The organism is Paenibacillus sp. FSL R5-0744 (genome assembly GCF_037972555.1).
Taxonomy (GTDB): Bacteria; Bacillota; Bacilli; order Paenibacillales; family Paenibacillaceae; genus Paenibacillus_AQ.
In genome coordinates this window covers 3,633,301-3,863,986 of record NZ_CP150228.1, presented here as the reverse complement: position 1 = coordinate 3,863,986, position 230,686 = coordinate 3,633,301, and the positions used below count along the sequence as shown (strand labels likewise).

Below are 230,686 nucleotides of genomic sequence, written 5' to 3'. Positions count from 1 at the left end.
ATTGTCAGGAATGTATTGATGCCTGCCGTAGATGTGCTGAGGCATGCCGTTTGATTAGCGATGCGGTTGAAGTATACGCGTAAGGTTGTATACCCAACCTAACTATATAATAAGCAAATGACCAGACCATTGCTGTGGATGTACAGCATGGTCTGTTTTTCTTTTTAGCACAAGGCTAGATTAAATTTCGTTTCTAGAAGAGGAAATATGTAGGGAACTGGAGAATTAACAGTAGATATGAAGCGAACATAAACTTCTCCGAATCACCTGGATGATATCAGTTTATTATAGCTCTGGCAGGCCGAACAGAAGTGGAGGGGAAAGATGAAGCATACACAAGTACCAGAGAGTGAACAATCCAAGGAGTTATTTGCGTATTTTGGACTAGCAGTTTATTATGGTCAAGCTCTAGAACAGCAGTTGACCAATTTGTTATTGCTCACCAAATTATCACAAGGGAAGACGCCCACTGAAGCAGATCTGACTGATTTGTATCAGCGAAAACTCAGCAATTCACTCGGTCAACTCATCAAAGAAATCCAGCATCACTTTCCTTTCTCAGAGCAAGAAACCGCTCAGCTAGAAGAAGTGTGGAAGCAGCGTAACCATATCGTTCATGATTATTTCAAGGAACGGATACAAGAAACGTTCACCCCCGCTGGAAGGGCGAAAATGATTGAGGAGTTAAAACGATTCAAAAATAAAGCAAGAAGGCTAGAGATCAAATTACAAGGCTATTGTACAGAAATGTTCACGAAACTGGGGTTAGAAGAGGAGACTTTACACTAATAACCCTTCTAATCCACACTCCTCAACAACCTCGGGTCTAAAATGAATCTTAGAAGCTCTAACGCTGCGTGACAGTGCAGATAGAGCTTCGCCTAATGCCGGAAGCATCTCTGGCGTTAGGTGTTCACCCGGTTCCCACCACCAATTCATAATGTTCAATGTTTGGCTCTTTTTATCCATCACCGGTTCAAATCTCGCAATAAAACGATCATTATATAATAAAGGCAGTACATAATAACCATACTCCCGTTCCAAGGCTGGCTTATAGACTTCCCAGCGGTAATGAAATCCAAATAATTGTCGGATCAGCTCTCGATCCCATATCAAGTTATCGAGTGGAGCCAAGACAGCCGCAAACGAATAACTTGAATGACTCTCAGCATCTTCAGACTCCTGCTGTATTACAGCTTCTAAAGTTAGAGCGTCCATGCTACGGATGTAAAGTGGAAGCTTAATACCCTCCACTAGAACTTCTCTGAGACTGTCCGCCATTAACAGTCTTTGAATCGCTTCACTACGTTCCTTGCTCTTTAGACCAGAAATTCCAAGCCATCCGTCGCCAGATTTATTCCATAACAGTCCGATGCTACCTATTCTACGCAGCACATACCAATCATTAAATTGTTCATCAGTGGGGTTAGGGTCTTCAGTGTTTAAAAGATTATGAGGAAGCAGGCGTTCAGTGAAATCGTAATACCGACGGGTATGAACACGATGATGAACGACTACTTCCCCCAAAAAGTACATACTTTCCAAAGCGGCCCGGGTTAATCTGGCCGGTGCCCAAGCCCAATCCACCTTATCCTTACCATCTAGATCCAGAGAGGAGAGGGGGCCGCGCTTTAATAGCTCTCCACGAACCTGTTCTACTGTAGCCATTACTGGCTCATTGGCCCGATGGCGTGTGGCTGATGCCTCTCTTCTGCGTTTGAAATAAGGCCAGTCCTCTGTACAATAAATGGACATGTTCTTGTCCCAGCCATCTATTAGAAGTCGGTCTTGATACAGTAGCTCTTGGGCTTGCTCAGGTGTGAAACCGGGAACTCGTGCTTGGAGGACAAGCTCATGGTTATGGCCTGCGATGTTAAGTGGATCATATTGGATACAGCCTACGTGACGAACGTAATCATAAACACTAAGTTTACCGGCAGGAAGAGCGCCCCTAGTTAACTTTTGGTGAGCCAGGAGAAAAAGTCGAGCTTGCTTCTTAGTTATAGTGTATGTACGCATTAAAAGCCTCCTTCATCTATATGTATTATTTTTCATTTTACAGAACAAACGTTCTAATATCAAGTATAGAAAAACCCTGAATCACAGGATGTGACTCAGGGGATCGATTACATCTTCTCTAACGATGGTTGCAAGCTGCCTAACGAAGGTCGGGAGGGTGCACCATTGTTATTGTCTATGCTGTTAGAACCAGCACCTACTTGTAGCTGGTACATCCGGAAGTATCTACCGCCGAGTGCCATCAGCTCATCGTGGCTACCGCGCTCTACAATCTCACCATGATGCAGAACAAGAATCTGATCTGCACTGCGTATCGTGGAAAGACGGTGTGCGATGATGAATGTGGTGCGTCCTTTTTTGAGGACTTCTAATGCATCTTGAATGACGCTTTCTGTCTCCGTGTCGATATTGGAGGTAGCTTCATCAAGAATCAGAATAGCTGGGTCGAAGGAGAGCGCTCTGGCAAACGAAATCAATTGCCGCTGACCTGCAGAAAGGGTGCTCCCTTTTTCAATAACCGGTTCATCAAAACCTTGAGGAAGGTGGGCCAGCAATTTATCTGCTCCGACTTCCCGTAAAGCCCGTTCAACCCGTTCGCGTGAGATTCGTTCATCCCCCAGGCTGACATTGGAAGCAATAGTACCAGTGAAGAGGTAAGGGTCTTGAAGAACAATCCCCATGTGATTGCGTAGCCATTGCTTCGGAATATCTGTAACCTTCTGGCCATCAATCGTGATTTCACCTTTCTGTGGATCATAGAACCGGAATAATAAGTTGATGATCGAGCTTTTTCCGGAACCGGTGTGACCTACTAGAGCAACAGTTTCGCCTGGACGTGCTTCAAAGGAAATATCGCGAAGGACGAAGTCTTTTTTATAAGCAAAAGATACGTTCTTAAACTCCACTTTTCCTTTATAGCGCGGCATGGAACCATCGGTAACATTCTCCCCAGGCTCATCCATAAGAGTAAACACACGACCCGCAGACACCATAGAAGTGTCGAGATTTGCAAGCTGATTCACCATACCTGTAATCGGTTGGAACAAACGTCCAAGCACATCGACGAAGGCGTATAGAACACCTAAAGATACAAATGTAGAACCCGTAATACTGCCATGTCCGAAATACCAAAGCACCATCACAAAAGAGAGACTGCGTAGAGAGTTCACCAGGTTGTGGGAGGTGAAGGCATTCAGATTCAGCATTTTATTCTGATATTTCAAGTAGTCATCGTTCAGATGCTCAAATTCTTCACCAAGCTGCTTCTGACGGCGGAATATACGAACAATGGACATTCCTTGAATCGATTCATTAATGATAGCGTTGATCTCACTCAGACGTGAGCGGATGATCGTATTGTATTTTGTAGCGATTTTTCGATAGAGCACGATCCAAAGAATAAGAATCGGGATGATGAACAAGCTGATCAGACCTAGCCGAACATCGAGCAAGAACAAGGCGATGTATACACCAGTAATATTAATAATACCAGTACTGAAATTAGAGAGAACGGCAATAAATAGATCCTTAATCGCCTCGGTATCATTAGTTACACGTGAAACTACCTTACCTGCTGGCAAGTTGTCAAAAAAGTAAACCGGAAGTCGCTGGATATGCGCATACACATCTGTTCGTAGTTTTCGGATTACCTGATTCGCCGAAGATTGCAGCCAATAGGTTTTACCGAATTCGGCAAAGATCGAGATGACCAGGAAGATAGCGTACAAACCGACCAGCTGATAAATACCAGGGAGCTCAGGTTTGTAAAAATCAAACAGTTCATCCGCTGAAAGTTTAACCGCAGGATAGATGACTTCATCCTGGCCGCGCGTGATATGCATTTCACCATTACTGAACTTTCTCTCACCATCGGACTGTGTTACGGCTTCATTGATAAAGTAGAAACTTCGTCCCGATTGAAGAATGCGAATTTCTTGACCCTTAGCTTCCCCGGGTTCAAAACGGTCTCCGCGTTTGTAATAAGCGTTGTTATACTGAACCGCCTCATCTGGTGATGCAGTACTAAAATAAGGCTTTTCGATGGCCAACATATGATTGTCAATCATACTTTTGGCAATAAATGGACCTGCCAGTTCAGCCGCTACTCCGATGGAGAGGAGTAGAAGGGCTGCGATAAAGGTTTTTTTTGCGGTCAATGCGTATTCAAGCAGGCGTTTGCCTGTACTCTTTGTCAACGGTGACACCTCCTAAAAGTTTTGCATAGTCATAGCTAGTATGTCTTTTAATCATTCGATAAATTATTCTCTACTTGCTGCCGGTCATACTGCTCGCGGTACCAGCCATTCATATCCAGCAGCTCTTGATGCGTACCACGTTCCACGATATGTCCGTTATCAAGTACGACGATCATGTCGGCATGTTGAACAGCAGAGAGGCGGTGCGTAGAGATCAATGTAGTCTTTCCCGCACGCTCTTGGCGAATATTCTCAATGATCTGAGCTTCAGTACGAGCGTCAACAGCGGATAAGGCATCGTCCAGAATGAGTACATCTGGATTTGCGATAAAGGCTCTGGATAAGGATACACGTTGTTTTTGTCCACCGGATAAGGATACTCCACGTTCACCAACCAACGTATCTAAACCATCGGATAATGTTCCTAAGTCATTTTGGAAGGCGGCAGCTGTGATAGCTTTCATGATCGTATCGTCATCCGCGTTGTCTAGACCAAATTGAATATTCTGACGTACTGATTTGGAGAAAAGGATCTGCTCTTGAGGAACATAACCCATCCAGCTGTGTAGCTGATCCAATGAAATTTGTTGAATCGGAACTCCAGAGATGAGAATTTCACCATTACCTGTCGGATATTCACGAAGCAGCTGTTTGAGGAGCGTTGATTTACCGCTTCCCGTACGACCGACTACACCTAGTGTTTGCCCTTGGTTTAAGGTCAGACTGACATTGCTTAGATTGTCAATCGTCGATGAGGGATAACGGAAGGTCACATCGTTAAGTTCAATTCGGGTAGGATTAGCAACTTGAACCGGATTGTCAGCACTTTGAACATCCGCTTTGGAGTTTAGCGTCTCATCAATACGTTCGAGAGAAGCGCCACCACGTTGCATGATGTTAATAAGCTCTCCAATAGCGAACATCGGCCAAACGATCATTCCGAGGTACATATTAAAGGAGACAAGATCCCCTAGGGTGATCTGATTACGGAACACAAGATAAATCCCATAGGTAAGACCGATAATGTAGCTGAGCCCTACGCAGAACCGAATCGTCGGTTCGAAGAAGGCATCGACACGGGCGACGGCCATGTTCTTGTTGTATACATCTTCTGTAATATCTGAGAATCGCTTCTCATCAAGTCTTTCTTGTACATAAGCACGGATAACTCGCACACCTGAGACAGACTCGAGAACCTGATCATTCATATCTCCGAACGCATCTTGTGCTAAGCTGTAACGATCATGAATCGCTTTACCATAAAAAATCATAGCTATTGCAATTAGTGGTAATGGTAAGACTGCTGCAAGTGTCAGCTTCCAGCTGACAAGAAAACCCATTGCGAATAGTACGACAGTGAGGTAAATTGTAGAATCCACCAGGGTGAGCATCCCGAATCCAACGGTAGCTGAGACAGCTCTGATATCATTGGTTGCCCGAGCCATCAGGTCGCCGGTTCTATTGCGTTCGAAAAACGACGGGGTCATGGTCATCAAATGATTCATAAATCTCGAGCGCAGCAGGCGCTCTACGAGGTTGGAGCCTCCGAATAATTTGTGCATCCATATGTAGGTAATCCAATAAATGACTAGCAGCAAAATGAGGATCATACCGATGTACTTGGCTAACGATGCTGTAGTAATAGAACCGCGTACTATGTCGTCAATGGCATTGCCTAGCAGACGTGGGGGGAATAATTCAAGAACACCTACACCAATAAGTAAGATAAGGCCAATCAGGTAACGCCTTTTTTCTCGGCGAAAGAACCAGCCGAGATTACGGAGAACGGAGAACAAGTAAATCCCTTCCTTTCGAGTTAAAGTACTAGCTGTGATGTTGGAAAAAAGCGCAAGTGGTTATCTCAACAGCAACGAAAAAACGACGTTGTCGTCCTTCAAAGATGACAACCGACAAAAAAGGCATATCATCCGAAAACGGACGATATGCCTGTAATTTACAGCTATCATGCGCACGGTGCTATACAGCACCAGGCATGTGAGAGACCTTCAAGAACTAAAGTTATACGATCAATTACACTCGCAGGGAACTTCAGGATGGTTTCACCACTTGGGCTGCTTCGGTATTCGGTTGATTGGAAATTCCAACAATAGTTATTTGATATGGCTGTAACTTCGTAAACACCGCGCTCACCCCTTTCATTGATTTAATAATAACTTTTGGTAATAACTAGTAGACCGTTAGTTATGATCAGAGTTTATCACTCGGTTCGCAAAGTTGTCAAATTAATTTTTGAAGAGCTTGGGAAAACATTAATTGTATAAAGGTGTTTGAATATCGATTCATTTTCAGTATGATTAGACTATACAAAGGAGCTGAGAGAGATGAACATGGAAATTAGTCAAGCAGCGGCAGCTTGGTTTAAAAGAGAACTGGATCTTAAGAATGGAGACTATATTCGTTTATTTCCCCGCTATAGCTCGGGAGGTGGACTTCACCCTGGTTTCTCACTAGGGATCGGAACGGAGGCACCAGGACGTCCGGCAATACAAGTTGAACAAGACGGTATTGTGTTCTACATGGAAGAGCAGGACTTATGGTATATGGAAGGTTACGGCTTAACTATTGTGTATTCTGAGGCAGACGATGACATTGAATATAAGTATGAAGCCAAATCGGTGCCTGGCGGAGTACAGGTTTAAATGTCTTAATTTTGTTTTTTTTACTAATGTGAAAAGCCCTTGCCAAAAGGCAGGGCTTTTTCTAGTGTTGATATAATCAGTGCGAATTGCGAAACGTTTCTTCCTCCATAGCAAAATCGAAATCGTCAATGTCGTATACTTGAACAGGGACTCCACCTTCAATAATGCGTTGAATCAGCTCGAATTGATCTGTAAGAATAGGCACCTTCTCACGTTGTGAGGACAATAGAAGCTCCGTTTCGATAGGATCGAACGTTTCGCCGTAGACAGCGGTATCCATGCTGTTAATGATGGTAATCTTTGATTGTCCGCCTAGTAGAATACCAGAGCTTTTTGCCCAAGGAACGGCCAGACAGCGGTTGATTTTTTTAGCATTAAGTGGCTCTTCAAAATAGGCAATGAGCTCACCAATCTTGAGTTTGACATGCTTGTCATCATCTGGACGGTTCATTAACGGATCATCACTGTCCCGCAGTTCGTATAATTCCATCACGGTCGTATAAGGCACTATATATTCTACAGGGCTGCTCGATATGAGAAGCTGGCCGTAAATCGCCATCATGACGGCTTCCGTCACAAATTGTCTAGACATCTTTATCCTCCTGAAGTTCGGGTACTGCTATCGTACTTATGGACTTAAAAATATAAAAACACTGTAGAGCGCAAAAGTCAACTGTACTTAGCAACTCAGTAAAGAGAAAGGACAGAATATCCCTGTGAAGCAATGGAAATCATATTTTACTTTTGTACGGCCTTACATGAAATGGATTGTGTTTACGCTCTTTATAGGTATGATCAAGTTCAGCATCCCGTTGACACTGCCTATGATTCTGAAATACGTAGTCGATGATCTGCTGATGAACCCTGCCATGAGTGCTCAGGAGCGGGTATCGCAATTGATGCTCATCCTCGGAGGCGCTTTTGTTTTATTCGTAATTGTAAGGGGACCGGTGGAGTATTACCGGCAGTATTTTGCACAGCTGATCACAAGTAAGATATTGTTCGATATGCGGAATAAGCTATACAGTCACTTACAGCGGTTGTCGCTGCGGTATTATCAGAATACAAAAGTGGGCGAAGCGATTTCGAGATTTATAAATGATGTGGAACAGACTAAAAATTTAGTAGAAGTCGGAATGATGAATGTATGGCTGGATTTATTTACGCTAGTGTTTGCGCTTGGTTTTATGTTTTATTTGAATCCAGTGCTGGCGCTAGTATCTATCGCTGTACTTCCGTTCTACGCCTTTGCGGTAAGTAAACTATATAAACGACTTAAAGTGTTAACGAAAGACCGTTCACAGGCTCTGGCTGGCATTCAAGGTTATCTTCATGAACGGATTCAAGGCATTTCGATCATCCGCAGCTTCACCATGGAAAAAGTGGATCAGAAGCAGTTCGAAGATATCAACGGTAACTTTCTCAAAAAAGCGATGGCTCAAACTCGTTGGAATGCGATTACCTTCGCGATTATTAACACACTAACGGATATTGCACCACTGCTAGTCATCGGATACGGTGGTTATCAAGTGATTCATGGCAATTTGACTGTGGGAACCTTTGTTGCTTTCTTCGGCTATCTGGACCGGATGTATGCGCCTCTGCGTCGATTGATTAATTCCTCGACAGTGCTCACGCAAGCCTCGGCTTCCCTTGAACGGGTGCTTGAGCTGCTGGACGAGCCTTATGATATCGTGGATAAACCGGGAGCAAGACCTCTGACGAATGCACGTGGTGAAATTGATTTTCATAATGTTTGGTTCAAATACAACGAAGAGAATGATCGGGTACTGAAGGATATTAATTTAAGTATCAAACCTGGTCAGACGGTCGCTTTTGTTGGAATGAGTGGTGGCGGGAAGTCCTCTCTCATAAGCTTGATCCCGCGATTCTATGACATAAGCAAAGGTAGTCTCCAGATGGATGGTCAGGATATACAGGGTTTGACGCAGGAGAGTTTGCGAAGAGCCGTTGGGATGGTGCTTCAAGATAATTTCTTATTTAGTGGGTCTGTACGAGATAATATCTTGTTCGGCAATCCTAATGCTACAGAGGAGCAAGTCCTCTCGGCGGCGAGAGCTGCCAATGCGCATGATTTTATTGAGCAGCTGCCGCTAGGCTATGATACAGAAGTGGGAGAACGTGGAGTGAAGCTGTCCGGTGGGCAAAAGCAACGGGTAGCCATAGCAAGGGTGTTTCTTAAAGACCCAAAAGTTCTTATATTAGACGAAGCTACGTCAGCACTGGATCTGGAATCAGAGCATTTAATTCAACAAGCGCTGCAATCCCTCTCGTCGGAACGTACTACACTCATTGTTGCGCATAGACTGTCTACCATTACACATGCTGATCAGATCGTGGTGCTTGAGAATGGTGAAATCACAGAACGTGGTACACATGAGGAACTAATGGGACTGGACGGAAGTTATGCGAGATTGTTTAACGTACAGCATTTGGATACATGATAAGATCTAACATTATAATAAATTACTTAGGTGGTCTTCTCGGGAGAGAGGGCCATTTTTTTAAATCCATTTGAGTCTTTTTGAATATCACGTGCGTCTAAAAAATATAAGCAACATGAAAGGTAGTGAGAACTTGAATACAACAGAGCTGGAGGAAAAGGCGATAGCGGGTGATGAAGACAGCTTTACTGCATTGATAGACGGGATGCAAGAGCGTCTTTACCGTATGGCGTACTCCTATGTGAGGAATAAGGATGATGCGCTGGAGATTGTACAGGAGACCGTTTATAAAGCGTTCATCTCAATTCATAAACTGCAGCAACCTCAATATTTTAAAACTTGGCTCACAAAAATAGCCGTCAATTGTGCCTTGGACTTTATCAGAAAATCTAAAAAAATCGTGTATATGGAGAAAGATCCCGAAGGCAGCTACGCTTCAGAACCCATAGAGGATGTCATTGATCTTCAGGAGGCGCTAAGAGTCCTTGATAAAAGATCAAGAATGATCATTGTGATGAGGTATTTTGAAGACTTGCCCATAAAGGAAATTGCCGGGGTATTGGACATGCCAGAGAGTACAGTGAAAACCGTCATCTATCGGGGATTAGGGAAATTAAAAATTAATATGAAGGGGAGTGAGTACTTTGGATAATCAACTTGAACGTTTACAGAAAGCATACAACGATATTGAAATCCCCGAAGAACTATCACAAGCTTCTCGAAAAGGTATTGAAAGAGGAAAACGCTATAAACAACAGAAAAGAGGAATAAAAATGAGCAGATTAAAATGGACAGGATCAGTTGCAGCAGCAGTTATCATTTCTTTTACAGTGGGTGTAAATACGGTACCCGCCTTCGCGGATAGTATGAATCAAGTGCCCGTTCTAGGTAAGCTGGTAAGTGTATTGAAATTTACGGATGGAAGTGCAGGCGGCGGCACGATTCAGGATGGAGTAGATGTCAATTTCATTTCGTTGAAACATCAGAAGAACAGTGATCAAATGATTTTTAACTTTGCAAATTCGGACAATACACAAGACCTTGCAAGCTCTTATAACGTAAAATTCACTGACAATCCTTATACAATGACCGTAACCGTGAGTGGGGCAAGGAACTTCTCAGCTGTTAAAGATCTTGAGACATTAAAAGAAAGCAAGTATGTTCAAGATGCTTATCCTTTAATTACATTGGATGACTCGATGATACGTTTCAATGTAACCTTCAAAGAGCCAGTTGCTTATGAGGTAAAGGAATATAAGGATCCGGCACAGGTGGCGATTACATTGAAGGATAAGAAGGGTGACGTGGAAGAAGGAACTTCTATCTATTCACTTAGAACAAACTCAGAGCCTTCCGGCGAGAGTCAAGGTATGGCTGAAGAGATGTTATACGGGTTAGAGAACGTGCGCGTATTAAAGGATCAGGAGGGATTATTCCTAGTGGAAGCTGGGTATTTTAATACAGAAGCAGAAGCTTTGGCCCAACTGAAAAAAATTCAAACAGAGCATGGGGTTGGTGATCTATTGTTTGTAGAAAAACGATCGTCTCAGGAGATTCCACAATCCATTTCTCAGGCTGAATAAAAATAAAATAGAGCAGCGATTCTCTCGATAGTGGAGAATTGCTGCTCTATTTTTGTGTTGAATGGTTGCTCCACCTTTTACATTTTGCCAATCAAGAGCGACAAAATACCGGCTGCGATAAGCGGTCCTACAGGGACACCCTTGAACAATGCAACGCCAATCACTGTTCCGATCAGGAGACCCGCAACAACTGTGGGCTGGTTGGTCATAAGGATGGCTCCGCGTCCACCAAGATAAGCGACGAGAATGCCGATCGCAATCGCAAGAAGAGACTTCCAGTGGAGGAAGGACTGACCGACCATCTGCAGCGATATTTTTCCGCTGGCCAAAGGCGTCATGACCCCGATCGTAAGAATGATTATCCCGATGGTTAAACCATATTTCTCAAGCCAAGGGAAGGTCTGCTGCAGGCCAAGAACTCTTAGCAGTAGTAGGACGACCATTGCTATTGTTACAGGGGAATTACTGCTTATAATACCAAGCGCAGCAAGACCAAGCAAAAGCAAAGAGGTCATGTCCATCTTAAACGTTCAACTCCTTATTGTGAGAACTGCGCTTTGCAAGAATGTGATCTGCGATAAGTTTACCATGCCCACGTCCTGTCTCAATAAATACTTCATTCGCATTGCGGCCTGAAGCGATTACTCCTGCAACATAAAGACCTGGAACATTACTTTCCATAGTTGAAGGATTAAAAGCTGGCTTATCCATATCGTCATCCATAACTACGCCGGCAGAAGTGAGAAGCACCCGGCTAGGCCGGAAGCCAGTTAAAGCAAGGACGAAATCATTATCTATGGATTTCTTATCTCCATTGTGACTGGTAACGATGACCGAATTAGCCGTAATTTCAGTAACACGTGATTCCAAATGAAGGGTGATCCTTCCCTTTTGTACCATCCCTTCAAAGATTGGCCGAACCCAAGGTTTAATATTCGAGGAAATGCTCTCACCACGATAGACCATATCGACTGTAGCTCCAACGCGCATAAGCTCCAGTGCTGCATCTACCGCGGAATTACTGCCACCAATGACTGTAACTTTCATCCCTGTATATGGATGGGCTTCGCCGAAATAGTGGGTAACCTTAGGAAGTTCTTCACCTGGAATACCGATCATATTCGGTTGATCAAAATAACCTGTAGCTATTACTACATTCGCGGTAATCCGTGTTTGATGCTCACCCCGCATATTGGACGTATGTACAGCAAAGGTTCCATCCTCCAAAGGCTCAATGGACGTCGCTTCTTCGTAAGCGGCGATATCTAGACCATACTGCTTCGCAGCCCGGCGGTAATAGACAAGAGCTTCATGGCGGTATGGTTTATCATTGGTCGAGGTGAAAGGAACGTCTCCGATTTCTAATAACTCAGCGGTACTGAAGAATTGCATATTTGTTGGATACAAATAAATGGAGTGTACGATAAAGCTTTTTTCAATAATGAGACTGGACAGTCCTTGGCGCTGGCATTCGATAGCTGCCGAGAGGCCGCAAGGACCTGCACCGATAATAATTACATCTTTCATACAGTGGGTTACCTCCTGATTGTTACTATCTTTTCTTTAAATCCTACCCTAAATTCATTCATTTTGCCATAAGCATAAGGTTAAACATAATAACCATTGCAAGAATAATGTTGATTGTTATATAATTAGATATATATCTAATGTGTATCTAGCTTTTGAAAGTTGAAGGAGTGTGGTTCCAATGCAGTTAGAAAAAATAGTGAACTATCATAAAGCTTTGGCTGACCCAACACGTCTTCGTTTATTGTTGCTTCTGTCACAAGGAGAAATGCACGGACAAGCGCTGGCTGAGAAATTGAATTTATCACAACCAACGGTAACTCATCATGCAGCGAAATTGCGTGAAGTAGCTCTAATAAAGGAACGACGTGACAAAAATACAGTTTATTTTAAGTTGAATCCAGATTTCATTAGTAGTGGCGCTGAGGCTTCACTTCAGTTTATTTTTTCGAAAGGAGCGAGAAATATGGAAGAGAAATCACCTGAAAATAGTCTAAAGGAGTCTGTGCTGCGTAACTTTTTTTCGAAGGATGGGCGGCTTCGGCAAATCCCGGCACAATATAAGAAGAAACTGATCGCACTTCAGTACATGGTTGAGAAGCTAGAGCCAGGGGTAGTTTATAGTGAGAAGGAAATTAACGAGTTTATTAAGCAGTTCCATGAAGATTTTGCTACCATTCGGCGTGAATTTATTATGCATCAGTTTATGTATCGTGAGAATGATAAATATGAACTTAATCCCCAAGAAATTTGGACACGTTGGGAAGATGTCAAATAATGATCATAAAGTTGTTAACAATTTGTGTCTGTTGGAAATATGCTGATTAAGAGGGAGGAATTCGAATATAATAGAATTGTAAGCGTTAACAAAGATAGTTTTTCGAAAGGAGACTTGTCTTATGTTTTTCAAACGCGCAAAAAAACAATCACAATCCGATCACGTCACCGTTACCTTAAATCAAGTCAAGCAGGCGATCAGACAGTTTGAAGAAGATATGCCTGCGCTAATTAATAGAACAGCCTTAATCCTTGAAGACAAAAGAATAGATTTGAGCCGACTACAACGATATTTAGGTGGAGTTCCAGACCAGAATTTCTATATGTCACGTGAGACGTATGAAGTTTTCGAGGAACAAGATAAGCTAGTTCCGTATTACCTTGATATGGTTCAGTCCGCTGTCGACAATTACATCAGTGATACAGGTCAGCTGCCACTTGTTGAAGATGCTTGGTTACCTGAAGTCCATTATCGATTGCTAGCCACAGAAAGCTATCTCAAAGAGACCCCTCCTTTCCCACTGTATATCACGGAAGAGGAAATGATGCTGACACATCGAGCGGAGCATTTTGAGTAAATGAATAAATCAAATAAAAAGCCTATAAAGACTGTTCGGTAAAAGGGGAGACAGCTGTTCCTTTTTACAGAATGGTCTTTTCATTGTCTCCAAAGGCATAGTACAATAGATTACTGAAAGTTCAATTCTGAAAATCAACAGCATATAAGGGGAATCGCTTGATGAAAGAAGTACAAGCCGTATTATTTGATTTGGATAATACTTTAATGGATCGTGACCATACATTTCGCAGTTTTAGTACTCAGTTTGTTCAGGATTTTCTAGGACATTTGGAAGCTGAAGATGCGCAGAAGGTAGTAGAAGATATGATTCACAGAGATGCTGATGGTTACCGTGATAAGGACGGATTCTTTGTAGAGCTAAGCGAGGTGCTGCCTTGGGAAACACCAGTTACGGCCGAACATATTCGTGCGTATTATGATGCAAGCTATATCAATCATGGTGCTACGATGAAGGATGCTGTGGACGTTCTAAAGTACTGCAAAGAACGCGGTTATATACTTGGTCTGGTTACCAACGGCAAAGTAGATATCCAGAACACCAAAATTGATACCCTTGCTCTGCGAGAGTACTTCAAGGCTATTGTCATTTCTGGAGAAGTAGAAATCGCTAAGCCTGATCCTAAGATTTATCAACTTGCATTAGACAGATTGGGAGTTACTGCGGATCAGACATTGTTTATTGGAGATCACCCGGTGAATGATATCTGGGGTGCAGGGAAAGCAGGGCTACAAGGCATTTGGCTGCAAAGAAAACATGCCTGGGACGAGCAAGTGGACATACAACCATGGAAGATAATCTACGAGTTGAATGAGCTTAAGTCCATTTTGTAATTTTATCAAAATTTATAGTTGACATTATACGGCAGCGCCGTTTATGATAACAGCATCTTATTTCGGAAGGAGACGATGTTTTATGACAGTTTTAAATGTAATGAACTCAACTGTTGTGGATACGTGTCTTCCGGGAACAGCGGCTGCCGAATAAGTTATTCGTGCAGTTTAGCAGGTAAGCTCTATTACGCTTATTAGAGCCGCGGGAACCGTATTGGGTCCGGCGGCTTTTTTGCGTATATAGAATCGATAGGAATTGTAGTTAATTGTCTATTTCTCTATATATCGCACGGGAAAATGAACTTATCCTTGTTTTTAGGATGAGACATTTTCCTGATTCTGTGTACACTTTTTGTCCTTTTCGTCCTAGAGGAGTTCATGAAGTGTGACCGCCGCCGGAGTCTTAAATTCCGACGGCTTTTTGTGTTCTCGGAAAATGCTAGCAGTACATGGTAAATAAAAACAAAAACTTAAACAGATCTTTAGGAGGATTCAAATGACTAACATACAGCAATATGGTTGGAATGAAAATTGGAGTTCAAAATGGGATGAACAGTGGAAGGAGACGGAGGATAAACGGCTTGTTCCCGGAAGAATTGTAGGCGATTTTGGCAGTAAGTATAGGGTGATGACTGATTTGGGAGAAACATGGGGGGAGCTATCAGGCAAGCTGAGACATACGTTTGTCGCTTCTGGTGATTTTCCTGCGATCGGCGACTGGGTGGCTCTTTCAATGCAGGATGGTGGCGAACATGCGATTTTACATGGGATATTGCCTCGGCATAGTGTCATCTCACGCAAGGTAGCTGGTAACACACAAGAGGAGCAGATTGTTGCCTCGAATGTAGACACTTTATTTCTGGTCAGTGCTTTGAATGATGACTTTAATGTTCGGCGGATGGAGAGATACTTAATCATGGCTTGGAACAGCGGGGCTAATCCAGTCATTCTACTGACCAAAGCAGATCTTTGCCTAGATGCAGAGAGTAAAATTGCCGAAATGGAAAGCGCCGCTCCAGGTGTGCCTGTTCATGCGGTTAGTGCACTGCAAGATAATGGCCGTGAGAAGTTGCTGCCTTACATTGGGAGTGGACAGACAGTAGCTCTAACGGGCTCATCAGGCTGCGGCAAATCTACGATGGTCAACTGGTTATGTGGAAAGAATCTTCAGCTTACACAGGATGTAAGAGAAGGAGATAGCCGTGGACGTCATACCACTACCCACCGTGAACTGTTTATTATGCCGGACGGAGGAATCATAGTAGACACACCAGGGATGCGTGAGCTGCAGCTGTGGGAAGATGAGGGTGGATTAGATCTGGCGTTCAGTGATATTAGCAGCTTAGCTGCTGCATGTCGGTTTAGTAACTGTAGACATGAACGTGAGGAGGGCTGTGCGGTACTTGGAGCGGTTCATAACGGTGAGCTCGAAGAGAAGAGACTGCTGAACTACCGAAAGACACAGCGGGAGCTGTTGTACCAGAGCACCAAAGAGGTGAAGCTCAAGAGAAAAACTGCAGCTTCTTCTAAAGTTCATTCGACAAGGACTAGAGGGTACGGTTGGCGTAAAGAACTTGATGAGTATTAGAAGAACTTTATAGACAGCGACGGAGCCAAGAGTAGTGTTCCAATAGGCTAGATAGTCAAAAAAAGGGTGACCCTGAGCTCAGGGTCACCCTTTTTTATTAAATTCTCTTATAGATTATATTAGAACGATGCTGCAGTTTCCTTAGCCAATTGCAATCCGTTCTCAATAATTTCAGCGGATTGTGCAGGAAGTTGGTTGTGACCTTCGATGATTACTTGAGTAATATCTTTGATACCCCAAAGGTTAAGGTTACCAACGATGAAGTTTACAGCCATTTCAGCACTTGCTGCAGGACCTTCGGAATAAATGCCACCTCTAGCGTTCAGTACGATTGCTTTTTTACCAGTCAAAAGACCAACTGGACCTTCAGCAGTGTAAGAGAATGTTTTGCCAGCTTGGCAAAGGTAATCGACATAAGTATGCAATACAGCTGGTACAGTCATGTTCCACAGTGGGAAACCGAATACTACTTTATCAGCAGCGATAAACTGTTCCAGATATTTATTAACTACAGCAGCACCTGCTGCTTCTTCAGCTGTTAGTTCGTAACCTTGAGCAGCTTTGTACATACCAGTGATCAGGGTATTGTCGTAGTAAGGAAGTTGCTCTGCGAACAAATCAAGTTCAGTGATTTCATCTTCTGGATTGTTAAGTTTGTAGTTCTCCAAAAATTCATTGTAAAGCTTAACACTTACGGATTGTTCTGCTGGACGGTTGTTTGCTTTGATAAATAAAACATTAGACATTATGATTGCTCCCTTGGATGTGTGTATTTAATATTAACTATAAATAATATAGCATGTATTTTTTTGTTTGTAAATTATTTTTTTGTGATTTTTTTTGGTGGGGAAAGAGTATTTTATAAAGGAACAAGAGTTTGAAAAATAGAAATCCCGGTTAATAAACTTACAAGGAAACAGGAAAATATTCCCTATATTCATAAGGATCTGAATGAATTAAAAGGAGCGATGGACATGTCCATTGATCGGTTTATCATTAAGAAATTGGATAGCTGTCACGAAGAGCATACACGCCAAAATTTAGTGAGACTCTTTAAACTTCGAATACAGAAAGCTGAAAAAGCAGAGAATAAGAACTATAAGATTAGCTGATATTGTCCCATACTGGTGTAATCATTCATTACTAAAGCTGCAAAACTTAAAAACAGCAAGTCTCTTTCAGAGACTTGCTGTTTTGTCTGCCAAAGGATAAAAGAAACTTTACAAAAAAACTACCCCTCTATTAATAGAGGGATAGCGCCAATGAATCATTCTCACTATAACTGTGCAATATAGCCTCAGAGCCTTTAATTTCGATACTAATTAATGAATTCAGGCATTTCTGGATAGCATTCTTGCCCTTTTGAATTTTGAGCTCCAACGTACTGTTAAGTAATCTAAGTACTTTTTGAGTGGGCTGTTTATTTTCTGTTGTGAAATACACAGGTACAAGTTTGTTCTGAAATGTGATGAGCATTCTCATTTTGAAGACACCTCGCTAAAAGTATTTCATGTTAATGATAATACCCTTTGTTTCTTAATTTTACCTTAAAATTAGCTTATGATAACATAAAGATTGTTAGATTAATATACATATATATGAAATACAGGAAGGATACAATGATGTGAATGACAATGGATTGGCCGATTTAACGCATTTTTTATTTCCAGATGAAGTAATGGGGCAAGCAGTTCTGGATCAGTTACATACAGGTTTAAACGCAGAACGGATCTGTAGATTGAAATATAAAGAGAAGGAGGAAATGAAGGATCTGTGTCTGCAAATACATAAAGACCGGATACTAGTAATCTGCAATAGTAACCCGGAAACCCTGCCCTATGAATTAAAGGATGAAAGTGAAACGGAGAGCTTTTGTCTTCAGCTGTTCGAATGTGAGAACATGAAGGAGCTCTTTAATCACGGGATTCCGGCATTACTAATGTCAAAAAGAAAATTTGAGGAGCTGAAAAAAAGCTCATGCTCATCCACGCTGCAAATGCTCTCAGATTGTTTAGCAGCAGAGACAGGGGATGATGTACATTCCATCCAACTAGCACGGGTAATGAAGTGCTTCATGGCGGAAGGAGAATTACGACTCTGTACGTCCAGTGACAGTGGATGGAGCTTCCAGAAAGCACGCTTCTTAGGCGATCATTCCAGTGGCTGGTTGTTACGAATGAGCAGTGATCCATCCAAAGACTGGCTTATAGCCCTCCCGATTACAAAAGCTCAATTATGTGGGTCAGTAACAAAGTGGGTGTTACATTCTTCCGCATTTCTCACTCCACAATAGCAGTTGAATAAGGAGGGAGGGTAAGTTGATCTGAATTCAAGATCGATTTGACAGCAATCGTCTTTAGGATCTTGGAGTAAGAGAAACCCTCGACATTGGGTTGTAGTACAATAGTTTGTTCTTCTCCAGTAAGGTTATGAACGACGAGCACCTGATCCTGTGTTGTTAGTCGTTCGTAAGCCATAACCCCGGGATTGCCAGAAGCAAAGTCACGGATTCCGCCATCCCGGAGCGCAGGAATCTCATTTCTTAGCGAAATAAGCTCGCGATATCTTTCTAGCATTGAACCACTGTCATTCAGCTGGCTCTCAACATCAACGTTTATCGCACCCGCATTATTACTTCCGGCCTCCCAAGTAGTCTGCCCCTCTCCTTGATCAGCTGCACTCCATCTCATAGGCTCTCGAAGTCCTTCATCTGGCTTCACACCGCGCATTCCAATTTCTTCACCATAATAGATAAAAGGATTCCCAGGCAAAGTTAATAGTAGGGCTGCTGCCATTTTTGCATGATTCGGGTTATTGTCTAATTGACTCATGACTCTGTTTTGATCATGATTCGTCAAGAAAGTAGCATCGGTAAATTGGTTAGCGGATATTTTGGAATACAATTTATAGGTTCGTTCCAGCGTAAAGGCCGTTCCGCTGTCTTTTTCAGTTTTTACAGAGTTCACCAGTGTTTCTGCTAAGCCAAAGTTAAAGCTTGAATTAAAAGCTTGATCTAAATAAGCTCCGACAGTGACAGCAGAATTCTCCCAGACCTCGCCAACTATATATGCCTCTGGATTTACTTCATTCATAGCCTTGCGGAACTCCTGCCACCAGGATACATTTTTAGCGGTAGTAGCCTCACTTTTATCACTCAAAAGATCTTCGTAGATATGCTTCGCAGCATCTAGTCGGAAGCCATCCACACCTTGCTCCAGCCAAAATTTTCCGATGTCCTTCATTTCAGTACGAACTTCTGTATTATCGAAATTCAGATCAGGCATGCCTTCCCAAAATCCGCCTAGATAATGACTGCCAAGTATAGAATGCCACGCACTGCCACCGCCAGCAGCGCTGGCTCCATTTGCGGGACGACCTTGATCTTCAGCCCAGACGTACCAATCGCGATATTTGCTGTCACTGTTTTTAGCCGAGTCTACGAACCATGGGTGTTCTTTGGAGGTATGATTCACAACCAAATCCATAATTATTTTTATTCCTCGTTTATGTGCTTCTTTAATTAGCTCCTGCATATCCTCAATCGTCCCATAATCAGGATTAATTGCACGATAATCGGTTACATCATATCCATGATAGCTTGGTGATGGGTTGATGGGCATGAGCCAAATCCCGCCAATCCCCAAATCAGTCGTGGTTTCAGGATTCCCATCATTTAAGTAATCCAGCTTTTGGGTGATCCCTTTTAGATCTCCAATGCCATCGCCGTCTGAATCATAGAAGGAACGAACAAATAATTCATAATAAACAGCGGAAGGTTGTTCATCCGTCTTATTTATCAATGCTTGAGGTGTAGCGGTGCTCTGAATGGAGTCTGCTTTAGGGGAGGGCGTGGCAATGGATGTTTTGTTGCTTTGATTACCAGAACAACCGGACAGCAGTAATGTCGTTAGACTGATGCCCACCAGAGAGCATATTGTGATTTTTTTGGTTTTGAATGTAACACCTTTATACATATGTAATAACTCCTTCTATTGCAAATTTTCTAATTCTAGAAATGGAAAGCGCTTTATTTCCTATAGTACTCGAATGCATCCCCATGGGTAAAACGTTTGCACAGATACAAAAACAGCAAATTAAACGATATTTATCCATTCATTCAATAAAAGTCGCTAGTATCATGGTTATTCTTGGATTTCCCTAGGTTATTGGAGGTTTTAACCTTTTCATAGGCATCTGCATATGCTTTAAGCAAGGGCGAAGGACCCGGTAAGAAAGGAGAATGAAGAATGAAGATTAGGAAAAAGCTGTCATTGTCGCTCATGATCATTACTTTATGCTTTTCAGTGCTTGCCGGTTGCGGCGGAAAGTCAGAGTTGGTAAAGGTGAAGATTGGTGAAGTCACCCGTTCTGTCTTTTATGCACCCGAATATGTTGCCTTATCACAAAATTTCTTTAAAGACGAAGGACTTGACGTAGAGCTACAGACGATCCCCGGTGGAGATAAAACCATGACTGCACTCCTCTCAGGTGCCATCGATGTTGCATTGGTAGGTTCTGAAACCTCCATTTATGTGTATCAACAGGGTTCGGATGATCCGGTCATTAATTTTGCACAGCTGACTCAGAGGGATGGAACGTTCCTGTTTGCCCGTAAAGCTGACGGAGCGTTTAACTGGGATAAAGTGAAGGGTTCTACCTTCCTGGGGCAAAGAAAAGGCGGAATGCCACAAATGGCAGGTGCGTTTACTTTATCTAAAAAAGGAATAGATCCTACCAAAGACATTACCTTGATCCAAAATATTGACTTTGCTAATATTGCCGGTGCTTTTGCTTCAGGTACAGGCGATTATGTGCAGCTGTTTGAACCACAGGCTTCAATCTTTGAACGTGAGAACCGAGGGGCAGTAGTGGCTTCGTTTGGTGTGGAAAGCGGCTATTTACCGTACACCGTGTTTATGTCTAAGAACAGCTATATTAGTAAAAATGGAGACACGGTACAGAAGTTCACAAATGCGATCCAGCGTGCTCAGCTTTGGGTGAAGGAACATAGCCCTGAAGAAATTGCGGATGCGATAATGACTTATTTTGATAAGACAGATAAAGATATCGTGGTTTCTGCAGTCAAACGTTATAAGGAACAGGATACCTATGCGGTTAATCCAATTATAGATCAAGAAGAATGGAACAATTTGCTTGATGTGATTGATAATGCTGGTGAGCTTAAAGAACGCGTTCCCGCTGACAAAATAGTGAATAACAGTTTTGCTGAGAAAGCTGAGAAGAGCATAACGAGCAGCACTTCAAAATAAGAGAGAACCAAAGATCCTAAATAAGATGTGTAAATTGAAGGAGGGGCTGACAATGCTTCCAGTAGTGCAATTAAAGGGAGTAACGCATGCCTATCTTGGCGACCGTGAAGCTTCACTGGCCGTTGAGGACCTGAACCTTAATGTCGAGCAAGGAGAGTTCGTTAGCTTAGTCGGACCAAGTGGTTGCGGTAAGACGACTCTTCTATCGATTATTGCAGGACTGCTGCAGCCATCTCAAGGCGAAGTGTTCGTAAATGGAGAGCCCATTATGGGACCCTCACCAGAGGTTGGGTATATGCTGCAGCAGGATTATCTTTTTCCTTGGCGGAGTATTCTGGATAATGCCATTCTAGGACTAGAGCTGACTGGAAACTTGAACGAGGAGAGCAGAAAGCGGACGTTGGAGCTGCTTCGAGAGATGGGCTTAGAGGGCAAAGAGCACGCCCTTCCTACTCAGTTATCAGGTGGGATGCGGCAGAGAGTGGCTCTGGTACGCACCTTGGCAACGAATCCTGGACTCCTTCTACTAGACGAGCCGTTCTCGGCACTTGATTACCAGATCAAATTACAGCTGGAAGATTTGGTCTCTGAGACCTTACGCAGCAGGGGGACAACTGCAATATTAGTTACTCATGATCTATCTGAGGCCATTGCGGTAAGCAGCAGTGTTATTCTTCTACAACGAAATCCAGGGAAGATCCGAAAAGTATTTTCAGTGCCAGAGCAAATCCGGTCAGCACCTCCGCTATTTGCACGTGATCAGCCAGGCTTTTCGGAGCTTTTTCATGAAATATGGAAAGAGATGGAGATTGCAGGGAGGGAAAGCTAATGAAGCATACGGAGCAATCGGGGTTATTAGCTTCCCGTGAACAGTGGCTACAACAATTGCATGGCGATTATAAAAAAACGAAGCACCGCTGGCGCAATCAGGTGATTGTTGTAAGGAGCAGCCTGTTACTGCTGTTTTTTGTTCTCTGGGAAGCTGGCGCAAGAATGGGCTGGATTGATGAGTTATTATTCAGCTATCCCACAAAAATCTTCCGGCAGATCTGGGGAGATATGGTCAGTGGAAGCTTGTGGCCGCATCTGGGGATGACGGTAGGTGAGACTGCGGTAGGCTTTGTACTAGGAACGCTATTAGGGACACTTCTTGCTGTGATCATTTGGTGGTCTCCTTTTTTATCAGCAGTGCTTGATCCGTATATGGTCGTATTTAACAGTATGCCGAAGGTGGCGCTGGGGCCGATTTTTATCGTCATGTTCGGAGCCGGATTCACTGCTATCGTTGTTACTACTTTATCTATAACGGTGATTATAACGACGCTTGTTGTGTACAATAGTTTTTGCAGTGTGGATCCGAATCTGGTCAAGGTGGTTCGTTCCTTCGGAGCTTCTAGAGTTCAGGTGTTCTTTAAAGTAATTCTTCCAGCCTCGTTCCCGACGGTGGTCTCCACCTTAAAGGTGAATGTGGGGATGTCATGGGTAGGAGTTATCGTAGGGGAGTTCCTGGTCGCTAAATCGGGTCTGGGTTATCTGATTATTTATGGTTTCCAGGTCTTTAATTTCACGCTAGTGATGTCCAGTCTTTTGATTATCGCGGCCGTGGCTACAGCAATGTATCAATTAGTGGTATATCTTGAGAAGCGGCTGTTATCCCGGCGATGAACCTTATGTAATATTGTGTCCGTACACAAAATCTTGTAACATGTCTATATCTTTACCTATTTATTGGGTTAGTGCTTGTAAGGAGAGATAAGGCTTATGGGATTTCGTGTGATAAAAACAGCAGCAGCTACGTTATTATCCGTACTAGTTGCGTCTGCAGTGGGTATACCTAATGCGCAGAGTGCAGGCTTGCTGGCAATTTTGGGTGTAGAGGTTACTTTGAAAAGGAGTTTCCGAACGATAACGGCTCGTTTTTTAGCCTCGCTCGTGGGACTCTTTTTTGGCTGCATCCTATTCTGGCTTCTAGGGTTCCATTACTGGGTGCTCGGGCTGTATGTACTCGTGGGCTTTCCGATGATTGTAAAGTCTGGCTACAAAGAAGGAATTGTCACCAGCTCGGTTATCGTGTTTCGCGTGTTTGGACAAGCTGAACTATCGCTCCATGTCCTGTTGCAGCAAATAGAGCTTCTGGCTATTGGGCTCGGTTCAGCAGGGCTGGTAAACTTGATTTACATGCCTCAGACTGGTGGGGTCATTTATGGAATCCGTAAGGAAGTGGATCGCTATTTTTCGGTTATTTTTACCCAAATGGCCCGAACGCTTCGAGATCCTGCGTATATTTGGGACGGCAAAGAATTAATTGACGCAGATAATACAGTGCAGCGGGGATTAACGGCAGCTACCCGTGAGATGGAGAATCATGTTATTCATCCTGATGAAGCATGGAATGTTTATTTCTACATGCGGAAGGAGCAACTGGAATCGATTCAAAGTATGATGCAGCTGCTTTCTCAAGTGTATCGCCATTTACCGCATGGGGAGATGGTTGCTGAGTTATTTGACCAGCTTAGCGGGGATGTGCTTGCGGAAGAATATACTGGACGAACTGAACATTTACTGGACGAACTAACAAGAGAATTTGAAGAAATGGATCTGCCAGAGACACGTGAGGAATTTGAAGTGCGCTCAGCTATTCTTCAGTTATGCAGGGAACTGGCACTTTATTTAAAGATCGCTAAGCGGCATAAAATCCCGGTCAGTTACAAGCCGGAGAAACGTTTGAAGATTCGAAATAAGGCTTAAATTGAGGCTTTAATAAACTGAAGTATTAACTATCTCTGTCAAAATCACGATAAGATATGTATGAGCTAAAAGTTGATCACAGGATATGATTAACGATTTTATGGTGAGTTCAAATAATAGCAGGAAGTTCGGTAGTCGAATTTTCCGCATTGGCAGGTGAGGCGTATGGACAAAGTTATGGAATCATTTATAGGAAAACAGCTTATAGCTAACCTTTTTAATGACAAAGGAGTATTTGTTTTACCCGCATTGACTTTATTAAGTGCTGAGCATATACGATTAATCAATCAACATAAGATCACCCTAGAGTCTCATGACGTCGTACAGCTGGATAGCGCGGAATTTTTCCAACTTGCAATCGATGATTGCACAGCTGCGATAGAAAATATTTTTGAACAGCTTCGTCATAACAAAAACAAACGAATTCCTATGCTTGAAGTTAGAAATGAAGTCATTCCGTTTATTCAGCAGGTAAGCGAAAAGAATGACTTCTACGGCGTATTGGCTGCACTGCAGTCCAAGGATGATTATACATACAGACATAATGTAGCGGTTGGTATTTTATCTACGTTGCTAGGTAAATGGCTAAAATTAAAGCCTGAGGATTTGAGTATGCTGACGATCGCAGCGACCCTTCATGATATCGGAAAAATGAGGATTCCGGATGAATTATTAACCCGGCCGGGCCCGTTGACCGCTGAGGAGTATCAGCTTATGAAAAAGCATACGACCTATGGATACGAGATGATCCGGGACACTATTGGAACCAATCATTTGCAAGCGCTCGTCGCCCTGCAGCATCATGAAAGAATGGACGGCAGTGGTTATCCATTCGGCGTACTTGGGAATCGGATCACTGATTTCAGTAAAATTGTTGCAGTAGCAGACGTGTTCCATGCGATGACATCCGACCGGTTTTATCGTAAAGCTTCACCTCTTTATGAAGTGTTGCTGCAGATGGAGGAAAACGTATTTGGCAAGCTTGACCCTTATATTTGTAGAGTCTTTATTAATAAGTTAATGCAGTCAATGATAGGGAATGAAGTGGAATTGACAGATGGACGGACAGGAAAAATCATTATGATTCTTGCTACTGATCCACTGCGTCCCCTCGTGAATATTGATGACGATTTTATTGACCTGAGCAAACATAGATCTATTGGAATTGTGCGCGTAATCCCGCAATAGCGGGCTTTATAAGGTTTTTTTAACGTTCAGAATGGATATGTATCAGGCTGGACCATTTTTATAATCTACTCATATCTGTACAAATTTTGAAATAAAATGAACTATAAGTCTTCTGATAAGACCCTCTGGAGGGCTTACTCAAATTTATTTATAGACTAACAATCAACAAATGCCTAGAACCTGCATACACTTGATAGTGAATGATTGTATGGAGGAGGTTTAAAGATGTCATTAAGCCATAAACGTCAAACAAGGGAGATCATTACGAAGGCAATTTGCGGCAAAGGTCGTAAGTTCTCTACAGCAACCCATACCGTGACTCCGCCACATCACCCGACTAGTATTCTGGGGGCTTGGATTATCAACCACCAGTACGAAGCGGTTGCCGCCGGGAACGGAATCGAAGTAATTGGTACTTACGATGTAAACATCTGGTACTCGTACGACAAGAACAAGCAGACCGAGGTAGCTAAAGAAACGGTCTCCTATGTGGAGCTCATTCCGCTCTCCTACCTGGACACGAGACACCGCACTTCTACCGTTGAGGTCTCTGCGGAGGCAACGCAGGAACCCAACTGTGTAGAAGCGGGCGTATCGCCAGGCGGAGGCAGTGTGACACTTCGCGTAGAGCGCGAATTCGAAGTGGAGTTGGTGGCTGAGACCAAAGTCCGTGTGTATGTCACTGAGCAAAGCGATGATCCAGAAGACAAGGATTATGATTTTGAAGGTGATAGCTTCGATTACGATGATCTAGACCCTGACAATCTGGATGATGAACTGTAAGGAAGGATACGCCGCCGTTAACTGAGTACTGATGGGTTATGGTCCATTATATGTAGGGAGGGCGGCGGCGTAGAGGGCGAATGCCCTCCTTTTTTTTATTTATTTTTAGAATTAAAAATGGAACCTGAGTGGATTAAGAACAACCTGGTTCGTATGAATGGGCAAGAAGTGCTACTGCAGGGCTTTCAATCTTGGGCTGCGATGGATGGAGGGGCAGGAGAATGAATGAGGGGTTTAAGGTGTATTCGGGATTGTCATCAGCACAGAGAGAGTCCAGATTATTTCGGAGCGGGATTGAAGCGATGCTCACTTCGTCTAGTAAGCAGGAACTGTTGCGAATGAAGGGCTCAGAAGCATCTCTGCGGAGAAACCAGACCTCTGGTGAAAGAAATCGCTTAGAAGATACATATGATACTCTGCCTTCCGATAAGGCCCATAAACAGTGCTATAACATACTCGTGTATAATTTGAGCGTTCTGCAGATCACTCCACAAGGAGCAGGCCCAGGTATGCGCGCAGCCTCCGATTTGCTAGCCGGGGCTGTGCGAATGGATAGTGTCGATAGCAGCGTATCAATGGGGGCTGCACCAGGAGTATGGCGTGGAGTAATGAAATTACTTCAGCGTATTGCTGTTCGGACTTTGTACAGCTTGGGGCTGGATAGCGGTGAGGTCATGCTGAGGGCAATGGGGAACCGGAGGTATGTCGTGGAGGGAGTCACTCCACTACTACAGAGTTCCGGCAAATCATTGCCAGAGCCTTATCGTTCCGCAGCATTAGCGCTGGAACGGAGCCTTGCTCTGGAGCAGCCAGGCCGCAGCGGCCTGCTCATGGGCATGGACCCGGAGTTTATCATCCTCCGGGAGTCCACGGGCCGCGTTGTGCCTGCGTCGCGGTACCTGCCCACGGACGGCGTCGCAGGCTGCGACGCCGGACCTCCGGGAACGCGCGGCGCGTTCCCGGTCGCCGAGCTGCGCCCCCAGCCGCGCGGGGAACCACGCGCGCTGCTGGCGCAGCTGATGTCCGCCGCGGCTACGGCGGACCGGCTCATCGCCGACCGCACGCTGCGCTGGCGGGCGGGAGGCATGCCGCTGACGGGCTGGGCCCTCGGCGGCCATTTGCACTTCAGCGGCGTGACGCTGACGGCGCCGCTCTTGCGCGCGCTCGACAACTATCTCGCGCTGCCGATGCTTTTGCTTGAGGACGTCCGCGCGGGAGCGCGTCGTCCTCGTTACGGCGTGCTCGGCGATTTCCGGATTCAGCCGCATGGCGGCTTTGAGTACCGGACTTTGCCGAGCTTCCTGGTATCCCCGGTCATCGCTAAAGGCGCGGTCTATCTGGCTCACCTTATCGTGAGCCATTATGAAGACCTGACGCTGCGCCCGCTCGACCTAGAAGACCTGCATATCGCCTACTATGACGGCGATAAATCCCCGCTGCGCGACGCAGTACCCCCTCTGCTGGCGCAGCTACGCTCTCTTGGCGGCTACGAGAAGGCCACCCAATACATAGAGCCTTTATTTCAGTATATCGCCTCTAAACGAACGTGGGATGAATCTCGCGATATCCGTGAGCTGTGGTGCAGCAAAGTTAAAGCTTGAGCTTATATTTCAAAATATTAGAAAGTATTTAGTTTTTCACATATCCCTTATATCTAATATTTCTCGCATAAACGCTTACTTTCCTAATAAGGACGCCGAAGGCGTTTATGCTTGTCTACATGTACATGATGCTCCAAGAGCCGATATCTTGAAATCCAAGTCGTTTGTAAATGACCCCAGCATGAGGGTTGTCATAAAAGAGGCATAAAGATTTCCCTTCAGAGAGTAAGTCTGTGCATAGCTGTGCAACTACGCTTGTAGCTAATCCTTGCTCTCTGAATGCTTGATGAGTGGCGACCCCTACGATCATAGCTGACATGGAATTTTCCGCTGATGTTGAGGCCGTTGTAATCACCTGATCTTCACGTTTCATATAATACGTACGGCCAGTGCCAGTCGCCAATGTTTTACGTAGGCTAGTTCTCGATCCATCCCGACTGCTTTCAAACTCTTCTATTGTATCCGTAAGCGAACAAATCGCTTCCACATCCTGGATGGTTGCTTTATTAATGTTATCAACGGAAGAAGAGTACTGTTTAATTTTGGTATTCATTTCCTTAAGCTCAGCAAAGTACAATTGCTTTTCTTGTTTAAAGTTAATTACTCCGTCAAAGGCTTTTACCACTTCGGTTACACCAGAAATCATATGAATATCGTTATCTTGTCGCATGATAGTAGCGAATCCTTCCACATCAAACGGCCCATCCGCGTAAGGAAGATAGCTTCTATAAAAACGTAATAGAACGGCTTTTATAAGGCCATCAGATGGATCTATCTCTCCCCACAATGCCATAAAATCCTGTTCAAACCCGAAATTCTCTACATCTCCAATGATGAACAAATTAAGAGCAGGCTCTTTTTGTAGCAACGCCATTAGAAGTTCCCGATCATCCTCCGTAAGTCTTCTTATCATTTGATATTCTCCTTTTATTTTCTTATGATCTAACGCTCTGTGTTAAGATTTTACAATATTAAAAAGCAGAAGAATACACCTCTTTCTAATGAACGATGGATGCTTGAAATATATACAGAAGGTACTACCCATTGAGCTTCAGTAATAGTGTCGGATTTCGTGATTTTTTGTCTGAGGATCGAGAAGAATGAACTTCTATGCGGTTGCAGGGTGACTTTGTACGCAAATTTTCTGTTATAATGGGGGACAGCAATAAATAGGCATGGAGGTTGACCATGGCACAATATACGCCGATGATTGAGCAATATTTAAAAGTGAAGGAAGGGGCAAAGGATGCCTTCCTATTTTTTAGACTGGGCGATTTCTATGAAATGTTCTTTGAAGATGCCATTTTGGCTTCCAAGGAGCTTGAAATTACGTTGACAGGTCGCGAAGGCGGGGGCGCAGAGAAGATCCCGATGTGTGGAGTACCTTATCACGCCGCCGAGGGTTATATTCAACGCCTGATTGAAAAAGGTTATAAAGTCGCTATTTGTGAGCAATTAGAGGATGCTTCTGTCACAAAGGGAATGGTGAAACGGGATATCGTACGTGTCGTGACACCTGGAACAGTTATGGATGGAAAAATCATTGCCGACAAAAGCAACAATTATCTTGTTTGTGTAACCGAAAGTGATGGGATGATGGCATTAGCTGCATGTGATTTAACTACAGGTGAATTGTATGTTACTTCAGTGTTATCTGGTGCAGAGTGGCTGCGCGATGAGATTGGCATTTATGAACCGGCTGAGATCATCGGAGACCCGACGTTATTGGAGCTTTTACGTAGTGAAACGCCTCTGTTGGCGAAACCTGTTGTGTACACACCTTGGGAGAAACGTGAGGAGGAGCTGGCACGTCGACAATTCGGTGAAGCCGCATGGGTTCGTCTGGAGAAAGAACGTGGACAATGTCTAGCGCTGCTAATCTCCTATCTAAACGAGACGCAACGGCGTTCAATGGGACAACTTAGTCAAATTTCTCCTTATGAACCAGGTAATTATATGATTCTTGATCCGTTCACACGCCGAAATCTGGAGCTAACAGAGACGGTCCGAGAACGTTCTAAAAAAGGATCTCTTCTATGGCTACTAGACCGTACCGAAACATCCATGGGTGCGCGATTGTTACGTCGTAGAATAGATAAGCCGCTGTTGCAGCGCGCTCCGATCGAACGTCGCCTAGAAGCAGTTGATTATTTGTACAACCAGTTTATTGTTCGAGAGGACCTGCGTTTAGCGTTGAAGGAAATTTATGACTTAGAGCGGCTGGTAGGTCGTATTGCCTTTGGTAATGCGAATGGTCGTGACATGAATGCCTTAAAGCTATCACTGGCACAAATCCCTGCTTTGAAGGAATTATGCATGACTTCGGGATCTGCAACCCTACGCGAGATCGGTGCTAGCATGGATGAATGTGCCGAGATACGGGAGGATATAGATCGAGCAATTGTTGAAGATGCGCCGGTGTCCGTGCGAGACGGAGGGATTATCCGTTCTGGTTATCATGCCAGGTTGGACGAGCTGCGGGAAGCTAGTAGTAATGGTAAACGTTGGATCGCCGAACTGGAAGCGAAAGAACGGCAAGCCACAGGCATCAAATCACTGAAGATCGGATATAACAAAATCTTCGGTTATTTCATAGAGATCACCAAATCCAATCTGGCTTCGTTGCCGGAAGGGCGTTATGAACGTAAGCAGACGCTTGCAAATGCAGAGCGATTTGTTACACCTGAGCTTAAAGAGAAAGAGGCACTGATTCTTGAAGCGCAAGATAAAATGACAGATTTGGAATATAGCCTATTTACTGAACTGCGTGAACGAATCAGCGGCCAAATTCCGCGACTGCAGAATCTTGCGGAAAAGGTAGCTGAGATTGATGTGTATCAATGTCTGGCAGCCGTCAGTGCCGAGCATCGCTTCGTAAAACCTGTTCTATCGGATGGGTACGATCTTCGACTTGAAGGTGGTCGTCATCCTGTCGTGGAGGCTGTGTTAAAGGACTCGGCTTTTATAGCAAACGGAAGTACGCTAAGTAAGGAAGACGGAAATATTCTTTTGATCACTGGTCCTAATATGGCTGGGAAAAGTACCTATATGCGGCAGGTTGCACTCATTTGTATTATGGCTCAAATTGGCTGTTTCGTTCCGGCCACCAGTGCAGAAGTTCCGCTAATTGATCGAATCTTTACTCGTATTGGGGCAGCTGATGATTTGATCGGAGGTCAGAGTACATTTATGGTAGAAATGGCCGACATACAGGTCATGACAGAAAAAGCAACAGCCCGGAGTTTAATTATCATTGATGAGCTTGGTAGAGGAACATCGACGAGTGAGGGCATGGCGATTGCACAAGCGGTAATTGAGTATGTGCACGATACCATTTCTTGCAAAGCTTTAGTTTCGACGCATTTTCATGAATTGGCTCACTTAGAAGAAAGTCTTAAAGGGCTTAAGAATTACTCTATGGCCGTACAGGAGAGCGGGGATAAAGTTAACTTCCTGCGTAAGCTTGTTCCGGGAGCGGCAGACAGTAGCTATGGGATTTATTGTGCACGCCTAGCTGGGCTGCCTGAAGGGATCATTGATCGTGCTTACGGTCTGCTTCTGAGTATCGAGCAGGCGGCTCATCCAGGTGGTTCCTCTATTCATTATGGGGGTGGACTAGAAATTCAGGCCGCTGCAAAAGAGGTCGCAACTACATCTATCCAACAACCCGATAGTGTCATCGCAGAAACTTCGGGGATTCCTGCAGACTCCTATTCATCAATAGCAGATGAAGTAGTTCAACTGTCTATCTTTGGCGAGGAAGAACCACGTAAGCATCGGAAAGGTAGTGCAAATCAGTCGGCTGTAGTAACTGAAGTACAAGAGAATCCTGCGATAAAAGAATTCATCACTTCTGTGCGTAACGCAGATCTTATGAATATGACTCCGCTTCAGGCTATGAGTCTGCTGAACGACCTGAAGATGAAAGCAAAGGATCTTTAATTATTGATTGCCTAAATAAGAGGTGAATGAAATTGGCCAAAATTCATATATTGGACGAGCATATTGCCAACCAGATTGCTGCGGGTGAAGTTGTAGAGCGACCAGCTTCTGTTGTGAAGGAGCTAGTTGAGAATGCTATTGACGCAGGAAGCACAAGGATTGAGGTTTCGGTGGAGGAAGGCGGTTTACAGAGCATCCGAGTAAAAGATAACGGCTCGGGGATCGAGCCTGAAGATTGCGAGACCGCCTTTTATCGTCATGCCACAAGTAAAATCGCTAATGGGCGTGATCTATTCCAGATCACTAGCCTAGGGTTCCGTGGTGAGGCGCTCCCCAGTATTGCTGCGGTATCCAAAGTCTCTCTTCTAACGGCTACTGCCGATGACGGCAAAGGACGCCTGATTGACATTGAGGGTGGTAATTTAATTCGGAATGAAGATTCCCCTTCGGGCCGTGGGAGCGATCTAGCGGTGCGTGAATTATTTTTTAACACACCGGCACGGCTGAAATACATGAAGAGTATCCAGACGGAGCTTGGTCATATATCGGATGCCATGTATCGAATGGCGTTAGCCCATCCGGGAATCTCTTTTACCTTACATCATAATGGCAATCAGCTGCTGCACACGCTTGGTAATGGTGATCTGCTGCAAGTGATCGCAGCGGTGTACGGAACCTCCGCGGCTAAGGCTATGTTGCCGATTGCGGCAGAGGACTTGGATTATCGTATTTCTGGTTATATTAGTCGTCCAGAATGGACACGCTCAAATCGAAACGCAGTGACTACCATTGTGGGAGGACGATATATTCGCAGCAATGGTCTGAACGCAGCGATCATGCGTGCTTATCATACTTTACTTCCGATTAACCGCTATCCACTGCTGGTGCTCGAACTGGACATGCATCCTTCACTTGTGGATGTCAATGTTCATCCAGCTAAGCTGGAGGTTCGGTTTAGTAAGGAGAATGAGCTTTACACGTTTGTTGAACAAGAAATTCGTAAAGTGTTGTTAGGGCAAAGTTTGATACCGCGTCCCGGTAAAGAAACCATTGGGCCAAAGGGCAGCAGTTCATTTATACAGGAGCAGTTTGCTTTTTCTAAAGGGTCAGTTCCGGCACCCCCACCGTCTGAGGTGGGCAAGGATCCAGTTCCTCAGGGATCTGGTAGTTCCTTTAGTAGACAACAACCATCAAATGTTGAACAGAGCGCCAGGGAGATCAGAAAAGAGGGGCAGATTGATACTCCGATGACCCGTGAAACGGCTCCATCCTACGGGTCAGGATACCAGTCTTCCTCTTCACAAGGACGTCAAAATAATGTGAACAACAACTATGCTAATGGGTATCGCCCGCAAGAAGCTTCATCCCTGCAGAAGCAGATTCCTTCTGCCCAAGCGTTATGGGCACCGCCAGTCGATGAAGAACCTGGGCTTCCTGCATTCCCGGAACTAAATTATATCGGACAGCATCATGGGACTTATATTATCGCTCAGAATGACGGCGGGCTGTATCTCATTGATCAACATGCGGCTCACGAACGCATAAATTACGAGTTTTTTTATGAGAAGTTCGGTCGTCCTGAAGACGCTTCTCAGGATCTGCTTTTGCCAATTACGCTTGAGTTCACGCCTTCGGAAAGTCGTCAACTTAGTGAACGGTTACATTGGTTTCAGCAGGCTGGAGTGTACCTTGAACATTTTGGAGGACAGACTTTTCTGATTCGATCTTTGCCGTATTGGTTTCCTGAAGGCGAGGAGAAGGCGATCGTTGAAGAAATGGCGGAGTGGGTCTTGAGTGAACGATTGATTGATCTAGCAAAGCTACGAGAGAAATCGTCTATTCTATGCTCGTGTAAAGCCTCCATCAAAGCCAACCAGAAACTAACAGAACAGGAAGTCGAGGCCTTGTTGTCTCGTCTGGCAGCCTGCAGACAGCCGTATACTTGTCCGCATGGGCGTCCGATTGTGATTTCTTTTTCATCCTATGATTTAGAGAAATTGTTCAAACGGGTGATGTAATTGTACGATTAGAAATTTGTTGTAAGTATGACTGGAGGCAACATGATTATAACTACGGGTTATAGCCCGATAATGGATATTGTAGAGCGAGCTCAGAATCTCGCAGAAAGAACGGGCTGTAAATACGCTCCACGCGATAAATTCTCTATACCCAAGATGGTGGAACACTATGGAGATGAGGATATACTAATTCTTTCTCAAGAAGCCGTTCGTTTACACCGATTAGGGATGGAGCCTATGGAGTTTCACCCAAGCATGGGTTTCGTTCGTGCGAAACGGATTCTAAAGGGTGATATAGAACCGATGCTTGTCGCTGCTCGAATGCTTCCCGGAGATAGCGTACTAGATTGCACAGCGGGTCTAGGTGCTGATTCGTTGCTATTTGCTGTGCATGGTGGTGAGTCCTCAGAGATTACCGCTCTGGAGAGCTCATTGCCGCTGTATGCACTGCTCTATGAAGGGATGCGGCATTATACCTCTGGGCAAGTAAGGGTTAATGAGGCCTTGCGTAGAATTAATGTCGTTCATAGTGAACATTTGGACTACTTACGTGCTCTACCGGATCGAAGTGTAGATATTGTGTACTTTGATCCTATGTTCCGAGTGCCGCTGACCGGTTCTGCTTCGATTTCCCCGCTGCGGCAGTTTGCTAATCGTGCAGCATTATCACTAGAGAGTGTAGCTGAGGCGGTAAGAGTGGCCCGTAAAACTGTTCTTTTGAAAGAAAAGGCTCTGAGCGGCGAATTTGAAAGGCTTGGCTTTACAGAGCTGCTCCGGAGCAACTCCAAAACATCGTATGGGGTGATACACATTGACAACTAAAGAGAGACATAAGGTTCTAGTCTTACTAGGACCAACAGCTGTAGGTAAAACCAGGTTAAGTCTGGAGCTTGCGGCTGCATATAACGCAGAGATTATTTCTGGCGATTCGATGCAGGTTTATCGTGGTATGGATATTGGTACAGCTAAGATCACTCCAGCTGAGATGATGGGAATTCCTCACCACCTAATCGACATTCATGATCCACAGGACCCATATTCTGCTGCTGAATTTCAGGAACAAGGTAGCAGACTTATCGAAGAGATAAGCAGTCGTGGGAAACTTCCATTTATTGTTGGGGGAACGGGTCTCTATATTGAGTCCTTATGTTACGGTTTTCAATTCTCTGAAGCTGTGGCTGACGAAGCTTTCCGTAAAGAACAGGATCAATTTGCAGAAGAACATGGAGCGCTTGCACTGCATGCCAGACTTGAAGCCGTTGATCCGGTCAGTGCAGCGAAATTGCATCCCAATGACCGTCGTAGAATTATACGGGCACTGGAAATTCATCACCAGACAAACACCACACTTTCCGCTTCTCATGCAGCTCAAAAGAAGGAGTCGCCCTATGACTTATGCCTTATCGGTTTGACAATGGACCGGAAAATACTATATAAACGTATTGAGGACCGAATTGATAGCATGCTTGCGGATGGTCTTGTTGCTGAGGTGAACGGACTGCTGGAAAACGGCTACAGCAGAAGCCTTGTGTCCATGCAGGGACTGGGCTACAAGGAAATTGCCGCTTACCTTGCAGGGGAACTGACGCTTGAGGAAGCTGTGATACTGCTTAAACGCGATACTCGCCGATTCGCCAAAAGACAGTTGTCATGGTTTCGCCACATGAAGGAAATCGAGTGGATCGATGTCGAAGGTGAGCAAAACTTTTCTGAGAATTTCTCGAAAATACGTGCTATAATAGCAGGAAAGTTTCTCTCAGGTCTTGAATATACTTCTGAACAATATAATTGAACCATTGGGGGTACGTCATATGAACAAGTCCATTAACATCCAAGATACATTCTTGAACCAACTACGCAAAGAAAATATCCCTGCTACAGTATATTTGACCAACGGCTTTCAAATCCGGGGAATTATTAAAGCATTCGACAATTTTACAATCGTTATTGACAGTGATGGACGCCAGCAAATGGTGTATAAGCACGCGATTTCCACTTTTACACCACAGCGCAGTGTGTCACTTATGCAGGACAATAGTAACGAAGAATAACATTAACAAAATTGAAGTGAAACCTTTCTTGTTAATAAATCGTTTGAATAGAGTGTGAGAGAGCAACCTGAGAAGGTTGTTCTTTTCATTCAGAGAAGTCCATACATGATTTATTCAAGGAAGGGAGTCAGGAGGCATCATGTCTAGAGATGATACATCAAGGACGAACAACAATAGAAATAGAGGATCGTCCAGTTCCAATTCAAAACCAAAACCGAAAAGTAAGAAGAAAAAGAAGTTTTTGACTAAAAAGCGTGTGCTGTGGAGCTTGTTCTTTGCTACAGCGTTGGCCATTTTCTGTGCGCTTGGCGGTTATCTGTTCATTATGCTGAATGGGCAAAAACTTCTCCTAGAGAACCAAGACAAACTGACCGTAAATGAAACTACAAAAGTATATGACCGCAATGCTAATTTAATCGGCGAATTATCGCTTGAGAAAAGCGATCCTGTAGAGTATGAGAAGATTCCACCGTTATTGATCAATGCCTTTGTGGCCACAGAAGATAAACGCTTCTTTGAGCATTCTGGTGTGGATTTATGGTCAATCGGCCGGGCAGCGGTAAAAGATATTGCTGCACGCAGCATGGTAGAAGGTGGTAGTACCATTACTCAGCAGCTGGCCAAAAACATCTTTTTGACACGGGATAAAACATTTTTCCGTAAAGCGACTGAGGTATCCATTGCTGTTGCATTGGAGAACCAGAAATCTAAAGAAGAGATCATTACGATGTACCTGAACCGAATAAACTTTGGGGGTACGATCTACGGAATTAAAGCAGCATCTGAAAGATATTTTGGTAAGAGTGATCTGAATGATCTGAAAGTTTGGGAAATTGCGACACTGGCTGCGATGCCTAAGGGACCGTCTCGTTACAACCCTCTGCGTAACCCGGATCTTTCAAAGGAACGTCGCGCAGTAGTGCTTCAGCTCATGTACGAACAAGGTTATATTACGGAGCAAGAGAGAGACGAAGCACAAGCCGTGGATTATAATTATAAGCCACCTGAAAAGAAACAGCGTTATCAAGCTTTTATTGACTTCGCAGTGGAAGAAGCAGAAGAAAAGTTTGGACTATCCGAAGATGATCTGAATATTGGTGGTTACAAGATATACACCACGATGGATAAGCATGCTCAAGAAACCGTAGAAGATGCTTTTGCAGACAGTGATAACTTCGAGAAGAGTGTAGACGACGAACTGGTACAAGGTTCTATGACCATCGTGAATCAAGAGAATGGCGGCATTGTCGCACTTCTAGGTGGACGGAATTATGAGAAAAAAGGCTATAGCCGTGTAAATGGCAGCCGACGTTCTCCTGGTTCAGCCTTTAAACCAATCGTTGCTTATGCTCCAGCACTGGAAACTGGAAAGTACGACAAGTATTCTACGTTAAGCAACGAGAAGCAGTGTTTTTCCAACTATTGCCCAACTAACCTTCACGGATATTCCAAGAGTATTAGTATGAGTGATGCTATACAGAAATCAGAGAATATTCCTTCGGTCTGGTTGCTTAATGAAATTGGAGTGAATACCGGATTTAAGTTTGCCAAGAAATTGGGGATTGGACTGGAAGACGAGGACAAGAACCTCTCACTGGCTCTCGGAGGTATGAGCAAAGGAACGAATACACTGGAAATGGCACAAGCTTACAGTGCTTTTGCAAATGGCGGTGAACTTCGAGAATCATATTCCATTAAATCGATCACTGATAGTAGTGGAGAGACCGTCTTCAAGGCTAATACAACGCCTGAGCGTGTTATGAGTAAGCAAACGGCTTATCAAATGACCGAGATGATGCAAAAGGTTGTAGAGAGTGGTACGGGTAGAAAAGCAAGGATTGATCGTCCAGTTGCTGGTAAGACCGGTACGACTCAAAGTGGATATTCTGGAATCAGCTCGAACCGTGATGTTTGGTTTGTGGGATATACACCTGAATGGACAGCTGCTGTGTGGATGGGTTATGACAAGCCAAGCAAGAAACATCTGCTTAAGAATAGCAGTGGGCTTGCCGCAGCATTCTGGGGTAAAGTGATGGAGGAAGCGTTAAGGGATGTTCCTAAGAAGTCCTTCCCACAGCTAGATAATGAAATCGCTCCTGCACCTACAGAAACACCTGAACCAGCTAAGAATGTTAGTGGACTTACTGCAGCTTATGATCCATCTACGATGACAGTAAATCTGGGCTGGCAGGCAGTTCCTGTTGCGGGTGTAGAATATCGTATTTATCGTAGAGAGACATCCGAGGCTGATTTCGGTTTACTGTTAAATACGGTCACTACTAGTGCAGGAGACTTTAGTGCAATGCCTGGTCTGGTTTACGAGTATTATGTTACTTCCTACGATCCTGCAACCCAAGTAGAAAGTGAACCATCGAATGTGGTTACTGTCTCTGTGCAGGATGAGATGCCAACACCTGAGCCGACCATTGATCCTAATCTCCCGACACCAACCCCTGAGAATGGTGGAGACAATGGCTGGGATAATGGCAACGGTGGTAATAATGGTGGTGGCAACGATGGAAGCGGGAATAATGGTGGAACAGGAACCTTGCCTGAATTCACTACGCCTCCACCGTCAGCAACACCGATACCTACTGCTCCGCCAGATGTACCTTCTGGAGGCGGAAGTTCGGGGAATGACAGTGGTAATGCAACACTAAGCCCTGATCAAGAGGCTAGTAATATGAATGGTGATTCTTCTGTCCAATAGTCATGCTTTGAATTTATGAAGTTAGCTTTTCTTTTCCTGAGGCTGTCTCAAAAGTAGTGAATGCTACTTATGGGACAGCTTCTTTCTTTTATAACTCCATATTTTTCTAATCGAATCTGTGATAAAAATTTGCTGTATTTTGCGGGATGTTTTGAGTGTATCCTCTAAATGTGGTAAGCTGAAGAAACCATACTGGAGAGGGTAATTTCTATGAAACGTAAATTCGGAGACCGGGCCAACTGGCGCCGGATTACGCGTCGCCATTTTGCCTGCCGCTATGTGGAGAGCCGGGAATTCAGCGGATATATTACGCTTTATACCATCTACGGGCTGAAAGAACCACTGTGGAAGAGCTATGGACGGCATACATATCGTATTGCGGATAAAGGTTATTCCTGGCTGCAATATTTCCCAAAAGACAGTCACTATATTGTGACGGCTATGTTCGACGAACGGCAAAATATCATTCAATGGTACATAGACACCTGCAAGGTGCAGGGCGTCACAGACCAAGGCGTTCCATGGTTTGATGATTTGTATCTGGATGTGGTCGTGCTTTGGAATGGCGAGGTTTTCTTGCTTGATGAGGATGAATTAGAGGAAGCGCTGGAGAGGGAAGATATTTCCGAGAGTGATTATAAACTCGCCTGGGAGACAGCCAATACTATTTTACGCGGCATCGATGCTCATGCTTTCCCTTATTTCTCACTATCTTTGAAGCATCGTGCCGAATTATTTCATCATGGAGAATTCAGGAGGAAATAAAGAAATGGAATGGTACGTCTACGGAAGAGGGTCTTCCCCGATTCGGATTGTTTCCAAAAAACGCAGATTCTGGACTAAACGAACGTTGCTTATCGCTTTATCGATTATTGTGATTGCTGGATTGTTGTGGTGTGCTTATGCGTTAAACAATATTAATAAAGCTGCCACGACAGATCCTATGCAAAAGGCTGATGTTGGCATCATTCTTGGCATGTCGATGTGGGGGGATGAGCCTAGCCCAGGACTTAAGGAACGGCTGGATTACGGACTGAAGCTTTATCAAGAAGGGATGTTCCCACATCTTATTGTATCTGGTGGTTTAGATAAACCTGATTTACAATACACAGAAGCTCAAGGAATGCGTAATTATTTGGTTGCTAAAGGAGTGCCAGATAGCGCCATTTACGTAGAGAATGAAGCTACCAGCACTTACGAGAATCTTTTGTTTAGTAAAGAGATTATGGCGCGTGAAGGTTTGTCTTCAGCAATAATCATTACGCATACTTACCATGGGTGGCGGGCTCATGAAATTGCTGACGAGCTTGCATATGTGAATCCTGAGCTGGGACTTACAGAATCCACCGTTCTATCGATGACAAGACATAAAACACGTGAGATTCTAGCCTATACGAAATGGAAGCTTCAGCAGCTATTCCTGTGATTTGTCCAAAAAATCCCGAATCTTCTAATAACACTTCATTTACTGGAATAGACTTGATTAGAGAAGTCAGCCCTGGATAATGAGGTGATACCGATGAGCGGACGCGTAGCAGCGGCCAGTGGACGGGAGGAAGAAAGACCGTCTCGACAAATCAATATTGTATTGCGGAGTCAAGAGCCTCCGGCTATAACTAACCCTTCTGGAGAGAGTCGGCCGGTACCTCCAAAAAATCACGGCCACACTAGCCTGTTCCAAGAGTTAACGCAAGAATTGGAAGGTTTAGTGGGTCTGGACAATATCAAAGAGCTAGTCTTTGAAATCTACGCCTTGTTACAGATTGCTCAAATGCGAACTGAGGCAGGACTTGCAAGCGGTGGGCAAGCTTATCACATGGTTTTTAAAGGGAATCCCGGAACTGGCAAGACAACCGTGGCTAGAATCGTAGCTAAGCTGTTCCAGCGTATGGGTGTACTGACCAAAGGACATCTCATTGAGGTGGAGAGAGCCGACCTTGTAGGAGAATACATCGGTCATACTGCACAGAAGACTCGCGATCTGGTAAAAAAGGCTTTGGGCGGTATTTTGTTTATCGATGAGGCTTATAGCCTTGCTCGGGGTGGAGAAAAGGATTTTGGGAAAGAAGCGATTGATACGCTCGTCAAGGCCATGGAGGATCATCGCAGTCAATTTATACTTATCTTAGCGGGGTACTCTGGAGAGATGGAGTATTTTTTGATGAGCAATCCCGGATTGCCTTCACGGTTTCCGATACAGGTGGAATTTCCTGATTATACGATCGATCAACTGCTGCAAATTGCTGAACTCATGGCAAAAGATCGTGACTATATTTTGATGCCACAGGCGATACTCAAGTTAAAGCAGCATTTGTTAGTAGAGAAGACGGAGAGTCTTCATGCTTTCAGTAATGCGCGGTATGTTCGCAACGCCATTGAGAAAGCTGTTCGGGGTCAGGCTGTAAGACTGTTAAACCAGTATGAAAGTACCAGCCCAGGTAAGCAGGAATTAATGACGCTTCGAACTGAGGATTTCAAATTATGAATTACAGGATACTATCACCGTCATAAGGAGCATGACATACATGGCAATAACAACGCATGATACGGAAACAGATGTACAAGATCGAGCGATATTGGTAAGTCTCGTCACAGATAAAATTAAAAGAACCGGAATTGATCCAGAGCTTTCACTACAGGAATTAGTGCAATTAGCCGAAACCGCTGGTGTTGAAGTTCTGGATGTGCTGCGTCAAAACAAGGAAACGCCTGATTCTAGATGGTTTATTGGTAAAGGTAAAGTAGAAGAGCTACGGATGGCTGCTGATGCTCTCGGGGCTAATACAGCTATCTTTGATCAAGAATTGTCCGGAGCCCAAGTACGGAATCTTGAAGAAGCTCTGGATCTTAAGATTATTGACCGGACGCAGCTTATTCTGGATATTTTTGCGGGACGTGCGAAGACGCGAGAAGGAATTATTCAGGTAGAGCTGGCACAATTGTCCTATCTGTTACCCCGGCTTTCTGGCCAAGGGAAGAACTTATCCAGACTAGGTGGAGGAATTGGTACCAGAGGTCCGGGTGAAAGTAAGCTGGAAACCGATCGCCGACATATTCGTGATCGGATTACGGAGCTGAAACGCCAACTGGATGAGGTTGTTAAGACTCGTGAGCTACATCGGGAGCGTCGCCGCAAGGCGGGAGCGGTGCAAGTCGCACTTGTTGGGTATACGAATGCAGGGAAATCAACGCTGCTTAAGCAACTAACCGATGCGGATGTCTATATTGAAAACCAGTTGTTTGCCACACTGGACCCTACTTCACGTGTGCTTGAGCTAGCAGGTGGAAAAGAGGTCGTGCTTACGGATACTGTAGGCTTCATTCAGAATCTTCCGCATGATCTTGTCGCATCTTTCCGTGCAACGCTGGAGGAAGTGAATGAGGCTAATTTGGTGCTACATGTGGTGGATGCCTCTTCACCAATGCGTGAGGAGCAGATGGAGATTGTCCAATCCATCCTGCAGGATCTTGGTGCATCTGGTACACCGCAAATCGTACTTTTTAATAAAATTGATCTATGTCAGCCTGTGCAACTGGAAATGTTGCCTACAGGTACAGGGTACTTGAAGATCAGTGCATTTAATCCTGAAGATTTAACACGGATTACCGAAATGATCGCCGATGAACTGGCTGGCGACACACTCAACTTCCGCATTCCCGGAGACCGAGGTGACATTTCTTCCTTGCTCTACAGGGTGGGAGAGGTTCTGGAAACGACATATGATGAGAACGATGTGCTCTATAACGTTCGTCTTAATAAAGAGGATTATGACAAATGGGGTTACATGCTTGCTGATTTTGTGGACCAGCAGTAATCTTATCAGTCATTCCTAAGGTGGAAATGCTTCGTTTATAGGTATAAAATAATAGCTAATCTAGAAAGCGTCAGTTTACTGCCGCTTTCTGTCATTATGATGGCAAGTAAATGTAAGGAGCGAATAAGAACGAATGGTAGTTTTTGCAGAGGATATTTTGAGCGCGGCAGAGGCCGCAGAAGTTGAAATAGAAGGCGCTATCAAAGCCCTTGATCGTATTGTAGATAAGAATCAGTGGAAGGTTATAGAAGCGTTCCAGCGTCATCAAGTCAGTGATTTTCACTTTGCTGGTTCAACGGGGTATGCGTATAATGACCGTGGCCGTGAAGTGTTGGATCTTGTCTATGCTGACGTTTTTGGTGCGGAATCTGCACTGGTACGCCCGCATTTCGCTTCAGGAACACACACCATATCAACAGCCCTATTTGGTGTACTGCGTCCAGGAGATGAGCTGCTATACATCACAGGACGTCCGTACGATACCTTACATAAGGTAATTGGTCACACAGGGGATGGGACAGGTTCTCTAGCGGATTTCGGAATTACTTACCGGGAGGTTGCTCTTACTGCAGATGGCAAGATCGATTGGGATGAGGTAGCTCTCGCTATTAACGAAAATACTAAAGTGATTGGAATCCAAAGGTCACGCGGATATGATTGGCGTGCTTCTTTCACAGTGGCTGAAATTGGTGAAATGACTTCGAGGGTAAAGGTGTTGAAACCGGAAGTGATTGTCTTCGTAGACAATTGTTATGGTGAGTTTACCGAAGAGCTTGAGCCTCCACAGGTTGGTGTGGATCTAGTAGCAGGATCGTTAATTAAGAATCCGGGTGGGGGTATTGCTGAGACAGGCGGTTATATTTGTGGCCGACAGGATCTTGTAGAATTGGCAGCTTATCGATTAACCGCTCCTGGCATAGGTGGTGAAGTAGGGGCTATGTTAGGAACAACACGTGGGCTTTATCAAGGGTTGTTCATGGCTCCACACACGGTCGGACAAGCTTTAAAAGGGAGTATTTTTGCTGCATCTGTATTTCAGCGTTGCGGGTTTGAGACAAAGCCAGCGTGGAACGAGCCTCGTACAGATTTGATTCAGGCGGTTTCTTTTGATGGACCAGAACACTTAATTGCCTTTGTTCAGGGCATACAACGCGCTGCGGCTGTGGACAGCCATGTGGTACCAGAGCCTTGGGATATGCCAGGTTATGAACATCCTGTTATTATGGCTGCAGGTACGTTTATACAAGGTGGAAGCTTGGAGTTATCTGCAGATGCGCCTATACGGGCTCCTTATATTGGCTATATGCAAGGCGGGTTAACCTATTCACATGTTAAATATGGCGTTTTGATGGCACTTCAAAGTATGCGTGAAAGAAAATTGCTGTAAGAATATCTCACATACCATTGACACGCTGTATTAGGAAATGTACAATGAGATCAGAAAAAGATCATTGGAAGGTTGGATGAGTCATGGGTGATGAAATCCGCAGAAATATGGCATTATTTCCTATTGGAATTGTAATGAAGCTGACTGATTTGTCCGCGAGACAAATTCGTTATTATGAGCAGCACAGTCTGATCGTACCAGCACGTACGTCGGGGAATCAGCGTTTGTTCTCTTTTAATGATGTTGAGCGCCTATTAGAAATTAAAGCTCTGATCGAGAAGGGTGTTAATATTGCTGGCATTAAGCAAGTAATGAATCCTGTCTCTAAGGAATCTGAGGAAGCTACTGTTATTACCCCTGATACAGAGGTAAGACGTAGAGAGTTATCCGATTCCCAGCTTCACCGAATGCTGAAGCAAGAACTAGTTTCCGGTAAAAGACCGGGACAAGTGTCTCTGATTCAAGGTGAGTTATCCCGGTTTTTTAATAAATAATAATATATAGAAGTTCGAAAGGGAGAGGATCACATGAGCTTTTCTAAAGAGGATATTTTACGCATTGCCAAGGAAGAGAATGTTCGTTTTATTCGTCTGCAATTTACGGATCTATTAGGTACTATCAAGAATGTAGAGATTCCAGTTAGCCAATTGGAAAAAGCGCTTGATAATAAAATGATGTTTGATGGTTCTTCCATCGAAGGTTATGTACGGATTGAAGAATCTGATATGTATCTCTTCCCTGACCTAGATACATGGGTAATCTTCCCTTGGGTGACTGATAGTCGTGTAGCTCGTCTGATTTGTGACGTCTACATGCCAGATGGTACACCTTTTGCTGGAGACCCGCGTGGTATCCTCAAACGTTGTCTGAAGGAAGCAGAAGAAATGGGTTTCACAGCTATGAACGTTGGACCAGAACCTGAATTCTTCCTATTCAAGACAGACGAAAGAGGCAATCCTACTACGGAATTGAACGACCAAGGCGGATACTTTGACTTAGCGCCAACGGATTTAGGGGAAAACTGTCGTCGTGAAATCGTACTGACCCTTGAAGAAATGGGCTTTGAAATCGAAGCTTCCCACCATGAAGTAGCTTCGGGCCAGCATGAAATTGACTTTAAATATGCTGACGCGATTACTGCTGCTGACCAAATTCAAACCTTTAAGCTCGTCGTGAAAACGGTAGCCCGTCAACACGGCCTGCATGCAACTTTTATGCCTAAACCATTGTTCGGTATCAACGGATCTGGTATGCACGCTCACCAATCCTTGTTTAAAGGCAAAGAAAACATGTTCTACGACGAAAGCGACAAACTGGGTCTGAGCAAAACTGCACGTTACTACATGGCTGGTATTTTGAAGCACGCTCGTGCTTTTGCAGCGATTACTAACCCAACAGTGAACTCATACAAACGCCTTGTTCCTGGTTATGAAGCACCTTGCTACGTAGCTTGGTCTGCAAGTAACCGTAGCCCAATGATTCGTATTCCGGCTTCTAGAGGTCTTAGCACACGTGTTGAGGTTCGTAACCCGGACCCAGCAGCTAACCCTTACCTCGCACTTGCTGTTATGTTGAAAGCAGGTCTTGACGGAATTAAACGTAAGCTTGATCTTCCGGCTCCGATTGACCGTAACATCTATGTGATGTCTGAAGAAGAGCGCATCGAAGAAGGCATTCCAAGCTTGCCATCCGATTTGAAAGAAGCACTTAGCGAAATGATCCGTAGTCATGTTATAACCGAAGCTCTCGGCGAACATGCTTTGGCTCACTTCTACGAGCTAAAAGAAATCGAATGGGATATCTACCGCACACAAGTTCACGAGTGGGAAAGAGCGCAATATATGACTCTTTACTAGAACTGTTAAACCCTTGACACCATTGGTGTTAAGGGTTTTTTTCTGTGTGGGTAAGGTTTGGAGGTTTTGTGGAAGGTTAATGAGCGCCCCCGTAATGCCCCCTAAAAATGTAGTTTCATTAAAGGATACTTCTCATATGAGCTTCAAATTTCTCCATACTGCTTTCATTTATTTTCTTTGAAATATGTGTGTATGTGTCCGCTGTGATTCTCATACTACCGTGACCTAAACGTTCTTGTACGTACTTCATATCGTTACCAGCCTCAAGTAAAAGGACAGCATGAGTGTGACGAAGAGAATGGATCGGCATCGCTGGGAGACCAATACGTTTCAAAATTCGCAAAAAAGAATTGAATAGAAAGGATTTCGGCTAACCCGTGACGAAGCCGCGGCATGTATTAAGCCACTTTATATCACAGGTGGACCCGGATGGCGTCCGGAACGTCCGAAAGACTGGGCAATTCCACCGAAATATCGATGTGCGGAACTTAAAGTTCATGTGGAAGCTACAGAACAACCTATTGCTTATCTTCATGTGCGAAACGCAATACCACCCGTAAGAAGGTGAAGAAGGAAATATCTCCTTTGAAGCAAAAGATATTCGCTGAACACAAACCAGGAAAGGGTACGGCAGATAGAGGGGAATTTCCGCGATTAGATTGCTTGAGTCGTTTGGACTAATGATCTAAAGAACTTCACTGCAATGTTTACTGGTGCTCTTAATGGCTATGCTGCACAGGGGTCTTATCATCCGAATGATCGATTTGAAGATTATAAGATTCGTATAACAACAAAGTTATTGCATTATTGGTTATCAGGAATGCTGAACAGTTAGCTACAAGAGGCAAAAAGATATGAAAAAAAGAGCTGTTTTCACAGCCCCTCTGGAATAGAAAATTACTCAGGCATGATCCAAACAATCTCACATATCCGGACAAAGAACTTTCTACCTCTAGTATCTAACACAACATGGTCTGGTTTGACATCAACTACACATCCGCTGACTCCACCACGAGTAGTTTCTAACACAACTTGTTTTCCAATAACAGATTTTAAGGTTTCTACAACATATGGATCAACAGGGTATACCACGATGGGTTGTGGCATTTGGTGCATTTGATGCATTGAATTCATTTGGTTCATTGGATAGTTCAACATATTACCTCCCAATTGGTTATACGTCATCCTATGCTGATGCCTAGCCAATGTACTGGGCAGTAACCCATTTTCAAAATAAGGGTAAGCCATTAATCGGGATAGCCCCAGTAGCGGAACCTCATTTATCTTTAGGAGTTTTGGGTTTACCTGTCTGAGGCAAGGCAACACCAAAAACAATTCCTAAACCAATACCTAATGCATGTTGTGGAATGCAAATCCAAAAGCAACAGCAAAGCAAGTTTCGTTAGTCCCAGGGAGGGAAAAGACATGGAAACATGGGATAAATACCGTTGTGAGTGCGGCAGGAAATACGCTAACGGATGAATAAGCTGCAGATTCTGTTCCCTATCGACTACAACCTTGAAATTATCGCTGATTTTGAACGGGATATACAAGGGAGCTGAAAAGCAACTGCTTCAATGGAGGAGAGATTACAATACTCGGAGCACAGATCCGGGCTGGTGAAATGATTGAGTGGCTTGAGAAATCCGGAATTCCTTGGTTAAGGTAGACGAAAGGGATGATTCAGGAACATGTTGAAATCCTACGCCTGCAGCTTACTGGGATGAGTTATGAAGAAGCAGTGAACCAGCTGCAGGCCGATGTACAACAAGGAACTTTATTCTGAGGGCATAGCCCATAAGGAGAGATAAACGAAATGGCAAAACAAACAACTCTCAAGAAATCAGGACTGATACCGGAAGACAAAGTAATCATGCATTCATGCTACGAAGCTCGGAAGGGAAAATACAAGGATAAGGTTTGGACGGTGAAGTCGGAACCGTGTGACTTGTGCGGATCAGAGGTAGTGCTGCTGGAAGGTTTTAATGGCGGGTTTGCCACTGAATATCTAAAGAAGGTAGAGGGTTAACCACCCTCTCCCATATAAAGGAGAGGACAAATAACCAGTATGTATTGAAAGAACAATTATGCAAACAAGTTGCTCAGCGCAGGGGTTGGACAAATGCGGAGACTATAATCGGGGGATGCTTGGTGACCTTAAACGATCGATGACGAGATAAATTAAACCCAACCAAGGTATGAAAATTGTCAGTATGACAGCAATAACAATCTTCCATATTTCGGATTTCTTTTTCCACATAACTCTAGCAACTAAAATTGGAACAAGTATACGTAGTGCATATATTCCAATACCAATGAGTATATATTCCATTTCATATTCTCCTTATGTATTATTTATTCTCTTTTTACTATCGGTTGGAAAATAAATCATTATTAACATTGCTTCAATTTATTCGAAAATACGACGAAGAAATGAGGCAAAGCCATGAAGTCCATAACCATCATTCAGCCGTGGGCAACACTGATAGCTCTCAATGAGAAGAAGTTTGAAACGCGCAGCTGTCCCACAAAGCACAGAGGACCACTCGCTATCCATGCAGGGAAGAAGATTGATAAAGAAGCCTGCGAGGTGCCAGAGATTAAAGCAGCGTTGGCTCGGAACGGTTATACAGTGGACAACTTACCGACTGGGGCTGTGGTAGCTGTTTCAGAGTTAAAAGATTGCTTCAGAATCCGGCGAGATGTGCTGGGCGGAGTGATGGCCTTAGAATCAGACACTCGAAAAACTCACTTCAATACTCTTGATAAAGAGTATTCCTTCGGATGGTTTGATCAAGGACGCTATGCTTGGGAATTGGCAGACATTAAGCAACTGCTGGCTCCGATTCCAGCCAAAGGGCAACAACAGATTTGGAACTGGGAAGGAGTGCAGTTATGAGTGAATCGGGAAAAATTCCCTTATCCAGCATGACACCAGAATGGATAGAAGAGATAAAGAGAAATTTTAAAGCAGGTTTTCCATGGTGGTTCATGATTGAAAAGGCAGAAATTGCGTATTTAATTCACTCACTAGAAGAGTCACAACAACAGAACGCGCGTTGGAAAGAAGCTATAAATGGGTTGATGATGGCTGACACAGATGTTCAGAGGGATTTAGCAGAGGCACAGCAGACCATAACCCGGCAACAGGCGGAGTTGGATGAACATCAAGGGCAAATGAAAATCCTGACCGAGTGGGCGAACGCAGAGGAAATGAATGTTTCTGATTTGATTTCTGAGCGAAATGATCTACAGGAAGCACTTGAAAAGATTAAATCCGCGGCGCCAAATCCTTTTTATCATATGGCTTCGGATGCTCTGAAGTGAAATATGGAAGGGAGCAACAAGTCATGACACAGGTAAAGGATAAGACAAACATTTGCACCTGAGAGAGGGCAGAGGCGGCATTTATCACGCTTAGTATTGTTAAGTAGACACATAAGGCGTAACAAATGTTATTCGTTTTTCTTCTGTATCAGCTTCTCTATATAAATCCAAACATAGTAAGTAATCCAAAATGCCATCATGGTTGCTAATAATGCATAAGACCTTTTATCGTATGGAAGAGTGAAAGCCAAGATGATCCCTAGAATGAGGAACGGTGGTGAAAGGGTGAAATATTTCTTTTTATGCAATTTAACTATCTCCTTATTATTAATTAGTTATAAGTACATTATCACTATTAACAAATTATGGGAAGTGTGGACATGATCCTATGCGATCTACCATATGCACAACGCAGAGCCCTTGGGATTCTATCCTGCGGTTTGATCAGCTATGGAAGGCATATGAACGGATCATTAAGGATAACGGGGCAATCGTCTTATTTGCTAAAGTCCCATTTGATAAGGCACTTGCAGCCAGCAATATGAAATTATTCAAATATGAATGGATATGGGAAAAGAACAAGGCTACAGGACACTTAAACAAAGGTCTGATGCCGCTGCAAGCTCATGAAAACATACTAGTCTTATATAAATGGCTGCCGACCTATAATGCTCAAATGAGTTAGGGACATAAACCAATGAATGCTGCGACTAACAACCATAAATCATCTGTTTAGGGTGATGGAATTCCGTGGTCAAACGAGGCTGGAAAGACTGAGAAAGTGCCGCGCAGTGTCTTGTACTATCCGGTAGTTACCAACGATGATCCTGAACTAATCCATCCAAATCAAAACCAGTGGAGTTGTGCGAATACCTCATACGCACCTACACCAACCCTGGGGAAACCGTCCTAGACAATTGTGCTGGAAGTTGTACAACGGCTGTGGCTGCATCAAGGACTGGAAGAAAATATATCGCTATAGGGCGTGATGAACGACATGCTGCAGACGGAATGGAACGGTTGAAGAATATGCAATTAACGTTGTTCTAAGGGGCGAAGGCCATCGTCCGACAGCATAAACCCAGCAACGCGGGGGCCGCACCAGATCATTAAGGGAGTAGGAGTATCCCTCCTCTCCCAAAGGCACAGTAGACGCATACTGCGACATAAAAAAAGATAAAAGTGATTATGCACCCTTATCTTTTTCAAGCAATTCTATTATTCTGTCTAATTTTTTCTCTATGCTAGCATTTTTATCTGAAACCTTGTTTTTAGTTAGATAATCTCTTTTTAACAGTAAAACCAAGGGAATCGCCCAAACAAATGCCAATGGTATTAAAAAAATATATTGCAAGATAACACCTCATTAATAGTTGTTGTTTTATTATAACAAACTAAAACTAAAAAAAAGAACTTATTTGAAGTTATTTACTGCGCAGTACGAAGATACATGACATTAAGGGATAGAGGAGGTTGCAGCACTCCTCTCCAAAAGCTTATGACGCAGTAGACGCATACTGTGAAGCAAAAGTATTTACAACTTAGATTTCTCTTTATACTTTGACCAATTTATCCAAGATAAACTAATAAAACCTAACACCATAAGCAGAATTTGTATTGGATCTCGATAAAGATCGAATACAATTCCGATGCCAACAGAGAGAGGTATTAATATAAGACAAATAATAGAAAGCCATTTATTAATATTTTGATTTTCCTTCTTTATGTTATTCATGTTTATCCCCTTTCAAAAAAATGATAATTATTAACAAATGTATTATATCATGCCAACTTAGGTTGATGTCCACATGCTGCACAGTACGAAAATACTGGGACAGAGATGGGTTAATAGCCCTCCTCTCCCACAAGGAGGATATAAATGATGGAGTTGGCTGTACTGAACTTATAAAGGGGCTGAGACACATGGATAAGCATGACATTGTATACGTTTTGATTAACATGCTGCATGGAAAGGTAGAAATGGCAACACAAAACGATTCTGAGGCATGGGCATTTAATTGGGATATGAAGGGAATTCGAATACAAGTGTTCATGAACATGAATCTGATTGCAGGTATAGAGCGTACAGTATCAGCGCTGGATTAATTTAGGGGGCTGAGACCCCAATCAAAGGAGACGATACACGATGAATACTTATGAAGTATGGGTCCAGTGGAGCGAATGGGATGATCCTTGGTGCAGACGAACAGTACAAGGTGAAACTGCTGGGAAGGCTAAGTATTCATTTTGGGAATACCTTCAGGATGGATTGTGGGAAGAGAAGTTCGGTACAGTAGTCAAGAAATTGCGCTGCCGGAAGATCGGCGGTTTCAAGGTCAGTGACTTGTTCACCAATCCAGCTACCTTCCGGGAGATTTGCGAGCGCCGTGCAAATGACTTCGCATATCAAGGAATGAAGATCGAGGTTGACGGGCAATGTGGCGTGATGGTGGGTGGCATGAAAGTCACGATGTTTGAGAGAACAATCTGCATTGACTTGAATGACATCATAGAAGGGCAAGCACATAGCTTGAGTAGTTACAAAAAATGCTTGGATGAAGACACTTGGGACAGGTACAAAGTGCAGATCGAAGAGATGGAACTTGACTATTAGGCCGAAGGCCATCGAGTCAGACCGAATAATTCCAGTAAAATGGGGCCCGGGTAATCATTGATCTTACCCATTAAAGATATACCAAAGTAATCCATAAGCTATTCCGAAGTAAGCAATCACACCCAGTAAAGAGATGGACAAAAGAATAATGATAACTTTCTTACCGTTCATAAAATTCACCTCATATTTAATATAGCACGGGTTGAGAGAGGAACAAGAGACTTTGATAATCCGAAAGCGAGGAAATCATAATAAGCGATTGGTACTCAGGAATCAAAAGCAAGGAGATTGAATATCTACAGGCGGTGGCAAGGAAAGATTAAGAGATCACAACTCACGGAGGAAGAGAGAGTAAACGTCATACATCATTTTAACTTTTCCAGTTAGTAGTGGAGAATAATGTTAGAATATCTTATATATAGATATACAATACTTTCCTGGGAGGAGCACTAATATGCGCATATTCATATATATAGGACTGGCTTTTTTTGTGATCTCTGGTATATGTATTGGCGGATTTACGACAGGTACTCAGCAAAGAGGGAATTTTTATTCGGAATCTAAAGAAGACCGTAAAATTAAAAACAAAGTAGCGAAATGGTCTGCTTTAGGAGGAGTTCTTTCTTTGGCTATAGCTGGAGTAGTATATTTGTTGTGATATTTACCTCACTCAAGTTCAAGAGTGGTAAAGAGTGCAATGCAAGACTTTTTACAAGAACCTTTAGACCCTTGATGTCTTTGCCGTTGAGGTTTTTTGTATTTATAATTCTAGTAAAATGGAATTTAATATAACAGTCACAATTATTCTTATCATCTGACATTATTTTATATTTTTCTTGCAAAGGTATATCTTTCATAGGATAATATGGGTATATTTCCCTAGCAAAAGTTGGAAGTGGATATTATCTGAGAGGAAGTAGAATATTGAAAACAAAGAAACCTTTTTTTAAAAAATGGTGGTTTTGGCTTATTATTGTTTTTGTTGTAATAGGGGTGATTGGATCACAGGGGAATGATAGTGAACCTACAGTATCAAAATCAGAACCAGCAGTGGCAAAGGTAGATGATACTGCAGCAACAGAGAAACCGGTCGAAAAGGAAAAGCCTACCAGCAAGCCTACTGAAGAGCCAAAGGAAACGATGATAACTGAAGTTGGACAAACCATCACAACTAAGAATTTTAAGCTTACAGTTGAATCTCTGGAAAAGCCTAAGGGAAATGATTATGTACAACCATCAGAGGGTAATGAGTTTGTAGAAATCGGAATTATACTTGAGAATATTTCCAGTAAAGATTATATGGTAAGCTCTATGCTAATGTTCAATGCATACCAAGACAGCTTCTCCATAAATGAAGATCTCTTGGCTCATACTTTGGATAGTCAAGTAGGAACAATGGACGGCGCTTTAGCTGCAGGAAAGAAAATTCGTGGCAAACTAGCTTACCAGCTTCCTAAGGATTGGAAAGAACTTGAAATCAATACTGATTTTACGGTTTTAAGTTTTAGTTCTGATGGAGAAATCAAAATCGTTCTTCAAAATAAATAGGATATTTCACATACAAGAGTCTCGCCAAAGCTGGCGGGGCTTTTTTTATTATTAAATCTGATAATCTGCATTTACATAAAGTACCAAACCGATTATATTGAAAGAAAAGCGTAATGGATGAGGGGTGTTATATTTGGCGAAGATTTTTAATGAAAATACAGTTTCATTTAAACAAAAGTTATCTCCGATCCCTGAGTTTGCTTGGCATACGAGTGAGAGGTTAGCTGAGATCGCTAATTCTAAACATCTTGTCTTCGACATAAGATCGCTTGATCCAGATAAGTATTCCTTTCCTTATCATTTTCATAGAAACGCTGAAGAAGTATTTGTGATTTTGACGGGAAAAGCGATGTTAAGAACTCCCGAGGGTTTTAGTGAGGTTTCTGAAGGGGATGTACTATTTTTTGAAATGGGACCTGAAGGAGCACATCAGCTTTATAATCATACGGATGCCCCTTGCAAGTATCTTGATCTCCGAACGAACCAGGGCATAGATGTTTGCGAATATCCGGACTCAGGTAAAATCAACATTCTCCCTTATCAAGAAATCTATCAGGCGGATCAACAAGCGGACTATTATAAAGGAGAAGAGCAGGTAAGGGAGAAATGGAACGGAATGGAGGATCACACTTGATTCAAGATCGATGGTTCACAGTCACGAAAATTGATCCAATTACTTATGCAATCAGTGAATATGGACATTGGGAAAAGGTGCACTCTTTTTTGTTGTTAGGGAAAGAACAAGCGGTGTTGATTGATACGGGATTAGGCATCGATAATATAAAAAGAATAACGGATCAGTTAACGGATTTACCTATCGCTGTCATCACTACGCATGTGCATGCAGACCACATAGGCAGTCATGGACAATTTGAGACGATCTATGTTCATAAAGAGGATGAGGATTGGCTGATTAATGGAATACGAGGTTTGTCCCTTGCCCAGATCAGAAAAGATATGAGCCGAGATATTACTCTTCCTGTTCCTGAGACGTTTGATCCTAATACGTATACACCTTATCAAGGGAAACCAACAGCTCTATTGCGAGAGGGAGAAGTGCTTGATTTAGGCGGGCGTAGATTAGAAATTTACCACACGCCGGGTCATTCGCCAGGTCATATTAGCATCTTTGATCATACCAACGGGTATCTGTTTACAGGGGATTTGTTGTATGATGTTACGCCAATTTATGCTTTTTATCCCTCTACTAGTCCGGCAGATTTAGTGGCTTCTTTAGAAAAGATTGCGCAAATTCCAAATGTATCTCAAGTATTCGGCTCTCATAATACGTTGGGTCTAGATCCAGCTATTTTGCAAGAGGTTATGAAGGCAGTTCGTGAATTACGTGAACGGGATCTTGTTGCTCATGGTACGGGCATTCATCAATTTAACGGATTTAGTGTGCAATTTTAAAATGAATGTTGGATGCAGCGAAAACGGCCCCCCAAAAGGACCGTTTTTTTGTCTTTCCTTAAGGTTTTCAAAATTTCTAATTGGGAAAGGTAAAGTGAAGTAATAATAGGCGGAAGGGGGGCATTCATTCGGATACGATCGACCTGAAGAACGCATGTAATTGTTGGACTTGGGAGTAAGCTTCTTTGTACTGATTATCGGATTGTTGAATGGGTAGTAAGCCTGGCAAGAAGGAAATACTATACACAGGTATTTCATTGCTGTTCATGTATATTTTAAGCGTAAGTTCCTCGATAACATCAGCCTCTTCGTCACCGCTATTAACCACATTAATATCCGCACTTGAAGCAGTTGATTTGCTGTTTTGTTGTCGTTTAGATACTTTTGAAAGGGTTAGTGCGTTAACAACAATCTCTGATCCCATTATATTGTCGAACGAGTATAGCTTTGCTATTGCCTTTTTGCTTGTTTTCGGATTGCTGGTACCTATTGCTATTTTTTTATAAGGTTCATTAAGGGCGATCAAGTGCGATTGATTGGGCGGAATGAATGTTTTGGTGAATATAATATTAAAAGATGAGGTTGCGTTTAACAGCTTAGAAAGTTCAGAAGAAGTAGATAGTTTTTTTAATTCTATAATAACGGCACTTAGAATTAAGATTCCTCCTACAATGGCAAACATATACATCAAGAAAATCAGCATGTAATCACACCTCCAAAGATCTCAGTAGAGCAAGATTTATTGCTTATTGAAAGATATGCCTGAATTCTCTCTACTAGTATCTGTTAAGAGCGAAAATCGTGGGAATTTAGGAAACGACTACTGATTAGAAAAAGAGAAAGCACCCAGAGATCTGCCGATTTTGCGAGCTGAGTGCAAAATTGGGGCAACTGCTGGAGTGCTTTGTTGAGAGCTTTTTAAAATAAATATGTCAAAATCATAAGAAATTGAAGGCTGTGATTTGATCGGTATAAACAATTAGCTGTTTGTATTCGATCGGAGATTCATAGTGAGTATAGGGTCTTACAGAAACATCATTAAGGACTACAAAGTTATAGCTGAAATTTTTATCGGGATGTTCCGCACCTAAATAAGATATGTATTCATCTACAATGACATCATCCATTAGAGATTTTAAGTCAAAAACATCCTCTTTATTGGAGGTGGAAGGGGAGATGGTCCCTTGAATACTGCCGAATGAGGTGAGTAAATTTACTTTTTTTCCACTCGCTTGATCGTTATTTAACAATAAGCCAGAGAGTTTAACAAGTGCATCGACTTTAAAATCGACGAGGGTTCTAATTTTTGAGTTGTTCAAAACGAGACACTTCCTTTCAATTTGAAATCCTGTTAACATTATTCGACATATAACCACATAATTCCTATTAGGTCATCAAAAATACATAAATACAAACACGCCCCCTCCATTGAACCATGAGTGAGGCGTGTTTATCTATAGAGCTAGATTTAATTCCTGATCGTTACTCGTGTTCCAATAGGAACAATCGCAGCTAGTGCTAACACATCTTTATTGTACATACGAATACAACCGTGGGATACTTCGTGCCCTATGGATGAGGGATCATTATTTCCATGTATCCCATAGTGAGGCTTAGATAGACCCATCCAAAAGACCCCAAATGGACCACCTGGATCGGGTTGTTTGTTAATGATTGTGAATTCACCGAGTGGTGATTGAGTTAACATTTTACCGATTCCGACTGGGAAGCCCCTGATCACAATGTCGTTATCAAGAAGATAAAGCATACGCTGCGTCAGATCAACTATAATCCGGTAATTTGGCATTGTGCAACACTCCTTTCTAATTAAGATATGAGGAGGATGCCTAAACGGTTATTCATTAAAAATGGTCATTTTAGCCTATGAGAACAAATGTTCTGCAATTGATGAATGGAGTTTGATAACAATAAAAAAGCTGTTCTGCATTTGCAGAACAGCTTTTTTTAAAAAATAAAAGAAAGTATATATTATACGATATACCCTATCCTTATACTTCTCGTAGAAACGGATACCGTCCTAAAGGACGGTATCCGTTTTCGCTTGGTAGGAGTGCATACTTAGTGGATATCTCGAAATAATCCGATAACTCTGCCGAGAATGGTCACGCGATTAAGGCGAAGAGGCTCGTACGCCGGATTCTCCGGCTGAAGACGTATATGATCACGTTCTTTATAAAAAGTCTTAACGGTTGCTTCATCTTCTTCGGTCATAGCTACAACGATATCTCCGTTATCAGCCGTTTGTTGTTGACGAACAATAACATAGTCGCCATTCATAATCCCAGCTTCGACCATACTGTCACCTTGAACCGATAACATAAATACTTTGTTATCTCCAACATAGTGAGTTGGAAGCGGGAAGTAGTCTTCAATATTCTCAGTAGCAGTGATAGGAACCCCGGCGGTAACCTTACCTACGACAGGAATGCGAGCGACGGTTTGCGCGAAATGATGGACATTCTCGGAATCCTCTTGGCCAAGCAATTCTATCGCACGAGGCTTCGTTGGATCTCGACGGATAAGTCCCTTCTTCTCTAGCCGATCTAAATGACCGTGAACTGTGGAGCTGGAAGCAAGACCAACAGCTTCTCCAATCTCCCGGACGGAAGGAGGATAACCCTTGCTGCGGACTTCGCTACGTATAAATTCCAGGATCGCCAGCTGGCGACTTGAAATCTTTGACATTGGAATCAACCCCATATAGTAATGTTTGGGAAAATTATAACATAGAACTACCGTTCGCACAAACATAAGTTCTAACTATTATAAATATTAATTCGAAAGAGTTAATAAATGGTAGTCTTGTATTGATTGCGTTTCCTTCATCTAAACGATAAGAGTGATTCTTTATATGAAGAATATGGTAAATAGTAACCTCTGAAAAAAAGAGAACAATTGTTCTAAAATAGTATTGAACAAAACACATGTTCGTGTTATTATAATTTCAAAAGTAAGAACAAGTGTTTGGAGGATGATATTCATGTTAAAATACAGTACATACCGCAGCATCTACGATAAAGCCCCAGTGGTTGAATCTTTAGGACATAATCCTATTACCCGTTATTCAGCTCAGATTAAAGAAATTACAGAGCTTTTGCTTGAAGGCTTGATGCGTTTGTTCCGAAGAGATTTTGTTATTAAACTGACATTGATCATTGTGCTCGTACTATCAGGACTTACAGTAGTAGGTAATGTATTTGCAGGATCTACTACTTTAATGAAGGATGAGAAGCGCGTAGTGGTTGAACGTGGAGATACACTTTGGAGTATTGCTCTTGAGAATAAACCTTCTGATATGAAAACGGCTGTATATATAGAAGGAATTAAAAAATCCAATGGCATTAAAGGTAGTCAGATTAATGCTGGAGATATTCTCACTTTACCTATTTATTAATATTCTAAGAACATAATAAGAGGACATGAAGAGCTTGCAGGGAGTAAACCTTGACAAGCTCTTTTTCTCATGGCAGAGTTAGAATTAATTTATAAGGGGAGGGAAAGTTTTGAATATTGATGAGTTGGTCGCGCGTATTAACGAATTGGCACGCAAACAGAAGAGCGTAGGCCTTAATCAAGAGGAAACGGCGGAACGCGCCAAGCTTCGTGAAATTTATTTGGGGAATATTCGCAATAACTTCCGAGCACAATTGAATACGATTGAATTGGTCGATAATGATGAGCATGAACAAGGTAACAAGGGGCGTAAGCATTAACACCCTGTTCCTTTTCATAGATATTACTGGATGACTAGGGGGAACGCATATGGCCCGTTCTTGGGAAAGAATGGTTCAACGCAACACGCAGCAAATTAATAAGCAAAGAAAGAAACAGGGGAAGGAAACGATTTACGCATCTAAATCTAAATCTCCTGGTAAGAACAGCGAAACCTTTAAAGGCCGTAACATTGCATTTCCAGTAGTGTTATTAGTGCTTGGTACTATGTTTTGGATGATTGGTTCAGTGGACCAAGCCAAAGGTAATGGTATGCTTATGAACTGGCTAGGAGTCGTTTTGTACTACTTACTAGCGGCACTTCTGTTCTTCCGACGTCCGTACTTGAAGGTAGAGAATGCTAGACTATCTACTATAAAATTCAACCGCGAACGTTATCTGCCAGCTTCTGATATTGAGAAAATCATCCTTTCGCGTGGAGCTGTTGTAATTAAGCATAAAGGCAAACGCACGAAATGGATTTTTACCAGACTTATGAATCGTTATGATACCAATGCAATGGGGACTCGACTGGAAGCATTCGCAAAAGCTCACCAGATTGAAGTAGTTCACGAATAGAAATTAACCAGCCATGGGAGAGGGAGACCTGTAATGCCAATTTCCGCCGTACTATTTGACCTTGATGATACACTGCTCTGGGATGATCGGAGCGTTAATGAAGCATTTCGTTCTGCATGTGAAGCCGCTGGGGATACGATTGATCCACAAGAACTGGAACTTGCGGTGCGTAAAGAAGCCATTGGACTATATGAATCCTACGAAACGAACCCGTTTACAAAGATGATTGGGATTAATCCGTTTGAAGCACTTTGGGGGAACTTTACTGCAGGTGAACAGCCGGAATTCCGTCAATTGGAGCAGCTTGCACCGGGATATCGTAAAGAGGCATGGCGTCGTGGTCTTGCAGCACTTGGTGTAGAGGACGAAGCTCTTGCTGAGACATTAGCTGCCAAATTCGCAGTAGAGCGTAGAAATCGACCTTACATCTATGAAGAAACGATTCAGGTGCTTGAAGAACTGAAGGGAAAAGTGAAGCTATTGCTTCTGACTAATGGATGCCCTGCATTGCAACAAGAGAAACTAGATGGCGTACCTGAAATCGTTCCTTTCTTTGATCACATCGTGATTTCTGGAAGCTTCGGAAAAGGAAAGCCGGATAAGGAAATTTTTCTGCATGCCCTAGAACTTTTAGATATTGCACCTGAGCAAGGAGTTATGGTCGGAGATAAGCTTACAACGGATATTCGTGGTGGGCTGGCAACAGGTTTGACTACAGTTTGGATTAATAGAAAAGGCAAACAGCCAGATCCGGAAATTCAGCCGGATTATGAAATCAAACATCTTGGAGAGCTTCTTTCATTAGTCCAATCTTTATAAAATTTCATTCATTTAAGCTTTAAGAAGGCAGTGAGTTCCTAGGTATCTAGGCGACTTGCTGTCTTTTTTATATCTACATCATATTTAATATGATAGATGAGAATTATTAGTATATGATTTAAGTCACAAGAGTTTAACTGAATTGATGCGAAATACTGAAAAACCAATAATAATGTGTATAATAGATGGAGAATGTATAACATGAATTGGTAGATTCTTAGTAATCAATTCGACTGGGAGGAATCTAAATGAAGATTTCAAGAACAATAGTTCCTTTATTATTAGGTGCAACACTTTTAGTATTGGGAGGATGTTCATCAGACCAAACTAAACATTCTGGCGTACATAATATGAATATGAACATGGACATGTCTATGGAACCTATCAAGGTCGAGTTACATTGGAATCCTGAAGAGGTTGTTGTAAATCAGAAGGTGACCTTTGAAGCAGTGGTGACGCAAGACAACTTGGCAGTAGATGATGCGAAAGAGGTTCTGTTCGAAATTGTGAGTAAAGATGATAGTGAACAGAAAATTGAATTTAAAGGGAAGCTAGTCAGTGATGGAATCTATCAAGCAGAGGGAACACTAACGAAAGAAGGACAATATATCGTTACATCACACGTAACTGCTAGAACTCAGCATTCTATGCCTAATAAAGAACTCTCTGTAAAACCATAATTAAAAGAATTGCAATTCCTATGATTACAGATAATGCAGAGTGGAAAGGAAGGCTTTTCGAAATTCCTTTATTCTGCTAAACTTACTCTAATGTTTTACTGGGGGGACTATACGTTGGCTAAATATACACTTGAGGAAAGCTTACAACAAAGAATATTAATTTTAGATGGTGCAATGGGCACAATGATCCAACAGGTGCCTCTGACAGGTGAGGATTTTGGTGGGGAAGAATTGGACGGCTGTAATGAAATGCTAGTATTAACTCGTCCAGAAGTAATTCAGACGATTCATGAGCAGTATCTTGAAGCAGGTGCTGATCTCATTGAAACGAATACATTTGGTGCAACGTCTGTTGTACTTGCTGAATATGATATTCCGCAGCGGGCTCGAGAAATTAATCTGGTTGCAGCAAAGCTAGCCCGTAATGCCGTTGATAAATATGATACACCAGATCGTCCCCGCTATGTTGTAGGTGCGATGGGTCCTACAACAAAGACACTCTCTGTTACGGGAGGCGTGACTTTCCAAGAGCTCGTTGATAGCTACGAGGAACAGGCAGTGGCATTGATTGATGGTCAAGTAGATGCGTTATTGCTAGAGACCTCTCAGGATACGCTGAACGTGAAAGCTGGAAGTATAGGTATTCGAAATGCATTTGAGAAGACGGGTATCAAATTGCCAGTGATGATTTCGGGAACAATAGAGCCGATGGGTACCACACTTGCTGGTCAGAACATTGAAGCATTCTATATTTCTTTAGAACATCTGAAGCCTATCTCAATAGGTCTGAACTGTGCGACGGGTCCAGAGTTCATGCGTGATCATATTCGTTCACTTTCTGCAATCTCTTCAGCGGCTGTGAGTTGTTATCCGAACGCTGGGCTGCCAGATGAGAATGGGCATTATCATGAATCTCCTGATTCTCTTGCGCGTAAAATTGCTGCGTTTGCAGAAAAGGGATGGCTTAACATTGCGGGAGGTTGTTGCGGAACGACACCGGAACATATCCGTGCTATGTCGGAGGCACTTTCACAATTCCCTCCACGTCCGCTTGCAGGAAATCATCCACCGGCACTTTCTGGGATTGAACCTATATATATTGAGAACGACAACCGTCCATACATGGTTGGTGAACGTACGAATGTATTAGGGTCGCGTAAGTTTAAACGTCTTATCGTCGAAGGTAAATATGAGGAAGCCTCAGAAATTGCCCGTGCACAGGTGAAGAGTGGTGCTCAAGTTATCGACGTCTGCGTGCAAGATCCGGACCGTGATGAGATTGAAGATATTAAGCTGTTTCTAGAATTAGTTGTAAAAAAGGTTAAAGTTCCTTTGATGATCGATACTACCGATCCGAAGGTTATTGACCTGGCGTTACAGTACTGTCAAGGTAAGGCGATAATTAACTCAATTAACCTTGAAGATGGTGAAGAAAAATTTGAGCTGGTCACTCCATTGATTCATAAGTATGGCGCAGCTATCGTAGTGGGTACGATTGATGAGACAGGACAAGCAATTAAGGCTACGGACAAACTGGAAGTTGCCAAACGCTCCTACGACTTACTAGTGAACAAATACGGATTAGCTGGAGAAGACCTTATTTTCGACACGCTTGTGTTCCCTGTAGGAACCGGAGATGAACAATATATTGGCTCTGCTAAAGAAACTATTGATGGGATTCGTTTAATCAAAGAAGCACTTCCAGGTGTTCATACGATCTTGGGGATCAGCAACGTTTCCTTTGGATTACCGGAAGCAGGACGTGAAGTGCTGAATTCAGTATTCCTCTATGAGTGCACTAAAGCTGGATTGGATTATGCGATCGTAAATACCGAGAAGGTAGAACGTTATGCGTCTATTCCTGCTGAAGACCGTCGTCTTGCGGAGGAATTAATTTATAATACGAATGACGACACGCTTGCTGCTTTTGTAGCCGCCTTCCGAGGGAAAAAGGTTGAGAAAAAAGAGAAAATTTCTAACCTGTCACTAGAAGAGCGTCTGGCTTCATATGTTGTTGAAGGCACCAAAGAAGGACTTATTCCAGACCTTAATGAGGCGCTTACCAAATCAGGACCTTTGGAGATTATCAATGGCCCGCTAATGGCCGGGATGTCAGAGGTTGGACGGCTGTTTAATAACAATGAGTTGATTGTTGCTGAGGTGCTGCAAAGCGCTGAAGTAATGAAGGCTTCTGTTGGTCATTTAGAGCAGTTTATGAAGAAGGATGAGACATCGGTAAAAGGTAAGATCATGCTGGCAACTGTAAAAGGCGACGTGCATGATATAGGTAAGAATCTGGTGGAGATCATCTTATCCAATAATGGTTATCAGATCATTAATTTGGGTATAAAAGTACCACCTGAGACCATTATCGAAGCGTTTCGTCGTGAAAAAGCCGATGCGATCGGATTGTCTGGACTACTCGTAAAATCGGCACAGCAGATGGTGCTGACTGCGCAAGACCTACGCACGGCTGGGATTGATGTGCCTATTATGGTAGGTGGTGCTGCCTTGACTCGCAAGTTCACCAAAACACGTATCCGGCCGGAATATGATGGGCTGGTATTATATGCTAAGGATGCTATGGATGGACTCGATATTGCTAATCGGCTTATGAATCCTGTTGAACGGGAGAAAATTGCCGAGGAAATTCGAGTGGAAGCAGAATCCGCAGTGGCAGTTGCTCCTAAGCAAGAGCTTCCTACGCTGACTAGAGCTGTACGCTCCAAAATTTCTCCAGATGCACCTGTATTTGTTCCACCCGATTTAGAGCGCCATGTCATTCGTAATTATCCATTGGGGCATATTATCCCTTATGTGAACATGCAAATGCTGCTCGGTCACCATCTGGGGCTACGAGGTTCTGTAGAGGCGCAATTAGCTGCTGGTGATGAGCGGACTGTGGAGTTGAAAGGTACTGTCGATGACATTCTACATCAAGCGATGCTGGAAGGTACGATTACTCCTCATGCGATGTATCAATTCTTTCCGGCACAATCAAGTGGTAACGATATTATCGTGTATAATCCACAGAATACAGCCGAGATTCTGCATACCTTTACTTTTCCAAGACAAGGTGTTGAGCCTTATCTCTGTCTAGCGGACTTTTTGAAGTCGGTCGACAGTGGAATGATGGACTATGTTGGATTCCTCGTGGTAACTGCGGGACACGGTGTTCGTGAGCTCTCTACAGCCCTTAAGGATAATGGAGATTATTTACGCTCACATGCGTTACAATCTGTAGCGCTGGAAGTAGCAGAAGGATTAGCGGAGCGTGTTCATCACATGATGCGTGATACATGGGGCTTCCCAGATCCTGCAGATATGACCATGAAACAAAGACATGGGGCAAGATATCAAGGGATTCGTGTATCCTTTGGTTATCCTGCATGCCCAGATCTGGAAGATCAAGGACCACTATTTAAACTGTTATCCCCAGAGGATATCGGTGTTCACCTTACAGAAGGCTTTATGATGGAACCTGAGGCTTCCGTTTCGGCGATGGTATTCGCTCATCCAGAAGCGCAGTATTTTAATGTAGAGAAGCTGTAATTCTTTCATTTATACACCCGGTCTGTAGGGGGATTGTATCCCTTTCAGCGGAACCTCCCGTAACTGGGGGGTTTTTTGCTGGAAGAAGGACGTTTAGAATAGACAAGAGATAGTTCAGCCAATAAGAAGAAGGGAGGAAGAGGGATGGAATTATATTTTTTAGGTACGAATGCAGGGGTACCAACTATACAACGCAATGTAACTTCGATTGCATTAAGACTTCTGGAAGAACGCCGTAGCATTTGGATGTTCGATTGCGGGGAAGGTACTCAGCATCAGGTTCTTCGCTCACCGATTCGCCTAGGGAAGCTGGAAAAGCTATTTATTACACACTTACACGGAGATCATCTATTTGGTCTTCCAGGTTTATTATCTAGTCGTGGTTATCAGGGAGGGACTTCTCCTTTAACGGTTTATGGTCCACCTGGATTGAAGGCATACTTAGATATATCCTTAGCTGTGAGCCAATCCCGAATTCCATACAAGATTGAGATTGTCGAGCATACAGGAGGAACGGTATTTGAGGATGATGGTTTTAAAGTGGAGGCAGCATTATTAGAGCATCGTATTGATAGCTATGGTTACCGGGTAACGGAAAAGGATAGTCCTGGGAGCCTCAATACGGAATTACTAAAGAGTTATGGCTTAAAGCCTGGACCGTTATATGGAAAATTAAAAAAAGGTGAAGATGTTATAACGGATGACGGTGTTCGTATCTGCGCTGCTGATGTCGTTAGAGAACCTAAAAGAGGGCGTATTGTTACGATCTTGGGAGACACAAGACCTTGTTCAGGAGCTTTAGAACTCTCCCTTCATGCAGACCTTATCGTTCATGAAGCAACCTTTGCTCATGATCTGGCAGAAATGGCGTATCAATACCATCACAGTACCGCACGTCAAGCTGCAGAGCTAGCAAAGGAAGCCAATGCAGGCCAACTATTGTTGACTCATTTCAGCTCTCGTTACAGTTCGTCTGAAGAGTTGATTCCTTTGCTGGAAGAAGCTGAACTCATTTTTCCAGAGACATTATTAGCGGAGGAATTCGGCACATATCCAATATATCGAAGACAAAACGGGCAATTGGGGAAATGATTATTTTCCGGGAAAGCGCAGGAAATGACAGTGCTATGCTAAAAAATGCTGGATGAGTCTCTCGTTCGATTTCATTCGACGAAGTGTGTTAGATTTAAAGTAATTACAGCGTGAAAGAGGTACGAATGGCTGGAAATCTTGCCGAAAACAATCGGGCAATACCGCCAACAAAAAGTATTATTAAACATTCTAAATCCAAGCTGGGCTTAGGTTAAATGTTTATTAATACTATTATTCATTTATGACATTAATTAAATTTCTTATGGAAATAGAGGGATTTATAATGGAACAGATTAAAGGATTATTGATTGACTTAGATGGTACGTTATACCATGGGCATAAAATGATTCCTGGTGCTGATTTACTGATTAAAGGTCTGCGTGAAGCGGGCATTCCTTTTTTATTTGTTACCAACAATTCATCGCGTACAGCGGCTAATGTGGCTGCACATTTATGTGGAATGGGAATAGATGCGAAAGCTGAGGAGGTATGTACCTCATCAATGGCGGCCGCACGTTACATAGCTGAGGAATCACCTGGGGCTGCAGTGGCGATACTTGGAGAAGAGGGTTTGCATGTGGCTTGTACCGAAGCTGGGCTCCGCATCGTCACAGACTCTCCCGATTATGTACTGCAAGGCATCGATCGCTCCTTCAACTATACGTCGCTCTCGCAAGCTTCGCGCTGGATTCTGGGAGGAGCAAAGTTTGTACTCACTAACCCAGACTTAATGCTGCCATCAGATGATGGCATTATGCCAGGCGCAGGTACGATCGGAGCAGCCATCGAGGCTGCTAGTGGAGTGAGTCCGGTAGTGATTGGCAAGCCGGAATCCCATTTAATCAAATTTGCGACAGATCTTCTTGGTATCGAGCCTGAACATGCAGTGGTTGTCGGTGATAATATGCGTACAGATATAGCAGCTGGAGTAAATGCGGGCTGTCGTACAGTTCTTGTATTTACCGGATTAACCAATGCAGAAAATCTTGACCACTATAAAAACCTTACCGGAATCTCACCGGATGAAATTTGTGCCGATTTAACTGAACTTAAAACGTTTCTCGGTGTATAATAGCTAGGATCTTATTACTTCACCAACCTAGAAGGGACGATGAGCTATGCCGGAATTGCCGGAAATGGAGAATTATAGAAAGCTGCTTAGTCAGCATATTATAAATGTGCCAATATCTGATGTAATCGTGAACAGAGAAAAATCAATTAATATGGAAACAGAAGCTTTTAGAAATGCATTGATCGGTGCGCGTGTTGTTTTTGTTGAGCGGCGTGCCAAGTATATTTTGTTTCACCTACATGATGGAAGAAGACTACTTCTACATTTGATGCTTGGTGGAATACTTTTTTATGGCACGGAGGAAGAACGGCCGGATCGTAACACACAAGTCGAAATCGCATTTGGAGATCATATCCTTTACTTCATTGGACTTCGCTTAGGCTATATACATTTGCTGTCGGTGAAGGAAAGCGAAGCCACAATGGGTAAACTTGGACCTGAGCTGCTGGATCGTCGGATGACGCTGGAAAGATTCACTGCATTATTAAAGGGACGGAGAGGTGCGCTCAAAAGCCTGTTAGTAAATCAGCATGTGATGGCTGGAGTCGGGAATTGCTATGCTGATGAGATTGCCTTTGAAGCTAGGCTTTTACCTTCTGCACTAGTACAAAATTTAACAACTGAATCTATAGCCCGTCTTTATGAGAGCATCCAAAAAGTACTGACTGAGGCGACTGAAATTGGTGGGTACATGGAAAAGCCGTTTATGACTGGGGATACTATTACAGGTTCATATAATAATCAATGCAAAGTGTATGATCGTGAAGGCGAGTCTTGTCTTCGTGATGGGGGAACGATTATTAAAACTGAGCAGTCTGGACGCAAAGTGTTTTATTGCCCAAACTGCCAGCATGACGAATAGCCCCAAAATAGGGGCACATGTTAGCATTCGCGGTGGTTATGGGAGAGCTGCCCGGTTCGCTTGGGAGAGCGGTGCAACATGTTTTCAATATTTTCCTAAAAATCCGCGTAGTTTGAAACTTAAACAGGTAGATGTAAGAGATACGAGGGATTGTGCGCTCTTTTGCCAAGACAAAGGGATTGCTTCGATTGCTCACACACCCTATGGGATTAACATGGCGGCTAGTGTAGATGATGTTACTCCACGAAAGGTTTATGTAGCCTCTCTCTTAAATGATCTAGAGATTGCAGAAGCTTGTGGTTCATTAGGCATCGTTGTTCATTTTGGACATTTTGGTGGAATGGAGCCGTTACAAGGCTATCAAAATATTATACAATGTATGAATGATGTGCTTCAGTCCTGGGATGGACGTACTAAGCTGCTTATAGAGAATCAAGCGGGCAACCATGGAAATGAAGGGATTACACTTGAAGAACTCGTGAAAGTTCGAGAGCTTAGCCAATTTCCGGAGAAAATAGGATTTTGTTTGGACACCTGTCACGCTTACGCAGCTGGTATCTGGAACCCTGAGCGAACGGAAGCCTTCCTTGAACGAGGAGAGCGACTTGGATTTTGGCGACATCTTGTTGCTGTTCATTTAAATGATTCTAAGTTTCCTTTCGACTCAAGACGCGACAGACATGCTGGAATCGGACAAGGACATATTGGAGCGCAGGGGCTGAAAAGCTTATTGTCCTCCAAGCTTTTACGAAGCTCAGCTGTTGTCATGGAAACGGAGAAGGGTGCGGATGGCAGTCACCGAAAAGAAATTGCTACTGTGCGTGGTTGGTTTGAAGCGGAGGCGTAATTGTGATTCACATCTATATGGATGATCTTCGAAAGGTACCTAAAGGGTTCGCTCTGGCTCGTTCGACGGAAGAATGTCTTCTAATGCTGCGTGAGTGGGAGGTGGATATTTTATCACTGGATTACGATATGGGGCCGGGTGATTATTCGGGTGGAGAAGTTGCCAGACGGATCGTACTGGAAGGACTGTTCCCCCGAGAAATCTATTTGCACACATCCAGTCTGTGGGGGCGAAAAGAAATGTATGAGATCTTATATACTGCTAAACCTGAGGGGATGCTTTTGGTAAATGGTCCCCTAAGTTCTGATAAGCTTCGCGATATCGCCGAGGAGACGAACTTGAAATGAAGGTAATGAATGAAGTGGAATTACTGGAGGCGCTCAAGAGTTCAGGAGAACCGCTTGTAGTATTCTTACACACTCCACTGTGCGGTACTTGTAAGGCTGCTGAACGGTTGTTAGAGGTGGCGGCTCATCTATTGCCTGCTGATCTTCAAATGGTTGCAGGCAATGTGAACATGCTGCCGAATTTGGTACAACAATATCGTATTACGAGCGTTCCTGCACTACTTGTAGCTTCTGCAGAACGGGAGGATGATCCGAAAGTTTATTATTCCATGGTTTCAGTTGAGCGAGTACTGGAATACATAAGGAGTGTTATATCATAATCATTTCATTACAACATTTATCTCTCCGCAGGGAAGAAAACTTAATCTTGGACGATGTGTCACTAGAAGTTAAAGAAGGTGAGAACTGGGTCATTTTGGGACGGAATGGCTCTGGTAAAACCACAATTTTAGAGATGATGACGGGTTATTTGTTTCCTAGCAAAGGGACTGTAGAAGTGCTGGGTTATAAATATGGACAATGTGATATACGTGAGGTTCGTAAAGAAATTGGCTATATCGGGCCTTCCTTGATGGAAAAGATGTCATTAAATGATCCGGTGTGGGAAGTCGTAGCAACAGGTGCTTACTCTTATTTACGTTTCTACGAGACGATCCCCACCGAAGTAAAAGAGAAAGCAATCAGCATGCTGGAAGATATGAATCTTGGCAATATGGCATTTCATCCTTTTGGGACCTTGTCACAAGGGGAACGTAAAAAAGCTATGCTGGCAAGATGTCTTATGGCTGACCCTAAGCTATTAATTATGGACGAGCCATGTGCGGGCCTTGATCTATATGAAAGGGAAAAAATGCTGGCTGAAATAGACAAGCTGAGACAGCGTAATGTTTCTGTAGTATACGTAACTCACCATGTGGAAGAAATTGTCCCGCTTTTCACGCATGTTGCATTAATTCGTGAGGGTAAGCTAGCTGGATCTGGACCGAAAGAAGAAGTATTAACGAAAGAAATGATCTTGGCCACTTATGATATTCCTGTTGATGTTGAATGGGATAGCGGTCGTCCCTGGATTAAAATTAGACCTGGAGGCAAAACGATTTGAACGATTTAAGACAAGATACCGAAGAGCAGAACATTGCTCCGGAAGAAGAAGTGTATTCCCGATATATTTGTACAGCTAATCACGGCTTTGCACCTTATGCGCAAGAAGAGCTTCGCCGTTTATTTGGTGCTGTGAAGAGTACCTTGTTATTACCAGGAGAAATCTTTCTGGCTACATTGCAATGTGAACCAGAGGAAGTAACGCGCTTACTCACACAGAATCTTCCCATTTTCCTGCGTCATATACAGCCTGTTCAGTTTCAGGATGAAGGAACCATGGAAGCTCTACAGCGTTTGGCGGTGTATTTAAGTCGCCACACTGAGCTTGAGGGTGAAAAGATATCCCTAAATGTTCGTAAAGGTGATCCTTCCTTTTGGCAGGACAGTCCAGGAGAACTTCGTGAATGGCTCCAAGAGCAATTGCAGAACTTAGGCGCAGAATTTACTGTGCAAGATCCAGCCTGGGTTATTTCAGTCTACGCAGACGGGAATGCCTTATATGCAGGTGTGTCCAGACCAGAAGCGAATTTATCTAGCTGGAATGGCGGTGCCATCCGTTTCCGAAAGGAGGATGGACAAATCTCACGTGCCAAGTTTAAACTAATGGAAGCCGAGAAGGAGTTTGATATTCCTTTTTACAGTTTCCGTAATGCGTTAGATATTGGTGCTTCTCCAGGTGGGTGGACTTCTTTCTTACTGGAACGTGGAATGAAGGTTACAGCTGTTGACCCTGCGTTAATGCATGAGTCCCTTCGTAATTATCCGGGCTTGAAAATCCTTCGTAAAAACGCAGGAGAAGTAAAATTCCGGGACAATGAATTTGATCTTATCGTGTGCGATATGAGCTGGAGTCCTAAGCTGATGGCGAAGCTAGTAACCGGGTTACTCCACAGTCTGTCACCGGGTGGGACGGCCATTGTGACCGTAAAACTGATGCATAAGAAACCACTTGCGATGATCAAAGAAATTATTGCGATGTTTGAAGGGGAGCGCATGCAGATTCAGCGTGCAAAGCAGCTATTCCATAATCGTGATGAAATTACACTTTATATGATTAAATACTAATCAAACAAATCTTAATTTTCTAAGGGAAAGCATCCCGTTATTAACGTGACCGTATTTTGCGGTAAGAACGTTAATGGCGGAAGCTTTCTCTTTTTTTGCGAAAAGGGGGAGTAAGTTTGTATTTTGAGACGAAACTTAAGATTGGACAGGTTATTGATGACAGATACAGAATTACGGGCCATATTGGTTCAGGTGGGATGAGTAATGTTTATCTTGCGGAAGATTTGCGTCTAAAGGGTAAACGATGGGCTGTAAAAGAAAGCTTATGCTTAGATGAGCTGCATTCTGACATCCAAGCGGAAGCCGATATGTTAATTACACTAGACCACCCACGATTGCCGCGTATTGTCGATTTCTATCTTCCAGATCGAGAAGGGTATTCCTATTTAATCATGGACTATATTGAAGGTGTGAGCTTGAGTCAGCTAATGAAGGATAATCCCGGACCTTTGCCAAGTGACTTCATCATTCAGGCGGCTAAACAGCTTTTAGAAGTCCTTCAATATTTGCATAGTCATCAACCACCGATTATCTATCGTGATCTAAAGCCTTCAAATATCATGTTGACACTGCAAAAAGAGCTGATGTTAATTGACTTTGGGATCGCACGAAGCTACAAACACGGTCTCTCTGAAGATACGGTTAAGCTTGGTACGGTTGGCTTCGCGGCACCTGAGCAATATGGAAGTGGGCAGAGTCAGCCGGTATCCGATTTATATGGACTAGGAGCATTAATTCTCTATATGGCAACTGGAGGGCAATGTAGTCAATGGGAGTTTGGGATGGAGAATAGGCTTTATAACCATATGCCATCTGGCATTATTCCAATCATAAGACGCTTATTACGACATCACGCTGAGGAGCGTTATCAGAATGCAGAAGCAGTTCTACATGCACTAATTCGTATGGAATCTGAAATGGATAGAGGAAATGATTTTACTATTTTAGTCCCACATTCTCTAGAAAAGCGTAAAGCAATCGTTATCGCCTTACTCGGAGTTGCCTCAGGTCTTGGAACAACACATACTTCATTCGCAGTGAGCAGCTTACTTGCGCAGAAGGGGGCAACTGCATGGGTTGATTTTTCTCCTGATTCATCGGTTTATGAACGCATTCGCAGCATGTTACAGACACAGATTACAACTGTTGCATCCAAGGATGAGATATCTGCTTTTTCATGGAAAGGGGTGCATTATTGGAAACGTCCTATTCACGGAAAAATGGCTGATTTGCTGAGAGGGGATTATCAATTTGTAGTGTTGGATCTTGGCGTTGGGGAATATGAAGGGGCGCTTGATGAGTTCAAATATAGCGATATGCCGATTCTAATTACTTCTGGTGCAGATTGGCGACTCGAAGATTTACTAGTGTGGCTTAGGCGTAAAAGGTTACAGCCTGAAACGAATTGGAGGGTGGGGTTACCACTCGCAGAACCCTCAACTGTACATCTGTTGCAAACCGCTATAGGTACAGATAAGATTTATGGACTACCTTTTCAGCAAGATCCATTCAAGCCTAAGGGGAAGTTGGTAGAAGTGATCAATGAAATGTTTGAGGGAGTATTAGATGTACCCAGTAAGGGGAAAAGCCGTAGTTTTTTTCAAAAGAAAGGCTGAATAAAGCGGTTCTCTATGCTTCCTCTTTTTACTCAACTAACTTTTAGTTCAGTGTTGCATTAAAGTGTGTTAAAATATATATTTATACGTGTTTTGAAAAATATAAGAAAGTATAAGTTTTACACTATACTTTACCTTTATATTTCTTGCATGAACGCTTACCGTCCTACAGGGACGCTGAAGACGTTTCTGCTTGAAATATAAGAAAGTATAAGCTTCACACTATACTTTATCCTTATATTTTTACGAGAAACGGTTGTCGTCTTTAAAAGATGACAACGTCGTTTCTTCTTATTACGCATTATTTAAGTATAGACAGGAGCTTGCGGAGAATTTATGAGTTTACTTAGTGTAGAAGACGTTTCCCACAATTTTGGGGATCGGACGTTGTTTAAAAATGTTTCTTTCCGGTTGCTACCGGGTGAGCATGTAGGAATCGTAGGAGCAAATGGCGTAGGAAAATCGACGCTTATGAATATTTTGACTGGAAAACTGTTGAAGGATAGTGGAAAAGTAGAGTGGACGCCTCGCGTCCGTTACGGTTACTTGGATCAGCATACGATCTTAACGCCAGGGAAAACCATCCGTGATGTATTGAAGGACGCTTTCTTGCCACTTTTAGAGCTGGAACAGGAAATGCTAACTATAACTGAAAAGATGGGCGACGCTTCTCCTGAAGAGTTAGAGATGTTACTCGAGCAAATGGGGGACATTCAGGAACAGCTGGACATCGGAGATTTTTATCTTATTGATGTAAAAGTGGAGGAAATGGCGAATGGTCTTGGCCTATCCGTTATTGGACTTGACCGTGATGTCGCTTCACTAAGTGGGGGTCAACGCACAAAGGTTCTGCTCGCGAAGCTTCTGCTTGAGAAACCGAATGTACTATTGCTGGATGAGCCTACTAACTATTTGGATGTTGAGCATATTGACTGGTTAACTAACTATTTGAAGCAATATCCATATGCATTTATATTGATCTCTCATGATACGGAATTCATGAATAAAGTCGTAAATGTGGTCTATCACCTGGAGTTCGGTAAACTTACTCGATACACTGCGAACTACGAGAAATTCCTGAATATGGCCGAGATGAATAAGATCCAACACATAGATGCTTATGAGAAACAACAGGATTTTATTAAGAAACAAGAGGATTTCATTCAGCGTAACAAAGCTCGTGCCTCCACATCTGGACGGGCGAAGAGCCGTGAGAAACAGCTGGATCGTATGGATCGAATTGATCGACCAGAAGAAGCTGCAAAACCTACCTTTAAGTTTAAAGAAAGTCGGGCCAGCGGGAAAACAGTCTTCGAAGGCATTGATTTCGAGATTGGTTACGACCGTCCGTTGCTTCCTATGCTGAACATGACCATTGAACGTGGAGAGAAGATCGCTATAACTGGTTGCAATGGTGTCGGTAAATCGACGCTACTGAAGACTATTCTTGGCGTGATTCCTACGTATAGCGGTAAAACCTATCTAGGAGATTATCTGAACTCAGCGTATTTCCAACAAGAAGTGAAAGCAGCTAATCTTACACCTATTGAGGATGTCTGGAATGAATTTTCTAGTCTAACTCAGAATGAAGTGCGTGGACATCTAGCTCGCTGTGGTCTGAAAAATGAGCATATTACCCGACCGCTTAGCATGCTGAGTGGTGGCGAACAAGCTAAGGTCCGTCTCTGTAAGCTGTTGATGCGTGAGAGTAACTGGGTTCTGTTCGATGAACCTACCAATCACCTTGATGTTATTGCCAAGGCAGAGCTGAAGCGGGCATTGCAAGAATATAAGGGAACAGTCCTGCTCGTCTCCCATGAACCTGATTTCTATGAAGATTGGGTTACGAAAATTTGGGATGTTGAACAGTGGTCAGCAGTACAAGTATAGAATCATCATACTCCCGGGGAATAGCAGACGATCTGCTGTTCTCCGGTTTTTGGATACGGGGAGGGAAACCGAATGATTCATACAGATGGTCGTGAAGATCGTTATTCTCGTCAGGTGCGATTTGCGCCATTTGGAGCAGAGGGACAAGAAGGGCTCGCGCAGTCTAGTGTTTTAGTAGTGGGCGCAGGTGCGCTTGGTACAGGGATTGCAGAGACGCTGGTACGCTGCGGGGTAGGCAAAATTATTTTAGCTGACCGTGATTATGTAGAGTGGAGTAACCTTCAGAGGCAACAGCTCTATACAGAGGTAGATGCTATTGAACGTATGCCTAAGGCTGCTGCTGCGCAGCGCAGACTTCAACAGATTAATTCTGAGGTCGTTATTGAAGCCTATGTTATAGATGTTCGTGCCGAAGAGTTGGAAGGGCTTGTTTCAGGGGTTGATCTGATCATGGATGGTACAGATAATTTTGATACTCGGCTTATTATTAATGATATGGCGCAAAAGCACGGTATTCCTTGGGTCTATGGTGCATGTGTAGGCAGTTATGGAATAACCTATACGATTTTGCCAGGAGAAACTCCATGTCTCCATTGTCTTCTAGGTACAGTACCGCTAGGAGGTGATACCTGTGATACCGCAGGTATACTTCCGCAAGCAGTACAACTAGTTACGGCAAATGCAACGGCAGAGGCGTTGAAACTGCTAGGTCAGCGTAAAGATCAATTAAGAAACAAACTGTTAACGTTTGATGTGTGGCGGAATGAATACCATGAAATTGGAGTGAAAGCTGCCAAAAAGAAAAACTGCCCTTCTTGTGGGAGTCATCCGATCTACCCCTATCTAATGGCAGCGAATACCGAACGAGGCGATGTTCTTTGTGGAAGGGATACAGTACAAATTCGACCTGCGAGACCACAGAAGCTTAACTTGCAGGAAACTGCGGATCGTTTGTCTCGTTTAGGAAGCGGAAGCGTGGACAGCAACGCTTATCTGGTTTCTTTTATAGAAGGGCCTTATCGGTTAGTAATTTTTGCGGATGGTAGAGCGTTGATTCATGGAACAAAAGATATTGCTGCTGCTCGGAGCTTTTATCATCGATATTTTGGATAAAGAAGCTGTAAATAGGTGTTCAGGCCATTTCTTAGGAATGGTCTTTTTGTTTTCCGGGAATTCTATACGTACCGCAGTGATGCTGGTGCAAGTCATATGGATATGGGGGAACTTTGTGATTGAGCAAATAATATGGTATATGGTTGATAGCAGTAGTAGAGAAGAAGATCGAACCGTTATAGAAAGTGTGCTACAAGATATTGGACTTGAAGCAACAAAAAGCGAAGATCCCGAGGATCTCCGCTTATCCATATCAAAAGTAGAACCGGTACTGCTGCTTGCTGAGTTATGCGAGGTGGGGACTTGGGAAGGGTGGGACATAATTTCCGCTGTAAGAGCTGAGGGGATGATACTACCGGTAATGGTGATTTCCGGTGAACAATCTGAATCTGGAACTGGGGCAGTTTCGGCGTTCTCAGCCGGGGGTAATGAATATATGACAAAGCCTTTACATACCGGTGAATTCAAACACAGAATTCTAAATTTGTTAACCCTTACTGGACGGCGTCGAAATTTAAATCAAATACTGAGAGTCGATGGTTTAATGCTCGATCCCAGCCGCAGGTTTGTAAGTCGCGACGGGATCGAGTTAAAAATGACACCCAAAGAATTTGATCTATTGTATTATCTCGCTGCGAACCAAGGAATGATATGCTCTCGCATCGAGATACTTAAGGAAGTATGGGGTTACCAATTTCACGCAGATACCAATGTTGTAGATGTTTACATCAGACATATCCGTTTGAAAATGGATAAAGGTCACCGGAACAAGTTGATTCACACCGTTCGCGGAACAGGATATGTAATGAGGGCGCCCGAAGGCGGCACCACATCCTGAGACTATTTCTCTATTATAGTTAGAACTCTACAGAGTCGTTGTTTACAGTACGCGGCGAGCCTTTAAATATGTTTTTTTCCAATTACCGGAGTTAAGATCGGAAATCGTAACACCTGGTTTACCGTAAGTGTGCAGAATTTTGCCATTGCCAGCATAAACAGCAACGTGAGTTACATTTTTACCGTTTGCTCTGCTACCGCTGGAGAAAAATACTAGATCACCTACACGAAGGTCAGCTTTCGATACTGCTTTCCCTACTTTAGATTGATCTACGGATGTACGAGGTAATGTTACATTATATTGTTTAAAGATGTATTTTGTAAAAGAAGAGCAGTCAAAAACTTTAGTAGTAGAAGTGGATGCACCGAATTTGTAAGGCACTCCCATATATTTTTTCCCGAGATTCACTACGCTTTGACCTTTAGATACGGAAGCTGCTTCAACTTTCGTTGCGCCTACGCCTGTTGCCATCATTGTACCCAAGCCCATTGTAGTAACCATTCCTATAACAATCGCTTTTTTAATCCATTGTTGTTTATTCATGTTGTATTACCTCCAAGGTGTTAGTCTTTGTTGTTGTGTTTGTCTGTCTTGCTTGCCTGATTCGTAGTATAGCAGGTTATCTATGACATAAAAATTGGAAGAGGTGCAATAAAGTGAGGCTGGGTATGGGTTGTAAGCGTTTTATTAAAAATTCATTAAAAGTTACAAAAAATTAATAATTTAATGTAATATTATCTTAAAAAAGCCGGAAAACCCTTGGTACAAAAGAGTTTTCACGGCTTTTTCGAATTTGAGATAAAAGTTACAATGATGTTTCTAAACTATAAAATAGTAGCATTTTTAAGTTGAAAATGATCCGTATGTATCTAGTCTTTACTCTGAATGATCAGCAACAATCCACTTCGAATGGTAACCGTCCCTAAGGATGAAACCAGTTTGTTACTCACACCAAGTGATTGTCCAAGCTTTAGTGTAGCGTCCGTCAATGGATATTGAAATCCGTCTAAGGTAATACCCGATACTTCTGGAGTTAAAGGCAGTAAAGAAACGTAGGTATAGCCTAAATCGTTGATAACAGCCTGGGATCCAGTAAGGGTTATATAGTTATGAGTGTCCATGACGTAGCAGTTGATTTGACGTTGTAGGGCTCTTGTCATCATTTGAATGCTAGCCAGGGAGTGGTCAATTCGAGTACCCGTAACACCTAATAGTAGAATAGAATCGGGTTGCTGATCCATCGCAATATCTAGCGCCATCTCACTATCTGTCAAATCTTTGTTCACGGCATCACAGGTGATAGTCTTCTTACTTTTGGATTCAATGTCTTGAAGCGCTTCAGGCGAAACGGAATCAAAATCACCTACTGCTATATCTGGTGTATATCCGTGTGAAATGAGAAATAGCGCTCCCTGATCCGCACCGATAATAAAATCATCTTCATCTAATAGGTTGAAATATTCTGGAGACAGTTCTCCACCTGCAAATATTACGACTCGTTTGGATGACATAACATCCATTCCTCCTCTTAAACCTCTTGTTGAGTATCCTGTCCAGTATAATGCAGATCGAAAGGTTGCACAATTGACCTCGAGAACGCTAAAATGAGAGTGTGCGATCTTTTGAGTATAAATTCACATATAATTAGGTTTAACAACGGGAGGTGAACAAAATCGTAAGAGTACTGTTTGTATGTCTGGGTAATATTTGTCGATCACCAATGGCGGAGGCTATTCTGCGGCATAAGATTAATGAACGAGAACTATCTGATAAGATTCTTGTAGACTCAGCGGGAACTGGAGATTGGCATATAGGAAAAGAGCCGCATGAAGGAACAAGACGTATCCTTGATCAGAACGACATTAGCTATGAGAACATGTTAGCGCGGCTAGTCGACAGTGAAGATTTTCAAAAATTTGACTATATCGTCTGCATGGACAAGTCTAATGGAGAGAATGTTCGGAAGATTCCAGGCGGGAAAGACGCCGAGCTAATGTTCTTCATGGATTTATTGCCTGAGGAGGAGCTGCGCGAAGTGCCGGATCCGTATTTTACAGGTAATTTTGAACAGGTATATGATTTGATCAACGCGGGCTGTGACATATTGCTGGAAAGAATGATAAGAGAAAAGCTGTAACCCATTCGGATTACAGCTCTCTCTGTATGATTCATATGGTAAATCGAGGGAAATTGCTGGATTTAACTGTAAGCGCAATCAAGTAATCTACATACTGTTCTTTAGATGTTCACTATTTACTACTATCAATAGGTCATTATGCGTTTAAGAAATAGAGTAGAGATTCTGGTAGCTCTTTCTGCCAGAAGCCCCAGAGATGAAGTCCGTCTTTCTCTCGGTAGGATACGGTTGCCCCGCGTGATTCAAGCAATGTTTTTGTTTCTCGATTCATCTGAACAAAATCATAAATGCCAGTATCCGTTTTGTATTCTGTTTCCTGCAGACCAACGACCATATTAATGTTGAGCCAGGAGAGATCCTCTTCTTTAGCCAGCATGTCGCGGGATTCAGGATAGAATGCACCGGAAAGGCTGATGATACGTGTGAAGATCGCAGGATAAGCAAGTGCAAGGTGGAGCGATACACTGCCCCCAAGGGAGTCGCCTGCTAAGATTCGTTCGTCCGGAGTACGGCGCACAGGATATTTTTGTTCAATGAAGGGAATAATCTCTTCGGAAAAGCAAGATAAGTACTGCTTGAATCTGCTTCCAAAAGGAGCGTATTCTTGAGTTCGAACAGCGACGTCTACTTCGACACCAACAATGATGAAGGGCTCCACGTCTTCTTCTATAATAAGACGTCCAGCGAGTGTAGCGATACGGCCAAAGTTAAAGAACTCTTCGCCGTCTTGGCAGTACACCACTGGGTAGCTCAAGACTTCGTTGTAGCCGGGAGGAAGATAGATGCGTAATTTACGTTCCTCCTGCAGATGTTTACTCCAAAGCGTTTCTTTTACAATTGTGCGTTTCAGAAAAACAGAATCGCTCATAGTTGCCACGTCACCTTTCTTGTCGAATTTTGCAATACACAACGGTTTGCTCTAAAATGAATAGCTGAGTAACTGTGTGATTAATCATTTACTTGTTCCAAAAGCTTTAAACTGTTATATAAAAATAAATCACCTGTTATACATACAAAATTTAAAGGAATATAAATTTTATAAGTATTTCTTTGACGAAAGTAACCAAACAGGTGTATAATAATATTATAACAGAGGCAGCTGATATTCAAATTTTTTTATTGAGGTGAAGATAATGAGTAAAGTTCCTTATGAAGTGTATACAGAGGACGTCGAGGCTCTAACGGTACTTTCCCCGGATGGAGAAATTATCAACAAGGATAAAATGCCTGATTTAACCGACGATCAACTGAAAGAAATTATGTATCGTATGGTATTTACCCGTACTTGGGATGATCGTGCAGTAAATCTTGGTCGTCAAGGCCGTCTTGGTTTCTACGCACCGGTATCCGGTCAAGAAGCTACTATGATTGGTAGCGAGTACGCTTTGGAGAAAGAAGACTTCTTATGCCCAGGCTACCGTGATATTCCGCAGCTAGTATGGCACGGACTTCCATTGTACCAAGCATTCTTATATTCCCGTGGACACCAACATGGTGGAGCTATTCCTGATGGCGTTAATGTATTGATGCCACAAATTATCATCGGCGCGCAAATCCTGCACGCTACAGGAATTGCAATGGGCTTTAAATTGAAGAAACAAAAGAGTGTTGCAATTACTTACACTGGTGATGGCGGTTCTTCTGAAGGCGACTTCTATGAAGGCTTGAACTTTGCTGGTCGCTTTAAACTGCCTGTTATCTTCTTTGTTCAAAACAACGGTTACGCGATTACGACTCCATTCGCAAAACAAACAGCTTCCAAATCGATCGCTCACAAAGCGGTTGCAGCTGGTATCCCGGGAATTAAAGTTGACGGCATGGACATCTTTGCAGTAATCAGTGCTGTTCGTGACGCTGCTGAGCGTGCACGTAATGGCGAAGGTGCTACATTGATCGAAGCTGTAACTTACCGTTTCCGTCCACACTCCCTTTCTGACGATGCAAGTAAATATCGTTCGAAAGAAGAAGAAGGACAATGGAGCGAAAAGGATCCAATCAACCGTCTTGCCAAGTATTTGGAGAAGAAAGGTCTTTGGACTGAAGAAGATACGCTGCGCGTGAAAGACGAAGCGAAAGCTACTGTTAACGAGCAGATTAAAAAAGCTGAACAAACCGAAAAAATGACTATACCTGGCTTGATCGACAGTATGTTCGAAGTAACACCTAAACATCTGGAAGAGCAAAAAGCCGATTTTGAATAAGGGGGATATCAGGCAATGGCACAAATGAATATGAAAGAAGCGATCCGCGACGCGATGCGCGTTGAACTGAATCGTGACCCTAACGTTCTTATCTTCGGAGAGGATGTTGGTAATGTAGGTGGCGTTTTCCGTGTAACGGAAGGGCTGCAAAAGGAATTTGGCGAAGATCGTATTTTTGATACTCCACTAGCTGAGTCCGCTATCGGTGGTCTGGCATTTGGTCTTGGTGTACAAGGCTTCCGCCCAATTGCAGAAATTCAATTCGTTGGTTTTATCTTTGAAGCACTTGATCAGATCGTTGTTCAAGCGGCACGTCTGCGCTGGCGTTCTGGCGGTAAATATAATGCTCCAATCGTATTCCGTACTCCTTTTGGTGGCGGAGTTAAGGCTGCTGAGCTTCATACAGATTCACTCGAAGGTTTGATTGCACAAAGCCCGGGTATTAAAGTAGTAATTCCTTCAAACCCATATGATGCTAAGGGACTTCTTATCGCGTCTATCCGCGACAATGACCCTGTATTCTTCATGGAGCATTTGAACCTTTACCATGCATTCCGTGCTGAAGTGCCAGAAGGTGAATACACTGTTGAACTTGGCAAAGCTAACGTAGTACGTGAAGGTGCTGATGTATCTATCATTACTTACGGGCTGATGGTACATACAGCTACCAAAGCAGCCGAGCAACTCGAAAAAGAAGGCATTAACGTTGAAATTATTGACCTTCGTACTGTAAGTCCAATCGACATCGACACTATTGTAGCGTCTGTGAAGAAGACTAACCGTGCTATCGTAGTACAAGAAGCTCAAAAGAGCTCCGGTGTTGCTGCTGAGGTTATTGCGCAAATTAACGAAAAAGCATTGCTGCACTTGGAAGCACCTGTTCTTCGGATCGCAGGTCCGGACACAGTATATCCATTCGCACAAATTGAAGATACATGGCTTCCAAACCCTGCGCGTATTATTGCAGGCGTGAAGAAAGTTTTGGATTTCTAAAATATTTTTTCTATGAGAAACGGTTGTCATCCATAAAGGATGACAACGTCGTTTCTTCTTCTGAATTCTAACCATAAGATCAGTCCCAATTTCACAAGGAGGTTTTCAAAGTGGCAAAGTTTGAATACCGATTCCCTGAACTAGGTGAAGGTTTGCATGAAGGTGAAATCATCAAAATGCATATCAAAGCCGGTGACAAGGTAACGGATGATGATATCGTAATGGAAGTTCAAAATGATAAGGCGGTAGTTGAGGTGCCTTGTCCAGTGAACGGTACCGTGTTGGAAGTTTTGACTAAAGATGGCCAAGTTTGCCGTGTTGGCGAAGTTGTAGCTATTATCGAAGCTGAGGGCGACGTGCCTGAGCAAGAAGGCCATGCTGCTGAAGAAGCTCCAGCTGCACCTGCACCTGCTGCACCAGCTCCTGCGAATGCTAAATCAGCGAACTTTGAATATCGGTTCCCAGAACTGGGTGAAGGTCTGCATGAAGGTGAAATCATCAAAATGCATATCAAAGCCGGTGACAAAGTAACCGATGATGATATCATCATGGAAGTTCAAAATGACAAGGCAGTAGTTGAAGTTCCTTGTCCAGTGAACGGTACTGTGTTGGAAGTTCTGACTAAAGATGGTCAAGTATGCCGTGTTGGCGATGTTGTAGCTATCATTGCTGCAGAAGGTGACGTTCCTGAACAAGCGGGTCATGCTTCCGCAGAAGCAGATGCAGCAAAAGGAAGTGCAAATACCACTTCTTCCCCTGCAGCAACTAGCCCATCTGATGCTAAACAAGGTGGATCTGTTAGTGCAGCACCAGCACCTGACCGTGATGTGTTGGCTACACCTAGCGTTCGTAAATTTGCTCGTGAGCAAAAAGTGGATATCTCTAAAGTGAACGGAACTGGAAAAGGCGGCAAAATCACTCGTGAAGACGTTGAAGCATTCTTGAAAGGTGGTTCAGCACCTGCGGCAGCGGCAACTCCTGCAGCGGCAGCTTCTGAAGCTCCTAAGGCTGCTAAAACTGAAGCTAAAGCAACATCTGCAGCAGCGAGCGGTAATGTTAGTCTTGAAGAAGAACGTGTACCATACAAGGGCATTCGTAAAGCGATCGCCAATGCAATGGTAAAATCGGCTTACACTGCACCGCACGTTACAATTATGGACGAAGTAGATGTTACTGAACTGGTAGCATTCCGTACACGGATGAAACCAATCGCTGAGAAAAAAGGCGTTAAGGTTACTTACCTTCCATTCATTGTTAAAGCATTGGTTGCAGCTTCCCGTCAATTCCCAGCGCTTAACGCTATGATTGATGAAGAAGCAGGCGAGATTGTTTACAAGAAATACTACAACATCGGTATCGCTACTGATACACCAAACGGCTTGATCGTTCCAGTTATCAAAGATGCTGACCGTAAGAGCATCTGGATGATCGCTAGCAGCATCACTGACCTTGCAGTTCGTGGTCGTGACGGTAAATTGTCTGCTAACGAAATGAAGGGCAGCACGATCTCCATCAGTAACATTGGTTCTGCTGGCGGTATGTTCTTTACTCCAATCATTAACTTCCCTGAAGTGGCTATCCTCGGAACTGGCCGTATCAGTGAAAAAGCAGTAGTTAAGAATGGTGAAATCGTAGTTGCTCCTGTAATGGCGTTGTCACTCAGCTTTGACCACCGTATTATCGATGGTGCGACTGCTCAAAACTTTATGAACTACATTAAATCGCTGCTCAATAATCCTGAGCTGCTGGTTATGGAGGTATAATTATGGTAGTAGGAGACGCTTCTCTAGATATTGACACATTGGTCATTGGTGCAGGTCCTGGTGGGTATGTGGCGGCAATTCGTGCCGCCCAGCTCGGCCAAAAAGTCCTCATCGTGGATAAATCGGAACTCGGCGGTGTATGTTTGAACCGTGGATGTATTCCTTCTAAAGCACTGATTGCTGCTGCACATCAGTTCGAATCTGCTAAGCATGGTGAAGTTTTCGGTGTTACTGCTGAGAACGTTAAAGTGGATTTTGCTAAAACTCAAGAGTTCAAAAACGGCGTAGTTAAGAAAATGACTAGCGGCGTGACTAGCTTGATGAAAGGCAACAAAATTGAAGTATTTAACGGCGAATGCATGTTTATCAGCGACACAGAAGCACGTGTGTTCAATGATCATGAATCCCCACGTTACCGCTTCAAACACTGTATCATTGCAACAGGTTCCCGTCCGATTGAACTGAAACCTTTCCCATTCGGTGGACGTATTCTATCTTCGACTGAAGCTCTTGAGCTTCCAGAAATTCCGAAGAGCATGATCGTAATCGGTGGTGGTTACATCGGCGCTGAACTTGGCCAAATGTACTCCAAATTCGGTACTAAAGTAACAATCATCGAAGGTTTGGATACTGTACTTCCAGGCTTTGATAAAGATATGACTCGTCTTGTTGCGAAAAACATGGCTAAAACTGGCATCGAAATCGTAACTAACGCTAAAGCTGAAAGTGCTGTACAGAACGACAAGGAAGTTACCGTGAAATATTCTGTTGGTGGCGAATCCAAAGAAGTTACTGCGGATTACTTGCTTGTAACTGTAGGCCGTCGTCCTAACACTGATGGTGAACTTGGACTAGACCTGATCGGTCTTGAGCTCGACGAGCGTGGATTGATCAAAGTCGATCACCAAGGTCGCACAAGCATTCCTAACATCTTCGCTATCGGCGACGTTGTTCCAGGTCTGGCGTTGGCTCACAAAGCTTCTTACGAAGGTAAGATTGCCGCAGAAGCGATTGCAGGACTTACATCTGTTGTTGACTACAAAGTCATCCCAGCAGTTGTGTTTACAGATCCTGAATGCTCAAGCGTTGGTTTGACTGAGAAAGAAGCGAAAGACAAAGGCTACAAAGTGAAAGCTGGTAAGTTCCCATTTGCAGGGAATGGCCGAGCCGTATCTTTGAACAGCCCAGAAGGTTTCATCAAAATTGTTGCTAACTCCGAAAACAATCTTGTGCTTGGTGCACAAATCGTTGGTATCGAAGCTTCTAACTTGATCGCTGAACTTGGTTTGGCAATTGAAATGGGCGCAACACTTGAAGATATCGCTTTGACTATTCATGCGCATCCAACCCTTGGCGAAATCGTCATGGAAGCTGCTGAACTGGTTGAAGGTCACCCTATTCACGTAATGAAATAATTTCTCTACCCAATTGCTCTAGCAGGCACAAAAAAGGCGGAACGCATTTGCGTTTCGCCTTTTTGAGTTTTCCACTTTTTTGAAAAAAGATATAATGGGAGGAGATGAAACAATTTGAGCGAATACACTATAAAATCATTCATCCGTATTTTAAAAACTTATATAGGGAGGACAAATGATGAAACCCAATAAGTTAAAGCCTGGTGATGAGTTGCGAATCATCTCACCTGCCAGAAGTCTGTCGTTAATCGCTGCTGAACAAAGGAAAATTGCCAAAGAACAGCTGCAAAAATTAGGTTTTCGGATATCATTTTCCGTAAATTCTTTTGAGAAGGATGATTTTGTTTCCTCATCGATCGATTCTAGAATAGAGGATTTGCACGAAGCTTTTTTAGATCCGAATGTTAAAGGGATTCTTACGACCATTGGAGGCTTTAATAGCAATCAACTGCTACGTTATATCGACTATTCCATCATTGCAGAGCATCCTAAACGATTATGCGGGTATTCGGATATTACTGCTTTAAGTAATGCAATCTATGCTAAAACAGGATTAGTTACATATTCAGGACCACATTTTTCTAGCTTCGCAATGCTTCACGACAATGAATATACCACCGAATATTTCCGTAAGCTGATGATGGACAACAAAGAAATAGTGGTGAGGCCTTCGAAGCATTGGAGTGATGATGAGTGGTATCTGGATCAGGAGAACCGTGTATTTATCAGAAATGAAGGTCCGTTCATTATCAATGATGGAGAAGCGAAAGGGACAATTATCGGTGGGAACCTCTGTACACTAAATCTTTTGCAGGGAACGGAGTATATGCCAAGTTTAAAAAATTCGATATTATTTCTTGAGGATGATTATGAGTCATCGCCTGCAACCTTTGATAGGGATTTACAATCGCTGATTCATCAACCAGATTTTCAGCATGTTAAAGGATTGGTTATTGGCAGATTCCAACAAGGATCACGTATGACTAAAGAACTGTTGATCAAAATCATAACTTCGAAAGAAGAGCTATCAGACATTCCTGTCATTGCAGACGTGGACTTTGGACATACATCCCCTATGATTACTTTCCCTGTAGGTGGACAAGCCTCACTTCGTGCTTATGGGGTTAGAGTAGAGTTAAGAATATCGGAGTAGTGAATTCCTCAGATTATTAAATAAATTTAAAAAATATCTTACCTTCTACAAAAATCGGATTTTTCAGATATAATATATGAGGTGGAATATTACGGAGGTGCAGTAATTTGAATAATGAGTTAGAACAAACCTATTTGAATTTTTTACAATGTATTTTAGATAATGGTGTAAAAAAAGAAGATCGTACCGGAACGGGTACTATTAGTGTATTTGGTTATCAAATGCGATTTGATTTATCAAAAGGCTTCCCATTATTTACAACAAAACGGACACCGTTCCGTTTAATCGCAAGTGAATTATTATGGTTTATTAAAGGCGACACAAACATTCGTTATTTATTGAAAAATAATAATCATATTTGGGATGAATGGGCTTTCAAAAGATGGGTTGAATCAGACGAATATACAGGTCCAGATATGACTGATTTCGGGAATCGTTGTTTAATTGATGAAGACTTCAATCAAGTTTATCAAGCAGAGATGAAAGCATTTTGTGATCGTGTCTTAGAAGATGATGCGTTCGCAGCGAAGCATGGTGACCTAGGGAATGTTTATGGTAAGCAATGGCGAAATTGGACATCTTCTACGGGTGAATCCATTGACCAATTACAAGATGTAATTCATCAGATCAAAACAAATCCTGATTCTCGTCGTTTAATTGTAAGCGCATGGAACCCGGAAGATGTTATAAATGCTGGGGCAAAAGGGAGTAAAGCAGCGTTACCACCTTGCCACGTTATGTTCCAGTTCTATGTTGCAAATGGTAAATTAAGCTGTCACTTGCTGCAGCGCAGCGCTGACTCTTTTCTTGGAGCTAACTTCAATATCCCGTCTTACTCCTTACTTACACATTTAATTGCACATGAGTGTGGTTTAGAAGTAGGCGAGTTTGTATATAGCATTAGTGATGCACATATCTATTCAAACCATGTTGATCAAGTAAAAGAGCAATTATCAAGAGACTTAAGACCATTGCCTACCTTGGTTATTAATTCAAATAAGAAATCACTTTTTGATATCGAGCTGGAAGACCTTATCATTGAAGGGTACAATCCGCATCCTTCGATAAAAGCGCCGATCGCAGTATAAATTAATGGTTATCAAGATTTTTAATCTATATAGGTAGGAAGGAGCGTGTATCATGAGTATTAGCTTAATATGGGCAATGGGCACCAATCATGTGATTGGAAAAGATAATGATATGCCTTGGCATTTACCGCTTGATTTTGCTTATTTCAAAGCAGAAACACTGGGGAAGAGAATGCTTATGGGCCGCAAAACGTGGGATTCGCTTGGAGGGAAGCCTCTAAAGGGCAGAACAAGCTTAATTATGACTAGAGATACTGATTATGCTCCTGAAGGTGCAGAGGTTGTACACACGCTTGAGGAAGCTCTCAGCGAGGGTAGAAAAGACGATGAGCTGATGGTGATCGGCGGTGCGGAAATTTATAAGCTGATGTTGCCGTATGCTGACAAGTTGATGTTAACGCAAATTGAACAGGATTTTGAAGGAAATACCCGGTTTCCTGATATTGACTGGAGTGTATGGAAAGAGGTTTCCAATAAGAAGGGAATTCGTGATGAAAAGAATCCGTATGATTACCGTTTTCTTGTTTATGAACGTACGGAATAGCAATAAAACGTTTTCTCTGACATAACATGTGAAATAGTACAAAAAATCAGTAGATTAATCCATTACTGTGCAAAAGTAATGAGTGCTACTATAATTAAAATTAGAAATGATAATCTACAGGTATAGAATGTGCAGGTACTTCATTGCGCTGCTCACGACCATACGAAGCCGCAATATGCTACAATGTACTATACTTCAACACGAAGAGAACGGATGGGGGAAACGTAAACATGTCTACACCTACAGGTTTTATGGAGTATAAACGGCAGCTCCCAGGTGATCGGGATCCTGAGCAGCGGGTAAAAGACTGGGAGGAGTTCCACCATCATTTATCCGAGGACGAGCTTCAGACACAAGGAGCGCGCTGCATGGATTGCGGAACGCCGTATTGTCATACAGGAATTGATATGGCTGGAGGAACCTCGGGTTGTCCAGTTCATAATCTAATTCCAGAGTGGAATAATTTGGTGTACCGCGGACTCTGGAAAGAAGCCCTGGAACGTCTGCATAAGACGAATAATTTCCCTGAGTTTACTGGAAGCATTTGTCCTGCTCCTTGCGAAGGCTCTTGCACAGTGGGTCTAATTGGACAGCCGGTGACCATTAAGACCATTGAGTTAGCTATTATTGATAAGGGCTTTGAAGAAGGCTGGGTTGTACCTAATCCTCCAGAGAAACGTACAGGCAAAAAGATTGCAATCGTAGGCTCTGGACCTGCTGGACTCGCAGCAGCAGCTCAACTTAATAAGGCTGGACATACAGTAACTGTATTTGAACGCAGTGACCGCATCGGCGGGCTGCTGACATATGGCATTCCCACTATGAAACTCGATAAGAGAGTTGTTCAACGTCGTGTAGATTTATTAGCTGCAGAAGGTATTAATTTTGTAGTGAATACAGAGATTGGCAAGGATATTCCTGCTCAACAGCTAGTGGATGAGTATGATGCGGTTGTTCTGTGTGGTGGAGCTACAAAGGCACGTCGTTTTAACGTTGAAGGCAGTGAGCTTAAGGGTGTTATGTACGCCATGGACTATTTAAATGGTACGATTAAGAGCTATTTGAATTCCAATCTTGAAGATGGCAACTTTGTATCTGCTGAAGGTAAAGACGTGATCGTCTTGGGTGGCGGCGATACTGGATCTGACTGTGTTGCTACAGCACTTCGTCATGGCTGCAGCAGTATCACTCAATTTGGTACACATGAAAAAGCACCTCTTCAGCGTGATCCGATTGCTAACCCTTGGCCACAATTCCCGAATGTATATAGCCTAGACTACGCGCAAGAAGAAGCTAAAGCCATATTTGGGGATGACCCGCGTGAGTTCTCTATTATGACTACTAAATTCGTAGGTGATGATGAAGGTAACTTGAAAGAACTGCATACTGTACAGATCCGCCGGATCGTGGATGAGACAGGTCGTAAGATCTATCAACCTGTTCCAGGCACCGAAGCTGTATATCCTGCTCAATTAGCTTTGATAGCCATCGGTTTTGATGGGCCAGAACAAGATATTATTCAAGAGCTTGATCTTGAGACAGATCGTCGTTCCAATGTGAAAGCACGTTATGGTAAATTCAATACCAACGTGGATAAAGTGTTTGCTGCTGGCGATATGAGACGTGGTCAAAGCTTGGTTGTATGGGCCATCAACGAAGGACGCGAAGCTGCGCGTGAAGTGGATAAATACCTGATGGGTTCAACCGTTCTTGTTTAAAACGTTAAGATAATAATTGTCTAATAAGCCGTTTCAAAAGCAGTTTACCTGCTGGAGAAACGGTTTTTTAAATAAAGCGATGCTTGACGTAGATATCAGTATCATATAAATTAAATACATTATTCACATGATAAAAGCATTGACCAAGGATCTACGATTCAAGAAGCGTTAGAACAGAGAGGGAACCCACCGGGTGAAAGGTTCCTCAAACACGTGTGAGTGGTATCCTGCCTTGGTAGCTGTAGCGATAGTATCTACTAACCCGCTACCGGAATCGACCGTTATCCGATTTGAGGATTGCCAAATCAGAATAGATTGTATGTTGAGCTGGCAGTTAAATAAGGGTGGTATCACGACACATTCGTCCCTGACGAATGTGTCTTTTTGCATTTAGAGAGATAATTTCTGAGGAGGGTATTTAAGATGCGACAAAGCAATTTATTATTAACAACACTGCGTGAGGTGCCTTCGGAAGCGGAGACAAACAGTCATCAGCTACTGCTGCGTGCGGGGTATATCCGTCAATTAGCTGCTGGAGTATATACCTATTTACCACTTGGACGGCGGGTTCTGCGAAAGATAGAAGCGATTGTGAGAGAAGAGATGGATCATTCCGGAACGCAGGAGATTTTAATGCCATCCATGCAGCCTGCGGAACTTTGGAAGGAATCAGAACGTTATGATGTTTATGGTAAGGAGTTGATGACTTTTAAGGATCGTCATGAGCGGGAATTCATTCTCGGTCCAACGCATGAAGAAGTAGTAACTACACTTGTGCGGAATGAGATCAGCTCCTATCGTAAGCTTCCTGTTACCGTGTATCAAATTCAGACTAAGTTTCGAGATGAACGGCGACCACGTTCCGGATTGCTAAGAGGAAGAGAGTTTTTGATGAAGGATGCGTACTCTTTTGACATAAGCTCTGAAGGACTTGATAAATCATACCACCAAATGTTCGCTGCTTATCACCGGATATTTAAGCGATGTGGATTGAAGTTCAGAGCTGTTCATGCAGATTCTGGTGCAATTGGCGGAGAAGGGGGCAGCCATGAATTTATGGCACTGGCTGATATCGGGGAAGATACGATTGCGGTATGTTCCTCTTGCGATTACGCAGCCAATCTGGAGCAGGCAGAAGCTGTGCGTCCTGTTAAGAAGGAAATGAATTTCGAAGTACCAGCGATAGAGAAATTCCATACTCCAAATTTACGTACAATTGATCAATTAGAGCAGGAGTTGGAGATCCAGCCAGAGCAGATTATGAAAACATTGATCTACGAAGGTAGCGGACAATTCTTTGCTGTAGTGGTTCGAGGAGATCATGAAGTTAATGAGATAAAAGTGAGTAAATATATCGGAGCAATGGAGATCAGGCTTGCTGACTATGAAGCTGTGAAAACCTTAACGGGTGTAGAGAGTGGGTTTGTGGGGCCTGTGGGACCTCAATTAACTGTACTAGTTGATGCCGCAGTTGCTGAGATGACGGAAGGTACGACGGGAGCAGGAGAAAAAGATTATCACTTCCGTAATGTTGTACCTGGTAGAGATTTTGGGCTTGAGCATGTGGGGGATTTTCGCAATGTAGCGGAAGGAGAAGCTTGTCCACATTGCGAGGATGGCGTTCTTCATTTTCATCAAGGCATTGAAATCGGACATGTCTTTAAATTAGGTACCAAATACAGTGAGAAGCTTGGAGCTTCCTTTTTAGATCGTTCAGGCAAAAGTCAGCCTATGATCATGGGTTGTTACGGAATTGGAATCTCGCGACTATTGTCCGCAATTGTAGAACAGAATCATGATGATCAAGGAATAATGTGGCCAGTTGCATTAGCACCTTATCAGGTTCATATTTTGATGATGTCCATAAAGGACTCGGAGCAACTGGAAGTTGCAGAGGAGCTTTATAATCAACTTACTAAGCTCGGTTTTGAGACGCTGCTAGATGATAGGGATGAACGTGCTGGCGTTAAATTTAAGGATTCAAGTTTGATTGGTATACCCGTAACGCTAGTAGTCGGTAAGGAGGCTGCACAAGGTAGGGTGGAGTATCTAGAAAGAGCCTCCGCTGCGGGTAAAGAAGTCTTAGAAAAGTTAGAAGCAGTTTCTCGTATCCAAGAATTCTTTTCGCAGCGGAATTAAACTTCTAAAACTCAAACTGAAAGCCATTGTTCAGGGCGGGAAAGTGGTGGCGGTAACTTTGTGAGATCATCACCTATTGCCGCATTAATCTGACCCTGAGTTAGAAAAATGCTCTCTGATAGATCAGCGCCCCTAAGGTCTGTGTCACGGAAATCTGCACCAATAAGATCTGCACCTCTAAGATTAGCGCCTTTAAGGTCAGCGGCAATCAAATAGGCTCCCCTCAGGTTGGCGCCCCTGAGATCTGCATTTTTAAGATTTGCGCCGACAAGGTCAGCACCACGGCTGAAAGTTCTCGATGCTTTTTTTAGTTTACGACGAGCCTCAGTACGCACAAGTTCACTGACTTGCAGCAGTAACAGATTAATCTTTGCTCGATGAGCGTCAACATTCACCTTCTGTAGAGAATCAGGGTTAAGTAAAGTGAGTTGTTCCGTCTCATCGAGTGCTGTTTGCAGCTCAACATGTATTGAATGGGTTATATCTAAGTTCAATGATTCATTTAAGTACCATAGCAATTCGTGCAAATGCCACATGACCGTAAATACCTCGAACATTTGCTTTGCAGTTTTTGGATTCTTCCGCCAGTCCTCACCGGTATAAGTAACCTGAGAAAGCTTTTGCCCAGCCCCAAAACAGTCATATACAGTACAACCACGAAATCCAAGCGCTCTTAAATCTGTATGTACACCACAGCGAAAGTCTGATTGAAGGTTATGGCACGGCTGGCCAGCTGCTTTATCCATAGCAAAATCCACTGAAGCTGAAAAAGGTAGTGCGGAACAGCACAAACCGAAGCAGCTCTCACATTCTGCTTTTAAATAGTGACCGTTTTTGTCCTTATAAGGTTCTGTAAATTTGTGATTTTCAGACACGTTTTGATTCCTCCGATATATAAACCTCGTTTACCAAACTATTCTAATTCATAGAAAAGACAAAGGGAAGTCTGAATTTTACCTAGGCCTACTAACCAATCCATTAAAAAAAACCGAGGTTAATGGTATAATAGAATACTGGACGCATTTTGGACTTAAGAACGAAAAGGTAAGGAGCGATTGTTTTTGAAGACACTCATTATTGCGGAGAAACCGGATATGGGGCGGAATATCGCCGCCGCAATAGAACCGAAGGCCAAAAATTACCGTTCCTATCTTGAAGGGGAGCAGTACATTATTACTTGGGCAATAGGGCATCTAATCGGTTTGGCCGAGCCGGATGCTTATGATGTTAAATACAAAAAGTGGAATATTAATGATCTGCCCATTATTCCAGACCAGTTCAAACTGGTTCCTAATGCGCGGACAATCGACCAGCTCAAGGTAATTGGAGATCTTGCGAAACGTAGCGATCTTCTAGTGAATTCATGCGATGCCGGGCGAGAAGGGCAGCATATCTTTTCACTCATTCAACGACATTTGAAGCTGGAGCATCCTGTGAAGCGGTTGTGGATCTCGGATCTGACGCCAGAGACCATTCGCAAAGGATTCCAGGAGCTGAAGGATGGATCGGAGTACGAGAATCTAACGAAAGCAGCAAAAGCTCGCAGTGAAGCGGATTGGCTCATCGGCATGAACGGATCACGTGCTTTTACTACAAAGCATAATGTGCTGCTGTCCGTGGGTAGGGTTCAAACTCCCGTACTCGCGCTGATTTACGACCGTCAGAAGACGATTGAGGCGTTCTCTTCCCTAAAGTTTTTTGAGGTGGAGGGACATTTTACTCAGAATGAAATGACCTATAAAGGCATGTGGCAGGGGGATCGGCTGACTGACGGGGATAAGGCGGAGGCGCTGGCTGCCAAGGTCAAAGGAAAACCGGGCCGGATTGAGTCTTACGAGGTTAAGGAAACAAAAGAGTATCCAAATAAGCTGTACGATTTGACGCTGCTGCAGCGTGAGGCGAATGGAAAGTACGCTTTTTCCGCAAAAAAGACGCTTGATATTGCTCAAGCGTTATATGAAAAGCATAAGGTGATCTCCTATCCGCGGACGAACTCCAACTATGTTACAGAACAGAATATTCCTGAGATGCATAAGACGTTATCCGCGCTGCAAGGGACGGCTTATGATGAGTGGGTGAAGGGTGCGAATCGCAATCTCGTTCATAAAGGGAATAAATTCATCTGCAACCCCTCGAAGGTTGAGGATCACCACGCGATTTTGCCTACATATCGTAAAGCATCAGGACTTAGTGCAGATGAAGGAAAGCTGTATGATTTGATTGTGCGGCGTTTTTTGTCTCAGTTCTATCCGGCAGCGGAGTATAAAGTGCATACGGTGATGACCGAGGTAGAAGAGGAAAAGTTCAAAACCACAGTCAAGGAATTATTAAGCCTCGGCTGGAAGGTCATTTACGCGGACCAGAAGAAGGATAAAGCGAAGACTTCCAAGGGTAAGAACAAGGATGACGAAGAGGACGAAGAGGTCGAAGTGAACGAACCATTTTCTATTGCTCCGGCAGAAGAAGTGGTTTGTAGTGAGGCTATTGTTAAAGAGAAAGATACTCAGCCACCCAAGCATTACACAGAAGGTACGCTGCTTCGAGCGATGGAAAGTGCCGGAAAGCAGATTGAGGATGAAGAGCTTCGCGATGCTATGAAGGATTCAGGGCTTGGAACTCCGGCTACCCGTGCAGCAACGATAGAACGGCTGAAGAATGTCGGATACATCGAAATGCAGGGCAAAAAAATTGCCATCACACAAAAAGGACGAACAGCCATTGAGCTGATTCGTGGAGCGGGTATTGAGCTGTTGACTTCTCCAGAAATGACCGGACAATGGGAACGTCGTTTGAACGAAATATCGAGAGGAACGGCGTCGGACGGGCAGTTTATGGAGAATGTAAAAAGATTCGCCTGCATGATCGTAGACAAAGTACGAGTACAATCCCGGGCGTCCAAAACCTCTTTTGAAGGGGAGACGCCTTCTGTCAATACAAGTGCTAAAGGGCGAAGTGCTGGAAGTACATCTCGTAAAACCACCGACAAACCTGCGGCGCCGCGAAAGCGCAAGGCAAGTAGTGAAGAGGAATCTGCCAATTCAGGACCTAAGGTCATCGGAAACTGTCCGCGTCCCGGCTGCGGTGGAATGATTTTTATGGGTAAAAAAGGCTACGGCTGCTCTCATTACAAGGAAGGCTGTAAATTCGTGATTTGGAAAGAGAATCAAGGTCGTACACTCACGGATGCACAAGTGAAGGCGTTGATTGAGAAAGGTCGGACTGGCAAGCTAAAGCTTACCAGCGAAGACGGTACACCTCTGGAAGGCAAGCTAGTGCTTCAAAATATGGATACGGGCCAATTAGCAATTGAATCATAGTCGAACGGAAAGAATTCGTGTACGGTAAAAAGGTGTCTCTAGCCATGATGGATACATGGCAGAGACACCTTTTTAATCATGCCTTATAATTATTCAGCGGATTTAGCCAGCTGCGCTTCAACCGCTGCAGTTAACCCTTCATAGGAGGAGTCAGGAAGCAGGGTGCCGTTTACCATAAATTTAGGTGTACCATTAACCCCGTACGATCCCGCGATCTTGAAGTCTTCTTTGACGTCGAACATATAGGTATGATTCTTGAGATCTGTTTCGAATTGAGCGTAATCAATACCTTCTATGTTATCTTTGACGAAATTTAGAATGAACTTCTGTGTGGCCCATATTTTGCTCTCATCGCCTTGATTGGCGTACAGCTTATGGAGAAATTCCCAGAACTTCTCGTTGCTTTGCCTATAAATGGCTTCACCTGCACTTGCAGCAAGATAGGAATCTCGATCCAGAAAGGCAAAGTTCATGAAGAAAAGCTCAACTTTTCCGGTATCCACGTAGTCCTTAACAAACGTATCCAGATATTTCTCCGTCCAGTTTTTGCAGGCAGGACATTTGAAATCTGCAAATTCGATGACTTTGATTTTGGCATCAGGACTACCAAGATGAGGTTGCTTTTCATATTTCAGCCCATCAACAACAATGCTCCCCTTCACATCAGTGTAGTTCGGTAAACCCTCTGTACTGTCCGTCTTGTCATTTAGAATGAAGACAATAACAGCGACAAGGATTATAACAACTATACCTAAGAGCATGGGAAGCATTTGTTTGTTAGTTCGAGAATGGTTGGACTTCACTTTCTTGTTCATATCTCATCTCCTACCTCATTTAGGAATTATACAAAAATAGTATAATCATCCCAGAGGTAGAGTAGATATGTCATTTGTAACAATGTCTGAGGTTACTTTGCACCTAGAGTTTCTGCAGGGTAGCAGTACGAATAACAGGAGGCACCTCATGGATGGAGGAAATGGTCTTCACTGCTTGTTGCATTTCTTGCTCCAATTCAATAAGGTTATAGCTCCATTCATTCTGTTGCTTCAGATAGATACTGTTAATGCCTGCGGTTACTGCCGGAAGTACATCTGTACGTAAAGAGTTACCAATCATCCAGGTGCGTTTGCGGTCAAAGCCTTGCGTAGTCAAAATATTTTCAAGTGCCTCAACATTTTTATGTTGACGAATATAGATCCGGTCATCAAAGTAAGCATCTAGCTTCATTTGCTCAATTTTACGTTGTTGGATCGTATCGTCTCCACCTGTGTACAGGAATAAATGGTGACCATCCTGCTTCAGAGTATCCAGCGTTTCAACCATGCCAGGGTAAGCTTCGATTTCTTGATCATAGACGCTTAGTCCAAGCTTGTGTAACTGTTGTTCTTGAAAACGGTCCGTCGGACGATTATATTTTGCGCAGAAATAGCGGTAGGTAGCGATTAGGGATTTAGGGAAATTATCGCTGGCAAGACCACTTGTGTTGACCGTGTGCACGTCAATTTCTATTTGTTTGTCGCGTAGGTCACTGGTGCTCGGGCCAAATTCGTTAAACCAATCAGTCATTAGCTCAAAATATTGCCCTAAAATCAGATCGAAATATTTGTTGCAGTGGACCAGTGTATCATCTAGATCGAAAATCACCTGTTGTGTCATGTATTTCATATCTCTCACTCCTTGGATCTGTATCTGTATAGTGTTCTATAGATAAATATAAGACTCTAGGAACATTTGCAGCTCTGATGCGCCGTCAGGGCGAATACTGAAACGTTCATCTTGTTCACCTCTAAGATGGATGCGGAGTAGGCCGGCTACTCGTAGAATCATAAGGTGATGCATCAGCATTTCTCTGGATTGATTAAGATCTGATTGCATCTCCCACAACGACTTGGGTTCATGTGCAACATAGCGAAGCAATCGAAGTCTGGTGGGGTCGGAAAGTGCCTTGGTCATGCGCAAAAGCACCATAGGTGGTTCATTTTCGTCTTCTAAAGGTACATCTACAGGGTATTGTACGATCACCATGGTTTTGTAGAAGCAGTAGGTGTTAATCGGACGATTATGAACAGTTGGTAGTAATACAATCGTCTTTAGATCCGTGATCTCCTCGAAAACTACACCGCCAGATGCGTATTCAATTAGAGAAATGGGGTCCATTTTGCTTTCAAGCATTTTTTTCTCAGAAGCATCTTCAATTAATAGCGGTAATATTTTGTGCTCCACATGGCGGAAGTATTGCTCGTACCAGAGACGCAAGAGTGGACTATAGCTGCTCCGAATCCGAAAAGCATCTTCAATCGTAAACTCCTGAATGAGCGGAGCGATTTGCTGATAACATTCTTCTATGGAGGCTGAATCCAGATCATCTAAGAAATGCTGCACTGAAGTTGCGGGTCCTCGAATGTAAACCCAGGCATATAGCACATCATAATCCGTAAAAGGCCACTCGGCGGCTTGCATTAAAGCTGTTACCTTATGAGGAGAAATGCGATCTTCCACATCACTTATCCAGTGGGGACCAATGTCCAAATTGGAGATCCATTTTCTAGTTACATATAACATAAAACTGTCCAGCAGTTCATAAACCGGCGATACGTCGATCTTTAATTCGTACTCCATGTCTCATGCACCCCCAGGAAATCCGTAACATCTTCATATTATCTCTTGTTTTGAAGAGGGTTGTCCACTATAATGTTCGGTGTTTGCCAATTGGCGTTAGAACAAATTAGCGTTATTAATCATAGGGGGATATCATCTGTGTCAGACCGGCCAAAATTATCTATTCGAAGTAACAGCAAAATGAATTTCATGATTCTTATTACCGCTACTATAGCGGCTGGACTCAGCCAAGGAATGCTGCTTCCCGTATTATCCATTCTATTGGAGCAGAAAGGAGTTTCCTCTTCGCTTAATGGACTTAATGCAGCTGCTTTATACATAGGATCATTCGGAATGACCTTGATTGCTGAAAGAGTTCTCGGAGCGATTGGATTCAAAAAATTGATTGCTGGCGGGATAAGCTTAGTCTTAGTAAGCTTGCTTTTATTCCCCTTTTTTCCTGGAATCAAAATATGGTTTGTGTTACGTCTACTTGTAGGTGTTGGTGATGCAGCTATCAATTATGCCGCCCAGCTATGGGTGCTGCTAATGACACCTGCCGAGCATCGTGGACGAAATCTTTCCCTGTATGGGATGTCCTATGGTCTGGGCTTTAGCTTGGGGCCACTTGGAATTAGTCTGCTGCGCTTTGGTCAGGCAACACCCTTTATTGTTCTAGCTTTTCTTTTTTTGCTGGTCCTAATACTAGCCGTTACAATGCTTCCGGATTCACGTCCAGATAAAGTTGAGAGTGGAGAAAGTCAGGTACGCCGGTTTGGACGTTGTTACAGTCTAGCGTGGTTTGCTTTAATTCCTGCACTCCTATACGGTTTCATGGAAGCAAGCTTAAACAGTAATTTTCCAGTGTATGGCCTCCGGATCGGATACAGCACGGATCAAATTGCAGCCTTATTGCCTTTTGCGGGCATTGGAGGACTGTTGTTACAATTCCCGCTAGGACTGTGGAGCGACCGTTTTGGTCGAAAGAAGGTATTGATTCTTACTGGGATTGGAGGCGGGATTGCCTTCGCATTACTGCCATTAGCAGGTGACCATTTCAAAGTGACTATGGTGCTGTTGATGATTGCTGGTGGACTTGTAGGCTCCTTTTTCTCGTTAGGGCTTAGTCTGGCTGCGGACATTTTACCACGACATTTACTGCCTGCTGCAAATGTGGTTGCTTCTTTTCATTTTAGTATAGGCAGTATTATAGGTCCAGGGATCGGCGGTTTGCTCATGCAAGTCGGCTGGGGCGGGGGGATTTTCGGCTTGATGGGCGCTTTATATATCGCCTTCGGATTGCTTGGGTTATTTTTCTCGCCACGGCAAAAAATTTGAGGTAAGATAAGAACGAGTGCTCGCATGGAAATTCATCTGGCTTTCAGAGTACACTATAGATTATAGATAAAGACAGGGAGAGGCTGAACTATGATCACAGTTGAACACTTAGCCAAGGCAGTTGGGGAAGATAAGAATCCAGTTCTACAGGATATAGGGTTTCAATTAGAACCGGGTGAGTTCGTAGCAATACTTGGAGCTAGCGGTAGCGGTAAGACCACTTTACTGCGCTGTTTAGCGCTGCGTGAGAAGTGGGATAGAGGGAATTTTAGAGTGGACGGTACAGATATAATGGCGAGTGCCTTTACAGGTAAAAGAAAAATCCGCCGCGAGTGGGCATACCTGGAGCAGAATGCAGAGCTCAATCCTAACCGTACTGCATTGAAAAATGTACTGATCGGCCAGTCTTCACAAACGCCGTTATGGCGAATGGTCACTGGGATGGTACGTTCAGATGATTATATGGGTGCAATGGATGAACTGGACGCCCTTGGCCTCCTGGATAAGGCGAAGATGAAGACAAGTCAACTTAGTGGCGGAGAAAGGCAGCGTGTAGCGATTGCTAGAGCGTTGACTCACGGTGCTAAAGTGATTTTAGCGGATGAACCGGTTACGGGATTAGATCCTAAATCCGCGGAGAGTGTATTGGAAACATTGCGAAAGCTGTGTAAAGAAACCGGTCTTACGGTTGTAACGGTATTACCGATTGAATTAGCGGAACGTTTTGCTACGCGTCTATGGGTACTAGAAGATGGCAGAATTAAGCATGATATAAAGGGGCGTAGATTAACGTTCCAAGAACGTGCAAATCTTTAAATATAGGACACGGATAAGGAAAAGAGTGATGAAGTTGAATATGAGAAGTCTTAGGTGCTTTGTAGCCGCAACGCTGACGTTATCCGTACTGTCGGGTTGTACTTTCATCAGTGATCCTGTTTCTAAGATGAAATCCCCACAATTGTCTGCTGACAAAGCAACACTTATGGCTGCTATTAATTCACTTAAGCCAGCAGGTTCCACGTTGATTCGTCCGACCAATGACGATGATAGTACCATCTTTACTGAGGATCTCAATAAGGATGGAGTTATGGAGACGCTAGTGTTCTATAGGACTCCAGGTGAAGCCGTACAGATTCACGGGATGATACTGGAGAAACAGGGCGACACATGGGTCAAAAAACTTGTATTCGATGGCGACGGGTCTGTGCTGGAGTCGGTTGATTTGAAGGATATGACGGGTGATGGGAAGCTTGAAATTGTTACCGGCTATTCACAAGGTGAAGAAAAGGGTCTTGTCGTCTATAGCTATTCCAGCGGAACATTAGAAGAAGTACTTTCACATCCTTATACAAAATATATGATTGATGATCTTAATGGGGATGGAATTGAAGACATAACCGTTGTTTACTTTAAAAGAAATGAATTTGCAACCATTTCGGTCTATCAGTACAATGATGGCTTTAAGGTACTCGATAAGCTTGATAATATCGATCCTTATTTTAATAATTATTACAATATTGTTGCAGGAAAAATCTCAGAGAATAAAGAAGGAATCGTATTGGATGCTGCGGTGGATTCCCAATCTGCCTATACCTCTATTGTCGTTATGGAGAATAACAAGCTGCGTGTGGTATTACCAGGCGATGCGCGGACTTATAAAGATCGTCGGATTGCAAGTGAAGATATTGATCATGATGGCATTATTGAAATTGGATTGCTTGAGGCGCCTAAAGGATGGGAGTATTTCGATCCAGCTGAAATTCCATACTTTACCTCCTATTATAAATGGGATGGGAAAGAAGGTCTGACCTTCGCAACCCAGCTATATCATGATCCATCGGATCGATTCAATATTAATTTTTCTCCGGAATGGCATGGAAAGGTGACAGTTGATACGAAATCGGTTCTGGATAAGAACCTTAAGTTTATCATGTCAGATACCGGTGAGACGGTTGCGGAGGTTTCCTTCTTTTCTCCTTCAGAATGGGATCGCGTAAAAAATGACGGTTGGGATTTGCTTGCACGTGATGCAGACAAGGTTATCGCCTACCGCGGTAAGTTAGAACAAAGTACAACAAAGGAAGGAAGCAATAAAATTGCTTCCCCTATAGAAAGGAAGGGAATAGATGAGTAAAGTACTGATACTGGAAGATGAGGAGTCCATTCGTAGTTTTATTGTCATTAACTTGAAGCGTAATGGGTTCGAAGTGATAGAGGCTGCGGATGGGCATGAAGCTCTTCACAAGTTAACCACGATCCCTGATATTGATATCGCTCTGTTGGATGTAATGGTTCCGGGTATTGATGGATTTGAAGTATGTAGACGGGTCAGAGAAACCAATGAGCGTTTGGGTATTATTTTTCTGACAGCCAAGGTTCAAGAGCAAGATAAAGTGTATGCATTGTCTGTAGGAGCGGATGACCATGTTAGCAAGCCATTCAGCCCGACAGAACTGATTGCTCGAATTCAATCTTTGCTGCGCCGAGTGAACGTTCATCGTGAACAGTCAGCGAAAGTTTCATTCGTTTCAGGGCCATTTACCTTGGATCTTATTTCCAAACATTTTAAACGTGATAATGAAGCGATTGAACTGACACCAACGGAATTTTCGTTGATTCAATTCTTCCTCGAAAAAGAAAATACACCGCTCAGCCGCGATCTTCTGCTGGATCATGTGTGGGGCAAGGAGTATATGGGTGATCCCAAAATTGTGGATGTGAATATTCGTCGTCTGCGTCAAAAAATAGAGAATAATCCGTCAGAGCCAGAATTTTTGCAAACGGTATGGGGACACGGATATAGATGGAAAGGCCAAGTACAATGATTAAGAAGGGGATGCGCAGACAAATTGTTCTACACTACATTCTTGTAGTTTTTTTGGCGCTTCTCCTCGTAGAAGTTATCTTCCTGCTTGCCATCAGAACGTATTATTATGACAGTGTATATAGCAAGATGAAAAATCACATTACCACGGCAGAGTCGTTTTTTCATAAATACGAGCTAGATGGCGATAACAACTCGAATCAGCTGCAAGTACTGCTGGATAGATTTGAGCTGCCCAATACAGAGCTAGAAGTATTGACCATGAATGGTGACATGATTACCAGTTCGACCGGTTTTCAGCCTGATCGTACGATTACAACTAGTGACGTCCCTGAAGCGGTAGGGGGCAGCATTGGCCGCTGGGTAGGACGCCAGAGTGGTACTAACGAGAGTGTTATGGCTGTGTCCAAGATGCTGCAGGTTCACGGACGTGATACGTATATTCTTAGATATCTTACTTCACTTGAGGGTATCAACAACGATTTGCTTAATCTTACGTTACTGTCAATTGGTATAGGTGCAGCTGTTATGGCTGTAGTTATCGTGTTCAGCTTCGGACTTGCCAATTCAATCGTAAAGCCGCTCAATAACATTACGGCGGTATCAGCCCAAATGGCTAAGGGTAGATTTAATGTGCGGATTAAGGGGAATTACAAATTTGAGATTGGTGATTTGGCTTCAACGCTGAATTATATGGCTCAGGAAATTGTGCGCAGTAATCAGATTAAGGATGATTTCATCTCGTCCATTTCACATGAGCTTCGGACACCCCTTACTAGTATCAAGGGCTGGAGTGAAACCTTGGTCTCTGGTGGCTATGATCCGGAGGAGACGAAGCTTGGAGTCAGCATCATTTCCAAAGAAAGCGAACGCTTGATTGGTCTAGTAGAGGAGATTCTAGACTTTTCAAAGCTGCAGCAAAACCAAATGAAGCTGTCCATTGGGATTGTTGACGTGAAAGTGTTACTTCAGGAGACTATACTTAATATTTGGGCTAAGGCAGAGAAAAAACGGATTCACTTGCTTCTTGAATGTGAAGATGGGATCTATGTTAAAGGGGATGCCAATCGTCTAAAACAAGTGTTCTTGAATCTGGTAGACAATGCCGTGAAGTTTTCACATGAGGAGTCCAGTATAGAATTGTCTGCGAAGAGAATTTCGGCTACAGAGACTGCTATCATGGTTCGTGATAGTGGGATTGGGATTAGTGAAGCACATATCTCCAGAGTGAAAGACCGTTTCTTTCAAGTGGATGCGTTGAACGGGGGAACGGGCTTAGGTCTAGCCATCTCACAACAAATCGTGGAACTTCACCACGGGAAGCTTGAAATGGAAAGTGAGCTAGGTAGTGGAACTGAAGTTACCGTAATCTTGCCACTTACTGAGAAGCTGCCTGAAGTCAATTCAGATCATGTAGCACAAATAACAGCTACCTTACCTGAATCAGATGTCTAGGAGGTATGGAAATGGAAGTATGGGGGAATTCGATTAGAATCGTTCGTGGAGAACCTGATCGGACTGGTGATATCTTGAGGCTGCTGCAGGAAGCAGCAAATTGGATGGAACGAAATGGGATTAAGCAATGGACCCCCGGCCAATTTAACGAGAATGATATCACAGGCTATTTCACTGATAGGCATGTTTATCTTGCGATTGAAGAAGATGAAGCAGTAGTTGGAATGTTCACATTACAATTCAGTGATCCTCAATACTGGGGAAGCAAAAACGATGAGTCTTATGCATATTTGCATAGATTAGCTGTAGCGGGTTCACACCGCAGTCAGGGACTTGGTCAGCATATGCTTAAATATGCTGCGGTGCGTGCCAAAGAACTTGGCTGCAGAGGAATCAGATTTGATACCGTCGCACATAACATTAAACTCAATCGTTATTATCAGAGCATGGGTTTTCATTACATGGGTACCAACGATATGGGAAATGGTCGTTTAGTGAACCTGTATGAGCATTTTGAGGAACAACCTGATTCCGATCGTCTGATTCTTAGATTTATTTCTGAATCGGACTTTGAGCACCTGAAACGATGGAGTGTCTCACCTGAGTATCTGAAGCAATGGGCTGGACCTTCACTAACTTTTCCTCTTGACGATGACCAGCTTACTAAGTATTTAGATGGGGCTAATCATCCAGCGAATTCTGATCGCCTTATCTTCTGTGCGGTGCATGAAGCTACTCAGCAAGTCGTGGGACACATCAGTTTTTCAGCTATTGACCGGGCGAATCGATCTGCACGTATTGGCAGAGTAGTAGTAGATACTGATTATCAGGGCAGAGGCTTTGGAACAAGGATGATGAATGAAATGCTCCGGATCGGATTTGAGAGTTTGGATCTGCATCGTATTTCTCTGGGAGCTTTTGCTTTCAACACCGTTGCCCTGAAAACCTATGAAGCATTGGGCTTTAAGCGGGAGGGTGTAGAGCGCGAATCAGCGCTGTTTAGGGAGCAATATGTAGATTGTGTGGAAATGAGTATTTTAGATCGAGAATGGTTAGCGCTCCATGAATCATAAAGGTTAACTTCTAACAACCGAAGGGGCTGTTGCTCTGGTCATGTTCGACCAGGACAACAGCCCCTTTTTATAAATATAAGTATATATAGGTTTCACACTATACATTATTTTTATATTTCTCACATAAACGCTTACCGTCCATTTGGGACGCCGAAGGCGTTTTTGCTTGAAATAGTATTTATATATATAATGGTTTTATGAAGGGAGAACTTCCCGTAGACGTCCTGTCTTCTCATAAACATCCTGAAACAGACGGGAGGGTTGATTTCGAACCGCTGGCTTAGGAGCTACGGTCTCATTGGGCCCAACAACTACGATATTATTAATACTTCCCTTGACGACAGCACCATCCTTAATAATGGCACCTTCGCCAATAATGGCATTTTCGATCTGTACTCCACGTCCGATTCGAACGCCAGGCATAATAACGCTTTGTTTAATTTGGCTCATTTTTCCAATTTCCACACCATTGAAGATTACAGAACGTTGCAAGCTACCTTCTTGCGTGCAGAATTCATTCACGAGAGAGTCCGTTGATGGAATCTGAACACGTGGTTTATGAACAGCAAGCTTAGTCCGGCGACTCCGGCTATACATCGGCCAATGAGCTTTGTCGAGCTTCATGCCATTGTTTTTTTGCAGAAGATCCATATGTGCTTCCCAGAGACTACCCACAGTACCTACATCTCTCCAGTATCCTTTGAAGCGGTAAGCGAATAAATCATCATTCTGATCAAGCATCGTTGGTATAACGTCTTTACCAAAGTCATGACTGGAATTCGGATTAGCTGCATCCCGCAACAAGTGCTCCTTCAGATAAGCCCACTCAAACAGATATATACCCATAGAAGCTAAATTACTTTTAGGTACTTTTGGTTTTTCCGCAAACTCAGAGATTTTTAGTTCATCATTTACGTTCATCACTCCAAAACGACTAGCTTCATCCCACGGCACCTCCATTACGGAGATAGTGGCTTTTGCAGCCTTCTCTATATGGTAATCCAACATTTTTCGGTAATCCATATGGTAAATATGATCACCGGATAGAATGAGAACATGTTCTGGATTGCGGCTATCGATATACTCAATGTTTTTATAAATTGCATCAGCAGTTCCTGTATAGCTGTCTCTGCCTTCAACACCGGAAGGAAGCAGGGTGACACCTTTATCCTTTTGACTATGTAAGCCCCAAGGTTCACCTTCACCGATGTGTTCATGTAAGGATTCAGCTTCATATTGCGTCAGGACACCTACTGTATCAATTTTAGAATTTACACAATTACTTAGTGGGAAATCAATAATTTTATACTGTCCACCGAAAGGGACTGCAGGCTTAGCCATACTGGAAGTCAAGGGAGCCAATCTGCGGCCTTCCCCTCCTGCCAAGAGCATGGCGATACAATCTTTTTTGTTATTCATTTGTTATCCCTCCCATTTATTTTGTCAATGCTTGATATATAAACTCACGACAAGCACTTGAAACGACATAGGTGAAGTATATTGCTGTGTAAAAAGAAAAATTACAATTAATATTTCTTTATCAGAAAATCTTTTGTTTTCACATCAAATCATTTTCAAAATGGTAATATTCGGGTAATGTAATAGGTACAAGCATTCAAAAAAGGTGGTGTAGAATTGGCTGAAAAAGCAACAATCGATACCCTTCCGTCAGCATCTGATATTTATTTGTTCCATGAGGGCACCAATTATCGCAGCTATTCTATGCTGGGTGCGCACACTGCCGCTGAAGAAGGCGTTACGGGCGTGCGCTTTACCGTGTGGGCTCCTCATGCGACATATGTAGGACTAGCTGGTGATCATAATGGCTGGGATGGAACGCAGGACATGGACTCGTTATATAAGATACCCGATTCAGGATTTTGGAGTCGTTTTTTTCCGGGAATACAGCCGGGAACTTTTTACAAATACAGGATTGTTGCCAGTGATGGCTCCAGCTTCCTAAAAGCGGATCCTTTTGCCTTCAAAGCTGAGGTTCGCCCGGCGACTGCATCCGTTGTTACGGATCTCAGTGGTTATTGTTGGGGAGATGCTACATGGCGGAGAAAGAGTAAAACACCATATCATCAACCGATGAACATTTATGAGATGCATTTTGGAACTTGGCGTCAGAAAGAAGACGGGGAATTTTACAGCTATCAGGAAATGAGTGAATTATTAATTCCTTATTTGGTGGAAATGGGTTATACCCATGTTGAGTTTATGCCGCTTGCTGAGCATCCATACGATTTGTCATGGGGCTATCAAGGGACGGGGTATTTTGCGGCTACGAGCCGATATGGTGAACCCCATGAGTTGATGTATTTAATCGATCATTTGCATCAAGCTGGAATTGGTGTCATTCTGGATTGGGTTCCGGCCCATTTTGCAAAGGATGCACACGGTTTAAGAATGTTTGATGGCTCGCCACTTTATGAATATGAAGATCCAATGTTAGCGGAAAAACCAGGCTGGGGAACCCTATCGTTTGACTTCAGCAAGCCTGAGATTTCTTCGTTCCTCATTTCTAATGCACTCTTTTGGTTTGAGTATTATCATATTGACGGGATGCGTGTAGATGCGGTTACCAGTATGCTACGTCTCGACTTTGAGAAACAAGCTCATCAATATCGACGTAATGTGAATGGTGGTCTGGAGAATTTAGAAGCCATTAAGTTTATTCAGAACCTGAATAAAGCGATATTTCAGTATTTTCCTAAGGCATTAATGATGGCAGAAGAATCTAGTGCTTGGCCGGGAGTTACAGCGCCAGCTCATGAAGGTGGCCTCGGTTTTAACTACAAATGGAATATGGGATGGATGAATGACACCTTGGGCTACATAGAACATGATTTTTGGGGGCGCCCTCATCATCATAATTTATTAACATTTCCAATATGTTATGCTTATGCCGAAAATTATGCATTACCTTTATCACATGACGAGGTTGTACATGGCAAGAAGTCGTTACTGGACAAAATGCCCGGTTCTTATGAACAGAAGTTCGCAGGACTTAGACAACTGCTTGGTTATCAAATATCCCATCCCGGAAAGAAACTTCTGTTCATGGGAGGAGAATTTGGTCAATTTATCGAATGGAAGGATCAAGAGCAGCTGGATTGGCTACTGCTGGACTATGACAGCCATCGCGGTATGCTAGCTTACACTGCTGCACTTAATAAACTGTATCGCTCGGAGAAAGCCCTGTGGGAGCTTGATCATTCCCAAGAGGGTTATCAATGGATTGATGCAGATGACAATGAACAAAGCGTAATTTCATATCTGCGTAAAGGCAAGAAGCCTGGAGATACGTTGCTGTTTATCATCAATTTTCAACCTGTCCAGCGTCAACAGTATCGTATAGGGGTTCCACGCCCAGGGACCTATGAAGAACTTTTTAGCTCGGAAGATGTAGCGTTCGGAGGTTCGGGTATACACAATTTGCCTCAGAAGAGCAAAAAGTTAGAATGGCATAATCAGGTGAACAGTATAGAGCTAACATTACCGCCTCTTAGCTTCCTGGTGTTTAAGAAAACGTCACGAGTGGGTAAGAGTAAAGAGGCAAATGAGTCATAGATTAAAGAACGAATAGAGAATCCGTACACTTTAAAGGGGGAAATAATCATGAAAGTTTTATTTGCCGCAGCTGAAGCTCATCCATTTATCAAAACGGGTGGTCTGGCCGATGTCATTGGGGCATTACCTAAAGCGCTGAAGGGTGCCGGGGTAGATGTACGAGTGATTTTGCCTAAATATCGTGGGATTCCAGAAAAGTTCACTTCAAAAATGGAGCATTTAACAGAAGTGTATGTGCCAATCGGTTGGCGTAATCAATACTGCGGGATCGAACATATGGTTTATGACGGTATTCCCGTTTACTTTATCGACAATGAATATTATTTTGGACGGGACGGAATCTACGGATATATGGACGATGGGGAACGCTTCGCGTTCTATAATCGTGCGGTGCTGGAGTGTCTGCCAGCTATTGATTTTCAGCCGGACGTCTTGCATTGCCATGATTGGCATACGGCTGTAATCCCAATGCTGCTTCAGGGTCATTATCGACACAATCCATTTTACAGCGAAATGCGAAGTGTATTTACCATACATAACCTGTTGTATCAGGGTGTGTTTCCTTACGAGGTGCTTGGGGAGCTATTGGGTCTTGACAGCAGTTATTTTGGAGGCGTGGAGTATTACGGGAATGTGAATTTCTTAAAAGGTGGCATTGTATACAGCGACCGTGTCACCACAGTAAGTCCAACCTACTCGGAAGAAATTCGAACACCTTATTATGGTTACGGACTGGATGGATTGTTGAATGCGCGAGCGGATGTTTTGAGCGGTATTGTGAATGGAATAGATACAAAAAGTTATAATCCTGCAACAGATACAAGTCTTGCTACCCGTTATCGTTCTAATCTGGCGAAGAAAACGGAGAACAAATTAGCCTTGCAGGAGGAATTAGGACTACCTGTGGATGCTAATATTCCGATGGTGGCTATGGTTACTCGTCTTGTGGATTCCAAAGGTTTAGATTTGCTTACGCGTGTATTGGATGAGCTATTGTATAAGGATGACATTCAATTTGTTCTGCTTGGAACGGGGGATGAGTCCTATGAGCGATGGTTTAAGGAAGCGGCTTGGCGTTATCCGACAAAGCTATCTTCACAAATCCTCTTTAATGATGCACTCTCACGCAAAATATATGCTGCTAGTGATATCTTTCTTATGCCTTCCAAGTTTGAACCTTGCGGGATCAGTCAACTTCTCGCTTTACGCTATGGTAGCATACCTGTTGTGCGGGAAACTGGTGGCCTGAATGACACTGTTCAAGCTTATAATGAAGAATCCGGTGAAGGAAACGGCTTTACGTTCAGTAACTACAACGCCCACGATATGATGTTTACGCTTCGCCGGGCGATCTCATTATACAAGCAGCCTGAACATTGGAAAAAGATTACGAAAAACGCATTCGCTGGCGATTATAGCTGGAATGTATCGGCGCAACAGTACATTGATATTTATAATGAAATTACGGAATAAGGATTCATTAGATTCCGTAATAGGTTAATAAGGGAGTGCACTGAAGTATAACTCATACTTTAGTGCACTCCTTTTTTTTGATGAAAATTAGGGGCGATTTGCCGCATGATTTGATTAAGTTAGGGAATAGTAAAAATGTATAAAATTATATAAAATTTGAATAAATGTTGAATAATATGTTTCAGAAGAATGAATTCTTTGCTTTGAAACCCAATAAAAGGAAGTTATTGTCACAATTATGCCTTTGCATATTCATGCGTTCTGATTTATAATAAGTCGGTCAAAGAGACAACTTGGATTTTTTTCATACGAATAGGGGAGATATAGAAATGAACAAATGGGGTAAACTTAGTTTAGGTATGTTATTAGCAGTAGGCCTGTTGTCAGGCTGCGGTCAAAATAAAAATGATAGTGATACCGCTGCAAGTGGAAATGCAACTAACGGTGGGGCTACTAAGAAGCTTACTATGGGCACAAGTGCAGATTTTCCTCCGTACGAATTCCATAAAGTAGTAGACGGTAAAGATACTATCGTGGGCTTCGATATCGATATCGCTAAGGAAATTGCTGCTGATATGGGTGCTGAACTTGTAATTAAGGACTTGCCATTCGACTCACTACTAAACGAATTGTCCAGCGGAAGAGTAGATATTGTAATTTCTGGACTTAGCCCGACGGAAGAACGTAAAAAAGCTGTTGATCTTTCAGACATTTATTACAAGGCTGAGCAAGCAATTGTTGTGCGCGAAGCGGACAAAGATAAATACGCCACTATGGATGCTGTAAAAGGTACCAAAATTGGTGTGCAGACTGGTTCCATTCAAGAAGAAATTGCTAAAGGGATCGAGGGAGCGAAAATCACTTCGCTTGGTAAAATCTCCGAAATCGTTCTACAATTGCAATCCAATCGTGTAGATACTGCTATCATTGAAGGTCCCGTCGCTAAATCATTCGTTAAGAATGTTCCTGGTCTTGTAATTACTGATGCTAAGCCAGAAGTTGAAGATGACGGTTATGCTATTGGTATTAAAAAAGGAAATAAAGAGCTACTGGATCAAGTAAACAGCACACTGACACGTTTAAACTCAGAAGGTAAAATTGATGAGTACGTAACGGCAGCTAGTGAGCTTGCAGATAGCACGAAGTAAAGAAACAACGGATATTTTTAAAGTCTGCTAAAGTAAATTGTATGTGTATACAGAAAATAGCGACAATAAGCTATTTTCTATTTTTTTGGAGATGGGAGGAAAGGTTATGGACATTACTTTATTTAAAATGGCTTATGATTATCGTGATTTTTTCCTAACCGGTTTGCAGTATACCTTGCTGCTTGCTGTTTTGGGCGTCTTCTTTGGTTTTATTCTAGGGATTATTGTTTCCTTGCTACGTATGTCCAAATGGGGTGTGCTTCGCTTCTTGGCAACAGCCTGGGTAGAATTCCTTCGTGGTACACCTATGCTTGTACAACTGTTTCTGATCCATTATGGATTGGCTACATTCGGGATTGAATTTACACCGATTCAGTCGGGGGCAATCACTTTATCCATTAACAGTTCTGCTTACCTTGCAGAGATTTTCCGTGCTGGGATACAAGGGGTAGATCGTGGACAAATGGAGGCAGCCCGTTCGCTTGGAATGAAGCAAGGGATGACTATGCGCCATATCATACTCCCGCAGGCACTCAAGAGTGTTCTTCCGGCAATTGGAAATGAATTTATCACTATTATCAAGGAATCATCGATTATTTCTTTTATCGGCGTTACGGATTTGATGTTTCAAGCACGTACGGTTACAACGATTTCTTACGATGGTATGACACCACTTGTAATTATCGCATTTATGTACTTTGTGCTGACATTTACGCTATCGAAGATCCTAGGTAGACTGGAAAGGAGGCTGAATACCGATGATCGCCGTTAAGAACTTGCAAAAAAATTACGGAAAGCTGGAAATTCTCAAGGGAATTGACTTGGAGATTCATAAAGGTGAGGTCGTCGTCGTTATCGGACCGAGTGGATCGGGTAAAAGTACCTTTCTGCGCTGTTTGAATCTCCTGGAGCAGCCAACTGGTGGCGAAATTACTTTTGAAGGTGAATCTATTACCTCCAAAAAGCACGATATTAATGTCACACGTGAGAAGATGGGAATGGTATTTCAGCAGTTTAACCTCTTTCCTCACAAAACAGTTCTACAGAACATTACACTAGCACCGATTAAGGTGAAAAAACAGCAGCAGTCCGAAGCTGATAAATTCGCAATGGAGCTGCTCAAGACTGTAGGCCTAGAAGATAAAAAGGATGCATATCCTGCTCAGCTGTCCGGAGGACAGAAGCAGCGGATCGCGATTGCCCGTGCGCTGGCGATGCAGCCTCATGTGATGCTCTTTGACGAGCCAACCTCAGCCCTTGACCCAGAGATGGTCGGTGAGGTGCTGGAGGTTATGAAGAAGCTTGCAGAAGATGGGATGACAATGGTCATAGTTACGCATGAGATGGGCTTTGCACGCGAAGTGGGCGACCGTATTCTATTTATGGATGGCGGCGTGATTGTAGAGCAAGGTACACCTGCACAAGTATTCGGAAATCCACAGCATGTACGTACACAGGATTTTTTAAGTAAAGTGTTATAAGTAAGTCAAATTGTAGCGGCGCTCGGGCAAGTTATCCGGGTGCCGCTTTATTTTTTTAACAGTTGCGTAATTTGAGGATATAATGGACTGAGTTCATTTATTTATGTAAACCATGTATAATAGATGGTCAATCAACTTGAAAAGGAGTACATACATAATGAGAGATGATCTGCGCCGGATAGGCATTATCGATATTGGTTCTAACTCCATACGTCTTGTAATCTATGATACAACGCCGGAGGGAGGCTATAAGATCATCAAGGAGTGTAAGTACTCTGCACGTCTTAGTGAGAAGATTACGAAGGAAGGTCAACTGGAGCAGAAGGATATGGAGACGATCATCCCAGTCTTGCGCCAGTTTAAGGAGATCTGCAATGCTTTTGATGTAGAGACCATTCGTGCGGGCGCTACAGCGGCAATCAGAAATGCTGCTAACTCCAGTGAAATTATTGCCTTTTTGTCAGAAGCTTCAACCATACCCATTGAGGTTATCAGTGGTCATCAGGAAGCTTACTTTGGCTTCTTAGGTGTCATAAATGCATTTAATGTTGAAGATGGTTATGTCATCGATATTGGTGGCGGGAGTACTGAAATCACACTTTTTCGCGGGCGGCGTTATCAACATAGCATTTCCTTTCCGTTCGGAGCGGTGAATACCAATCTTATGTTTGGTCAAGGCGGGAACTGGAATGGAGAGCAGATTCAGAAGCTCGAGACCTATGTTCTGGGGAGATTGGTAGAGCATGATTGGCTCAACTCAACAGCAGGTCTTCCATTGTTTGGTCTGGGAGGTACGGTTCGTTCTCTAGGTAAGCTAGATCAAAAGACTAGAGCATACTCATTACCTAACTCTCACGGTTACACCATGGCCAGTGAGACGATTGAGCATTTTATGAACACATTACCTTCAATGCCTTATGATAAGCGTAAAGATTTAGATGGGTTGTCTAAGAGTCGAGCAGATATCATCGTATCCGGGTTGATTATTTTCCATACGGTATATCAGTATATTGGGGCTAGCCAGGCTGTAATCAGCGGGGAGGGGCTCAGGGAAGGTATGCTACATGATCTACTGAAGCCGGAGCAACCGGTGCGAGACAGTGCGCTTGAATACAGTTTAAATACGATTATTCGGTTTGATATTCGTACTTCTAAACGGTATTTAGATCATATTAACAAACTTGCTCTAAGTCTGTTTGACGCGTTCAAGGATGAGGAGAATAAAGCTGAACATGAGATGTTAATTTATGTATCCATCATGCTACATCGGACAGGGTCTAACATTAACTATTATCAATCTAAACGACACACCCTGTATTGGCTGATGAATTCACCGATTCGTGGACTGACACACCGCCAGCTTATCCTGTGCGCGATGATTGCCTCGTATAGCACAAAAAGCCGGAAGCAGAAATTGTCCCAGATGTATAAGGACATTTTACTGCCTTCCGACGAAGAGTGGATTCATAAGCTCGGATCGCTTGTACAGCTTAGCATTGCACTAGACAGCACCGAGATCGGGATTGTAAGCGGCCTGAAGGCTAATCTCCACGGCAATACTCTTAATCTGGATCTTGAGGGCGCTTCAGCGCTTCTGATTGGTCTAGAGGACATTGAGAACGCCTTGAAAGCATTTAAGAATGCTTGGGCGGTGAAGGTAAAACTCGATTTTCCTTCCAACGTGTAACATCCATTGCTGCGAACTGGCTCCGGAAAGGGGCCTTTTTGTCGTCTGGTTGCTCGTAATACCCATTAGGCTGTAAGAAGCTGGCTTTCACATTATCTTTAAGGGATAGTTCAAGAATCTTTACGATTTGTTTACGAATATTGCTGTCTCTTACCGGACACATCAGCTCGATCCGTCGGGTTAGGTTTCTAGTCATCCAGTCTGCACTGGATAAATACACCTCAGGCTTCCCGCCATTTTCAAAATAGTAAATTCTTGAATGCTCCAGAAAGCGGTCGACAATACTGCGAACCGTAATGTTTTCGCTCAAGCCTTCAATCCCCGGACGAAGACAACAAACCCCCCGAACGATTAAATCGATAGATACACCGGCCTGTGCGGCACCATATAAATCGTCGATGACTTGTTGATTAGAGAGTGAGTTCATTTTGGCAATGATACGTGCAGGTCTTCCAGCTGCAGCATGCTCCGCTTCACGCTTCATTAGCTTTTGTAAGGAAAGGCTCATGTCCGTTGGAGCTACAATGAAGGAATTCCAGTCAAAATCAGCGGAATAGCCAGTCATTTGATTAAACAGCTCGGAAGCATCAAGTCCGATATCGCTTTGAGCAGTAAATAGACTTAGATCCGTGTAGACTTTGGCGGTACTGTCATTGTAATTTCCTGTGCCTACATGCACGTAACGACGTAATTCATGGCCTTCCTGACGAACAATCAAGGTGACTTTGGCATGTGTTTTGAGTCCAACAAGACCATAAACGACATGGCATCCGGATTTTTCAAGTTGGCGAGCCCAAGCGATGTTCCGTTCCTCATCAAATCTGGCTTTTAACTCAACGACGACTGTTACCTGTTTTCCGGATTCAGCAGCATTAGCCAGTGCAGTGATCAGAGGAGAGTTTCCGCTCACGCGGTATAAAGTCATCTTAATGGCCATCACTTGTTCGTCCTCTGAGGCTTGAATGATAAAGTCCGTCATCGCATCAAAGGATTCGTAAGGGTGGTAGACCAGAACATCCCGCTCACGTAATACCTCGAAGAAATCCTCGTTCTCTTCAAATTCAGCAGGGTAGACGGGCTCAATGCTTGGATAGTTTAAGTAACTAAAGCCCTTAATACTGCCGGCGAAATTACGAAGGAAACTTAGATCTAGCGGACCTTCAATTTCGAATACGAAATCTTCAATTTCAAACTCAGCTTGCAGCTGTTCCAAGGCATATGGATGAATTCCTTTTTGTACTTCAAGTCTTGCTGGAACACCGCGGCGACGCTTGCGCAGCTCCTTTTCAATCTCTTCTAGAAGATCCTCGGCCCCTTCTTCGTCGATCGTGAGATCAGAGTTGCGGGTCAAACGAAATTCACTAACGGCAACGGGCTCATAACCACTAAATAAAGTTTGAATGTGATGACGGATGACATCCTCTATAAATACGAACTGCCGTTTCTTACTATTAGACCGGTGTGGTAGCGGGATACATCTTGGCAGATTAGATGGAATTTGCAGAATAGCAAAAAAAGGCTCTTCTTCAAGGCCATTCTTACGAGTAAGAACTACTGCTAAATAGATAAATTGGCTATGAACGAGTGGAAACGGTCGACTCTGATCTACAGCCATTGGTGTAAGTACAGGATAAATGATATCCCGGTAATATTGTTCTATGGACTGTTCTTGTGCATGAGTGAGATCCTCATAATCCACAAAAACGATACCTTCTTTATGCAAACTCCGTGAAATATCACGGAAAATCCGGTATTGGTCGGCAACAATTTTGGTAACTCGCTTGATGAGACGTTTGTATAGCCCGGAAGGGGTGTAGCCAGTGAAATCTTTTTTAGTATAGCCTGCCCGGATTTGATCTTGAATTCCTGCCACTCGAACGCTTATGAATTCATCAAGGTTGCTTGAGACGATAGCCAGAAATCTAGCCCTTTCCATTAGCGGATTATCAGGGTCTTGAGCTTCTTTCAGCACGCGTCGGTTAAATTCGATCCAGCTCAAATCTCTATTGAGGTAAGCAGTGGCTGGGCTGCTTTGGTTGTTTTTATTCTCTTCTGTATTCATGGGACCTCCAAATATGATTCGTTGTCTATATCTATTCTATTTATCATATTCTATCATTCTACTATTGGATAAAGCATGAAATGTTAACGCTATGTAAAATCTTCGGGAATTTTATATGATAATTTTTAAAAAATGGTGCATGTATCTTTTAATGTAGTTAACATAATGAAAAATATGTTAACCATAATCCGAAAAAATGACAATATTGAAACTTGATTTTTCACAATGGTAACAATTACATAAGCACAGGTTACAAAATTGTGATATATTAAGTCCTGTCAGTTTTACAAAAGACTGCAACACATCAAGAAATCACACACGGGTTGTACATAAGTACTTAAAATGTACACGAGCGTATACGGAAGTGATACCGTTCACGCCCATCTAATGAGGAGGCAATTATGAAGAACAGATTTAGAACAATTAAAACCCTTGCTGCAATTATGGGAATCAGTGCATTACTGCATGCCGTTCCAGCTCATGCAGACAGCGTTCATATCGCTAAGGATGGCAACACTTTTTATACTTTATCCAAGCAATATAATGTAGGTGTGAATGAATTAATGAAAGCAAACCCAAACGTTGCAGCACTTAACATTTACGAAGGTCTTGAAATTACTATCCCTAGTAAGATGCAGGCTGAGTCCGTAACTACAACTGACAAAGCACCAGTGATTACACCAAGTCTGAATGTAAACTCAGAGTCCAAAACAGTTGAAGCATGGGGTAAGTCCTTTAATTATGACAAATCGATTCAAGTCAAAGCTTCAGCTTATTCTTCTGCAAGCAATGAGAACGGCGGATGGGGTGCAGTAGATTATTTCGGAAATCCTCTCAAGCTTGGAACTATTGCTGTTGATCCAAATGTGATTCCTCTCGGTACCAAAGTATTGGTGACAGGCCATTCACATGATGGATTGCCTAAAGATGCATTCTTAGCAACGGCAACGGATGTGGGCGGTGCTATAAAAGGCAATCGTATCGATATCTTTATCCCTGGTAGCCAAAGCTTTGTATCATCATTCGGTTATCAATATGTACAATTATACATTGTTAAATAGATAGATAAAAATAGAGAGAATACCTATGAGATATGAAAAGTTCTAAAATAAGGTTACACAGGAAACGGAGGAAGTCCTTAGCGGCTGCCTCCGTTTTTTGCGTATTATAAAATATATATTTGGGGGTGATTTATTTACTTTTGGACACTTGTAGTAATTGAGGAACGGTAACGAAAGTATAGCCCCGCTTGCGCATAATAGTGATTACTTCAGGTAAAGCCTGAATCGTTCCCTGTAGATGACTACCTGGACCGCCTCCACCGTGCTGAAGAATAATCGCTCCTCTCCCAATATGGGCTAGAATATTATTTCTGACTTGGTTTTTGGAAAGTCCTTTCCAGTCCAATGAGTCCACATTCCAATTCACGAGCGTGTAGCCATGGCTTTTTGCCCATTTTAGCTGCTGTTCACTGATATCCCCATAGGGTGGGCGAATTAGTCGTGGTTTATATCCGGCCAAGGTTTGTATAATATCCTCGGTCTTTATGATTTGTGATTGAAAATCATTCATCGCAAGCTTCACAAACTGAGGGTGGTTGTACGAGTGATTTCCAATCGCATGTCCTTCTCTAATCATTCTTTTCACCAAAGCTGGATGTTTTTTTGCTCGGCTTCCCACCACAAAGAAGGTTGCTTTGACATTGTATTTTTTCAGGATGTTAAGCAATTGGGGGGTAAATCTTGGATCAGGAACATCATCAAAAGTAAGTGCTATGACTTTATTCCGAGGTCCACTAGTCTTAAAAGTCTCTGGGTATTTGTGTAACAGCTGACTTAATGTCAGACCTTTAGTGTTTTTATTGCTGTTAAGTGTCGAACTATTTGTAGCAGCGCTACCTGCTGAAATTGCCGTATCTTCGTCTGAAGCGGGTACACTTTGTGTTTGTTCTTGCGGAGTCTTCTGACTCTGTACAGGCGCTGACGCAACCTCTGAAGAATAGGTTGGGAATAGCATAGTTATGATTGTTCCTAATATTACGAGCAGTTTCTGACCTCTCCGTTGAAAATACATCCCCATCTGCCTCCTTTACTACCTGATCACCGTCATATTCTTAATTGTTATCTCCATAGATGGGTAGATTTATGCTGATAACAATACAGTATTGGTTAAGATTTCTTGAAGGAACCAATGCGTGTATACTAATAGAACGGGGAATTCCCGAGTCAATTATAGATTACGGAAGGATGGAGACATGAATGTCTGATTTGTTTGCACCGTATGAATTGAAGGGGTTATCGCTGAAGAATCGTATTGTCATGCCACCTATGTGTCAGTATTCGGTGGATAAAGAGGATGGCATCCCTAATGATTGGCATTATGTTCATTATGTAAGCCGTGCTATTGGCGGTACAGGATTTATTATCGTGGAAATGACTGGCATACATCCAGATGGTAGAATCACTAATCGAGATACAGGAATCTGGAGTGATTCGCAAATTGAAGCTTATCGTAGAATCACGGATGGTGTGCATGCGTATGGATCAAAAATCGCTGTTCAATTAGGACATGCTGGACGAAAAGCTGTGGATGCAGAGCCGCCTGTGGCTCCATCAGCAATTCCTTTTGATGCTAATTTCAAAACGCCACAGGCTCTTTCTAAAAAAGGAATTTCAGAATTAATTGAGGCCTTCCGTGAAGGGGCGCGCAGAGCTATAGAGGCAGGATTTGATACGGTCGAAATTCATGGTGCACATGGTTATTTAATTCACCAGTTTCATTCACCATTGACGAATACCAGAGATGATGAATATGGACAAGATCCTGCGTTGTTCGGAGAACAGGTAGTTAAAGCAGTCCGAGAAGTGGTTCCTGTAGACATGCCATTGATTATGAGAATATCTGCGAAGGAATATGTAGAGGGTGGATATGATGCTGAATACGCTCTGGATATTTGCCGACGGTATAAGAATGCTGGAGTGGATCTGTTCCATGTTTCTTCTGGAGGAGAAGGTCCTATAGGTTCAAATGGAGGGCTGGGTGCAGGCCCTGCTTATCAAGTGGATCTGGCTGAGTTTATCCGTAGTGAATTACAGGTGCCTGTAATTGCAGTGGGGCGGCTTGAATCCTTTACTGAGGCACAGTCCATCGTCGCGGAAGAACGGGCAGAGCTGATAGCCGTTGGCCGTGGGATGTTGAGCGATCCCTATTGGGCTTTACATGCGGAAGAGGCGCTTGGAAGCGTACGTAATGTACCCAAACCTTATGAACGCGGGATCTGGAAAAAGGGATAGCGCGCTTTGAATGTGAAGTTTGTCACAGATTTTATACTCCTTCTAAGGCAATCTTAATAAAGATAAAATTTGAAGGAGCTTGATAACGTGGGGATGGTTTTAAGTAACGATCGGCTAACTGACGGAGTGTACCACCTTAAAGTTGAAACGAATAGCGGCGGTGAAATGGGTCAATTCTACATGTTACGGGCATGGGATGCTTATCCGATCCTTTCCAGACCGTTAAGTATACATGAAGTAAAAGAAGATAGTGTCGAATTTTTATATCACGTAGTGGGGGAAGGCACTGAGATATTTTCACGGTTGACTCCTGGTGACTCAGTGGAGCTTGAAGGGCCTTTTGGCACGGGATTCCCACAGGTCGAAGGCAAGGTTGCACTTATTGGTGGTGGAATCGGAATAGCGCCGCTATATTATTGTGCAAAGCAGCTGCCTAGTTGTGATATCTTTCTAGGTTTTAGTCGGGAAGCTTACCGGACAGAAGCTTTTCGTCCATTAGCAGCCGAGCTTACAGTAGATGTAGGCGGATTTATTTTGGATCGTGTGGATTTTAGTCAATATGATCATATTTTCGTTTGCGGCCCACATCCTATGCTTAAAGCTGCACAGCTTAAAGGCGTAGCGGCCGAAGAGGCGGGTAGCAATACAAAAGTTTATCTCTCTCTAGAGAACCGAATGGCTTGCGGCATTGGTGCCTGTCTTGTTTGTAGTGTTTCTTGTCGTGATGGTCAGCGAAAAGCCTGTGCAGATGGACCCGTGTTCCTTTCTGAGGAGGTGATTTTTCATGACTAAGATGAGTACAACAATTGCAGGCGTTCATTTTAAAAACCCGATTGTAATGGCTTCAGGAACATTCGGCTTTGGTCGTGAATATGGAAAGCTGTATGATGTATCTTTGCTAGGTGGAATCTCAGGGAAAGGGCTCACCCTCCATCCAAAAGCAGGTAACCCTGGCACTCGAGTTTATGAGACAGCCTCTGGCATGCTGAACAGTGTAGGATTGGAGAATCCCGGTGTAGCTGCGTTCTTGGAAAAAGAATGCCCTTATTGGGAAACACTCGATACAGCCCGTTTGGTGAATCTTGGCGGTGGGACGCTTGAGGATTACGTACTTGGAGCAGAGATGATCCAGCGTGATGCAGATCTTCGATCAAGCGCAGGTAAACCAGCTGTTGATATGATTGAGTTGAATATTTCTTGTCCAAATGTAAAAGAGGGCGGAATTGCATTTGGAATCAAGACTTCAGAAGCGCAAAAAGTAGTACAAGCTGTTAGACGTGTCACTAAGCTACCAATTGCGGTAAAGCTGTCTCCAGGTGCTGAGAATATCGTTGAGATGGCGCAAATGTGTGAGGCAGAGGGAGCAGATGCTGTCTCGCTGATCAACACCATTTCCGGGATGAAAATTGATGTGCGACGGAGAAGTAGTGTATTTAATAACTTGTATGCCGGACTGTCCGGACCAGCGATTAAGCCAGTTGCTTTGCGCATGGTGCATCAAGTCGCACAGAACATATCTATTCCAGTAATCGGAATGGGGGGCATCACCACAGCTACTGATATTATTGAATTTATTATGGCAGGTGCTTCGGTAATCCAAGTAGGAACCTACAATTTCATGAATTTGAGAGCAGGTAGCCAGCTTGTTGAAGAGCTTGAGCAATTCATGGTTCAAGAGAATATTCAATCCTTGGATGAAATACGTGGCATTATATAAAGTGGAGTAGTGAGGAGATACTATTGACTTCTAACAAGATTAACCCCGAGGATATTGAGCTGACGGCGATGCCTGTCGGACGTGATCTTTTACTCGTAATTAGTGGGGGCGTTCGTCATATTGGAGCGGCAAGTACTGCGTATTTAAATGGAGAGCGGGTGGAAGTGCAGACCTCTGCCGTTCCTCATCATAAAGAGCATACGATAAGCGAAGATATTGCCATTAGGGTAGCTGAGGCTTTAAACAGGACGGTCACTGTGGTTATGGGCATTCATTACGACGATCTCACGAAAGAAGGTATTAAAGAGGTCGTTGAGATCGTAAATAATAAAGTAATTCAATATTTAGCGCAACAAATGTGAAACGGGATTGGCAATTCTGCGTAAAAGATATCAAGTGAGTATTTAAATTATCTTTTGGAGGAATGAAACCATGTCTATATTTAAAAGATTGCGCGATTTAACAATGTCTAACGTGAATGCGATTATCGACAAAGCAGAAGACCCGATTAAGATGACCGATCAGTACATTCGTGATATGACCGAAGATTTGGAAGATGCAGAAAAAGCGGTAGCGGCTCAAATCGCTATTGAGAAGAAGTTCAAGCAGCTATATGAAGAGCAGGAAGCACTTGTTAACAAACGTACGCAACAGGCACATGCTGCAGCTCAAGCTGGTAATGTTGACCTCGCTCGCCGTGCTCTGGAAGAGAAGAAGGCTGCTGAAGCTAAACTGGTAGAATACAAAGCTAGCTTCGATCAGAACAAAGCATCTGCGGATAATCTTCGTGGGAAGCTTGACGAAATGCGTAAGCAACTTACTCAAATGAAGAACAAACGTGAAACCTTGGTTGCTCGTTATAATGCTGCTAAAGCTCAAACCGAAATTAATAAAGCGATGAGTGGTTTCAGCTCTGATTCCGCATCTGCTGGCCTGAAACGTATGGAAGAAAAAATGATGCAAGCAGAAGCTCAAGCCGAAGCTAGCAACGAGATGAGCTCGGGCAACAAATCACTTGATGATGAGTTCGAGAAGTTGAACAAAGATCAAGCAGTAGAAGATGAATTGGCTGCTCTGATGAAACAATACGAGAAGCAATAACATTTGATCTTAGCCGTTTCACGGCTGATGTTCACAGGCGAAGGGGAGACAGGAATATCGTTTCCTCTTCGCTTTATCTATGCTTATGACAGCATGCAAAATGAATAAGCGGGGGCTATTAGAATGGATTTCCATATCCTGGTGTCCATGGTCGTGTGGACAGTGAGCGGCGCGGTGTTGCTGTTTGTGCTGATGTTCGTAGATTCACTCTTCACTCGATACAATGATTTAGAAGAGTTAAAGGCTGGAAATATGGCAGTTACTACACGTTTTGTAATGAAGCTATTGGCACAGGCATTCATTTTATCATCATCGATAGCTGCTTCTAACAGCCTGCCAGATGCTTTGCTGATCTCGATTGTATCTTTTTTTCTTTTGCTTATATTGGAAAGAACGGTCCGTCTCCTCTTGGCTAAATGGGGGAGTCTGGATCTGGATCATGGTACACAGCTTGGCAAAATCGGGTACGGCTTATTATCAGGCTCACTGCAAATTACGGGAGCTTTAATTATTTCTGCATTTATGTAGGGGGAACGATCAAGTTGAGTATATGGAAACGTATAGGTAATCTTTTCTCCAAACCAGCGGCACAGGAAGTTCAGAAAAGTATGCTTAATTTGTCTCCCGGAGACATCTGTGAAGTATCGCTCGTTACCTACGAGGTTACCGGCAGGACCCATAATCGTGGACGAAATGCGGTAGTGCTGACATTAAGAGATGGTAGTCAAATTGCCTATTTGCATATTGAGGAGCGGGAACAGCTGCAATATGGTTTATATAAACCTATTGATGGGCGCTTAGATAATCCTGCTGAGGTTCCAACAACACTTGAACTGGATGATTATACATTTTTTCTGGAGGAAGAGTATGAAGGATATGTTGCTGCCCTAGGCCAAACCCCTTTTATGAATGGTGGAGAGCAGCATGTATGGCAATATCAGTCAGATGATTCTCGGCTTCTGCGTGTAGAATGGCAACATGGACGGTTCATGCTGTATGAAGGGGAGAAAGTAATTCCTGGTGATGTGAAGGTAATTAGAGCATCCTAGACATGAATCGTAAGAGATGTGATCTTGAGATCGCATCTTTTTTTTGTAATTACGTAGCTGAAATCGGTAAAGGATTAATGTCGTTTCCACCATTCATTTTACTTCAGGATAGCTCATGTTAAAATAGTACCTATTGTACTACAAAAAACGGACGATTTAGAGCGGAGGTATGGTATGAAGGATCATAAATTTCAGCGCAGCGCGCTTCAAGTAAAAGAGGCACAGGCCAAAATAATCAGATTTGCTAATCCGCTAGAGTCACAGGAGGTCTCATTGAATGAGGTCTGTGGACGTTATTTGGCTAAGGAAGTGATTGCGCCACATCCTTTTCCCGCGTTTAACCGTTCTAGCATGGATGGATATGCAATTATTGCAGCAGATACAAGTCACTGTGTAAATGGTCAAGTCGTATGGTTAGAAATGGTGGACAATATTCCATGTGGCGCTGTGGCATCGGTAGATATAACTTCGGGAACAGCCGCAAGGATAATGACTGGAGCACAAGTGCCGTTAGGGGCAGATACTGTAGTTATGCTAGAAGTAACGGAGACACGTGAGGAGGAAGGAAAGACTTACGTAGGTATTCGAAAGAAGCAGGAAGCGAAGTCTAATATCACACCGATGGGGCTGGAGTTAAGCTCTGGTGAGCTAGTGCTGCCAGCGGGGCGATTAATCTCTGCCGGGGATATAGCTGTTCTGGCAGCGTTTGGCATACATACAGTGAAAGTCTATCGTCGGCCTAAGGTAGCTATCTTTGCGACAGGCACAGAGCTGCTAGAGGTACATGAACCACTACAGCCTGGCAAAATTCGAAACAGCAACTCACCCATGCTCGAAGCTTTAGTCAAAGAGGCAGGTGGGGAGCCCGTGATGCTGGGATCTATTGTGGATGATCTGGAGCTGGCTCGAAGTAAAGTACAGATGGCGCTGGAAACCTATGATTTTGTAATCACTACGGGTGGAGTATCGGTAGGAGATTATGATATTATGGGCGATTTGGTTCGTGAACAGAGTGGAGATATGTTATTTAATAAAGTGACGATGCGTCCGGGGAGTGTAACCACTGCTGCTGTTAGAGGTGGTAAGCTGCTGTTAGCCCTATCAGGTAATCCAGGTGCTTGTTTCGTTGGTTTTCAATTGTTCGCATGTCCGGTTATCAGATTAATGCAGTGTGCGTCACAGCCGTTCTTACCAGAATGGAGCGCCACACTCGGTGCAGATTATAACAGAGTGAATGACTTTACCCGATTTGTTAGAGCGCGATTAGAGATCCGTGAAGGCAGCCTTTATGCCATTCCAGCAGCGATAGACGAATCTTCCGTGATGGTCACGATCAAGGATAGCGATTGTCTGATTGTTGTTCCACCAGGGGATCGAGGCTTATCTACGGGTGCTAAAGTGACTATTATCAAGCTTCCGGGAGAAATACGGGGATAGGATAAAGGTAAAATGCTTTTTGACATTAACAATAGGACGGAAATAGCTAATTATCTAATATGCCAACGATATTATTTATAACATTTCAATATATGAAAAATTCACAATAGAAAAGCCGATATTTCAACATAATGCTAATCTGATCAGTCTTTCTAAACCATGTAAAAAGAGAGCCGGCCACACCTTTTCCATAAAAATCGGATAGGGTATGGCCGGCTTTTCGCAAAAAATTAACTATCCAAACGGCGTTCAATCGCCTCAGACATCGTTTTGTCCGTGAGATGAGCATAGATTTCGGTTGTTTCTGTCGAAGCATGCCCGAGCTGTTCTTTCGTTTTATAAATATCGTTTTGCAGATAATAGTCTGTTGCAAAAGAGTGACGAAGCTTATGTACCGTTAGATAGGGCTTACCAAAGCGTTTTGCATATTTAATAATCATTTCTTGAATGGCTCTTTTGGTCATGCGTTTGCCTTCTTGCCGTCCATTGGGCAAAGCGATAAATAAAGCTTTTTCCCTCTTCGGCGTTTTATAACGGGATTGACGTAGGCTTAAATAAAGAGCTAAATCCTCTTTAGCTTGTTCTCGAAAATAAACAGGGGTTTTGAAGGTTTCATCATTGTTCCCTTTTCGGGTGACATAGATCAGCTTGTTGTTAACATCCAGATCATCTACGTTTAGATTGACTACTTCGGATACACGAAGACCAGAATTCAGAATTAAGCTGGCAATACAGGCATCGCGTTCACGATTTAATTGAAAGGAGTAATAGGCCTGCTTGTTTCCTTCAACATCTCGTCCATATCCTTCGAAAATGTACCCCACAAATTCCAGCAGTTCCTCATCCTCTAGAATCTTGCCCTTTAATTTAGCAGCAGTATCCTTAGGTTTATGCGTTCGTTTAACTTCAACCTTAGCCATAATGTTTCGCTTAAGCAATGGATAGAAGTTCTCGTCCTCAGCGATTTGACTTAAATAATGAAATAAAGAGCGTAATGCGGACAGCTTACGGGACACGGTTACTCGTGTATTGGTTCCCTCAGCTCGGGTAGTGAGGTGTAGGCGGTATCCAACAATACTATCCATATGCAGGGTTTCTAATTCCAGCAGAGTGATCTCTGTATTGGAGTTGGCCTGTGAGAGGCCTTCTGCACGCAGCCATCCAAAAAAGGACTCATAGTCCCGAATATACTCCAGCAGGGTGGAAGGGGATAGATCAGGACGCTTATAATCAATAAACTGCTGAACGAACCAAGGCATGAGAGGTAGCTTTAGATCCAGTTTTTTACGGTCATCGTTCTTTTGAACGCTCATGTGATTCACCTTTTCCATAGTTTGCATATCATTTCTTCTTTCTATCTTATCATGTTTTGTCCAAATATAAGAAAGTATAAGTTTCACACCATACTTTATGCCTTATATTTCTCGCAGAAACGGAAACCGTCCCAATAAGGACGGTAAAGCCGGTTCTTCTTGTCCCATGGCTTTGATCAAAGCTATTTACTAGTGATGAACTTGCTCCTGAAGTAACTAAGTTATATGATGTGTAGTAAACATAAATGGCAGAGGTGCACGAAATGGAACTTGGAATGGAGCTGGTTCCCAAAGAGCGGAAACAGACGATAAGCAAACTAATGCAGTACTATTTATATGATTTCACCCGTTATCTGGAGCTTGATGTAGATCAAGATGGAGTATATCCAGCTTATCCGGGATTAGAATCATTTTGGGGTAGTGGCAACAATAAATTTGCGTATTTGTTTAAAGTAGACGGGAATATTGCCGGATTTGCTTTGGTGGAACGGTTGTTGTATGATCCCGAAGGGCAATTTTACATGACTGAGTTTTTTGTGATGCAAAAATATCGCCGGAGCGGTGTGGGGACCTGGGCAGCGCATAAATTGTTTGATATGTACCCAGGCGACTGGAAGGTGTCACAGGTACGCGCGAATACGCCTGCCCGTAATTTCTGGCATAGAGTGATTGGAGAGTACACAAATGGAGAATTTAAAGAGCGTTTTAATCCGCCTCAAGGAAATCCGAGTCAATACTTCAATACATTAACTAATAATAAGGTTAATAATTATAAAGGTAACAGCGATGATGTAGTCATGAAAAATTAATGGTTATCTCACAATAATTAAGATAAACGCAGAAATTGTTTACATAATAATTATTATGTAAACAAAAAACGAATAACCTAACAGCCTTAACAGGAATGTTGGGTTATTTTTGTTCATTTCACCCAAGCACAGAGTGGGATTTAGCATATCTTATGGTGTACTCAATTACAAAGGAGGAGTTAAAATGGGCGAATTCGCAGGAGGATATGGTGGATTTACTTCCACAGGAGCGATTCTGGTTCTGTTTATCCTGTTGGTTATCATCACTAAAACTCTTTGTCTGTAATCCTTTAACATCATGAAGTTTGGTTCCGCCAGTCTATAAGGACTGGCGGATTTTTCATGTTTGGATATGACAATAAGGGTTGGGTGGTTTGCCTGTGACTTACTATATAGAAAAGAACGTTATAAATTATATATATTTAACAGTGTTCAATGACTAAACGATGTTCAAATTATAAGGAGACGTCATGATGACTAAAGAACAACGGCAAATGCGTGAGCGTGAGGAAATGAAGAAAAGAATTTTAGAGGCTGCGGCCTTGTTGATTGCAGAGGAGGGGATTGAAAAGCTTTCTATTCGCAAAATTGCAGAGAAAATCGAGTATTCTCCGGGTATTATTTATCATTACTTTCAGGGTAAAGATGAAATTGTGGTGAGATATTTGCAACAGAAATATACAGATATGGTTGTCGGGCTTCAGTCCGTACAGCGCAAGGTGGAGCATGAACTGCCACCAGAGACGCTTTTGAGACAATCGCTTGAGCAATGGATCAGGATGACCCTTACCACAAGTGTTGAGTACCGTAATGTTATGCTAAATGATACACCGGCTGTTCTTAGTTACACAGCAGTTCTATTCAAGGGAGCTGGTCAGGAGCGTAAAGCGATAGGTATGCTCTGTCAATGTCTATCTAGGTTCGAATCGAAAGAACAACATATGGAATCTTCGATAGAGCTCACTGCTCAAGTGATGTGGAGTGCTGCGTTCGGATTAATTATGCGTTTGATTGTGGAAAAGGATTTGCCAGAAGATCAGGTTGAAGCACTGATATCTTGTTATTTGGATTCTATGGTTTCAATAGCAACCAGGGAGATACGTGAGCCTTTAACATAGTAGGATGATCAGAGGGTGGAGGGAAGAATCAGAATGAAGACGATTATTATTTATACTTCTAAATATGGATGTACGGAGAAAGCTGCCTATTTATTGAAAAATCAATTGGATGATGAGACTGAAGTAGTTAATTTAATGCATGCTAAAGAGCCTACATTAGAACGGTACGATACTGTCATCTTAGGTGGGTCTATTTATTTTGGGAAAATACAAAAACAAATGACGGAGTTTACTTCAAAATATCAAAATGAACTAGCAAAAAAGCGCGTTGGATTGTTTATTTGTGCAGGAGCGAAGGGGGAGCAAGCCATACAAGAATTGAAATCTTCATTTCCAGAGAAGCTGTATAACCAATCAATTACAAAAGAAGTGTTCGGTGATGAGATTTACGAAGAGAAGATGACTGCATTAGATCGAGTGGTTCTGCGAGTGGTAAAAGGGAAGAATAAGAGTGTAAATGGATTATCCCAAGAGACGATAGAACGGTTTGCACTTGCGCTAAAGAAGCGGTGAACGAGTGTGGAAAATCGATTTCCTGAAATCAGTTAACATAATAATGATTATGTTAACTGATTATTGTTCTAGATACAAATTTCATTAGTTAGGAGAAGGGGGCTTATAAAAAGTATGGATTTTTGATTTTATCGCTATTATTTTCCGCTATTTCATCATATGAAAAATTCACAATAGAAAAGTCAAAATCCACTACTGTCTCACCCTATACACTACACATCAATAAACAATTCACCTCACCCTACAAACAAAACCCTTGAAAAAGGATATAACATCCCTTGATCCATTTATACAAGCTTTTTTTCAATGCAAATAGCTAGTTCTATAGCTTGTATCGCATGGTCTAACTCAATTATTGATGAACTACCCTCCACTAGACATTGGAGTGCATACTCCAAACTTTTTTCATAGGGATTAGCTGGTTCTAACAAAAGATCTTGTTTACCTACAGCGGTATATTCAATTAATGAGCTTTCAACAGCTCCATTCATGTTGTCACTCTCTTGAAAGACAAGCTTGCCTTGTTCAAAATATGCCTCATAGCCTACGGTAAAAGGATACGAAACCGGCATTTGTGAAGAAACAACGATCTCTGCGGATACATGAGGTTGCTGAAAAATTGCACGGACTAAGGCTTGATTACTTTTACCACCATCGGATCCCCAAACCGAGTGCGGCTCCATAGACCCCAGCATCCAGGTCACAAAATCCAATTCGTGAATCATCAGATTTGTAGCGATAGCGTGCAGACCGAGGTCACCCCACAAAGGAGGCGTCTCTCTTTTTAAGGTAAGAGATAAGAGTTTTCCGTATTTCTCATTATGATTCGCTTCGTAAAGATATTTGTACGCAGGATCGAATTTAATAAACTGGTTGACGAGAATTCGCGAATCATACAGTTGTTCAGCTTCCTTCATCGCAAGAGCATCTTCTAAGTTGTAGCAAACGGGTGTCTCACAGAATACATGTTTTCCATGCTTAAGCGCATCGACTGCATACTGCCTATGTAAAAAAGAGGGCAAACAGATATCAATCACATTTATGGTGGAATCAAGCATAATATCGTCAATATTAGTAGTTATCTCAACGCCTAAAGATTGTTTTAGCTCCTGCAGCTTAGCTTCGTTCCGACCAAAGATAATTACTTTGTCTACTCGATCCATTGTCGTCCATAACTGCGCATGATAAGCTCCGAATCCAGTTCCCAATACGCCTATGTTCATGTGTATCAGCTCCTTTAATGTAATGAACTAATCATAACCTTCTATTGTTGACAACAGCTTGGCAAGAATTATGATGTATACTATAAAAAAAGAAAAACTTGGAGGCTCCCCATGCGCTTGCATCGTTTGATTGCAATTTTATTATTAGTGGAATCAAGAGGGAAGATGAAGGCCAATGACTTAGCTGAAGCCTTGGAAACCTCCGTACGTTCTATCTATAGAGACATTGATGTATTAGCTGAAGCAGGAATACCACTGTTATCCACGCCGGGACCGAATGGTGGCATCTCCTTGATGGAGGGGTATACTGTTAACCTAAATCAGCTTCATGGGGAAGATGTAATCAATCTATTTTTAACAGGAATGGGGATTCATACTGGCGGACATACAGATTCCGGATTAAAGCTAAAGACAACCCTCTTGAAATTAGAAAAATCATTACCCGCTTCCTATCAAAATGATATCCAGAAGGCACAAAGACGTTTTTATTTTGATGATACACCTTGGTGGACAGAACGCTTAGAGATTCCATGTCTGGAATCGATTCGAACTGCTGTTTGGAGATCTCAGAAACTACAGATTGAGTACCACAAGATTAACGGAGTCATCTCGAGCAGGAAATTACAGCCCTATGGTCTAGTTGTGAAAAAAGAAGAGTGGTATCTTATAGCCTACTGTGAAGAAATCGAACAAATCCGCACGTTTAAATGTGAGCGAATCGCCTCTATACAGCTTATAGATGAAGAGTATGCTATCCCTCAGGACTTTTCATTAGAAAGGCACTGGAAGCAGCAGGAGAGGGGATTTAAGCAAGCTTGTAAAGAGGAAGAGATCTACCCAGTATTGATTAGAACGGATAAGAGGAGAGAGGCCTCGCTACACGGGGTGGAGATTATGAAAAGAGTAGAGGAAGGAGATCAAATAACCCTTACTGTAAATATGTATAGCTATGATAGTGCATGTACGAATATTTGGGGAATACTTGGACAAGGCGAGATTGTGGAACCTTTGGAACTGAGACAATATGTGAAAGTACAGGCGAATTTGCTACAGGAGGTTTACAATTAGCATGATTTTTATGTGAAAAAGGGACCGTTTCGATTGCATGTTCTGCAATGAAACGGTCCCGCTCATTTGTGAATAGGCTTTATTCATTCAATCGGTTTACATAATAATTAATATGTTAACTAATTTGGGATTGACACATAATAACCTTTAGATTTAATAAATTAGACTTTTATGTGCTAGTGTCTACGTCAAGAGATAACTTCTCTCTGGCAGTAAGCCTCTTGTGCGCTACGAATAGAAAAGGAAGACCTATAGCCGTGGTTAAAGCGAGTGGCAGGAAGATCGTAAGGCCATTCTGAGCTCCATAATGATCCAGCAGCACTCCGCCGAAGATAGGCGCGATTACACTCCCCAAATTGTTAAAGCCAATCGTTCCAAAGTACGTACCCTTCATTTCTGGCTTCGCGATCCGATCAATTAACATATCCATCATCGTAAAGAGCAGTACTTCCCCTATCGTAAATAGTACGACACTAAACATTAGAAGGGCTACACCTTCAGCTAAACCTACTAAGAGAAGACTAATAGCAACGCAGATATTTCCGAGAATCAATGGAACAATCGGTGAGAATTTGCTTGCAGTACGTACGATAGGATACTGTACCACGAGTACTGTAATGGCATTGAGTGACAACATATAGGAGAATAATTGCCCACCATTTGTGAAATGGGTGTTCATTGCTAAATATTGCGCCATAGTTGAACCAAAATGTCCGTATCCAAGTACACAAAAGATTGTACCAAGTAGAACTGGCAAGAATACACGGTCTCTACCGGTTGTTGCCAAGGCTTCAAGTAAACGTGGTGGTTCAGCTTGCGTATGACTCTGCATGCTTGAACGATGCAATTTAAATTGGACGAATAATACAAGTCCATATGCAACATATACAACACCAGCGATCATAAAAGGAAACGTTGATTCGGCAGAACCGAGCTGTACTCCAATAATCGGACCAAAGACAACACCAAGGTTAATCGCAGCGTATCTAAGATTGAATACAAGCAGCTTACTTTCAGCAGGGGTAATGTCGGATAAAAGTGCCCGTGATGTGGGCTCAAACACGGATCTGCATAAACCGTTCAGGGTGTTGACTAAGAAGAACACCCACAGATGTTGTGCCACAGAGAATCCGAAGAATACTGCCGCCCAGCCAAATACGGAGATTAACATGACAATTTTGCGGCCTACAATATCCGAGATATATCCTCCGTAGAAGCTGGCCATTACGCCCGCCAGAGAGCTGACGGCTACCGTAATCCCCGTTTGTGTGGGGGTGGCTCCAAGGACTTGGGTTAAATAGATGGATAAGAACGGAATGCTCATTGAAGTTACCAAACGTCCGAACATCGTACCGACGATGATAGTCCAAGCTAGTGGGTGAATATGCCTAAGATGCTGGTTCATAATTGAAAAGGTCTCCTAATCTGATAGCTATAATTTAGTACTGCATATTCATTAACGATATATGTATAATTATAATGATAAAAGGGGGAAGTAAAAGTGTAAGAATTACTTACAGTGTTTCACCTTTAAAGGAGTGAACGATCGTGGACCATATTAGTAATCATTTTTTATGTTTAGCAATAGCCATCCCATCCTCAATAGATATAGGGGAAGCTAATCCTGTGACGATAGATAGACTAGCTTCGATTCTGTGCTGCACTCCGCGTAACGTAAAGTTTATTCTGCGAAAACTTGAAGAGCAGGGTTTTATACACTGGCAGCCTGGAAGAGGACGTGGAAATATCTCGCAGCTAACTTTTCTTCGAACGATTGAAGAGGTGCTTGAGGACAACTTTCAGGAACTGATTAATAAAGGGAAGATTAAGGAAGCTATAGAGTTATTAAGTCGTGGTCAGGTTAGCGACACATTAAAGGAACGGTTATTAATGGTGTTAAATAAGCAGATGGGCTTCCGTAGTGAAACGGAGTCGACATCAGGATTGGATGTCTTGCGAATTACACGAAACCGGCATATGGAAGTGCTGGATCCAGCTTATGTATATACCGCGTTTGAATCCTATTTACTCGGACAAATTTATAGCACATTAGTTACCTATGATGCGGCAAGTGATACCTTTCTTCCCGGATTGGCGCATATGTGGGAAGCCAATGAAGATTGTACTAGTTATATTTTTTATCTACGGAAAGGTGTGCGATTTCATCACGGCAGGACTATGACCTCTAGAGACGTAAAAGAGACATTTCAACGACTTATAGACTTGAACAGTCCGGCATTGAGCTTGTACAAAGATATTGAACGAGTAGAGCTTGAAGGAGATCACAGGATCAGGTTTGAGCTGTCTCGTCCGAATCTCTTTTTTCTCCATATGTTCAGTTGTATTCATATGTCGATTCTTCCTCATGATGTAGATCTTGTAAATGAAGTAAGTGGAACAGGGCCCTATCGTTTACTAGATCTTAATGAAGATGTGCTAGTCCTCGCGGCATTTGACTATTATTACGGTATACGCCCGCTACTAGATCGTGTGGAAATCTGGTATTTGCCAGAACAAGCTTCAAATGAACGATTGTATGAACTTCCTGAATCTGCTCAGGAAGGTTTATTACCTAATATCATCTGTAACCACAGTATTGACTACCCTGCCTTGGGATGCCGATATCTCTTGTTCAATTTCCATAAAGACGGAATTCATCAACAGCAACTATTCCGGCAGGCTATACGAATCCTTTACAGCCGAGAAGCCTTAATTAAGGAGTTAGGAGGGAACCGTAGTACCCCTGCTGATAGCTTTTTACCTTGGGAGAGCAGTAAGAGAAGTATTATTGAGCCTACTCTGGAACATGCGAGAGAGCTTCTAGTGGCAAGTGGCTACCAGGGGGAGACCTTAAGATTAGCTACAAAAGATAAAAAAGAAGAGCGAGAAGAAGCCCTGTGGCTTCAAGCACGAGCTGCTTCAGTAGGACTGCATATTGAGCTGTATTTATTCAACGAGTTTAACTCAGCAGATATAAAGAACACCTCCGAAATCCTCCTTGCTGAAGAGGTTCTTGAAGATGATTGGCAGTGGGGAATGGTTAACTACTTTAATAATAAACTTAATTATCTTTTTTCTCTGCTGAGAGATGAACAGATCTTGTTATTCTCAGATGTACTTACCGATTTCACGCAATCCCCAAAGGAAGAAAGAATAAAGTTGCTGGATCAGGCAGAAGGTGTGCTTAGGGACAACTATTGGGTGTTATATGGTTGTCATATGAATAAAAAAGCGCAGCTAAATCAAAGCTTGTTTGGACTTCACACCAGTTCATTCGGATTTCTGGATATCTCAAAACTGTGGATCAAAACTACTAGTCTTTAAGGAGAGTTACCTAAATATGCTTGTACAGGAATGTTTTCTTTTGCTATACTTTCCAGGGAGGCTGTATCGATAATCATCGAATGGTGCTCTAATAGGTTTTAATAAATGAATAGTAATTAACTTGTAGCCATGGAGGTGAACTCGTTGGATTTTGCTCAGATCCGTAAGGACCGAGACAAAAGAACGGTCGATACTTGACTCTTTTTTTGCCTTTCGGACCTGTTTAGCAGATAGCTAAAAGGTCTTTTTGTTTGTTTAAATTAAGGGAAAAGAAGGGGAGATTATTATGCGTTTTCTTATCGTGGGTGCAGGAGCTATAGGTGGATATTTCGGGGGTCGTCTAGTTCAAAAAGGAGAAGATGTTACTTTTCTCGTCCGAAATGCCAAACAGATTCAGTTAGAAGCGGACGGTTTGATTGTAAAAAGTGTTCATGGGGATTTACAGACTTCTGTACGAACGATTTCTAATAGGGAAGAAGCAGAGCCTTTCGACTGCATTATTATAGCGGTCAAGGCATACCATTTGACTCAGGTGATGAATGACATAGAACCCTACGTCGGTGAACATACACTGATCCTCCCGCTCCTCAATGGTTATGATCAATTTAGCATTTTGCAGAAGCGTTTTGGCCCAGAACATGTGCTGGGTGGTCTTTGTTATATAGAAACAACTCTAGATTCAACAGGTACTATCGTTCAAAGCAGTTCGTTTCATAGTATTGTGTTTGGTGAATGGGCAGGTGGTGAGTCAGAACGAACACAGTTGCTTCTGAGTCATTTGGATCATGCTGGATTCACAGTGACATTAAGTTCTGATATTCAGCGCGAAGTGTGGCAGAAATATATATTTGTAGCTAGTCTGAGTGGGATTACCACTTTAATGGATAGCTCTGTTGGGCCTATTTTTGCTTCCCCAAAAGCACGTGCAATCTATGAGCAGCTTCTTCAAGAGATTGTTAGCTTGGCTCAAAATGCTGGAATGCCTGTGGGACCGGAAAATATAGCTTCCACGATGCAAAAGATGCTTTCTGTGTTACCTGAATTTACTTCATCCATGCATCGGGATATGCATAAGCAACTACCTGTAGAAGCGGACCATCTGCATGGGGCACTTCTGGCTATGGCTGTTCCGGGTCAAGGCGCGTATCCGGTTCTCGAAACCGTGTATGCCCGTTTGAAAGTATACGAAAGCGTTAATGATATGAAATGATCTACTTTAAATCACAATAAGGAGCTGGACAATTATGATGGAAACGAATCAAAAGATCATGACTTTTCTAATGTTCGAAGGTAAGGCAGAAGAAGCTATGAATTTCTATACGTCCTTGTTTGATGATTCCGAAGTTATTAGCATTAAGCGATATGGAGCGAATGAAGCAGGACCTGAAGGGAGTGTAATGCAAGCTTCCTTTTCTATGCATGGACAAGTATTTATGTGTATAGATAGTTATGTTCAGCACGGGTTTACCTTTACTCCAGCGATATCCTTATATGTAAATTGTGAGAGTGAAGCTGAAATTGATCGGGTCTACGAATCATTAGCGCAAGGTGGACAGGTCCTAATGCCTCTTGGAAGCTATCCGTTTAGTCCGAAATTTGGCTGGGTAGCGGATAGATTTGGCGTGACTTGGCAATTAAATTTTTCGGGGAATGCATAACGATTGAAGTGTTGCGCGGTCAAATCTTTTAGGGTTTGACCCGACATACTTTCCAAGTGGAAAAGTAGGTTTTCTACGATTAAAGTTGATAGCCCACTCTCCATTTTTAATCCGCAAAAAGGTCAAAAGAGCAGCAATTCTCCCGTCACTGGAGAATTGCTGCTCTTTGTTTATGGTCATAGCAAGTGAAAGTCAACCGACCTCAAGCGTCATTTTTTCCATGCTGTCAAAAGAAAATAAAGTATTAGACTCGAAAAATAAAATTGTAGACTGGCATGGCGATTAGCAAACGGCTGAGCAGCGAGGCTGTAGCTCGAGCTCCTGATTCTTTTGGATGCATTGGGGTGGACAGCCGGGTGAGATTATATTCTCAAACAGAACCGTAGCAAGGATACGCTCGTCCGACTAGTTGAGGTCTTAAAAGAGTAAACGGCTACATCACAAAGAAGGTTGGTCGAGCTAATCGGTGTATCCCAGGGACGAGTGAGTCAGTTAATTCAAAAATTGAAAGAGTCAGCCCGCGGATTTGGCGAGTAGTTGGTACTGCTATGGGAATGAAGTAGGCGCTTCTGGACTACTGCCGGGAGCGCTTTTTTTCGTGTTTTGATGATAATACACAGAAGAAGAGTTATATGCTTTTAGAAAGGGCTGGGTTAATCAGTAGCTTGGAAGAAGGGAGAATTGGAAATGAAGCATTGGGCTTTGTGATATAATATGGTAAAATATTCAACTCTACAGAGACTATCCCACATGTAGCGTCATCTTTCAGAGAGATTATCTCTCAAATAACCGTTGTTTGCGGAATACCTGGATTTGAAGAAATCCCAAGAGGGGAAAAACAGAAATGAAGAAGAAGGTTGTTACGACTTTATGCGGTACCATGATACTTTTAGTGGGCATGGGCACAGGTGCTTTCGCGAGCACACAGCTCCAAGAAATTAAAGCGTTGTTAAACGGAGATTTAAAAATCAGAGTGAACGGGGAGATTACCCCTCTCAAAGATGGCAATGGCAAAGCGGTACTTCCAATTACTTATAAAGGAACTACTTATCTTCCGGTACGATCTGTTTCTGAGCTTCTGGATGTTCCGGTGAATTATGACGGGACAGCCAAAGAGGTGATTATTGGCGAACAGCAGGCAGGCGTTCCCGTGAAGCAGGAGGATTTTAACACGAGTCTGTATACCAAGGACCCTGCACTGACCAAATACGGCGGCAAAAATTATAAGGAAGTTCTGTACAGCGCACCTAATTCAAATATTAAATATACCGCGCTCAGCCCTAACGGCAAATATCAGAAGCTTGTTCTACAATTCGCTTCAGTCGGCAAGGAAGTGGAATCTCTTGAAATTAGAGATAATGACAAGAATGTGCTCCTTAAAAAAGTAGAGAAGATTTCACCTAATAGTGATCTCCAGACGATTGAGGTAGATATTTCTGGAGTAAAGACCATCGCAATAAATGTGACACAAGCTGTTGATGGCGGGTTCATTATTCCGCTAGATACTTCAATATACAAGTAAGATTAAGCAGCGAAGCCCACAATGCCCGAATAGGCGTAGTGGGCTTATTTTCACGTGAGGTTACATTGGATTTTTTCTCGTTCTTTTGCTATAAAGAGATTTAAATCCATCTTTCGTTATATGTGGACATGCTTAGAGGGTATGTGTCGACTCGAAAAATAAAGTTGTAGACTGGCATGGCGATTAGCAAACGGCTGAGCAGCGCGCCTGCAACTCGTGCTCATGGTTCTTTCGGATGCAACGGGACGGGCCGCGATCGGTATGCCGACGACAAGAATGTGTTCGCCGGTAGCCATTTAAAGGGACGTTACTCAGTCTACTAATTTATTTTCTTCGAACACATGCCGCGAAGCAGAAATCGCCGGAAGCTCCGATTGTTCTTTAGTTGTCCAAACATACTCTCTAGTTCTATCATTCGACGTACGGACAAAGCATAGTCTTCCTCGCTTCGCAGGATTTCCTGAGCTTGGTATACTGAATGTTCAAAAGAAACCTCTTCTTTGAAATAGTTGTGTGGTAACTCCATTTTACCAAAAGAGAGTTTTTTTTGCGTTTTTTTAAATATTGTAGTCCATTTCCCGCCTACACAGCGGAGAGAACGGACTGATTGTGGAAAAGCGATAGCGGTCGCCTTTGTTTCCGGATTTTATCCGCTAAGGAAAATTGAAAAAAATCTGGACACAACAGCGATTGGAACAATGGACCGTTCGCGGAGCGTCCTTATGGAGCGCAACCGTCTATCCGACTCCAAAAACAAGGGATCTCCTAAGCATCCGTTTCATGGCTTTTGGGACAGCCCCTTAGAAGAAAGGATTTAATTACATTGCTGAACAACAGTTGTGCCCTCATTAGTAATCGTGACAGTTGAATAACCAGATAGATACTCTGTATAACCGCATACCGTTTCTTGGGTGGATTGTCCTTTTGCGTTAGTATACTTAAGGTATATAGAACCTTCACCACTTAAGCTCAATGTAGGTTTGAACTTTTTTGTTTCACCTTTCTTGATGGGATCTGTAAATAATTCCTTAGAATCCATATGGATTAAACCTATTTCAATAGAGCTAATTTCATCATCCGACTGATTATCAACAGTGAGTAAGAAATTCTTAAATGGAGTTAGGATATTTGATATCGTACCGATCCCGAAAGCTATCACAATACCTAATGAAAATATAGCAATACCTATAAAAAATCGTCTCTTCATCATTTAGTCCCCCTATGTAAGTAAGACAGGGTTCACTCGATAAATGTTACGGTATATAAGAATTAATTATAACTATTCATTAACAAGTGAAATTGGAAGAGTTGTGCTACCCTTAATGTATGCCAAAATTTATATGAAAAGGGGTTTTGTTTTGACAAAATCTACGATTCTTTCATCAGAAGGAATAACGATTCGTCATTTTGAACAAGGGGACATGCCATTACTGGGTGAGTTATATAACTCGGTTACTTCGCGGGGAAATGCTGTTTTTTGGTGGGTTGGCGATAAGGAAAACTGGGAGAATGTGTACTGCGCCTTTGAAAATGGAAAAATGGTTGCCAAAGGTCAAGTAGAGATCATAAATATTGTGCCGCCTGGGCGTTCAAAGGAAAGCAGACATTCGATCTATTTGAATTTGAAAACAATACCTGATCGAGAAGAAGACTACGATTTATTAGAGAGCATGTATCAAACGCTCCTCTTGAGAGCACTTGAATTGAAGGAAACTTTATCAACAGCGTACAAAACGACACTATGTGTCGGGAATAACGCATCAGAGATCGCAAATACGCAATTTTTTGAAAAAGAAAAGGGCTTCTGTCAATTCAATAGCTTATTTAAAATGAATCATACTCTTGATCATTCCTACACCGTACCTGAACTGAAAAAGGAATTTGAATTTGCAACTTGGATGATGGAGACGCCACAAGAAGAAGATCTTTATTTAGAATTGGAAACAGAGGTTTGGCCAGAAACCCCACTCGGGAAAGAACGGCTATCTCAGTTTAAGCAAAATCCGCTTTGGAACTCTATGGTTGTTCGAGAAGGGGAGAGGGTTGTAGGCAGCTTGATGGTATGGCAGGAAGAGAAAAGTGGGTATATTGAAAATGTTTTTGTACTAGAGCCGTGGAGAAGATTTGGGATTGCTACGTACATGCTTTCTCAAGCGTTAAACTATTTCAGAACACATGGACTTGAAGAAGCCTATTTAATGGTGTTAACAGATAATGATTCTGCATTGCATCTTTATGAATCTGTCGGATTCAGTTTATCGAGTGAGGAAAGACGGTATCGTATAGAACTCCTATAGTTTTTGAAGTGGAGGATTACTAAGCAAAGTGTGATTCAGTTTCATCGAGGTTCGATGACAGGATTGCACTTTTTTAGTAATCCGTTCGCCTTGTAATAAATGATGACAGGAAATCCTCTGAACAATTTTGTTCAGTTACTGTTAGTTACTTGTTTACCCTCGCATTTCTTACACACGTTAACCTTTTCGCCAGAAAGTCCTTTTCCGATGTACAACAGCTTAATACGAGTGCTGCCGCAGATCAGACATGTTCCTCTGCTTCGGGATGGCATACGCCAGAGTGCTTTGCCGCGCTTGTTTTTGGACATAAATAGCCCACCTTTGCGATTGATACCCTATCTTATGAGCGAGGGAACCTTAAAGTTCGGAGAATGAAGCTTATAAATTCCTTTGTGATTGCAGACAAAATTAAGGATAAAAAGGGCAAAAAACGCCCTAAAAAAACAGCGCATAACTTAAATTATACGCTGTTTTAGTTTTAAGACGTTTTTTTGAGGAGAGATCGCCACTTGGACGAGCAAATAGGTGGGATTTTAAGGATTTTTTTATAAATAACGGATGTCGATATCTCTAAATTTACCTGCTGACATTTTCGGCATTCTGAATTGCAATGAGCCTTGTTTATAAGTGCCTCTGCTCTGATCCGGATTGACTGGAACGGGGAGTGGGATGATCTCGCTATGATCTTTTCCGAGACCGCTTAATTTGATTTGTGTTCGGTTGATTTGTGCCCAAATACTTTCGGGGTGAATTCCACTTGGAATACGGATTTTCGTGATCAAATAATTATGTGTGTCCAGATGCTCAAATTGCAGACTTGAGGTTTCGTTCGTAAATGACGAAGAGGTCGCTGCAGTAGCTTCTTTGATTATTTTTTCAACATAGCCATCGATCTGGCTTGGATCCAGCTTCCATTGCTCTTCAAGTGACTTTAAGGATAACTTTTTCTTAAAAAAGGGATCTTCGTTCATCCAATCTAAAGGGTTTGATTTATTCGGACTCATGAACGCTCAACCTCCTTCATTTTTAATCCATTGTATGGGCGTATGACTTATTCAGTGACATCTGGGCGGATATCTACATAGAATAGGTTATCATTCCGAAGGGAGGAGTGGTTTGGTGGTTTCAATCATCGGCAATATTAAAATTAACAGCGTAGGCCCCAGTTCCACAGTCTTAGTAGGAAATACGGCATCCGTTATCTTGAGCAGTAACTCCAAAATCTATGCCGGTGCCAACTCCTTCTCCATAGGTGACTCCATAGGTACAAACATTACGAATAATGCAGCCAGCAGTACGAACACGATGGATTCAGATGTGGTGGATCAAGTATCGCCTCCTTAAGGGTGGGTTTACATGAATATTACGGTGTATCAGTGCATATCGGTCAATCATCTGAAAATTGGTACGATCTCAAATTCATCGGTTTTGCAGATCGGTACTTCCGGCCGAATTAATGCCTTGTCTCATAGTTATCAGTCTAGTGACGTTCCAGAATCTCCTCCTGCGCCATCACCAGCGGTAAGTGATTCACCTCTTGTACCCTTGCCTCCACCAACTGAACTATATACACGCTAGAATTAGGCTCTTATCCTTCGCATACAATAAACCATAGGAGGGGGTTGTATGCACCCGTATTATGTTCAGCAAGTCTTTAATGCACTAAGAGTACAAGCAGAAAAGATTCAACTGCTAGAGAAACAACTCCAAGATTTAAAAGGGGACGTAGACAGCATAAAGAACAATAAAACTGCAAGTATAGGTCCTATAAATTATCATTTTGAACAATTGAAAATCGAGAAGCTGGAAGGCACTTTAAATATAGGCATTACACCAAATGAGGGAAATAATCTGGATGAAGCGATGATCAATGGTAAGCCTATTGGGGAGCAAGAGGGAGGGACACCAACTGCATCTGCATTATCGGATAAAATCCGTCCAGAGATTCTGAAGTATGTGCAAGAGGAAGTTCCTTTTCAATTTTCACGCTTAGAAAAAGAGCAGAACTTAAGTATTGATGAGCAGTATATCCAAATGGTAACCCAGGATCTGCTGAATCAGATGGATGGCCGGATTAACGAGTATGTAAGCCAGCTTCCTGCCGCTGAAGAAGGGCGTGGATACACAGAAGAGGAAAGTGCTCCTATTGTTGAACAAATCAAACGAGATATTGTTACGGCGGTAGAACGGCATTTGGAAATAAACATAACTGGAAGGCGGGAGCCGCATGAAAGTAACCGTGATTAACAGAGATATAAATGTAAACGCAGTAAAAGTGGTTTCGATATCAGGTTCTTCAGTATTTTTAGTAGGGGATACACAGACGATTAACTGTTCTTCGGCGTTTGACAGCGTGATAGAATATACTCCGAGTACTTCGGATCAAGTCAAAAAAGGCAGTTAACAATGCACAACTCGCGTATACAAGATGTATACATTAATAATCTGTCTGACAGTTCGATTTTCTTATGTGGATCTGTAGAGCGGATTCAGTCCAAATTCGTGGGCAGTAAAGAAAATTACCTATATAACATACAAGAGATTAATAGCAATAATAGAGAGGCTTTACGCTTAGACATCCCTCTTGCGATCTGGTCGAACCAAGTGAATGATGATGTTGAGATTTTAAATGATTCTGAGGAATCAAGCATTAATATTAAATTTATTAAAATCTTATCGATTGGCTCTGGAACGACCTTTCAGATTGGAAATGGTAGCTCAGTTCATCTGGAGAGTCGAACCAGTGAGTTCAAGCGGGAAATAGCTTCAGAAGATGAGGGGTAATTTGGCATATTTGTTGATACTTATTTTATAAAATTAAATTAGTTTACATAATCATTATTATGTAAACTAATTTAAGGTACTGTCCTATAAGAAAGTACTTATCACAAATAAGGGAGCTTCGAGCTACGAAAAGGAGGGCCATCAAAGGTATTCTGCTATAGAAATAGCATTAAACTTATAATTAGAGAAAGCCTGCACATTTGTAGGCTTTCTCTAATTTGGTGAAAGGACATATTTATTTAGAAACCTTCGCGAAGCCATGTAGTCGCCAGCTTGATGGCGGCTTTTTTGGCATTGGTTTCAGCTAAAGGATTAAGCATCACGAAATCATGTATGATCCCTTGAAAACGAACTGCCGTGACTGTGACCCCAGCTTCACGTAATTTGGTGGCATAAGCCTCGCCTTCATCACGTAGAACATCTGCTTCACCCGTTATGACTAGTGCTTCGGGTAGATCGCGTAACTGATCTACACTAGCTCGAAGCGGGGAGGCTGTGATCTGCTTCCGCTCCTCAGGGTCAGTTGTATATTGATCCCAGAACCATTTCATTCCATCACGCTGCAAGAAGTATCCTTCTGCGAATTTATGATAAGATTCGGTATCAAAGGAGGCATCCGTTACCGGATAGAACAAAAGTTGTTTCCCTATCTTCGGGCCACTGCGTTCTTTAGCCATAAGCGTAATGGCGGCTGCCATATTTCCACCGACACTATCACCGCCTATGGATAGCTTGCTAGCATCAAGTGCATGTTCACTACCCTGTGCAGCGATCCATTTCAGGACAGCATAGATTTCTTCAATTGCTGTAGGATATTTAGCTTCTGGAGAAAGGCTGTAATTTGGAAAAACAATGGCAGCCTCCGCTCCGACAGCTAGTTCACGGATCAAGCGGTCATGGGTATGTGCATTACCAAACACCCAGCCAGCACCATGAATGTAAAGGATCACTGGCAACGACGCGGAAGAGGAGCTAGGGGGCCGGACAATTCTTATGGAAACATTACCATTAGGTCCTCCTGGCACCATAAGATCTTCAATTTCGACTTCAGGTTTATATATCTCACTGGATTGTACAGTATCTACCGTCTCACGGCCTTTTTCTGGTCCAAGATCAGGAAGGAACGGAGGTTTGGAATTATCATCAGCAAATTTCTGCGCTGCTGGCTCAAGAATGATCTTTGGTTGATTTGACATGATGTATCGTCTCCTTTATCTGGTCATAGTATAGTTTACCCTCTTCATACCATAACCATCTAAACGAATGCTGAAACGATATGAGTCTTACAATGCTTTTTGTTGATCCTCACGAATTTCACTTTTTAAATCCCTTATTCCAGCAACCGTTTGTTTATGTTTGATACGGAAGATCAAAATAAACATCAAAGTAATAAGTAACGGATAGCCTATTGCCCAGCCTGTAAAAGGAAACACGGCGGTGGTAGCTAGAAAAGAGATCCAGCTAATCGTTACGCCTAATCTACTTCCCTTAAGTAGGCGTATCCCCGCAGCACAACCTCCGATATAAGTCAGGATAAAAGTCGCATTTGGAAACTGGATCAAAGTAGTGATAGATATCAATCCGCTGCTGTACAGTGACATGACCGTTACAAAACAGAGGAGCAGGAAAGCTATCCCACCGATAGGGGTATGATATGGTTTGGATAGTCTTCCCATCCATTGCGGTGCATAGCCCTGACGTGATAACGCATAAGCCACACGCGAGGCAGCACCGGCATAAGCGATAATGGTGGCGGTACAGATGAAGAGACCTGTAAGTCCTGCGATAAATCCTCCCCAGCGTCCAAGGGGCTGGCTGATGATCCAGACAAGTGAAGTGCTCGACCCACCTTTAAGGTAGCTTTGTGTGCCAACCGTTGCTAAAGCGGATAAGAAATATAGAACACCTACAATAATAGCAGCGATGGTCACACCTTTAACTGCAGCACGTTGTGGATCTTTGAACTCCTCAGAGAGATGTGAGACAGCTTCCCAACCAATAAAACACCAAAATAGAATTGCTGCAGCCTGTCCAATGCTCATCCATCCGTGTGGGGCAAAGGGAGTGAAGTGTTCAACCTCCATTCGAGGAAGCGCAGTAGCAAACGAGAAGACGAGAACAGCTACAATCGCAATCACTACAGCAATTTGTACCTTTCCCGCCACTTGCATACCAATCCAGTTTGTAATTAGCCCAATGGCCAACATCACCGCAGCGATAGTAATTCTCGCAGGTTCATCCCAGCCCATTGCGGCTGTCATATAACCAGCTCCGGTCAGCGCAGCGACAGGCGCACCAATCGGAACGGACATTAGGAAGAACCAGCCCACTAAAGATCCGGCTTTAGGTCCGAAAGCAAGGGTGACGAAGTGGGACACGCCTCCTGCGTTAGGAAATTTGGCAGAGAGCAGGCCCATCGATAAGGCCATTGGCAAAATCAACAGCGTCATAAATCCCCATGCCAGCAATGAAGCGGGACCTGCCATTTCTGCAGCCAGTCCGGGAACGATTAAGACTCCCGAGCCCAATACAGCGCCGATATAAAGAGCTATGGCTTGCGGCATGCCGATGTTTCTTCGTAAAGTGGTTGAACTTGAATCTTTCATGATTTTTAATCCTGCTTTCATTGTCTTTTGTTATAGAGTAGCAGATAATAGATCCATTGGAAAAACAGATTTTTTGAATAGTATCCATTCGAAATTCCGATGGGTAACTATTATTCAGGGGGCACGTATGGAATCACGTCATCTTTTTACCTTTATAGTCGTAGTGGAGACGGGTAGCTTCACACGCGCTGCACAGAAGCTTGATTATGCACAATCCAGTATTACCGCACAGATCCAAGCATTAGAGACTGAAATAGGTCAGCCTTTATTTGATCGGATCAGTAAAAGGATCATCCTAACCGATGCAGGCCGCCGTCTGCTCCCATTCGCTCAAGAGATCTCCAGAATGCACTCTCTAGCGCAAGATGCTCTTCGCTCCGAGAGTGAGCTAACAGGGTCTTTACGCATTGGCGCACCTGAATCCCTGGCTGCTTTTCGTTTACCAGGCATTATCAAGGAGTTTCGCGTGAAATATCCAAAGGTCCAAATTCTTCTGAAGCCTGGGGCCTGCTGGGAGCTAACGGATTTAGTTCGATCCGGTGAATTGGATTTGGCCTTCCTACTGCAACCAGAGACGGAAGATAAAGATCTGAATATAGAAACACTGGTGCATGAACAAATGACCCTGATCGCTCCGCCGGATCATCCCTTATTGAATCTTCCAGTGGTAGAACCGGTTCATCTTAAGGGAGAAACGATATTGCATACGGAAACTGGTTGTAGCTACCGTACTTTATTTGAACATCATTTAAACAGACACGGGGTATTTCCGGACCCTACGTTAGAGTTTTGGAGTATTGAGGCGATCAAGCAATGTGTTATGGCGGGTCTAGGCATCGCTTTTATTCCAATGATTACAGTGAGCAACGAATTAGCGGAAAGGAAGTTAGCTAGGCTGAATTGGAATGATGAATCGCAGCGTGTGGCTACTCAAATTGCCTATCATCATAAGAAATGGAAATCTCCTGTTCTAACAGAGTTTTTAAAAGCTGTACAAAAGCATGCTGAAAAATGGAGCAGCTAAGTTTAATTCTTGTAGCTATTCTATGGTACAATAGATTGTCGAAAACAAGGGAGGCTCGAAGCCATGAATGAGTGGAGTGAAGACTACGAAGAGGGGCTTGAGGCTTTTTTAATCTGGATGAAGGATGCCGGTTACACTCCCTATACGCAGAAATCCTATTTAGTGGATGTAAAACAGTTTTTAGAAAGTCTGAATGGTAAAAAGCTAGAGTCCGTAAAGAAGCTACATGTTATTTCTTTTCTTACGTCAGTGCGTGAACGTGGAGTAAGTGATGCTACCCGTAACCGGAAGCATGCCTCAATTAACTGTTTTTTTAAGGCATTAATTGAGCTGGAATTGCTTCTAACCAATCCTGCAGCTGGGATTAAGAAATCTAAAACTGAGATCAATCGCGAACCGGTCTACTTAGATGAAGGTGATCTGGGGCGATTTTTGTCTTCTATAGATGGGAAATACAAAGGTCGTAATTTAGCAGTCTTTTTACTGATGTCCTATATGGGGCTTCGGGTGGGGGAAGTCCACACGCTTAATTTAAGTGATTATAATGTAGAAAGACATTCCCTTCGAGTGTTCGGTAAGGGACGTAAATGGCGTAATGTACCGATTCCAGAGGATGTGGTACCTTTTCTCGATCTGGCGATTGAAGAACGATTAAATCCTTGGCGCAGTAAAGAGGAAGCTATGTTCATTTCACAGAAAGGACGTAGGCTGTCCATACGTGGCATTCAGCAAATCGCTGCGGACACCTTCGATCGTTTCCAAAGGGATGTGCCTGCTGCACAACGTCGACCCTATTCCAGCCATAAGCTACGACATTCCTTCGCTACCATGCTGCTACGAAAAGGTGCGGATCTGAGGACGGTTCAGGAGCTGCTGGGGCACTCTTCCATTCAGACAACAACGGTTTACACGCATATCACGAGCCGTGAGAAGGAAGAAGCCATGTCGAAATTGCAAGTCCAGATTTGATAGAATTCAAAGTGCAATTCTTTTCGTGAAAAAGGGGCTATCCCCGGCCATGTATCATGACAACAGGGAGAGCCCCATGTATTCATTTGCTTATAGTTCTAGCTTAGCTATCTCAGCTTTAAGCTTCTCGGCAGATTTCTGGAATAGAGCTCGTTCTGTCTCATTTAATGGAAGATCTAGTACTTCTCGTACACCGGACCGATCTACGACGCAGGGGGCGCCAAGGTAGACATCCGAAACTCCGTTATAATTATTCAATAAAGTAGATACGTTCAATACAGAACCTTCATTATGAAGAATGGATACTACAATACGATCTAGTGCTAATGCTATTGCGTAAGAGGTTGAGCCTTTGGCATCAATAATTTCATAAGCGGCATTCTTAGTATCCTGGAATATTTCATCTTGTTCTGCTTCGTCAAAACCGAGATCAATCCCGGCAACATTCGCTAGACTCCAAACAGGAAGTTCCGAGTCTCCATGTTCCCCGATAATCTGACCATGAATACTGCGTGGATCAATTTCTTTGTGGCGTCCAATCAGGTAGCGAAAACGTGCACTATCCAGCACCGTTCCGGAACCAATGACTCTTCTGCGATCAAAACCGCTTATTTTCAAAGTGGCATATGACAAAATATCTACAGGATTAGTAGCAATAAGTAGTATCGCATGTTGATTATATTTGGTGATTTTTTGAACGATATCTTTGAAAATTGAAATGTTTTTGCGGAGAAGATCTATCCGGGTTTCACCCGGTTTTTGTGATGCACCGGCAGTTACAATGATGATATCCGCTTCCCGGCAATCTTCATATGTACCAGCCCATAGCTTCACACCACCAACAAAGGGCATGCCGTGATTCATATCCAATGCTTCTCCAAGGGCTTTCTTTTGATTAACGTCAATAAGTACGAGCTCAGGCATACGTCTCCGTAGCAGTAATGTATAGGCTGTTGTTGTACCAACTGCTCCAGTACCAATGACTACGACACGATTGGGTTTCGGGGGGGCCATGATTCCATCTCCTCAGTAATTAAAATTTTTAGCTTTTAATCTTGTCCATCATAATCGCTAACGATATTGTTTTCAAGCAGGTCTTATTTAATGCATTACCCCATTTTGGGCATACTTAATAGAAATTCTCTAATCAATTTGACAACAAGACTAGACAGGAGAGAATGTAAGAATGGATTTATTTCGCAAAAAACCGCTAATTGCACCTTCAAACTCGGGTGCAACCAAGTTGAACAAAACACTTGGTGCGCTGGATCTAACCATGTTAGGTGTAGGAGCGATTATTGGTACTGGTATTTTTGTAATGACAGGAGTAGCGGCAGCAGAACACGCTGGTCCTGGCCTTGTCATTTCATTCCTGTTAGCCGCGTTTGCCTGCGTGCTGTCAGCCCTTTGTTATTCAGAGTTTGCATCGACCATCCCGGTCTCCGGAAGTGCCTATGCTTATAGTTATGTAGCTTTTGGAGAATTACTTGCTTGGATTTTGGGCTGGGATCTTGTGTTAGAGTATGGCGTTGCAGCAGCTGCAGTAAGCAGTGGATGGTCAGGCTATTTGCAGGGACTTTTAGAGGGCTTTGGTATCCATATTCCTACAGCACTATCCGGGGCGTATAATGCGGAAGCAGGTACCATTATTAATTTACCAGCAGTAATAATCATTTTACTAATTTCCTATTTACTAACACGGGGAACTAAAGAGACTGCTCGTTTTAATGCGATTATGGTCGTTATCAAAATAGCTGTAGTGCTTTTGTTTATCGTAACTGGATTTTTCTATGTTAAACCAGAGAACTGGACTCCATTTCTACCCTTTGGCTATCAAGGTGTTGTAAACGGTGCGGCAACTGTCTTCTTTGCCTATATAGGTTTTGATGCGTTATCGACTGCTGCAGAAGAAGTAAAGCAGCCACAGCGTGATTTGCCTATAGGGATTATTTCATCCCTTGCTATATGTTCTGTATTGTATATCCTAGTTTCACTTGTATTAACAGGTATTATACCGTATACGGATCTCAATGTTAGTGATCCCGTTTCTTATGCGCTTCGTGTTGTAAATCAAGATATTATAGCGGGCCTAATCTCTGTTGGAGCTATTGCGGGAATGACCACCGTACTACTCGTAATGCTGTTCGGTCAAACCCGACTGTTATTCGCAATCTCACGTGATGGCCTTCTACCACGAGGATTGTCTAAGATCAATGCTAAAACACAGACACCTATTCGTAGTACGTGGATGGTTGGGATCATTATAGCTGTATTAACGGGCTTTATTCCTTTGGATCGATTGGCTAACTTAACAAGCATTGGAACACTGTTTGCCTTCTTTGTCGTTTCTTTGGGGGTAATTGCCCTGCGTGTTATTCATCCCAATATGAAAAGAGGGTTCAGAGTACCCTGGGTACCCTTCATTCCATTGCTAAGTGCGGCAACATGCGGATATTTGATGTATAATCTAGGAAGTGAGACATGGATTGGGTTTCTGATTTGGACGAGTCTTGGACTTCTGATCTATTTTCTATACGGCTACCGTAATAGTAAGTTAAATCATAAATAAGATTCCAATTGAGAGGAGAGAGGGCATTGACATCTAGAACCGCTGGATTGAAAACTCTAAGAATGTTTATGATGCTATTTTTTTTAGCGTGGATAGTCTCAGCATGTTCTTCACCACCACCGGAGCCTTCTCCACAGCCACAGCCTACAGAAGCACCGGAAGAAGGACAGACGATTACTCTGATTACACCACCAAGTAACGATACTAACAAAGAGAGTGGCCCGAAATATCAGGTTCAAACTCGAATTACGGGTTTTCATCTGCTTAGTGAGACAGAGGGCATAGTATGGGGTGTAACAAAAAATGAACTTCGTTTGTACGTTACCCATAATAACGGGGCGACCTGGGCTAATATTTCTCCTGCACCCAATGTGCAGTTCCTGTCCACACCTGTCTATGGAAAAGGTATCTTTTTTACTGACTCTAATCATGGTTGGATTATAAGAAGTGCTTTTGGTACAACAGAGAATATAGTGCTACGAACCACAGATGGAGGGAAAAGCTGGAAAATCTCTTCATTAGGTGATGATAATAATGTATCTTCCGTTTATTTCAATTCACCAACACAGGGATGGCTAATGACCTCTGCGAACGCTACTCCTAATAAGGAAAGCAAGGCGATTTATTCAACGTCAGACGGTGGGGCCACATGGGAAGAAGTGATGCAGAATGAACAGTATAATCCGAACCTTCCCAATCATTCGATCCCGTTCACAGGTGTAAGTACTGGAATGATCTTCAAGAGTCGTGTAGAAGGATTTGTGACTTTGCAGACCGGTGCCCTTCCTAAGATCTTTATAACTAAGGACGGTGGTCAGAGTTGGAATCCAGGACAGTCTTTTCTGGTAAATGAACAACTGGAAAGCTGTGACAGAGTCATTACTGGCAAACCAGAGTTCTTCGATGCTAGTAAGACTAATGGTTGGATGTCTGTGGGCTGCCAAAATGATAAAGATAAGACGATTACTTACCATGGTTACTTTACCGCTAATGGTGGAGATAACTGGAAATTTACACCATTTGAATTAAAGAGTCCAACCGGAGGGAATCATCAGAGCGCTCCGACGTTTCTGAATTCGCAAGTTGGTTGGGCCATTATTGGTGATACTCTTTACCATACCGCTAACCAAGGGAAAACTTGGCTCCCTCTAAAGGAGAGCAGTGTTCTGCAGTCTAAGCTTGAGGAATATCCTGAGACGATTAAGATGGAGTTTATTTCCACAGAGGTGGGATGGCTTTTACTTGAGAAAAAAGAACAAAAACGCTCGCTCCTCTTACAAACTACAAATGGTGGGATTAGTTGGCGTGTGATGTAAAGTGAAGTGAAGCTGTTTCAAAAGTAGAGGATAATACTTTTGAAACAGCTTTTTTTGAATAAGAATGAACTTCTAAATCAATATGTTTTTGATTGATTGAATATAAGGAAAAAACATAATTAAAATTTTCTTTATAGATGTGAAAAAAATCACATGACATTTAAATGATCGTGTGATATATTTAACACATAGAACAAGTTCAAATTTTCACAAACTTAACTTTCGAATAGGAGAGATTACAATGAAAACTTTTGAAACAGATTATATGACAAGAAACCTGCTGCAACTTTGCTACAACTGTGATGACGCTCACCTGTGTGAAACGGAAGAACAATGCAGAGCATGCTGGGCAGACAATGGTATGTTAGATGTTGAGACTGACGAAACGAAGCAATTGCTAGACCTCGTTCATGCTTAATCTGATCACTCGAAATTATGATTAAAGACCACTCGATTTCTTGATTTCTAAGAAAACGAAGTGGTCTTTTTGCATGAAGTCTCACTAATTTAATGCTTTCTGGACTAGAAGAGGCATATACATGTACAGAAGTGCCTGAAGTTAAGTTAAGGGTTGAATTAATGGGTATGAAGGGGGAAAATGTCATGGGAATGGGCCCGGATCTTTCATGGATGTTTGATTTCTCTGGAACAGTGATGCCAATTTTTCTCATTGTAATGGTTGGTATTCTTGCAGTATCAGCAGGCAGGGGTTTGCTTCAATGGAGCCGGAACAATAGCTCACCCATGCTAACCATCCCTGCCCGTATCGTCAGCAAGCGGAGTGAAATAAGACAGCAGCAGGTTCAAGAAGATAATGGTTCAAGTCGTACGAGTACAACCTACTACTTAACGTACGAATTGAATGGGGGCAGTCGAATTGAATTTAAAGTAGATGGCCATGAATATGGAATGAGTGCAGAAGGCGATAAAGGCATGCTTACTTATCAAGGAACCAGATATCACGGATTTGAGCGACAACCACAATACTCCACAGCGGAGTAGTCATTAGCTATACATTCATTCTTAAACCATTCTTCTGTTCCATTCAACGGAGCAGAGAGAATGGTTTTTATTTGCGGACTATTAAGAACCTAACGGAAAGCAAATGGCTTTAAAATTAGGTTGGAACTGTCACCTCTTGGGCTAATGCACATACAATACACCATGCAGTTAAGAACGAGGTTGTTAACGAAGCAACCCCAAGGAGGAGACAGCGTGGCCGTCATCAAAACGAACTCGGAAGATGTGAAGGTGCTAGCGCGGTTGATGAGAGCGGAAGCTGAGGAAGATGGAGATCTCGGTATGCTTATGGTCGGCAATGTTGGTGTCAACCGGATTCTTGGCAATTGCCTTGATTTTTTGAACATTCGTAATGTGAATGACATGGTCTATCAAAGTCCAGGAGGATTCGAAGCCCCGCAGAAAAGCTACTTCTATCAACGAGCAAGAGAAGCAGACATTCGTCTTGCTAAACGTGCAATTGCAGGTGAAAGAACATGGCCAGCGACCAATGCTTTATGGTTCTTCCGTCCTGTAGGAGATTGCCCTCCAACCTGGTATAACCAACAAAACACAGGCCGCTTTAAAGCTCATTGCTTCTTTACTCCGACTGGAGAAGATTGTCCGTCTGTATTTATTGGTAATTAACAGGGTAACTGTGTTAAAGAGAATTACTCATTATTATGAGTAATTCTCTCAGTAAGCTAGTGCAAAGGTTCTTTTGTGCCCAAAGGGAGCAACTGCTCCGATAAACATTTAGGAGGTTTCATTAAATGATCGTTCAACCATACCGTCCCGTCACTTATACTATTGGTAGTGTTTCTTCTTCAGGTATGCAAATGCCAATGTCTACAGGAATGCAAGGAATGCAAGGCATGGGTAGCATGCCGCCACAAGTTAGCAGTGGAAGTCCAATGACACCAGGAGGGGTTGTAGTTCAAAACCCACCTCAACAGTTTGAACAATCGTATATCGAAAATATTTTCAGACTGAATTTAGGCAAAGTAGGTACATTTTATTTTACTTACGAAAATAACAAAGAGTGGAATGCCAAAGTTTACAAGGGTGTGCTGGAAGCTGCGGGCCGTGACCACATTATTATTAGTGACCCAGTAACTGGTCAACGTACTGTATTACTTATGATTTATTTTGATTATGCTACATTTGATGAGCCCCTTACTTACCAGTACCCTGGAGTGATCGGTAATCCTCCTACAACAAGAAACTGTCGCTAATCAAGTCCTTATATTTCTGGATGAACCCCAACACTTAACGGTGAGGGGGTTTTCTTTATACATATTGATTTTTTGGGATAATAAGGGGAATAAAGACCCATTTTTTTTCGAAAGGACACGCATGCTTGCGGTTTGCCCCAATATATTAATATAATAAAGTATATATTCAAAAACGTGATTCCAGACTGGAGATGAAACCATTGGGAAATTGATACTGAAAGGAACAACTGGCAAGCTTCTTGCCGATACTCTGAAAAAACGAAGGAGGTGGGCCTATCCATCCGTACGGAGAATGATGGATAGGATTATAAATTGAGCGACCCTTTACCCGGTATATTACACGTAGGTCTTATTATTCTGTTGGTATTATTAAATGGATTTTTTGTTTCAGTTGAATACGCAATGGTGAAAGTACGAAGCGGTAGAATTGATACCCTTATTGAAGAAGGTAGTAAAAAAGCTTTAAAAGCGAGAAGCATCGTACGCAACTTGGAAGGTTATCTATCCGCCTGTCAGCTTGGTATTACATTGGCTTCACTTGCGCTAGGATGGTTGGGGCAACCCGCTATAGCTAACCTTGTTGGGCCCTTATTAGGAAGTATAGGTTTTGGAGTAACCGCTGTTAATGTTGTATCTTTGATTATTGCTCTAATGTTTATCACTATCTTGCATATCGTACTAGGAGAACTTGCACCTAAGACTATTGCAGTTAACAAGGCTGAATCTGTCCTTTTGCTAACATCTGGGCCGATGAATGTGTTTTACAAGATCATGTATCCAGTGATTTGGATCGTAAATGGGCTGGCACGTGGTTTATTACGGATCTTCCGTTTATCCCCTGCTTCAGAGCTGGGAACGGCGCATACGGAAGAAGAAATCCGTATTATCATGCAAGAAAGTAATAAAAGCGGCTTTATTGATAATACCGAAATGGCGCTGGTTGACAATATTTTTGAATTTGTGGACACAATGGCCCGTGAGATCATGATTCCTCGAACAGAAATGATCTGCCTGAATAATCATCTTTCAACGGAAGAGAACCTTGAGATTGCTTTTGATGGAATGAGGACGCGTTATCCAGTCTGTGATGGTGATAAGGATCATATCCTAGGCTTCATTCATATCAAGGACTTAATTAGGGATCGTGAACAAAGCTATAATAAATTGATTCGTCCTATACTAACCGTACCAGAATCTATACAGATTAGTGCTCTGCTGAAAGTCATGCAGCGCGCAAAGACACAAATCGCCATTCTGATTGATGAGTACGGTGGGACATCAGGAATGGTTACGCTGGAAGATATCATGGAGGAAATTGTAGGAGAAATTCAGGATGAGTTCGATGAGGAACGTCCTGGTGTTGAGAAGCTGGGGGAGGATGAACACTCCATCGACGGCTTGATGCTTATTGAAGAGATCAATGATCTTTTGGGGCTCCATATGGATACTGAGGATTATGATACGATAGGCGGTTGGCTGTATTCTAAATTGGAGGTTAATCCACCTCAAAAAGGACAGTCTGTAGAATTTGATGATCATCTGTTTATTGTGGAAGAAACGGATAATAAGCGGATTTCTCGAATTAAGCTGCTGAAGTTACAGCTATTGACTGAAGAAGCTGGTGCATAACGAACTTATTAGTAATATTAGGACACAGTGCTATAGCGCTGTGTCTTTTTTACAGCGTTTTTACAGTATTGTTTGCCAAAAAGAGATTAAAAATTATATAATTTTAAATGTATATGATAAAAACTACATTAGTCCACAGAGGACAGAAAGGAACTCTCCTTGAGTAAACCTAATAAAAGTACAAGCGTTCCCCAGCTTAGCAAACAAGAGAAACGGCGGGTAGAACAGGAGCAGCAAAAGCAGAAGACGAGAATTTTAATTATTAGTTCAATAGCTTTAGTAGTCATCATTTTTGTTGGATTGTTTATGTTAGCTTCGAAAGATGCCGCAAAAAATGCCACTTCGGGAGAACCAGTAGCATTCAATTACAGTGAGCTACCTAGAGTCGGTAAAGAGGATGCACCTGTTAAAATTGTTGAATTTGGAGACTTAAAATGTCCAGCGTGTTCCCAATTTGCAACTTCAGTTAAACCGAAAATTGTTCAAGATTTTGTCAACGAGGGAAAAGCAGCGCTCTACTTTGTAAATATGGCTTTCGTTGGTCCAGACTCTGAAACTGCCTCGCTTGCAGCATTATCTGTTTACCATCAGAATCATGATGAATTCTGGAAGTTCTATGATGCTGTATATGCTCAGCAAGGTGATGAGAGCGAAGAATGGGCGACTGAAGATTTCTTAGTAAGCCTTGCGGAGAAAGAGAAGTTAGCTATCGATTACGAACTGCTGCGTAAAGATATCAAGGATCGCACGTATGCAGATGAGCTGAATAAGGGTATGCAGTTAGCTAGTGAAGCTGGGGTGACGACTACACCATCCCTTTACATTAATGGAGTAATGACTGCGGATCCATTTAACATTGAAGCGATTTCAACTGAGATTAATGACGCCGCAAAAGCTGTGGAGGCAAAGTGACAAAGTTCCTATCTTTTTGCAAGCGTAACTGCCTGTATCTGGCCTGGTTCGTCTCTTTAGTTGCTGTTGCTGGTAGCTTGTATCTGAGCGAAGTATTGAAATATGAACCTTGTAAGCTTTGCTGGTTCCAGCGAATTTTTATGTATCCTCAGTTATTCCTCTTGGGAATTGCGACGTTTCGAGGGGATAAAAGGATTATCCCATATGTTCTTCCACTAAGCTTGATTGGTGGTAGTATCTCGATCTATCATTATGCGGAGCAGAAGATTCCTGCGTTAAGTAAAGTGCTTCCTTGTACAATTGGAGTTCCTTGTAATAAGGATTACTTGAACTTTTTTGGATTCATTACGATTCCTTTCCTTGCATTAATCGCTTTTGTTTTAATTAGCATTTTACTTTGGTACGGACGTAAGGAAGAAGAAGTGATGGAGTTAGATACAGAGGAAAGTTTAGGATTTTGATTTTTTAACTTTAAGTGATCCGAAAAAATGTGAAAAGTGATTAAAAACACGATCCAGAGGGATAATTGAAGAGAATGAAAGAGAGCATCCAATAAGACGCTGTATTTGCGCTTACTGGATGTTTTTTCATTCTTTTTTCATTTTTTTCAACGCTTTACTGTATACACTTTGTAGACTAATATTAGACCTTGTGAGAAGTTGAATATGCGCTGAATTTTCTTAGGGAAAACGGGGGAACCAAACTTGGCATATGTGCCAATGGGGTGAATCGGAATGGGTCGATTAGACTTTTACCGTAGGGCTAAACCACAGCCCGAATCCGCCAGCTAACCTCGTAAGCAAAGGTGGGATAATGACCATGCATAGCATGCGGATCATTTCCGTATGCTATTTTTAGTGTCTGCATTTATGAAATCCACCAATGAAAACAGCGCGCGGAAATTCCGTTTCAGCTCCCAAAGAAAGGAACTGTATCCACCATGGTAAGCAAGGTAAAACGACTATTGATCGGGCGTCCGATGAAGTCGAACGAACTCGATCATGAAAAGTTATCCAAGGTTAAAGCACTGGCTGTCCTGTCTTCTGATGCGCTCTCGTCTGTAGCCTACGGAACGGAACAAATTTTGATTGTACTGGTGGCTGCGGGGTTTACTGCCATCTGGTATTCCCTGCCAATTGCATTAGCCGTATTGGGCCTGCTGGCCATCCTGATTTTATCCTATCGGCAGACGATTTACGCTTATCCTCAGGGAGGCGGAGCTTACATCGTTGCCAAGAGTAATCTTGGTGTTCCGACAGGGCTCTTAGCAGGAGGGTCTTTGTTAGTGGATTACATTCTGACCGTAGCTGTTAGTGCGTCGGCAGGGACGGATGCGATCACATCGGCTTTTCCAAGTCTTCATAATCACACCGTTCTTATTGCAGTATCAGTTATTATTTTACTTACTTTGATTAATCTTCGCGGAGTTACAGAATCAGCTTCATTCATCGCAATCCCAGTGTATTTGTTTGTGGTGTCGATTGTAGTCTTGATTATCTCCGGTGTTATTAAATATGCAGCAGGTGGCGTGCATGCGAATGTCCCTGAAATTGGCTCTGCTGTTTCTAATGTTAGTTTGTTTCTACTATTAAAAGCCTTCAGTTCTGGCTGTTCGGCACTTACGGGTGTAGAGGCTGTATCTAATGCCATTCCAAACTTTAAAGCACCAGCTGAAAAGAACGCAGCCAAGACCCTAATGGTCATGGGGGTTATACTTGGATTTATGTTTACAGGTATCACACTACTGGCGTATTGGTACGGCATAGTGCCTGATGAAAAGGCAACGGTTGTTTCTCAGATCGCTGAATCGACCTTTGGCCGCGGAACCTTATATTTTTTCATTCAAGGTATCACAGCAGTAATTTTGTTCTTGGCAGCTAATACAGCTTACTCAGCGTTCCCGCTGCTCGCATTTATGTTTGCAAAAGATAAATATATGCCACATGCTTTTATGGTTCGTGGTGACCGTCTAGGTTTCTCTAATGGTATTATTTTTCTAGGTGTTCTGTCTGCTGTTCTTGTAGCTGCATTCCACGGAAATACAGAAAGCTTGATTCCACTTTATGCGGTTGGTGTATTCATTCCTTTCACATTGTCACAGCTAGGAATGATGGTTCATTGGTTTAAAACAAAACCAGCGGGATGGAAAAAAAGATTTGTTGTAAATACCATCGGTATGCTGACTACATTGACGATTACGCTTATTTTTATCATCACTAAATTCTCAAGCGTATGGATGGCTTTCATTTTCTTACCTGCTGTAATGTTCGTGTTCCACCGGATTCACAGGCACTATTTGAACACTGCAGATCAGCTTCGTATATGCCCGAGTACAGATAAACCTTTGATTAAAGGCAGTACAGTTGTTGTTCCAGTTGCGGGTGTAACACGTGCTGTACTACATTCCATCAGCTATGCCAAGTCTCTAACGGATAATGTTGTAGCCGTGTATGTTGGCTTTGATGAAGAGGACATTCAAAAAATGGAGCAACGGTGGGAGGAATGGAATCCGGGTGTACGCCTGATCGTACTTCGTTCCAGATATCGCAGTATTATTCGTCCGTTAGTGAAATTTATTGATACAGTGGAGTGGAAGACCGCAGCGACGGATCATATCACGATTCTGATTCCACAGTTTATAACTAAGCATTGGTGGCAAGCTGTACTTCATAATCAGACCAGCTTTTTAATCCGTTCGTATCTAATGAATTCAAAAGATGTTGTAGTTGCGACTGTCCCATATCATTTGAATAAATAATGGATCATTAAGGAGAGGCTATATCCGGAACGTTCGGAATATAGCCTTTTTTTTGTATTTTTAAGAAGGAAATTATTGCAAATCCACAAAATTTAAAATTTATATGTTGACATAGAGAATGAGAATCAATATCATTTAAAAGTGAGACTGAGGTAGTCAACACCTTTGAATAACATAGGATGTACACACTAGGAGGGTATTTAATGTTTTTGTTTAACAGAAAAAGATTTGGAAGCATGAAATTAATGATGGTCGGATTAATGGTGATGGTGCTATTCTTATCCGCTTGCGGTAATAATAATCCCGGTAACGCTTCAAACGCAGGAACAGAGCCAACGACGGCACCTACTGCTGAAGCTCCTGCAGCTCCTAAGACGTTAACGGATGCAATGGGACATGAAGTAACGATTCCAGCTAATCCTGGGCGTGTACTGGGTTCTTATTTGGAGGATGCTTTGGTAACTCTAGGTGTGACTCCAGTAGCGCAATGGTCAGTGACTAATGGTATTCAAGATTATCTGTCCACTGAATTGAAGGATGTTCCTACGATCAGCTACGATCTTCCGCTCGAGGCAGTAACCAGCTTCGCTCCGGATCTTATCCTCATCCCATCGGAGTCATCTGTACAGAATGGTATCTATGACCAACTGAATAAGATTGCACCGACTTATGTGATTGGGGATAAGCTAAATCAAGATTGGCGTAAATCGCTACTCAAGATTGGTGAAATTCTGAACAAGACCCCTGAAGCAGAGAAAGCCATTAAAGATTATGAAGACAAGGCGGCTGCAGCGAAAGAAAAGCTTAAAGGAGCTATTGGAGATGAGTCCGTGGCGATTTTATGGTTGGTACAAAAGAACTTCTATATTGTAGACGAAACCCGCAGCAGTGGTGCTGTATTATATACAGACCTTGGTGTAAAGCTGCCTAACTTAGTAACAGAAATTCCTGTTGGTACAAGAGCTACTTGGAATCCAATTTCGCTAGAGAAGCTTTCTGAGCTGACAGCAGATCATATTATCCTTGTAAATAGTGATAAGACTGAGGGTTCGGAGATTCTGGACAGTGCAATTTGGAAAGGCATCCCGGCTGTAAAAGCTGGTAATGTGCATGAAATGAGCTCAACAAGCAGTTGGCTATACAGTGGTGCGAACGCTGGTGGCAAAATTATTGACGATGTGTTAAAAAGTTTTGTGAAATAAAAAGTCGTAATTCACCTTGAATGAGACTTATCATTTGGGTGGGGAAGGGCGTGCAGATCAAGTATCTTAGGATACTTAGATCTGCACCATTTTTTTATAAACCATTCCTGTATTACTGAAAAATAACTCCTACAATTGTACAACCTAATTTTTTTTGCGATAATGAGAATGATTGTTGTTATCATATAGACCATTGTAACTATCGATTAAGGAGACGACTCATGGTTTCACCCTCAGATTTCGCACATCGTAATAAAAATGATACACAAAAAGCTATACATACCCGACCGGCAGCTGCAATGGGTATTCTAGTGATTGGACTCGCTGCCATTGCCTTTGGACTGGCACTTTCGGTCTCAGTGGGTGCGGCAGATATCAAGCTAGCTACGGTATGGGAAGCAATATTTCATTTCAATCCAGATGTACAAAAACATCAGGTGATAAGAGAACTGCGATTTCCACGCGCGATAGCAGGTGCATTGGTCGGTGCTTGCTTCGCAGTAGCAGGGGCAATCATGCAGGGGATGACAAGGAACCCTCTTGCGGATTCAGGTCTGTTAGGCTTGAATGCGGGAGCAGGTGTAGCGCTGGCCATAGTTTTTGCTTTTGCACCTTCGCTCTCCTTCACTTCACTTATGTTGTTTTGTTTTATAGGTGCTGCTATAGCTTCTTTTATCGTATTTGGAATCGGGTCGCTATCTTTTAATGGCCTTACACCTTTACGTTTGACGCTGGCAGGTTCCGCGGTAAGTGCACTACTAGTTGCTGTTAGTCAGGGCATAGCTATTCTTTTTAACTTATCCCAAGATATAGCCTTCTGGTTGGCTGGCGGAATGGGCGGGGCAAGCTGGACTCAGATCAAGATTATTTTTCCTTGGGTGTTCGTGGCATTAATCGCAGCGATGATGTTATCGCGGTCTGTCACCTTGCTCAGCTTAGGAAGAGAAGTTGCAGTTGGTCTGGGGCAGCGGACAAGATTAGTACAGTTGGCATGTATGATTGTTGTAGTAGTTCTTGCCGGAAGTGCAGTCTCAATGGTTGGCCCGATTGCTTTTATAGGACTAATTATTCCACATGTAGCACGTTATTTCGTTGGAGTAGATTATCGGTGGATCATTCCTTGCTCGGCAGTTCTTGGGAGCTTATTGATCATCTTTGCGGATATCGCCGCTAGAATGATAAATGCCCCTTATGAGACGCCGCTAGGCGCATTAATTGCCATCATCGGTGTACCTTTCTTTATTTACTTAGCGAGTAAGCGGAAGGGGGAGCTGTAATGCACAGAACAACCCTTTCTCCCAATGAAAATGAACGCCGTACACGTGCTATTACAGTGTTAGCGGTCCTTGCCATATTGATCGTTGTTGTTTTTATTGTCAGTATGAATACAGGATTTATGCGTCTATCCCCACGGGAGGTATTACATACACTGCTGGGTGATGGAACTCATCAGCAAAAGCTTATCTTATTTGATTTCAGATTACCTCGCATCGTAATTTCATTGTTGGTTGGAGCGGGCTTTGCAGTGTCAGGCTGTATTTTACAAAGTCTCGCAAGAAATGCACTTGCCGAACCGGCTACGCTGGGCATAAGTGCGGGTGCTGGTTTTGCGGTAATCATTTTTATCTCGTTTTTTCCGGCTACAACAGCAGCTCCGGTATTTGTCTTGCCGCTCTTAGCGCTTGGAGGGGCTAGCTTAACCGCCGCTTTAATCTATATTCTTGCTTATAGAAAAGCAGATGGTCTATCTCCAACAAGGTTGATCCTTATCGGGATTGCAGTCGCTGCCGGAATTAACGCTTGCCAGCTGGTGTTGGCACTTCGGCTTGATCCCAATAATTATCAGTTTGTAGCGACTTGGATCGCCGGGAAAATATGGGGGGGCGATTGGAGATTCGTCCTTGCTCTGCTACCTTGGATAGCGATTCTGTTACCGTTCGCCTTCTATAAAGCCCGTATTCTTAATGTATTGAATCTAGGGGACCATACTTCAGTAGGACTTGGAATGCGAGTGGAGAAGGAGCGTATTCTCCTTCTAGTGACTGCAGTTGCGCTTGCCGGCTCCTGCGTTGCTGTAAGTGGAGGAATTGGCTTTGTCGGCCTAATTGCACCACATCTTGCCCGCAAGCTTGTGGGACCCCGTCATCAGGTATTATTGCCTGCTAGTGCGTTGACAGGGGCGCTTCTTATGATTACTGCTGATACTATCGGCAGATGGGTGTTACAGCCTGCAGAAGTTCCAACAGGCATCGTGGTTGCGATCATTGGTGCACCTTACTTTTTATATTTACTCGCCAAATCGAAAGCATAATGCGTACGAAGCGAGTTTTACTATGTAGTTCATTCTAGGAGCATAGCTCCATAAAACTTTTAAGGAGTTGTTAACATGTCAGAACGTTTGAACACAGAAGAGTTAAGTATTGGGTATGCAGAGGCTACAATTGTTAAAGGGTTGAACTTAACTATCCCTACGGGAAAAATAACCGCACTAGTGGGCGCTAACGGTTCTGGTAAATCTACAATTCTTAAAACAATGGCCCGGATCATGAAGCCTAAGAGCGGCAGCGTAATGCTGGACGGCAAATCGATCCATAACTTTTCAACGAAAGAGGTAGCTCGTCAGCTTGCGATCTTACCGCAAAACCCAACGGCTCCAGACGGACTAACGGTCTCTGAACTTGTCAGCTATGGTCGCTTCCCGCATCAAAAAGGATTTGGCACAATGACAGCAGAGGATCGCAGCATTATCTCCAACGCAATCACTGTTACAGGTATGGAGCCTTTCCATGACCGTCCGATTGACCGCTTATCTGGAGGACAACGTCAGCGTGCTTGGATCGCTATGGCATTGGCGCAAGAAACTGACATTCTATTCCTGGACGAACCAACAACATTTCTAGATATGGCTCACCAGCTTGAAGTTCTACAGCTTCTGCAAAAGCTGAATGAGGAAGAAGGCCGTACCATTATCATGGTCGTGCATGACTTGAATCATGCTACTCGTTATGCGCAGCATATGGTAGCTATTAAGTCTGGTACTGTGGTTAGTGAAGGCTCACCTACAGAAGTTATGACACCAGATGTATTGCGGGAAGTGTTTGGAATTGAGGCAGATATTGTTCCAGATCCACGTACAGGTGTGCCGCTGTGTCTTCCTTACGAGCTTGCGGCCTACAAAGCCGTATAATTATATTGAAATCATACAACGAACAGGCTCCCGTCATTGACAAGGGAGCCTGTTCGTTGTTACAGTTGTGGTTGCCTACAAATCCATGATACTACTACTAAAAATAGATCAAGGACCATCATTTATACATGGTTAAAGGAGCATGAAACATGAATATTGACAAAATTCAAAATGACCTAGAGCAGCTAATGACTACAGGGATTGTGAAGAGTCATGAGAACTTAAAAGATCACGTGTATACTAAAATGGGCGGTAAAGCTGATATTTTGGCAGCACCAGCTACTTATGAGGAAATTCAAAAGATCGTTACATATGCGGAACAGAATGGGATCACCCTTACGGTACTTGGGAACGGCTCCAACGTGATTATCCGTGATGGCGGTGTGCGTGGGATCGTGCTGCAAACGGCAGGATTAACCGAAATGGGGATTCGTGACAATCTCTTATATGCGGAGTGTGGAGCCAAGATTATTGATGTTTCCAGATATGCACTGGATATGGAGCTTACGGGTCTTGAGTTCGCCTGTGGCATTCCAGGAACGGTTGGTGGAGCGCTTTACATGAACGCAGGTGCTTATGGCGGAGAAGTTAAAGATGTATTGCACAGTGCGCTGGCTATAACTAAGAGCGGGCAATTGGTGACTCTGCAAGGGGATGAACTGCAATGGGGTTACAGAAAAAGCGTGTTCGCAAGCGGTGAATACATCGTGCTTGAGGCGAAATTTGCTATGACTTCCGGAGATGCATTATCCATCAAGGCGAAAATGGATGAACTTACTTACTTGCGTGAATCCAAGCAACCGCTTGAGTATCCTTCCTGTGGTAGTGTCTTTAAACGTCCTCCAGGTCGGTTTGCAGGTCAGTTAATTCAAGAGAGTGGCTTGCAGGGAACAAGAATCGGTGGTGCTGAGGTATCCAAGAAGCATGCAGGGTTTATTGTAAATGCAGATAATGCAACCGCCAGCGATTACATCGGGCTAATTCACCATGTAAGAGCGACTGTGAAGGATAAATTCGGCGTGGAGCTTGAAACTGAAGTGGAGATCATTGGGGAAGAGTAACTATTAATTAGAAAGAGCCCACAGATTACTGTGGGCTCTTTTGCTGTCGTTACAAATGGTTTAATCCACTGAAAGGGTATATTTAGCTCTTTCAGTAGTTATTTCCGCCTTGCGATCACTTATGTCCTCAATCCGAAGCCCGTCAATAGCTAAGTCATAGGTGGAGTGTGGTAGCGATACTAGCTCACCATCGGCGTTTAAAGTGCTGCCAAATCCTTTTAATATTAATGCACTCCCAAGATAATCATCGATAACATCCTCCGCACTCCGAAACTCAACAGCCTCTAGATTAAAATGAATTTTATCCAGATCACGAAGCTCTTTCTTTTCAATTACAATAGTTTCATTCACATGACTGTTAATCCAGTCCATAAGTTTCTGTATACTTTGTTCCATTAGATGATCCCACCCTTACCTCGAAGATTATTATGTTTAAGTTACCCTTTTCTTAGGATTTGAATCCTTATTTTCGCCACATCTGAGCGGATTTGAACAAAGGAAGGTACTAAGGAATAGCGAATGTTACAGAATAGCAACAACAGAGATAATCCTCTACAACCAGAATAAGGATAGAAGAAAGTTAACTATTCTAAAAAGGGGGGAGTGTTATTGATTCAGCTAACTGATGTCTCAAAATATTATCAGGAGAGGTGTGCAGTTGATCGAATTACTTTCACGGTGGAGAAAGGTGAGGTCTTTGGATTTCTAGGTCCCAATGGTGCAGGGAAGACTACAACGATGCGAATGATGACAGGGCTTCTTCAGTCTACAAGCGGAGAGATTTTAATTAATGGCATGAATATTTCACGTCATAAAAAAGAAATCCATGCTCAAATTGGTGTTGTTTTCGAGCTTCCGAACCTATACATGCGTAGTTCTATTCGAAATAATCTGGAGCTGTTCGCTGATCTGTATAGGGTAGCAGGAAATCGAGTAAATGAAGTCATGGAAACCCTCCAGCTGTTAGATAAGGAAAAAGCTAAAGTAAGCAGCTTATCCAAAGGCTGGAAGCAGCGTGTTCTAATCGCCAGAGCATTATTACATAAGCCTCAAGTGTTGTTTTTAGATGAGCCTACAAGTGGGTTAGATCCAAATTCAGCTTCACTCATACGTAATCACGTCAAGAGAATTCAAGAAGAAGGCACAACCATCGTCTTAACGACGCATGATATGCACGAAGCCGAGGCATTGAGCGATAGAGTGGGCATCATGCACGCTGGTGCCTTGGTGGCACTCGATGAACCGCATAGACTTAAGACCATTTATGGTAAACCAGAAATTGAAGTTAAATATCAGCAGGATGGTAAAGTGGTTATGAAATCCTGGCCGATTGCAGAAGAAGCTACTAAAGATCATATCTATCAGTTAATGTCTACGAATCAAATTCTAAGTATGCACAGCAAAGAAGCTTCGCTGGCAGATGTATTCGCTGCCCTGACGGGAAGTGAGCTAAGTTGAGTCATCAGATATGGAAGCTGTATAAACATGAAAGTAAGGATATACTGCGTAATCCTGCGACTGTAATTCTAATAATTTTGCCTATATTTATGGCTAAAATTATCATCACTGTAGTGGACAAGAGCGGTTTGGACTTCATGCTTCTTTCTACATGGATATTATTTGCGCAAGTGATGGTTGGGATCATGATTACCGGCCCAGGATTAATTGAGGAGCGGGAGAGTAAGACTTATGATGCGCTGTTGATTACTCCGCTAAGCAGAGGCCAGATTATTACAGCGAAAGCTGGATCTGTTCTTGTTTTTTCTTTGTTATCACAGCTGATTGTTTATGTACTAAATCAAGGTTTGACAATGGATTTACTCCCTTCCTTATTGTATATGTTATTGGGTGGAATTATCTTTGTACAAGTTGGAATTATCATTGGTTTAAAGGTAAGTTCCTCCAAAAATGGTTCAGCCATCAGCTCCGCATTTATGGTTGTTTTTTTCTTAGTTGCTTCTGTGTACGTCGCTCTTCCAGAATGGACTTATCCGATCTTTGTTATTCTGCCAAGTATTGAAATCGTCCAGAATTTGAACAGTATTCTAAATGGAGAAGGAGTATTGCTCCTAGAAAGCCTGCTTTTGCTCTTGTGGATTGTGGTGCTTTCGCTCTGGATTTGGAAGACGGGCAAAGCGTAGAACTTGTCAGAAGCAAATTACCATGGTATAGTTCAAGACGCAATATGCATGAAGAAGAAGTCTGCACGGATTGTGCAGGAGAGGTTCGCGAACTCCCTCTATAAAAAACTAAGAGTATATTAAATCTTATAAGCGGATGCAGTCCTTAACCCGGACGTTGCTTCCGTTTCTTCTTAGTGGAGCAAAGTTTTCGAAATCTCGTTCTTCTTTCCATTACCGGCCAAGGTCGAAGGAAAAGAGAGGGGTTTTTTGTCGTGTCAGAAGGAAGATTGAAAGAGGAAATGCAAGAAGTCACTTTACTTGGTAATCAGGGAACGCAGTACAAGTTTGGTTATGATCCAGCTATTCTTGAGGTGTTTGATAACAAGCATCCAGGGCGTGATTATTTTGTTAAATTCAACTGCCCTGAGTTTACTAGCTTATGTCCTGTTACAGGTCAGCCGGATTTTGCCACATTGTATATTTCGTATATTCCTGAACAGAAAATGGTGGAATCTAAATCATTAAAGCTGTATCTGTTTAGCTTCCGTAACCACGGTGACTTTCATGAGGACTGCGTCAACATTATTATGAATGATCTGATCTCACTGATGGACCCACGATACATTGAGGTATGGGGCAAGTTCACTCCGCGTGGAGGCATATCTATTGATCCTTATTGCAACTATGGAAGACCGGGTACGAAGTATGAGGCGATGGCGGAGCACCGCTTAATGAATCACGACCTCTATCCAGAAAAAGTGGATAACCGCTAATCCCAACTAGTTGATAAGGAGAGATTAAGATGAACAAAAAAGCACTCGTCGTATTTAGCGGCGGACAAGATAGCACCACTTGCCTGGTTTGGGCATTGAAGCATTTTGAGGAAGTGCAGGTAGTTACCTTTAATTATAATCAGCGTCATGCGGCTGAAATCGAAGTTGCTACAGAAATAGCAGCTAAGTTTAATGTAAAACAGCATATCCTTGATCTTGGGCTGCTTAATCAGCTGGCTCCAAATGCACTAACCCGCCAGGATATTGATATCGTTGCTGGCGAAGGTGATGAGCTTCCTAGTACATTTGTTGACGGACGGAATCTGTTATTTTTGTCTTTTTCCGCAATATTAGCTAAACAATTGGGATACTCCCATATCGTCACTGGTGTCTGCCAAACGGACTTTAGCGGGTATCCGGACTGCCGTGATGTATTTGTGAAATCATTGAATGTTACGCTGAATTTATCTATGGACTATGAGTTTGCGATACACACTCCATTGATGTGGCTGGATAAAAAGGAAACGTGGAAGATGGCAGATGAACTTGGTTATTTTGATTATGTTCGCGAACACACATTGACCTGTTACAACGGTATTATTGGCAGTGGCTGCGGTACTTGTCCAGCCTGTCTGTTGCGTCAGCGTGGTCTTGAGCAATATGAGGCGGAGAGAATGGAGGCCGGTTCTTAATGCTTAACGAGGTTTCAGTCTGCAAAATATTTACGTTTGATGCGGCGCATCAACTAATTGGTCACAAAGGGAAATGCAGCAATCTGCACGGACATACTTATAAGCTCGAAGTAGTGCTTAAGGGCAAACCAGAGGCTACGGAAGGCCATTCAGACGAAGGGTTTGTTATTGACTTCAGCGATATCAAGGCGACTGTACAACAAAGCCTTGTAGATCGTTTAGATCACGCTTTTCTTGCTATGGGAAATGAACCTGTGTTAGAGACGTTAACGAATACGGGCTCCAAAGTAGCCTTGTTGTCATTCCGCACCACAGTGGAGAATATGTCTTCATATATTGCCTACAAGCTTAAGCAAGCAGGGTTGCCTTTGTACTCGGTAAAGCTATGGGAGACTCCAACCTCCTGGGCAGAGGTGCTGGCTGAAGATGTTCCGGATGAAGGGCCATCCTACCGTTTATATGGAGGCTGTGACTGTGAGTAAGATTCCTGTAATTGAAATGTTCGGTCCGACTATTCAAGGCGAAGGTGCGGTAATTGGAGTGAAGACGATGTTTGTCCGCACCTATGGCTGCGATTATCGCTGTGGCTGGTGTGACTCTGCTTTTACTTGGGATGGTACTGCTAAGGATAAGGTTCGAATGATGACCTCGGATGAAATTATGAATGAACTTTTAGCTATAGCTGGAGATAATTTCGACTGTGTTACGATTTCAGGCGGAAATCCTGCTTTGATTGGTGACGGGATGGGCACTTTTATTAACCTGCTTCATGAACGAGGGATACAAGCCGCTATAGAAACTCAGGGCAGTAAATGGCAGGAATGGTTCAATAACGTGGATGTGCTGACCATTAGTCCGAAGCCGCCAAGCTCAGGGATGACGACGAATTGGGAAATACTAGATAACATCATGAGTAAGATGGAGAATCTGGGCCGCTCTACGCACAGTCTTAAAGTCGTTGTGTTTGATGATAAGGACTTTAATTATGCAAAAGACATTCACCAGCGATATCCAAATGTGCAGCTCTTTCTGCAGCCTGGGAATGATGATGTCACTGAAGAAGGCGACATTTCTGCTCGACTTTTGGGAAGGCTGGAATGGTTGTTTAATAAAGTAATCGTAGACTCTGAGATGAATAAAGTACGTGTCCTTCCACAGCTGCATGCATTGATCTGGCATAATAAACGTGGCAAGTAAAAAGTATTTAAATGTAACGGGTGTCTGCTCAGCAGATGCCCTTTTTTTATTGATTTAAGCCTTTAAATAGGTAGATAGAATGTCCCATAATCTGGTATGATTTTCATAAAAATTGTAGGAGGTACTAAATGGGAAATTCAACTGCACTATTAATTATCGACGTTCAAGAAGCTATGTTCTCCTATCCTGATCAAAAGCTGTACGATGAAGAGGGTGTAATGGAGAGAATTATTTCCCTTCAGAACAAAGCTAGGGTAGTAGGTACTCCAATAGTTTATATTCAACACACCGAAGATGAGGAATATACAAAAGGTACGCCCACATGGCAGATCAGTCACCGCATCACACCGCAGGAAGGCGAAGTTATTGTGGAGAAGCCTACTTGGGATGCTTTTCACCGAACCGAACTGCAAGAGGAGCTACAGAAGCTGGGGATCACGAATCTGGTGATTTGTGGGATGCAAAGTGAGTTCTGCTTAGATACGACAATAAGACGCGCATACAGTATGGGGTATAAGAGTGTTCTCGTCCAAGATGCTCATAGCACCTTTGATAATGGGGTTCTGAATAGTAGTGAGATCGTTAAGCATCATAATGCGGTAATCGGAGGGAGATTCGCCCAGTTACGAGCTGAAAGCGAGGTTCAGTTCTAGATGAGTACACCTCAGGCTGCCATGAAACCTATTCAGCGTTCTCGACTTAGACTATTTGGCGGAAAGCGATATTTTATTTGGAAAAGATATTTGAAATGGTGCACTAGCCGCAGTAAGGTGGCGAAGCAGCGCACTAGTGAAATTTTATCTAATGAAGTGATGACTCATGCTACACCGTTATTAAGAAGTCTACGGAATGTAGATATGGTGCTTCAATACAATAAAATAACCAATTTACGTCTGGCGATAGCGAAACTGGATGGGCTCTTGGTGCGCCCGGGTGAGACTTTTTCCTATTGGAGAAGCATTGGTAAGCCCAGTAAGCGAAAAGGGTATCTGGACGGGATGGTGCTGCATTATGGTGGCTTCCATTCTGGAGTCGGCGGGGGACTGTGCCAGTTGTCCAATCTGATCTACTGGATGACACTGCATACACCTCTTACGGTTACAGAACGGCATCGGCACAGCTATGATGTATTTCCAGATGAACAGCGTACACAGCCATTTGGAAGCGGGGCCACCTGTTCTTATAATTATTTGGATCTTCAAATGAAGAATAACACGAATCAAACATATCAATTAAAGCTCTGGCTGGATGACAGCCATTTGCATGGAGAATGGAGATGCGATGAGCAGTCCCTTTATAAATATGAAGTGTATGAAAGTGATCATCGGATTAGTTTAGAACCTTGGGGAGGGTATATACGCAGTAACAAGATTAGTCGAAAAGTATTCACACGTACCGGCGACCTAGTTGGAGATGAAGCTGTAACGGATAACTATGCGCTTATGATGTATTCTCCGCTTCTTCATGGATAAGAGGATAAGGTAATGGGTTATAACATAGAAGACACGTTATTGTTCTATCCTATGCTATACTCAAAGGAGCGGATTAACAGCATGAAAGCATTAACCTACCAAGGGAAGAAGAAAGTGAAAGTTAAAGAGGTTGCTGATCCGAAGATTGAGAAAAAGGATGACATTATCGTTCGAATTACTTCTACAGCGATTTGTGGCTCAGATCTGCACATTTTTAACGGTGAAATTCCAGGAATGCATGATGACTATGTTATTGGTCATGAGCCCATGGGCATTGTTGAGGAGACCGGTCCAGACGTAACTAAAGTCAAGAAAGGCGACCGGATCATTATTCCCTTTAATGTAGCCTGTGGTCAGTGCTACTTCTGCCAGCATGAGATGGAGAGTCAATGCGACAATGCTAATGACGCCAAGGATACAGGCGGATATCTGGGTTATTCCGATACTTATGGGGGCTTTGCAGGAGGGCAAGCCGAATTACTGCGGGTTCCTTATGGTAATTTCGGCCCTTTTGTCGTTCCTGAGGATGCAGAAATGGAAGATGAAAAAATTCTTTTCTTATCTGATATTGTACCTACTGCTTGGTGGGGAGTCGAAAGCGGCGGAGTGAAGCCAGGGGATACAGTCATTGTTCTCGGCTGCGGGCCTGTTGGACTGCTTACTCAGAAATTTGCCTGGATCAAAGGCGCCTCAAGAGTCATTGCGGTTGATCATATCGGCTACCGTCTGCAGCATGCGAAGCTGACCAATAATGTCGAAATTTACAACTTTGAAGAGATTAAAGATATTGAAGCTCATTTGAAGGAGATAACACATGGGGGCGCAGATGTAGTTATTGACTGTGTAGGTTTGGATGCCAAAATATCTGCATTGGAGAAAGTGGAAACCACTCTGAAGCTACAGGGAGGCTCACTCAGTGCATTTAGAATGGCCTCGGATATCGTACGTAAATTCGGAACTATTCAGCTTGTAGGAGTTTATGGGCTTAATTACAATATGTTCCCTTTGGGTCATCTATTTGAACGCAACATTACTTTAAAAATGGGACAGGCTCCAGTGATTCACTATATGCCTTTGCTTTATAAGATGATTAAAGAGAATAAATTTGATCCCACAGATATCATTACACATCGCTTGCCTATCAGCAAAGCGGAGCATGGCTATGACATTTTTAGTGAGAAAAAAGAGGATTGCATCAAGGTGGTTCTGAAACCTTAGCCTTTAAGAAGCATGAGCTCTCGTCAGAAATGACATTGCTTATGCTTTTTTTAGTGAAATCTAATGAAAATAGATGCATTTTTTCACGGTCTGCGTTAAATTAACATAAGTGACTTAAGATAGTGAAAGGACGCGTACCATGTGAAGCTTAAAAAACCGCCACTTCCTATTCCGATTTTAATGTTGATTGGGATTGTGGCCATCTCTTTTTCCGCCATTTTTATTAAGTGGTCAGCAGCGCCAGCATCTATACAAGGAATGTATCGGCTGTTGTTCACCTCGCTGCTGATGTTGCCTTTTGCAAGACCATACAGCGGAGCAGCGTTCGCTCTTCGTAAAAAAGACTGGATCATGCTAGTGCTCTCAGGCACTATGCTAGCTCTACATTTTTTGCTTTGGATGGGCTCTTTGAAGTATACTTCGGTAGCTAGTTCAACGATGATCATGGCGCTGGAGCCAGTGTTTATTATGCTGGGCGTTTATTTTTTGTATAAGGAAAGAACGGCTGTGTCTGCTATTCTTGGGCTGAGTATTGCTATAGGCGGAGTAGTGTTTATCGGTTGGGGAGATATTGGTATCTCTGCAGATAATCTTAAAGGTGATTTGTTATCGGTTGGAGGAACAGTAGCGGTAGCTGTGCATATGCTTATCGGTCAAAAGCTTGTAGTGCGCATGCCCTCATACCTGTACAGCTTGATAGTCTTCTTATCAGCGGCTGGTGTGTTTGCCATTTACAATCTGTTCATGGGGATTTCCTTTTTTAATTATCCTGCGAATGAGTGGGGGATTTTCCTATTGCTAGCAGTTGTTCCTACGGTGTTTGGTCATATTTTATTTAATTGGCTGCTTCAGTATGTATCTGCAACTACGGTATCTATGAACATCTTAGGAGAACCAGTGGGGGCTAGTATCCTTGCTTATCTGCTCTTGGGTGAACAATTAACTGCGCTACAATGGGCAGGTGGACTTTTGGTTATGTTTGGACTGGGTGTATATTTGTACGCTGGAAGAAAGAAAACGATTCAGGTGGCAGATGCCATTCAGAATGCTTCATAACAGATATTTTAATCATAAAGGGGTCGCAAGGTATGGAAGAACAAGATCAAAATTTAGAACTTCATCCTGGAAAAGGCACTGCGCCAACAAGTGAGGAACTATGGAACGAAGACACGTACACAGCTTGGGTTGCTCGATTTGGTACACCGTCTGAGGCTGCAGCCAAGTTAATCAAGGAACCAAGTGCAAAGCTGTACCCGCTCTCTTCTTATTTTGGAGATGTACAGGGTAATAAGATGATGAATCTCATGGGATCAAACGGAATGAAAGCAGTCGCGCTGTCATTACTCGGGGCGGATGTAACTGTTGCCGACTTCTCGGAGGCTAATGCGCGTTATGCTGCTGATCTCGCACAAGAAGCGGGTGTTCAGCTTAACTATATCGTATCGGATGTTCTTAAGCTGCCAGATCACGTGCTCGATGGTTCATATGATATCGTATTTGCTGAATTAGGAATTGTACACTACTTTACCGACCTAGCACCGTTTATGGAAACCGTCCGCCATTTACTTTCTCCTGGTGGGATTTTTGTTCTACGTGATTTCCATCCTGTGACAACTAAGCTTATATCCTCTAAGGGTTCTACAGCGAAGGTTCGTAAGCACAAAGTTAGCGGGGACTATTTCGATACGACATTGGAAGAAAAAAAGGTCTCATACTCTAAGTATTTGCCTTCCACAGGCAAACCAATAGACGAACAGGAACATAGCGTTGTATATTGGCGCCGCTGGACGCTTGGAGAAATTGTAACAGCTGCTGCCAGTTCCGGGCTTGTGATCCGCCAATTGATCGAAGAACCCAATCTATCCTCGGATGTTTATGATAAAGGAATACCAAAGACATTCACTTTGGTGGCTGGAAAGGGTCAGAACCTGTAGGCTATTCGAATGTAAGGATTACAACTGTTATACACATATGAGCTAATCTAAAGGCTACTTTGTCCGTAAAGGACGGTGTAGTCTTTTTTGCTTGCTTCAAAACATAAAATTTTAAACTTTTTTACGGAGAATATTCCATTACATTGGAAACTTATAGGTAATACAATAATTTTACATTCAACATTTGAAAGCGATTACTTTACAAAAAGGCATTCATAAAGGATTTGAGGTGGATATGAAATGGACGAAGTATTACTACGAATGGCGGGGATTGATAAATTTTTTCCTGGTGTTCATGCATTGAATCAATGTCAATTTGAGCTGAAGCGTGGGGAAGTACATGCCTTAGTCGGTGAAAATGGCGCAGGAAAGTCTACCTTAATGAAGATTGCAACAGGAGTCTATTCCAAGGATGCGGGTCAGATGTGGTACAAGGGATCTGAGGTGGAGATTGCTAATACTCGCGCTGCGCAGGAACTCGGGATTAGTATCATTCATCAGGAACTGAATCTAATGCCGCATCTTACAGTGGCCCAAAATATATTTATTGGTCGTGAGCCGCGAAAGGCACTGAAATGGTTCGTTGATGATCTGGAGCTAAATCGTAAGGTGCAGGAACTGTTTGATCAGATGAATCTAAAACTAGATCCGAAGACTTTGGTCTCAGATCTGACTGTTGCTAATCAGCAAATGGTTGAAATCGCAAAAGCTTTGTCCTTCAATGCGGAGGTACTGATCATGGATGAGCCAACTGCAGCGTTGACAGATACGGAAATTAACGAGTTATTCCGTATGATCGAGCAATTACGAGAAAAAGGTGTAGGTATTATATACATCTCTCACCGCATGGATGAGTTGAAACGGATCACAGACCGCATTACAGTCATGCGGGATGGTTGTTACGTGGATACTGTTCGGACGGATTCAATAACTATTGATCAGATTATTAGCATGATGGTTGGTCGTGAACTGTATCAAACGTCGAAGCCAACACATTCGTTACAGACAGAGCAAGTCGTACTAGAGGTTCGAAACTTATCCAGTGGGCAAATGTTGAAGGATATCAGCTTTCATCTGAATAAAGGTGAGATTCTGGGCTTCGCTGGATTAATGGGCGCTGGACGTACTGAGGTTGTTCGTGCCGTATTTGGGGCTGATCCTATCGATAAGGGTGAGATTAAGCTGCATGGAAATACGGTTCGTATAAAACAGCCTCACCAAGCAGTGCAGCATGGAATTGGCTATTTGTCCGAAGATCGCAAACGCTACGGGCTGCTTGTAGATATGGACATTAGCATGAATAATGCGATTGCTTCCTTCTATAAATTCCGTAATGCATTCGGATGGATGAGGGATCGGGAGATGCGAAAGTCCGCGGAGCAGCATGCGGAAGCACTAGCAACCAAGACTCCAAGTGTAAGTCAAAAAGTCAAATTCTTATCCGGTGGGAATCAGCAAAAAGTAGTTATCGGGAAATGGTTAACGAGAGATTGCGATGTGTTAATCTTCGACGAGCCCACACGTGGTATTGATGTAGGAGCGAAAAGTGAGATCTATAAGTTGCTTGATCAGCTAGCAGGTGAGGGAAAAGCGATCATTATAGTCTCTTCAGATCTCCCAGAGATTCTAAGAATGAGCCATCGCATTATTGTAATGTGTGAAGGACGTATAACTGGTGAACTACTCGCAGAAGAAGCATCGCAAGAAGCGATAATGAAATATGCGACGATGCGTTCATAATCGTTCAAGAGTTTATCGGAGGTGTCAAGGTCATGAAGATCGCAGATAAAGGGATTAGCCAGCCTATCAGCTCGAAGCAAACCGGGGCGCAATCAGGGTTTAAACAAAAATTACTAGCATTCGCAAGTTTGATCATTCTGGTCATCGTATTTTCCGTAGCATCAAGTAACTTTTTTCAGTTTTCTAACCTAGTTGGAATCCTCGTCTCCACAGCTGTAATTGGAGTATTAGCGCTGGGCGCAACCTTTGTAATTATTACGGGTGGGATCGACCTTGCTTTGGGTACTGTGATGACCTTCTCCTCGGTGATGGTTGGCGTCATCATTACATTCTGGGGTCTACCTGTTCCACTCGGAATTGTAGGCGGGATTCTAGCTGGTGCACTATGCGGTTTTATAAGTGGTTTAATGGTGGCGAAAATGAATATTCCACCTTTCATTGCTACTCTGGCAATCATGATGGTCACTAAAGGATTGTCACTTGTCATAACGGGTGCCAAGCCGATTTATTTCAATGATGATCCGATTTTTGCCAAGATTGCAATGGGCAAGATGATCCCAGGCATTCCTAACACCATCGTAATCTTCCTATTACTCGGTGTTATCGCAAGCATCATCTTATCGAAGACCATTATTGGTCGCTATAACTTTGCACTTGGCAGCAATGAAGAAGCAACTCGCTTATCAGGTGTGAATACGGTCAAATGGAAGATTGTGATCTATACCATTACAGGGGTTTTTAGCGGAATCGCTGGTATCCTGATGGCATCACGTCTAAATTCAGCCCAGCCATCACTTGGCACTGGATATGAACTTGAAGCTATAGCGGCTGTCGTCATTGGAGGCACATCTTTAAGCGGGGGCGTAGGTTCTATTCTAGGTACAATTATTGGTGCACTGATTATGAGTGTACTGACGAATGGCTTACAGATTATGTCCGTTGCTCAGGAATGGCGGACAGTCATTGTCGGTGTTGTAATCATCATAGCAGTGTATGCTGATATTCTTCGCAGACGGAAGCAATGAACGAGGTATTATCTCCATACGGAGTGATATACAAAGCAAATGACGAGGGGGAAGATTTAAATGAAACAACGTCGAAGAGGGATTATCTTGCTTGCCAGTTTATTACTGGCTACTACCTTACTTGGTGCTTGTAACAACAGTGATAGCAAAAAGAGTGCATCCGGTTCAGACAAACCATATATCCCAGTCATTTCAAAAGGCTTCCAGCATCAATTCTGGCAAGCGGTGAAGCAAGGAGCCGAGAAGGCTGCCAAGGAGTTTAATGTCGAGATTACGTTTGAAGGACCTGAAAATGAGAGTCAGGTAGATAAACAAATTGAGATGCTGCAGACGGCGCTAGATAAGAAACCAGCAGCAATCGCGTTAGCAGCTCTCGATAGCAAAGCAGCGATTCCATATCTGGAAAAGGCAAAGGAAAACAATATTCCAATCATTGGCTTTGACTCTGGTGTAGATAGCGATATTCCTGTAGCAACCGCAGCGACTGACAATAAAGCGGCAGCAGCTTTGGCAGCTGATAAAATGGCTGAGTTGATCGGCAAAAAGGGTAAAGTAGGTTTAGTTGTACATGACCAAACAAGCAGCACAGGTCAACAGCGTCGTGATGGCTTCTTAGAACAAATGAAAGCGAAATATCCAGATATTGAAGTGTTAGAGCCGCAATATGGCGGCGGAGATCAGTTGAAGTCCACGGATCTTGCAAAAGCGATGATGCAAGCCAATCCGGACCTTAAAGGAATCTATGGCTCAAACGAAGGATCTGCAGTAGGAGTAGCTAATGCAGTAAATGAATTACAGATGGGTGGTAAGATTGTGGTTATCGGCTTTGACTCCGGTAAACAGTTAATGGATGCTATTCGTAGTGGTGTTGTAGCTGGCGCTGTTACACAGGACCCCATTGGTATTGGGTATCAAGCGGTAAAGGCAGCTGTGCAGGCGATTAAAGGGGAAACCGTAGAAAAGAATATTGATACCGGGTTTCACTGGTACGATAAAAACAATATAGATTCCGATGAGATCAAACCTCTGCTGTACGAATAGAAGAGATTAATAATAGAGGTTGCCTCAAGAAGGCAACCTCTATTATGCTTATCCCAAAAGGTAAACATTTACATTACAAGTAATCGATGAGTCAATAGCTCAGGAGGTGTTGGATGTATAAGATTATTCTAGTTGATGATGAAGACGAGGTTCGTGAGGGGATTAAACAGAAGATAGCATGGAATAATCATGGTTTTGAACTTGTTGGAGATTTCGATAACGGCAGAGATGCCCTTGATGCAGTCGAGCAGGTTCGACCGGATGTGATTATTACAGATATTTGCATGCCCTTTATGGATGGACTAGGATTGGCTAAAGCTGTAATGGAACGATACCGGGACATGAAGGTCATAATCGTAACTGGTTACGAAGACTTCGAATACGCTAAACAGGCTATAACCTTGAAGGTGACGGAATATTTGTTAAAACCAATTAATGCTCGTGAGTTTGCCGAATATCTAAGCAAGATGAAGCAGGATTTGGATGAAGAGCATTTACAAAAGGCCAATATCGCTAAGCTTCGTATGCAATTAAATCAGAGCTTTCCTTTGCTTCGCGAACGTTTTCTGGAGAAGCTTGTTACTACTCGTATGAAAAACGACGAGATCGAGAATAAAATGAATTATTTTCATATACAGCTGCAGGGTGAGGCTAACGTTGCAATCGTAATCGATATAGAAATGGACAATCGTAGCCTGGATATTGCTTCTGATGCTGAGCTACTGCGCTTTGCTGCTTTTAACATTGTGCAGGAGCAATTTGAGAAGGAGCAGGGTGGTGTCGTATTTCAGACGAGAGATGGGAAAATCGCTGCGATATTATCAGGGGATTCCGATGAGATCGAAGTCACAACACAACTTCTTGCAGATCAAGTACAAACCAGCCTGAACAAGTACTTGAAGCTGACGGCTACCATCGGCATCGGTAGAAAATACGCTGATTTACAGCAAATTCCACAATCATTCCAGGAAGCGATTTCATCCATAGAATATCGGTATCTTTTAGGCATAGATAAGGTTATCTCCATACAGGATCTTGAGTTCGGAAAAGGATTGGATCAAGCACATTTCTCTTCATGGGAAAAGCAATTCATATCCGCGTTGAAGACAGGTAAAGCATCAGCGATCTCAGAGGTTCTCTCAAAATGGTTTCAGGAGCTAAAGAGCAATAGCTCTTCTATAGAAGACTGCCGCAGTAGCCTCTACCAAATGCTCGTCTCTCTAATGAACTATGTGGTCGATATCGGATTCCCAAATACAGAGCTTGTTTCGCATAATATGTTTGCTGAGGTTGCAACCCTTAAGACTTTAGATGAAGCTAGGAATTATTTGGAGAGAACTTGCCATGAGTTGATACTCAAGCTATCGGAACAAAGAACAACCGTCAGAACCTCTCAGATGAAGGCAGCAGAAGCTTATATTCGGGAGAATTATTGTAATGACAGCTTTTCACTTAATGAGCTTTGCAGCCATATTTTTATGAGCATCAGTTATTTCAGTGCGACTTTTAAACAGCATACTGGAGAGACTTTTATTGAGTATTTGACTCGTCTCCGTTTGGAAAAAGCTAAAGAGCTCCTTACCGTCACACAGTTGAAGACTTATGACATCGCTGCTAGAGTTGGCTATGCTGATCCTCAGTACTTTAGTGTGATTTTCAAACGTAATGTTGGGATCACACCGAAGGAATATCGACAGCGACAGAAGGAGAATCTCCTTCTATGAAACCTCATCGCTTCTTCCGAAGTCGAAGTATTCATAATAATATCGCTATTTCTTTTTCCCTTCTTATTCTCTGCACAACTATAGTTCTGAGCTATACTTCATACCGACTCTCCTCAGCTGCCGTCATGGGGAATTCCGTAGCCTATACTTCACAATTAATAGAACAAGTAAAACTGAACATCGAGAATTATATTAGTAACATGGAGAGTATTGCTGCTTTGGTATTAACTAGTAGTGATCTTGAGAGATATGTAAAAGGTTCGAGTTCGGGACAAGATGGAAAAGTCAAAGATAAGCAGTTAGCCAGCCAATATCTTCGATCTGTCGTCCAATCCCGCACCGACATTTCTTCTATAGTGTATGCAAGCTCAGAGGGGATAACGGTTTCGGATCGACTGGACGCAGTTTTGAAACCGCTTCCTGAGTTGATTGCTCAAGAGTGGTATCTGCAAGCTTTGAACCAGACGGGAGTGGCTGTCTCCTCTTCACATGTGCAGCACTTATTTCAGGATGAATATCGTTGGGTAGTGTCGATCAGTAGAAAGCTATCAGATACCTTTTCAGAAATGGAAGCAGATCGACAAGGTGTGCTACTTGTAGATCTTAATTACAGCGTTATTAACAATTTGTGCAAACAAATCGAACTGGGAAAACGCGGTTATGTATTCATCGTAGATCCGTCAGGGAGCCTAGTCTATCATCCTCAACAGCAGCTGATCTACTCGCAGCTCAAGTTCGAGCAATTGGAAACCGTTCTTGGGATTAAAAGCGGGTCGGTTACAGTGAACACAGGGAACGAGCAGAAGCTGTACACGGTGGATACAACCAGCTTTGGTTGGAAGATTGTGGGGGTGACCTATCCAGATGATCTGGTTGCTAACAAACAGCAGATGCAAGGTACAGCTGCCTTGTGGGGAGCAGTAAGTCTCATCTTTGCCATGGCTATATCTGTGCTTCTTTCGTACGCACTAACTAAGCCACTCAAGAATCTTGAAATAAACATGAAAAAGGCTGAACGCGGAGAGTTCGACATTCGTGTGGAAATTGAGAGCACGAACGAAATTGGCAAGCTTGCCCGAACATTTAACCTGATGATTATGAAGATTAAAGAGTTGATGAGCCAGATTGTGATGGAGCAAGAGATGAAACGCGTGAGTGAATTGAAGGCACTACAAGCACAGATTAAGCCCCACTTTTTGTACAATACGCTAGATTCGATCATCTGGATGGCAGAGACCGGTAAGATGGAGGAGGTGGTCGAAATGACCTCATCATTATCGAAGCTGCTGCGTTCTACGATTGGTGAGGGCGAGGAATTGATTCCGATCGCAAGAGAATTAGAACATATTCGACACTATCTAACGATTCAGAATATGCGCTATCGCCATAAATTCACATATTCGATCGAAGTGGATGAAGACATTCTTGAATGCAGTATATTAAAATTGGTCCTTCAACCCTTAGTTGAAAATGCGATTTATCATGGGATAAAGCATAATCCTGAGCAAGGGCACATCCTGATTAGAGGTAAAAGAGAGCAAAACGATATTACCATTCAGGTTATTGATAATGGTGTTGGTATGAATCCAGAGCAGATGAACAAGTTATTGCTTCAAAAGGCAGATTACAGGATTGGCAGTGGGGTTGGCGTCGCAAATGTGAACCATCGCATTCAGCTATATTTCGGGGACCATTACGGGTTGTCTTTTACGAGTGAAATGGAAGAAGGGACGACGGTCACTTTAAGAATTCCTGCGCTCTATGAGGAGGAGAATCCATGAGCTCACTATGGTCGAAAATAGGCTTGTCTGCTCTACTGTTATTCTTCATTGTAGCGCTCGGGTGTGTAGGTTATCGTATGTTTATGAATGATCTTGATCCAAAGGTCAGAACCATTATCTACGTTCCTAAGACTATCGATACCAGTATTGAATTCTGGGAGGTAATGAAACAAGGGGTGGCGACTGCTGCCAAGGAATTCGGTGCAGATGTCCATACGGTAGGAACAGATACCGAGCTAGATGTAGATAAGCAGATTCAATTACTGGAACAGGCGATTGAGGAGAAGCCTGATGCCATTATTTTGGCTGCTACCGACTATTATCGTCTCGTTCCGGTTGCAGAGCAGATTAAGGCGGCTGGTATCACTCTTATTACGGTGGATTCGGGACTGAACGGCGGTGTATCGGAGAGTTTTATCGCTACAGATAATTATGAAGCAGGCCGTAAAGCAGCGCAGAAGTTGATTGAAAATATTCAAAGCGACGATCAAGTCGCCATTATGAATTTTGTACAAGGCTCCGCTACAGCTATCGAAAGGGAGAAAGGGGTTCGGGATGCTTTATCTCAGAATGGAGTTAATCTTGTGCAGGATACTCTTTACAGTAACGGATCTTCGAAGAAGGCATATCAATTAACTGTTGATCTTCTAAAGAATCAGTCACAACTAAAGGGAATCATTGGCTTAAATGAGCCCTCTACATTAGGTGCGGGACTGGCAATTATGGATATGGGCTTAAAATCAAAAGTGAAGCTGGTTGGGTTCGACAATTCCAGTAGTGAGGTTCAGTTGCTGGAGAACGAAACGATGCTGGGAACGGTGATTCAAAAACCTTTTACTATGGGGTACTTGGCTGTGAAAACTGCACTTGAAGTCGTTTCAGGTCACAAAGTAGCTCCTGTTATGGATACAGGCTCCGAATTCATTACGAAGGAAAATATGTACACAAGTGAGAATGAAAAGTTAATGTTTCCCTTTATAGAATAAGCAAATAAGAGCGCTCAAAACCATTTTGGCTTTGGGTGCTCCCTTTTATAAAATAGAAGGACCTATTAGTTGTTGTTTAATATATCGGCAAAAGATTGCTGCAACGGTGTTAATATATGATCTTTTCGCCAAGCCAGTACAAAACCACCGCTCTCAGGCAAAACTCCCGGTAGAGGAGCATAACAAAGACGACCTAACGCAAGTTCTGCTTCAATGCTAACTCTAGAACAAATGCCTACGCCATCTCCCTCGCTAACTAACATCTTTAGAGTTTCAGGTGAATTCAATTCGGATCGGTTCCACAAGCGAATATGATTTATTTCAGCCCATTGATCCGCAAATCCCCGTAAACAAGAACCACCCTCATACTGAATCCAAGGCTCAAGCGCGATCTGTTCTGGTGTTAACTTCTCTATAGTTGCAAAAGGGTGACCAGGGGCAAAAATGAGCACAGGCTCGTCGCGGACAACCAGCTGAAAGTTAAAGGATTCATCATGCCAATCAGAAGTGTGTAAAATAGCCATTTGAATTTCTCGGCTTCGGAGTCGTTCCTTTAACAAAATATCACTTTGGATCGACATTGAATTATTAATCCCAGGATATTGTTTCATGAATTGGATTAGCGCTTTAGGTAAAATATAAGTTGCAGGTATATAACTTGCTTCCAGCTTTAAAGTACCTTGTGTTGGTGAAGAAAACTGTTTAACAGTACGTTCAGCTTCAGCTGTAAGTGAGACAATCTTGAGCGCATATTGATAAAGGGCCCGACCCGCATCTGTGAGCAGTACTCTTCCACTTCGATATTGGAATAAAGGCGTTCCAAATTCATTCTCTAGATTCTTCATATGAAAAGATACTGTGGGTTGTTTAAGGCCTAATTCAGCAGCTACATCGGTTACTTTCTTATATTTTTCAAGTAGGATAACGATCTTTAACTTCATAATATTCATGACTTTCCTCCGTACAATGCTAAGTTGGATAACAAATTATATCTCCATTATAGATTAAATCTATACATATATATAGTTTCTATTGGTATTTTTATCGTTGGCTTTACAAAGTTAAGAAGTTTCTCTAACGAACGAGCTCTAGAATAAGAAGAGTCAGAGGGGCTAAGAAGCTCCGGACAACAACAATAACATATGCGTACAATGCACTTTTACAGTAAACAAGCATATGGGGGCCAAAGCTCCACAACACCATGTTAAAGCTTGCGAAGCCAGTTCCGTATGAACTGTATGAGGAAGCCGTGCTAACAAAACATTTAGGAGGAGACAAAACAATGCAATTCAAAAAATCTTGGGTTATGACTTTGGCTTTAACAAGCGTACTAGCACTTTCAGCTTGCGGTAATGGTGGGGCAAACAACACGGGAGGAAACGCTGCAGCTACAAATGAAGGTAGCGGCGCTAAAATAAGTGGTTCGATTCTAGCTTCAGGTTCAACAGCACTACAACCATTGGTTGAGCTGGTAGCCGAGAATTTCATGGATAAAAATGCTGGTGTGGACATTCAAGTTCAAGGCGGCGGTAGTGGTACTGGTCTTACTCAAGTAGCTGAGAAACAAGTAGATATCGGTAACTCTGACGTATTCGCAGAAGAAAAACTAAAAGATGCAGATGCAGAAAAAGCAGCAGCTCTTGTAGATCATCAAGTAGCAGTAGTAGCGATCGCAGCAGTAACCCATCCGGATGCTGGTGTAGACAGCTTGACTAAGCAACAGCTTATCGATATTTTTACAGGAAAAGTTACAAACTTTAAAGAAGTTGGCGGAGCGGATCAAAAAATCCAAATCATCAACCGTCCAGGCAGCTCCGGTACTCGTGCAACCTTTGAAAGCTTTGCACTTGGAACTAAAACTGAAGATATCCCAGGATCGATTCAAGAAGATTCCTCCGGCACTGTTAAGAAAATGATCGGAGAAACTCCAGGGGCTATCGGTTATCTGGCTCTTTCATACCTTGATGATTCAATCAAAACACTTAGCCTTGATGGTGTAGAAGCATCTGTAGACAATGTTATTTCTGGTAAATATCCAGTATGGGCTTACGAGCACATGTACACAAACGGCGAACCAAATGAAACAGTAAAAGCATTCCTTGACTTTTTCTTGACAGACGAAGTACAAACAGGTGAAGTCGTTGAGCTTGGATACATTCCAGCAGTAAAAATGCAAGTTACTCGTGACGTTGCAGGAAATGTTACAGCTAAGTAATTCACTTCTAAGTAATTTGTAAGGATTAGAATCTCAAGTGATTAGAGGCGGATACATCTGCCTCTCTTTTCACTTTAGAAAGAGGGAGCAATTAAGGGTGAAACTAAAGAACTCACGCATCGAGAAACATCATATTGAAGATTTTGTGGGACGTACATATATGTCCTTCTGTGTACTGCTATTGATAACAATCATTGTATCGATGGTATATTTTGTAGCGTCTAAAGGTATTTCAACTTTCACAAGCGGTGATGTTAGCGTTACTGATTTTCTATTCGGAACAAAGTGGTCACCTGAAGCAGATACGCCATCCTTTGGTGCTTTTCCGTTTATCACGGGATCCTTCTTAGTTACTCTACTTGCAGCATTGATTGCTAGTCCACTTAGCCTTTGCGCTGCGCTGTTCATGACTGAGATTGTCCCAGGATGGGGTAAAAAATTGCTTCAGCCCGTAATCGAGCTGTTGGCAGGTATCCCTTCAGTTGTTTATGGTTTCATCGGATTAAGTGTTATTGTACCGTTTCTACGCAACAACCTGCCTGGTCAAGGCATCGGGGTAGCTGCAGGCGCGCTTGTGCTCTCGGTCATGATTCTTCCGACGATTACAAGCGTGGCTGCAGACGCGCTGGCTTCATTGCCGCAAAATTTAAAGGAATCCTCCTATGCGCTTGGTGCCACCCGGTGGCAGACGATCTCTCGAGTGATTATTCCGACAACGTTTCCTGCTATTATGACTGGTATTGTACTGGGGATGGCACGTGCCTTCGGTGAAGCCCTTGCTGTACAGATGGTTATCGGGAATGCGCCATTCGTACCAAAATCACTCTTTGAATCAGCTTCTACCCTGACGAGTGTAATCACACTTGGAATGGGGAACACAACCATGGGCTCTGCGCACAATAATGCTCTGTGGAGTATGGCACTGGTTCTTATGCTGATGACCTTTGTATTTGTCTTCTTTGTGAGACTGCTTGAAAGGAGAAATAAAATTTGAAGCCGAGAACCGTAAATAAAATTGCCACAAGCCTTATTGTGTTTTTCGCATTGCTCATCGTAGCTATTCTGGTTGGTCTGTTAGGATATATCCTCTTTCGAGGTCTTAGTCACATTAGTTGGGATTTTCTATTCTCTGCACCGCAAAAAATTCGAGCAGGTGGAGGAATTGGCCCTCAGCTATTCAACTCCTTATTCCTTTTGGTACTCACGCTAATAATTACAGTACCTCTAGGACTGGGTGCCGGTATTTACATGGCTGAATATGCTCGTCCGGGAAAAATCACCGGCTTTATTCGCTTAATTGTTGAGGTATTATCTTCGTTCCCTTCAATCGTAGTCGGCTTGTTTGGTCTATTGCTGATTGTTAACTATTTTAATCTTGGATTTTCCTTAATCTCTGGAGCACTGGCATTGACGGTCTTTAATCTACCGCTGATGGTTCGGATTACGGAGCAAGCTTTCCGTAGTGTTCCGAAGCAACAAAAAGAGGCTGGTTTTGCACTAGGATTGTCCAAGTGGAAAATCGTAACCTCCGTGTTGTTCCCAGTAGCATTACCAACGATTATTACGGGTACTATTTTGTCTGCTGGCCGTGTCTTTGGGGAAGCAGCCGCGTTGATGTTCACTGCAGGAATGAGTAGCCCAAGACTAGATTTCACTAACTGGAATCCACTTAGTCCGAACTCACCACTGAATCCTTTCCGTCCAGCTGAAACACTGGCTGTTCATATCTGGAAGGTAAATAGTGAAGGCCTTGCTCCTGATGCCGCGCAAATTGCTGCGGGAGCTTCAGCAGTACTTGTAATTATGGTGTTGATCTTCAACTTGGCAGCACGTTATTTCGGTAGATTTATTTATCGTAAGCTTACAGCTTCAAAAAGAATGAACTAATTCCTAAAAACTAAAGTAGAGATGTAGGAGGAGTAATCGATGGGAACGTCGGCAACAGCAGTGCGTGAATCTTTTCAAACCGAGGACCTGAGTATTTTTTATGGAACATATGAGGCTGTAAAGGGGATTAGTCTTCCTTTTGCTGAAAATACGGTTACTGCACTGATCGGCCCATCCGGCTGCGGTAAATCAACCTTTCTTCGTTCACTGAACCGTATGAATGACGAAATCTCCGGATCAACAACCAAAGGAAGCATCTGGATTGATGGCGTTGATATTAATGCTCCTGGCACAGACGTTATCAAACTGCGTCAGAAGATCGGTATGGTTTGGCAAAAACCCAATCCGTTCTATAAATCCATTTATGATAACATCGCCTTTGGACCGAAATACCATGGGGTGAAAGGAAAAAAAGCACTCGATGAGATTGTAGAGAGCAGCCTTCGTAAAGCAGCGTTGTGGGATGAAGTGAAGGACCGGTTAAAAGATTCAGCATTAGCTTTGTCCGGTGGACAACAGCAGCGCCTTTGTATTGCAAGAGCGTTGTCAGTTAACCCACAAATTCTACTCTTGGACGAACCAGCATCCGCACTAGATCCGGTTTCCACTGGTAAAGTAGAGGAGCTCATCAAGGAGTTAAAAGAAGAGCTTCGTATTGTAATTGTGACGCACAACATGCAGCAAGCTGCACGGATTTCTGATTATACAGCTTACTTCTATCTGGGATCCCTTATAGAATACGATAAGACGGATAAGGTTTTTACTAATCCAGAGAATCAAATGACACAAGAATATATCATGGGTCGTTTCGGCTGAAGCCTTTCAACATCGTTCCTTAGGGAACGGTGTTTTTTGTTTCTATTATTTGCAAATGGCAGATAGATACTGTATCATTAATGATAATGATTATCATTATTATAGGGAGTGGATCTCATGACACAAACTCAACCGACTCAAAAGAATAGCGTAGCTGAAGTAATAAGAGAAAGACGCTCTATTAAGCTTTTTAAAAAAGATCCACTGCCGCAAGGTCTCTTAGAGGAATTGTTAAATGTAGCTGTATGGGCGCCGAATCATGGGGTACGTGAGCCGTGGAGATTTATTGCTTTTCAAGGTGATGGTACAAAGTTCTTGGCTGAAGCGGCATTTGCTTTTGTGAAACGTGCTTTTTCTGATCCTGAAGTGGCTGCTAAGCGAAAAGAATATATCTCAAATATTCCATTAACGTTAATTGTGGTGATGCCTGAGGATCCTCGGCAGAGAGAGTGGGATGAGGATTTTGCAGCAGCGTCAGCACTTGTGCAGAACTTCCAGCTAGCAGCTTGGGAGCAAGGCGTGGGAACGATTTGGAAGACCGATCCTTATATCAATAATCCTGAATTCCGTAACAAAATTGGTGTGAAGCCAGGAGAGAAGATCATAGCTATGATCCATGCCGGATACCCGGAGACTGTGCCAGACAGCCGTCCACGCACTGATGCTTCTGAACTGCTGAAGATCATTGATAGCTATCCAGAGAACGATGTAGTGGAATAAGCAGAAGGTTTTACGGTATTTGAATAATGAATATTAAAAGAATATATATCCGAAGCATCCGAAGGGGTGCTTTTTTGTTGTAAGTTTAAGCTCCTAATGTCGAATGGTTGATAGGAATATCGCGATAAATGTTTATAGCAATATATAATGTACATAATGAATGATATTGATTACAATTTGGTTAAGTGAATGAATTTAAATAAGGAGGGAAAAGCGTGGGGGAGAACAAGAACATCAAGATGAAACTGGCTCGTATACAAAAAGATCTTTCCCAAGAACAGTTAGCGGAAGTTGTAGGGGTTACAAGACAGACGATTGGTCTGATTGAAGCCGGGAACTATAACCCAACGCTTAAGTTGTGCATAGCTATCTGCAAGGCATTGGATCGATCTTTAAACGATATTTTTTGGGAGGAATAAGGGTGAGCAGGACAAGGATTAAGGATGAGCGGATTATCAGCGAAATTCAGAAGTTTAGTACGCATGGTTTTATGATTGTGTTCGTGGGCTTTATGGTTAGTCTTTTGGTAAAAGTGTTTATTCTGCAATGGGACATTAAGTATTGGTTTGATATGTTTGTGATTGTGATGGCAGGGTGTTTGTATATAACTGTTCGTTCCGTCAAAAATGGAATATATCTGCTACCGAGTAAAGAAGGCGAAGGCGATGTAAGATGGTATAAGAAAATCAATTTAATTGGGGGAGCTGTCAGTACGTTAATATGGGCCGCTTTAATGTTCCTATCTGATTTTAGAGAAGCCGGGGAGTTGGATATTGCTAAAAGTATCATGAGCACCCTTGTGGGTTCCGTTATATTTTTCGTTGGGATAACATGGATTCAGTGGTTCATTATTAAAAGATCTAATAAAAATGCGGACAAAAGTCTAGATGGATAAGAAAACTAATAATTCACTCTTGTAAAACTAATATGATTAGTTTATATTTAAGCTAATACCATTAGTTTTATGGAGGGGTAATGATGAGAGTAACGCGTGAAGGTCATTTATTACAGCTAACTTGGATGCCAAGAGTGTTTCCTGTGAATTGTTACATCATTGAGGAAGAGAATGAGTTGACTTTGATAGATGCGGCAATGCCGTTCAGTGTAAAAGGAATTATAGATACCGCAGCGAAGCTTGATAAAAAGATCACTCGTATTATATTGACGCATGCTCATGACGATCATATAGGTGCACTGGATGAGCTAAAGAGACAGCTTTCAGAGGCTCAGGTGTACATTTCAGAAAGGGATGCAGCATTGCTTAGTGGAGATCGTTCCCTTCGTGAGGGAGAACCTCAGACCCCTATAAAGGGAGGCGTACCCAAGAAGGTAGCAACGAGACCAGATGTATTGCTCTATGATGGGGATACCATTGGTTCATTAACAGCAATTTTAACTCCTGGTCATACTCCTGGATCTATGTCTTTCATGGATACACGAAGCGGCGCTGTTATTGTTGGAGATGCTTTTCAAACCTTCCGGGGAACCGCAGTTTCAGGAACCGTAATTCCTTGGTTTCCGTTTCCGGCTATGGCAACCTGGAGTAAAGATCAAGCATTAAAAAGTGCGATTAAGCTTCTAGAGGCTTCCCCGACTATACTGGCTACTGGCCATGGAGACTTACTTAGAAACCCAGTGCAAACGATGGAGAAAGCTATACACAAAGCACAAATGATTCAAGATAGGAGTAATTAAAATGTCACCTAGAGCAGGATTAGATCGTCGTACGCTAGTTATTGCAGCAGCAGAAATCGCCGATCATGAAGGAATAGAGGCCGTAACCTTAGCCGCATTGGCTAACAAATTAGGTGTTCGTTCTCCGTCTTTATACAATCACATTAACGGGCTACAGGAATTGCGCACACAACTTGCGATTTATGGACTAGGCGAGCTTTCCAATGCAATGAACAACGCAGCTAAAGGCTTTAGTGGAGACGCTGCTGTACAGGCGATGGGGCGAGCGTATGTGGACTTTGCTAGAAGCAGACCTGGATTATACGAGACAACGTTGCGAGCCCCTGAACAGGCAAATACGGAGCTGGAAACGGCAAGTGATCATATTTTGAAGCTTATCATTCATGTGATGAAGGATTATCAATTGGGTGAGGAAGGAGAAATTCATGCAGTACGCGGGTTACGAAGCATTCTGCATGGCTTTGCCTCTTTGGAACAAAAGGGCGGTTTTGGAATGGCGCTTGATACGAATGTAAGCCTATCTCGGCTCATCAGTACTTATATTGCTGGGATCGGAAATATGAAGTCTAAATAATGGAGCACATAGGAGATGATGTTGTGATGTATAAGGGATATGAAGAGGAAAGTGTTATCACCTTTGAGGAAACTGCAGAAATCATTACCAAGATTGGGATTTTGCCGCTTGCCACTCTGATTCCTGAGCACCCATCTTTAAATGGATTAACGAAAGCGGAGAATTGGCATACGGGTTCAGAGCTAGATCCATGGTCATGGCGTGTAAGGTTTCCTTCTGAAGGCCTGGCTGGATACGGTAAATTTGTTAAGAAGAAAGCTATCTTGGTCTCTAGGGAGTGGTTTCCAGCATTTGTGTCAGCTGTAGGAAGTACTAAATCTATAGAACAACGTTATAATGACGGATTGGCCAGCAGAGAAGCAATGACTTTACTGCAAATTATCCGTGAACATCAAGGGATTGATACGCGTATACTTCGTGTTGAAGCTGATATGAAGGCTAAAGAAAAGAAGACGGCTTATGATAATGCGGTTACGGAGCTTCAGGCATCGCTGGACATCGTTATTTCAGGTGTAAAAGAACGCCAAAATGCAGAAGGTGAGAAAAATGGCTGGAGCAGTACCTCGTTTGAGACTGTAAGCCACTGGATGGAAGATAACGGTCTTTCCTCATTTGAAGGCGATAGAGAAGAGGCGATAGCTTGGCTACATTCCAAAATGAATGGTATATGGTCGCCTTCAGCAATAGCCTGGACGAACAAAGCATTTTCATGGAAATAAAAACGGTTAACCACTACTCCCATGAGAGTGATTAACCGTAAGCGTTTTCTAATAAAATCATATCCATCACATTATTGTTCCAACATAGGTGCCAAGTAAGCAATCAGGAAATACAAGAATCCGAAAAACAGCATAACATAGGCGGTATATTTGATTGCATTAGATGCAACAATTCTTGAATCCACCGGTGCTTGAATTTCGAGCTGTTCTTCTTCAACGCTGTCAATTTCATTGGATATTGGGTCTCTCAACATGATAATCCCCTCCTTGGAAATTAGATCCTTAACTGTATTGTGACATATTTGTGAACGGAAATCAACAATAGTGTGAACAAATATTGAACTTTTATTCAAATTTGGGCTATTTATTTTCTGGATATCTAGTATGCAATAAAAAACAACCTGCTTTTGTCCTCGGAAGAGGAACCAAGCAGGTTGTTTGGCATTTTATTTATTCAATAATTTAAGCGAACAATTTAAGCCCAATCTCCATCACGGAAGATAGGTACGGTTGTTCCATCATCCTTAATACCATCAATGCTCATTTCAGGTGAACCCATCATAAAATCAACATGTGTATGGCTTTGGTTCATTCCTTTTGTCTGCAATTGTTCTTTGGTCATTGTCGTACCCTCTTGAAGGGTAAAGGCATATGCTGCACCTAACGCCAAATGGCAGGAGGCATTCTCATCATATAATGTGGTGTAATATAGAATTCCGCTCTCGGAGATCGGGGAGTGGAAAGGCACCAAAGCGACTTCTCCAAGATAAGCAGAGCCTTCATCTAACGCGATAAGGGAAGCAAGCGTTTCTGAACCTTTTTCAGCGGTGAAATCCGTTACTTTGCCGTTCTCAAAGGTAAGAGTGAAATTATCAATAAGATTACCCCCATAGCTTAGCGGTTTAGTGCTGCTTACCTTACCATTCACACCAGACTTCAGCGGGGCAGTAAATACTTCTTCTGTAGGGATATTGGCTAGGAAAGGGACACCTTTGCCATTGACAGCTCCGGCTTGACACCAGATATGGCCTTCTGGTAGTTCAATCGTCAAATCGGTTCCATGTCCTGTATAGTGCAGCTTACGGAACTTATTATCATTCAAGTTAGTACAACGTGCTTTTAGACCATCTAAATGTTGACTCCATGCTTGAATAGGATCAGCCTGATCCGCACGTGTAGCTTTAAAGATAGCATCCCATAGAAAATCAATCTGCTGATCAGGTGATGCTTCAGGGAATACCTTTGCCGCCCACGATGCTGATGGGAATGCTACAATACTCCAGCTTACGTGATTCCCCATTAACAATTCACGATATGGAGCTAACGTTTGTCCAGAGATCCGCTGATTATCTGCAATTCTTCCTGATTCAACACCGTTCAATAGATCTGGATTCGTTGAAGTTATCGATAGAAATGCTGCACCTTTTTTAGCCAGATCTTCCAATTCATCTGCTTGCCATTGTGGTGGTTCCAAAAAGGAATCGGATGGAGCGAGGTCATAACGAGTACGTGTAACAACCTCATCACTATAATTAACCTTGACTAGCTTTGCACCCGCTTCATAAGCTTTACGTACTACAAGACGCACTAGTTCTGCGGAAACGATGTCGGAATTTACAACAAGGGTCTGTCCAGGTTGGATATTAACCCCAATCTTCACTGCCAGCAATGCATAATTCTCCAGTTTTTGCTTGAAATCCAACATAGTTTCTACTCCTTTCAATATCTCTAGTCTTTATTTCATATTTACAGTTATTAGAACGCCCAGTTTCCATTCAGGAATACAGGTTCTTCTGTTCCATCAGCAGTAATCCCGTAAATATTCATCTCCGCAGAACCGATCATGAAATCCACATGGGTAACGCTATTATTCAATCCATGTGCAATCAGTTCATCCGGAGTCATATCTTTACCGCCTTCTAAACAGAAAGCATAAGCCATACCTATAGCTAGGTGATTGGATGCATTCTCATCAAACAAGGTATTGTAATAAAGAATATTGGACTCTGAGATAGGGGACTTATGCGGAACTAATGCAACTTCACCTAGGTATTTTGCTCCTTCATCCATACTAATGAGGTGCTCTAGTGCTTCTTGTCCTTGCTCTGCACTAACACTAACAATTCGTCCGTTCTCAAAAGAAATAGAGAATCCATCGATAATGTTGCCGCCATGGCTAAGAGGTTTGGTACTTCGTACGGTGCCATTTACACCAGTCTTTAGAGGAGCGGTAAATACTTCCTCGGTAGGCATATTGGCTACAAAAGAATGACCTTTCGCATTAATGCTGTCACCTTGTGCCCAAATATGACCTTCTGGAAGCTCGATGCTTAGGTCCGTACCAGGTGCTATGTAATGCAGTTTCTTATATTTTTTTGCGTTGAGTACATTTGCTTTTTGATCTAAGGTGTCGAGATGTTCTTGCCATGCAGCTACTGGATCTTCACGATCAAGACGTACGGTGTGGAAAATAGCTTCCCATAGCTTACTTACACGTTCTTCAGCTGGAACATTCGGGAATACTTTATCCGCCCAAGCCTGACAAGGTACGGCAACAATACTCCAGCTAACTTTGTCGGACATTTGCATTTCACGATATTTGGTGAGTGCGGCTCCCCGTACTTTTTGATAATTTGAAATGCGTACAGGATCAATACCTTTAAGTGCATCAGGATCTTCCGCGATCACGTTAAGAATAGCTGCACCCTTCTCGGCGAGTTCGGTCATTTCACCTGCGTACCAAGTAGGAGGCTCAGTGAACACTTCTGGTGCAGCATGTTCAAACTGCTGGCGTGTAATGCTTGCATCACTCCAGTTCACCTTCACCAAGCTTGCTCCAATCGCATATGCCTTGGCGGTAATCATACGAACGAAATCAGCTGCAAGAATCGGTGCATTCACCACCAGAATTTGCCCTGGTTGAACGTTAACCCCAATTTGCACAGCTAAATCTGCATATTTACTAAGCTTTGCCTCGAAATCAGTCATCGATATTTCCTCCAATTACTAATAGTTTGGTACTTTACAAGTATTGTACTAAATTATTAACCGCCGGATGAAAAAAGTCAATTACATGGAATTTACAGTGTAAATTGAGGAATTACATTCATTTCAATGCTATACTGAAAGGGGAAATGATTTGAGAATGGAAGGAAGATTAGCGGATGAATTTAGAGATCGTAAGTGCTGAAATGAGCCGTAAAGAGGATAAAAGCTATGTAGGGAGGACGATATTTACTCTCGAAAACCATAAGGCTCCATATGAGATTACTTTTTTCAGTACAAGAGGAACGGAATGGGATTACAGCCTAAGCTTTGCTGGTGAGCCTGGAAGTGAAGAGCAGTTCTTAGAAACTGACGCGCTACTTGAAAATGATGACGATGTATACAATCAATTGCTTGATGCCGCACTAGATAAACAAGAGATCGTTGAAGAGTAAAACATACAAGTGTTGATTGATTACCAGCGGCAATATTCATTGCCGCTGGTTACATCTCGCCTTATCCGATTGTAATCTTACCTTCAGGATATCTGTAAAGTTCCTTACTACCCTTAGGTTTGAGTGCATAAGCTAGAGTAAGCGGACCTGTCCGACCCAGAAACATTAGAAAAATAATGAGCACTTTACCCGCCGTAGTCAATTCTGGAGTAAGTCCTATGGAGAGACCAGAAGTCCCGAATGCAGATACGGATTCAAAGAGTACAGCAAGAAAGTCAGCCTTTTCTGTCACAGATAACAACATCGTAGCAATGACCACTAACATTAGAGACATCAATGTCATCGTCACGGCTCTATAGACATTTTCTTTGGCAATCCGATGACGAAACATTACAATATCCTCTTTACCCCTTAGTCTTGCAGAAACCGCAGCCACTAGAACAGCGAACGTAGTAATCTTAATTCCCCCACCAGTAGATCCAGGCGCAGCCCCTATGAACATTAGCAGAATCATTAGAAATTGCGTTGATTCCCGCATCAGTGGAATTTCAATTGTAGTGACGCCACCTGAACGTGGTGTTATCGCTTGTAAAAATGTAGCCATCATCTTTCCACCTGCACTCAAGGGCTTCAGCGTAGAATTAAATTCTAGTAAGAAAAATAGAGCAGCCCCAATGACAATCAATATCATAGAGGTCGAAAGAACAACCTTAGAATGTAGAGTAAGCTTTTTGCGTTTTGGAAAGTCAAAAACATCAGATAGGACGATAAAACCGACCCCTCCAAGAAAGATGAGGATCATTGAGGTGAAATTCACTATAGGATCATTTACAAAACGAGTAAGTCCACTAAAGGGCCCATGAATGTCACCGAATAAATCAAAGCCTGCATTATTAAAAATAGATATGCTGTGAAAAATTCCATAATATACAGCTTTCCCGAAAGGCATATCCATCATAAACCTACCAGCAAACATGATGGCACCTGTGAGCTGAATAACAAGGGAATAGATCAGGACTCTGCGGATCAACTGGACAATACCTTGCATGGAATTCTGGTTCATAGATTCTTGCATAAGAATTCGCTCTTTAAAGGATATTCGTTTATTAAGGACCAAAGTAATCAAGGTGGCCATCGTAATAAAACCCAATCCCCCAAATTGAAATAATACGAGTAGAACAACTTGTCCAAAAGTAGTCAACTGTGTGCCCGTATCAATGACTGCCAGACCTGTAACACAGGTTGCCGATGTAGCCATAAATAATGCATCAATAAAAGAAATATGCCCTTCTACTGAGGCGACCGGCAAACTAAGTAAAAAAGTTCCGGCAGTGATAAGTATTACAAATCCTAGTGATAAGACTTTTGGTGGAGTTAATTTCAATCCACCGAAGTTCAGATTAGCCAATTCAATTCTCCTGTCATACGTGAAATTAGAGTAGTGCACACAAAATTATAACATAACTTGCCAGACCTTCCCTAAGTGGAGGGAGGTAATTGACATATTTTATCGAATTATTCTAGAATAACACCCTATTCTGCAACTTTAAAGAGGAGGCTTTCTTAATGGTGGTAAGTCCGATTCTGAATCAGATTGGTGCAGTTTTTATTCCGGTAAAGGATATTGAGAAATCCAAAGAATGGTATTGCCAATTGCTTGGTTTGCCTTTGGATGGTGAAGTATTATTCGGGCATCTATACGTGATCCCCATGCAAGGACCAGAAATCGTATTAGACAGCAAAATTTACACTTCTGAGTCCGTTCTTAATATCCCCTCTTTTCATCTAAATACCGAGGATATTGATGCTGCTTATGACTATGTGAAAGCAAATGGCGGGGAGATTCTTACGGATATCGAGCATGACCATTGGTTTAATTTTAAAGATCCGAATGGCAATGTTATCATGGTCTGCCGTTGTTAAGAACGATTAAGAAAGGAATAAACAAATGATAAGAGAGGCTGTTCCTGAAGACGCATCGTATATTGAAAACTTATATCGAATGTTGTTGCCTGAGCAGACAGCTATACAAGTGTCACCGGATCGACTGAAGCGGATAGCTGACAATACGGATAGTTTTCTTTATGTGTACGAAGAAGAAGGGACTATTGTTGGGACGCTTCATCTTCATTTATGTATGGATGCTTTATGTGACGATCGACCCTTTGCTGTCATTGAAAGAGTCATCATATCACAAGAGGTGAGAGGGAAAGGATACGGTGCGAAACTAATGAGATACGCTGAGCACGTAGCCACCTCTAGGGGCGCCCTTAAGATCATGCTATCGAGTGCGGTCAGAAGAGAGGATGCACATCAATTTTACGAGCATCTTGGATACAATAGCAGCTCCAGTAAGCTGTTCAAAAAGTACTTATAGCTATTTATGATTGGAAGTGATGATATGATGGTTACACTTAAAGTGCTTATACCAGAGGATGCAGAAGAATTACTTCGATTACAGCATCAGTTGGATCAGGAATCCAAATTTATGTTATTAGAGCCGGATGAACGACAATCCAGTCTAAATCAGGTCAAAGAGATGATCGAAAGCTTCGCTTTAGCAAATACTTCAATCCTTATTGGTGCTGAGGTTGATAACCATTTGATAGGTTTTATGTCGGTTAGAGGTGGAAATGTTAGACGCAATCGCCATAGTGCGTACATAGTCATTGGAGTTCTAAGACAGCATCAAGGTCAGGGGATTGGTACGGGGCTATTCAAAGAACTGGATGTATGGGCTAAGAATACTGAAATTGTCCGGTTAGAGTTAACAGTTATGACCCATAATGAGCTAGCTATGTCGCTATATATCAAAAATGGGTTTGAGATCGAAGGGACGAAAAGAAAATCACTTGTAATTGATGGCCAATGGATAGATGAATATTACATGAGTAAGATTTTGATAAAAGAAAAAAGGATAGAGGATCAGATTTAATCTGATAACTCTATCCTTTTTTTTATGATTAAAAGCTTATGAATTCTCAAGCTCTAACGATTCAGTGTCACCAGTGGTCTCAATGATGACCTCAACCTTGCGTACACGGTATCTGTTCATTTCACGAATGATTAAGGTTACGTTGTCATGTACAATGCTTTTGCCAACGGCCGGATCTGGGATATGACTGTATAACCAGCCTCCAATCGTTGTCACTTCCTCATGTTCGAAATCAAGACCGGTAAGCTCCTTGACCTCAATTAAAGATACCTTACCATCGAACAGATAATTTGTATCGCTTAGTTTCTCAACTTCTCTGCGCTCATCACCGTCAAATTCATCTCGAATTTCACCAACGATTTCTTCCAAAATATCTTCAATCGTGATGAGTCCAGACGTTCCACCATATTCATCAAGCAGCAGGGCGATATGCACCCGCTCCAACTGCATACGTGTTAAAAGGTTCTTAACAGGTGTTACCTCAGATACGGTTAGGACTGGCTGAATCAAGCCTTTGAAATCAAAATCAGGGTTATTGTCATATTGCAAATAAAGCTGTTTCGTATTAATCATTCCGATGATATTATCCTTGCTACCTTCTGCAACCGGGAAGCGAGTATATTGTTCCTTACGAATAATCTCGAAATTTTCTTTCAATGAATGATTGGTGAAAAGACATACCATATCCGTTCGTGGAACCATGATTTCTTTGGCCAACATCTCGTCAAAAGTAAAGATACGGTTGACATAGCCATATTCAGCTTTATTGATTTTTCCACTTTCATAGCTTTCGGATAAGATCAAACGAATCTCATCTTCACTATGAGCGTCTCCATGCTCACTGGCAGGCTTCATCCCGAAAAGGCGAACAAGCAGATTTGCGGAACCATTCATAAACCAAATGAGTGGGTACAAAATTCTGTAGAACCAAATAATCAGCGGTGATGTAATTTGACCGATTTTTTCCGGAATGTTTATAGCTACTGTCTTCGGAGCAAGTTCCCCGACAACGACGTGTAGGAATGTTGCAATGACGAATGCGAATAAGAACGCAAGAGGGTGACTCACACTTGGACTAATATTAGCCCAGTCGAATACCGGAAGGAGCAACTGCTCAAACGCTGGCTCTGCCAGTGCACCAATACCCAGTGCAGTGATTGTAATCCCAAGCTGACAAGCAGATAAGTATCCGTCAAGATTAGCAGACACTCGTTGTACAGCTAGCGCGTTCTTCTTTCCCTCGATCACCATTTGACTGATCTGACTACCTCTAAGTCTCACCAATGCAAATTCCGTTGCTACAAAAAAAGCGGTTAAAATAATCAAAATAGCCACCAACGTCAAACTAAGTCCTATACCCATATAATCTTTACCATCCCTTTCGTTCCTAAAATAGGTTATACTCATATTATGAGTTCTTATGAACTATTCTACGAACTTTTCAGAGAAATATCAAATGGTGGAGGGAAACAGATATGGAATCATTTGCATTGACTCGTGTGGAGATGTCCAGTCTTCTGCTCTCATTGACCGGATTATCAGACCGGAAACCGCTGAATATCCTCCAAGAGGCATGGACTAAATTTCATCTTGATGAAGTACAAAAGGGGACTTCGTTACCCGCTTTTTTATCTACAGATGTTCCACCCATTTTTCAAAAGATCATTAAGGGGCATGATGTAAAAGGCTTTTCACTCGGTGAAATTGCTTCATTAGGCCATCTAATAGAGTATTCCACCTTGACTGTGACTACTATGCAAAATTGGGTGAAGCGTGATTTTAAGGAGTATCTCGGTTCTCCAAGAGAAGGAAAGAAGTATTCAGTTAATCAGGCAGCACTTCTGTTTATGATCGATGATCTCAAATCGGCCCTAAATTTCGAAAGTATTCGTCAGCTATTCCGATTAATGTTCTTAAAGCCAGATCGAGACGATGATGATCTTATAGAACCGGCGAAGTTGTATTACGCATATGCTGGGCTGTTTGAAGAAATCAAGAGCAATCCAACTATACAAACCCAATGTAAAGTAGATCAACTTTTACACAAGGAGTTCTCCTGGAAAGAAGATTCCCTGCTTAGAAGTTCCACAGATCGTGTGATCAATCGGCTGACGCATCTTACGAGATCTCAGAGAGAGTCTGTCCGCAACATACTTCTGATAGCCACGATAGCTGTTCAGACCTGTTATTTTCAATCGCTTGCCAGACAATACTTTAATGCAGCTTTATTTCTTGATTTTTGAACGCTTCAATTTTAATATGTATAAGTGAAACAATCAAAAGTAAGTTTCATAAGATATATGTTGGATATAAGGGGGCTTAGAAGTGAATCAAATGACACTGCTGCGGAATCCGAAGCAAAGGAAATTACTCTTCAGTGCAGGCTTAAGCTGGATGTTCGACGCGATGGATGTCGGGATGATTTCTTTTGTTGTAGCGGCTTTAGCCAAGGATTGGAATCTGGGACCGGAGCAGATAGGTATATTGACAAGTATTAACTCCGTGGGTATGGCTGTGGGTGCTGCGGCAGCAGGGATATTAGCCGATCGTTTTGGACGTAAACCGATACTTTTATGGACACTCCTAATTTTCTCGGCTGCGAGTGGGTTATCGGCTTTTGCAACAGGCTTCGGAATACTCTGTGTACTTAGATTTATCGCTGGCTTTGGACTAGGTGGGGAGCTGCCCGTCGCCTCAACATTAGTGTCTGAAAGTATGCCTGCCCGTGAGAGAGGCCGTGCGGTTGTGCTGTTGGAGAGCTTTTGGGCGGTTGGATGGATCGCTTCTGCTTTAATTGCATTCTTTGTTATTCCTGATTATGGCTGGCGTGTAGCATTCGGTATTGGTGCTGTTCCAGCTCTATACGCTCTATACTTAAGACGTGCTATAGACGATTCACCGAAGTTTGCTGAGATCAAGAAGGCGCCTGTGTCCTTGAAAAAACGTATCACAACAGTATGGTCACCAGAGTATCGTCGTTCTACGATTATGCTGTGGATTTTATGGTTTACTGTAGTGTTTTCGTATTATGGGATGTTTCTATGGCTGCCTACAGTTATGGTACTTAAAGGCTTCAGCTTGGTTAAAAGCTTCGAATACGTGCTTATCATGACGTTAGCTCAGCTGCCGGGTTACTTTACTGCCGCTTACTTCATCGAAAAGTTCGGACGTAAGTTTGTCCTGGTCATCTATATGCTGTTCACTGCCGTTAGTGCGGCATGGTTCGGAAATGCAACTACAGAAGGCATGCTGATGGCGGCCGGGATTTGCTTATCGTTCTTTAATCTCGGAGCATGGGGTGGCATGTACGCTTATACACCAGAGTTGTACCCAACAACTATTCGCTCAACAGGCGCTGGTTTAGCGACTTCCTTTGGCCGGATTGGCGGCATCATCGCTCCTTTGTTAGTAGGGGTGCTGGTAGGTAAATCTATAGCGATTGGCTCGATCTTCATGTTATTTTTTGTAACGATTATTATCGGTGCGTTAGCGGTGCTCTTCCTAGGAAAAGAGACAAAGGGAACGGAGCTCCTGTAAAGGATAATTCTTCATTACATACTTGATGTTAATCTACCAACAATGCTAAAATTTAATAAGAACAAAACGGTTCCTTCACAGTTGTGAACAGGGCCGTTTTTTTTAACATTAGAAACTATATTTTTAGGGCCCCCGCAAAGAAGGCGTTATGCTTGCATTAGTCCTTCTTTTATAAGAACGGAGCGATCGAACATGAGTAAGGATAGGAATCAGCCTCATTTCACGGAATTAGTCTGGGAAAGTACGGAACAAAACGTTCCTATTCCCCCGCGAAATTCATCAGAACCAGCGCTGCCAAAATTATCTACTGCAAATGTAGGGAAGCCTAAAGTGTCGTCTGAACCTTCTTTACAGCTTCAGCTTTGGGATCTGGAGACCGACACGCCGGAGCCTGTGACAACTACCGAAGGTCAGTTTGTAGCTAGAGCGAAGGAGTTGGAACATAGAACCGAGGATTCGGCGCTATTTATTCCTTTTAAGAGTTACTGGCCAACGTATGGTCATATGACGGGCACGCAAAGTAGATGGTATTTTTATTGGCGCAATGAAGTTAGACAGGGTAGATATCCGAAAACGGATCTTTCATATATTTTTCTGCACGTGTATGAGCTTATTAATGGTGTAGGCTGGCAAGATCCTTATGATGGCTATAAGCAGCTCAGTCAAATCTGGGAAGCTTATCGTGAAAATTATAAACGTCTGGATCAATATTTGGGTGGTTGGATCGCGGACTTCTCGTTTGTTCATCATTTGGATGTGCCTCTATCTTTAATCGTTGCTCGTTCACGCGGTCTTGCCGGAGATCTGGCAGAGCTAGAGTTAGAGAGATGTCTTACTGTAGCTCCTGAGCAGTTAACCTTTACGGTATTAACAGCAATGTCGGACTACGATATTAGTAAATCGAAGTTTTATATGGGGGAAGGTAAAGAAGCCCTCGAACGATATATTCCACAGGTAGTGGCATTAATCAACGCTTATGTCAGTAGGAAACATGGCTCGAATTTGGTTGAAATGTTCCCACCAGGCCCCTCAGTAATGCGGGAGCGTTATTTATTTCGTAGCGCCGTATATGATATTTCGCTATATGGTTATTCAGTACTTATACCGGTTGTGCGTATCAGTAAATCTCCACCGATTCGCAGTTTAATTACAAGGCTATTCCGTTTGACTGAGAATAAATTACGGGAACTGCTGGGGTATCGAGGACGGCTCAAAGGGGTTAATGTGGATGCAGATATGGATGACCTTATCACTCGTTTTCTGAAGCGGGAATTTGAGAAAGAGAAACAGGAAGATAAGGGGCCGGCAGTAGTTATTGATCGTGAGAAGCTTGAAAGGCTGCAGAGTGATTCCGAGATTGTACGAACCATGCTTACGGTTGAGGAAATGAATGAGCTGGAAGAACTTGAGGATAGCGGTTTTGAGATTACTAATGAGGAATCCGAGCTTGAAGAAGTAGTAGAAAAAGAAGAATTTGAAGATATTGAAGATGAAATCATTGTACCGCTTCAGTCTCTTGAGCCTGAATTAACTATAGAAGAAATTCAATCTGCTAACGTAGATACGGAGTGGGAGCAGTTCTCTAATGCTTTAAGTCCACTCCAACACAAAGCCCTGATTGCGCTTATGAACGAGGATGGAACACAAACCATTCAGAAGCTAGCGGCTGCAAATGGCACGATGTCAGAACTCTTGATTGATGAGATCAATGATATCGCAATGAACATTCTAGGTGATTTGATCATAGATGGTGAAGAAATTGCAGAAGAATATAAAATTCATCTGCTTAATATTTAATGGGGTGAACTTTGGATGAATGGTTTAAAAATACCCAAACGCATGACGACAGCGCTAGTCAATTCACTGACAGCCGGTGTGGTTCCGCGTATCGGACTAGAGCATATAGCCGTTGGCCGCAGGCCAGAGATTGAAGCGATATTGAGAGATATGGATAATATTGCGGAGGGTGGAGCTGCTTTTAAGCTGATTACCGGCAAATTCGGTAGCGGCAAAAGCTTTCTTTTGCAGATGATCCGTAATTATGCAATGGATCGGGATTTTGTAGTAGCCGATGCGGATCTATCCCCTGAACGAAGATTAGTGGGAACGAAAGGACAAGGTCTTGCTACATATCGAGAGCTGATGAGTCATTTGTCTACCCGGACGCGTCCAGATGGAGGCGCTCTGGAGATTATTTTGCAAAAATGGATCATTACGCTTCAGCAGTCTGTGATGCAAGAGAATGAATATGGCCCTGATCACCCCCAGCTTGGAGACGAGGTAGAGAAACGAATCTATGCTGTAGCCTCCGAAATGCGCGGTTTGGTACATGGATTTGATTTTGCCAAAGTGCTGGCTTCTTATTGGAATGCCCATAAGCTCGCTGACGATGAATTGAAGCAGGATTCCCTTCGCTGGCTAAGAGGTGAGTTCGCTACTCGAACGGAAGCACGAAAAGCACTTGGTGTTGGCGTGATTATTGATGATGATAATTGGTATGATTATATGAAGCTGTGGGCAGAATTCACTTCTGCTATCGGTTATAAGGGACTGCTGCTGTTCATAGACGAAGGCGTCAACCTCTACAAAATCACGAATAGTATCTCGCGTCAGAGTAACTATGAAAAGCTGCTTACGATGTTCAACGATACGATGCAGGGCAAGGCAGAAAGCCTAGGAATTTTTATAGGGGGGACTCCGCAATTTGTGGAGGATGGACGGCGTGGATTATTTAGTTATGAAGCGCTGCGTTCAAGATTAGTTGCAGGAAGATACGGCGCAGCAGGTCTGAACAATTATACAGGGCCTATTATTGCACTGGACATGCTCTCACATGAAGAAATTCTGATCCTTTTGCAAAAACTTAGAGATATCCATGCCCTTCATTATGGTTACGAAGCACAGTTAACACAGGAGCAATTGGTTCATTTTATGGAAGAAGCTGTGGGCAGATTAGGGGCAGACGAGCTCCTGACACCGCGTGAAGTGGTGCGTGATTTCATGGATCTACTTCACACCTTACACCAGCATCCGGAGATCTCTTTCGAGAAGCTAGTGGGCGAACGAACCTCTAAACCTGCTGATACTGAACAAAATGAGTTAGATGGATTCCTCGCGGAGTTTGAATTATGAGTGATAATCCGTTTTATAGGCTGGCTCCCTTTATTAAAGAGTTTATCTATAAGAACCGTTGGGAGACTTTGCGTGAGGCGCAGGTGGATGCCTGTCGTGTGCTGTTTGATACACCGCATCACTTACTGATTGCTTCGGGTACAGCTTCAGGTAAGACAGAGGCGGCTTTTTTTCCAGCGCTTACTGAGCTGTATGAACGTCCTTCCGGTTCGGTTGGTATTCTGTATATCGCTCCGCTGAAAGCATTGATTAACGATCAATTTACAAGGCTGAACGATTTGCTCCGTGAAGGCAATATTCCGGTATGGCACTGGCATGGGGATGTTCCGCAAGCCGATAAGACGAAACTGGTGCAGAATCCTTCCGGCGTGCTACAGATTACCCCTGAATCGCTTGAAGGACTATTGATGAACCGTCCGAATGCTATCCCGGCGCTGTTTCATGATCTCCGATATATTGTCATTGACGAGGTGCATGCCTTTATGGGTGCTGATCGGGGGATTCAGGTTCTGAGTCAGCTGGCGAGAATCTCACGAATGGCGGGCTGTCATCCGCGTAGAATCGGTCTATCGGCTACGCTTAGCGACTATGCTTCGGTAACGGAGTGGCTGGCGGCAGGGACGCGGGAGAGCGTAGAGGTGTCCGCTCCACAGGGCGGGCGTAAGCTCCGTTTAAGTGTGGAGCATTTCTCTTTCCCGGATGCACGGGATGAAGTGCAGGCGGAGCATTTAGAACGCGCGAAGCAGTCTTATTACGATTTCATTTATGATCATACGCATCTTAAGAAAGCGTTGATCTTCACGAATAGCCGCTCGGATGCGGAGACAGCAACCCTTGAGCTGCGGAGAACGGCCGCGAAGCGTGGTGAACGGGATGTTTTTCACGTTCACCATGGCAGCATCTCCGCGATGCTCCGCGAAGAGACGGAAGCCGCGCTGCGGCAAGGCTCCGGACCTGCAGTTGCGGCAGCGACATTGACGCTGGAGCTGGGCATTGATCTAGGAGAGCTGGAGCGGGTGCTCCAGGTCGGCGCTCCTTATAGCTGCGCAAGCTTTGTGCAGCGACTCGGCCGCTCGGGCAGGCGTGGTGACGCCGCATCCGAGATGATCTTTGTCACGCCCGAGGAAGAGGATGAGGAAGCACAGCTTCCGGCACGGATGCCTTGGACGCTGCTTCGAGCGATAGCGGTTATTGAGCTATATGTGCGCGAGAAGTGGGTTGAACCACTGGTGGTGCGCCAGCTGCCAGTCGGGCTGTTATACCATCAGACAATGAGCATATTAAAGAGTATGGGGGAGGCGGAGCCGGAGGATTTAAAGGAGGCTGTACTAAGCTTACCTTCCTTCAATAGCATTGATCCTGCGGACTACGATACCTTCATGACTTATATGCTGGGCATGGGACAAATCGAGAAGATGGATGAAGGCAGCTTGATTATTGGGATGGCGGGGGAGAAGATCGTGAACAACTTCCGCTTCTACGCAGTCTTCAAAGACGATGAAGAGCATGTTGTCTATAACGGGACTGAAGAGATTGGCTCGATCACAACTGTACCACCACCGGGTTACTGTTTTACTCTGGCAGGGAAGCTCTGGAAGGTAGAAGAGGTCGATAATCGACATAAAGCTGTTTATGTAAAAACCTCACGCGGTAAAGTGGATACGTTGTGGCTTGGAGCGGGCGGGGATGTGCATACACGAATTATGACCAAAATACGTGAAGTGTTAGGCGCAACATCCTTGTATCCGTATCTTGCTCCGAGTGCGGCTGCGCGGCTTGAACGAGCTCGTCGTTTAGCTAAGGAAAGTGGAATGCTTGAACGTTCCGTTATGCCGGCAGGTGGAGATTCGATGTTTATCTTACCGTGGGCGGGTAGTCGGCAATTCCGTACACTAGAGCGCCTTCTTAAGAACAATTTGAAGAGCTCACAGGGACTTCGATCTATCGCGCCGATGGAACCTTATTATATGGTGGTTGCAGGCAAATCAGATGCAGAAACGCTGGAAGCGGAGATCATCGCTGAGAGTATGGCTGCCGTTGATCCTTTAACATTATTATCTCCAGATGAAGCACCCTACCTCGGAAAGTATGACGAGTTCATCCCGCATGAGCTGCTGCGCAAAGCTTTTTCTTTGGATGGATTAGATGTTCCAGGGCTGCTAGAAGTACTAAAACAATGGCGGCAACCACAGTAACTATCTTAAATATTTTTAATCGAGACGCCCGCTTATGCGGGCGTCTCTTTATGTTCGGACGCACAGCAACGTGTATCTCCTTGCGCCGATCTAGACTTTCCTCCTATTCCATAAGTTGTATAAAAACAGGGCAGGCAGAGAATAGTATCTAGAAGATTCCTATTAAAGGATGATAACGATGTGGTCTAAAATAGTCTCTTATATTCCAGATTGGACAGTTTTTATGCAGGCAGCCATCACACTGCTCTTTCCCATAGGGGTATATTACCTTTACAAGCATTTGTATTTTTATGTTGGAAGCGGACGCTCCAAGGAGTCAGGAGCTGACTCTCAGGAGGAACATAAGAAGGCAGACAATGAGGGAGTAAAACAGCAGCAGGGTGTGTCTACAGTGTTTACGCAAGATTATGATACCGACCTAGCGGCGATAAGAACGGCCTTGGGGGGGAACAGTGATGTGCATTTTCGTGAATTTTCAGTCAAAGGTATCCAGGCACGTGCCGCATTGGTCTATGTGGAGGGCATGCAGGATGAAGAGCTAATCAATCAACAGGTGCTGCAAAATCTGATGTTTGCCGGTGAAATGCAAGCATCGGAAGGAATATACACCTATATGAAACAGACTATGCTCCCGCTGGCTCAGCTTAGTGATGCTAGAGATTTGGACCATCTGCAGGAGTCTGTCCTGTTTGGATACACTGCACTGATTGTCGAAGGCATGCGTGAGATGCTTCTGGTGGGCTTTCCACATGGAGCAGTGCGCGCAATTACTGAGCCAACCTCGGAAGCTTTACTGCGGGGACCTCGGATTGGCTTTACCGAAGTACTCAGTGAGAATACCTCTATGCTTCGGCGTCAAGGGCTCAATAAGAATCTGGAAATGAAAAGGGTTGAAGTGGGTAGCGAAATTAAGAAGAGTCTAGTTATCGCTTATATGAAAAACATTGTAAATCCTGATCTGCTACAGGAAGTGAATGAACGGATCTCCAAAATTGATATGGATTTTATTCTGGAATCTGGCTATGTGGAGCAGCTAATCGAGGATGATTATTTAAGTCCATTTCAGCAAACACAGAATACAGAAAGACCCGATCGAGTGATTGCCTCTTTATTAGAGGGGAGAATTGCAATTTTGCTGGACGGCACACCGTTTGCACTCATTGTTCCAGTGACGTTCAGTATGCTTTTACAGTCTCCCGAGGATTATTATGAGCGCTGGTTTCCTGGTACACTTTTACGGGTGTTACGGTTTTGCGCAGCATTTCTGGCGCTGTTAGCCCCTGCGCTTTATATTTCCTTTATCTCCTTTCATCCGGGACTAATTCCTACTCAGCTGGCCATTTCCATAATTGAAGCACGCCAAGGTGTACCCTTTCCTGCTTTAATTGAAGTACTGATTCTGGAGATTTCCATTGAGATCTTACGTGAAGCTGGAATTCGTCTGCCGAAGCCCATAGGTCCGGCAATGGGGATTGTCGGAGGTCTGATCATTGGAGATGCCGCGGTACAGGCCGGTATTGTAAGTCCCTTTCTAGTAATTGTCGTAGCCGTGACAGCGATCTCTTCGTTTTCCATACCGATGTACAGTGCTGGAATTACCCTCCGGATCTTACGATTCGCAGGCATGTTATTTGCAGCGGTTCTGGGCATGTACGGAACCATCCTGTTCTTCCTGCTGATTTGCAGTCATCTGACTCGCCTTTCAAGCTTCGGGGTGCCTTACATCACACCTATCTCGCCCTTTCGGGTAAGTGACTGGAAGGATTTATTTATCCGTGCACCGTTATCCATTATGAAGCGAAGACCGGAGATGCTGAAGACCCAGAAGAAAAATCGCAAATCCTAGAGAATGTATTCTTGCAGGAGCAGGGGGAGACCACAGTGTTCAAACGTACGGATGACAAGATCACAACTTCGCAAGCTGCCATAGTATTGACCAATTCGATGCTGGGTGCCGGAATTTTAACCTTGCCAAGAGATCTTGTCAAGGCTGTACAGACTCCTGATGCTTGGGTTTCTGTGGTGCTGGGTGGTGTCGTCGTGTTTATGGTAATTATGATTATGGTGAAGCTAAGTCAGCAATTTCCTGGTAAGACTGTCTTTCAGTATTCCAAAAGAATCGTAGGGAATCTCCCAGGCGGTGTACTGAGTTCCCTTCTGATTCTATATTTCATAGTGGTTGCGGGCTTCGAAATCCGAGTACTGGCGGAAGTAACGTTGTTCTTTCTTCTGGAAGGGACTCCAATTTGGGCGATTGTGATGCCGTTCATCTGGGTAGGCACCTATTTGGTGTATGGGGGGATTAATTCCATTGCCCGTGTGTTTCAAATTGTGTTTCCGATCAGTATCTTTATCCTGATTATTTGTTTTATCTTAAGCTCCAGAATATTTGATATCCATCATTTACGCCCTTTTATGAGTGAAGGCCTGATGCCGGTCATTCGGGGGATGAAGTCGGGCATCCTGATCTTTACTGGATGTGAGGTTGTTATGATCATGACGGCCTTTATGGAGCATCCGCAGGAAGCGGTGAAAGGGATGATGGTCGGATTCTGTATCCCGTTGGTACTGTATTTGGTAACTGTTGTGATGGTTATTGGAGGTCTGTCCATCAATTCTGTAATCACCAGTACCTGGCCTACGATAGATTTGGTACGAAGCTTGGAAATTTCAGGATTCTTTTTTGAGCGATTTGAATTTCCTTTGTTAGTCATATGGCTGATGCAGATGTTCTGCAATTTTTGCAGTTTTTTCTTTAATGCGTCACTTGGAATCTCGCAAGTGTTTAATCTGAAGATCCATCCGGTTATGTTCGCCCTAATGCCTGTAATTTTCATCTGCACGATGATTCCTCAACGCATCAACGATGTCTTCAGTCTTGGTGAATCGATTGGCTATATGGGTGTGCTGATTTTTATGTTGTTGCCACTGTTATTGTCGATCGTATTACTGATCAGGAAGAAAGGACTCAAGCAGAATGTTTAGACAAAGGGTAATACACTTACTAATAATATTCATGATTCTGCTTACGCAGCCTGGTTGTTGGAGCAGTAAAGAGATTGAAGACCTGAGTGTTATTACAGGATTGGCGCTTGATAAGGGGGAACCTAGAACGCTCGAACGGGAATTTGAGGAGCGTGGAGGGAGCTACCCAAAGCATAATAAACTTACGGCAACCGTACAAATTGTGCCTGAAAGAACAATCGGGAACTCCGGTAAAGAAGGCGAAAAAACCAAAACCCATTTTTACAATATTTCAGAAACAGGGGATTCTCTGCTTGAAATATTCCGTCAGTTCTCCATTCGCAAGAACCGTCCGATTATAGGCCATCACCTTAAGGTTATCGTCATATCAGAGGATCTAGTGCAAAAGGCGAAGATCAGACAGTTAATGGATTTTGTACTCCGAGATAACGATATCCGTCCAAGTTGTCTCATATTTCTTAGCCAGGGGCTCGCGTCCGATTCGCTTATGACGACTGAGGAGGAGATTCCTTCCTTCCGGCTGGTGGAGATGGTCCGTAACAATTTCAGAACCAGTAAAGTTATGAAGGGCATAACGTTATCGAATCTAGATGCGCTGATGTACTCCAAGCAAAGCTTTGTGTTGCAGAACGTTATACAGGCGCAAGGTGAGATCAAATTTTCCGGAGCTGGTATTATCAAGGGGGATACAGGACATTGGATCGGAAATCTCGACCAAAATGACGTGGAGAGTATTGCCTGGATCAAGGGGGATATAAGAGGAGGAAGCCTCAAAGCATATGATCAGTCGAACGACTCGATTACTTATGAGATTAAATCCGTTAAGAGCAAGATTACGCTGAAAGAGACCGATGATAAGAAGATATCCTTTCATGTTGCAATTGAGTCCACTGGACGACTAATAGAGGATTGGAATGTTGATGCGCATTCCTCGGATGTTGATTATTTCAAAGAACTAGAGAAGATATTCGAAGAAAAACTAACCCAACAAATCAATGCTCTTATCAACAAAATGCAATCCACTTACAAAGTGGATGTAGCAGGATTCGGAGATTGGTTTAGCATTAAAAAGCCTCATGTCTGGAAACAGATTAAGGATCATTGGGACGAGGAATTTACTCGGATTCCAGTGACCTTTGATCTAAAGCTTAAGATTACCGATTTTGGTACAACATCTGATTGAACGAATTTCCAGACAGAATATCGAAAATATTGTTAATCGAAGCACCCCAATTAGCGGGTGTTTCGTTATGTTCGGACATATATTGTATTTTTCTAGAAAAAACAAACCATATATCTTAAATTTGACACCTTGTTGAAAGCGCTTAACAGTACAATAATAAGCCTATAACGAAAATAGGGGGCGTCAAACAATGGTCAGCAAAAAAATGAAGGCAACTTCAACAATTGCGTTATCAGCAGCTTTGGTTTTAAGTATGGCAGCGTGTGGAAATTCAAACAACAACGAGAGTAAAGGCGCTACAGAGTCGAAAGGAAATACAGCTACGAATGCTCCAGATGCCGGAACTACAAAAACCGAAAGCGGTAAGAAGGTCACGATTACTTTTCAAAATATTTACCCGGATCCAGCAACACCTTCTTATAAGATGCTTCATGAATTAGTTGACCAATATGAAAAAGAAAACCCTAACATTCACATCGAACTGGATACTTTAAATACGGACCAGCAAAAGGTCAAATTGAAAACACAAGCCGCTTCCAAAGAAATTCCTGATATTACGATTGTTAACCCGGCTGCACAAATGAAACCATTCGTTGATGCAAAGCTGTTTGCTCCTCTGAATGACATGCTGGATCAAAATGGACTGAAAGACACTTATCAATCCGGTCTACTTGATTACTACAGCTTCGATGGTAATGTTTATGCACTGCCAGATGGTAATAACATCGAGGTAGTCTACTATAATAAAGAACTCTTCGAGCAAGCGGGCATCGCAGACACTCCTAAAACATTCGATGAACTACTCCAAGATGTAAAAACCTTGAAAGCAAAAGGCATTACGCCAATCGCGATCGGTGAAAAAGATTCATGGACGGGTTCATTCTTGTTCATGAATATCCTGCTTCGCACCAATGGAGGCCCTGGTTTCCTTCAAGATGTACTTGATGGCAAAAAAACATTTGAAGATCCTGCTTTCGTAGAAGCTGTAGATCGTTTCCAAGACCTCGTGCAAGCAGGTGCATTCCCAGATGGAGCAACTTCCATCGATGCTAATGCAGGTGGTAATATCTTCAAATCCGGTAAAGCCGCTATGTGGGTTATCGGTTCATGGGAAACGGGTGCAATTGACGCTTCCTCAGTTGCTGGTAAAGCAGGAGCCTTTCAATTCCCAAGTGTTAATGGTAAAGGGGATCCAAATGAATTCATGCTCGCACCAGGTAGCGCCTTTGCGATTTCTGCAAACAGTGAGCATTTACAAGAAACGAAAGATTTCTTGAATTTCTTCACACTGAATCTTCCTAAAAAACAATTTGAACTTAAAAATGCTGTAGGGATTGGTCAAAAAGTGGATGGAGACCTGAAAGGCGCAGGATATTCTGATCTGGCGATCAACATTTCAGGATTGTTCAATCAGGTTAAAGGTGGCGACTTGGCCTTTGACAACACCATGAACCCAGCTACGGCACAAGTCCATCTAAGCAGTATCCAAAATCTTTTTGTTCAAAAAGTGGATTCCGCTCAAGTAGCTAAAGAACATCAAACCGCATTTGAAGCTAATAAATAAGAAGGTTTTGAAAACGCGATGCGAGGGTGCTTAAACGCTTCTTCGCATCGTGTTTACATTCTAGGGGGCGAAAATAATGAAGGTACTAAAGGTTCCAGCGCGCACAATCGCCGTCTTCGTGTTACCTTGCCTGCTTTTGTATGTGTGCTTGGTGTTTGCTCCTATCCTAGTATCCTTTTATACAGGATTGCTGCAATGGGACGGAATTACGACTACGAAAACATTTGCTGGACTTGCTAATTTCAAAGAGATGTTTTTTCATGATCCAGTGTTTTGGCCATCTGTAAAAAGAACGTTACTCTATGCTGTGGCTTCCATGGTGGAAATTCCATTTTGTTTGTTGATGGCTATCCTGCTAAATCGGTACGTGAGAAAAGGAAACACTTTAGTTTCTATTTACTTTACACCGGTTATTTTGTCGGTGGTAATCATTGGGCAGCTCTGGAAAACGATCTATGACCCTGTCTCCATGGGCGGGATGTTGAATGGCGTCCTGATCTCTCTTGGGCTGGATAGCTGGACTCATAATTGGATCACAGAACCTAAAATTGCGATGTTCGCGCTTTATGCAGTATCTCTTTGGCAATATTTTGGCTACCATTTGCTGATTCAATATACCGGTGTTCAGAATATTCCGGATGAGCTGTATGAAGCGGCAAAGATTGATGGGGCTGATGGATTTAAAGCCGATCGATATATTACTTTTCCACTGATTATTCCAATCTTTAAAATATCTATCGTACTCGCCTTTATAGGGTCTTTGCAGGCTTTTGATCTCGTTATGGTCATGACAGCCGGTGGACCTGCTCACGCTACAGATGTTATTTCTACACATATGTACAACAGTTCTTTCTTATCCTTTAAATATGGATATGGTAGTGCTATCGCTTCGTTCTTGGTCATACTGTGCCTTGTGTTTACTGCTAGCATTAATACTATCTTTAATAAGCTTGAGAAAAAATTCAGTTAGCAAAGGAGTGCGCGATCATGCGGAATGTCAAGAAAGGACTCGTGTATCTTCTCTTTGCGATTCCTGTCGTTACCCAGCTATATCCTCTGCTATGGCTAATGCTCTATTCCTTGAAGACCAACGAAGAGATTTTGGGAGGAAGTTTTTTCTCATTTCCTAAAGTATTTCAGTGGCATAACTATAGCGAGGCTTATAAGTCAGGTAGCTATCTAAAGTATTTATCTAACAGTGTAGTGGTTACCGGTGTAACAATGATCTTCGTCATCCTGCTTAGTTCGATGGTAGCTTACGCGATCTCACGGTTCCGTTGGCGTTACGGCAACTTGGTCATGACGATCTTCTTAATGGGGATGATGATCCCCATGCAGGCCACCTTGCTTCCGCTGATGATCATTTTCAAAAATATGCATATTCTGAATACACACTTATCACTCATATTGCCTTATGTAGCTTTTTCAACCCCAATAGCGGTGTTCATATTAAGTGGCTTTATGAAGAGCATTCCGCATGAAATTGAAGAATCAGCCTTTATTGATGGGGCGAGCGTATATCGGATCTTCCGCACGATCATTCTTCCGGTATCTGTCCCACCTGTAATGACTGTATGTATTCTAACGTTCATCAACATTTGGAATGAGTATATCTTAGCGGCCACCTTCATTTCCTCCGAGAAATTGAAGACCTTGCCCTTTGGTGTGTACACATTCGTTAGTCAGTATTCTGTAAACTATGGGAATATCGGTGCATTTCTAGTGATGGGTGCGTTACCCGTCATTTTAATCTATTTCTTCTTATCCAATCAGATTACAAAAGGAATGGTGGCGGGCGCAGTAAAAGGATAAATCTATATTGCAAATTACAATAATGGAATTATAATGAAGAAGCAGCAGGACAGATGAGTTTGAGGAGGGAAGCCTTTTTGAGAAACAGCTTTCATTCCATCCACCATCGATTGTTTTTGCTGTTTCTTTTTTGCATGTCTAGCATTCTATTAATTGTGAGTCTGCTCTATTACAACCGGACAACCGTACAGTTTCATGAGAAAATAAGTGACTTGTCGCAGAAGAATGTCGCTCAGACGGCGGATCTATTCAGCTTACTGTACAAAGGGTATGATAGTCTCTCTAAATCACTCAGCAATAACTTTGAATTGATACGTTTGATTAATGAGACAAGCACAGAGCCCGCGGTAGCTTACATCAATGAACAGACAATTACCAATATTTTAGGAGCTATATTTTATTCTCGGGATGATCTCGTAGGTATTCATGTCATTACAGATAAAGGTAAGATCTATAATTACGGAAACTATATGAATGTGGTTGATCCCGAATATATGAAGGAAGATTGGTACCATCAGCTGCAATCTTCCTCCGGTAAAATGATCTGGCTCGGCGTCTATGAACATTCTCTTATCGATCAAGTGGAGGATAGTCCTGTGTTTGCCTTCGGCCGTCAGATTTACGATCTCAATGAACACAAACCGATTGGCATTGTTCTGTACGAGACGAATCCGAAGCCTGTTCTGGATGCGTTGGATAATGTGAAGCTGGGTGAGCATAGCCAGGTGTATTTAATGTCGCAGGATGGACGATTCGTATCCTCTGCCGAAGATCAGGAACCTGATTTAACTCAGCTCCCGTCTTTACAGAACTCCCAGAATGTTGTGGTCGAACAGACAGCCAACCGTCTACTTGTCGCTTCTAAACTGTCCTTCTCTGGTTGGTGGGTGCTTAGTATCACTCCTAATCGCGACCTAAATGTAGAGTTGGTAGAGATGAAACGTTATCTGTTCATTGTATTTTCGATTCTTGTTCTCGTCTCTACTTTGATAGCTTCTATGGTTTCACGAACGATTTCTTTGCCGCTTAAAAAGGTGATTCGAGAGATGAAACAAGTGGAGATCGGTAATTTTCGGGGAATGGTGAATGTTTCATCTTATCAAGAGATTAATATTCTTGTTGCTTCGTTTAATCGGATGGTTCGCCGAATCGAAGAACTAATCGAGCGGGTAAAACTTTCTTCCGTCAGTGAGAAGAATGCTGAGCTTCATGCCTTACAATCTCAAGTGAACCCACATTTTCTATACAATACTCTGGATATGATTTATTGGATGCTGGATGAGGAAGGGAATGAGCAACTGGGTGAACTTGTTCTCTCGCTATCTTCGATGTTCCGGTACAGCAGTTATTGGGAAGTTGACGTAGAAGTCACGTTACGAGAAGAACTGGAACAAATCGGGCACTATCTAAATATTATTTCTATTCGGCTGGAAGGTCGTCTACGGATTGAGATAAATATAGATGAACGATGGCTTGAGGTTCGCCTTCCCAAGATGACTGTACAACCGGTCATTGAAAATGCTGTAAAACATGGCTTGGAATCGCTCGATCGTCAAGGTATTCTGAAGGTGAGTATACTTGAAGAAACTGGAGTGCTGAACATCGTCGTTCAAGATAATGGCAAAGGTATGGATGCAGAGAAGTTGAATGCGCTGGTGGAATCCTTGGATCGACCAACAACGAAAGAAAATGGAAAAATGGGAATCGGTCTTCAAAATCTGCATCGACGGCTCCAGCATATGTTCGGAGAATCCTATGGTCTTGTGATTCGAAGCTTACCTGGAGAAGGAACCGAGGTTGCTATCATGCTGCCGATTCCGCAGGAAGGAGAGCATAGTCGTGAACATTCTCATAGCTGATGATGAACGGGCGATCCGAGAAGGCATTAAGCGCACTATAAGAAGTATCTATCCAGATTATTGTGTACATGTTGCTGCGTCGACAGAAGAAGCTGTCAAGATTATGGAGGAACAGTCCATCCATATCGTCTTAACAGATATTCTTATGCCCGGTATGAATGGTCTAGAGTTCATGAGGATTTCTAAGAGGCGGTATCCTTATGTCAAATGGGTGGTCATCTCTGCACACAGTGAGTTCGCCTATGCGCAGGAGGCAGTTCGTCTTGGAGCGAGAGATTATCTACTTAAGCCGATCGGTAAAAGCAAGCTACTTGAGATTATTAGTAACTTATCGCTAGAAATAGAGCAGGATCATAAGTTTATTAAAGATGAAGACCGATTAAGGTCAAGTCTGAAATATTTAAGAGAAGGTGTATTTCAAAGGCTCGCTTCTGGTTTTAATCTCGGTAATTTAGACATCAGCCAATTAATAGAAGACCATCAATGTTTCTATTTGATTTTGCTACAAATGGAGGCGGGTGATAAAAACATCCGGATAGAACATTTTATTGTAGAGAATGTGTTAACTGAGCTGATAGAGCGTGACGGGAGCGGTTTTGTGGTCAGCTATGACCGCCAGAGTCTGCTGGGATTAATCACCTTAAGAGAAGAAGCACGATTAGAATCTTTTCTGGAAGATGGGCGGACCTATTTGAAGCAATATTTAAAAACACCTTTCCAAATGATCCATTCCGGACTTAGCTACGATATAAATACTGTACCTCAGATCGTAACGAGCTTAAGAGAAGCAGTGAATTCGCAAGTATTGGATTTAACGCCAGCGAAAGGTAGTGGCGAAAAAGCCATCGACATCGCATTGCAGTATGTAAAAGAACACTATTTCGAAGACCTTACTTTGGAAAAGATTGCTTCCGTTGTATTTCTGAATCCGGTCTACTTCAGTCAATTATTTAAACAGAAGACGGGTCAAGGCTATAAAGAATACGTGACATCCTTACGATTAGAGCAAGCGAAGCTGCTGCTAGTAAACTCGAAGCTTAAGGTGGCAGAAATCGCCGAACGTATTGGATATCAGGACATGCGACATTTTACACAGATGTTCCGCAAGCGGTTCCTCGTAACTCCTACGGAGTATCGTCAGCAGATTAACAATGGAACCTACTGAATTTTTGTTCATAGGAAAGGAAAAAGGATCTCTGCAGCCATTAGGGTGGCTATAGAGATCCTTTTTTTTGTGTGTAGATCAGTATGGGTAACTAGAAGCAGCGTATATAAAAATAACGAAAAATAAAATGATTATGGCGTAAAGGAGAGTGCCGACAATCCCGCATACAAGACCCGCAATAGCTAAGCCTCTTCCTTGCTCATACCGAATCCGTATTTCTTTAAGGGACAGGGCAGATAGAATAACCGCTACAATCCCTAACAAAAATCCGATATAAGGAACAATTATGGAAAGTACTCCTAAGACGAAACCAGCAATTGACTTGCCATTCATCGGTGTTGGTGGGGGCGGGGGAGGATAATAGTTTTGATTCTCGTTCGGCCCATAACTCATTCAAATCACCTCCTATCAAGCGTGTTATTGGATGTAGTTAATCCAGTGTTCAAGCTGTACACAAGGAATGAGTCCAATAGATTCAGCTAGTCTGATGGAAGCTTGATTTGTTTCAAGCACATGATAGCGTGGAATAAACCCTCGTTCTAACGTTTCTTGTATGGCGGTTTGGACCACCTTTTTCGCATACCCGTTTCTTTGAGAGGATTCTAAAGTATGTACAGCGCCGATTTCCCAGAGGGTTTCTTCATTACAGAACGCTAAGCAGGTACTGACCGGATTGTTGTCTAGGAAAATTGACACGGAAAAAGCCCCGTTTTGAAAATAGTCTTCTATTTCGTCTTTCGTGTAATGATTAGCGGCCCACAGCGGAATTAATCTGTCGTCAACCACATGACTGATAACAACATCTTCGTCCTTCGGAAAGATTTGTCCCTCAGCTGTACTGTATGAGTAGAACCCCCGGACTTTCTCCATTGAAAAATGTGATGATAATGCCTCTTTATAGTTCACGTCTTGCAGTTTAAAAACAATTTTTGCTTGTGGAGGCAGGAATTGAAACAGAGCCGGAAATACATCTGGGCTGCTGTAATCCATAAATACGATGTAATCCGCTTGAGGATATACTCTATGATCATATGCGTACGCTGAAGCAGGAAGAAGCAATAAAACACCCCATTGATTTCCTTGCTCCACAAGATGAGACTCCATGACTTCATGGAATGAGGTTAGCATTTTTAATAAACTGACATTCTTTAACGGTTCTTTGCGCAATCTGGTTATAATTCGGTCATTCTGGTGCATGTTATTTACTCCCCGCTCAATATATTTCAATATAAATTGCACTTATGCAGATCATTGTATTTAGGATAATTATTATATCGCAGAAATACGTCAGCTTGACAGTGACTGCTATAATGTATTAGGAAAATAAAGCTTGCTGTTTATGCAGCATACGTAATCGGAGGCACAGAATTTCATGACACAATCTATCACACCCGCTGCAGTTCGTATAGGAGGAGGCCTAACTAAGCAATTCATACTTATTTTAGCCATTGCATCAGGATTAAGCGTCGCAAATATGTATTACAATCAGCCCCTTTTGGCCGAAATAGGACGAACATTCCATGCATCCTCTAACGCAGTAGGATATGTATCGATGCTTACTCAGATCGGTTATGCGCTTGGGATGTTATTCTTTGTTCCGTTGGGCGACATCCGTGAACGAAGAACACTAATATCCGGACTTCTTATTGCTGTATCACTATCACTTGTTGGTTTCGCTACAGCTCAGAACCTTATTTGGATGTATATCGCCAGCTTTGCTATTGGCATTACTACGGTCGTGCCGCAGGTTATCATTCCTCTCTCGGCGGAGCTCGCTTTGCCAGAAGAAAGAGGAAAGGTTATTGGAACAGTAATGAGCGGGCTGTTTTTTGGTATTTTGCTTGCAAGAACAATATCCGGAATTATAGGAGATATGTTCGGCTGGAGAGCCATGTACTGGATTGCCGCAGCTATAATGCTATTGTTATCCCTTATCTTATACCAACTAATTCCAAAGACGAAACCAGAAAATAATTCATCCTATACAGATCTACTGAAATCAATGGGGAATTTGATTCGCAGATATTCGACGCTTCGTGAAGCGTCATTGATTGGTGCTTGTATGTTTGGTGGCTTCAGCGTGTTCTGGACTTCACTGGCTTTCTTTCTAGAAGGTGAACCTTACCACTATAGTAGCTCTATCACAGGCTTGTTTGGGTTGATCGGTGTAGCAGGTGCTGCGGGTGCTCCATTTATCGGTAGGTTAGCTGATAGGATCGCACCGAAAAAGATAGTAGGTATACTACTATTGCTGACATTGATTGCTTATGGATTCTTCGGTTTAGCTGGATTTACAATTTGGAGCCTGATTGCCGGTGTTATTATCCTGGATCTTGGAGTACAAGGGTCACAGGTTAGTAACCAAACACGGATCTATGCACTTGAGCCAGCGGCGCGCAGCCGAATAAATACGGTGTTTATGGTTAGCACTTTTACAGGTGGAGCTATTGGATCAACACTTGGAAGCTTTGCATGGCAGCATTGGGGCTGGAATGGCGTCTGTCTGATGGGTGGAATGCTAATTGTGGCCGCTATATGCATATGGATAGTCTATAGAGGAATTGAGAAGAAGACATTCATCGCAGGAGGTGCATGAGCATCGCTCAGAAGACGAAAGTCGTAGAAGTTGTCCCTTATGATCCAGAGTGGAAGTTAGAATTCGATAGAATAAAAGAACAGTTGTTATCTTATGTTGGCGACCTCATTATTACGATAGAGCATGTGGGGAGTACTTCCATTGAAGGACTCGCTGCTAAACCCATCATAGATCTTGATCTTGTAATGGATAGCTACGATTTACTCCCACAAATCATAGAACGTTTACAACAGTATGGTTATGAACATCAAGGGAACTTGGGAATCGAGGGCAGGGAAGCCTTCAAAAGACGTCAAGCGGACGAATTCATGCAATATCATCTGTATGTATGCCCTAAGGATGGAAAAGGGTATTTGGAGCATATCGCTTTTAGAGACTATCTCCGTTCAAATGCGGTAGCACGCCAAGCATATGCAGAAGTCAAACAGCATTTGGCGGAACAACATCGCTACGATATGGATGCTTACTGTGAAGGAAAGACAGCGTTTGTCACCTCGATTTTATCAAAAGCCATGAAATAACCCATAAGCAATCATGTGCCAGATCGAAGATGGCTTCGATATTCACTGGGGGACATACCGCTCCACTTACGGAATTGCTTGGAGAAATATAACGCATCATTGAAACCGACCGAAGAGGATACCTGGTCGATGGTGAGCGTTCCTCCAAGCAGTTCCTTTGCTTTATCCATGCGAACCTTTAACAAATATTGCTTGGGTGACATTCCGATCTTTTGCTTAAAGGCCTTAGAGAGGTGTGCCCTATGATAACCAAGAGAGGATGCCATGTGGTCGATACTGATCTGTTGATGAAATTGGAGAGAGATCCAGCGGATCGCTTGATTGATCTGGCGGTCGATAACATCCGGTAATTGTGCGGATTTAGGGGTAAGCGAACCTATGTTCGCAAGTCCGAATTTGTGCACCAGAAGGCGCAGCCACCCAGAAGCCTCCAAACTTTCCAACCTTGGATAAGCAGATTGCTGAAAGGAAAAACGAATATGTTCATACAAGTTATGTATCTCTATAAGGTTATCTAAGTGTATTAACGGCTTGTCCGGTGTAATCCCCACTTCTTTAAATAGCTGCTGAACGGCTTCTCCTTGTAAGGCTACCCATACATAAGTCCAAGGCTGTTCCATGTCTGCCTGATAGCTGAATAATGCCCCTGGGAAAATAACAAAGGTATCTCCCGTACCACATATATGAGAGTTACTTCCACTCTGAAACACACCCTTTCCATCCATTACGGTATGTATAAGGTAGTAATCGTGAACAGAAGGCCCCATCTTATGTCCCGGGACCGGTTTACCTTCTCCGCTGAACAATACAGTTAGGTCGATTTCATCAGGAGCAAGATTAAACCCTGCTGTGAAATGATAATGCTCTGAAGCCATTTGGTTATGACCTCCTATACGTGATTTGAATTACATTTAGATTATAGGACGGGCCACTTTAATGCAACAAATATCCATATATGAATTGTATTTATCCATACTCATTGAGACCGCTCTCATTTATAGTGAATAGTGAAGAGAGAGACGGATACCCTCTGACATTCTAGTGTTTATAAGGAAAATTCATCAAGGTTTTCTGAGTCGTTAGCGATGTCGTGACCGTAGAACTCACTATTTAAGGAGGAATATTTCACATGTCCAAAATTACATTTATCGGAGCGGGTAGTACTGTATTTGCAAAGAACGTTTTAGGAGATTGCATGAGAACTCCAGCTCTTCAAGGCTTTGAGCTTGCCCTATATGATATTGATCTTCAGCGCCTAAAAGATTCCGAGAATATGCTGAGTAATATAAAAGCAAGTAGTGGCAGTACTTGTATCGTGAAATCCTATACGGATCGTAAGGAAGCTTTGCGCGGAGCTAAATATGTGATTAATGCGATTCAGGTCGGGGGTTACGATCCTTGTACCATTACAGACTTTGAAATTCCGAAGAAATATGGCTTGCGTCAAACGATTGCGGACACGGTTGGTATCGGTGGCATTTTCCGCAACTTACGCACGATTCCTGTCATGCTTGATTTTGCGGCAGATGTGAGAGAGGTTTGTCCAGATGCTCTGTTCATGAATTATACGAATCCAATGGCAGTATTGACCAATGTGATGAACACTTATGGTGGTGTGAAGACTGTTGGATTATGTCATAGCGTACAGCATTGTATTCCAGGCTTATTCGAGCATCTGGGAATGGATCAGAAGGGTGTACAGGCTAAGATTGCAGGGATTAACCATATGGCTTGGCTACTCGAGGTTACGAAGGACGGAGAGGACTTATATCCGGAAATCAAACGCCGCGCTGCCGATAAGCAGAAAGAGCATCACGGGGATATGGTTCGTTATGAAATGATGCTTAAATTTGGTTACTATATTACGGAGTCTTCAGAACATAACGCAGAGTATCATCCTTATTTTATCAAACGTAATTATCCTGAGCTCATCGAACGCTTTCAAATTCCACTCGACGAGTACCCACGCCGCTGTGTAGAACAAATTGAACGGTGGCAGAAGATGCGTGAAGAATTAGTAAATAACAAAGAGCTTGTACATGAACGTTCGCATGAATATGCGTCCTACATTATGGAAGCCATCGAAACGAATGTACCTTTCAAAATTGGTGGTAATGTTATGAATACAGGTCTTATCACCAATCTTCCGAAAGAAGCATGTGTAGAAGTTCCGTGCCTTGTAGACCGCAGTGGTGTCACTCCAACCTTCGTGGGAGATCTGCCTCCGCAGTGTGCCGCACTGAATCGTACGAACATTAATACACAATTGTTAACAATCGAAGCAGCGATTACTCATAAGAGAGAGCATATTTATCACGCTGCTATGCTCGATCCGCACACTGCCGCCGAACTGTCGATGGATGACATTACGAATATGTGTGATGAGCTGATCACAGCCCATGGAGATTGGTTGCCCGCGTATAAATAAAATTTCATATTGTTACAATTTTATAATTCTAAAGCCTGAGAAATCAGGCTTTTTTTGCTTATCTGTCTAGGACAACTGGGGTCCTACGGAATACAAATATATGGACACCTAAATGCGGAGGTGAAGCATGATGATCGTTGAGAATTATACTTTAGCATCGTCCACATCCCATGCCACCCCTTATTACGTGATCAGAGGTGGGCTCCCTGGTCCTGTGTTTATGGTGGTGTCCGGCATACACGGGAATGAAACGGCAAGCATTCGTGCGGCGAAAAACATCGTGAATCACTTAAGACAAGGAGAACTATATATTTACCGTGGTACGCTTATTATTGTTCCCCTCATGAATCAAAAAGCTTATCGCAAACGAATTCGGGGCGTGCCCGATTTGAACCGAACGTTTCCGCGTACTCGGAATGGATCTGCCAAACATCCGTTATCCGTAGCCTTGCTTCAATTAGTACGGCGTTATCGCCCCACCTGGTACCTTGATCTCCATGAAGCGAACGGTTTGTCTCAAAGAAATCCGAAACGCCTCGGTCAGTCTATTATTATTAACCCGGGGAGCCAAGGTACGGTTACGGCAAGACGTCTCATAAAAGACATTAATCGTACAATCGCTAATACTTCTTATCATTTTAATATCCGTTTACGAGAGCGCCCCGGCTCGTCACGTTCAGCCGTCTCCCGCATCATAGGAGCGAAGGCATTTACTGTGGAAACATGCTGGAGTCTTGATCGTGACCTTCGTATTCGCTATCAGATAGACATTGTTAGTCGCTTTTTAAGAAGTGCTGGATTGATGTGATGATGATTATATATGCTGAATGTCAAGCAAGCTGACCCTGAGTTCATAGGAATCGGCTTGTTTTTTGTGGATTTTGAAAGATCATTGACAACAATGAGTATAGTGTATATATTACATATATACATTAAACACACATAAACTAGGAGTGAGGGCACGAGTTCATGAACATATTGATATCCAACACTTCCGGTGAGCCCATCTATGCACAGATTGTAAGTCAGATCCGCCAGATGATCCTGCAAGGAGAGTTAGTCTCAGGTACGCCTTTACCTTCTATTCGACTGTTAGCTAAAGAGCTGCAGATTAGCGTAATTACAACAAAACGAGCTTACGAAGAACTGGAGAGAGAAGGGCTTATCAATTCCATTGTGGGAAAAGGCTCCTTTGTTTCTGGTGCGGATCAGGAGTTTATTCGTGAACAACGGTTACGGATCATGGAGAACAAAATGAAGGAGATTATCGACGAGAGTAAAATGTTAGGGATTGATTTTGCTGAGTTCAGTGAGATGTTGAAATTGCTGTATGAGGAGGAGACAGAATGAACGATGTCATTCAATTGAATCAAATATCTAAAAAATATGGCCATTTTAGCCTATGCGAACTTACGTTCGGTATCAAGGAAGGATATATTACGGGGTTAATAGGACCCAATGGGGCAGGGAAAACAACATTAATTAAAATGATGATGGGTATGGTACAACCCGACCAAGGAAGTATCGAGATTTTCGGCAAAGAAACAACCGTAAAGAATGCAAAGTACAAAGAGCGAATTGGGTATGTTTCCGATGAGAACTACTTTTACGATCAATTAACCATCGATCAGATGAGTAAGATGATTGCTCCCTTTTATAGTCAGTGGGATAAAGAAACTTATAGGAAATACATAGAGATGTTTAAGCTTTCCCCGCGGAAAAAGATTAAAGAACTCTCTAAAGGGATGAAAATGAAGTATTCGCTCGCCATTGCTTTATCACACGGTGCAGATCTGCTCATCATGGACGAACCTACTGCAGGTCTTGATCCCATATTCCGAAGAGAATTGCTTGATCTGCTTAGTGAGCATATACAGGATGAGAAGAAATCTATTCTTTTCTCCACGCATAACACGACTGATTTAGACCGGATAGCGGATTATATTGTTTTTGTAAATGAGGGGCGACTAGTATTTAATGAGATGAAAGAATCTCTACCTAATAAATATATGCTGGTAAAAGGCAACAAGGAGTTGCTTGATCGGGATGTGCGGAAGTGTTTCATAGGGATTAAAGAGACAGCACTTGGTTTTGAGGGGCTTCTTAACCACAATTCTGAGGAGGCGCGATATTTTAGAGATCAAGCGATATGCGAAATACCTACCCTGGAAGAAATCATGTATTTTACAGTAAAGAGAAACGCTTTGTATGTCTAATCTCTTGCTGTTGATTCGGAAAGACTTTATTCTCCTGGGGAATTTCATTCCTTTATTTCTCTTGAGTATTTTGTTTGTCGCATATGTACAATTGGATAGCTCCAGTATGTTTGCTACATTTCAATCTTTACTATTGCTCGTATACTCCTGTTCAATGGATGCACAGAATAACAACACAAAGTTTGTTTTAGGACTGCCAGTAAGTCGGCAAGAGATTGTCTTGGCTAAATACTTATCACTGATCCCTTATAGTTTCATCGGTTTGGTTTGCTCTTTAGCTTTGTTTCTAATTTCCTTTTCATTTGGATATTCCATTAGCCCAGTGTATTGGATAGGGGTATCTTTAACGTTATTTATGATTCCTTTGACTGCGTCTATTTATCTGCCGATTCATTATTGGCTTGGTAACAAGAACTATCACTTTAATATCCTTTTTAATGTAGTTGTAACGATAACCACGATAAGTGCTGGATCTTCACTCAACAATTCATCTTTTTTCTTAACAATAACCCACTTAAAGCTGCAGGATCATCTGGTACAGACAGCTTTGATAGGGATCGTTTATCTATTCATCTTGTACTTCTCATATAAGATTTCACTACGAATGTTTAGCAGGGAAGAGTTATAAGCTAAGGAGGAATTATAGTGTATCATTCATTGTATCTTATTCAAAAAGACTTCATTCTTTTGCGTAAATTTCTGATGTTGCTCATCCCTTTCTTTATTTTTATAGCTTACTCGAACTATCATAGCTTCAGTTTATTTACGGTAATGCCACCCATGCTGTTGTTGATTAGCTCCTGTTCTATGGATACTCAGCAGATGACGCAACGGTTTCTCGTTAATCTCCCTGTGCGGAGACAAGAGCTTGTCCGCGCTAAATACTTCTCAATCCTTCCGTATGCGCTTGTTGGGCTGGCAGCAACTGCTTTTACCTATCTCCTGATTATTATGACAGGTAAAGAGGTGACCCCTCATTTCTGGCAAGAGGTTGGTATTGCGATATCTATTTTCCCGCTCCTCGCTATGCTTTATTTACCGATTCATTACTGGCTAGGGGCTAAAGGAACGCAAGTGGTTAATCTCGTTTTTATGATGATTATAATGGTTGGTCCGAATGTGATTGGTAGCTTGCTTCAATGGTTTCCTGAATTAGAGAACTGGCAGAGCTTTGGTGTGAAGTCTAGCTTTATTCCTTATATCATACTAGGACTCGCTTACGTGTTTTTACTCAGCTGTTCTTATCTCATTTCTTTGCGGATTTTTGAGAAGAAGGATCTCTGATGTTAATAATTTGAGATTTAGATTGAATTCATATACCATTATCACTACAACGATAAATACTGTAGGGGAAGGGTATACATCCAATGCCTAAAATGATTTATAGTTTTCGTACAAAAATGATTATGCTACTGATGGCCAGTATGCTAGTATCCGGTGGGATAACCTTTTTAATCTATAAGGCGCTCCAGCGATATTATCACTCTGAGGTGAAGTTTGAGAATCCACTAACCAAAGTTCGCTATGTAATAAGAGATATTGGAGATGTAAATACATTTTTAATTATCTTTATACCACTAGCCATTCTATTTTTCTTCTTATTCACTAAGCCGTATGCAAAATACTTCAAAGAAATATCAAAGGGGATTCATCAACTAGCGTCAGGTGATTTCTCCGAACGAGTAGATATACCCTCCAAAGATGAATTTGGGATGATTGGTCATGATCTCAATCTAGCGATTGAGAATATGCAAGAAGCCATTGAGCGGGGAGACATTGCCGAGAGCAGTAAAGATCAACTCGTGTTGAATCTGGCGCATGATTTGCGTACACCCCTAACCTCGGTTATTGGTTATTTGGATTTTATTTTGAAAGATAATCAATTAACGCCTGAACAGACCAAGCATTACACGACGATTGCTTATACCAAATCTCAACGTTTAGAAAAATTGATCGATGAGCTGTTTGAAATTACAAGAATGAATTATGGCAAGCTTAAGCTTGAGAAATCCTCGATTGATCTCAGTGAGCTTCTCTTACAATTAAATGAAGAATTATATCCAGTCTTTGAGAAAAATGGTCTAATCTCCAGAATGGATATGACACCTCATCTGATAATTTACGGTGACGGGGAATTGTTAGCACGTGTATTTGAGAACCTTCTTACGAATGCGGCCCGATACGGAAACGATGGTCAATTTATTGATATTCACGGTTACTTGGACGCTAACGAGGTAGTCGTTGAAGTAATCAACTATGGAAATTGTATTGAGCCGGAAGAGCTGCCACGAATTTTTGATATGTTTTACACGGGTGATCGTGCACGAACACATCCAACAGGAAGTACGGGACTTGGCTTGTTTATTACTAAAAATATAGTAGAGCAGCATAATGGAACCGTATCTGCGCAAAGCAGTGTGGTGCGGACAATCTTTGAAGTGAGACTCCCGAGAAACAGTAATTGAAGATCATTTCTATATGATGAAGTACCAACCTAAAGAGGATTCGTTGGTGGGTGATATCTAAAAATCGTCCACCTTTGAAATCCTCTTAAAAACATGATATAATTAGCATGCTAATTAATTTGTAAGGTGGTTCGGGGGAACAAGCTGTGATTGAAGATGAGATAAGAGAACTACTGGATAGAATTTCAGCCGAAATGCGTAGAGATTATGCAGCGCTGCTTAGAGAATTTAATCTTCATGTAGGCCAAGAACAGTTATTATGCCGGTTATGGAGATCAGATGGAATGACACAGATCCAGTTAAGCGAAAGTCTGAATTGTGAGCCTCCAACTATTACGAATATGGTGAAATCACTTGAGAGTCATGGGTTTGTTGTTCGAAAAAGAGATCCTGAAGATGGCAGAGTAAGCCGAGTGTATCTAACTCCAGCCGGACGTAATCTTTGTGAACCTGTGGAACGTATATGGAATAAGCAACTGGATAAATTATTAACAGGAATTTTACCCGAAGAACGTTTATTATTAAGAAGGCTTATGAAACAGATGGCGGATAATTTATCTTGAATCTGGCATTACTCACCACATCCATTAGCAAGCTAATCAAAACTTAGAAAAGAGGAACATAGATGATTACCAGTTTGACTCGTATTAATGAACTAGCCAGGAAAGAACGTGAAGAAGGTCTGACAAAAAGTGAATGGGTGGAACAGATCGCTTTGCGTGAAGATTATCTACGTGAAATTCGTGGACAAGTTCGTAACAGTCTATCGGGAGTAACGATTGTAGATCCTGAGGGAAATGATGTTACGCCTGAAAAAATTCGTTTATCGCGTAAAGAATCTTTGAACTAATCTTTAGCTAATGAAGTGAATTTACACCTTTAGAATATCGTTGAATGGTCTTATGGCTAATCAGCGAATATCTAAAGGTGTTTTTTTTTGATATCAAATGGACGAAAATGGAATCATATTTATAAAAATTATCTTAACGGAAGCTTAATTTGATTTTGTTAGCTGATGCTGAAAGTTAAGGTTCACTTAAACTTGTGTTTCACAGGATCTAAGACTGGATTGTTAGAATGAAATGGACAGAAGAGAAGATATAAATATGTGGGGAGCGGGAATTACATGATGAAAAAGACATTTTTCTTTTTACTGAAAGCAATAGGAGTTATAGTCATAGCCATAGCGCTTTTTCTAGCCATTGTTTTTACTGTTAATGTGATCTGCAACAAAATCGAGAAAGGAAAAATTGAACCCTATGGTCAGCTTGTACCTGTAGATGGAAAAAAAATGAACGTCACAATTCAAGGAAATGGTGAAGAGACGGTAGTGTTATTACCAGGATATGGAACTGCAGCGCCGGGTATTGATTTTAAGCCGCTTGTAGACGAGTTATCTCCATTTTACAAAGTGGTTGTAATTGAGCCATTTGGCTATGGATTAAGTGATATCACGGAAAAAGAACGAAGTACTGAAAATATAGTGAGTGAGTTACATGAAAGTTTACAACAATTAAATATAGACCGTTATATTCTGATGGGACACTCCATATCCGGAATTTATGCTCTAGACTATGTAAACAAATACAAAAACGAAGTTAGTGCATTCGTAGGGATCGACAGCAGTGTTCCGGCACAAGGAGCTGGCGATGAACTTCCAACAGCAGCCTTAAAATCACTTAAACAATCAGGTTTCTACAGATTGTTGGTTAAACTCTCGCCTGATCAAATCATTGCACCCGATGTTGATGCTAAAACGAAAGAGCAAAATAGAGTGCTTTCGCTTAAAAACATGATGAATCCGAACATCATCAACGAAGCAGATCATTTCTCAAGCAACTTCAAAGCCGCAGAAAACTTAAAGTTCCCTAAAGAACTTCCCGTGATGTTCTTCTTAGTAAAAGATAATTCGGATGTTGAGGGCTGGGCAGCTTTACATGAAGAACAGATCAAAGATTCCTTGCATGGGAAGATGATGATGTTTGAAGGCGATCATTATTTACACCATACCCGATCGAAAGAAATCGTGGAGAACTTCAGAAACTTCATGAGTGAGATAAAATAAAAGTAAATAAGAAAACGTCGAACGATTCATATAGTGAATCATTTGACGTTTTTTTTAGCTTATATCATACTACTCATATAACAAGAGATAAACAGCGAGGTAAACCATGAGCAAAAGAAATAGAAAAAGAAACATTCTATTAACGATATTGGCAGCTATAGTTGGAATATGCACGGTATCGATTTTATTAAATAAGACCTACCGTACTACGTTTGAATCCTTGCCTGAAACCGATCGGCGGATGCTGACAGAGTTATCCGAGTTGTATAACCATTTTGAGCAATCCAGTGATCAGCTCTGGAATAAGGATTATCGATTTGACTCCAAACCCTTGTTACTGGTGCGAACGAGTAAGGATAGCGGTCTGTTTCGTAGCGAAGGGTTTGCTGTGAATGTGCCTATGAAGAAAGGGATTTTTGCTCAAGAAATCAGTCTGCCTGAGTCGATGGGCTTACCGAAGGTATATCGTATCAGTCGTTTGTCACCGACAACCCTCTCAGCATGGTTTCCAGCTAATTTTGGAACGCTAAATCTTAATGGTACGGAAACAATGTATTTTAAATATTATCCCAAAATGTTCAGCGATCCCGCGCTGTATTTTGATTTTTCATCTTTTTTATTGCACGAAGGGTTTCATATCTTCAAACAAAAAGACTGGACGTATGATGCCAATGGTGCTGAGCATATCGAAAGCTATCCTATAAATGAAGAAAATTACGCATTGATGGGTATTGAATTCAAACTGTTGGATCAAGCAATGACTGAAAGCAATCCTGAACTCGTTCAACAGTATTTACATGATTGGACAGTTGTACGAAATTACAGATACTATAAATGGCCGCAATTAATTGGCGAGACGAAGACAGAGGCTATCGAAGGTTCTGCAAGGTATTTAGAATATCGTTATAGTAAGTTAACTGGCGGTAATTTAATGGTGCTGGCTACCAAGCAGGAGCCTTACCATGTGACATTTATGCAAGCGTATGATTTTATTGCTAACGGGCAAGCGGAGTCGCCTTCCTTCTTAGAAAGAAGTATCCGTTATGAAACTGGGGCTGCTTTGGAGCTAACGATGGATAAGGCAAACATACCATGGAAAGAAGCGATAGAAGATGTACCTGGGAAGAAACCAGGAATGACACCGTACGAGATTTTGAGTAACTATTTTAAAATGAATGATCTAACTATTATTGAAAGCCAGTTAGGTGAAATTAAAGAAGTATACGATTACGATGCCTTACGCAAACAGGGGGCGAAGATCGTTAAGCAGCTTAATATCGAATAGTAACTTTATATAGCCTTATCCAAACACGTCGAACGATTCATATAGTGAATCATTCGGCGTTTTCTTATGGATTAAAGTACGATTCACCTGCGTGATTCTAAAAAAAGATGATTGATCAACGCAATTGTGGGCACTCTATATCCTAATCTTTACTATAGGAAGGACTACAATAGCATGTGCGGAATAGCAGGAATCTTAAAATGTAATGGACAACCCCCGCAAGAGGAAACCTTAAAACAAATGACAGGTGCAATGAATCACCGAGGTCCTAATCATGAAGGCGTATGGCTCGATTCTCAAATTGGGCTCGGTTTTCGTAGGTTATCCGTTATAGATTTACGTGATGGAAATCAACCGATGACAAATGAAGATCGTTCCCTTTGGATTGTTTTTAATGGTGAAATCTATAATTATAAAACACTACGAGATCAGCTTAAGTTAAAGGGACATCACTTTCAAACGCAATCAGATACAGAGGTCATTGTGCATTTATATGAGGAATACGGTAAGGACTGTGTCCATCATTTACGAGGAATGTTTAGTTTTGCGATTTGGGATGTTAAGGAACAGACGCTTTTTGCTGCCAGAGATCATTTTGGCATCAAGCCTTTTTATTATTACAAAGATGAGAATAACCTTTTATTTGCTTCGGAAATTAAAAGCATTCTTGCAGTTCACGGAGTACCAAGAAAGCTTCAGTATCAAAGTTTATTTAGCTACTTAACTTTTCAGTATGTGCCGCAACCGGATACGATGTTTGAACATATTCATAAATTAGGACCTGCAGAGCGAGTATTTGTTAACGCTAAAGGTGAAATGAAGATCGAGAAATATTGGGAACCCCATTTTCATCCGATAAAACGATCTTTAGCGGACTATGCGGAAGAAATTAAGTGGAAATTGAAAGAGTCTGTAAACCTTCATTTACAAAGTGATGTGAATAGAGGGTGTTTTTTGTCCAGTGGAATTGACTCCACAGCTATAGCTGCAATGATGAAAGCAGAAGAATCCACAAAGACCTTTTCGATAGGATTTGAAGGGGTAAACAATGAAACCATCATTGCAAATCAAACGGCAGCTAAACTGGGAACGGATCATTATTTTCACATTTTATCTACAGAAGACTTTTTTGATAGTATTCCGAAAACAGTATGGCATCTAGATGAGCCTGTCGCGGATCCTTCCGCCATCGCTCTTTATCATCTCAATCAGCTTGCAAAAGATCATGTCACGGTTGTCCTATCCGGGGAAGGCGCTGATGAATTATTCGGAGGATACCGGATCTATAGAGAGCCAGATGCACTAAGACCCATTTCATGGATGCCCAATTTCATAAAGGATTCGTTACGAAAATCATTGTCTATATATCCATATCATTTTTATGGAAAAAACTATTTACTTCGGGGGCTGACACCTTTAGAGGAACGCTTTTTCGGTAATGCTAATATCTTTAACAAAAGCGGAAAGATGAACTTGCTCCATGAGTCGGTGCACGCTCAAAATAGCTTTTTACATCCGACGGATATCGTTAAGCCTTTTTATGATAAGACAGTGCACCTAGATCCTACGACAAGAATGCAGTTTATTGATATGAATTTTTGGTTGCCTGGCGATATTTTGTCAAAAGCAGATAAGCTGTCTATGGCACATTCATTGGAATTAAGAGTCCCGTTTCTAGATAAAGAGGTTTTCGAAACGGCTAGTAAAATTCCAGTCTCCAATCGGATTGGCAAAAATACAACAAAACTCGCTTTGCGTAAAGCTATGGAAGGAATTGTTCCTGATAATATTGTGAATCGCCCGAAATTAGGATTTCCCGTACCGATTCGTGATTGGCTTAAGACCCCGATTTCAGATATAATGTTTGAGCAAATACGCTATAGTGGTATTGAAGAAATATTCAATATGAATATCATCGAAGAAATGTTTATCCAGCATCGGAGTAATAAAGGTGATTATTCGCGTAGAATCTGGCTAATTTACATTTTTTCAGTGTGGTATACGCTTTTTATGAAAGAAGATCTGAAACAATTAAAGAGTGCCGTGCTTTAATGGGGGAGAGATCGTTTGAACATTGAGGAATATGCTTGGAATAAACATGAGCAGCAAATAAAATCAACTAACGAATTTACTTACAGTAGTCCTAAGATAAAGATTGTAGACAATATTGAATTAAGAAATCAACTTGAAGAGACACTTGAAAAATTACCGCAGAAGTTCCTGGCCAAATGGGCTTTGAGCGTTGCTGTTGAACACCTGGATCATCTGGATCAACATCTTATAAATGACCCGCGCATTGATTTAGGGATAGAAACGCTAGAAAAACGTATAGTTGGTGGTATCAGAACCTTTGACTTAAGAAAAGTTGGATTCATAGTCAATGAATTAGCGAAAGAG

230 protein-coding genes, 2 pseudogenes and 2 riboswitches (2 of these 234 running past the window's edge) are annotated in these 230,686 nt (G+C 42.7%); of the genes and pseudogenes, 183 read left to right on the top strand and 49 right to left on the bottom strand.

Translation table 11 applies throughout. The annotated features are described in order from the left end of the window. Together MKY19_RS16960 and MKY19_RS16955 are read left to right on the top strand one after the other, a co-directional pair. Nucleotides 1–83: the final stretch of a four-helix bundle copper-binding protein gene (locus MKY19_RS16960; protein ID WP_042128424.1), read on the top strand. 265 nt of this gene lie to the left of the window's left edge; 83 of the gene's 348 nt are visible here — the last part of the coding sequence; its start codon lies beyond the left edge, outside the window; the stop codon is at nt 81–83. 241 nt (nt 84–324) lie between these two features. After that, complete coding sequence (locus MKY19_RS16955) at nt 325–789, top strand: hypothetical protein (RefSeq protein ID WP_042188942.1); 465 nt, start codon at nt 325–327, stop codon at nt 787–789. On the opposite strand, the gene MKY19_RS16950 is transcribed toward MKY19_RS16955, so the two are convergent. From MKY19_RS16950 to MKY19_RS16940, 3 genes are all read right to left on the bottom strand, one after another. Then, nucleotides 781–2,019, bottom strand: a complete 1,239-nt coding sequence (locus tag MKY19_RS16950; protein WP_339796248.1) for a winged helix DNA-binding domain-containing protein — start codon at nt 2,017–2,019, stop codon at nt 781–783. The two genes, MKY19_RS16955 and MKY19_RS16950, sit on opposite strands and share 9 nt — an antisense overlap. A gap of 107 nt (nt 2,020–2,126) precedes the next feature. Then, entirely contained in the window at nt 2,127–4,214 is a 2,088-nt protein-coding gene (locus tag MKY19_RS16945; RefSeq protein WP_042188937.1) for an ABC transporter ATP-binding protein, read from the bottom strand. 47 nt (nt 4,215–4,261) lie between these two features. Then, nucleotides 4,262–6,010 carry an ABC transporter transmembrane domain-containing protein gene (locus MKY19_RS16940; RefSeq protein WP_339796245.1) on the bottom strand — a complete coding sequence of 583 codons (1,749 nt, stop codon included), beginning with the start codon at nt 6,008–6,010 and terminating at the stop codon, nt 4,262–4,264. A 546-nt stretch (nt 6,011–6,556) separates the two neighbouring features. On the opposite strand from MKY19_RS16940, the gene MKY19_RS16935 reads away from it, so the two are divergent. Further along, a complete protein-coding gene (locus tag MKY19_RS16935) occupies nt 6,557–6,874 on the top strand; it encodes a HesB/YadR/YfhF family protein (protein WP_042188934.1) in 318 nt (105 codons plus the stop codon). 76 nt (nt 6,875–6,950) lie between these two features. Here the strand turns inward: MKY19_RS16935 and MKY19_RS16930 are convergent, their stop codons facing one another. Next, nucleotides 6,951–7,466, bottom strand: coding sequence for a hypothetical protein (locus MKY19_RS16930; protein WP_042128412.1), 516 nt, complete (start codon nt 7,464–7,466; stop codon nt 6,951–6,953). Nucleotides 7,467–7,590: 124 nt separating this feature from the next. On the opposite strand from MKY19_RS16930, the gene MKY19_RS16925 reads away from it, so the two are divergent. From MKY19_RS16925 to MKY19_RS16915, 3 genes are all read left to right on the top strand, one after another. Continuing rightward, nucleotides 7,591–9,339: an ABC transporter ATP-binding protein gene (locus tag MKY19_RS16925; RefSeq protein WP_339796241.1), complete on the top strand. Its 1,749-nt coding sequence runs from the start codon at nt 7,591–7,593 to the stop codon at nt 9,337–9,339. Nucleotides 9,340–9,472: 133 nt separating this feature from the next. Next, the gene (locus MKY19_RS16920; RefSeq protein WP_042194048.1) at nt 9,473–9,991 is read left to right on the top strand and encodes a sigma-70 family RNA polymerase sigma factor; all 519 of its coding nucleotides are present in this window, start codon (nt 9,473–9,475) and stop codon (nt 9,989–9,991) included. 121 nt (nt 9,992–10,112) lie between these two features. Beyond that, nucleotides 10,113–10,922: a DUF4179 domain-containing protein gene (locus MKY19_RS16915; protein WP_339796238.1), complete on the top strand. Its 810-nt coding sequence runs from the start codon at nt 10,113–10,115 to the stop codon at nt 10,920–10,922. A gap of 77 nt (nt 10,923–10,999) precedes the next feature. Here MKY19_RS16915 and MKY19_RS16910 read toward each other — a convergent pair whose 3' ends face one another. Both MKY19_RS16910 and MKY19_RS16905 read right to left on the bottom strand, forming a co-directional pair. Then, nucleotides 11,000–11,443: a DUF441 domain-containing protein gene (locus tag MKY19_RS16910; RefSeq protein WP_042188929.1), complete on the bottom strand. Its 444-nt coding sequence runs from the start codon at nt 11,441–11,443 to the stop codon at nt 11,000–11,002. Nucleotide 11,444: 1 nt separating this feature from the next. Further along, the gene (locus tag MKY19_RS16905; protein WP_339796234.1) at nt 11,445–12,449 is read right to left on the bottom strand and encodes a YpdA family putative bacillithiol disulfide reductase; all 1,005 of its coding nucleotides are present in this window, start codon (nt 12,447–12,449) and stop codon (nt 11,445–11,447) included. A 181-nt stretch (nt 12,450–12,630) separates the two neighbouring features. Here MKY19_RS16905 and MKY19_RS16900 point away from each other — a divergent pair, with 181 nt between their 5' ends. The 4 genes from MKY19_RS16900 (at nt 12,631) to rsgA (ending at nt 16,225) form a co-directional block, all read left to right on the top strand. Then, nucleotides 12,631–13,227: a metalloregulator ArsR/SmtB family transcription factor gene (locus MKY19_RS16900; protein ID WP_042188925.1), complete on the top strand. Its 597-nt coding sequence runs from the start codon at nt 12,631–12,633 to the stop codon at nt 13,225–13,227. Between the two features lie 121 nt (nt 13,228–13,348). Further along, entirely contained in the window at nt 13,349–13,804 is a 456-nt protein-coding gene (locus MKY19_RS16895; protein WP_042188923.1) for a DUF3939 domain-containing protein, read from the top strand. Between the two features lie 161 nt (nt 13,805–13,965). Continuing rightward, nucleotides 13,966–14,637, top strand: a complete 672-nt coding sequence (locus MKY19_RS16890; RefSeq protein WP_339796230.1) for an HAD family hydrolase — start codon at nt 13,966–13,968, stop codon at nt 14,635–14,637. Between the two features lie 496 nt (nt 14,638–15,133). Continuing rightward, on the top strand, nt 15,134–16,225 hold the full coding sequence (gene rsgA / locus MKY19_RS16885) for a ribosome small subunit-dependent GTPase A (protein ID WP_339796228.1): 1,092 nt from the start codon (nt 15,134–15,136) through the stop codon (nt 16,223–16,225). A gap of 119 nt (nt 16,226–16,344) precedes the next feature. Here the strand turns inward: rsgA and MKY19_RS16880 are convergent, their stop codons facing one another. Together MKY19_RS16880 and MKY19_RS16875 are read right to left on the bottom strand one after the other, a co-directional pair. Next, nucleotides 16,345–16,971, bottom strand: a complete 627-nt coding sequence (locus tag MKY19_RS16880) for an FMN-dependent NADH-azoreductase (protein ID WP_042188917.1) — start codon at nt 16,969–16,971, stop codon at nt 16,345–16,347. A 496-nt stretch (nt 16,972–17,467) separates the two neighbouring features. Then, nucleotides 17,468–17,707 carry a hypothetical protein gene (locus MKY19_RS16875; protein WP_042128392.1) on the bottom strand — a complete coding sequence of 80 codons (240 nt, stop codon included), beginning with the start codon at nt 17,705–17,707 and terminating at the stop codon, nt 17,468–17,470. A 142-nt stretch (nt 17,708–17,849) separates the two neighbouring features. On the opposite strand from MKY19_RS16875, the gene MKY19_RS16870 reads away from it, so the two are divergent. After that, entirely contained in the window at nt 17,850–18,518 is a 669-nt protein-coding gene (locus MKY19_RS16870) for a hypothetical protein (RefSeq protein ID WP_042188915.1), read from the top strand. Here the strand turns inward: MKY19_RS16870 and MKY19_RS16865 are convergent. After that, nucleotides 18,505–20,199: an alpha-amylase family glycosyl hydrolase gene (locus MKY19_RS16865; protein ID WP_339265137.1), complete on the bottom strand. Its 1,695-nt coding sequence runs from the start codon at nt 20,197–20,199 to the stop codon at nt 18,505–18,507. The two genes, MKY19_RS16870 and MKY19_RS16865, sit on opposite strands and share 14 nt — an antisense overlap. 273 nt (nt 20,200–20,472) lie before the next feature. Between MKY19_RS16865 and MKY19_RS16860 the strand changes: the two genes are divergently transcribed. The 7 genes from MKY19_RS16860 (at nt 20,473) to MKY19_RS16830 (ending at nt 27,815) form a co-directional block, all read left to right on the top strand. Continuing rightward, on the top strand, nt 20,473–21,495 hold the full coding sequence (locus MKY19_RS16860) for an ABC transporter substrate-binding protein (RefSeq protein ID WP_076283503.1): 1,023 nt from the start codon (nt 20,473–20,475) through the stop codon (nt 21,493–21,495). Nucleotides 21,496–21,547: 52 nt separating this feature from the next. After that, on the top strand, nt 21,548–22,324 hold the full coding sequence (locus MKY19_RS16855; RefSeq protein ID WP_339265134.1) for an ABC transporter ATP-binding protein: 777 nt from the start codon (nt 21,548–21,550) through the stop codon (nt 22,322–22,324). Continuing rightward, nucleotides 22,324–23,160, top strand: coding sequence for an ABC transporter permease (locus MKY19_RS16850; RefSeq protein WP_042188906.1), 837 nt, complete (start codon nt 22,324–22,326; stop codon nt 23,158–23,160). The genes MKY19_RS16855 and MKY19_RS16850 overlap by 1 nt, the downstream gene beginning before the upstream one ends. Before the next feature lie 96 nt (nt 23,161–23,256). Next, the gene (locus tag MKY19_RS16845; RefSeq protein WP_042188904.1) at nt 23,257–24,243 is read left to right on the top strand and encodes an aromatic acid exporter family protein; all 987 of its coding nucleotides are present in this window, start codon (nt 23,257–23,259) and stop codon (nt 24,241–24,243) included. Between the two features lie 165 nt (nt 24,244–24,408). Continuing rightward, a complete protein-coding gene (locus tag MKY19_RS16840) occupies nt 24,409–25,431 on the top strand; it encodes an HD-GYP domain-containing protein (protein WP_081393013.1) in 1,023 nt (340 codons plus the stop codon). A gap of 225 nt (nt 25,432–25,656) precedes the next feature. Further along, nucleotides 25,657–26,214, top strand: coding sequence for an outer spore coat protein CotE (locus tag MKY19_RS16835; protein WP_036687755.1), 558 nt, complete (start codon nt 25,657–25,659; stop codon nt 26,212–26,214). A gap of 608 nt (nt 26,215–26,822) precedes the next feature. After that, complete coding sequence (locus MKY19_RS16830) at nt 26,823–27,815, top strand: hypothetical protein (protein WP_339796220.1); 993 nt, start codon at nt 26,823–26,825, stop codon at nt 27,813–27,815. 115 nt (nt 27,816–27,930) lie between these two features. On the opposite strand, the gene MKY19_RS16825 is transcribed toward MKY19_RS16830, so the two are convergent. Further along, nucleotides 27,931–28,728 carry a GNAT family N-acetyltransferase gene (locus tag MKY19_RS16825; RefSeq protein WP_339796216.1) on the bottom strand — a complete coding sequence of 266 codons (798 nt, stop codon included), beginning with the start codon at nt 28,726–28,728 and terminating at the stop codon, nt 27,931–27,933. Between the two features lie 275 nt (nt 28,729–29,003). Here MKY19_RS16825 and mutS point away from each other — a divergent pair, with 275 nt between their 5' ends. The 13 genes from mutS (at nt 29,004) to glnA (ending at nt 45,594) form a co-directional block, all read left to right on the top strand. Then, complete coding sequence (mutS, locus tag MKY19_RS16820) at nt 29,004–31,757, top strand: DNA mismatch repair protein MutS (protein ID WP_339796214.1); 2,754 nt, start codon at nt 29,004–29,006, stop codon at nt 31,755–31,757. A 32-nt stretch (nt 31,758–31,789) separates the two neighbouring features. Continuing rightward, a complete protein-coding gene (gene mutL / locus MKY19_RS16815; protein ID WP_339804369.1) occupies nt 31,790–33,775 on the top strand; it encodes a DNA mismatch repair endonuclease MutL in 1,986 nt (661 codons plus the stop codon). 42 nt (nt 33,776–33,817) lie between these two features. After that, nucleotides 33,818–34,597: a class I SAM-dependent methyltransferase gene (locus tag MKY19_RS16810; RefSeq protein ID WP_339796212.1), complete on the top strand. Its 780-nt coding sequence runs from the start codon at nt 33,818–33,820 to the stop codon at nt 34,595–34,597. Further along, nucleotides 34,587–35,567, top strand: a complete 981-nt coding sequence (miaA, locus tag MKY19_RS16805; protein ID WP_042188893.1) for a tRNA (adenosine(37)-N6)-dimethylallyltransferase MiaA — start codon at nt 34,587–34,589, stop codon at nt 35,565–35,567. The genes MKY19_RS16810 and miaA overlap by 11 nt, the downstream gene beginning before the upstream one ends. A gap of 19 nt (nt 35,568–35,586) precedes the next feature. Beyond that, on the top strand, nt 35,587–35,826 hold the full coding sequence (hfq, locus tag MKY19_RS16800) for an RNA chaperone Hfq (protein ID WP_042128368.1): 240 nt from the start codon (nt 35,587–35,589) through the stop codon (nt 35,824–35,826). A gap of 139 nt (nt 35,827–35,965) precedes the next feature. Further along, the gene (locus tag MKY19_RS16795; protein WP_339796208.1) at nt 35,966–38,536 is read left to right on the top strand and encodes a PBP1A family penicillin-binding protein; all 2,571 of its coding nucleotides are present in this window, start codon (nt 35,966–35,968) and stop codon (nt 38,534–38,536) included. Between the two features lie 210 nt (nt 38,537–38,746). Then, entirely contained in the window at nt 38,747–39,301 is a 555-nt protein-coding gene (locus MKY19_RS16790) for a DUF402 domain-containing protein (RefSeq protein WP_042128364.1), read from the top strand. 4 nt (nt 39,302–39,305) lie between these two features. Next, complete coding sequence (locus MKY19_RS16785; protein WP_076298771.1) at nt 39,306–39,962, top strand: YdcF family protein; 657 nt, start codon at nt 39,306–39,308, stop codon at nt 39,960–39,962. Between the two features lie 93 nt (nt 39,963–40,055). Then, the gene (locus MKY19_RS16780; protein WP_042188887.1) at nt 40,056–41,021 is read left to right on the top strand and encodes an AAA family ATPase; all 966 of its coding nucleotides are present in this window, start codon (nt 40,056–40,058) and stop codon (nt 41,019–41,021) included. A 40-nt stretch (nt 41,022–41,061) separates the two neighbouring features. After that, nucleotides 41,062–42,351, top strand: coding sequence for a GTPase HflX (hflX, locus tag MKY19_RS16775; RefSeq protein ID WP_339796202.1), 1,290 nt, complete (start codon nt 41,062–41,064; stop codon nt 42,349–42,351). Nucleotides 42,352–42,484: 133 nt separating this feature from the next. Continuing rightward, nucleotides 42,485–43,738: a methionine gamma-lyase family protein gene (locus MKY19_RS16770; protein ID WP_339796200.1), complete on the top strand. Its 1,254-nt coding sequence runs from the start codon at nt 42,485–42,487 to the stop codon at nt 43,736–43,738. An 83-nt stretch (nt 43,739–43,821) separates the two neighbouring features. Beyond that, complete coding sequence (locus MKY19_RS16765; RefSeq protein WP_042128355.1) at nt 43,822–44,232, top strand: MerR family transcriptional regulator; 411 nt, start codon at nt 43,822–43,824, stop codon at nt 44,230–44,232. A gap of 33 nt (nt 44,233–44,265) precedes the next feature. Then, on the top strand, nt 44,266–45,594 hold the full coding sequence (gene glnA, locus MKY19_RS16760; RefSeq protein WP_042128352.1) for a type I glutamate--ammonia ligase: 1,329 nt from the start codon (nt 44,266–44,268) through the stop codon (nt 45,592–45,594). Nucleotides 45,595–45,712: 118 nt separating this feature from the next. On the opposite strand, the pseudogene MKY19_RS16755 reads toward glnA, so the two are convergent. After that, a pseudogene (locus MKY19_RS16755) lies at nt 45,713–45,964 on the bottom strand (tyrosine-type recombinase/integrase); the annotation flags it as partial. A 333-nt stretch (nt 45,965–46,297) separates the two neighbouring features. On the opposite strand from MKY19_RS16755, the gene MKY19_RS16750 reads away from it, so the two are divergent. Continuing rightward, nucleotides 46,298–46,429: a hypothetical protein gene (locus tag MKY19_RS16750; protein WP_339796197.1), complete on the top strand. Its 132-nt coding sequence runs from the start codon at nt 46,298–46,300 to the stop codon at nt 46,427–46,429. Nucleotides 46,430–46,491: 62 nt separating this feature from the next. On the opposite strand, the gene MKY19_RS16745 is transcribed toward MKY19_RS16750, so the two are convergent. Then, entirely contained in the window at nt 46,492–46,719 is a 228-nt protein-coding gene (locus MKY19_RS16745) for a DUF2642 domain-containing protein (RefSeq protein WP_339796194.1), read from the bottom strand. Nucleotides 46,720–47,410: 691 nt separating this feature from the next. Here MKY19_RS16745 and MKY19_RS16740 point away from each other — a divergent pair. From MKY19_RS16740 to MKY19_RS16730, 3 genes are all read left to right on the top strand, one after another. Further along, on the top strand, nt 47,411–47,623 hold the full coding sequence (locus MKY19_RS16740; protein WP_339265110.1) for a hypothetical protein: 213 nt from the start codon (nt 47,411–47,413) through the stop codon (nt 47,621–47,623). Nucleotides 47,624–48,040: 417 nt separating this feature from the next. Then, nucleotides 48,041–48,493 carry an ASCH domain-containing protein gene (locus tag MKY19_RS16735; RefSeq protein WP_339265109.1) on the top strand — a complete coding sequence of 151 codons (453 nt, stop codon included), beginning with the start codon at nt 48,041–48,043 and terminating at the stop codon, nt 48,491–48,493. After that, nucleotides 48,490–48,921: a hypothetical protein gene (locus tag MKY19_RS16730; RefSeq protein WP_339265108.1), complete on the top strand. Its 432-nt coding sequence runs from the start codon at nt 48,490–48,492 to the stop codon at nt 48,919–48,921. The genes MKY19_RS16735 and MKY19_RS16730 overlap by 4 nt, the downstream gene beginning before the upstream one ends. A gap of 128 nt (nt 48,922–49,049) precedes the next feature. Here MKY19_RS16730 and MKY19_RS16725 read toward each other — a convergent pair whose 3' ends face one another. Then, complete coding sequence (locus MKY19_RS16725; protein ID WP_081382781.1) at nt 49,050–49,229, bottom strand: hypothetical protein; 180 nt, start codon at nt 49,227–49,229, stop codon at nt 49,050–49,052. Nucleotides 49,230–49,309: 80 nt separating this feature from the next. Between MKY19_RS16725 and MKY19_RS16720 the strand changes: the two genes are divergently transcribed. Both MKY19_RS16720 and MKY19_RS16715 read left to right on the top strand, forming a co-directional pair. Next, on the top strand, nt 49,310–49,606 hold the full coding sequence (locus tag MKY19_RS16720; RefSeq protein ID WP_339796191.1) for a hypothetical protein: 297 nt from the start codon (nt 49,310–49,312) through the stop codon (nt 49,604–49,606). 170 nt (nt 49,607–49,776) lie between these two features. Then, nucleotides 49,777–49,971 carry a DNA methyltransferase gene (locus MKY19_RS16715; RefSeq protein ID WP_339796188.1) on the top strand — a complete coding sequence of 65 codons (195 nt, stop codon included), beginning with the start codon at nt 49,777–49,779 and terminating at the stop codon, nt 49,969–49,971. A gap of 136 nt (nt 49,972–50,107) precedes the next feature. Here the strand turns inward: MKY19_RS16715 and MKY19_RS16710 are convergent, their stop codons facing one another. Beyond that, entirely contained in the window at nt 50,108–50,275 is a 168-nt protein-coding gene (locus tag MKY19_RS16710) for a DUF4083 family protein (RefSeq protein WP_231573285.1), read from the bottom strand. A 569-nt stretch (nt 50,276–50,844) separates the two neighbouring features. Between MKY19_RS16710 and MKY19_RS16705 the strand changes: the two genes are divergently transcribed. The 6 genes from MKY19_RS16705 to MKY19_RS16680 all read left to right on the top strand — a co-directional run bounded on the left by MKY19_RS16705 (nt 50,845) and on the right by MKY19_RS16680 (nt 54,496). Beyond that, complete coding sequence (locus MKY19_RS16705; RefSeq protein ID WP_339796184.1) at nt 50,845–51,027, top strand: hypothetical protein; 183 nt, start codon at nt 50,845–50,847, stop codon at nt 51,025–51,027. Nucleotides 51,028–51,067: 40 nt separating this feature from the next. Next, nucleotides 51,068–51,535, top strand: a complete 468-nt coding sequence (locus tag MKY19_RS16700) for a hypothetical protein (protein WP_339796181.1) — start codon at nt 51,068–51,070, stop codon at nt 51,533–51,535. 454 nt (nt 51,536–51,989) lie between these two features. Then, nucleotides 51,990–52,193, top strand: a complete 204-nt coding sequence (locus tag MKY19_RS16695; RefSeq protein WP_076283528.1) for a DUF5316 family protein — start codon at nt 51,990–51,992, stop codon at nt 52,191–52,193. A 266-nt stretch (nt 52,194–52,459) separates the two neighbouring features. Next, nucleotides 52,460–53,083: a DUF4352 domain-containing protein gene (locus MKY19_RS16690; protein ID WP_076298757.1), complete on the top strand. Its 624-nt coding sequence runs from the start codon at nt 52,460–52,462 to the stop codon at nt 53,081–53,083. A gap of 133 nt (nt 53,084–53,216) precedes the next feature. Then, nucleotides 53,217–53,717 carry a cupin domain-containing protein gene (locus MKY19_RS16685; protein ID WP_339796177.1) on the top strand — a complete coding sequence of 167 codons (501 nt, stop codon included), beginning with the start codon at nt 53,217–53,219 and terminating at the stop codon, nt 53,715–53,717. Further along, a complete protein-coding gene (locus MKY19_RS16680) occupies nt 53,690–54,496 on the top strand; it encodes an MBL fold metallo-hydrolase (RefSeq protein ID WP_339796174.1) in 807 nt (268 codons plus the stop codon). Before MKY19_RS16685 ends, MKY19_RS16680 begins: the two co-directional genes overlap by 28 nt. A gap of 124 nt (nt 54,497–54,620) precedes the next feature. Here the strand turns inward: MKY19_RS16680 and MKY19_RS16675 are convergent, their stop codons facing one another. From MKY19_RS16675 to lexA, 4 genes are all read right to left on the bottom strand, one after another. Beyond that, nucleotides 54,621–55,199: a hypothetical protein gene (locus MKY19_RS16675; RefSeq protein ID WP_339265092.1), complete on the bottom strand. Its 579-nt coding sequence runs from the start codon at nt 55,197–55,199 to the stop codon at nt 54,621–54,623. 235 nt (nt 55,200–55,434) lie between these two features. After that, nucleotides 55,435–55,815, bottom strand: coding sequence for a hypothetical protein (locus tag MKY19_RS16670; RefSeq protein WP_042188853.1), 381 nt, complete (start codon nt 55,813–55,815; stop codon nt 55,435–55,437). Between the two features lie 149 nt (nt 55,816–55,964). Beyond that, complete coding sequence (locus MKY19_RS16665; RefSeq protein ID WP_339265090.1) at nt 55,965–56,303, bottom strand: L,D-transpeptidase; 339 nt, start codon at nt 56,301–56,303, stop codon at nt 55,965–55,967. Nucleotides 56,304–56,575: 272 nt separating this feature from the next. Beyond that, nucleotides 56,576–57,202 carry a transcriptional repressor LexA gene (gene lexA / locus MKY19_RS16660; protein ID WP_042188849.1) on the bottom strand — a complete coding sequence of 209 codons (627 nt, stop codon included), beginning with the start codon at nt 57,200–57,202 and terminating at the stop codon, nt 56,576–56,578. Between the two features lie 295 nt (nt 57,203–57,497). Here lexA and MKY19_RS16655 point away from each other — a divergent pair, with 295 nt between their 5' ends. The 18 genes from MKY19_RS16655 to MKY19_RS16570 all read left to right on the top strand — a co-directional run bounded on the left by MKY19_RS16655 (nt 57,498) and on the right by MKY19_RS16570 (nt 75,701). Continuing rightward, complete coding sequence (locus tag MKY19_RS16655; protein ID WP_339265088.1) at nt 57,498–57,911, top strand: LysM peptidoglycan-binding domain-containing protein; 414 nt, start codon at nt 57,498–57,500, stop codon at nt 57,909–57,911. A gap of 109 nt (nt 57,912–58,020) precedes the next feature. Next, nucleotides 58,021–58,230 (top strand): DUF896 domain-containing protein, encoded by a 210-nt coding sequence (locus MKY19_RS16650; protein ID WP_042188845.1) that lies wholly within the window; start codon nt 58,021–58,023, stop codon nt 58,228–58,230. A gap of 49 nt (nt 58,231–58,279) precedes the next feature. Beyond that, on the top strand, nt 58,280–58,807 hold the full coding sequence (locus MKY19_RS16645; RefSeq protein ID WP_042188843.1) for a hypothetical protein: 528 nt from the start codon (nt 58,280–58,282) through the stop codon (nt 58,805–58,807). A 33-nt stretch (nt 58,808–58,840) separates the two neighbouring features. Further along, nucleotides 58,841–59,626, top strand: coding sequence for an HAD-IA family hydrolase (locus MKY19_RS16640; protein ID WP_339265085.1), 786 nt, complete (start codon nt 58,841–58,843; stop codon nt 59,624–59,626). A 248-nt stretch (nt 59,627–59,874) separates the two neighbouring features. Then, nucleotides 59,875–60,306, top strand: a complete 432-nt coding sequence (locus tag MKY19_RS16635) for a FixH family protein (RefSeq protein ID WP_052404319.1) — start codon at nt 59,875–59,877, stop codon at nt 60,304–60,306. Between the two features lie 114 nt (nt 60,307–60,420). After that, nucleotides 60,421–63,858 carry a methionine synthase gene (metH, locus tag MKY19_RS16630; RefSeq protein ID WP_042188840.1) on the top strand — a complete coding sequence of 1,146 codons (3,438 nt, stop codon included), beginning with the start codon at nt 60,421–60,423 and terminating at the stop codon, nt 63,856–63,858. 144 nt (nt 63,859–64,002) lie between these two features. Beyond that, nucleotides 64,003–64,950, top strand: a complete 948-nt coding sequence (gene rnz / locus MKY19_RS16625; protein WP_076298752.1) for a ribonuclease Z — start codon at nt 64,003–64,005, stop codon at nt 64,948–64,950. Between the two features lie 283 nt (nt 64,951–65,233). Next, a complete protein-coding gene (locus MKY19_RS16620; protein ID WP_076298751.1) occupies nt 65,234–66,022 on the top strand; it encodes an HAD-IIA family hydrolase in 789 nt (262 codons plus the stop codon). A 46-nt stretch (nt 66,023–66,068) separates the two neighbouring features. Next, a complete protein-coding gene (locus tag MKY19_RS16615; protein ID WP_339796165.1) occupies nt 66,069–66,884 on the top strand; it encodes a DNA-formamidopyrimidine glycosylase family protein in 816 nt (271 codons plus the stop codon). Beyond that, on the top strand, nt 66,874–67,731 hold the full coding sequence (locus tag MKY19_RS16610) for a deoxyribonuclease IV (protein ID WP_339804367.1): 858 nt from the start codon (nt 66,874–66,876) through the stop codon (nt 67,729–67,731). Before MKY19_RS16615 ends, MKY19_RS16610 begins: the two co-directional genes overlap by 11 nt. Before the next feature lie 2 nt (nt 67,732–67,733). Beyond that, nucleotides 67,734–68,078 carry a cyclic-phosphate processing receiver domain-containing protein gene (locus tag MKY19_RS16605; protein ID WP_339796163.1) on the top strand — a complete coding sequence of 115 codons (345 nt, stop codon included), beginning with the start codon at nt 67,734–67,736 and terminating at the stop codon, nt 68,076–68,078. Then, a complete protein-coding gene (locus tag MKY19_RS16600; RefSeq protein WP_339796161.1) occupies nt 68,075–68,398 on the top strand; it encodes a thioredoxin family protein in 324 nt (107 codons plus the stop codon). The genes MKY19_RS16605 and MKY19_RS16600 overlap by 4 nt, the downstream gene beginning before the upstream one ends. After that, complete coding sequence (locus MKY19_RS16595) at nt 68,398–69,180, top strand: ATP-binding cassette domain-containing protein (protein ID WP_339804364.1); 783 nt, start codon at nt 68,398–68,400, stop codon at nt 69,178–69,180. The genes MKY19_RS16600 and MKY19_RS16595 overlap by 1 nt, the downstream gene beginning before the upstream one ends. Beyond that, nucleotides 69,177–70,244 (top strand): SAM-dependent methyltransferase, encoded by a 1,068-nt coding sequence (locus MKY19_RS16590; protein WP_339796159.1) that lies wholly within the window; start codon nt 69,177–69,179, stop codon nt 70,242–70,244. The genes MKY19_RS16595 and MKY19_RS16590 overlap by 4 nt, the downstream gene beginning before the upstream one ends. Nucleotides 70,245–70,360: 116 nt before the next feature. Continuing rightward, entirely contained in the window at nt 70,361–71,860 is a 1,500-nt protein-coding gene (locus tag MKY19_RS16585) for a protein kinase (RefSeq protein WP_339796155.1), read from the top strand. A 336-nt stretch (nt 71,861–72,196) separates the two neighbouring features. Further along, nucleotides 72,197–73,750: an ABC-F family ATP-binding cassette domain-containing protein gene (locus tag MKY19_RS16580; protein ID WP_042188823.1), complete on the top strand. Its 1,554-nt coding sequence runs from the start codon at nt 72,197–72,199 to the stop codon at nt 73,748–73,750. 72 nt (nt 73,751–73,822) lie between these two features. Continuing rightward, entirely contained in the window at nt 73,823–74,863 is a 1,041-nt protein-coding gene (locus MKY19_RS16575; protein ID WP_339796152.1) for a ThiF family adenylyltransferase, read from the top strand. Next, the gene (locus MKY19_RS16570; RefSeq protein WP_339796148.1) at nt 74,808–75,701 is read left to right on the top strand and encodes a response regulator transcription factor; all 894 of its coding nucleotides are present in this window, start codon (nt 74,808–74,810) and stop codon (nt 75,699–75,701) included. Before MKY19_RS16575 ends, MKY19_RS16570 begins: the two co-directional genes overlap by 56 nt. Nucleotides 75,702–75,743: 42 nt before the next feature. Here the strand turns inward: MKY19_RS16570 and MKY19_RS16565 are convergent, their stop codons facing one another. Together MKY19_RS16565 and MKY19_RS16560 are read right to left on the bottom strand one after the other, a co-directional pair. Further along, complete coding sequence (locus MKY19_RS16565) at nt 75,744–76,244, bottom strand: C40 family peptidase (protein WP_339241593.1); 501 nt, start codon at nt 76,242–76,244, stop codon at nt 75,744–75,746. A 326-nt stretch (nt 76,245–76,570) separates the two neighbouring features. After that, nucleotides 76,571–77,212 carry a thiamine diphosphokinase gene (locus MKY19_RS16560; RefSeq protein ID WP_339796146.1) on the bottom strand — a complete coding sequence of 214 codons (642 nt, stop codon included), beginning with the start codon at nt 77,210–77,212 and terminating at the stop codon, nt 76,571–76,573. Between the two features lie 161 nt (nt 77,213–77,373). On the opposite strand from MKY19_RS16560, the gene MKY19_RS16555 reads away from it, so the two are divergent. Then, a complete protein-coding gene (locus tag MKY19_RS16555) occupies nt 77,374–77,838 on the top strand; it encodes a low molecular weight protein-tyrosine-phosphatase (protein WP_339804361.1) in 465 nt (154 codons plus the stop codon). Between the two features lie 136 nt (nt 77,839–77,974). Here the strand turns inward: MKY19_RS16555 and MKY19_RS16550 are convergent, their stop codons facing one another. Further along, a complete protein-coding gene (locus MKY19_RS16550; RefSeq protein ID WP_042188815.1) occupies nt 77,975–78,706 on the bottom strand; it encodes an alpha/beta hydrolase-fold protein in 732 nt (243 codons plus the stop codon). Between the two features lie 265 nt (nt 78,707–78,971). Between MKY19_RS16550 and pdhA the strand changes: the two genes are divergently transcribed. From pdhA to MKY19_RS16505, 9 genes are all read left to right on the top strand, one after another. Beyond that, nucleotides 78,972–80,039: a pyruvate dehydrogenase (acetyl-transferring) E1 component subunit alpha gene (gene pdhA, locus MKY19_RS16545; RefSeq protein ID WP_042188812.1), complete on the top strand. Its 1,068-nt coding sequence runs from the start codon at nt 78,972–78,974 to the stop codon at nt 80,037–80,039. 15 nt (nt 80,040–80,054) lie between these two features. Next, nucleotides 80,055–81,032 (top strand): alpha-ketoacid dehydrogenase subunit beta, encoded by a 978-nt coding sequence (locus tag MKY19_RS16540; protein ID WP_042188810.1) that lies wholly within the window; start codon nt 80,055–80,057, stop codon nt 81,030–81,032. 110 nt (nt 81,033–81,142) lie between these two features. Beyond that, nucleotides 81,143–82,795, top strand: a complete 1,653-nt coding sequence (locus MKY19_RS16535) for a 2-oxo acid dehydrogenase subunit E2 (RefSeq protein WP_076283552.1) — start codon at nt 81,143–81,145, stop codon at nt 82,793–82,795. A gap of 2 nt (nt 82,796–82,797) precedes the next feature. Continuing rightward, on the top strand, nt 82,798–84,210 hold the full coding sequence (lpdA, locus tag MKY19_RS16530) for a dihydrolipoyl dehydrogenase (protein ID WP_042188806.1): 1,413 nt from the start codon (nt 82,798–82,800) through the stop codon (nt 84,208–84,210). A 178-nt stretch (nt 84,211–84,388) separates the two neighbouring features. Continuing rightward, nucleotides 84,389–85,363: a S66 peptidase family protein gene (locus MKY19_RS16525; protein ID WP_042188804.1), complete on the top strand. Its 975-nt coding sequence runs from the start codon at nt 84,389–84,391 to the stop codon at nt 85,361–85,363. 107 nt (nt 85,364–85,470) lie between these two features. Continuing rightward, a complete protein-coding gene (locus tag MKY19_RS16520) occupies nt 85,471–86,451 on the top strand; it encodes a thymidylate synthase (RefSeq protein ID WP_339796142.1) in 981 nt (326 codons plus the stop codon). A gap of 52 nt (nt 86,452–86,503) precedes the next feature. Next, complete coding sequence (locus MKY19_RS16515) at nt 86,504–86,995, top strand: dihydrofolate reductase (protein WP_149647325.1); 492 nt, start codon at nt 86,504–86,506, stop codon at nt 86,993–86,995. Between the two features lie 230 nt (nt 86,996–87,225). Beyond that, complete coding sequence (locus MKY19_RS16510; RefSeq protein ID WP_339796140.1) at nt 87,226–88,713, top strand: glutamate synthase subunit beta; 1,488 nt, start codon at nt 87,226–87,228, stop codon at nt 88,711–88,713. A gap of 423 nt (nt 88,714–89,136) precedes the next feature. Next, nucleotides 89,137–90,852, top strand: coding sequence for a proline--tRNA ligase (locus tag MKY19_RS16505; protein ID WP_339796138.1), 1,716 nt, complete (start codon nt 89,137–89,139; stop codon nt 90,850–90,852). 11 nt (nt 90,853–90,863) lie between these two features. Here MKY19_RS16505 and MKY19_RS16500 read toward each other — a convergent pair whose 3' ends face one another. After that, entirely contained in the window at nt 90,864–91,727 is an 864-nt protein-coding gene (locus MKY19_RS16500) for a pentapeptide repeat-containing protein (RefSeq protein ID WP_339265056.1), read from the bottom strand. A gap of 186 nt (nt 91,728–91,913) precedes the next feature. Here MKY19_RS16500 and MKY19_RS16495 point away from each other — a divergent pair, with 186 nt between their 5' ends. Further along, on the top strand, nt 91,914–94,169 hold the full coding sequence (locus MKY19_RS16495; protein WP_339796135.1) for a DNA topoisomerase 3: 2,256 nt from the start codon (nt 91,914–91,916) through the stop codon (nt 94,167–94,169). Between the two features lie 89 nt (nt 94,170–94,258). Here the strand turns inward: MKY19_RS16495 and MKY19_RS16490 are convergent, their stop codons facing one another. From MKY19_RS16490 to MKY19_RS16480, 3 genes are all read right to left on the bottom strand, one after another. Next, nucleotides 94,259–94,984: a thioredoxin domain-containing protein gene (locus MKY19_RS16490; protein ID WP_339796133.1), complete on the bottom strand. Its 726-nt coding sequence runs from the start codon at nt 94,982–94,984 to the stop codon at nt 94,259–94,261. A gap of 103 nt (nt 94,985–95,087) precedes the next feature. Continuing rightward, nucleotides 95,088–95,834 carry an HAD hydrolase-like protein gene (locus tag MKY19_RS16485; RefSeq protein ID WP_076283560.1) on the bottom strand — a complete coding sequence of 249 codons (747 nt, stop codon included), beginning with the start codon at nt 95,832–95,834 and terminating at the stop codon, nt 95,088–95,090. Between the two features lie 36 nt (nt 95,835–95,870). After that, nucleotides 95,871–96,788, bottom strand: a complete 918-nt coding sequence (locus MKY19_RS16480; protein ID WP_076283561.1) for a helix-turn-helix domain-containing protein — start codon at nt 96,786–96,788, stop codon at nt 95,871–95,873. Nucleotides 96,789–96,950: 162 nt separating this feature from the next. Between MKY19_RS16480 and MKY19_RS16475 the strand changes: the two genes are divergently transcribed. The 6 genes from MKY19_RS16475 (at nt 96,951) to MKY19_RS16450 (ending at nt 103,457) form a co-directional block, all read left to right on the top strand. After that, nucleotides 96,951–98,105, top strand: coding sequence for an MFS transporter (locus tag MKY19_RS16475; protein ID WP_076283781.1), 1,155 nt, complete (start codon nt 96,951–96,953; stop codon nt 98,103–98,105). A 90-nt stretch (nt 98,106–98,195) separates the two neighbouring features. Continuing rightward, the gene (locus MKY19_RS16470; protein ID WP_076283562.1) at nt 98,196–98,921 is read left to right on the top strand and encodes an ATP-binding cassette domain-containing protein; all 726 of its coding nucleotides are present in this window, start codon (nt 98,196–98,198) and stop codon (nt 98,919–98,921) included. Nucleotides 98,922–98,961: 40 nt separating this feature from the next. Next, nucleotides 98,962–100,239 (top strand): hypothetical protein, encoded by a 1,278-nt coding sequence (locus tag MKY19_RS16465; RefSeq protein WP_042194029.1) that lies wholly within the window; start codon nt 98,962–98,964, stop codon nt 100,237–100,239. Beyond that, nucleotides 100,232–100,930: a response regulator transcription factor gene (locus MKY19_RS16460; protein ID WP_042128265.1), complete on the top strand. Its 699-nt coding sequence runs from the start codon at nt 100,232–100,234 to the stop codon at nt 100,928–100,930. The genes MKY19_RS16465 and MKY19_RS16460 overlap by 8 nt, the downstream gene beginning before the upstream one ends. After that, the gene (locus tag MKY19_RS16455) at nt 100,927–102,384 is read left to right on the top strand and encodes a HAMP domain-containing sensor histidine kinase (RefSeq protein ID WP_042188776.1); all 1,458 of its coding nucleotides are present in this window, start codon (nt 100,927–100,929) and stop codon (nt 102,382–102,384) included. Before MKY19_RS16460 ends, MKY19_RS16455 begins: the two co-directional genes overlap by 4 nt. 11 nt (nt 102,385–102,395) lie before the next feature. Next, nucleotides 102,396–103,457, top strand: coding sequence for a GNAT family N-acetyltransferase (locus tag MKY19_RS16450; protein WP_339796127.1), 1,062 nt, complete (start codon nt 102,396–102,398; stop codon nt 103,455–103,457). A 195-nt stretch (nt 103,458–103,652) separates the two neighbouring features. On the opposite strand, the gene MKY19_RS16445 is transcribed toward MKY19_RS16450, so the two are convergent. Beyond that, on the bottom strand, nt 103,653–104,876 hold the full coding sequence (locus MKY19_RS16445) for a glucose-1-phosphate adenylyltransferase (RefSeq protein WP_339796125.1): 1,224 nt from the start codon (nt 104,874–104,876) through the stop codon (nt 103,653–103,655). Nucleotides 104,877–105,092: 216 nt separating this feature from the next. Here MKY19_RS16445 and glgB point away from each other — a divergent pair, with 216 nt between their 5' ends. The 6 genes and pseudogenes from glgB (at nt 105,093) to MKY19_RS16415 (ending at nt 112,819) form a co-directional block, all read left to right on the top strand. Beyond that, on the top strand, nt 105,093–107,030 hold the full coding sequence (glgB, locus tag MKY19_RS16440; protein ID WP_339796123.1) for a 1,4-alpha-glucan branching protein GlgB: 1,938 nt from the start codon (nt 105,093–105,095) through the stop codon (nt 107,028–107,030). Nucleotides 107,031–107,078: 48 nt separating this feature from the next. Next, entirely contained in the window at nt 107,079–108,503 is a 1,425-nt protein-coding gene (gene glgA / locus MKY19_RS16435; protein ID WP_339265044.1) for a glycogen synthase GlgA, read from the top strand. Between the two features lie 329 nt (nt 108,504–108,832). Beyond that, entirely contained in the window at nt 108,833–109,651 is an 819-nt protein-coding gene (locus tag MKY19_RS16430) for a transporter substrate-binding domain-containing protein (protein ID WP_042188769.1), read from the top strand. 139 nt (nt 109,652–109,790) lie between these two features. Continuing rightward, nucleotides 109,791–110,423: pseudogene (locus MKY19_RS16425) on the top strand (amino acid ABC transporter permease); the annotation flags it as partial. Beyond that, complete coding sequence (locus tag MKY19_RS16420) at nt 110,410–111,132, top strand: amino acid ABC transporter ATP-binding protein (protein ID WP_042188767.1); 723 nt, start codon at nt 110,410–110,412, stop codon at nt 111,130–111,132. The pseudogene MKY19_RS16425 and the gene MKY19_RS16420, both read left to right, overlap by 14 nt. A gap of 157 nt (nt 111,133–111,289) precedes the next feature. Then, entirely contained in the window at nt 111,290–112,819 is a 1,530-nt protein-coding gene (locus tag MKY19_RS16415) for a Ppx/GppA phosphatase family protein (protein ID WP_339265041.1), read from the top strand. On the opposite strand, the gene ppk1 is transcribed toward MKY19_RS16415, so the two are convergent. Further along, nucleotides 112,767–114,881 (bottom strand): polyphosphate kinase 1, encoded by a 2,115-nt coding sequence (ppk1, locus tag MKY19_RS16410; RefSeq protein ID WP_339265039.1) that lies wholly within the window; start codon nt 114,879–114,881, stop codon nt 112,767–112,769. The genes MKY19_RS16415 and ppk1 overlap by 53 nt on opposite strands. Before the next feature lie 401 nt (nt 114,882–115,282). On the opposite strand from ppk1, the gene MKY19_RS16405 reads away from it, so the two are divergent. Next, nucleotides 115,283–115,942 carry a 3D domain-containing protein gene (locus MKY19_RS16405; protein WP_339796120.1) on the top strand — a complete coding sequence of 220 codons (660 nt, stop codon included), beginning with the start codon at nt 115,283–115,285 and terminating at the stop codon, nt 115,940–115,942. A 130-nt stretch (nt 115,943–116,072) separates the two neighbouring features. On the opposite strand, the gene MKY19_RS16400 is transcribed toward MKY19_RS16405, so the two are convergent. After that, nucleotides 116,073–116,954 (bottom strand): polysaccharide deacetylase family protein, encoded by an 882-nt coding sequence (locus tag MKY19_RS16400; protein ID WP_339796117.1) that lies wholly within the window; start codon nt 116,952–116,954, stop codon nt 116,073–116,075. A 185-nt stretch (nt 116,955–117,139) separates the two neighbouring features. On the opposite strand from MKY19_RS16400, the gene MKY19_RS16395 reads away from it, so the two are divergent. The 8 genes from MKY19_RS16395 (at nt 117,140) to glp (ending at nt 123,478) form a co-directional block, all read left to right on the top strand. Next, nucleotides 117,140–118,174, top strand: a complete 1,035-nt coding sequence (locus MKY19_RS16395) for an NADH:flavin oxidoreductase/NADH oxidase (RefSeq protein ID WP_339796115.1) — start codon at nt 117,140–117,142, stop codon at nt 118,172–118,174. 87 nt (nt 118,175–118,261) lie between these two features. Beyond that, nucleotides 118,262–118,966: a dihydroorotate dehydrogenase electron transfer subunit gene (locus MKY19_RS16390; protein ID WP_339796113.1), complete on the top strand. Its 705-nt coding sequence runs from the start codon at nt 118,262–118,264 to the stop codon at nt 118,964–118,966. Next, nucleotides 118,959–119,891 (top strand): dihydroorotate dehydrogenase, encoded by a 933-nt coding sequence (locus tag MKY19_RS16385; RefSeq protein WP_339796110.1) that lies wholly within the window; start codon nt 118,959–118,961, stop codon nt 119,889–119,891. Before MKY19_RS16390 ends, MKY19_RS16385 begins: the two co-directional genes overlap by 8 nt. Before the next feature lie 23 nt (nt 119,892–119,914). After that, nucleotides 119,915–120,253 (top strand): hypothetical protein, encoded by a 339-nt coding sequence (locus MKY19_RS16380; protein ID WP_339241546.1) that lies wholly within the window; start codon nt 119,915–119,917, stop codon nt 120,251–120,253. 70 nt (nt 120,254–120,323) lie between these two features. After that, nucleotides 120,324–120,992 carry a PspA/IM30 family protein gene (locus MKY19_RS16375; RefSeq protein ID WP_076283572.1) on the top strand — a complete coding sequence of 223 codons (669 nt, stop codon included), beginning with the start codon at nt 120,324–120,326 and terminating at the stop codon, nt 120,990–120,992. Nucleotides 120,993–121,115: 123 nt separating this feature from the next. Next, nucleotides 121,116–121,520 carry a DUF350 domain-containing protein gene (locus MKY19_RS16370; protein WP_042188754.1) on the top strand — a complete coding sequence of 135 codons (405 nt, stop codon included), beginning with the start codon at nt 121,116–121,118 and terminating at the stop codon, nt 121,518–121,520. A gap of 14 nt (nt 121,521–121,534) precedes the next feature. After that, the gene (locus tag MKY19_RS16365) at nt 121,535–122,041 is read left to right on the top strand and encodes a DUF4178 domain-containing protein (RefSeq protein ID WP_042188751.1); all 507 of its coding nucleotides are present in this window, start codon (nt 121,535–121,537) and stop codon (nt 122,039–122,041) included. A 174-nt stretch (nt 122,042–122,215) separates the two neighbouring features. Continuing rightward, complete coding sequence (gene glp, locus MKY19_RS16360; RefSeq protein WP_339796106.1) at nt 122,216–123,478, top strand: gephyrin-like molybdotransferase Glp; 1,263 nt, start codon at nt 122,216–122,218, stop codon at nt 123,476–123,478. Between the two features lie 230 nt (nt 123,479–123,708). Here the strand turns inward: glp and xerS are convergent, their stop codons facing one another. Next, on the bottom strand, nt 123,709–124,791 hold the full coding sequence (gene xerS / locus MKY19_RS16355; RefSeq protein WP_339796103.1) for a tyrosine recombinase XerS: 1,083 nt from the start codon (nt 124,789–124,791) through the stop codon (nt 123,709–123,711). A 263-nt stretch (nt 124,792–125,054) separates the two neighbouring features. On the opposite strand from xerS, the gene MKY19_RS16350 reads away from it, so the two are divergent. The 4 genes from MKY19_RS16350 to MKY19_RS16335 all read left to right on the top strand — a co-directional run bounded on the left by MKY19_RS16350 (nt 125,055) and on the right by MKY19_RS16335 (nt 127,231). Next, nucleotides 125,055–125,600 carry a GNAT family N-acetyltransferase gene (locus MKY19_RS16350; protein WP_339796101.1) on the top strand — a complete coding sequence of 182 codons (546 nt, stop codon included), beginning with the start codon at nt 125,055–125,057 and terminating at the stop codon, nt 125,598–125,600. 184 nt (nt 125,601–125,784) lie between these two features. Then, entirely contained in the window at nt 125,785–125,886 is a 102-nt protein-coding gene (locus MKY19_RS16345) for a sporulation protein YjcZ (protein WP_197069683.1), read from the top strand. A gap of 184 nt (nt 125,887–126,070) precedes the next feature. Further along, on the top strand, nt 126,071–126,718 hold the full coding sequence (locus tag MKY19_RS16340; RefSeq protein ID WP_339796098.1) for a helix-turn-helix domain-containing protein: 648 nt from the start codon (nt 126,071–126,073) through the stop codon (nt 126,716–126,718). 33 nt (nt 126,719–126,751) lie between these two features. Then, nucleotides 126,752–127,231: a flavodoxin domain-containing protein gene (locus tag MKY19_RS16335; protein WP_149647346.1), complete on the top strand. Its 480-nt coding sequence runs from the start codon at nt 126,752–126,754 to the stop codon at nt 127,229–127,231. A 287-nt stretch (nt 127,232–127,518) separates the two neighbouring features. Here the strand turns inward: MKY19_RS16335 and MKY19_RS16330 are convergent, their stop codons facing one another. Next, nucleotides 127,519–128,454 (bottom strand): Gfo/Idh/MocA family oxidoreductase, encoded by a 936-nt coding sequence (locus MKY19_RS16330; protein WP_339796094.1) that lies wholly within the window; start codon nt 128,452–128,454, stop codon nt 127,519–127,521. A 111-nt stretch (nt 128,455–128,565) separates the two neighbouring features. Here MKY19_RS16330 and MKY19_RS16325 point away from each other — a divergent pair, with 111 nt between their 5' ends. Beyond that, nucleotides 128,566–129,522 (top strand): WYL domain-containing protein, encoded by a 957-nt coding sequence (locus tag MKY19_RS16325; RefSeq protein ID WP_339796091.1) that lies wholly within the window; start codon nt 128,566–128,568, stop codon nt 129,520–129,522. Nucleotides 129,523–129,691: 169 nt separating this feature from the next. Here the strand turns inward: MKY19_RS16325 and MKY19_RS16320 are convergent, their stop codons facing one another. Next, a complete protein-coding gene (locus MKY19_RS16320) occupies nt 129,692–130,927 on the bottom strand; it encodes an MFS transporter (RefSeq protein ID WP_339796089.1) in 1,236 nt (411 codons plus the stop codon). A 143-nt stretch (nt 130,928–131,070) separates the two neighbouring features. Here MKY19_RS16320 and MKY19_RS16315 point away from each other — a divergent pair, with 143 nt between their 5' ends. The 3 genes from MKY19_RS16315 (at nt 131,071) to MKY19_RS16305 (ending at nt 134,504) form a co-directional block, all read left to right on the top strand. Continuing rightward, nucleotides 131,071–132,846 carry an ABC transporter substrate-binding protein gene (locus tag MKY19_RS16315; RefSeq protein ID WP_339796087.1) on the top strand — a complete coding sequence of 592 codons (1,776 nt, stop codon included), beginning with the start codon at nt 131,071–131,073 and terminating at the stop codon, nt 132,844–132,846. A gap of 286 nt (nt 132,847–133,132) precedes the next feature. Next, complete coding sequence (locus MKY19_RS16310; RefSeq protein ID WP_339796085.1) at nt 133,133–134,056, top strand: ketopantoate reductase family protein; 924 nt, start codon at nt 133,133–133,135, stop codon at nt 134,054–134,056. A gap of 34 nt (nt 134,057–134,090) precedes the next feature. Next, nucleotides 134,091–134,504 (top strand): VOC family protein, encoded by a 414-nt coding sequence (locus MKY19_RS16305; RefSeq protein ID WP_339796083.1) that lies wholly within the window; start codon nt 134,091–134,093, stop codon nt 134,502–134,504. On the opposite strand, the gene MKY19_RS16300 is transcribed toward MKY19_RS16305, so the two are convergent. After that, entirely contained in the window at nt 134,481–134,684 is a 204-nt protein-coding gene (locus tag MKY19_RS16300) for a hypothetical protein (RefSeq protein ID WP_339796081.1), read from the bottom strand. The two genes, MKY19_RS16305 and MKY19_RS16300, sit on opposite strands and share 24 nt — an antisense overlap. Before the next feature lie 664 nt (nt 134,685–135,348). Between MKY19_RS16300 and MKY19_RS16295 the strand changes: the two genes are divergently transcribed. After that, nucleotides 135,349–136,026, top strand: a complete 678-nt coding sequence (locus MKY19_RS16295; protein ID WP_339796079.1) for a stalk domain-containing protein — start codon at nt 135,349–135,351, stop codon at nt 136,024–136,026. 319 nt (nt 136,027–136,345) lie between these two features. Here the strand turns inward: MKY19_RS16295 and MKY19_RS16290 are convergent, their stop codons facing one another. Together MKY19_RS16290 and MKY19_RS16285 are read right to left on the bottom strand one after the other, a co-directional pair. Further along, nucleotides 136,346–136,552, bottom strand: coding sequence for a transposase (locus tag MKY19_RS16290; protein ID WP_339796077.1), 207 nt, complete (start codon nt 136,550–136,552; stop codon nt 136,346–136,348). Nucleotides 136,553–136,840: 288 nt separating this feature from the next. Continuing rightward, complete coding sequence (locus MKY19_RS16285; protein WP_339796074.1) at nt 136,841–137,236, bottom strand: hypothetical protein; 396 nt, start codon at nt 137,234–137,236, stop codon at nt 136,841–136,843. Between the two features lie 148 nt (nt 137,237–137,384). On the opposite strand from MKY19_RS16285, the gene MKY19_RS16280 reads away from it, so the two are divergent. Beyond that, on the top strand, nt 137,385–138,323 hold the full coding sequence (locus tag MKY19_RS16280; RefSeq protein WP_339796071.1) for a GNAT family N-acetyltransferase: 939 nt from the start codon (nt 137,385–137,387) through the stop codon (nt 138,321–138,323). Nucleotides 138,324–138,454: 131 nt separating this feature from the next. Here the strand turns inward: MKY19_RS16280 and MKY19_RS16275 are convergent, their stop codons facing one another. Then, the gene (locus MKY19_RS16275; protein WP_339241515.1) at nt 138,455–138,631 is read right to left on the bottom strand and encodes a hypothetical protein; all 177 of its coding nucleotides are present in this window, start codon (nt 138,629–138,631) and stop codon (nt 138,455–138,457) included. 237 nt (nt 138,632–138,868) lie between these two features. After that, nucleotides 138,869–139,327: an Hsp20/alpha crystallin family protein gene (locus tag MKY19_RS16270; protein WP_339796069.1), complete on the bottom strand. Its 459-nt coding sequence runs from the start codon at nt 139,325–139,327 to the stop codon at nt 138,869–138,871. A 115-nt stretch (nt 139,328–139,442) separates the two neighbouring features. On the opposite strand from MKY19_RS16270, the gene MKY19_RS16265 reads away from it, so the two are divergent. The 4 genes from MKY19_RS16265 to MKY19_RS16250 all read left to right on the top strand — a co-directional run bounded on the left by MKY19_RS16265 (nt 139,443) and on the right by MKY19_RS16250 (nt 141,107). Continuing rightward, nucleotides 139,443–139,667 (top strand): spore germination protein, encoded by a 225-nt coding sequence (locus tag MKY19_RS16265; RefSeq protein ID WP_036687577.1) that lies wholly within the window; start codon nt 139,443–139,445, stop codon nt 139,665–139,667. A gap of 12 nt (nt 139,668–139,679) precedes the next feature. Then, the gene (locus MKY19_RS16260; protein WP_076283585.1) at nt 139,680–139,901 is read left to right on the top strand and encodes a spore germination protein GerPB; all 222 of its coding nucleotides are present in this window, start codon (nt 139,680–139,682) and stop codon (nt 139,899–139,901) included. 48 nt (nt 139,902–139,949) lie between these two features. Then, a complete protein-coding gene (gerPC, locus tag MKY19_RS16255) occupies nt 139,950–140,570 on the top strand; it encodes a spore germination protein GerPC (RefSeq protein WP_339796065.1) in 621 nt (206 codons plus the stop codon). Between the two features lie 159 nt (nt 140,571–140,729). Next, nucleotides 140,730–141,107, top strand: a complete 378-nt coding sequence (locus tag MKY19_RS16250; protein ID WP_339796063.1) for a spore germination protein GerPE — start codon at nt 140,730–140,732, stop codon at nt 141,105–141,107. Nucleotides 141,108–141,346: 239 nt separating this feature from the next. On the opposite strand, the gene MKY19_RS16245 is transcribed toward MKY19_RS16250, so the two are convergent. Continuing rightward, a complete protein-coding gene (locus tag MKY19_RS16245) occupies nt 141,347–142,303 on the bottom strand; it encodes an alpha/beta hydrolase (RefSeq protein ID WP_339796061.1) in 957 nt (318 codons plus the stop codon). 87 nt (nt 142,304–142,390) lie between these two features. Next, nucleotides 142,391–143,713: an amino acid permease gene (locus MKY19_RS16240; protein ID WP_339796057.1), complete on the bottom strand. Its 1,323-nt coding sequence runs from the start codon at nt 143,711–143,713 to the stop codon at nt 142,391–142,393. A gap of 127 nt (nt 143,714–143,840) precedes the next feature. Between MKY19_RS16240 and MKY19_RS16235 the strand changes: the two genes are divergently transcribed. Beyond that, on the top strand, nt 143,841–144,737 hold the full coding sequence (locus MKY19_RS16235) for a LysR family transcriptional regulator (RefSeq protein WP_339264988.1): 897 nt from the start codon (nt 143,841–143,843) through the stop codon (nt 144,735–144,737). A 63-nt stretch (nt 144,738–144,800) separates the two neighbouring features. Continuing rightward, the gene (locus MKY19_RS16230) at nt 144,801–145,706 is read left to right on the top strand and encodes a tyrosine-type recombinase/integrase (protein ID WP_076283590.1); all 906 of its coding nucleotides are present in this window, start codon (nt 144,801–144,803) and stop codon (nt 145,704–145,706) included. 90 nt (nt 145,707–145,796) lie between these two features. Here the strand turns inward: MKY19_RS16230 and MKY19_RS16225 are convergent, their stop codons facing one another. Next, nucleotides 145,797–146,720 carry an L-lactate dehydrogenase gene (locus MKY19_RS16225; RefSeq protein ID WP_042188714.1) on the bottom strand — a complete coding sequence of 308 codons (924 nt, stop codon included), beginning with the start codon at nt 146,718–146,720 and terminating at the stop codon, nt 145,797–145,799. Nucleotides 146,721–146,892: 172 nt separating this feature from the next. Here MKY19_RS16225 and MKY19_RS16220 point away from each other — a divergent pair, with 172 nt between their 5' ends. The 15 genes from MKY19_RS16220 to murB all read left to right on the top strand — a co-directional run bounded on the left by MKY19_RS16220 (nt 146,893) and on the right by murB (nt 162,574). Further along, nucleotides 146,893–148,275, top strand: coding sequence for an amino acid permease (locus tag MKY19_RS16220; RefSeq protein ID WP_339796051.1), 1,383 nt, complete (start codon nt 146,893–146,895; stop codon nt 148,273–148,275). Nucleotides 148,276–148,301: 26 nt separating this feature from the next. Beyond that, a complete protein-coding gene (locus MKY19_RS16215) occupies nt 148,302–149,591 on the top strand; it encodes a YCF48-related protein (protein ID WP_339796048.1) in 1,290 nt (429 codons plus the stop codon). A gap of 241 nt (nt 149,592–149,832) precedes the next feature. Then, nucleotides 149,833–150,009, top strand: a complete 177-nt coding sequence (locus MKY19_RS16210) for a hypothetical protein (protein WP_179085723.1) — start codon at nt 149,833–149,835, stop codon at nt 150,007–150,009. A 191-nt stretch (nt 150,010–150,200) separates the two neighbouring features. Beyond that, nucleotides 150,201–150,593: a DUF2500 domain-containing protein gene (locus MKY19_RS16205; RefSeq protein WP_042194012.1), complete on the top strand. Its 393-nt coding sequence runs from the start codon at nt 150,201–150,203 to the stop codon at nt 150,591–150,593. Nucleotides 150,594–150,806: 213 nt separating this feature from the next. Beyond that, nucleotides 150,807–151,238 (top strand): cell wall hydrolase, encoded by a 432-nt coding sequence (locus tag MKY19_RS16200; protein WP_042188711.1) that lies wholly within the window; start codon nt 150,807–150,809, stop codon nt 151,236–151,238. Between the two features lie 125 nt (nt 151,239–151,363). After that, nucleotides 151,364–151,825, top strand: coding sequence for a spore coat protein GerQ (gene gerQ, locus MKY19_RS16195; RefSeq protein ID WP_076283593.1), 462 nt, complete (start codon nt 151,364–151,366; stop codon nt 151,823–151,825). A 312-nt stretch (nt 151,826–152,137) separates the two neighbouring features. Then, nucleotides 152,138–153,454: a hemolysin family protein gene (locus MKY19_RS16190; protein WP_042188644.1), complete on the top strand. Its 1,317-nt coding sequence runs from the start codon at nt 152,138–152,140 to the stop codon at nt 153,452–153,454. A gap of 159 nt (nt 153,455–153,613) precedes the next feature. After that, on the top strand, nt 153,614–154,366 hold the full coding sequence (locus tag MKY19_RS16185) for a thioredoxin domain-containing protein (protein WP_042188642.1): 753 nt from the start codon (nt 153,614–153,616) through the stop codon (nt 154,364–154,366). After that, a complete protein-coding gene (locus MKY19_RS16180) occupies nt 154,363–154,827 on the top strand; it encodes a disulfide oxidoreductase (protein ID WP_076298723.1) in 465 nt (154 codons plus the stop codon). Before MKY19_RS16185 ends, MKY19_RS16180 begins: the two co-directional genes overlap by 4 nt. Before the next feature lie 197 nt (nt 154,828–155,024). Continuing rightward, a riboswitch (cyclic di-AMP (ydaO/yuaA leader) is annotated at nt 155,025–155,183 on the top strand. Nucleotides 155,184–155,306: 123 nt separating this feature from the next. Beyond that, nucleotides 155,307–157,124 carry an APC family permease gene (locus MKY19_RS16175; protein WP_339241452.1) on the top strand — a complete coding sequence of 606 codons (1,818 nt, stop codon included), beginning with the start codon at nt 155,307–155,309 and terminating at the stop codon, nt 157,122–157,124. A 203-nt stretch (nt 157,125–157,327) separates the two neighbouring features. Then, a complete protein-coding gene (locus MKY19_RS16170; protein ID WP_339264978.1) occupies nt 157,328–158,326 on the top strand; it encodes an ABC transporter substrate-binding protein in 999 nt (332 codons plus the stop codon). Between the two features lie 221 nt (nt 158,327–158,547). Further along, nucleotides 158,548–159,603, top strand: a complete 1,056-nt coding sequence (locus MKY19_RS16165; RefSeq protein WP_339264976.1) for an iron ABC transporter permease — start codon at nt 158,548–158,550, stop codon at nt 159,601–159,603. Beyond that, nucleotides 159,603–160,637 (top strand): iron ABC transporter permease, encoded by a 1,035-nt coding sequence (locus tag MKY19_RS16160; RefSeq protein ID WP_042188634.1) that lies wholly within the window; start codon nt 159,603–159,605, stop codon nt 160,635–160,637. Before MKY19_RS16165 ends, MKY19_RS16160 begins: the two co-directional genes overlap by 1 nt. 75 nt (nt 160,638–160,712) lie before the next feature. Next, a complete protein-coding gene (locus tag MKY19_RS16155) occupies nt 160,713–161,513 on the top strand; it encodes an ABC transporter ATP-binding protein (RefSeq protein ID WP_042188632.1) in 801 nt (266 codons plus the stop codon). A 149-nt stretch (nt 161,514–161,662) separates the two neighbouring features. Beyond that, nucleotides 161,663–162,574 carry a UDP-N-acetylmuramate dehydrogenase gene (gene murB, locus MKY19_RS16150; protein ID WP_339264973.1) on the top strand — a complete coding sequence of 304 codons (912 nt, stop codon included), beginning with the start codon at nt 161,663–161,665 and terminating at the stop codon, nt 162,572–162,574. 60 nt (nt 162,575–162,634) lie between these two features. Here the strand turns inward: murB and MKY19_RS16145 are convergent, their stop codons facing one another. Beyond that, entirely contained in the window at nt 162,635–162,970 is a 336-nt protein-coding gene (locus MKY19_RS16145; RefSeq protein WP_042188628.1) for a hypothetical protein, read from the bottom strand. Nucleotides 162,971–163,183: 213 nt separating this feature from the next. Here MKY19_RS16145 and MKY19_RS16140 point away from each other — a divergent pair, with 213 nt between their 5' ends. The 17 genes from MKY19_RS16140 (at nt 163,184) to MKY19_RS16060 (ending at nt 180,280) form a co-directional block, all read left to right on the top strand. Then, nucleotides 163,184–164,032, top strand: coding sequence for an ABC transporter ATP-binding protein (locus tag MKY19_RS16140; RefSeq protein ID WP_339796039.1), 849 nt, complete (start codon nt 163,184–163,186; stop codon nt 164,030–164,032). Continuing rightward, the gene (locus tag MKY19_RS16135; RefSeq protein WP_339796036.1) at nt 164,029–164,715 is read left to right on the top strand and encodes an ABC transporter permease; all 687 of its coding nucleotides are present in this window, start codon (nt 164,029–164,031) and stop codon (nt 164,713–164,715) included. Before MKY19_RS16140 ends, MKY19_RS16135 begins: the two co-directional genes overlap by 4 nt. Nucleotides 164,716–164,789: 74 nt before the next feature. Further along, nucleotides 164,790–164,833, top strand: a riboswitch (PreQ1 riboswitch). A gap of 163 nt (nt 164,834–164,996) precedes the next feature. Beyond that, entirely contained in the window at nt 164,997–165,470 is a 474-nt protein-coding gene (gene queF, locus MKY19_RS16130) for a preQ(1) synthase (RefSeq protein ID WP_042193989.1), read from the top strand. A 23-nt stretch (nt 165,471–165,493) separates the two neighbouring features. Next, nucleotides 165,494–166,162 carry a 7-cyano-7-deazaguanine synthase QueC gene (gene queC / locus MKY19_RS16125; protein ID WP_339804357.1) on the top strand — a complete coding sequence of 223 codons (669 nt, stop codon included), beginning with the start codon at nt 165,494–165,496 and terminating at the stop codon, nt 166,160–166,162. Next, nucleotides 166,162–166,644 carry a 6-carboxytetrahydropterin synthase gene (locus MKY19_RS16120; protein WP_076283605.1) on the top strand — a complete coding sequence of 161 codons (483 nt, stop codon included), beginning with the start codon at nt 166,162–166,164 and terminating at the stop codon, nt 166,642–166,644. Before queC ends, MKY19_RS16120 begins: the two co-directional genes overlap by 1 nt. Continuing rightward, nucleotides 166,637–167,359, top strand: a complete 723-nt coding sequence (queE, locus tag MKY19_RS16115) for a 7-carboxy-7-deazaguanine synthase QueE (RefSeq protein WP_339796033.1) — start codon at nt 166,637–166,639, stop codon at nt 167,357–167,359. Before MKY19_RS16120 ends, queE begins: the two co-directional genes overlap by 8 nt. Nucleotides 167,360–167,487: 128 nt before the next feature. Continuing rightward, entirely contained in the window at nt 167,488–168,012 is a 525-nt protein-coding gene (locus tag MKY19_RS16110; RefSeq protein WP_339796031.1) for a cysteine hydrolase family protein, read from the top strand. Next, nucleotides 168,013–168,831 carry a VanW family protein gene (locus MKY19_RS16105; protein WP_339796029.1) on the top strand — a complete coding sequence of 273 codons (819 nt, stop codon included), beginning with the start codon at nt 168,013–168,015 and terminating at the stop codon, nt 168,829–168,831. Between the two features lie 81 nt (nt 168,832–168,912). After that, nucleotides 168,913–170,049 carry a zinc-dependent alcohol dehydrogenase gene (locus MKY19_RS16100; protein WP_076283791.1) on the top strand — a complete coding sequence of 379 codons (1,137 nt, stop codon included), beginning with the start codon at nt 168,913–168,915 and terminating at the stop codon, nt 170,047–170,049. Nucleotides 170,050–170,190: 141 nt separating this feature from the next. Continuing rightward, nucleotides 170,191–171,105, top strand: coding sequence for a DMT family transporter (locus MKY19_RS16095; RefSeq protein WP_339796026.1), 915 nt, complete (start codon nt 170,191–170,193; stop codon nt 171,103–171,105). Nucleotides 171,106–171,137: 32 nt separating this feature from the next. Next, nucleotides 171,138–171,983 carry a class I SAM-dependent methyltransferase gene (locus MKY19_RS16090; protein WP_339796023.1) on the top strand — a complete coding sequence of 282 codons (846 nt, stop codon included), beginning with the start codon at nt 171,138–171,140 and terminating at the stop codon, nt 171,981–171,983. 240 nt (nt 171,984–172,223) lie between these two features. Next, the gene (locus tag MKY19_RS16085) at nt 172,224–173,723 is read left to right on the top strand and encodes a sugar ABC transporter ATP-binding protein (RefSeq protein ID WP_339796021.1); all 1,500 of its coding nucleotides are present in this window, start codon (nt 172,224–172,226) and stop codon (nt 173,721–173,723) included. 32 nt (nt 173,724–173,755) lie between these two features. Further along, nucleotides 173,756–174,748 carry an ABC transporter permease gene (locus MKY19_RS16080; RefSeq protein ID WP_339796019.1) on the top strand — a complete coding sequence of 331 codons (993 nt, stop codon included), beginning with the start codon at nt 173,756–173,758 and terminating at the stop codon, nt 174,746–174,748. A gap of 60 nt (nt 174,749–174,808) precedes the next feature. Beyond that, nucleotides 174,809–175,789 carry an ABC transporter substrate-binding protein gene (locus MKY19_RS16075; protein WP_042128145.1) on the top strand — a complete coding sequence of 327 codons (981 nt, stop codon included), beginning with the start codon at nt 174,809–174,811 and terminating at the stop codon, nt 175,787–175,789. A 113-nt stretch (nt 175,790–175,902) separates the two neighbouring features. Then, nucleotides 175,903–177,513, top strand: a complete 1,611-nt coding sequence (locus MKY19_RS16070) for a response regulator (protein WP_339796016.1) — start codon at nt 175,903–175,905, stop codon at nt 177,511–177,513. Next, on the top strand, nt 177,510–179,294 hold the full coding sequence (locus tag MKY19_RS16065) for a sensor histidine kinase (protein ID WP_339796012.1): 1,785 nt from the start codon (nt 177,510–177,512) through the stop codon (nt 179,292–179,294). Before MKY19_RS16070 ends, MKY19_RS16065 begins: the two co-directional genes overlap by 4 nt. Then, on the top strand, nt 179,291–180,280 hold the full coding sequence (locus MKY19_RS16060; RefSeq protein WP_339796009.1) for a substrate-binding domain-containing protein: 990 nt from the start codon (nt 179,291–179,293) through the stop codon (nt 180,278–180,280). The genes MKY19_RS16065 and MKY19_RS16060 overlap by 4 nt, the downstream gene beginning before the upstream one ends. A 65-nt stretch (nt 180,281–180,345) precedes the next feature. On the opposite strand, the gene MKY19_RS16055 is transcribed toward MKY19_RS16060, so the two are convergent. Next, a complete protein-coding gene (locus MKY19_RS16055) occupies nt 180,346–181,230 on the bottom strand; it encodes a LysR family transcriptional regulator (RefSeq protein ID WP_076283614.1) in 885 nt (294 codons plus the stop codon). Nucleotides 181,231–181,562: 332 nt separating this feature from the next. Here MKY19_RS16055 and MKY19_RS16050 point away from each other — a divergent pair, with 332 nt between their 5' ends. The 10 genes from MKY19_RS16050 (at nt 181,563) to MKY19_RS16005 (ending at nt 188,906) form a co-directional block, all read left to right on the top strand. After that, nucleotides 181,563–182,495: a phosphate ABC transporter substrate-binding protein gene (locus MKY19_RS16050; protein ID WP_042132223.1), complete on the top strand. Its 933-nt coding sequence runs from the start codon at nt 181,563–181,565 to the stop codon at nt 182,493–182,495. Nucleotides 182,496–182,592: 97 nt separating this feature from the next. Further along, nucleotides 182,593–183,489, top strand: coding sequence for a phosphate ABC transporter permease subunit PstC (gene pstC / locus MKY19_RS16045; protein WP_076298709.1), 897 nt, complete (start codon nt 182,593–182,595; stop codon nt 183,487–183,489). Further along, nucleotides 183,486–184,382, top strand: coding sequence for a phosphate ABC transporter permease PstA (gene pstA, locus MKY19_RS16040; protein ID WP_042128135.1), 897 nt, complete (start codon nt 183,486–183,488; stop codon nt 184,380–184,382). The genes pstC and pstA overlap by 4 nt, the downstream gene beginning before the upstream one ends. Nucleotides 184,383–184,421: 39 nt before the next feature. After that, a complete protein-coding gene (gene pstB, locus MKY19_RS16035; RefSeq protein WP_042188599.1) occupies nt 184,422–185,198 on the top strand; it encodes a phosphate ABC transporter ATP-binding protein PstB in 777 nt (258 codons plus the stop codon). A gap of 117 nt (nt 185,199–185,315) precedes the next feature. Beyond that, on the top strand, nt 185,316–185,918 hold the full coding sequence (locus tag MKY19_RS16030; RefSeq protein WP_076283615.1) for a nitroreductase: 603 nt from the start codon (nt 185,316–185,318) through the stop codon (nt 185,916–185,918). A gap of 239 nt (nt 185,919–186,157) precedes the next feature. After that, complete coding sequence (locus MKY19_RS16025) at nt 186,158–186,337, top strand: helix-turn-helix transcriptional regulator (protein ID WP_042132222.1); 180 nt, start codon at nt 186,158–186,160, stop codon at nt 186,335–186,337. Nucleotides 186,338–186,339: 2 nt separating this feature from the next. After that, nucleotides 186,340–186,813 (top strand): DUF6773 family protein, encoded by a 474-nt coding sequence (locus MKY19_RS16020; protein WP_339796003.1) that lies wholly within the window; start codon nt 186,340–186,342, stop codon nt 186,811–186,813. 83 nt (nt 186,814–186,896) lie between these two features. Beyond that, a complete protein-coding gene (locus MKY19_RS16015) occupies nt 186,897–187,613 on the top strand; it encodes an MBL fold metallo-hydrolase (protein WP_339271676.1) in 717 nt (238 codons plus the stop codon). Nucleotide 187,614: 1 nt separating this feature from the next. Then, a complete protein-coding gene (locus tag MKY19_RS16010) occupies nt 187,615–188,187 on the top strand; it encodes a TetR/AcrR family transcriptional regulator (RefSeq protein WP_042188592.1) in 573 nt (190 codons plus the stop codon). Between the two features lie 26 nt (nt 188,188–188,213). Then, nucleotides 188,214–188,906 carry a hypothetical protein gene (locus MKY19_RS16005; protein ID WP_042188588.1) on the top strand — a complete coding sequence of 231 codons (693 nt, stop codon included), beginning with the start codon at nt 188,214–188,216 and terminating at the stop codon, nt 188,904–188,906. Nucleotides 188,907–188,977: 71 nt separating this feature from the next. On the opposite strand, the gene MKY19_RS16000 is transcribed toward MKY19_RS16005, so the two are convergent. The 3 genes from MKY19_RS16000 to MKY19_RS15990 form a co-directional block, all read right to left on the bottom strand. Beyond that, entirely contained in the window at nt 188,978–189,160 is a 183-nt protein-coding gene (locus tag MKY19_RS16000) for a hypothetical protein (protein WP_042128123.1), read from the bottom strand. A gap of 221 nt (nt 189,161–189,381) precedes the next feature. Continuing rightward, on the bottom strand, nt 189,382–190,611 hold the full coding sequence (locus MKY19_RS15995; RefSeq protein WP_339796000.1) for an aminopeptidase: 1,230 nt from the start codon (nt 190,609–190,611) through the stop codon (nt 189,382–189,384). A gap of 50 nt (nt 190,612–190,661) precedes the next feature. Continuing rightward, complete coding sequence (locus MKY19_RS15990) at nt 190,662–191,894, bottom strand: aminopeptidase (RefSeq protein ID WP_339795997.1); 1,233 nt, start codon at nt 191,892–191,894, stop codon at nt 190,662–190,664. A 176-nt stretch (nt 191,895–192,070) separates the two neighbouring features. On the opposite strand from MKY19_RS15990, the gene MKY19_RS15985 reads away from it, so the two are divergent. Beyond that, nucleotides 192,071–192,346 carry a hypothetical protein gene (locus MKY19_RS15985; protein WP_042188584.1) on the top strand — a complete coding sequence of 92 codons (276 nt, stop codon included), beginning with the start codon at nt 192,071–192,073 and terminating at the stop codon, nt 192,344–192,346. Nucleotides 192,347–192,407: 61 nt separating this feature from the next. Here the strand turns inward: MKY19_RS15985 and MKY19_RS15980 are convergent, their stop codons facing one another. Further along, nucleotides 192,408–193,754, bottom strand: coding sequence for a TrkH family potassium uptake protein (locus MKY19_RS15980; protein WP_339795992.1), 1,347 nt, complete (start codon nt 193,752–193,754; stop codon nt 192,408–192,410). 161 nt (nt 193,755–193,915) lie between these two features. Between MKY19_RS15980 and MKY19_RS15975 the strand changes: the two genes are divergently transcribed. The 3 genes from MKY19_RS15975 to MKY19_RS15965 are packed head-to-tail and all read left to right on the top strand — an operon-like array spanning nt 193,916 to nt 195,281. After that, a complete protein-coding gene (locus tag MKY19_RS15975; RefSeq protein WP_042193979.1) occupies nt 193,916–194,269 on the top strand; it encodes a VOC family protein in 354 nt (117 codons plus the stop codon). 25 nt (nt 194,270–194,294) lie between these two features. Then, entirely contained in the window at nt 194,295–194,723 is a 429-nt protein-coding gene (locus MKY19_RS15970) for a GNAT family N-acetyltransferase (RefSeq protein ID WP_339795989.1), read from the top strand. 24 nt (nt 194,724–194,747) lie between these two features. Beyond that, nucleotides 194,748–195,281 carry a GNAT family N-acetyltransferase gene (locus tag MKY19_RS15965; protein ID WP_339795986.1) on the top strand — a complete coding sequence of 178 codons (534 nt, stop codon included), beginning with the start codon at nt 194,748–194,750 and terminating at the stop codon, nt 195,279–195,281. 36 nt (nt 195,282–195,317) lie between these two features. Here the strand turns inward: MKY19_RS15965 and MKY19_RS15960 are convergent, their stop codons facing one another. After that, nucleotides 195,318–196,643, bottom strand: a complete 1,326-nt coding sequence (locus MKY19_RS15960) for a hemolysin family protein (RefSeq protein ID WP_339804348.1) — start codon at nt 196,641–196,643, stop codon at nt 195,318–195,320. 113 nt (nt 196,644–196,756) lie between these two features. Between MKY19_RS15960 and MKY19_RS15955 the strand changes: the two genes are divergently transcribed. From MKY19_RS15955 to MKY19_RS15895, 13 genes are all read left to right on the top strand, one after another. Continuing rightward, entirely contained in the window at nt 196,757–197,524 is a 768-nt protein-coding gene (locus MKY19_RS15955) for a DUF1836 domain-containing protein (protein ID WP_339264938.1), read from the top strand. An 82-nt stretch (nt 197,525–197,606) separates the two neighbouring features. Further along, the gene (locus MKY19_RS15950) at nt 197,607–198,818 is read left to right on the top strand and encodes an MFS transporter (RefSeq protein WP_143759352.1); all 1,212 of its coding nucleotides are present in this window, start codon (nt 197,607–197,609) and stop codon (nt 198,816–198,818) included. 192 nt (nt 198,819–199,010) lie between these two features. After that, nucleotides 199,011–200,615 carry a TerB N-terminal domain-containing protein gene (locus MKY19_RS15945; RefSeq protein ID WP_339264936.1) on the top strand — a complete coding sequence of 535 codons (1,605 nt, stop codon included), beginning with the start codon at nt 199,011–199,013 and terminating at the stop codon, nt 200,613–200,615. Nucleotides 200,616–200,630: 15 nt separating this feature from the next. Beyond that, nucleotides 200,631–201,950: an ATP-binding protein gene (locus MKY19_RS15940; protein WP_149647456.1), complete on the top strand. Its 1,320-nt coding sequence runs from the start codon at nt 200,631–200,633 to the stop codon at nt 201,948–201,950. Further along, entirely contained in the window at nt 201,947–204,145 is a 2,199-nt protein-coding gene (locus MKY19_RS15935) for a DEAD/DEAH box helicase (protein ID WP_339795982.1), read from the top strand. Before MKY19_RS15940 ends, MKY19_RS15935 begins: the two co-directional genes overlap by 4 nt. Before the next feature lie 178 nt (nt 204,146–204,323). Next, complete coding sequence (locus MKY19_RS15930) at nt 204,324–205,991, top strand: spore germination protein (protein ID WP_339795980.1); 1,668 nt, start codon at nt 204,324–204,326, stop codon at nt 205,989–205,991. Nucleotides 205,992–206,026: 35 nt separating this feature from the next. After that, nucleotides 206,027–207,130, top strand: a complete 1,104-nt coding sequence (locus MKY19_RS15925) for a GerAB/ArcD/ProY family transporter (protein ID WP_339264930.1) — start codon at nt 206,027–206,029, stop codon at nt 207,128–207,130. After that, nucleotides 207,123–208,313, top strand: coding sequence for a Ger(x)C family spore germination protein (locus MKY19_RS15920; RefSeq protein ID WP_339795976.1), 1,191 nt, complete (start codon nt 207,123–207,125; stop codon nt 208,311–208,313). Before MKY19_RS15925 ends, MKY19_RS15920 begins: the two co-directional genes overlap by 8 nt. 190 nt (nt 208,314–208,503) lie before the next feature. Then, complete coding sequence (locus tag MKY19_RS15915; RefSeq protein WP_042188568.1) at nt 208,504–209,877, top strand: extracellular solute-binding protein; 1,374 nt, start codon at nt 208,504–208,506, stop codon at nt 209,875–209,877. A gap of 76 nt (nt 209,878–209,953) precedes the next feature. Beyond that, nucleotides 209,954–210,847, top strand: coding sequence for a sugar ABC transporter permease (locus tag MKY19_RS15910; RefSeq protein WP_042188566.1), 894 nt, complete (start codon nt 209,954–209,956; stop codon nt 210,845–210,847). Nucleotides 210,848–210,864: 17 nt separating this feature from the next. Next, nucleotides 210,865–211,689 (top strand): carbohydrate ABC transporter permease, encoded by an 825-nt coding sequence (locus tag MKY19_RS15905; RefSeq protein ID WP_042188564.1) that lies wholly within the window; start codon nt 210,865–210,867, stop codon nt 211,687–211,689. Between the two features lie 77 nt (nt 211,690–211,766). Further along, nucleotides 211,767–213,548: a histidine kinase gene (locus MKY19_RS15900; protein ID WP_339795972.1), complete on the top strand. Its 1,782-nt coding sequence runs from the start codon at nt 211,767–211,769 to the stop codon at nt 213,546–213,548. Continuing rightward, a complete protein-coding gene (locus MKY19_RS15895; protein ID WP_339795970.1) occupies nt 213,529–214,713 on the top strand; it encodes a response regulator in 1,185 nt (394 codons plus the stop codon). Before MKY19_RS15900 ends, MKY19_RS15895 begins: the two co-directional genes overlap by 20 nt. 78 nt (nt 214,714–214,791) lie before the next feature. Here MKY19_RS15895 and MKY19_RS15890 read toward each other — a convergent pair whose 3' ends face one another. Beyond that, complete coding sequence (locus tag MKY19_RS15890) at nt 214,792–215,106, bottom strand: DUF4190 domain-containing protein (RefSeq protein WP_076298693.1); 315 nt, start codon at nt 215,104–215,106, stop codon at nt 214,792–214,794. Between the two features lie 24 nt (nt 215,107–215,130). Next, entirely contained in the window at nt 215,131–215,910 is a 780-nt protein-coding gene (locus MKY19_RS15885) for a GNAT family N-acetyltransferase (RefSeq protein ID WP_339795967.1), read from the bottom strand. A gap of 175 nt (nt 215,911–216,085) precedes the next feature. Here MKY19_RS15885 and MKY19_RS15880 point away from each other — a divergent pair, with 175 nt between their 5' ends. Together MKY19_RS15880 and MKY19_RS15875 are read left to right on the top strand one after the other, a co-directional pair. Further along, the gene (locus MKY19_RS15880) at nt 216,086–217,309 is read left to right on the top strand and encodes an MFS transporter (RefSeq protein ID WP_339795963.1); all 1,224 of its coding nucleotides are present in this window, start codon (nt 216,086–216,088) and stop codon (nt 217,307–217,309) included. Between the two features lie 2 nt (nt 217,310–217,311). Continuing rightward, nucleotides 217,312–217,830, top strand: coding sequence for a GrpB family protein (locus MKY19_RS15875; protein WP_339248597.1), 519 nt, complete (start codon nt 217,312–217,314; stop codon nt 217,828–217,830). Nucleotides 217,831–217,841: 11 nt separating this feature from the next. Here MKY19_RS15875 and MKY19_RS15870 read toward each other — a convergent pair whose 3' ends face one another. Then, entirely contained in the window at nt 217,842–218,705 is an 864-nt protein-coding gene (locus MKY19_RS15870) for an AraC family transcriptional regulator (RefSeq protein WP_339795960.1), read from the bottom strand. 254 nt (nt 218,706–218,959) lie between these two features. Here MKY19_RS15870 and MKY19_RS15865 point away from each other — a divergent pair, with 254 nt between their 5' ends. The 13 genes from MKY19_RS15865 to MKY19_RS15805 all read left to right on the top strand — a co-directional run. Then, nucleotides 218,960–220,258 carry an alpha-glucosidase/alpha-galactosidase gene (locus MKY19_RS15865; protein WP_339795957.1) on the top strand — a complete coding sequence of 433 codons (1,299 nt, stop codon included), beginning with the start codon at nt 218,960–218,962 and terminating at the stop codon, nt 220,256–220,258. 130 nt (nt 220,259–220,388) lie between these two features. Beyond that, entirely contained in the window at nt 220,389–221,066 is a 678-nt protein-coding gene (locus tag MKY19_RS15860) for a succinylglutamate desuccinylase/aspartoacylase family protein (protein ID WP_339804346.1), read from the top strand. A gap of 161 nt (nt 221,067–221,227) precedes the next feature. Then, nucleotides 221,228–221,608 (top strand): GntR family transcriptional regulator, encoded by a 381-nt coding sequence (locus MKY19_RS15855; protein WP_042188506.1) that lies wholly within the window; start codon nt 221,228–221,230, stop codon nt 221,606–221,608. Beyond that, on the top strand, nt 221,605–222,474 hold the full coding sequence (locus MKY19_RS15850; RefSeq protein WP_339264910.1) for an ABC transporter ATP-binding protein: 870 nt from the start codon (nt 221,605–221,607) through the stop codon (nt 222,472–222,474). The genes MKY19_RS15855 and MKY19_RS15850 overlap by 4 nt, the downstream gene beginning before the upstream one ends. Further along, nucleotides 222,467–223,102 carry an ABC-2 transporter permease gene (locus tag MKY19_RS15845; RefSeq protein ID WP_339795953.1) on the top strand — a complete coding sequence of 212 codons (636 nt, stop codon included), beginning with the start codon at nt 222,467–222,469 and terminating at the stop codon, nt 223,100–223,102. Before MKY19_RS15850 ends, MKY19_RS15845 begins: the two co-directional genes overlap by 8 nt. A gap of 17 nt (nt 223,103–223,119) precedes the next feature. Next, on the top strand, nt 223,120–223,758 hold the full coding sequence (locus tag MKY19_RS15840) for an ABC-2 transporter permease (protein ID WP_339264906.1): 639 nt from the start codon (nt 223,120–223,122) through the stop codon (nt 223,756–223,758). A gap of 83 nt (nt 223,759–223,841) precedes the next feature. Beyond that, nucleotides 223,842–224,939, top strand: coding sequence for a HAMP domain-containing sensor histidine kinase (locus MKY19_RS15835; RefSeq protein ID WP_339795950.1), 1,098 nt, complete (start codon nt 223,842–223,844; stop codon nt 224,937–224,939). 146 nt (nt 224,940–225,085) lie between these two features. Next, the gene (locus MKY19_RS15830) at nt 225,086–225,502 is read left to right on the top strand and encodes a MarR family transcriptional regulator (protein ID WP_339264902.1); all 417 of its coding nucleotides are present in this window, start codon (nt 225,086–225,088) and stop codon (nt 225,500–225,502) included. A 62-nt stretch (nt 225,503–225,564) separates the two neighbouring features. After that, nucleotides 225,565–225,789, top strand: a complete 225-nt coding sequence (locus MKY19_RS15825) for a DUF896 domain-containing protein (protein WP_149647472.1) — start codon at nt 225,565–225,567, stop codon at nt 225,787–225,789. A gap of 276 nt (nt 225,790–226,065) precedes the next feature. Next, on the top strand, nt 226,066–227,004 hold the full coding sequence (locus MKY19_RS15820; RefSeq protein ID WP_339264900.1) for an alpha/beta hydrolase: 939 nt from the start codon (nt 226,066–226,068) through the stop codon (nt 227,002–227,004). A gap of 106 nt (nt 227,005–227,110) precedes the next feature. Beyond that, on the top strand, nt 227,111–228,289 hold the full coding sequence (locus MKY19_RS15815) for a hypothetical protein (protein ID WP_339795946.1): 1,179 nt from the start codon (nt 227,111–227,113) through the stop codon (nt 228,287–228,289). A gap of 174 nt (nt 228,290–228,463) precedes the next feature. Beyond that, entirely contained in the window at nt 228,464–230,341 is a 1,878-nt protein-coding gene (asnB, locus tag MKY19_RS15810) for an asparagine synthase (glutamine-hydrolyzing) (protein WP_339795944.1), read from the top strand. 15 nt (nt 230,342–230,356) lie between these two features. Next, nucleotides 230,357–230,686 carry the 5' portion of a putative immunity protein gene (locus MKY19_RS15805; protein ID WP_339795942.1) on the top strand. It continues 201 nt past the right edge of the window, so the window shows 330 of its 531 coding nt (coding positions 1–330); its start codon is at nt 230,357–230,359; its stop codon lies off the right edge, out of view.

Excerpts from the sequence above, each read along its gene's own strand:
- MKY19_RS16955 (WP_042188942.1), top strand. The coding sequence starts at position 325 with ATGAAGCATACACAAGTACCAGAGAGTGAACAATCCAAGGAGTTATTT.
- MKY19_RS16950 (WP_339796248.1), bottom strand. The coding sequence starts at position 2,019 with ATGCGTACATACACTATAACTAAGAAGCAAGCTCGACTTTTTCTCCTG.
- MKY19_RS16935 (WP_042188934.1), top strand. The coding sequence starts at position 6,557 with ATGAACATGGAAATTAGTCAAGCAGCGGCAGCTTGGTTTAAAAGAGAA.
- MKY19_RS16930 (WP_042128412.1), bottom strand. The coding sequence starts at position 7,466 with ATGTCTAGACAATTTGTGACGGAAGCCGTCATGATGGCGATTTACGGC.
- MKY19_RS16915 (WP_339796238.1), top strand. The coding sequence starts at position 10,113 with ATGAGCAGATTAAAATGGACAGGATCAGTTGCAGCAGCAGTTATCATT.
- MKY19_RS16910 (WP_042188929.1), bottom strand. The coding sequence starts at position 11,443 with ATGGACATGACCTCTTTGCTTTTGCTTGGTCTTGCTGCGCTTGGTATT.
- MKY19_RS16905 (WP_339796234.1), bottom strand. The coding sequence starts at position 12,449 with ATGAAAGATGTAATTATTATCGGTGCAGGTCCTTGCGGCCTCTCGGCA.
- MKY19_RS16900 (WP_042188925.1), top strand. The coding sequence starts at position 12,631 with ATGCAGTTAGAAAAAATAGTGAACTATCATAAAGCTTTGGCTGACCCA.
- MKY19_RS16895 (WP_042188923.1), top strand. The coding sequence starts at position 13,349 with ATGTTTTTCAAACGCGCAAAAAAACAATCACAATCCGATCACGTCACC.
- MKY19_RS16890 (WP_339796230.1), top strand. The coding sequence starts at position 13,966 with ATGAAAGAAGTACAAGCCGTATTATTTGATTTGGATAATACTTTAATG.
- rsgA (WP_339796228.1), top strand. The coding sequence starts at position 15,134 with ATGACTAACATACAGCAATATGGTTGGAATGAAAATTGGAGTTCAAAA.
- MKY19_RS16880 (WP_042188917.1), bottom strand. The coding sequence starts at position 16,971 with ATGTCTAATGTTTTATTTATCAAAGCAAACAACCGTCCAGCAGAACAA.
- MKY19_RS16875 (WP_042128392.1), bottom strand. The coding sequence starts at position 17,707 with ATGAGAATGCTCATCACATTTCAGAACAAACTTGTACCTGTGTATTTC.
- MKY19_RS16865 (WP_339265137.1), bottom strand. The coding sequence starts at position 20,199 with ATGTATAAAGGTGTTACATTCAAAACCAAAAAAATCACAATATGCTCT.
- MKY19_RS16860 (WP_076283503.1), top strand. The coding sequence starts at position 20,473 with ATGAAGATTAGGAAAAAGCTGTCATTGTCGCTCATGATCATTACTTTA.
- MKY19_RS16855 (WP_339265134.1), top strand. The coding sequence starts at position 21,548 with ATGCTTCCAGTAGTGCAATTAAAGGGAGTAACGCATGCCTATCTTGGC.
- MKY19_RS16850 (WP_042188906.1), top strand. The coding sequence starts at position 22,324 with ATGAAGCATACGGAGCAATCGGGGTTATTAGCTTCCCGTGAACAGTGG.
- MKY19_RS16845 (WP_042188904.1), top strand. The coding sequence starts at position 23,257 with ATGGGATTTCGTGTGATAAAAACAGCAGCAGCTACGTTATTATCCGTA.
- MKY19_RS16840 (WP_081393013.1), top strand. The coding sequence starts at position 24,409 with ATGGACAAAGTTATGGAATCATTTATAGGAAAACAGCTTATAGCTAAC.
- MKY19_RS16835 (WP_036687755.1), top strand. The coding sequence starts at position 25,657 with ATGTCATTAAGCCATAAACGTCAAACAAGGGAGATCATTACGAAGGCA.
- MKY19_RS16830 (WP_339796220.1), top strand. The coding sequence starts at position 26,823 with ATGAAATTACTTCAGCGTATTGCTGTTCGGACTTTGTACAGCTTGGGG.
- MKY19_RS16825 (WP_339796216.1), bottom strand. The coding sequence starts at position 28,728 with ATGATAAGAAGACTTACGGAGGATGATCGGGAACTTCTAATGGCGTTG.
- mutS (WP_339796214.1), top strand. The coding sequence starts at position 29,004 with ATGGCACAATATACGCCGATGATTGAGCAATATTTAAAAGTGAAGGAA.
- MKY19_RS16810 (WP_339796212.1), top strand. The coding sequence starts at position 33,818 with ATGATTATAACTACGGGTTATAGCCCGATAATGGATATTGTAGAGCGA.
- hfq (WP_042128368.1), top strand. The coding sequence starts at position 35,587 with ATGAACAAGTCCATTAACATCCAAGATACATTCTTGAACCAACTACGC.
- MKY19_RS16795 (WP_339796208.1), top strand. The coding sequence starts at position 35,966 with ATGTCTAGAGATGATACATCAAGGACGAACAACAATAGAAATAGAGGA.
- MKY19_RS16790 (WP_042128364.1), top strand. The coding sequence starts at position 38,747 with ATGAAACGTAAATTCGGAGACCGGGCCAACTGGCGCCGGATTACGCGT.
- MKY19_RS16785 (WP_076298771.1), top strand. The coding sequence starts at position 39,306 with ATGGAATGGTACGTCTACGGAAGAGGGTCTTCCCCGATTCGGATTGTT.
- MKY19_RS16780 (WP_042188887.1), top strand. The coding sequence starts at position 40,056 with ATGAGCGGACGCGTAGCAGCGGCCAGTGGACGGGAGGAAGAAAGACCG.
- hflX (WP_339796202.1), top strand. The coding sequence starts at position 41,062 with ATGGCAATAACAACGCATGATACGGAAACAGATGTACAAGATCGAGCG.
- MKY19_RS16770 (WP_339796200.1), top strand. The coding sequence starts at position 42,485 with ATGGTAGTTTTTGCAGAGGATATTTTGAGCGCGGCAGAGGCCGCAGAA.
- MKY19_RS16765 (WP_042128355.1), top strand. The coding sequence starts at position 43,822 with ATGGGTGATGAAATCCGCAGAAATATGGCATTATTTCCTATTGGAATT.
- glnA (WP_042128352.1), top strand. The coding sequence starts at position 44,266 with ATGAGCTTTTCTAAAGAGGATATTTTACGCATTGCCAAGGAAGAGAAT.
- MKY19_RS16750 (WP_339796197.1), top strand. The coding sequence starts at position 46,298 with ATGTTTACTGGTGCTCTTAATGGCTATGCTGCACAGGGGTCTTATCAT.
- MKY19_RS16745 (WP_339796194.1), bottom strand. The coding sequence starts at position 46,719 with ATGCATCAAATGCACCAAATGCCACAACCCATCGTGGTATACCCTGTT.
- MKY19_RS16740 (WP_339265110.1), top strand. The coding sequence starts at position 47,411 with ATGGCAAAACAAACAACTCTCAAGAAATCAGGACTGATACCGGAAGAC.
- MKY19_RS16735 (WP_339265109.1), top strand. The coding sequence starts at position 48,041 with ATGAAGTCCATAACCATCATTCAGCCGTGGGCAACACTGATAGCTCTC.
- MKY19_RS16730 (WP_339265108.1), top strand. The coding sequence starts at position 48,490 with ATGAGTGAATCGGGAAAAATTCCCTTATCCAGCATGACACCAGAATGG.
- MKY19_RS16720 (WP_339796191.1), top strand. The coding sequence starts at position 49,310 with ATGCGATCTACCATATGCACAACGCAGAGCCCTTGGGATTCTATCCTG.
- MKY19_RS16705 (WP_339796184.1), top strand. The coding sequence starts at position 50,845 with ATGGATAAGCATGACATTGTATACGTTTTGATTAACATGCTGCATGGA.
- MKY19_RS16700 (WP_339796181.1), top strand. The coding sequence starts at position 51,068 with ATGAATACTTATGAAGTATGGGTCCAGTGGAGCGAATGGGATGATCCT.
- MKY19_RS16695 (WP_076283528.1), top strand. The coding sequence starts at position 51,990 with ATGCGCATATTCATATATATAGGACTGGCTTTTTTTGTGATCTCTGGT.
- MKY19_RS16680 (WP_339796174.1), top strand. The coding sequence starts at position 53,690 with ATGGAACGGAATGGAGGATCACACTTGATTCAAGATCGATGGTTCACA.
- MKY19_RS16675 (WP_339265092.1), bottom strand. The coding sequence starts at position 55,199 with ATGCTGATTTTCTTGATGTATATGTTTGCCATTGTAGGAGGAATCTTA.
- MKY19_RS16665 (WP_339265090.1), bottom strand. The coding sequence starts at position 56,303 with ATGCCAAATTACCGGATTATAGTTGATCTGACGCAGCGTATGCTTTAT.
- lexA (WP_042188849.1), bottom strand. The coding sequence starts at position 57,202 with ATGTCAAAGATTTCAAGTCGCCAGCTGGCGATCCTGGAATTTATACGT.
- MKY19_RS16655 (WP_339265088.1), top strand. The coding sequence starts at position 57,498 with ATGTTAAAATACAGTACATACCGCAGCATCTACGATAAAGCCCCAGTG.
- MKY19_RS16645 (WP_042188843.1), top strand. The coding sequence starts at position 58,280 with ATGGCCCGTTCTTGGGAAAGAATGGTTCAACGCAACACGCAGCAAATT.
- MKY19_RS16640 (WP_339265085.1), top strand. The coding sequence starts at position 58,841 with ATGCCAATTTCCGCCGTACTATTTGACCTTGATGATACACTGCTCTGG.
- MKY19_RS16635 (WP_052404319.1), top strand. The coding sequence starts at position 59,875 with ATGAAGATTTCAAGAACAATAGTTCCTTTATTATTAGGTGCAACACTT.
- rnz (WP_076298752.1), top strand. The coding sequence starts at position 64,003 with ATGGAATTATATTTTTTAGGTACGAATGCAGGGGTACCAACTATACAA.
- MKY19_RS16620 (WP_076298751.1), top strand. The coding sequence starts at position 65,234 with ATGGAACAGATTAAAGGATTATTGATTGACTTAGATGGTACGTTATAC.
- MKY19_RS16615 (WP_339796165.1), top strand. The coding sequence starts at position 66,069 with ATGCCGGAATTGCCGGAAATGGAGAATTATAGAAAGCTGCTTAGTCAG.
- MKY19_RS16610 (WP_339804367.1), top strand. The coding sequence starts at position 66,874 with ATGACGAATAGCCCCAAAATAGGGGCACATGTTAGCATTCGCGGTGGT.
- MKY19_RS16600 (WP_339796161.1), top strand. The coding sequence starts at position 68,075 with ATGAAGGTAATGAATGAAGTGGAATTACTGGAGGCGCTCAAGAGTTCA.
- MKY19_RS16580 (WP_042188823.1), top strand. The coding sequence starts at position 72,197 with ATGAGTTTACTTAGTGTAGAAGACGTTTCCCACAATTTTGGGGATCGG.
- MKY19_RS16575 (WP_339796152.1), top strand. The coding sequence starts at position 73,823 with ATGATTCATACAGATGGTCGTGAAGATCGTTATTCTCGTCAGGTGCGA.
- MKY19_RS16570 (WP_339796148.1), top strand. The coding sequence starts at position 74,808 with ATGGAACAAAAGATATTGCTGCTGCTCGGAGCTTTTATCATCGATATT.
- MKY19_RS16565 (WP_339241593.1), bottom strand. The coding sequence starts at position 76,244 with ATGAATAAACAACAATGGATTAAAAAAGCGATTGTTATAGGAATGGTT.
- MKY19_RS16560 (WP_339796146.1), bottom strand. The coding sequence starts at position 77,212 with ATGTCATCCAAACGAGTCGTAATATTTGCAGGTGGAGAACTGTCTCCA.
- MKY19_RS16550 (WP_042188815.1), bottom strand. The coding sequence starts at position 78,706 with ATGAGCGATTCTGTTTTTCTGAAACGCACAATTGTAAAAGAAACGCTT.
- pdhA (WP_042188812.1), top strand. The coding sequence starts at position 78,972 with ATGAGTAAAGTTCCTTATGAAGTGTATACAGAGGACGTCGAGGCTCTA.
- MKY19_RS16540 (WP_042188810.1), top strand. The coding sequence starts at position 80,055 with ATGGCACAAATGAATATGAAAGAAGCGATCCGCGACGCGATGCGCGTT.
- lpdA (WP_042188806.1), top strand. The coding sequence starts at position 82,798 with ATGGTAGTAGGAGACGCTTCTCTAGATATTGACACATTGGTCATTGGT.
- MKY19_RS16525 (WP_042188804.1), top strand. The coding sequence starts at position 84,389 with ATGAAACCCAATAAGTTAAAGCCTGGTGATGAGTTGCGAATCATCTCA.
- MKY19_RS16515 (WP_149647325.1), top strand. The coding sequence starts at position 86,504 with ATGAGTATTAGCTTAATATGGGCAATGGGCACCAATCATGTGATTGGA.
- MKY19_RS16510 (WP_339796140.1), top strand. The coding sequence starts at position 87,226 with ATGTCTACACCTACAGGTTTTATGGAGTATAAACGGCAGCTCCCAGGT.
- MKY19_RS16505 (WP_339796138.1), top strand. The coding sequence starts at position 89,137 with ATGCGACAAAGCAATTTATTATTAACAACACTGCGTGAGGTGCCTTCG.
- MKY19_RS16490 (WP_339796133.1), bottom strand. The coding sequence starts at position 94,984 with ATGAACAAGAAAGTGAAGTCCAACCATTCTCGAACTAACAAACAAATG.
- MKY19_RS16485 (WP_076283560.1), bottom strand. The coding sequence starts at position 95,834 with ATGAAATACATGACACAACAGGTGATTTTCGATCTAGATGATACACTG.
- MKY19_RS16480 (WP_076283561.1), bottom strand. The coding sequence starts at position 96,788 with ATGGAGTACGAATTAAAGATCGACGTATCGCCGGTTTATGAACTGCTG.
- MKY19_RS16470 (WP_076283562.1), top strand. The coding sequence starts at position 98,196 with ATGATCACAGTTGAACACTTAGCCAAGGCAGTTGGGGAAGATAAGAAT.
- MKY19_RS16465 (WP_042194029.1), top strand. The coding sequence starts at position 98,962 with ATGAGAAGTCTTAGGTGCTTTGTAGCCGCAACGCTGACGTTATCCGTA.
- MKY19_RS16460 (WP_042128265.1), top strand. The coding sequence starts at position 100,232 with ATGAGTAAAGTACTGATACTGGAAGATGAGGAGTCCATTCGTAGTTTT.
- MKY19_RS16455 (WP_042188776.1), top strand. The coding sequence starts at position 100,927 with ATGATTAAGAAGGGGATGCGCAGACAAATTGTTCTACACTACATTCTT.
- MKY19_RS16450 (WP_339796127.1), top strand. The coding sequence starts at position 102,396 with ATGGAAGTATGGGGGAATTCGATTAGAATCGTTCGTGGAGAACCTGAT.
- MKY19_RS16445 (WP_339796125.1), bottom strand. The coding sequence starts at position 104,876 with ATGAATAACAAAAAAGATTGTATCGCCATGCTCTTGGCAGGAGGGGAA.
- glgA (WP_339265044.1), top strand. The coding sequence starts at position 107,079 with ATGAAAGTTTTATTTGCCGCAGCTGAAGCTCATCCATTTATCAAAACG.
- MKY19_RS16430 (WP_042188769.1), top strand. The coding sequence starts at position 108,833 with ATGAACAAATGGGGTAAACTTAGTTTAGGTATGTTATTAGCAGTAGGC.
- MKY19_RS16420 (WP_042188767.1), top strand. The coding sequence starts at position 110,410 with ATGATCGCCGTTAAGAACTTGCAAAAAAATTACGGAAAGCTGGAAATT.
- MKY19_RS16415 (WP_339265041.1), top strand. The coding sequence starts at position 111,290 with ATGAGAGATGATCTGCGCCGGATAGGCATTATCGATATTGGTTCTAAC.
- ppk1 (WP_339265039.1), bottom strand. The coding sequence starts at position 114,881 with ATGAATACAGAAGAGAATAAAAACAACCAAAGCAGCCCAGCCACTGCT.
- MKY19_RS16405 (WP_339796120.1), top strand. The coding sequence starts at position 115,283 with ATGAAGAACAGATTTAGAACAATTAAAACCCTTGCTGCAATTATGGGA.
- MKY19_RS16400 (WP_339796117.1), bottom strand. The coding sequence starts at position 116,954 with ATGTATTTTCAACGGAGAGGTCAGAAACTGCTCGTAATATTAGGAACA.
- MKY19_RS16395 (WP_339796115.1), top strand. The coding sequence starts at position 117,140 with ATGTCTGATTTGTTTGCACCGTATGAATTGAAGGGGTTATCGCTGAAG.
- MKY19_RS16385 (WP_339796110.1), top strand. The coding sequence starts at position 118,959 with ATGACTAAGATGAGTACAACAATTGCAGGCGTTCATTTTAAAAACCCG.
- MKY19_RS16375 (WP_076283572.1), top strand. The coding sequence starts at position 120,324 with ATGTCTATATTTAAAAGATTGCGCGATTTAACAATGTCTAACGTGAAT.
- MKY19_RS16370 (WP_042188754.1), top strand. The coding sequence starts at position 121,116 with ATGGATTTCCATATCCTGGTGTCCATGGTCGTGTGGACAGTGAGCGGC.
- glp (WP_339796106.1), top strand. The coding sequence starts at position 122,216 with ATGAAGGATCATAAATTTCAGCGCAGCGCGCTTCAAGTAAAAGAGGCA.
- xerS (WP_339796103.1), bottom strand. The coding sequence starts at position 124,791 with ATGAGCGTTCAAAAGAACGATGACCGTAAAAAACTGGATCTAAAGCTA.
- MKY19_RS16350 (WP_339796101.1), top strand. The coding sequence starts at position 125,055 with ATGGAACTTGGAATGGAGCTGGTTCCCAAAGAGCGGAAACAGACGATA.
- MKY19_RS16345 (WP_197069683.1), top strand. The coding sequence starts at position 125,785 with ATGGGCGAATTCGCAGGAGGATATGGTGGATTTACTTCCACAGGAGCG.
- MKY19_RS16340 (WP_339796098.1), top strand. The coding sequence starts at position 126,071 with ATGATGACTAAAGAACAACGGCAAATGCGTGAGCGTGAGGAAATGAAG.
- MKY19_RS16335 (WP_149647346.1), top strand. The coding sequence starts at position 126,752 with ATGAAGACGATTATTATTTATACTTCTAAATATGGATGTACGGAGAAA.
- MKY19_RS16330 (WP_339796094.1), bottom strand. The coding sequence starts at position 128,454 with ATGAACATAGGCGTATTGGGAACTGGATTCGGAGCTTATCATGCGCAG.
- MKY19_RS16325 (WP_339796091.1), top strand. The coding sequence starts at position 128,566 with ATGCGCTTGCATCGTTTGATTGCAATTTTATTATTAGTGGAATCAAGA.
- MKY19_RS16320 (WP_339796089.1), bottom strand. The coding sequence starts at position 130,927 with ATGAACCAGCATCTTAGGCATATTCACCCACTAGCTTGGACTATCATC.
- MKY19_RS16310 (WP_339796085.1), top strand. The coding sequence starts at position 133,133 with ATGCGTTTTCTTATCGTGGGTGCAGGAGCTATAGGTGGATATTTCGGG.
- MKY19_RS16305 (WP_339796083.1), top strand. The coding sequence starts at position 134,091 with ATGATGGAAACGAATCAAAAGATCATGACTTTTCTAATGTTCGAAGGT.
- MKY19_RS16300 (WP_339796081.1), bottom strand. The coding sequence starts at position 134,684 with ATGACCATAAACAAAGAGCAGCAATTCTCCAGTGACGGGAGAATTGCT.
- MKY19_RS16295 (WP_339796079.1), top strand. The coding sequence starts at position 135,349 with ATGAAGAAGAAGGTTGTTACGACTTTATGCGGTACCATGATACTTTTA.
- MKY19_RS16290 (WP_339796077.1), bottom strand. The coding sequence starts at position 136,552 with ATGGAGTTACCACACAACTATTTCAAAGAAGAGGTTTCTTTTGAACAT.
- MKY19_RS16285 (WP_339796074.1), bottom strand. The coding sequence starts at position 137,236 with ATGATGAAGAGACGATTTTTTATAGGTATTGCTATATTTTCATTAGGT.
- MKY19_RS16275 (WP_339241515.1), bottom strand. The coding sequence starts at position 138,631 with ATGTCCAAAAACAAGCGCGGCAAAGCACTCTGGCGTATGCCATCCCGA.
- MKY19_RS16270 (WP_339796069.1), bottom strand. The coding sequence starts at position 139,327 with ATGAGTCCGAATAAATCAAACCCTTTAGATTGGATGAACGAAGATCCC.
- MKY19_RS16260 (WP_076283585.1), top strand. The coding sequence starts at position 139,680 with ATGAATATTACGGTGTATCAGTGCATATCGGTCAATCATCTGAAAATT.
- gerPC (WP_339796065.1), top strand. The coding sequence starts at position 139,950 with ATGCACCCGTATTATGTTCAGCAAGTCTTTAATGCACTAAGAGTACAA.
- MKY19_RS16250 (WP_339796063.1), top strand. The coding sequence starts at position 140,730 with ATGCACAACTCGCGTATACAAGATGTATACATTAATAATCTGTCTGAC.
- MKY19_RS16245 (WP_339796061.1), bottom strand. The coding sequence starts at position 142,303 with ATGTCAAATCAACCAAAGATCATTCTTGAGCCAGCAGCGCAGAAATTT.
- MKY19_RS16240 (WP_339796057.1), bottom strand. The coding sequence starts at position 143,713 with ATGAAAGATTCAAGTTCAACCACTTTACGAAGAAACATCGGCATGCCG.
- MKY19_RS16235 (WP_339264988.1), top strand. The coding sequence starts at position 143,841 with ATGGAATCACGTCATCTTTTTACCTTTATAGTCGTAGTGGAGACGGGT.
- MKY19_RS16230 (WP_076283590.1), top strand. The coding sequence starts at position 144,801 with ATGAATGAGTGGAGTGAAGACTACGAAGAGGGGCTTGAGGCTTTTTTA.
- MKY19_RS16225 (WP_042188714.1), bottom strand. The coding sequence starts at position 146,720 with ATGGCCCCCCCGAAACCCAATCGTGTCGTAGTCATTGGTACTGGAGCA.
- MKY19_RS16220 (WP_339796051.1), top strand. The coding sequence starts at position 146,893 with ATGGATTTATTTCGCAAAAAACCGCTAATTGCACCTTCAAACTCGGGT.
- MKY19_RS16210 (WP_179085723.1), top strand. The coding sequence starts at position 149,833 with ATGAAAACTTTTGAAACAGATTATATGACAAGAAACCTGCTGCAACTT.
- MKY19_RS16205 (WP_042194012.1), top strand. The coding sequence starts at position 150,201 with ATGGGCCCGGATCTTTCATGGATGTTTGATTTCTCTGGAACAGTGATG.
- gerQ (WP_076283593.1), top strand. The coding sequence starts at position 151,364 with ATGATCGTTCAACCATACCGTCCCGTCACTTATACTATTGGTAGTGTT.
- MKY19_RS16175 (WP_339241452.1), top strand. The coding sequence starts at position 155,307 with ATGGTAAGCAAGGTAAAACGACTATTGATCGGGCGTCCGATGAAGTCG.
- MKY19_RS16170 (WP_339264978.1), top strand. The coding sequence starts at position 157,328 with ATGTTTTTGTTTAACAGAAAAAGATTTGGAAGCATGAAATTAATGATG.
- MKY19_RS16165 (WP_339264976.1), top strand. The coding sequence starts at position 158,548 with ATGGTTTCACCCTCAGATTTCGCACATCGTAATAAAAATGATACACAA.
- MKY19_RS16160 (WP_042188634.1), top strand. The coding sequence starts at position 159,603 with ATGCACAGAACAACCCTTTCTCCCAATGAAAATGAACGCCGTACACGT.
- MKY19_RS16155 (WP_042188632.1), top strand. The coding sequence starts at position 160,713 with ATGTCAGAACGTTTGAACACAGAAGAGTTAAGTATTGGGTATGCAGAG.
- murB (WP_339264973.1), top strand. The coding sequence starts at position 161,663 with ATGAATATTGACAAAATTCAAAATGACCTAGAGCAGCTAATGACTACA.
- MKY19_RS16145 (WP_042188628.1), bottom strand. The coding sequence starts at position 162,970 with ATGGAACAAAGTATACAGAAACTTATGGACTGGATTAACAGTCATGTG.
- queF (WP_042193989.1), top strand. The coding sequence starts at position 164,997 with ATGCAAGAAGTCACTTTACTTGGTAATCAGGGAACGCAGTACAAGTTT.
- MKY19_RS16120 (WP_076283605.1), top strand. The coding sequence starts at position 166,162 with ATGCTTAACGAGGTTTCAGTCTGCAAAATATTTACGTTTGATGCGGCG.
- MKY19_RS16110 (WP_339796031.1), top strand. The coding sequence starts at position 167,488 with ATGGGAAATTCAACTGCACTATTAATTATCGACGTTCAAGAAGCTATG.
- MKY19_RS16105 (WP_339796029.1), top strand. The coding sequence starts at position 168,013 with ATGAGTACACCTCAGGCTGCCATGAAACCTATTCAGCGTTCTCGACTT.
- MKY19_RS16100 (WP_076283791.1), top strand. The coding sequence starts at position 168,913 with ATGAAAGCATTAACCTACCAAGGGAAGAAGAAAGTGAAAGTTAAAGAG.
- MKY19_RS16090 (WP_339796023.1), top strand. The coding sequence starts at position 171,138 with ATGGAAGAACAAGATCAAAATTTAGAACTTCATCCTGGAAAAGGCACT.
- MKY19_RS16085 (WP_339796021.1), top strand. The coding sequence starts at position 172,224 with ATGGACGAAGTATTACTACGAATGGCGGGGATTGATAAATTTTTTCCT.
- MKY19_RS16080 (WP_339796019.1), top strand. The coding sequence starts at position 173,756 with ATGAAGATCGCAGATAAAGGGATTAGCCAGCCTATCAGCTCGAAGCAA.
- MKY19_RS16075 (WP_042128145.1), top strand. The coding sequence starts at position 174,809 with ATGAAACAACGTCGAAGAGGGATTATCTTGCTTGCCAGTTTATTACTG.
- MKY19_RS16070 (WP_339796016.1), top strand. The coding sequence starts at position 175,903 with ATGTATAAGATTATTCTAGTTGATGATGAAGACGAGGTTCGTGAGGGG.
- MKY19_RS16065 (WP_339796012.1), top strand. The coding sequence starts at position 177,510 with ATGAAACCTCATCGCTTCTTCCGAAGTCGAAGTATTCATAATAATATC.
- MKY19_RS16060 (WP_339796009.1), top strand. The coding sequence starts at position 179,291 with ATGAGCTCACTATGGTCGAAAATAGGCTTGTCTGCTCTACTGTTATTC.
- MKY19_RS16055 (WP_076283614.1), bottom strand. The coding sequence starts at position 181,230 with ATGAATATTATGAAGTTAAAGATCGTTATCCTACTTGAAAAATATAAG.
- MKY19_RS16050 (WP_042132223.1), top strand. The coding sequence starts at position 181,563 with ATGCAATTCAAAAAATCTTGGGTTATGACTTTGGCTTTAACAAGCGTA.
- pstB (WP_042188599.1), top strand. The coding sequence starts at position 184,422 with ATGGGAACGTCGGCAACAGCAGTGCGTGAATCTTTTCAAACCGAGGAC.
- MKY19_RS16030 (WP_076283615.1), top strand. The coding sequence starts at position 185,316 with ATGACACAAACTCAACCGACTCAAAAGAATAGCGTAGCTGAAGTAATA.
- MKY19_RS16025 (WP_042132222.1), top strand. The coding sequence starts at position 186,158 with ATGAAACTGGCTCGTATACAAAAAGATCTTTCCCAAGAACAGTTAGCG.
- MKY19_RS16015 (WP_339271676.1), top strand. The coding sequence starts at position 186,897 with ATGAGAGTAACGCGTGAAGGTCATTTATTACAGCTAACTTGGATGCCA.
- MKY19_RS16010 (WP_042188592.1), top strand. The coding sequence starts at position 187,615 with ATGTCACCTAGAGCAGGATTAGATCGTCGTACGCTAGTTATTGCAGCA.
- MKY19_RS16005 (WP_042188588.1), top strand. The coding sequence starts at position 188,214 with ATGTATAAGGGATATGAAGAGGAAAGTGTTATCACCTTTGAGGAAACT.
- MKY19_RS16000 (WP_042128123.1), bottom strand. The coding sequence starts at position 189,160 with ATGTTGAGAGACCCAATATCCAATGAAATTGACAGCGTTGAAGAAGAA.
- MKY19_RS15995 (WP_339796000.1), bottom strand. The coding sequence starts at position 190,611 with ATGTTGGATTTCAAGCAAAAACTGGAGAATTATGCATTGCTGGCAGTG.
- MKY19_RS15990 (WP_339795997.1), bottom strand. The coding sequence starts at position 191,894 with ATGACTGATTTCGAGGCAAAGCTTAGTAAATATGCAGATTTAGCTGTG.
- MKY19_RS15985 (WP_042188584.1), top strand. The coding sequence starts at position 192,071 with ATGAATTTAGAGATCGTAAGTGCTGAAATGAGCCGTAAAGAGGATAAA.
- MKY19_RS15970 (WP_339795989.1), top strand. The coding sequence starts at position 194,295 with ATGATAAGAGAGGCTGTTCCTGAAGACGCATCGTATATTGAAAACTTA.
- MKY19_RS15965 (WP_339795986.1), top strand. The coding sequence starts at position 194,748 with ATGATGGTTACACTTAAAGTGCTTATACCAGAGGATGCAGAAGAATTA.
- MKY19_RS15960 (WP_339804348.1), bottom strand. The coding sequence starts at position 196,643 with ATGGGTATAGGACTTAGTTTGACGTTGGTGGCTATTTTGATTATTTTA.
- MKY19_RS15955 (WP_339264938.1), top strand. The coding sequence starts at position 196,757 with ATGGAATCATTTGCATTGACTCGTGTGGAGATGTCCAGTCTTCTGCTC.
- MKY19_RS15945 (WP_339264936.1), top strand. The coding sequence starts at position 199,011 with ATGAGTAAGGATAGGAATCAGCCTCATTTCACGGAATTAGTCTGGGAA.
- MKY19_RS15940 (WP_149647456.1), top strand. The coding sequence starts at position 200,631 with ATGAATGGTTTAAAAATACCCAAACGCATGACGACAGCGCTAGTCAAT.
- MKY19_RS15935 (WP_339795982.1), top strand. The coding sequence starts at position 201,947 with ATGAGTGATAATCCGTTTTATAGGCTGGCTCCCTTTATTAAAGAGTTT.
- MKY19_RS15930 (WP_339795980.1), top strand. The coding sequence starts at position 204,324 with ATGTGGTCTAAAATAGTCTCTTATATTCCAGATTGGACAGTTTTTATG.
- MKY19_RS15920 (WP_339795976.1), top strand. The coding sequence starts at position 207,123 with ATGTTTAGACAAAGGGTAATACACTTACTAATAATATTCATGATTCTG.
- MKY19_RS15915 (WP_042188568.1), top strand. The coding sequence starts at position 208,504 with ATGGTCAGCAAAAAAATGAAGGCAACTTCAACAATTGCGTTATCAGCA.
- MKY19_RS15910 (WP_042188566.1), top strand. The coding sequence starts at position 209,954 with ATGAAGGTACTAAAGGTTCCAGCGCGCACAATCGCCGTCTTCGTGTTA.
- MKY19_RS15905 (WP_042188564.1), top strand. The coding sequence starts at position 210,865 with ATGCGGAATGTCAAGAAAGGACTCGTGTATCTTCTCTTTGCGATTCCT.
- MKY19_RS15890 (WP_076298693.1), bottom strand. The coding sequence starts at position 215,106 with ATGAGTTATGGGCCGAACGAGAATCAAAACTATTATCCTCCCCCGCCC.
- MKY19_RS15885 (WP_339795967.1), bottom strand. The coding sequence starts at position 215,910 with ATGCACCAGAATGACCGAATTATAACCAGATTGCGCAAAGAACCGTTA.
- MKY19_RS15880 (WP_339795963.1), top strand. The coding sequence starts at position 216,086 with ATGACACAATCTATCACACCCGCTGCAGTTCGTATAGGAGGAGGCCTA.
- MKY19_RS15870 (WP_339795960.1), bottom strand. The coding sequence starts at position 218,705 with ATGGCTTCAGAGCATTATCATTTCACAGCAGGGTTTAATCTTGCTCCT.
- MKY19_RS15865 (WP_339795957.1), top strand. The coding sequence starts at position 218,960 with ATGTCCAAAATTACATTTATCGGAGCGGGTAGTACTGTATTTGCAAAG.
- MKY19_RS15860 (WP_339804346.1), top strand. The coding sequence starts at position 220,389 with ATGATCGTTGAGAATTATACTTTAGCATCGTCCACATCCCATGCCACC.
- MKY19_RS15855 (WP_042188506.1), top strand. The coding sequence starts at position 221,228 with ATGAACATATTGATATCCAACACTTCCGGTGAGCCCATCTATGCACAG.
- MKY19_RS15850 (WP_339264910.1), top strand. The coding sequence starts at position 221,605 with ATGAACGATGTCATTCAATTGAATCAAATATCTAAAAAATATGGCCAT.
- MKY19_RS15845 (WP_339795953.1), top strand. The coding sequence starts at position 222,467 with ATGTCTAATCTCTTGCTGTTGATTCGGAAAGACTTTATTCTCCTGGGG.
- MKY19_RS15835 (WP_339795950.1), top strand. The coding sequence starts at position 223,842 with ATGCCTAAAATGATTTATAGTTTTCGTACAAAAATGATTATGCTACTG.
- MKY19_RS15825 (WP_149647472.1), top strand. The coding sequence starts at position 225,565 with ATGATTACCAGTTTGACTCGTATTAATGAACTAGCCAGGAAAGAACGT.
- MKY19_RS15820 (WP_339264900.1), top strand. The coding sequence starts at position 226,066 with ATGATGAAAAAGACATTTTTCTTTTTACTGAAAGCAATAGGAGTTATA.
- MKY19_RS15815 (WP_339795946.1), top strand. The coding sequence starts at position 227,111 with ATGAGCAAAAGAAATAGAAAAAGAAACATTCTATTAACGATATTGGCA.
- asnB (WP_339795944.1), top strand. The coding sequence starts at position 228,464 with ATGTGCGGAATAGCAGGAATCTTAAAATGTAATGGACAACCCCCGCAA.